General features: G+C 37.4%; 208 protein-coding genes, 1 tRNA gene, 4 pseudogenes and 1 riboswitch (2 of these 214 only partly in view). Of the genes and pseudogenes, 125 read left to right on the top strand and 88 right to left on the bottom strand.

What is annotated here, in order from left to right:
* From HHL20_RS03865 to HHL20_RS03890, 6 genes are all read left to right on the top strand, one after another.
* Positions 1-1,027, top strand: the 3' portion of a protein-coding gene (locus tag HHL20_RS03865; RefSeq protein ID WP_169229862.1) for a FecCD family ABC transporter permease. The gene continues 17 nt to the left of window position 1, outside the view; the window shows 1,027 of its 1,044 coding nt (coding positions 18-1,044); the start codon falls outside the window, past its left edge; the stop codon is at positions 1,025-1,027.
* On the top strand, positions 1,024-1,794 hold the full coding sequence (locus HHL20_RS03870) for a heme ABC transporter ATP-binding protein (protein WP_169229863.1): 771 nt from the start codon (positions 1,024-1,026) through the stop codon (positions 1,792-1,794). The genes HHL20_RS03865 and HHL20_RS03870 overlap by 4 nt, the downstream gene beginning before the upstream one ends.
* Before the next feature lies 1 nt (position 1,795).
* Complete coding sequence (locus HHL20_RS03875; RefSeq protein ID WP_169229864.1) at positions 1,796-2,446, top strand: class I SAM-dependent methyltransferase; 651 nt, start codon at positions 1,796-1,798, stop codon at positions 2,444-2,446.
* A 4-nt stretch (positions 2,447-2,450) separates the two neighbouring features.
* Positions 2,451-3,479, top strand: coding sequence for a hemin-degrading factor (locus HHL20_RS03880; protein WP_169229865.1), 1,029 nt, complete (start codon positions 2,451-2,453; stop codon positions 3,477-3,479).
* Between the two features lie 189 nt (positions 3,480-3,668).
* On the top strand, positions 3,669-4,541 hold the full coding sequence (locus HHL20_RS03885) for a ChaN family lipoprotein (RefSeq protein ID WP_169229866.1): 873 nt from the start codon (positions 3,669-3,671) through the stop codon (positions 4,539-4,541).
* A 270-nt stretch (positions 4,542-4,811) separates the two neighbouring features.
* On the top strand, positions 4,812-5,441 hold the full coding sequence (locus HHL20_RS03890) for a peptide deformylase (RefSeq protein ID WP_169229867.1): 630 nt from the start codon (positions 4,812-4,814) through the stop codon (positions 5,439-5,441).
* A gap of 91 nt (positions 5,442-5,532) precedes the next feature.
* Here HHL20_RS03890 and HHL20_RS03895 read toward each other — a convergent pair whose 3' ends face one another.
* Genes HHL20_RS03895 through HHL20_RS03905 form a run of 3 tightly spaced genes read right to left on the bottom strand, consistent with a single transcriptional unit; the run spans position 5,533 to position 7,043 of the window.
* Positions 5,533-5,955: an organic hydroperoxide resistance protein gene (locus HHL20_RS03895; RefSeq protein WP_169229868.1), complete on the bottom strand. Its 423-nt coding sequence runs from the start codon at positions 5,953-5,955 to the stop codon at positions 5,533-5,535.
* On the bottom strand, positions 5,956-6,390 hold the full coding sequence (locus HHL20_RS03900) for a MarR family winged helix-turn-helix transcriptional regulator (RefSeq protein WP_169229869.1): 435 nt from the start codon (positions 6,388-6,390) through the stop codon (positions 5,956-5,958). It abuts the gene before it with no gap.
* Between the two features lie 20 nt (positions 6,391-6,410).
* The gene (locus tag HHL20_RS03905; protein ID WP_169229870.1) at positions 6,411-7,043 is read right to left on the bottom strand and encodes an NAD(P)H-dependent oxidoreductase; all 633 of its coding nucleotides are present in this window, start codon (positions 7,041-7,043) and stop codon (positions 6,411-6,413) included.
* A gap of 191 nt (positions 7,044-7,234) precedes the next feature.
* On the opposite strand from HHL20_RS03905, the gene HHL20_RS03910 reads away from it, so the two are divergent.
* Positions 7,235-7,987 (top strand): SDR family oxidoreductase, encoded by a 753-nt coding sequence (locus HHL20_RS03910; protein ID WP_169229871.1) that lies wholly within the window; start codon positions 7,235-7,237, stop codon positions 7,985-7,987.
* A 60-nt stretch (positions 7,988-8,047) separates the two neighbouring features.
* Here HHL20_RS03910 and HHL20_RS03915 read toward each other — a convergent pair whose 3' ends face one another.
* From HHL20_RS03915 to HHL20_RS03955, 9 genes are all read right to left on the bottom strand, one after another.
* Complete coding sequence (locus HHL20_RS03915; protein WP_169229872.1) at positions 8,048-8,533, bottom strand: hypothetical protein; 486 nt, start codon at positions 8,531-8,533, stop codon at positions 8,048-8,050.
* Complete coding sequence (gene lipB / locus HHL20_RS03920; RefSeq protein ID WP_169229873.1) at positions 8,520-9,260, bottom strand: lipoyl(octanoyl) transferase LipB; 741 nt, start codon at positions 9,258-9,260, stop codon at positions 8,520-8,522. Before lipB ends, HHL20_RS03915 begins: the two co-directional genes overlap by 14 nt.
* Positions 9,261-9,292: 32 nt before the next feature.
* The gene (gene trpA, locus HHL20_RS03925) at positions 9,293-10,027 is read right to left on the bottom strand and encodes a tryptophan synthase subunit alpha (RefSeq protein ID WP_169229874.1); all 735 of its coding nucleotides are present in this window, start codon (positions 10,025-10,027) and stop codon (positions 9,293-9,295) included.
* Positions 10,028-10,194: 167 nt separating this feature from the next.
* Positions 10,195-11,373 (bottom strand): tryptophan synthase subunit beta, encoded by a 1,179-nt coding sequence (trpB, locus tag HHL20_RS03930; protein WP_169229875.1) that lies wholly within the window; start codon positions 11,371-11,373, stop codon positions 10,195-10,197.
* Positions 11,374-11,451: 78 nt separating this feature from the next.
* Positions 11,452-12,132: a phosphoribosylanthranilate isomerase gene (locus tag HHL20_RS03935; protein WP_228463082.1), complete on the bottom strand. Its 681-nt coding sequence runs from the start codon at positions 12,130-12,132 to the stop codon at positions 11,452-11,454.
* Positions 12,133-12,142: 10 nt separating this feature from the next.
* Complete coding sequence (trpC, locus tag HHL20_RS03940; protein ID WP_169229876.1) at positions 12,143-12,922, bottom strand: indole-3-glycerol phosphate synthase TrpC; 780 nt, start codon at positions 12,920-12,922, stop codon at positions 12,143-12,145.
* 5 nt (positions 12,923-12,927) lie between these two features.
* Complete coding sequence (gene trpD / locus HHL20_RS03945; RefSeq protein WP_169229877.1) at positions 12,928-13,914, bottom strand: anthranilate phosphoribosyltransferase; 987 nt, start codon at positions 13,912-13,914, stop codon at positions 12,928-12,930.
* 22 nt (positions 13,915-13,936) lie between these two features.
* Positions 13,937-14,545 (bottom strand): anthranilate synthase component II, encoded by a 609-nt coding sequence (locus tag HHL20_RS03950; RefSeq protein WP_169229878.1) that lies wholly within the window; start codon positions 14,543-14,545, stop codon positions 13,937-13,939.
* Positions 14,546-14,558: 13 nt separating this feature from the next.
* Positions 14,559-15,983 (bottom strand): anthranilate synthase component I family protein, encoded by a 1,425-nt coding sequence (locus HHL20_RS03955; RefSeq protein ID WP_169229879.1) that lies wholly within the window; start codon positions 15,981-15,983, stop codon positions 14,559-14,561.
* A 382-nt stretch (positions 15,984-16,365) separates the two neighbouring features.
* Here HHL20_RS03955 and HHL20_RS03960 point away from each other — a divergent pair, with 382 nt between their 5' ends.
* The 5 genes from HHL20_RS03960 (at position 16,366) to HHL20_RS03980 (ending at position 21,257) form a co-directional block, all read left to right on the top strand.
* Positions 16,366-16,596, top strand: a complete 231-nt coding sequence (locus HHL20_RS03960; protein ID WP_169229170.1) for a hypothetical protein — start codon at positions 16,366-16,368, stop codon at positions 16,594-16,596.
* Positions 16,596-16,973, top strand: coding sequence for a c-type cytochrome (locus HHL20_RS03965; protein ID WP_169229880.1), 378 nt, complete (start codon positions 16,596-16,598; stop codon positions 16,971-16,973). The genes HHL20_RS03960 and HHL20_RS03965 overlap by 1 nt, the downstream gene beginning before the upstream one ends.
* Positions 16,974-17,134: 161 nt before the next feature.
* Positions 17,135-18,835, top strand: a complete 1,701-nt coding sequence (gene lysS, locus HHL20_RS03970; protein WP_169229881.1) for a lysine--tRNA ligase — start codon at positions 17,135-17,137, stop codon at positions 18,833-18,835.
* Positions 18,836-18,924: 89 nt separating this feature from the next.
* Positions 18,925-20,343: a T9SS type A sorting domain-containing protein gene (locus HHL20_RS19665; protein WP_169229882.1), complete on the top strand. Its 1,419-nt coding sequence runs from the start codon at positions 18,925-18,927 to the stop codon at positions 20,341-20,343.
* Positions 20,344-20,441: 98 nt separating this feature from the next.
* Positions 20,442-21,257: an OmpA family protein gene (locus tag HHL20_RS03980; protein ID WP_169229883.1), complete on the top strand. Its 816-nt coding sequence runs from the start codon at positions 20,442-20,444 to the stop codon at positions 21,255-21,257.
* Positions 21,258-21,309: 52 nt separating this feature from the next.
* On the opposite strand, the gene HHL20_RS03985 is transcribed toward HHL20_RS03980, so the two are convergent.
* From HHL20_RS03985 to HHL20_RS03995, 3 genes are read right to left on the bottom strand one after another with little or no spacing between them, the layout of a single operon-like run.
* On the bottom strand, positions 21,310-21,813 hold the full coding sequence (locus HHL20_RS03985) for a ClbS/DfsB family four-helix bundle protein (protein WP_169229884.1): 504 nt from the start codon (positions 21,811-21,813) through the stop codon (positions 21,310-21,312).
* Between the two features lie 17 nt (positions 21,814-21,830).
* The gene (locus tag HHL20_RS03990; RefSeq protein ID WP_169229885.1) at positions 21,831-22,835 is read right to left on the bottom strand and encodes a cytochrome d ubiquinol oxidase subunit II; all 1,005 of its coding nucleotides are present in this window, start codon (positions 22,833-22,835) and stop codon (positions 21,831-21,833) included.
* Positions 22,832-24,175 (bottom strand): cytochrome ubiquinol oxidase subunit I, encoded by a 1,344-nt coding sequence (locus HHL20_RS03995; RefSeq protein WP_169229886.1) that lies wholly within the window; start codon positions 24,173-24,175, stop codon positions 22,832-22,834. Before HHL20_RS03995 ends, HHL20_RS03990 begins: the two co-directional genes overlap by 4 nt.
* Before the next feature lie 231 nt (positions 24,176-24,406).
* Here HHL20_RS03995 and gyrB point away from each other — a divergent pair, with 231 nt between their 5' ends.
* From gyrB to HHL20_RS04025, 6 genes are all read left to right on the top strand, one after another.
* A complete protein-coding gene (gyrB, locus tag HHL20_RS04000; protein ID WP_169229887.1) occupies positions 24,407-26,341 on the top strand; it encodes a DNA topoisomerase (ATP-hydrolyzing) subunit B in 1,935 nt (644 codons plus the stop codon).
* Between the two features lie 133 nt (positions 26,342-26,474).
* Entirely contained in the window at positions 26,475-28,367 is a 1,893-nt protein-coding gene (locus HHL20_RS04005) for a DUF3857 domain-containing protein (protein WP_169229888.1), read from the top strand.
* A 1-nt stretch (position 28,368) separates the two neighbouring features.
* Entirely contained in the window at positions 28,369-30,300 is a 1,932-nt protein-coding gene (locus HHL20_RS04010) for a transglutaminase-like domain-containing protein (RefSeq protein WP_169229889.1), read from the top strand.
* A gap of 79 nt (positions 30,301-30,379) precedes the next feature.
* Positions 30,380-31,207 carry an RsiV family protein gene (locus HHL20_RS04015; RefSeq protein ID WP_169229890.1) on the top strand — a complete coding sequence of 276 codons (828 nt, stop codon included), beginning with the start codon at positions 30,380-30,382 and terminating at the stop codon, positions 31,205-31,207.
* Between the two features lie 24 nt (positions 31,208-31,231).
* Positions 31,232-32,047, top strand: a complete 816-nt coding sequence (locus HHL20_RS04020; protein ID WP_169229891.1) for a DUF3298 domain-containing protein — start codon at positions 31,232-31,234, stop codon at positions 32,045-32,047.
* A 44-nt stretch (positions 32,048-32,091) separates the two neighbouring features.
* Positions 32,092-32,943, top strand: a complete 852-nt coding sequence (locus HHL20_RS04025; RefSeq protein ID WP_169229892.1) for a diacylglycerol/lipid kinase family protein — start codon at positions 32,092-32,094, stop codon at positions 32,941-32,943.
* Positions 32,944-32,951: 8 nt separating this feature from the next.
* On the opposite strand, the gene HHL20_RS04030 is transcribed toward HHL20_RS04025, so the two are convergent.
* The 3 genes from HHL20_RS04030 to ggt all read right to left on the bottom strand — a co-directional run bounded on the left by HHL20_RS04030 (position 32,952) and on the right by ggt (position 36,564).
* Entirely contained in the window at positions 32,952-33,443 is a 492-nt protein-coding gene (locus HHL20_RS04030; RefSeq protein WP_169229893.1) for a hypothetical protein, read from the bottom strand.
* Positions 33,444-33,453: 10 nt separating this feature from the next.
* Positions 33,454-34,734 (bottom strand): dicarboxylate/amino acid:cation symporter, encoded by a 1,281-nt coding sequence (locus tag HHL20_RS04035; protein WP_169229894.1) that lies wholly within the window; start codon positions 34,732-34,734, stop codon positions 33,454-33,456.
* 144 nt (positions 34,735-34,878) lie between these two features.
* A complete protein-coding gene (gene ggt / locus HHL20_RS04040; protein WP_169229895.1) occupies positions 34,879-36,564 on the bottom strand; it encodes a gamma-glutamyltransferase in 1,686 nt (561 codons plus the stop codon).
* An 89-nt stretch (positions 36,565-36,653) separates the two neighbouring features.
* Here ggt and HHL20_RS04045 point away from each other — a divergent pair, with 89 nt between their 5' ends.
* Positions 36,654-37,619, top strand: coding sequence for an NAD-dependent epimerase/dehydratase family protein (locus HHL20_RS04045; protein WP_169229896.1), 966 nt, complete (start codon positions 36,654-36,656; stop codon positions 37,617-37,619).
* A gap of 83 nt (positions 37,620-37,702) precedes the next feature.
* Positions 37,703-38,455: a polysaccharide deacetylase family protein gene (locus tag HHL20_RS04050; protein ID WP_169229897.1), complete on the top strand. Its 753-nt coding sequence runs from the start codon at positions 37,703-37,705 to the stop codon at positions 38,453-38,455.
* A 3-nt stretch (positions 38,456-38,458) separates the two neighbouring features.
* On the opposite strand, the gene HHL20_RS04055 is transcribed toward HHL20_RS04050, so the two are convergent.
* The 3 genes from HHL20_RS04055 to HHL20_RS04065 form a co-directional block, all read right to left on the bottom strand.
* Positions 38,459-39,289 carry a class I SAM-dependent methyltransferase gene (locus HHL20_RS04055; protein WP_169229898.1) on the bottom strand — a complete coding sequence of 277 codons (831 nt, stop codon included), beginning with the start codon at positions 39,287-39,289 and terminating at the stop codon, positions 38,459-38,461.
* 27 nt (positions 39,290-39,316) lie between these two features.
* Positions 39,317-40,522 (bottom strand): metallophosphoesterase, encoded by a 1,206-nt coding sequence (locus HHL20_RS04060; RefSeq protein WP_169229899.1) that lies wholly within the window; start codon positions 40,520-40,522, stop codon positions 39,317-39,319.
* Between the two features lie 67 nt (positions 40,523-40,589).
* Positions 40,590-41,657 carry a 3-oxoacyl-ACP synthase III family protein gene (locus HHL20_RS04065; protein WP_169229900.1) on the bottom strand — a complete coding sequence of 356 codons (1,068 nt, stop codon included), beginning with the start codon at positions 41,655-41,657 and terminating at the stop codon, positions 40,590-40,592.
* 101 nt (positions 41,658-41,758) lie between these two features.
* Between HHL20_RS04065 and HHL20_RS04070 the strand changes: the two genes are divergently transcribed.
* The 8 genes from HHL20_RS04070 to HHL20_RS04105 all read left to right on the top strand — a co-directional run bounded on the left by HHL20_RS04070 (position 41,759) and on the right by HHL20_RS04105 (position 48,034).
* Positions 41,759-42,328: a hypothetical protein gene (locus HHL20_RS04070; protein WP_169229901.1), complete on the top strand. Its 570-nt coding sequence runs from the start codon at positions 41,759-41,761 to the stop codon at positions 42,326-42,328.
* A gap of 3 nt (positions 42,329-42,331) precedes the next feature.
* Positions 42,332-43,063, top strand: coding sequence for a bifunctional demethylmenaquinone methyltransferase/2-methoxy-6-polyprenyl-1,4-benzoquinol methylase UbiE (ubiE, locus tag HHL20_RS04075; RefSeq protein ID WP_169229902.1), 732 nt, complete (start codon positions 42,332-42,334; stop codon positions 43,061-43,063).
* Between the two features lie 3 nt (positions 43,064-43,066).
* A complete protein-coding gene (gene porT, locus HHL20_RS04080; RefSeq protein WP_169229903.1) occupies positions 43,067-43,849 on the top strand; it encodes a type IX secretion/gliding motility protein PorT/SprT in 783 nt (260 codons plus the stop codon).
* A 139-nt stretch (positions 43,850-43,988) separates the two neighbouring features.
* Positions 43,989-44,291 (top strand): hypothetical protein, encoded by a 303-nt coding sequence (locus HHL20_RS04085; protein ID WP_169229904.1) that lies wholly within the window; start codon positions 43,989-43,991, stop codon positions 44,289-44,291.
* Positions 44,291-44,578, top strand: coding sequence for a cell division protein ZapA (locus HHL20_RS04090; RefSeq protein WP_076446083.1), 288 nt, complete (start codon positions 44,291-44,293; stop codon positions 44,576-44,578). The genes HHL20_RS04085 and HHL20_RS04090 overlap by 1 nt, the downstream gene beginning before the upstream one ends.
* Positions 44,579-44,800: 222 nt before the next feature.
* Positions 44,801-46,366, top strand: coding sequence for a ribonuclease Y (gene rny / locus HHL20_RS04095; RefSeq protein WP_185194792.1), 1,566 nt, complete (start codon positions 44,801-44,803; stop codon positions 46,364-46,366).
* A gap of 80 nt (positions 46,367-46,446) precedes the next feature.
* Positions 46,447-47,688 (top strand): MFS transporter, encoded by a 1,242-nt coding sequence (locus tag HHL20_RS04100; protein ID WP_169229905.1) that lies wholly within the window; start codon positions 46,447-46,449, stop codon positions 47,686-47,688.
* Between the two features lie 157 nt (positions 47,689-47,845).
* Entirely contained in the window at positions 47,846-48,034 is a 189-nt protein-coding gene (locus tag HHL20_RS04105) for a hypothetical protein (protein WP_082444893.1), read from the top strand.
* A gap of 243 nt (positions 48,035-48,277) precedes the next feature.
* On the opposite strand, the gene HHL20_RS04110 is transcribed toward HHL20_RS04105, so the two are convergent.
* The 5 genes from HHL20_RS04110 to HHL20_RS04130 all read right to left on the bottom strand — a co-directional run bounded on the left by HHL20_RS04110 (position 48,278) and on the right by HHL20_RS04130 (position 53,030).
* On the bottom strand, positions 48,278-49,216 hold the full coding sequence (locus HHL20_RS04110; protein ID WP_169229906.1) for a YeiH family protein: 939 nt from the start codon (positions 49,214-49,216) through the stop codon (positions 48,278-48,280).
* A gap of 92 nt (positions 49,217-49,308) precedes the next feature.
* Positions 49,309-50,190, bottom strand: coding sequence for a LysR family transcriptional regulator (locus HHL20_RS04115; RefSeq protein ID WP_169229907.1), 882 nt, complete (start codon positions 50,188-50,190; stop codon positions 49,309-49,311).
* 87 nt (positions 50,191-50,277) lie between these two features.
* Positions 50,278-51,579: a voltage-gated chloride channel family protein gene (locus HHL20_RS04120; protein WP_169229908.1), complete on the bottom strand. Its 1,302-nt coding sequence runs from the start codon at positions 51,577-51,579 to the stop codon at positions 50,278-50,280.
* Positions 51,580-51,609: 30 nt separating this feature from the next.
* Positions 51,610-51,677, bottom strand: a riboswitch (Fluoride riboswitch).
* 13 nt (positions 51,678-51,690) lie between these two features.
* Complete coding sequence (locus HHL20_RS04125) at positions 51,691-52,563, bottom strand: sugar phosphate isomerase/epimerase family protein (RefSeq protein ID WP_169229909.1); 873 nt, start codon at positions 52,561-52,563, stop codon at positions 51,691-51,693.
* A complete protein-coding gene (locus HHL20_RS04130) occupies positions 52,563-53,030 on the bottom strand; it encodes an acyl-CoA thioesterase (RefSeq protein ID WP_169229910.1) in 468 nt (155 codons plus the stop codon). The genes HHL20_RS04125 and HHL20_RS04130 overlap by 1 nt, the downstream gene beginning before the upstream one ends.
* A gap of 110 nt (positions 53,031-53,140) precedes the next feature.
* Here HHL20_RS04130 and HHL20_RS04135 point away from each other — a divergent pair, with 110 nt between their 5' ends.
* Positions 53,141-53,497 (top strand): arsenate reductase family protein, encoded by a 357-nt coding sequence (locus tag HHL20_RS04135; RefSeq protein WP_169229911.1) that lies wholly within the window; start codon positions 53,141-53,143, stop codon positions 53,495-53,497.
* 220 nt (positions 53,498-53,717) lie between these two features.
* Here HHL20_RS04135 and HHL20_RS04140 read toward each other — a convergent pair whose 3' ends face one another.
* From HHL20_RS04140 to idi, 4 genes are all read right to left on the bottom strand, one after another.
* Positions 53,718-54,236: a hypothetical protein gene (locus HHL20_RS04140; RefSeq protein WP_169229912.1), complete on the bottom strand. Its 519-nt coding sequence runs from the start codon at positions 54,234-54,236 to the stop codon at positions 53,718-53,720.
* A gap of 401 nt (positions 54,237-54,637) precedes the next feature.
* Positions 54,638-55,714 (bottom strand): glycine cleavage system aminomethyltransferase GcvT, encoded by a 1,077-nt coding sequence (gene gcvT / locus HHL20_RS04145; protein ID WP_169229913.1) that lies wholly within the window; start codon positions 55,712-55,714, stop codon positions 54,638-54,640.
* Between the two features lie 15 nt (positions 55,715-55,729).
* The gene (locus tag HHL20_RS04150) at positions 55,730-56,206 is read right to left on the bottom strand and encodes a hypothetical protein (RefSeq protein WP_185194793.1); all 477 of its coding nucleotides are present in this window, start codon (positions 56,204-56,206) and stop codon (positions 55,730-55,732) included.
* Positions 56,203-56,718 carry an isopentenyl-diphosphate Delta-isomerase gene (gene idi, locus HHL20_RS04155; protein ID WP_169229914.1) on the bottom strand — a complete coding sequence of 172 codons (516 nt, stop codon included), beginning with the start codon at positions 56,716-56,718 and terminating at the stop codon, positions 56,203-56,205. Before idi ends, HHL20_RS04150 begins: the two co-directional genes overlap by 4 nt.
* A 257-nt stretch (positions 56,719-56,975) precedes the next feature.
* Here idi and HHL20_RS04160 point away from each other — a divergent pair, with 257 nt between their 5' ends.
* Positions 56,976-57,386, top strand: a complete 411-nt coding sequence (locus HHL20_RS04160; RefSeq protein WP_169231114.1) for an LNS2 domain-containing protein — start codon at positions 56,976-56,978, stop codon at positions 57,384-57,386.
* Between the two features lie 75 nt (positions 57,387-57,461).
* The gene (locus HHL20_RS04165; protein ID WP_169229915.1) at positions 57,462-58,421 is read left to right on the top strand and encodes a D-2-hydroxyacid dehydrogenase; all 960 of its coding nucleotides are present in this window, start codon (positions 57,462-57,464) and stop codon (positions 58,419-58,421) included.
* Positions 58,422-58,465: 44 nt separating this feature from the next.
* On the opposite strand, the gene mscL is transcribed toward HHL20_RS04165, so the two are convergent.
* A complete protein-coding gene (gene mscL / locus HHL20_RS04170; RefSeq protein ID WP_169229916.1) occupies positions 58,466-58,852 on the bottom strand; it encodes a large conductance mechanosensitive channel protein MscL in 387 nt (128 codons plus the stop codon).
* Between the two features lie 202 nt (positions 58,853-59,054).
* Here mscL and HHL20_RS04175 point away from each other — a divergent pair, with 202 nt between their 5' ends.
* On the top strand, positions 59,055-60,569 hold the full coding sequence (locus tag HHL20_RS04175) for an NAD(P)H-hydrate dehydratase (RefSeq protein ID WP_169229917.1): 1,515 nt from the start codon (positions 59,055-59,057) through the stop codon (positions 60,567-60,569).
* Between the two features lie 195 nt (positions 60,570-60,764).
* On the opposite strand, the gene lgt is transcribed toward HHL20_RS04175, so the two are convergent.
* The 8 genes from lgt to HHL20_RS04215 form a co-directional block, all read right to left on the bottom strand.
* Entirely contained in the window at positions 60,765-61,631 is an 867-nt protein-coding gene (gene lgt, locus HHL20_RS04180) for a prolipoprotein diacylglyceryl transferase (RefSeq protein ID WP_169231115.1), read from the bottom strand.
* Between the two features lie 428 nt (positions 61,632-62,059).
* On the bottom strand, positions 62,060-62,311 hold the full coding sequence (gene yidD / locus HHL20_RS04185; protein ID WP_169229918.1) for a membrane protein insertion efficiency factor YidD: 252 nt from the start codon (positions 62,309-62,311) through the stop codon (positions 62,060-62,062).
* Positions 62,312-62,741: 430 nt separating this feature from the next.
* Entirely contained in the window at positions 62,742-63,527 is a 786-nt protein-coding gene (locus tag HHL20_RS04190) for a hypothetical protein (RefSeq protein ID WP_169229919.1), read from the bottom strand.
* Between the two features lie 10 nt (positions 63,528-63,537).
* The gene (locus tag HHL20_RS04195) at positions 63,538-64,032 is read right to left on the bottom strand and encodes a hypothetical protein (RefSeq protein ID WP_169229920.1); all 495 of its coding nucleotides are present in this window, start codon (positions 64,030-64,032) and stop codon (positions 63,538-63,540) included.
* Positions 64,033-64,257, bottom strand: a complete 225-nt coding sequence (locus tag HHL20_RS04200) for a hypothetical protein (protein ID WP_169229921.1) — start codon at positions 64,255-64,257, stop codon at positions 64,033-64,035.
* Between the two features lie 270 nt (positions 64,258-64,527).
* Entirely contained in the window at positions 64,528-65,022 is a 495-nt protein-coding gene (locus tag HHL20_RS04205) for a hypothetical protein (protein ID WP_169229922.1), read from the bottom strand.
* Between the two features lie 25 nt (positions 65,023-65,047).
* Entirely contained in the window at positions 65,048-65,863 is an 816-nt protein-coding gene (locus tag HHL20_RS04210) for a hypothetical protein (RefSeq protein WP_169229923.1), read from the bottom strand.
* 90 nt (positions 65,864-65,953) lie between these two features.
* Positions 65,954-66,778 carry a hypothetical protein gene (locus HHL20_RS04215; RefSeq protein WP_169229924.1) on the bottom strand — a complete coding sequence of 275 codons (825 nt, stop codon included), beginning with the start codon at positions 66,776-66,778 and terminating at the stop codon, positions 65,954-65,956.
* Positions 66,779-66,990: 212 nt separating this feature from the next.
* On the opposite strand from HHL20_RS04215, the gene HHL20_RS04220 reads away from it, so the two are divergent.
* Positions 66,991-67,353 carry a helix-turn-helix domain-containing protein gene (locus HHL20_RS04220; protein ID WP_169229925.1) on the top strand — a complete coding sequence of 121 codons (363 nt, stop codon included), beginning with the start codon at positions 66,991-66,993 and terminating at the stop codon, positions 67,351-67,353.
* 27 nt (positions 67,354-67,380) lie between these two features.
* On the opposite strand, the gene HHL20_RS04225 is transcribed toward HHL20_RS04220, so the two are convergent.
* Positions 67,381-67,533 (bottom strand): hypothetical protein, encoded by a 153-nt coding sequence (locus tag HHL20_RS04225; RefSeq protein WP_169229926.1) that lies wholly within the window; start codon positions 67,531-67,533, stop codon positions 67,381-67,383.
* A gap of 46 nt (positions 67,534-67,579) precedes the next feature.
* On the opposite strand from HHL20_RS04225, the gene HHL20_RS04230 reads away from it, so the two are divergent.
* Complete coding sequence (locus HHL20_RS04230; protein ID WP_169229927.1) at positions 67,580-68,323, top strand: DUF6261 family protein; 744 nt, start codon at positions 67,580-67,582, stop codon at positions 68,321-68,323.
* A gap of 241 nt (positions 68,324-68,564) precedes the next feature.
* Positions 68,565-69,842 carry a replication-associated recombination protein A gene (locus HHL20_RS04235; RefSeq protein WP_169229928.1) on the top strand — a complete coding sequence of 426 codons (1,278 nt, stop codon included), beginning with the start codon at positions 68,565-68,567 and terminating at the stop codon, positions 69,840-69,842.
* A 73-nt stretch (positions 69,843-69,915) separates the two neighbouring features.
* Here HHL20_RS04235 and HHL20_RS04240 read toward each other — a convergent pair whose 3' ends face one another.
* The 4 genes from HHL20_RS04240 to HHL20_RS04255 form a co-directional block, all read right to left on the bottom strand.
* On the bottom strand, positions 69,916-70,353 hold the full coding sequence (locus HHL20_RS04240; RefSeq protein WP_169229929.1) for a hypothetical protein: 438 nt from the start codon (positions 70,351-70,353) through the stop codon (positions 69,916-69,918).
* Between the two features lie 115 nt (positions 70,354-70,468).
* Positions 70,469-72,679, bottom strand: a complete 2,211-nt coding sequence (locus HHL20_RS04245; RefSeq protein ID WP_194306226.1) for a DUF2339 domain-containing protein — start codon at positions 72,677-72,679, stop codon at positions 70,469-70,471.
* A gap of 121 nt (positions 72,680-72,800) precedes the next feature.
* Entirely contained in the window at positions 72,801-73,649 is an 849-nt protein-coding gene (pheA, locus tag HHL20_RS04250) for a prephenate dehydratase (RefSeq protein ID WP_169229930.1), read from the bottom strand.
* Between the two features lie 23 nt (positions 73,650-73,672).
* Complete coding sequence (locus HHL20_RS04255) at positions 73,673-74,083, bottom strand: acyl-CoA thioesterase (protein ID WP_169229931.1); 411 nt, start codon at positions 74,081-74,083, stop codon at positions 73,673-73,675.
* A gap of 137 nt (positions 74,084-74,220) precedes the next feature.
* Between HHL20_RS04255 and dnaA the strand changes: the two genes are divergently transcribed.
* The 4 genes from dnaA (at position 74,221) to HHL20_RS04275 (ending at position 77,439) form a co-directional block, all read left to right on the top strand.
* Positions 74,221-75,675: a chromosomal replication initiator protein DnaA gene (dnaA, locus tag HHL20_RS04260; RefSeq protein ID WP_169229932.1), complete on the top strand. Its 1,455-nt coding sequence runs from the start codon at positions 74,221-74,223 to the stop codon at positions 75,673-75,675.
* 111 nt (positions 75,676-75,786) lie between these two features.
* Positions 75,787-76,233, top strand: a complete 447-nt coding sequence (locus HHL20_RS04265) for a low molecular weight protein-tyrosine-phosphatase (protein ID WP_169229933.1) — start codon at positions 75,787-75,789, stop codon at positions 76,231-76,233.
* Between the two features lies 1 nt (position 76,234).
* Positions 76,235-76,735, top strand: a complete 501-nt coding sequence (locus tag HHL20_RS04270; protein ID WP_169229934.1) for a nuclear transport factor 2 family protein — start codon at positions 76,235-76,237, stop codon at positions 76,733-76,735.
* A 5-nt stretch (positions 76,736-76,740) separates the two neighbouring features.
* Positions 76,741-77,439: an SAM-dependent methyltransferase gene (locus HHL20_RS04275; RefSeq protein WP_169229935.1), complete on the top strand. Its 699-nt coding sequence runs from the start codon at positions 76,741-76,743 to the stop codon at positions 77,437-77,439.
* 201 nt (positions 77,440-77,640) lie between these two features.
* On the opposite strand, the gene HHL20_RS04280 is transcribed toward HHL20_RS04275, so the two are convergent.
* On the bottom strand, positions 77,641-78,504 hold the full coding sequence (locus HHL20_RS04280; protein WP_169229936.1) for a DUF4349 domain-containing protein: 864 nt from the start codon (positions 78,502-78,504) through the stop codon (positions 77,641-77,643).
* 118 nt (positions 78,505-78,622) lie between these two features.
* Between HHL20_RS04280 and HHL20_RS04285 the strand changes: the two genes are divergently transcribed.
* Positions 78,623-79,690, top strand: coding sequence for a DUF2891 domain-containing protein (locus tag HHL20_RS04285; RefSeq protein ID WP_169229937.1), 1,068 nt, complete (start codon positions 78,623-78,625; stop codon positions 79,688-79,690).
* Positions 79,691-79,781: 91 nt separating this feature from the next.
* Here the strand turns inward: HHL20_RS04285 and HHL20_RS04290 are convergent, their stop codons facing one another.
* Positions 79,782-80,255 carry an Mpo1 family 2-hydroxy fatty acid dioxygenase gene (locus tag HHL20_RS04290; RefSeq protein WP_169229938.1) on the bottom strand — a complete coding sequence of 158 codons (474 nt, stop codon included), beginning with the start codon at positions 80,253-80,255 and terminating at the stop codon, positions 79,782-79,784.
* Positions 80,256-80,323: 68 nt separating this feature from the next.
* Here HHL20_RS04290 and HHL20_RS04295 point away from each other — a divergent pair, with 68 nt between their 5' ends.
* The 5 genes from HHL20_RS04295 to HHL20_RS04315 all read left to right on the top strand — a co-directional run bounded on the left by HHL20_RS04295 (position 80,324) and on the right by HHL20_RS04315 (position 86,602).
* Positions 80,324-81,169, top strand: a complete 846-nt coding sequence (locus HHL20_RS04295) for a helix-turn-helix domain-containing protein (protein ID WP_169229939.1) — start codon at positions 80,324-80,326, stop codon at positions 81,167-81,169.
* A gap of 89 nt (positions 81,170-81,258) precedes the next feature.
* Positions 81,259-82,569, top strand: coding sequence for a TolC family protein (locus HHL20_RS04300; RefSeq protein ID WP_169229940.1), 1,311 nt, complete (start codon positions 81,259-81,261; stop codon positions 82,567-82,569).
* A gap of 21 nt (positions 82,570-82,590) precedes the next feature.
* Entirely contained in the window at positions 82,591-83,706 is a 1,116-nt protein-coding gene (locus HHL20_RS04305) for an HlyD family secretion protein (RefSeq protein WP_169229941.1), read from the top strand.
* Positions 83,707-83,856: 150 nt separating this feature from the next.
* Positions 83,857-85,449, top strand: a complete 1,593-nt coding sequence (locus tag HHL20_RS04310; RefSeq protein ID WP_169229942.1) for an MFS transporter — start codon at positions 83,857-83,859, stop codon at positions 85,447-85,449.
* Between the two features lie 448 nt (positions 85,450-85,897).
* Complete coding sequence (locus tag HHL20_RS04315; RefSeq protein ID WP_169229943.1) at positions 85,898-86,602, top strand: class I SAM-dependent methyltransferase; 705 nt, start codon at positions 85,898-85,900, stop codon at positions 86,600-86,602.
* 215 nt (positions 86,603-86,817) lie between these two features.
* Here the strand turns inward: HHL20_RS04315 and metG are convergent, their stop codons facing one another.
* Positions 86,818-88,857 (bottom strand): methionine--tRNA ligase, encoded by a 2,040-nt coding sequence (gene metG / locus HHL20_RS04320; RefSeq protein WP_169229944.1) that lies wholly within the window; start codon positions 88,855-88,857, stop codon positions 86,818-86,820.
* A 328-nt stretch (positions 88,858-89,185) separates the two neighbouring features.
* On the opposite strand from metG, the gene HHL20_RS04325 reads away from it, so the two are divergent.
* The 20 genes from HHL20_RS04325 to HHL20_RS04420 all read left to right on the top strand — a co-directional run bounded on the left by HHL20_RS04325 (position 89,186) and on the right by HHL20_RS04420 (position 116,472).
* Positions 89,186-92,047, top strand: a complete 2,862-nt coding sequence (locus HHL20_RS04325) for a SusC/RagA family TonB-linked outer membrane protein (protein WP_169229945.1) — start codon at positions 89,186-89,188, stop codon at positions 92,045-92,047.
* 11 nt (positions 92,048-92,058) lie between these two features.
* On the top strand, positions 92,059-93,618 hold the full coding sequence (locus tag HHL20_RS04330; protein ID WP_169229946.1) for a RagB/SusD family nutrient uptake outer membrane protein: 1,560 nt from the start codon (positions 92,059-92,061) through the stop codon (positions 93,616-93,618).
* A gap of 18 nt (positions 93,619-93,636) precedes the next feature.
* On the top strand, positions 93,637-94,749 hold the full coding sequence (locus HHL20_RS04335) for a SusE domain-containing protein (protein ID WP_169229947.1): 1,113 nt from the start codon (positions 93,637-93,639) through the stop codon (positions 94,747-94,749).
* Positions 94,750-94,825: 76 nt separating this feature from the next.
* Positions 94,826-96,982, top strand: coding sequence for a glycoside hydrolase family 97 protein (locus HHL20_RS04340; RefSeq protein WP_169229948.1), 2,157 nt, complete (start codon positions 94,826-94,828; stop codon positions 96,980-96,982).
* 57 nt (positions 96,983-97,039) lie between these two features.
* Positions 97,040-97,510 carry a DoxX family protein gene (locus HHL20_RS04345; RefSeq protein WP_169229949.1) on the top strand — a complete coding sequence of 157 codons (471 nt, stop codon included), beginning with the start codon at positions 97,040-97,042 and terminating at the stop codon, positions 97,508-97,510.
* A gap of 4 nt (positions 97,511-97,514) precedes the next feature.
* Positions 97,515-97,874, top strand: a complete 360-nt coding sequence (locus HHL20_RS04350; protein ID WP_169229950.1) for a hypothetical protein — start codon at positions 97,515-97,517, stop codon at positions 97,872-97,874.
* 35 nt (positions 97,875-97,909) lie between these two features.
* A complete protein-coding gene (locus HHL20_RS04355; protein WP_169229951.1) occupies positions 97,910-99,763 on the top strand; it encodes a glycoside hydrolase family 13 protein in 1,854 nt (617 codons plus the stop codon).
* 181 nt (positions 99,764-99,944) lie between these two features.
* Positions 99,945-100,457 carry a nuclear transport factor 2 family protein gene (locus tag HHL20_RS04360; protein WP_169229952.1) on the top strand — a complete coding sequence of 171 codons (513 nt, stop codon included), beginning with the start codon at positions 99,945-99,947 and terminating at the stop codon, positions 100,455-100,457.
* Positions 100,457-101,875 carry an MFS transporter gene (locus HHL20_RS04365; protein ID WP_169229953.1) on the top strand — a complete coding sequence of 473 codons (1,419 nt, stop codon included), beginning with the start codon at positions 100,457-100,459 and terminating at the stop codon, positions 101,873-101,875. Before HHL20_RS04360 ends, HHL20_RS04365 begins: the two co-directional genes overlap by 1 nt.
* A 206-nt stretch (positions 101,876-102,081) precedes the next feature.
* Positions 102,082-102,810: a pirin family protein gene (locus HHL20_RS04370; protein WP_169229954.1), complete on the top strand. Its 729-nt coding sequence runs from the start codon at positions 102,082-102,084 to the stop codon at positions 102,808-102,810.
* A 133-nt stretch (positions 102,811-102,943) separates the two neighbouring features.
* Positions 102,944-103,495 (top strand): NADPH-dependent FMN reductase, encoded by a 552-nt coding sequence (locus HHL20_RS04375; RefSeq protein WP_169229955.1) that lies wholly within the window; start codon positions 102,944-102,946, stop codon positions 103,493-103,495.
* A 264-nt stretch (positions 103,496-103,759) separates the two neighbouring features.
* Entirely contained in the window at positions 103,760-104,752 is a 993-nt protein-coding gene (purM, locus tag HHL20_RS04380; RefSeq protein ID WP_169229956.1) for a phosphoribosylformylglycinamidine cyclo-ligase, read from the top strand.
* 195 nt (positions 104,753-104,947) lie between these two features.
* Positions 104,948-105,514, top strand: a complete 567-nt coding sequence (gene purN / locus HHL20_RS04385) for a phosphoribosylglycinamide formyltransferase (protein WP_169229957.1) — start codon at positions 104,948-104,950, stop codon at positions 105,512-105,514.
* A gap of 523 nt (positions 105,515-106,037) precedes the next feature.
* Entirely contained in the window at positions 106,038-107,555 is a 1,518-nt protein-coding gene (gene purH / locus HHL20_RS04390; RefSeq protein ID WP_169229958.1) for a bifunctional phosphoribosylaminoimidazolecarboxamide formyltransferase/IMP cyclohydrolase, read from the top strand.
* 270 nt (positions 107,556-107,825) lie between these two features.
* Positions 107,826-109,064, top strand: a complete 1,239-nt coding sequence (gene purD / locus HHL20_RS04395; RefSeq protein ID WP_169229959.1) for a phosphoribosylamine--glycine ligase — start codon at positions 107,826-107,828, stop codon at positions 109,062-109,064.
* Positions 109,065-109,317: 253 nt separating this feature from the next.
* Positions 109,318-110,847 carry a glutamine-hydrolyzing GMP synthase gene (guaA, locus tag HHL20_RS04400; RefSeq protein ID WP_169229960.1) on the top strand — a complete coding sequence of 510 codons (1,530 nt, stop codon included), beginning with the start codon at positions 109,318-109,320 and terminating at the stop codon, positions 110,845-110,847.
* An 838-nt stretch (positions 110,848-111,685) separates the two neighbouring features.
* Positions 111,686-113,197: a carbon-nitrogen hydrolase family protein gene (locus HHL20_RS04405; protein WP_169229961.1), complete on the top strand. Its 1,512-nt coding sequence runs from the start codon at positions 111,686-111,688 to the stop codon at positions 113,195-113,197.
* A 758-nt stretch (positions 113,198-113,955) separates the two neighbouring features.
* Positions 113,956-114,393 carry a transposase gene (locus HHL20_RS04410; RefSeq protein ID WP_169229962.1) on the top strand — a complete coding sequence of 146 codons (438 nt, stop codon included), beginning with the start codon at positions 113,956-113,958 and terminating at the stop codon, positions 114,391-114,393.
* Between the two features lies 1 nt (position 114,394).
* Entirely contained in the window at positions 114,395-114,727 is a 333-nt protein-coding gene (locus tag HHL20_RS04415; protein ID WP_169229963.1) for a helix-turn-helix domain-containing protein, read from the top strand.
* Between the two features lie 95 nt (positions 114,728-114,822).
* Complete coding sequence (locus HHL20_RS04420; protein ID WP_169229964.1) at positions 114,823-116,472, top strand: ABC1 kinase family protein; 1,650 nt, start codon at positions 114,823-114,825, stop codon at positions 116,470-116,472.
* A 9-nt stretch (positions 116,473-116,481) separates the two neighbouring features.
* Here the strand turns inward: HHL20_RS04420 and HHL20_RS04425 are convergent, their stop codons facing one another.
* Entirely contained in the window at positions 116,482-116,829 is a 348-nt protein-coding gene (locus HHL20_RS04425) for a winged helix-turn-helix transcriptional regulator (protein WP_169229965.1), read from the bottom strand.
* A gap of 123 nt (positions 116,830-116,952) precedes the next feature.
* Between HHL20_RS04425 and HHL20_RS04430 the strand changes: the two genes are divergently transcribed.
* Both HHL20_RS04430 and HHL20_RS04435 read left to right on the top strand, forming a co-directional pair.
* On the top strand, positions 116,953-117,567 hold the full coding sequence (locus HHL20_RS04430; protein ID WP_169229966.1) for an NADPH-dependent F420 reductase: 615 nt from the start codon (positions 116,953-116,955) through the stop codon (positions 117,565-117,567).
* 69 nt (positions 117,568-117,636) lie between these two features.
* The gene (locus tag HHL20_RS04435; RefSeq protein ID WP_169229967.1) at positions 117,637-118,989 is read left to right on the top strand and encodes a DEAD/DEAH box helicase; all 1,353 of its coding nucleotides are present in this window, start codon (positions 117,637-117,639) and stop codon (positions 118,987-118,989) included.
* 41 nt (positions 118,990-119,030) lie between these two features.
* Here the strand turns inward: HHL20_RS04435 and HHL20_RS04440 are convergent, their stop codons facing one another.
* The 6 genes from HHL20_RS04440 to HHL20_RS04465 all read right to left on the bottom strand — a co-directional run bounded on the left by HHL20_RS04440 (position 119,031) and on the right by HHL20_RS04465 (position 123,934).
* A complete protein-coding gene (locus HHL20_RS04440) occupies positions 119,031-119,507 on the bottom strand; it encodes a hypothetical protein (RefSeq protein WP_169229968.1) in 477 nt (158 codons plus the stop codon).
* Positions 119,508-120,161 (bottom strand): GDSL-type esterase/lipase family protein, encoded by a 654-nt coding sequence (locus tag HHL20_RS04445; protein WP_169229969.1) that lies wholly within the window; start codon positions 120,159-120,161, stop codon positions 119,508-119,510. It abuts the gene before it with no gap.
* Positions 120,162-120,223: 62 nt separating this feature from the next.
* Positions 120,224-120,685, bottom strand: a complete 462-nt coding sequence (locus tag HHL20_RS04450; protein WP_169229970.1) for a lipocalin-like domain-containing protein — start codon at positions 120,683-120,685, stop codon at positions 120,224-120,226.
* Positions 120,686-120,874: 189 nt separating this feature from the next.
* Positions 120,875-122,038 carry an iron-containing alcohol dehydrogenase gene (locus HHL20_RS04455; protein WP_169229971.1) on the bottom strand — a complete coding sequence of 388 codons (1,164 nt, stop codon included), beginning with the start codon at positions 122,036-122,038 and terminating at the stop codon, positions 120,875-120,877.
* A 682-nt stretch (positions 122,039-122,720) separates the two neighbouring features.
* Positions 122,721-123,299, bottom strand: coding sequence for a hypothetical protein (locus HHL20_RS04460; protein ID WP_169229972.1), 579 nt, complete (start codon positions 123,297-123,299; stop codon positions 122,721-122,723).
* Between the two features lie 230 nt (positions 123,300-123,529).
* Positions 123,530-123,934: a hypothetical protein gene (locus tag HHL20_RS04465; protein WP_169229973.1), complete on the bottom strand. Its 405-nt coding sequence runs from the start codon at positions 123,932-123,934 to the stop codon at positions 123,530-123,532.
* Positions 123,935-124,154: 220 nt separating this feature from the next.
* Between HHL20_RS04465 and HHL20_RS04470 the strand changes: the two genes are divergently transcribed.
* Both HHL20_RS04470 and HHL20_RS04475 read left to right on the top strand, forming a co-directional pair.
* Positions 124,155-126,689 (top strand): phosphoenolpyruvate carboxylase, encoded by a 2,535-nt coding sequence (locus tag HHL20_RS04470; protein ID WP_169229974.1) that lies wholly within the window; start codon positions 124,155-124,157, stop codon positions 126,687-126,689.
* Positions 126,690-126,694: 5 nt separating this feature from the next.
* Positions 126,695-127,438, top strand: a complete 744-nt coding sequence (locus HHL20_RS04475) for a hypothetical protein (RefSeq protein ID WP_169229975.1) — start codon at positions 126,695-126,697, stop codon at positions 127,436-127,438.
* A gap of 42 nt (positions 127,439-127,480) precedes the next feature.
* Here the strand turns inward: HHL20_RS04475 and HHL20_RS04480 are convergent, their stop codons facing one another.
* Positions 127,481-129,091 (bottom strand): S8/S53 family peptidase, encoded by a 1,611-nt coding sequence (locus tag HHL20_RS04480; RefSeq protein ID WP_169229976.1) that lies wholly within the window; start codon positions 129,089-129,091, stop codon positions 127,481-127,483.
* Positions 129,092-129,177: 86 nt separating this feature from the next.
* Between HHL20_RS04480 and HHL20_RS04485 the strand changes: the two genes are divergently transcribed.
* Genes HHL20_RS04485 through HHL20_RS04500 form a run of 4 tightly spaced genes read left to right on the top strand, consistent with a single transcriptional unit; the run spans position 129,178 to position 132,302 of the window.
* The gene (locus HHL20_RS04485) at positions 129,178-130,302 is read left to right on the top strand and encodes a DegT/DnrJ/EryC1/StrS family aminotransferase (protein ID WP_169229977.1); all 1,125 of its coding nucleotides are present in this window, start codon (positions 129,178-129,180) and stop codon (positions 130,300-130,302) included.
* Positions 130,302-130,745, top strand: coding sequence for a hypothetical protein (locus HHL20_RS04490; RefSeq protein WP_169229978.1), 444 nt, complete (start codon positions 130,302-130,304; stop codon positions 130,743-130,745). Before HHL20_RS04485 ends, HHL20_RS04490 begins: the two co-directional genes overlap by 1 nt.
* 55 nt (positions 130,746-130,800) lie before the next feature.
* Entirely contained in the window at positions 130,801-131,823 is a 1,023-nt protein-coding gene (gene galE, locus HHL20_RS04495) for a UDP-glucose 4-epimerase GalE (protein ID WP_169229979.1), read from the top strand.
* A gap of 26 nt (positions 131,824-131,849) precedes the next feature.
* Positions 131,850-132,302 (top strand): adenylyltransferase/cytidyltransferase family protein, encoded by a 453-nt coding sequence (locus tag HHL20_RS04500; protein ID WP_169229980.1) that lies wholly within the window; start codon positions 131,850-131,852, stop codon positions 132,300-132,302.
* A 47-nt stretch (positions 132,303-132,349) separates the two neighbouring features.
* On the opposite strand, the gene HHL20_RS04505 is transcribed toward HHL20_RS04500, so the two are convergent.
* The 5 genes from HHL20_RS04505 to pnuC all read right to left on the bottom strand — a co-directional run bounded on the left by HHL20_RS04505 (position 132,350) and on the right by pnuC (position 138,250).
* Entirely contained in the window at positions 132,350-134,917 is a 2,568-nt protein-coding gene (locus tag HHL20_RS04505) for a TonB-dependent receptor (RefSeq protein WP_169229981.1), read from the bottom strand.
* A gap of 167 nt (positions 134,918-135,084) precedes the next feature.
* Positions 135,085-136,110 carry an endolytic transglycosylase MltG gene (gene mltG, locus HHL20_RS04510; RefSeq protein ID WP_169229982.1) on the bottom strand — a complete coding sequence of 342 codons (1,026 nt, stop codon included), beginning with the start codon at positions 136,108-136,110 and terminating at the stop codon, positions 135,085-135,087.
* Between the two features lie 20 nt (positions 136,111-136,130).
* Positions 136,131-136,898, bottom strand: coding sequence for a diaminopimelate epimerase (dapF, locus tag HHL20_RS04515; protein WP_169229983.1), 768 nt, complete (start codon positions 136,896-136,898; stop codon positions 136,131-136,133).
* A 96-nt stretch (positions 136,899-136,994) separates the two neighbouring features.
* Positions 136,995-137,579, bottom strand: coding sequence for a hypothetical protein (locus HHL20_RS04520; RefSeq protein WP_169229984.1), 585 nt, complete (start codon positions 137,577-137,579; stop codon positions 136,995-136,997).
* Entirely contained in the window at positions 137,576-138,250 is a 675-nt protein-coding gene (gene pnuC, locus HHL20_RS04525) for a nicotinamide riboside transporter PnuC (protein ID WP_169229985.1), read from the bottom strand. Before pnuC ends, HHL20_RS04520 begins: the two co-directional genes overlap by 4 nt.
* A 165-nt stretch (positions 138,251-138,415) precedes the next feature.
* On the opposite strand from pnuC, the gene HHL20_RS04530 reads away from it, so the two are divergent.
* From HHL20_RS04530 to HHL20_RS04545, 4 genes are all read left to right on the top strand, one after another.
* Complete coding sequence (locus HHL20_RS04530) at positions 138,416-139,936, top strand: APC family permease (protein WP_169229986.1); 1,521 nt, start codon at positions 138,416-138,418, stop codon at positions 139,934-139,936.
* 58 nt (positions 139,937-139,994) lie between these two features.
* Positions 139,995-141,017: a beta propeller repeat protein gene (locus HHL20_RS04535; RefSeq protein WP_169229987.1), complete on the top strand. Its 1,023-nt coding sequence runs from the start codon at positions 139,995-139,997 to the stop codon at positions 141,015-141,017.
* A 126-nt stretch (positions 141,018-141,143) separates the two neighbouring features.
* Entirely contained in the window at positions 141,144-142,502 is a 1,359-nt protein-coding gene (hemN, locus tag HHL20_RS04540; protein WP_169229988.1) for an oxygen-independent coproporphyrinogen III oxidase, read from the top strand.
* Positions 142,503-142,506: 4 nt separating this feature from the next.
* Positions 142,507-143,718, top strand: coding sequence for a hypothetical protein (locus HHL20_RS04545; RefSeq protein ID WP_169229989.1), 1,212 nt, complete (start codon positions 142,507-142,509; stop codon positions 143,716-143,718).
* Positions 143,719-143,741: 23 nt separating this feature from the next.
* On the opposite strand, the gene HHL20_RS04550 is transcribed toward HHL20_RS04545, so the two are convergent.
* Complete coding sequence (locus HHL20_RS04550; RefSeq protein ID WP_169229990.1) at positions 143,742-145,103, bottom strand: PQQ-dependent sugar dehydrogenase; 1,362 nt, start codon at positions 145,101-145,103, stop codon at positions 143,742-143,744.
* 215 nt (positions 145,104-145,318) lie between these two features.
* On the opposite strand from HHL20_RS04550, the gene secD reads away from it, so the two are divergent.
* The 5 genes from secD (at position 145,319) to HHL20_RS04575 (ending at position 151,839) form a co-directional block, all read left to right on the top strand.
* Positions 145,319-148,228 carry a protein translocase subunit SecD gene (gene secD, locus HHL20_RS04555; RefSeq protein ID WP_169229991.1) on the top strand — a complete coding sequence of 970 codons (2,910 nt, stop codon included), beginning with the start codon at positions 145,319-145,321 and terminating at the stop codon, positions 148,226-148,228.
* Between the two features lie 486 nt (positions 148,229-148,714).
* Complete coding sequence (locus HHL20_RS04560; RefSeq protein WP_169229992.1) at positions 148,715-149,950, top strand: TCR/Tet family MFS transporter; 1,236 nt, start codon at positions 148,715-148,717, stop codon at positions 149,948-149,950.
* A gap of 177 nt (positions 149,951-150,127) precedes the next feature.
* Complete coding sequence (locus tag HHL20_RS04565; protein ID WP_169229993.1) at positions 150,128-150,463, top strand: Sec-independent protein translocase subunit TatA/TatB; 336 nt, start codon at positions 150,128-150,130, stop codon at positions 150,461-150,463.
* Between the two features lie 3 nt (positions 150,464-150,466).
* Positions 150,467-151,033, top strand: coding sequence for a phosphatase PAP2 family protein (locus HHL20_RS04570; protein WP_169229994.1), 567 nt, complete (start codon positions 150,467-150,469; stop codon positions 151,031-151,033).
* Positions 151,030-151,839: a tetratricopeptide repeat protein gene (locus tag HHL20_RS04575; protein WP_169229995.1), complete on the top strand. Its 810-nt coding sequence runs from the start codon at positions 151,030-151,032 to the stop codon at positions 151,837-151,839. Before HHL20_RS04570 ends, HHL20_RS04575 begins: the two co-directional genes overlap by 4 nt.
* 79 nt (positions 151,840-151,918) lie before the next feature.
* Here the strand turns inward: HHL20_RS04575 and HHL20_RS04580 are convergent, their stop codons facing one another.
* Positions 151,919-152,392, bottom strand: a complete 474-nt coding sequence (locus HHL20_RS04580) for a 23S rRNA (pseudouridine(1915)-N(3))-methyltransferase RlmH (RefSeq protein WP_169229996.1) — start codon at positions 152,390-152,392, stop codon at positions 151,919-151,921.
* Between the two features lie 111 nt (positions 152,393-152,503).
* Between HHL20_RS04580 and HHL20_RS04585 the strand changes: the two genes are divergently transcribed.
* Together HHL20_RS04585 and HHL20_RS04590 are read left to right on the top strand one after the other, a co-directional pair.
* A complete protein-coding gene (locus HHL20_RS04585) occupies positions 152,504-153,520 on the top strand; it encodes a DUF4421 family protein (protein WP_169229997.1) in 1,017 nt (338 codons plus the stop codon).
* A 1-nt stretch (position 153,521) separates the two neighbouring features.
* Complete coding sequence (locus tag HHL20_RS04590) at positions 153,522-154,484, top strand: YihY/virulence factor BrkB family protein (protein ID WP_169229998.1); 963 nt, start codon at positions 153,522-153,524, stop codon at positions 154,482-154,484.
* 200 nt (positions 154,485-154,684) lie between these two features.
* On the opposite strand, the gene HHL20_RS04595 is transcribed toward HHL20_RS04590, so the two are convergent.
* The 11 genes from HHL20_RS04595 to HHL20_RS04645 all read right to left on the bottom strand — a co-directional run bounded on the left by HHL20_RS04595 (position 154,685) and on the right by HHL20_RS04645 (position 168,747).
* Entirely contained in the window at positions 154,685-156,895 is a 2,211-nt protein-coding gene (locus tag HHL20_RS04595; protein WP_169229999.1) for a RelA/SpoT family protein, read from the bottom strand.
* A 114-nt stretch (positions 156,896-157,009) separates the two neighbouring features.
* Positions 157,010-157,372, bottom strand: a complete 363-nt coding sequence (locus HHL20_RS04600) for a hypothetical protein (protein ID WP_169230000.1) — start codon at positions 157,370-157,372, stop codon at positions 157,010-157,012.
* A gap of 186 nt (positions 157,373-157,558) precedes the next feature.
* Entirely contained in the window at positions 157,559-159,466 is a 1,908-nt protein-coding gene (gene acs / locus HHL20_RS04605; protein WP_169230001.1) for an acetate--CoA ligase, read from the bottom strand.
* A 41-nt stretch (positions 159,467-159,507) separates the two neighbouring features.
* Positions 159,508-161,403 (bottom strand): AMP-binding protein, encoded by a 1,896-nt coding sequence (locus HHL20_RS04610; protein ID WP_169230002.1) that lies wholly within the window; start codon positions 161,401-161,403, stop codon positions 159,508-159,510.
* A gap of 88 nt (positions 161,404-161,491) precedes the next feature.
* Positions 161,492-161,851, bottom strand: coding sequence for a response regulator transcription factor (locus tag HHL20_RS04615; protein WP_169230003.1), 360 nt, complete (start codon positions 161,849-161,851; stop codon positions 161,492-161,494).
* Positions 161,848-164,559, bottom strand: coding sequence for an ATP-binding protein (locus HHL20_RS04620; RefSeq protein WP_169231117.1), 2,712 nt, complete (start codon positions 164,557-164,559; stop codon positions 161,848-161,850). Before HHL20_RS04620 ends, HHL20_RS04615 begins: the two co-directional genes overlap by 4 nt.
* Positions 164,552-164,746 carry a hypothetical protein gene (locus HHL20_RS04625; RefSeq protein WP_169230004.1) on the bottom strand — a complete coding sequence of 65 codons (195 nt, stop codon included), beginning with the start codon at positions 164,744-164,746 and terminating at the stop codon, positions 164,552-164,554. The genes HHL20_RS04620 and HHL20_RS04625 overlap by 8 nt, the downstream gene beginning before the upstream one ends.
* Positions 164,747-164,826: 80 nt before the next feature.
* Positions 164,827-165,054: a DUF6814 family protein gene (locus HHL20_RS04630; protein ID WP_169230005.1), complete on the bottom strand. Its 228-nt coding sequence runs from the start codon at positions 165,052-165,054 to the stop codon at positions 164,827-164,829.
* A gap of 44 nt (positions 165,055-165,098) precedes the next feature.
* Positions 165,099-166,679, bottom strand: coding sequence for an MFS transporter (locus HHL20_RS04635; RefSeq protein WP_169230006.1), 1,581 nt, complete (start codon positions 166,677-166,679; stop codon positions 165,099-165,101).
* A gap of 92 nt (positions 166,680-166,771) precedes the next feature.
* Positions 166,772-168,151, bottom strand: coding sequence for a porin (locus HHL20_RS04640; RefSeq protein ID WP_169230007.1), 1,380 nt, complete (start codon positions 168,149-168,151; stop codon positions 166,772-166,774).
* A gap of 179 nt (positions 168,152-168,330) precedes the next feature.
* Positions 168,331-168,747 carry an IS1/IS1595 family N-terminal zinc-binding domain-containing protein gene (locus tag HHL20_RS04645; RefSeq protein WP_169230008.1) on the bottom strand — a complete coding sequence of 139 codons (417 nt, stop codon included), beginning with the start codon at positions 168,745-168,747 and terminating at the stop codon, positions 168,331-168,333.
* 160 nt (positions 168,748-168,907) lie between these two features.
* On the opposite strand from HHL20_RS04645, the gene HHL20_RS04650 reads away from it, so the two are divergent.
* The 8 genes from HHL20_RS04650 (at position 168,908) to argH (ending at position 177,901) form a co-directional block, all read left to right on the top strand.
* Positions 168,908-169,504: a GNAT family N-acetyltransferase gene (locus HHL20_RS04650; RefSeq protein WP_169230009.1), complete on the top strand. Its 597-nt coding sequence runs from the start codon at positions 168,908-168,910 to the stop codon at positions 169,502-169,504.
* The gene (locus tag HHL20_RS04655) at positions 169,476-170,666 is read left to right on the top strand and encodes an argininosuccinate synthase (protein ID WP_169230010.1); all 1,191 of its coding nucleotides are present in this window, start codon (positions 169,476-169,478) and stop codon (positions 170,664-170,666) included. The genes HHL20_RS04650 and HHL20_RS04655 overlap by 29 nt, the downstream gene beginning before the upstream one ends.
* Positions 170,667-170,740: 74 nt before the next feature.
* Positions 170,741-171,721, top strand: coding sequence for an N-acetyl-gamma-glutamyl-phosphate reductase (argC, locus tag HHL20_RS04660; protein ID WP_169230011.1), 981 nt, complete (start codon positions 170,741-170,743; stop codon positions 171,719-171,721).
* A 324-nt stretch (positions 171,722-172,045) separates the two neighbouring features.
* Positions 172,046-173,185: an aspartate aminotransferase family protein gene (locus HHL20_RS04665; protein WP_169230012.1), complete on the top strand. Its 1,140-nt coding sequence runs from the start codon at positions 172,046-172,048 to the stop codon at positions 173,183-173,185.
* 210 nt (positions 173,186-173,395) lie between these two features.
* On the top strand, positions 173,396-174,391 hold the full coding sequence (locus tag HHL20_RS04670) for a Rossmann-fold NAD(P)-binding domain-containing protein (RefSeq protein WP_169230013.1): 996 nt from the start codon (positions 173,396-173,398) through the stop codon (positions 174,389-174,391).
* 56 nt (positions 174,392-174,447) lie between these two features.
* The gene (gene argB / locus HHL20_RS04675; protein ID WP_169230014.1) at positions 174,448-175,242 is read left to right on the top strand and encodes an acetylglutamate kinase; all 795 of its coding nucleotides are present in this window, start codon (positions 174,448-174,450) and stop codon (positions 175,240-175,242) included.
* A complete protein-coding gene (locus tag HHL20_RS04680) occupies positions 175,217-176,299 on the top strand; it encodes a M20 family metallo-hydrolase (protein ID WP_169230015.1) in 1,083 nt (360 codons plus the stop codon). Before argB ends, HHL20_RS04680 begins: the two co-directional genes overlap by 26 nt.
* 297 nt (positions 176,300-176,596) lie before the next feature.
* On the top strand, positions 176,597-177,901 hold the full coding sequence (argH, locus tag HHL20_RS04685) for an argininosuccinate lyase (RefSeq protein WP_169230016.1): 1,305 nt from the start codon (positions 176,597-176,599) through the stop codon (positions 177,899-177,901).
* Positions 177,902-178,039: 138 nt separating this feature from the next.
* Here the strand turns inward: argH and HHL20_RS04690 are convergent, their stop codons facing one another.
* Positions 178,040-178,501: an Lrp/AsnC family transcriptional regulator gene (locus HHL20_RS04690; RefSeq protein WP_029293904.1), complete on the bottom strand. Its 462-nt coding sequence runs from the start codon at positions 178,499-178,501 to the stop codon at positions 178,040-178,042.
* A gap of 244 nt (positions 178,502-178,745) precedes the next feature.
* Between HHL20_RS04690 and HHL20_RS04695 the strand changes: the two genes are divergently transcribed.
* The 3 genes from HHL20_RS04695 to carB all read left to right on the top strand — a co-directional run bounded on the left by HHL20_RS04695 (position 178,746) and on the right by carB (position 184,263).
* Complete coding sequence (locus HHL20_RS04695) at positions 178,746-179,636, top strand: aspartate carbamoyltransferase catalytic subunit (RefSeq protein ID WP_169230017.1); 891 nt, start codon at positions 178,746-178,748, stop codon at positions 179,634-179,636.
* 216 nt (positions 179,637-179,852) lie between these two features.
* A complete protein-coding gene (locus tag HHL20_RS04700) occupies positions 179,853-180,929 on the top strand; it encodes a carbamoyl phosphate synthase small subunit (RefSeq protein ID WP_169230018.1) in 1,077 nt (358 codons plus the stop codon).
* 151 nt (positions 180,930-181,080) lie between these two features.
* On the top strand, positions 181,081-184,263 hold the full coding sequence (gene carB, locus HHL20_RS04705; protein WP_169230019.1) for a carbamoyl-phosphate synthase large subunit: 3,183 nt from the start codon (positions 181,081-181,083) through the stop codon (positions 184,261-184,263).
* A gap of 92 nt (positions 184,264-184,355) precedes the next feature.
* Here carB and HHL20_RS19730 read toward each other — a convergent pair.
* A pseudogene (locus HHL20_RS19730) lies at positions 184,356-184,619 on the bottom strand (type II toxin-antitoxin system RelE/ParE family toxin); the annotation flags it as partial.
* On the bottom strand, positions 184,609-184,839 hold the full coding sequence (locus HHL20_RS04710; protein ID WP_169230020.1) for a hypothetical protein: 231 nt from the start codon (positions 184,837-184,839) through the stop codon (positions 184,609-184,611). The pseudogene HHL20_RS19730 and the gene HHL20_RS04710, both read right to left, overlap by 11 nt.
* Before the next feature lie 156 nt (positions 184,840-184,995).
* Between HHL20_RS04710 and HHL20_RS04715 the strand changes: the two genes are divergently transcribed.
* The 4 genes and pseudogenes from HHL20_RS04715 (at position 184,996) to HHL20_RS04725 (ending at position 187,053) form a co-directional block, all read left to right on the top strand.
* Positions 184,996-185,601, top strand: a complete 606-nt coding sequence (locus HHL20_RS04715) for a DUF2911 domain-containing protein (protein WP_169230021.1) — start codon at positions 184,996-184,998, stop codon at positions 185,599-185,601.
* A 27-nt stretch (positions 185,602-185,628) separates the two neighbouring features.
* Positions 185,629-186,054, top strand: a pseudogene (locus tag HHL20_RS19465) (GNAT family N-acetyltransferase); the annotation flags it as partial.
* A gap of 93 nt (positions 186,055-186,147) precedes the next feature.
* Positions 186,148-186,519: a cupin domain-containing protein gene (locus HHL20_RS19470; RefSeq protein WP_185194808.1), complete on the top strand. Its 372-nt coding sequence runs from the start codon at positions 186,148-186,150 to the stop codon at positions 186,517-186,519.
* Positions 186,520-186,672: 153 nt separating this feature from the next.
* Positions 186,673-187,053, top strand: coding sequence for a PEGA domain-containing protein (locus HHL20_RS04725; RefSeq protein ID WP_169230023.1), 381 nt, complete (start codon positions 186,673-186,675; stop codon positions 187,051-187,053).
* 69 nt (positions 187,054-187,122) lie between these two features.
* On the opposite strand, the gene HHL20_RS04730 is transcribed toward HHL20_RS04725, so the two are convergent.
* Genes HHL20_RS04730 through HHL20_RS04740 form a run of 3 tightly spaced genes read right to left on the bottom strand, consistent with a single transcriptional unit; the run spans position 187,123 to position 189,547 of the window.
* Positions 187,123-187,863: a dienelactone hydrolase family protein gene (locus HHL20_RS04730; protein ID WP_169230024.1), complete on the bottom strand. Its 741-nt coding sequence runs from the start codon at positions 187,861-187,863 to the stop codon at positions 187,123-187,125.
* Between the two features lie 53 nt (positions 187,864-187,916).
* A complete protein-coding gene (locus HHL20_RS04735) occupies positions 187,917-189,101 on the bottom strand; it encodes a hypothetical protein (protein ID WP_169230025.1) in 1,185 nt (394 codons plus the stop codon).
* A 17-nt stretch (positions 189,102-189,118) separates the two neighbouring features.
* Positions 189,119-189,547 (bottom strand): type I restriction enzyme HsdR N-terminal domain-containing protein, encoded by a 429-nt coding sequence (locus tag HHL20_RS04740; protein ID WP_169230026.1) that lies wholly within the window; start codon positions 189,545-189,547, stop codon positions 189,119-189,121.
* 7 nt (positions 189,548-189,554) lie between these two features.
* On the opposite strand from HHL20_RS04740, the gene holA reads away from it, so the two are divergent.
* From holA to HHL20_RS19670, 5 genes and pseudogenes are all read left to right on the top strand, one after another.
* Positions 189,555-190,592, top strand: a complete 1,038-nt coding sequence (gene holA / locus HHL20_RS04745) for a DNA polymerase III subunit delta (RefSeq protein ID WP_169230027.1) — start codon at positions 189,555-189,557, stop codon at positions 190,590-190,592.
* A gap of 189 nt (positions 190,593-190,781) precedes the next feature.
* Positions 190,782-191,723, top strand: a complete 942-nt coding sequence (gene trxB / locus HHL20_RS04750; protein WP_169230028.1) for a thioredoxin-disulfide reductase — start codon at positions 190,782-190,784, stop codon at positions 191,721-191,723.
* A 231-nt stretch (positions 191,724-191,954) separates the two neighbouring features.
* Positions 191,955-192,042, top strand: a tRNA-Ser gene (locus HHL20_RS04755).
* 252 nt (positions 192,043-192,294) lie between these two features.
* Complete coding sequence (locus HHL20_RS04760) at positions 192,295-193,515, top strand: site-specific integrase (RefSeq protein ID WP_169230029.1); 1,221 nt, start codon at positions 192,295-192,297, stop codon at positions 193,513-193,515.
* 129 nt (positions 193,516-193,644) lie between these two features.
* Positions 193,645-193,770, top strand: a pseudogene (locus HHL20_RS19670) (GNAT family N-acetyltransferase); the annotation flags it as partial.
* 163 nt (positions 193,771-193,933) lie between these two features.
* Here the strand turns inward: HHL20_RS19670 and HHL20_RS04770 are convergent.
* On the bottom strand, positions 193,934-194,554 hold the full coding sequence (locus HHL20_RS04770; protein ID WP_169230031.1) for a DUF6624 domain-containing protein: 621 nt from the start codon (positions 194,552-194,554) through the stop codon (positions 193,934-193,936).
* 726 nt (positions 194,555-195,280) lie between these two features.
* Here HHL20_RS04770 and HHL20_RS04775 point away from each other — a divergent pair.
* From HHL20_RS04775 to HHL20_RS04800, 6 genes and pseudogenes are all read left to right on the top strand, one after another.
* Positions 195,281-196,834: a T9SS type A sorting domain-containing protein gene (locus HHL20_RS04775; protein WP_169230032.1), complete on the top strand. Its 1,554-nt coding sequence runs from the start codon at positions 195,281-195,283 to the stop codon at positions 196,832-196,834.
* Positions 196,834-200,523, top strand: coding sequence for a DUF5977 domain-containing protein (locus HHL20_RS04780; RefSeq protein WP_169230033.1), 3,690 nt, complete (start codon positions 196,834-196,836; stop codon positions 200,521-200,523). Before HHL20_RS04775 ends, HHL20_RS04780 begins: the two co-directional genes overlap by 1 nt.
* 11 nt (positions 200,524-200,534) lie before the next feature.
* Positions 200,535-204,134 (top strand): DUF6443 domain-containing protein, encoded by a 3,600-nt coding sequence (locus HHL20_RS04785; protein ID WP_169230034.1) that lies wholly within the window; start codon positions 200,535-200,537, stop codon positions 204,132-204,134.
* 595 nt (positions 204,135-204,729) lie between these two features.
* Positions 204,730-204,921: a DUF3606 domain-containing protein gene (locus HHL20_RS04790; protein ID WP_169230035.1), complete on the top strand. Its 192-nt coding sequence runs from the start codon at positions 204,730-204,732 to the stop codon at positions 204,919-204,921.
* A gap of 235 nt (positions 204,922-205,156) precedes the next feature.
* Complete coding sequence (locus HHL20_RS19500; RefSeq protein ID WP_262888410.1) at positions 205,157-205,300, top strand: DNA polymerase ligase N-terminal domain-containing protein; 144 nt, start codon at positions 205,157-205,159, stop codon at positions 205,298-205,300.
* Between the two features lie 14 nt (positions 205,301-205,314).
* Positions 205,315-205,692: pseudogene (locus HHL20_RS04800) on the top strand (site-specific integrase); the annotation flags it as partial.
* A 655-nt stretch (positions 205,693-206,347) separates the two neighbouring features.
* Here HHL20_RS04800 and HHL20_RS04805 read toward each other — a convergent pair.
* Together HHL20_RS04805 and HHL20_RS04810 are read right to left on the bottom strand one after the other, a co-directional pair.
* A complete protein-coding gene (locus HHL20_RS04805) occupies positions 206,348-206,584 on the bottom strand; it encodes a helix-turn-helix domain-containing protein (protein WP_169230036.1) in 237 nt (78 codons plus the stop codon).
* 26 nt (positions 206,585-206,610) lie between these two features.
* On the bottom strand, positions 206,611-206,952 hold the full coding sequence (locus tag HHL20_RS04810; protein WP_169230037.1) for a Crp/Fnr family transcriptional regulator: 342 nt from the start codon (positions 206,950-206,952) through the stop codon (positions 206,611-206,613).
* A 520-nt stretch (positions 206,953-207,472) separates the two neighbouring features.
* Here HHL20_RS04810 and HHL20_RS04815 point away from each other — a divergent pair.
* From HHL20_RS04815 to HHL20_RS04860, 10 genes are all read left to right on the top strand, one after another.
* A complete protein-coding gene (locus HHL20_RS04815; protein WP_169230038.1) occupies positions 207,473-207,904 on the top strand; it encodes an RrF2 family transcriptional regulator in 432 nt (143 codons plus the stop codon).
* Positions 207,905-208,005: 101 nt separating this feature from the next.
* A complete protein-coding gene (gene nirK / locus HHL20_RS04820) occupies positions 208,006-209,043 on the top strand; it encodes a copper-containing nitrite reductase (protein ID WP_169230039.1) in 1,038 nt (345 codons plus the stop codon).
* Between the two features lie 35 nt (positions 209,044-209,078).
* Entirely contained in the window at positions 209,079-209,915 is an 837-nt protein-coding gene (locus HHL20_RS04825; RefSeq protein ID WP_169230040.1) for a formylglycine-generating enzyme family protein, read from the top strand.
* Positions 209,915-210,478 carry an SCO family protein gene (locus HHL20_RS04830; RefSeq protein ID WP_169230041.1) on the top strand — a complete coding sequence of 188 codons (564 nt, stop codon included), beginning with the start codon at positions 209,915-209,917 and terminating at the stop codon, positions 210,476-210,478. The genes HHL20_RS04825 and HHL20_RS04830 overlap by 1 nt, the downstream gene beginning before the upstream one ends.
* 20 nt (positions 210,479-210,498) lie before the next feature.
* Complete coding sequence (locus tag HHL20_RS04835; RefSeq protein ID WP_169230042.1) at positions 210,499-210,918, top strand: c-type cytochrome; 420 nt, start codon at positions 210,499-210,501, stop codon at positions 210,916-210,918.
* 99 nt (positions 210,919-211,017) lie between these two features.
* Positions 211,018-211,743 carry an iron-sulfur cluster repair di-iron protein gene (ric, locus tag HHL20_RS04840; protein WP_169230043.1) on the top strand — a complete coding sequence of 242 codons (726 nt, stop codon included), beginning with the start codon at positions 211,018-211,020 and terminating at the stop codon, positions 211,741-211,743.
* 109 nt (positions 211,744-211,852) lie between these two features.
* Positions 211,853-214,102 carry a nitric-oxide reductase large subunit gene (locus HHL20_RS04845; protein ID WP_169230044.1) on the top strand — a complete coding sequence of 750 codons (2,250 nt, stop codon included), beginning with the start codon at positions 211,853-211,855 and terminating at the stop codon, positions 214,100-214,102.
* A gap of 102 nt (positions 214,103-214,204) precedes the next feature.
* On the top strand, positions 214,205-214,663 hold the full coding sequence (locus HHL20_RS04850) for a hemerythrin domain-containing protein (RefSeq protein WP_169230045.1): 459 nt from the start codon (positions 214,205-214,207) through the stop codon (positions 214,661-214,663).
* 97 nt (positions 214,664-214,760) lie between these two features.
* On the top strand, positions 214,761-214,988 hold the full coding sequence (locus tag HHL20_RS04855; RefSeq protein WP_169230046.1) for a hypothetical protein: 228 nt from the start codon (positions 214,761-214,763) through the stop codon (positions 214,986-214,988).
* Positions 214,988-216,193: a hypothetical protein gene (locus HHL20_RS04860; protein WP_169230047.1), complete on the top strand. Its 1,206-nt coding sequence runs from the start codon at positions 214,988-214,990 to the stop codon at positions 216,191-216,193. The genes HHL20_RS04855 and HHL20_RS04860 overlap by 1 nt, the downstream gene beginning before the upstream one ends.
* Here HHL20_RS04860 and HHL20_RS04865 read toward each other — a convergent pair.
* From HHL20_RS04865 to HHL20_RS04875, 3 genes are all read right to left on the bottom strand, one after another.
* Complete coding sequence (locus tag HHL20_RS04865) at positions 216,177-216,596, bottom strand: RrF2 family transcriptional regulator (protein ID WP_169230048.1); 420 nt, start codon at positions 216,594-216,596, stop codon at positions 216,177-216,179. The two genes, HHL20_RS04860 and HHL20_RS04865, sit on opposite strands and share 17 nt — an antisense overlap.
* A gap of 70 nt (positions 216,597-216,666) precedes the next feature.
* Positions 216,667-217,950: an alginate export family protein gene (locus tag HHL20_RS04870; protein ID WP_169230049.1), complete on the bottom strand. Its 1,284-nt coding sequence runs from the start codon at positions 217,948-217,950 to the stop codon at positions 216,667-216,669.
* A 9-nt stretch (positions 217,951-217,959) separates the two neighbouring features.
* On the bottom strand, positions 217,960-218,424 hold the full coding sequence (locus HHL20_RS04875; RefSeq protein ID WP_169230050.1) for a hypothetical protein: 465 nt from the start codon (positions 218,422-218,424) through the stop codon (positions 217,960-217,962).
* A gap of 954 nt (positions 218,425-219,378) precedes the next feature.
* Between HHL20_RS04875 and HHL20_RS04880 the strand changes: the two genes are divergently transcribed.
* From HHL20_RS04880 to HHL20_RS04895, 4 genes are all read left to right on the top strand, one after another.
* A complete protein-coding gene (locus tag HHL20_RS04880; protein WP_169230051.1) occupies positions 219,379-220,473 on the top strand; it encodes an ATP-grasp domain-containing protein in 1,095 nt (364 codons plus the stop codon).
* A 786-nt stretch (positions 220,474-221,259) separates the two neighbouring features.
* A complete protein-coding gene (locus HHL20_RS04885; protein WP_169230052.1) occupies positions 221,260-221,541 on the top strand; it encodes a hypothetical protein in 282 nt (93 codons plus the stop codon).
* 457 nt (positions 221,542-221,998) lie between these two features.
* Complete coding sequence (locus HHL20_RS04890; protein ID WP_228463084.1) at positions 221,999-223,051, top strand: MFS transporter; 1,053 nt, start codon at positions 221,999-222,001, stop codon at positions 223,049-223,051.
* Between the two features lie 221 nt (positions 223,052-223,272).
* Positions 223,273-224,430 carry a hypothetical protein gene (locus HHL20_RS04895; protein WP_169230053.1) on the top strand — a complete coding sequence of 386 codons (1,158 nt, stop codon included), beginning with the start codon at positions 223,273-223,275 and terminating at the stop codon, positions 224,428-224,430.
* 142 nt (positions 224,431-224,572) lie between these two features.
* Here HHL20_RS04895 and HHL20_RS04900 read toward each other — a convergent pair whose 3' ends face one another.
* The 3 genes from HHL20_RS04900 to HHL20_RS04910 are packed head-to-tail and all read right to left on the bottom strand — an operon-like array spanning position 224,573 to position 230,276.
* Entirely contained in the window at positions 224,573-225,988 is a 1,416-nt protein-coding gene (locus tag HHL20_RS04900) for an efflux transporter outer membrane subunit (protein ID WP_169230054.1), read from the bottom strand.
* Complete coding sequence (locus HHL20_RS04905) at positions 225,975-229,133, bottom strand: efflux RND transporter permease subunit (protein ID WP_169230055.1); 3,159 nt, start codon at positions 229,131-229,133, stop codon at positions 225,975-225,977. Before HHL20_RS04905 ends, HHL20_RS04900 begins: the two co-directional genes overlap by 14 nt.
* An 18-nt stretch (positions 229,134-229,151) precedes the next feature.
* On the bottom strand, positions 229,152-230,276 hold the full coding sequence (locus tag HHL20_RS04910; RefSeq protein ID WP_169230056.1) for an efflux RND transporter periplasmic adaptor subunit: 1,125 nt from the start codon (positions 230,274-230,276) through the stop codon (positions 229,152-229,154).
* Between the two features lie 293 nt (positions 230,277-230,569).
* Between HHL20_RS04910 and HHL20_RS04915 the strand changes: the two genes are divergently transcribed.
* Positions 230,570-230,686 carry the 5' end (the start) of a porin family protein gene (locus HHL20_RS04915; protein WP_169230057.1) on the top strand. 477 nt of this gene lie beyond the right edge of the window, so the window shows 117 of its 594 coding nt (coding positions 1-117); it begins with the start codon at positions 230,570-230,572; its stop codon lies off the right edge, out of view.

The raw sequence follows: 230,686 nt of genomic DNA on the forward strand, positions 1-230,686 counted from the left end.
ATTATACGTTTACCTTACCATAAGTGCCATACTGCTTCTCATCATAGCGGTATGGTCACTTAATACCGGAGTTTATGATTTCGCCGGCAAATCTGCTTTTGAAGTGTTGGGAAAAGTTATAAAAGATAATCCGGGCTTGTCTTTAAGTGATCAATATGTAGTCTGGGACGTAAGAGCAGCCAGGATTATCATGGCGATACTCATCGGAAGTATGCTTGCCGTTTCCGGAACGAGCCTCCAGGGACTGTTTAAAAATCCGCTGGCAACAGGAGATTTAATCGGACTGACATCGGGAGCAACACTACTTGCCGCAATTACGATTGTTTTAGGAGGACATTTCAGACAGTATCTTCCTGAAGCTGTACAATTTTCGCTGGTGGGTATTGCCGCTTTTGCCGGTTCATTATTATCAATGTTGTTGGTGTATAAAATCTCAACAAGCGGCGGAAAAACCAATGTGGTTATGATGCTGTTGTCCGGAGTTGCTATTACAGCCATCGGATTTTCTATCACCGGATTCCTGATTTATATTTCAAAAGACGAGCAGTTGAGAGATTTAACATTGTGGAATTTAGGAAGTTTAGCCGCTGCGACCTGGATGAAGAATATCATTTTGGGAATTGTTCTGATCATTTCCTACATCATTCTGTTGCCTAAAGGTAAAGCACTGAATGCCATGATGCTGGGTGAAAAAGATGCGCAACACTTGGGAATTAACGTCGAAGCCTTGAAAAAACAGATTATCATTATTACGGCATTAATGATCGGAAGCTGCGTGGCATTTTCGGGAACAATTGGGTTTGTCGGACTTATTGTACCGTATATTTTAAGGCTTTTATTTAAATCAGATTATGCTTTCATCCTGCCTTTATCAGCAATCTGCGGAAGTATTTTATTATTAACGGCAGATACATTCAGCAGGAGCATTGTTGAACCTTCGGAGCTTCCTGTCGGGATTTTAACAGCATTAATGGGAGGTCCGATTTTCATTGCTATTTTAATTAAATTCAAAAAATCACTGTCATGATAAAGGCACATCAGATCAGTTACAGACATAAAGAATTTCATATTCTGGATTCGGTGGATGTACATCTCGGATATGGAGAATTTTTGGCTATCGTCGGGCCGAACGGAGCAGGAAAATCAAGTCTGTTGAGTATTCTGGCGAATGAAGTAAAGTCAAAACAACAGGTTTTATTTAAAGATAAAAATATCAGCGACTGGAAAGTCAATGAGCTTTCAAAACATAAGGCAAAATTTTCACAGCATAACAGCAATGATATTCCGCTTGAGGTGAAAGATGTTGTGATGATGGGGCGCTATCCGTATTTCGATGCACAGCCGGCCCAGGAAGATTATGAAGCCATGAATACGATGATGTACGAAACCGATATTTTCCATCTTAAAGAAAGAGAATACAACACGTTATCAGGAGGTGAAAAACAAAGAGTGCACTTATCCAGGGTCATGGCGCAGCTTCAGAATGAAATTGCCCACAAAGTTCTTTTTCTTGATGAGCCTCTGAATAATCTGGATGTAAAACATCAGTACAAAGCATTGGAAATCATCAAAAAATTTACGGGAAAAACGAATTCAGCCATTGTTGTACTCCATGATCTGAATCTTGCTGCGCAGTACGCGGATAAAATCTTACTAATGAAATCAGGACGTGTGACGGCCTGCGGAACACCGGCAGAAGTTTTTACCGCAGAAAACATCAGTGAAGCCTACAATTTTCCCTGCACGATCTGTGATCATCCGATTACGGGCAGGCCAATGATTATTTTTGGATAATATGGAAAAACAGGATTTAAAAATATTAGCACAAAACCTTGCCAATCCGCAGGGAAAGAAGGGAATTGAAATTGGTGAGATGATGAATGCCACCAATATCGGGATGACACTGGAAAGTATTCAGACGCTTTTAATAGAAGACGATGAACACATTCTTGAAATCGGGCACGGAAATGCTGACCACGTAAAAAGCATTTTAAATAAAGCCACAAATATAAAATATACCGGAATTGATATTTCCGAAACCATGCATCAGGAGGCGAAAAGACTGAATAAGCATTTTGAAGGTCAGGCGGATTTTGTTTTGTATGAGGGAAAGAAATTATCATTTCAGGATAAAACTTTCGACAAGATATTTACGGTAAACACCGTGTATTTCTGGGAGCAGCCTGTTGAATATTTAAATGAAATATACCGGATTCTAAAGGACAGCGGAACGTTTGTACTCACGTTCGGACAACGAAATTTCATGGAAAAACTGCCTTTCACACAATTTGATTTCAAATTGTACAGCAACGCTGAAATGGAAGAGATAATCTCGAAAAGCCATTTTAAAAGAATGAAAATTTCAGAACGGGAAGAGCAGATCAAAAGCAAAACATCAGAAGAAACAATAACAAGAAATTATACAATTTTAACCATTAAAAAATAAAATAATGAGCACATTAGTACACGATCTTAAAGAAAAATGGGAAGCTCTTAAAGCAGATAATCCTCATTTGAGAATTCGCAATGCAGCGGCAGAGCTGGGCGTAAGCGAAGCAGAACTGCTGGCTACGAATGTTGGCGAAGGTGTAACGGTTTTAAAGTCGGAATTTAAAGATATTCTGACGGAAGCGGAACAGATGGGGAAAGTAATGGCACTTACCCGTAATGACGAATGTGTTCATGAAAGAAAAGGTACGTACCTGAATGGTGATTTCAGCAGTCCTCATGCACAACTTTTCGTGGGCGAAGATATTGACCTCAGAATTTTTCTTAACCACTGGAAGTTCGCTTTTGCAGTGGTGGAAGGTGATAAAAAAAGCCTGCAGTTCTTCGGAAAAGACGGACTGGCTTTACATAAAATCTATTTAACCAAAGACAGCAATGAAGCTGCTTTTGATGCAATAGTGGAAAAATTTAAAGCAGATGAGCAGCATTCAATCATAGAATGCGAAGCGGTAGCTCCTAAAGCAGAAGAGAAACCGGACTCCGAAATTGATGTGGAAGGTTTCCGAAAAGCATGGACGGATCTTAAAGACACGCACGATTTCTTCATGATGACCAGAAAATTCGGGGTGAGCAGAACTCAGGCATTGAGACTGGCTCCGGAAGGTTTTACCAAAAAAATCGACGGCTCTAAAGTGGTCAATGTTTTGGAAGACGCTTCAGAAAAGCAGTTGCCGATCATGATTTTTGTTGGAAACAGAGGAATTATCCAGATTCATACCGGGAATGTGAAAAAAACACTTTGGCACCAGCAGTGGTTCAATGTGATGGATCCGGACTTCAATTTGCATCTTGAGGTGACCAAGATCGCTGAAGCATGGATCGTGAAGAAACCTACGGAAGACGGTGAGGTTACGGCTATTGAAGTATTCAACAAAGAAGGAGACTTCATCGTACAGTTTTTTGGAAAAAGAAAGCCCGGTATTCCGGAACTACAGGAATGGAAAAATCTTGTTGCAGACCTTGAAAAATAAATAGTTAGATCGTTTTTTTTTAGCCGTTTTGTTTTTTGCAGGGCGGCTTTTTTGATCTAAACAATTTGCATAAATGTTTCATAAATAACTCAAATCCTTTTATTAAATTATCATGGATCTGAAAAGTCAAAAAGTATTGTGATATTTGTGAAAATTATTTGTGGTATTTGTGTTAAAAAATAAATAAAAATGAAAAACGTTTTCTCAATACTATTGCTTGCTCTTTTTTGCTCATTGAATGCCCAGAATTTTAAAGCTTATCAGTTCTATAATAAAAAAGGAAAAGAAATCAGCACCGAAAAGCTGGTGAAGGAACTCGCTGATTATGACGTTGTTTTCTTTGGCGAAAATCATAATAACTCTATCAATCACTGGCTCCAGCTGAAAGTTACAGAGGCGCTTTACCAAAAGAAAAGCGGACAGCTGATGCTGGGTGCCGAAATGTTCGAAAGAGACAATCAGGAACAGCTCAACAAATATCTTGACGGGACGTTCGATGCTAAAACGCTCAAGGATTCCGCAAGGTTGTGGAATAATTTTTCAACTGATTATAAACCTTTGGTTGATTTTGCGAAAGCCAAAAAACTGCCTTTCATTGCCACCAATGTTCCCAGAAGATATGCTTCCCAGACTTCAAAAGAGGGACTGGAATCTCTGAACAGCTTAATGCCGAAAGATAAAACCTATATTGCACAACTTCCTATACAAGTCACGCTGGAAACGCCAGGTTATCAGGAAATGAAAAAAATGATGGGCGACCATGCAGAAGAAATGAAAGTAATGAATTTTGTCTCCGCACAAGCCATTAAAGATGCCACAATGGCGGAATCGATTCTTAAAAATATTCAGTCCGGAAAAACATTCATTCATTACAACGGAAATTACCACAGCAAAGAGTTTGGCGGAATTTACTGGTATATCAAGCAGAAAAATCCCAACCTGAAAATGGCTGTCATATCGGTTTTTGAATCTGAAGATCCTGAACTGAAGATTCCGGAAAAAGAGTATGTGCCAACAGATTTTAACCTGATACTTCCTGCGGATATGACGAAAACGTATTAAAAGAATCAGGGAAAAGTTAAAAAGCCAATGTGATATTGTAGAAAATTAAAGCTCCCGCTGATTAAACGGATTACGCAGATTTTACTTGAGTCTTTAATCTTAGAATTTAAATAAAACTTAAAAAAATCAATAAAATTATTCACAATCATCTGTGGAAATCTGTAAAATCTGTGGTCAAAGATATAGCAAATAGCTACTATAATCTTAATAATACGAATCGGCTTTGAAAAATTTAAAACATCTTTTATTTTTGTCTGATATTCCGGTAACATGAAAAAAATATCATTTCTCTTCGTCTTTTTAATGAGTCTTTTGAACGCCCAGAAACTTACTTCTGATGAGATTTCCATTATTAATCAGGGTGATGCAAACACGGCACTGCCGATTTACCAGACTACTGATGAGCATCAGCATAAAACTTTATTAAGTCTTTCCACCGAAATTGATCCGTTGGATAAAAATACCGCAGTTTTAGTTAAAAGAATGAAAGAATCTCTGCTGTCAACCGATGGTGGAGTAGGAATCGCGGCACCGCAAGTGGGAATCAACCGAAAAGTGATTTGGGTACAGCGATTTGATAAACCTGGTGAACCGCTGGAATACTTCATCAATCCGGTCATTGTCTGGAGATCTGAGCTGCAGAATCTCGGTCCGGAAGGCGACCTCTCGATTCCTGATTTCAGGGATCAGTTTTATAGAAGTAAGGTGATTCAGCTGGAATATGTTGACTTAAAAGGACAAAAGTATTCGGAGATGGTGGAAGGTTTTACTGCGGTGATCTTCCAGCATGAGATCGACCATCTTTTCGGAATTTTAATTTCTGATAAAAAAGAGAAAGAAAAGAATAATGCATACCAGAAAGTGGATGCCTTTAAAAAAGCGGATTCTGTGACGCGATAATTTCTATAATATGAAAAAATCTGCTTCCTGAGAAACAGATTTTATTTTAACCTCAAAAGGTTTAAACTTCATTACAGGTAAAAGCTAATTTCTAATTGTTCGTTACCGAAAGTTTCACTTCAATATTATTTCTTGTAGCGTTGGAGTAAGGACAGATCTGATGCGCTTTCTCTGTTAAAGACTGTGCTTCTTCTAAGGAAACTCCTGGAATATTGACGTCAAGCTGAACAGCAAGTCCGAAACCTCCGTTTTCAATTTGTCCGATGCTTACTTCCGCAGTAACAGTCGTCTCTCCTGTCTGGACTTTTGATAAAGAGATCACCCTGTTCAGTGCACTGTCAAAACACGCTGAATATCCTGCTGCAAAAAGCATTTCCGGGTTGGCGAAATCATCGTTGGCTCCTCCAAGGGCTTTCGGCATTTTAACGTCAAGGTCAAGGACTCCGTTGTCGCTTTTTACATGTCCGTTTCTTCCTCCTGTTGCTGTTACTTTTGTTGTATATAAGGTTTTCATTTATTTTTCTATTTTATTTAATATTTTTAATACACTTTTCTTAAGATCAATCCAGTCCTGTTCAGAAACATCAATCTTTTTATATATTTTTTCCGGAATTTCACAGGCTTTTGCTTTTAAAGCTTTCCCTGTTTCCGTGATGAATACTTCAACCACCCTTTCATCTTCTTTTTTTCTTTTCCTCAGGATGAAACCTTTGGTTTCCAGCCTTTTCAGTAAGGGCGTCAGTGTCCCGCTGTCGAGATACAGCTTTTCGCCGATATGGTTTACCGAAAGGCCGTCATTTTCCCATAATACCATCATTACAAGATACTGGGGGTAGGTAATATCCAGCTCATCAAGGAACGGGCGGTAAAGGCCGGTAATCTCTTTTGCGATTACATACAGCGGAAAGCAGAGTTGGTTTTGCAGTTTTAAAGATTCCTGTTGTTCCATGACTGAAATTAAGGTGTTGATTATTTTTTAATGATAAATTCCTCCATCGGAATTCTTACTTTTTTCATGTGGGAAAGCCAGTCGTTTTTTTCGTCCCGGTATCCCAGATATAGCAAACTTACGCTTTTTAATCCCAAAGCGTTCAGTCCTAAAATTTCATCCACCACTTCATTGCTGAACCCTTCTGCAGGGGTGCTGTCGATTTTAAGTTCTGCAGCCTGAGCCATGGCAAGTCCCAGAGCAATATAGGTTTGTCTTGCCGTATGAGCGAAGTGCTGTTCAGGAGTTTGTGCACCGTATATTTCTTTAAGTTTATCAGTGTAGCTTGAAAAACGGCCTTTAGGCAGATCTCTCACATCAGTATGATAATCATATACTTTATCGATTTTTTGATCGGAATAACTGTCCCATGCGGCGAATACCAATACGTGGGAAGAATCTCTCATCACTTCAGGATTTAATGCTCCCTGAACCATTTTCTCTTTTAATTCCTGATTTTCAACAACAATAACACGGAATGGCTGTAAACCCGATGAAGTGGGAGCAAGCCTTGCCGCTTCTAAAATTTTATTTAAATCTTCCTCTGAAACTTTTTTTGAAGGATCGTATGCTTTTACGGCATGTCTCCAATTTAAATCTTCTATTAATGACATTTTGCTAATTATTTTTATTTGAATTAGTACATGCAAAAATGTTGCCAAATTAAATTGTGTGCAATTTAATCTTGTGGTTTACTTTATAACTGAAAAACCAAAGGATTAGGAATTTCGCTTAAACTCCGCATGAATCGGATTTTTTTGGTGTCACGGTATTTTAATCTTTGTAAAGATTAAATATAAATATCATGAAAAAATTTAATGACAAATTTGCCCTGATCACAGGAGGTACGAAAGGAATGGGATTTGCAACCGCCCAAAAGTTTATTCATTATGGCGGAAAAGTAATTATTACCGGCAGAAGTGAGGAAGGAGTAAAGAATGCACTGGAGCAATTAGGAAATAATGCTTCGGGGATCGTTTCGGATGCGGCAAATATGGAGGATGTCATGAATCTCAGAAATCAGGTGGAAAAAATGACAGACAGTATCCATTTGGTATTTGCCAATGCAGGCTATGGGAAATTCGCATCGATCAAAAATGTTAATGAAAGACATTTTGACGAATTATTTAATATGTTGGTGAAGGGAAGTTTTTTTACGGTCCAGCAGATGTTGCCGCTGATGGGAAAAGGAAGCTCAGTTATTTTCAATACTTCTTTTGTGACGGAAGTTGGAATGTCTGACTTTTCGGTGTATTCTGCTGCAAAATCTGCGGTTCAGTCATTCATTAAAACTTTCGCCGCGGAACTTTCAGAAAAAGGAATCCGTGTAAACGGAATCAGTCCGGGGCATATCAGGACAAATATTTTTAATAATACGGGTTTGAGTCAGAATCAAATTAAGGAAGCTGTGACGTATATTATTTCCTCTATACCTTTTAAAAGACAGGGAGAGCCGGATGAAATTGCGAATGCCGTACTGTTTCTGGCTTCAGAGGAAGCTTCTTATATTCACGGTACTGAATTACGAATTGATGCGGGAGTTTCGGTAATCAGATAATTTAATACCAGTTTCAGAATGTCATTCCGGAGAATTTAATTAAGTTTTCCGGAATGACAATTACTGTATTGTTTTCAGTATTTCTTTTGACTTTTTTGGAGATTGCCAGTCGATAATCCTTATGATCCTATTATTCTGATGGAATACAATCGAAAAGGTAGAGGATGTAAATATATTGTTCCGTGTGAAATACTTTGTTTTTTCTATTTTAAAATTTTCAATACCAATTTTGATGTCTTTTCTGTAATATGTTTTAGCAGGTGTGAATAATTTACATCTTTTAATGACAATAATTTTCTCATCATCGAATTTCAAAACTGTTTTTCCGAACGTATTCCACAACCAGATATATAAGAAAAGAATAAAAAAAGTTATAAAAGGAATGGTACTAAAAAAATACGAAAACAGTGAAATTAAAAACGAATCCTGCTGAAACGCGATGAGTGGAAGAAGAACTAATATGATAAAAGAAATCATTATTAATCCAAATCCCAAAACAAAAGTCAGGAACCAATTGGTTTTATTTTTTACCTTAATGGTTTTCATGATGCTGCACCAGCTCCGCTTCAAAAACCTCCGCAAAATGTTTTTTGATCTTTGCTTTAATATCTTCCATTTCTTCAGATGTAAGTTCTCTTTCCAATTCTCTTTTTAAAGAAGTGACTTGTTTGTCTTTGATCCCGCACGGAATAATATATTCGAAATATCTCATGTCAGTATTCACATTTAAAGCAAAACCGTGCAGTGTAACCCATCTTGAAGCTTTCACCCCCATCGCGCAGATTTTCCTGGCGTAAGGTTTTCCTACATCCAGCCAGACTCCGGTTTCCCCTTCGGAGCGTTCGCCTTTCAGTCCGTATTCTGCAATGGTTCTAATGATCACCTCCTCCAGATTCCGCATATATTTATGAATATCGGTGAAAAAGTTTTCAAGATCTAAAATAGGGTAGCCGACAATCTGTCCGTATCCGTGGTAGGTAATATCACCGCCGCGGTTTACCTTTACAAAAGTAGCGTCGATTTCCTTTAATTTGTCGATTCCGGCGAGCATATTTTCTTCATGTCCGCTTTTTCCTAAGGTGTAAACATGCGGATGTTCTACTAAAAGGAAGTGGTTGGGTGTAGTAGAATGCTCTTCTGCAGGCAGATCTCGGTTTTTGATTTTAAGATCAATGATGTTTTTCATCAGAGACTCCTGATAATCCCACGCTGACTGGTAATCTCTGGTTCCCAGGTCTTCGAATTCTACAACTTTATTCTGATGTGTATTCATTTTATTTTTTGATAACACAAATTTAGTGATTTTTATGCTTTCATAGAATGGATGAAATCTATGGCCTTGTTCTTCCAGTCTCTATTATTGAGTAGAATATCGACAAAGGCAGTTCCTATGATTCCGCCGTCGGCTTTTTGGGTCACATTTTCAAAATCCTGTTTTGTTTTAATCCCGAAGCCGATCATTACCGGATTTTTTAAAGCTAAAGAGGAAAGTCTTGAAAAATAGTCTTCATTTTTTAAATCTGCATTTTGATTTCCGGTGGTCGATGATGAGCTTACAGCGTACAGAAACCCGGAACTTAAAGAGTCGAGATACAAGATCCTTTCATCTGATGTTTCAGGAGTGATCAGGAAAGTAAAATTCAGGTTATATTTTTTAAGAATTGAATGATAGTTTCTTTCAAATTCAATGGCCGGCAGATCCGGAATAATGAGTCCTGAAACACCGCTTTCCGAGCATTCTTTACAAAATCTTTCGAAGCCGAAGCTTAGCACGGGATTGATATAACCCATTAAAATCAGAGGAATTTTGAGTTCATTTTTAATTGTTTTCAGCTGGGCAAATAGTTTCTCAATGGTCATTCCGTTTTTCAGTGCCAATTCGTGAGCCTTCTGAATAACAGGTCCGTCGGCAACCGGGTCGGAATAGGGCATCCCGATTTCGATCATATCCGCACCGGAATCCTGGATAAGCTTTATAATTTCTGCGGTGTCTTCCAGTTGAGGAATTCCTGCGGTGAAGTATATATTTAATTTTTTCATTTTAAACCTTTTTTAATGTTGTTGTTTTAACCGCAAAAGACACAAAAGATATTTGTAGTAAATATTAATCAAAACCAACAGCTTTCAAAAGTGTAAAATCTTTGATTATGTTTTCTTTAATCATTTGCTTCTTTTACGGGTTGATAAAAACGTAATACGATTTATTTTTATAGATGTTTCAGATAGGTTTCCATATCTTTATCTCCGCGGCCACTGAGGCAGATCACGATGATATCATCCGTTTTGAACCTTTTTTTATCTAAAACTGCCAAGGCATGAGCACTTTCCAGAGCCGGAATAATGCCTTCGATCCGGGTAAGCTGAAATGCGGACTGCAAGGCTTCTTCATCATTAATGCTGAAAAATTCTGCCCGGTTTTCTTTAAATAAGTTGGCGTGAAAAGGCCCAATTCCCGGATAATCCAGGCCGGCGGAAATGGAGTGGGGTTCAATCACCTGTCCGTCAACTGTCTGCATTAACAGGCTTTTGCTTCCATGAAGAATGCCTAAAGTTCCCAGAAAAGTTGTGGCAGCAGATTTTCCCGAATCTACTCCGAAGCCTCCGGCTTCCGCAGCGATTAATTTTACATCTTCTTCATCAACAAAATGGTAAAAAGCTCCAGCCGCATTGCTTCCGCCGCCAACGCAGGCAATGACGTAATCAGGATTTTCACGCCCCGTCTGTTCCAACAGCTGTTCTTTGATTTCTTTTGAAATAATACTCTGAAACCGGGCTACGAGATCCGGAAAAGGATGCGGTCCCACCACACTTCCTATGACATAATGTGTTGTAGAAGGATTGTTAATCCAGTCGCGCAAGGCTTCATTCACTGCGTCTTTTAATGTCTTGGAACCTGAAGTTGCGGGAATGACTTCTGCGCCAAGCATTTTCATACGGGCAACGTTCGGAGCCTGCCGTTGAATGTCGATTTCGCCCATGTACACAATGCATTCGAGTCCAAGTAGCGCACAAGCTGTGGCAGTGGCAACGCCATGTTGTCCGGCTCCGGTTTCCGCAATAATCCTCTTTTTACCGAGTCGTTTTGCCAATAAAACCTGGCCGATCGCATTGTTGATTTTGTGGGCTCCGGTATGGTTAAGGTCTTCTCTTTTGAGGTATATTTGGGTATTGTATTTCTCGCTTAAATTTTTGGCAAAATACAAAGGGGTTTCACGCCCAACGTAATTTTTTAATAAGCTCTGATATTCTCGTTGAAAACTTTCAGATTCAATAATTTCAAGATAACCGGATTGTAATTCTTCTACATTTGGATAGAGCATTTCGGGGATGAAAGCTCCTCCGAATTCGCCATAGTATCCGTGTTGATCGGGATTTTTGTAATTCATATTTTGGTTTTATTTATTGCAGTTAATTTTTGGGATGGTTATCAAATTTCTAATCCTATAAATATTTTTCATCATATTTCATTTTGTGTTTTTCCAGCATCCCAATTTGTTTAACATTTTTATTTTTTCCAAATCTTTGACACCGGGTTTTATTTCAAAGCGCGAATTGATATCGATGGCAAAGGGTTTTTGTTTTAAGAGCTTTATTTTTTCAATATTCTCTGATGAAATTCCGCCGCTTAGAAAATAGGGAAGTGAGATTTCAATGGAGTTCAAAATGTTCCAGTCGAAAGTTGTTCCGGTTCCGCCAAAGGCTGTAGAATCGGTATCAAAAAGAAAATAATCTGCTGATTGGTTTTCATGGATAATTTGCTGTAACTCTGAGTTCTGATTTCCCATTCTTATGACTTTAATAATTCCGGTTTCCGGATGTATTTTTTTTCTTAATTCAATAGTAAAATCTTTGCTTTCATCGCCGTGGAGCTGGATAAAATTCAATTTAGTCTTTTCTGCGGTTTCCGCTATTCTTTCTAAATTTTCATTCACAAAAACCCCGACTTTTCCCCGATGTTTGATTTCTCCAATTTGTTTTAAACTCAAATGATTTAAAATATATCTGGATGATTTTTCATAAAAAATAAAACCAAGAAAATCCGTTTTCATTGCAGTCAGCTCTTCGATTTGTTCCAGTTGTGTTAAACCGCAAACTTTCAGTTTCAACAGATCATTTCCGGGTAGTAGTTGTTGCCGCTCCATCATTGTTAAATTTTTAAACTGTTACATTCAAAACAAATTCCCTGAACTTATTTCCCGGATTTTCATCTTTCATAAAATATTCTCCCATAAGGAAACCGTCAAACCCTTTTTCTTTCAAATACAAGAAATCTTCAATGCTGTAAATTCCGCTTTCGGCAACGGAAAAGGTCTCTTTTGGAAGCAGGTTTTTTAACTGAACGGAATGTTCGAGATCTACACGGAAATCTTTTAAATTCCGGTTGTTGATTCCAACCAGGTCAATATTTTTGTTGTAATGTTTTAATTCTTCTTCGGTATGAATTTCCAGCAAAACCTCTAATCCGAGCTGATGAGCGAGATCCGTAAATTCATCAACCTGAGAAACAGAAAGACAGGCAGCAATAAGCAATACGATATCGGCTCCCATATTTTTAGCTTCATAAAACTGATATTCATCCACCATAAAATCTTTTCTTAAAATAGGAATACTGATCTGTTGCCGTATTTGAATGATATCATCAAAGCTTCCTCCAAAAAAATCCTGATCTGTTAATACCGAAATTGCGCTCGCTCCTGATTTTTCATAGGCTGAAGTGACCTCCAGTGGAGAAATAGTATTATTTATAATTCCTTTTGACGGAGACTGCCTTTTGAATTCGGCAATGATTCCGCTTTTGGTTTTGATGGTTTTCTTCAAAGAATAGGTTTTTCTCTCAAAGAATGCTGAATCTTTAAGTTGCTGAACAGAAATTTTCGACTTTGAAAACTCAATTTCCTCCTTTTTTCTCTGAACGATTTGATCAAGTATATTCATAGGTATTATTTTAATAACATTTCGAAGCTGTTCAGTGCTTTTCCGCTATAAAGACTTTCTTTAGCAAGGGTTAGACAATTGTTATAATCCCCGAATTTTTTTGTATGAAGAAGCGCAACGGCAGCATTAACCAAAACCACTGTATTTTGCTGTGACGTTCCTTTTCCTTGTAGAATATTTTTAAATATTTCCGCTGTTTCCTGAATAGATGATCCCGCCTGAATGCTTTCAGCAGTTATAGGTTCAAAGTCCAGATCCGATGTAGAATATACTTTCTCGCCCTCTTTGGTAATGATTTTCGTGTCATGGGTGAGGCTGATTTCATCATAACCGTCCATTCCGTGAACGATCATAAATTCACGCTCATCTTTTTGCAGCAGGTATTGATAAATTCTTGCAATTTCAAGATTATAAACACCGATTACGGAGAATTGAGGCTTGGCAGGATTCACCAACGGACCCAGAAGATTAAAAAATGTTCTTAGTCCGAGTGACTTTCTCAACGCTCCGACGGATTGAAGGGCAGGGTGAAAGTAAGGTGCGTGAAGAAAACAAATATTGGATTGATCCAGTTCTTTTTGCAGTTCTTCCGAAGTTTTTTTGAATACATATCCTGCTTGTTCCAGAACATTTGAAGAACCTGTGAGGGTTGATGCTCCGTAATTTCCGTGTTTTATTACTTTTTGTCCGGCACCAGCGACCACAAAGCTCGCTAATGTTGAAATGTTTATGGTATTTTTTCCGTCGCCACCTGTTCCCACAATGTCAATCGCATCATCTGCATTGATTTCTACCGGAACAGCCATTTGCAGAAGAGCTTCACGAAATCCCTGAAGTTCCGGCAACGTAATATTCCGCATCAGGAAAATGGTTACAAAAGCGGTTACTTCAGTAGCATTGAACTTATTTTGTGCAATTTCAATCATAATGGCTTTTGCCTGCGATTTAGACAACGTATGATGATTGAAAAGGTATTCAAGAATCTCTTTCATTGATTTTGATTTAGATAAATTATTAATCCAGCAGAAAGTTTCTGATAATGACTTCTCCTTCCGGAGTCAAAATGCTTTCAGGGTGAAACTGTACGCCATGAACATCATAGGTTTTGTGCTGCAATGCCATGATCATTCCGTCTTTGTCTACTGCTGTTACTTCAAGCTCTTCAGGAAAATCTTTGGGATTCACTACCCAGCTGTGGTATCTTCCCACTTCCATTCCGCTTTGGAGATCTTTGAAAATTTTCGTCTCCTGTTTTATAATTTCTGCGGATGTTGCAACACCGTGGAAAATTTCCGAAAGGTTAATAAGACTTCCTCCAAAAGCCTCTGCAATAGCCTGCTGACCGAGACAAACTCCAAGAATACTTTTTGTGGGAGCATATTCTTTAATTAATTCCAGTAAAATTCCGGCTTCTTCAGGAATTCCGGGTCCGGGTGATAGTACAATTTTATCGTATTGATCAATCTCTTCCAGCGTAATTTCGTCGTTCTTCACCACATCTACTTTAATCTGAAGTATTCTTTCGATCATCTGAACCAGATTATAGGTGAAGCTATCGTAATTATCGAAGACAAGAACTTTAGTTGCTGGTTGTTGGTTGTTGGTTGTTGGGTTATATTTCATTTTATTTTTTTCATTAATTATTTTCTGCCAGCTTTTCTGCCTTTTCCACTGCTTTTTTCAACGCATTAAGCTTATTATTGACTTCCTGCAGTTCACTTTCCGGATTTGATTTTGCGACCAGTCCTGCGCCGGCCTGATAATACAATGTGTTATTTTTGCTTAAAAAGGTACGGATCATGATGGCCTGGTTGCAGCTTCCGTTTAATCCGAAAAAACCGATGCATCCGCCGTAATAGCCCCGGGAATTTTTTTCATAGGTATTGATAAGTTGCAAAGCTTTATGTTTCGGAGCTCCGCTTAAAGTTCCCTGTGGAAAGGTTGCCGCCATCATTTCAAACGGTTTTGTGTTTTCCGGTAAATCGGCTGTAACTTCACTTACCATATGAATGACATGCGAAAATAACTGTATTTCCTTGAGCTTTGTTACGGTCACATTTTTTCCCAGCTTTCCGAGATCATTTCTCGCAAGGTCAACGAGCATGGTATGTTCTGCATTTTCCTTAGGATCTTTTTTTAAAGATTCAGCCGACTGTAAATCGGTTTCAAAGTCGCCGGTTCTTTTGAAAGTTCCCGCAATAGGATGGATAATCGCTTTGTTATCTTTAATAATCAATTGGCTTTCAGGGCTTGAACCGAATAATTTATAGTTTCCATAATCAAAGAAAAATAAATATGGCGAAGGATTGATATTTCTCAAAGCGCGATACACATTGAACTCGTCACCTTTGAATTTCTGCTCAAATCGTCTGCTTAAAACCAGCTGGAATACATCGCCTCTCATACAATGTTTCTGTGCCGTTTTTACGAGGTCAATATATTCTTCATCCGTAATATTCGAGGTTTCTTCTCCGTTTTTTTCAAAAGGATAAATTGCGGGATTTTTATTTTTAATAAAACTTTCCAGGGTGTACATGTCAGATTTTATTCCTTCAATTTGATTTTCAATAAGGTGCATTTCATCATTATAATGGTTAATGGCAATCACATATTGGTAGAGCCGGTAGCGCATAAGAGGAATTTCAACTTCAGGACTCTGCGGCTTAAATTCAAGTTTTTCAAAGAACTGTACGGCTTCAAAGCTCGTATACCCGAAAAGACTTTGTGCCGTCTCTGCAACGGGGTCATTGGTTTTTTCACATTTAAACACATTTGAAAATTCGTCAAAAATACCGGCAATATATTTATCTAAATTACGTTTTACGGGTTGTTGTCCTGGAAGTTTAACTTCATATTCATGGATGTTTTTAACTTCAATCCCGGCGATGGCATTAATGGCAATAAATGAAAAATTATTTTCGATATTTTTAGAGTCCGAACTTTCCAGCAGAATGGTATCCCTGAATTTATCGCGCACCTGCAGGTAAATGTTCATCGGAGTCTGAAGATCGCCGAGGGTTTTTCTGGAAACGGTTTTTATTTTTATTTTTTTACTGAACATTACAGTTTTCTTTTAGATATTAAACAAAAAAAAGACTTCAACGGGATACGTCAAAGTCTTTATTATTATATAATTTTAATTATAATCGCTGCACAAAAATCACCAACACGACAATAACTTCAGACCCGACGAAGAGTTTGAAAGCCACCACCAATTTTTATTGTTGTTGATATTAAACATGCCACAAATGTAAATATTTTTTTCAATACAAAAAATAAAATCCGGAAAAATTAATTCCTGCCTTTTAGTATCGTAATTAGATTAAACCTGCTGTATAAAGTCTTAATAGGTAATTTTTACTTAGAAATATCTTTAAAAATGAATATTTATCATGAGTTTAAAACTTTATTTTTTATATTTTTGCTTAATAATTTTATAGAAAATGAAAAAAGTATTAGCAATCGCATTTATCGGAGGTTTATTAGTGGCTAACTGTTCTAAAAAGCCAAATCATGACTTACAAGACAGCAACACCATGTTGCCTGAGCCGGACGCACCAACTGCAGTACAGCAGGATTCCAGCGCAACCACAAGAGATACACCGGAAGCTGATGTGAATGCTGCAATGTCAGTGCCTGCTAAAGATGCCAAAGCCGATACACTTACGAAATAATGAAAAAACTTTTTCTAGCAGGAATTATTGGACTTTCTATGCTTTCCTGTTCCAAAAAGGAAAATGTACCGGTTGATACAGCATCTCCGGAAAAAAAGGTTGATGCAGAAGCTGCGAAAGGCAATCTCTCCGGAGACCAGATCATCGAAAGCCTGGACTGTTCCGGATGTCATGCGGTTAATGAAAGAATGATAGGACCTTCTTACCAGGAAATTGCAGACAAATATTCTGAAAAAGATATTGAACTGCTTGCTTCCAAAATTATAGAAGGCGGCAGTGGAGTCTGGGGCAATGTTCCAATGTCTCCTCATCCTCAGGTATCAAAAGAAGAGGCCCAAAAAATGGTGGAATATATTTTAACATTAAAGAAAAAATAATTTCATTCTTAAAATAATACAGCTGTTTCTCAATTCCGGGAAACGGCTTTTTTTGTTTTTAAGGCAGTATATTTTACCTTATTTCGCTTCAAACTGACACAAAATTTTGAATTTTAAGGACAAAAACCCTTATCTTTGCGCGTTATTGAAATATAGAAATAATGCAATTATCAGAACAGGAAATTATCAGAAGAGAAAAGCTGAACAAGCTTGTTGAAATGGGGATCAACGCATTCCCGGCAGATGAATATGTAATTACAGATACTACAGAATCTATAAAACAGGATTTCGCTGATAATAAACAGGTTAAGATTGCAGGAAGATTAATGTCAAGAAGAATTCAGGGTAAGGCTTCTTTCGCTGAACTGCAGGATTCTACAGGCAGAATACAGGTTTATTTCAACAGAGATGAGATTTGTACCGGTGAAGATAAGACTTTATATAATGAAGTTTACAAACACCTTTTAGATATCGGAGATATTATCGGGGTTGAAGGGGAATTGTTTACAACGCAGGTTGGTGAGAAAACGGTTTTGGTAAAAAACTTTACCCTTCTTACAAAATCACTTAGACCGCTTCCGCAGGCAAAAACTGATGAAAACGGGGTGGTGCATGATGCATTCAATGATCCGGAATTAAGATACAGACAGCGTTATGTGGATTTAACGGTAAATCCTCAGGTAAAGGAAGTTTTCGTAAAAAGAACCAAATTGTTCAATGCGATGAGGACATTCTTTAATGATGCCGGATATTTTGAGGTGGAAACTCCGATATTACAGTCGATTCCGGGAGGAGCAGCTGCAAGGCCTTTCATTACACATCATAATGCTTTAGACATTCCATTATATTTAAGAATTGCCAACGAATTATACCTGAAAAGATTAATTGTAGGTGGTTTTGACGGGGTGTACGAATTCTCCAAAAACTTCAGAAACGAAGGGATGGACAGAACCCATAACCCTGAATTTACTGCGATGGAAATCTATGTAGCTTATAAAGACTACAACTGGATGATGGATTTCACTGAAAAATTGCTGGAATTCTGCGCTATTCAGGTAAACGGTACAACGAAGGCTACGTTTGGTGAATATGAAGTAGATTTTAAAGCACCTTACCAAAGAATTTCAATGACGGATGCAATCCTGAAATTCACAGGTTTTGATATTACAGGGAAAACAGAGCAGGAATTGTTTGATTTTGCAAAGTCTATTGGAATTGAAGTGAATGAAACAATGGGTAAAGGAAAAATAATCGATGAAATTTTCGGAGAGAAGTGTGAAGGGAACTTCATTCAGCCGACTTTCATTACCGATTATCCTATCGAAATGTCACCTTTAACGAAGAAACACAGAAGCAAAGAAGGATTAACAGAGCGTTTTGAGCTGATGGTTTGCGGTAAAGAAATTGCAAATGCTTACTCAGAGCTTAATGATCCGATTGATCAGAGAGAACGTTTTGAAGATCAGTTAAAATTGTCTGAAAAAGGGGATGATGAAGCGGGTCAGTTCATTGATGAAGATTTTCTGAGAGCTCTTGAATATGGTATGCCGCCAACTTCAGGATTAGGAATCGGAATGGATCGATTAATCATGTTCTTAACAAATAATGCGTCGATTCAGGAAGTATTGTTCTTCCCGCAGATGAAACCTGAAAAGGTGACTCCTCAAATTGAATTGGGAGAAGACGAAAAAGTGATTCTTGAGATTTTAAATTCGCAGGAAGAACCTTTTACATTAGCAGAAGTGAAAGAGAGAAGCCAGCTTTCCGGAAAAAAATGGGATAAAGCTTCGAAAACTCTGACAAAGAATAATCTGGTAAAAGTTGAAAAGATTGATGAAAATCTTTTGATGAAATTGGTTTAAGATTTTTATTTAATAAATACAAAGAGCAGGCTGAAAAGTCTGCTCTTTGTATTTGAGTTAAAAACAGTAATTTTGCAAAAACAAATGAAGTGAAAAAAATATTTATTACAGCTATTATGCTGATTGCAAGTTTTTGTAATGCTCAAATCAACTTAATTTTAGATACTAATTTTGGTAATAACGGAACTGTAAGTTTAGGACCTAATCTTGGAGGACTTCTGTCCTATCATTTTTTAAATGACAAAATAATGGTTCAAAATTATGATCTTACAGATCCATTTCTTATTTATTCCAAAATTACGATGCTGAATAACAATGGAAGTTTATCAACTGATTTTGGTATAGGAGGATCATTTCTTATTCCAACTTATTATAACTCAAATAATGATGCAGATTTTGTTCACAGCATTGATTCATCTTATTTATATATGATTTCCGGTAAAAGATATTTGTATAATGGTACATTAGATCCAACATACGGGAATAATGGTCAAACACAAATTTATCCAAATGAGATTTATCGTAAATTGCTTCCTACCGGAAAATTAATTATCCGTACCGTAAATAATATCTATCAATATACACAATCTGGAAATTTGGATACTACTTTTGGGGTAAACGGAAGTATTTTTACTAATAGTTTTTTGACTAATTATGGTTATCCGATTTTCAATTATCAACAAACTTTTGTCCCTTTGCTTTCTAGCAATTCAATTTTGGAATATGACGGCAACTATTCTCAATTGAGGAAAATGAATTATATTACCGGTATTTATGACACGAGTTTTGGTGTTAATGGAAATGCACAATTTAATAATGGAAATTCTGGTTCAATTATGAAATTTCATGTATTGGATGATTATTCATTTATAAATTACTTATTTGATAGCAACAATACAAGTTTATACTTGCTGACAAGAACATTTTCAACAGGATTGTTAGATTACTCATTCGGAACTAACGGCAAAATAGATTTACCATTAGTCATTAATGGAATAAACTTATTGTATAATCAAGATTTTACTGTTACTCAAGGAAACTACATCATTCCTGTTTTGGATGATAATTTTCCTAGAAAATTGTATTTGGCCAATTTTACCAATAATGGATTAAGTACAATTAATAGTCAAAATCTCTTGGATACTGGAATTACTACCCAAATGGTAAATCCGAGTGATAAAATATTTATATCTTTAAAGGATAACTATCTTTATTTGTTTGTAAATACAAATTATATTAAAAGATATATAATTTTGCAAAACTATCTTTCTACAAATGAAAATGAGCTGAGCGAATCGATCAACTTTATAAATCCTTTTCAAAATGAACTTAATTTGTTTACTAATACTAAAGTAAAATTAGTTGAAGTTTTTGATGAGCAGGGACGTTTACTTTTAAGAAGTAAAGATACTAAGCTTAATACAACTTCTTTATTAAAAGGAATATATATATTAAAAATCACTACAGCAACAAATAAAGTATTTTCTAAGAAAGCAATAAAAAATTAATTTTTGAAGTATAATAAGAGGAGACTAATTTGATATAATTTATTTTTCATTGAATAATAAATAAACATTTTCTCGTTTTTAAATAAAATTAAAAACAAATGAAAACTCTCTTGTTTATTTTTTGTTGTATAAGCATCCAATCACAGATGCTTACGTCTGTCTATTTCGATTATAACAGTTATCAACTCACAAAAGAATCCCAGAGAAAATTAGATAGTTTAGCCAACCTGAAAAGCAATCTGAAATTCAGAATTTTTGGAAACTGTGATATTTCGGGAAGTTCGGAGTATAATAAAAAGCTATCTGAAAGTCGGGCTAATGCAGTGAATAAATATCTTCAGGCAAGAATCGGAAATACCATTGCTCTGGAAAGCGTTGTTGGTTTGGGAAAAGAAAAGCAGATCAATGATAATAGTACCGAAGAATTGCGTCGTAAAAACAGGAGAGTCGATATTTTTATTGATCAGGTATTAATGATCGGCGAAATAAAATCAGGCAGAACGTTTGAAAGCTTTTTCAGCAAAAAGGTTTATGAAATGAAGGTTGGAGAGACCTATTCTTTACCAAATGTCAATTTTATCGGAGGACGCCATGTCTGGTTTCCAAAAGGAAATAAAGTTCTGATCCAGCTGGCTGATGTACTGAAAAATAATCCCTCTCTCGAAGTTGAGCTTCAGGGACATATCTGTTGTGATTATGATAATTTCGATGGCGAAGATCTCGACCTGAAAACTTTTAACCTTTCCTGGACAAGAGCTAATGCTATCAGAGAATTTCTTGAAAAGCGGGGAATAGATTCTCGGCGAATAAAAGTTACCGGAATGGGACATCTCAATCCCGTTACATATCCCGAACGGACCGAAGAGGATATGATCAAAAACAGAAGAGTAGAAATTGTAGTGCGTAAAAAATGATAGATTTCGGGCGGAAGCGAAGCTTCCGCCCGAAATCTATTAATATTATAGTCTATATTTTTTTCCATTTCCGGATTTGAGTCCTGAAGCTTTTAAAAGGCGCTACGGTATTAATATGAATCCATTTATATAAGGGCCACTTGGCTGGTGTCGTAGCCCATTTTCGTTGTTCAGGAAGAAATAGTGTATTTTCATCAAGGCTTTCTATCCACGTTAAAATTTCAATTACCTTTTCAGATAATATTTCGCGCTGTTTTTTTAGACTATATGGACCATATGATTTATAAAAAGAATTGTGAAGTTCTTTAAGGTTATTCCATTTGTATTCAGGGGTTGGCGTTTTTACTTCAAGTCCTTTCAATTCATCAGATTCCCAGCTTAAAAGCAAACCTGTCCATCCGATGTGATAAGAGAGATTTTGTGAAGGAGTTTTGTCGATGCCGGTTTTCAGCAGATCTTTTTCAGATTCATCTATATCATCAAATTCCTTATCATACGAAACAAACGATTTTCGTATTGCATCTGTAAGTTCTTTTTTATTTGTATAGCCTGACATAAGTTACGAATGCAGATTTATCTTCTCAATTTGCTGAATGAAGCCATTAAATAAAACAAAAACGGTAAAATAAATATCGATCCCAAAATCAGCGCCCAACCCAAAGCGGAAATGGTTTTCGGAGCCGCAACATGCTCCAGCAATGACAGATGCTGTCCGTTTCCGAAAAGAATAATATTGGGATTATGCTGGTATGTTGCAGCAACTAAGATCATAATGACCTGGAAACCCGCCAGCGCTCTTACAGGAAGAAGTTTACGTGTACTCATCGCTCTCAGAATCAATAATAGACAAACCGTTGCAAAAGCTGTTGCCATGATTCCCAGTGGCTTTGAAAACACCCACATAATCAGCGGAATATCAGACAAATAAGCTGTTAAAAAAACCAATGCTCCTGTAATGACAACAAAAACCATTGTTTGCTTTGATTTTTTAATCATTAAATTAAGTTCCAAGCGGTCAACTGTTTCGCGTAAAGCAAAAATAGAAGCAAGATAAGCGCAGATGGACACGGTGAAAAGTCCTACAGCAACCCCAAACCAGTTCAGCCAGCTGAAGATGTACAGGTCTAAAAAACCTTTGGCATCCGGGTTAATAGAATGCGAAATGGTTGCCGCAGCAATTAATCCCAGGAAAAAAGGCGTTAATAAACTTGAAAAGTAAAAAATCTGGGTATATAATCCCTGCCACTCATCTTTTACAGCATCGTAATGCCTGAATGTAAAAGCCGTTCCCCTCGCAATGATTCCTATAAGCATTAAAACCAAAGGAATGTGGAGGTATGTTGACAGGGTGGTATAAATTTCAGGAAAACCTACAAAAAGAATAACGATTGCAATGATTAGCCACATGTGATTGGCTTCCCATACCGGAGCAATCGATTCGTACATGATAACTTCCGTTTTCGGACGGTTTTTTTTTCTCGTAAAAAGCTCTACAATTCCTGCCCCGAAATCTGCCCCACCCAAAATTACGTAAAGACAGATTGACAGCCAGAGAAAACCTATAACGACGTATATCATAATTTTTTTTGTTTAGCGTTAAACTGAGGATCGGTAGGGTCGTAAAGTTTTGGGACCATTTTGATCTGCCTTGTCAGCAGAAAAATAATGACAAAAGACAGCGAAACAAAAACAGCGGTAAAGAAATAGAATGAATATTGAATTCCCGGCATCGGCGTAACGGCATCAACGGTTCTCATGATTCCGTAGATGATCCAGGGCTGTCGGCCCACTTCTGTCACCGTCCATCCCGCTTCCAGGGCGATATATCCGAAGGGCGTAGCAACCAAAAAGGTTTTCAGCAGCCATTTCCGCTCCAGCCATTCCTTTTTAAAGAATATTGCAAACAGATAGACCATTCCTATAATAATCATTATCACTCCGAAGAAAATCATGATCTGAAAGGCAAAATGTACCACAGCTACCGGCGGCCATTCGTCTCTCGGAAAATCTTTCAGTCCTTTAACCTCGGTATTAAAGTCATTGCTGACCAGAAAGCTTAAAACTTTAGGGATTTTTATAGCGTATTTTATTTCTGCTTTTTCTTCATCCGGAATTCCGCCAATCACAAAAGCAGCACCTTTTTCTGTTTCAAAATGCGCTTCCATTGCGGCTAATTTGATAGGTTGTCTCTCCGCTACAGATTTTGCAGCAATATCGCCGCTCAGAGGCGCCCCAAACGCTCCGATCAAGGCAAATCCTGCGGCAATTTTAAAAGCTTTGGTATGAAATTCAACATTTTTTTTCCTTAAGATCATATAAGCGTGAAGGCCTGCAACGGCAAATCCTGTGGCGCAAAATGCGGCAACCGACATATGCAGTGCCTGTGGAAACCACGCATCATTAAACATTGCTTTAATGGGGTCTATATTCAGATACTGTCCGTTCACATAATCAAATCCGGCAGGCGAATTCATCCATGCATTGGCTGCAACAACCAAAATTCCGGATGCTAAACCGCTTAAACCCACCAGAAAGCCACAGAACCAGTGAAACCATTTATTAAACCTGTCCCAGCCGTAAAGAAAAAATCCAATGGCAATGGCTTCTATAAAAAATGCTGTTCCTTCGAGAGAAAAAGGCATCCCGAAAATGGGTCCCGCATGTTTCATAAACTGTGGCCAGAGAAGGCCAAGCTCAAAAGAAAGCATTGTTCCTGAAACAGCTCCGGTGGCAAAAAGTATGGCAACGCCTTTGCTCCATGCTTTGGTAAGACCTTTATAGATTTCGTTATTTGTTTTTAAATATTTCCAGTGGGCAAATGCCATCAGGAAAGGCATGACCATTCCTACACAGGAAAAAATAATATGAAAACCGAGGGACATTGCCATTTGGGCACGGGCTGCAAGGAAATCGTCCATAAACATCAACTTTTTAAGCAAATAAATGTAAGGATAAATTGCCTATATTTCATATGATTTACAACAGTTCTTATTAAAATTGAAGGTTTTAACTTTGTGTTTTTTACCTGTAAATTATATCAGATTTGTGTGGAAAAATCTATCCGTTTTGATTCATTTTAACTTTCATAACTCGAAAAAAATCACGATATTTGTGGGTCTTTGCATTTAGCAGGATTTTTAATATTTTATATGAGTCAGAAACAATATACAGCTAGTAGTATTCAGGCATTGGAAGGGATGGAGCACGTTCGTATGCGCCCTTCAATGTACATTGGTGATGTAGGAGTAAGAGGTCTACATCATTTGGTTTATGAAGTAGTGGATAATTCTATTGACGAGGCTTTGGCAGGATACTGCGATACGATCTTCGTTGCAATCAAAGAAGGAAACGGAATCGAAGTTAGTGATAATGGTAGGGGTATTCCCGTAGACTTCCATGAAAAAGAACAAAAATCTGCTCTTGAGGTTGTAATGACGAAAATCGGGGCCGGAGGTAAGTTTGACAAAGATTCTTACAAGGTTTCAGGAGGTCTTCACGGAGTTGGGGTATCGTGTGTGAATGCACTTTCCAATGAAATGGTTACCACTGTTTACAGAGACGGAAACGTATATCAGCAGATTTACTCGAGAGGAAAAGCACAGACCGGTGTTGAAGAAATCGGCCACAGTGACCAGAGAGGAACCAAGCAGTTCTTCCAGCCGGATGACAGTATTTTTACAGAACTGGTTTATAATTACGATACATTAGCGAGCCGTTTAAGAGAGCTTTCTTACCTTAATAAAGGAATTACCATTACCTTAACGGATGAAAGAGAAAAAATGGAAGACGGATCTTTCAGATCAGAAGTCTTTCATTCTGAAGGAGGATTGAAGGAATTCGTTGCCTATATTGACGGGAACCGTGAGTCTATCATGGAAAATGTGATTTTCATGGAAGGCGAAAGGGATGATATCCCGGTAGAAGTAGCAATGCGCTACAATACCTCATTTACGGAAAACCTTCACTCTTACGTTAATAATATCAATACCCATGAAGGAGGGACTCACCTGGCAGGTTTCAGACGTGCTCTTACGAGAACCCTTAAAAAGTATGCTGATGATCTGGGTATTCCGCAAAAAGAAAAAGTAGAGGTAACAGGGGATGACTTCCGTGAAGGATTAACGGCCGTAGTTTCCGTAAAAGTAATGGAGCCTCAGTTTGAAGGGCAGACCAAAACAAAGCTTGGTAACTCCGAAGTTTCCGGAGCAGTAGATAAGATTGTTGGGGAAATGCTAAGTAATTTCCTTGAAGAAAACCCAACTGAAGCCAAGCAGATCGTTCAAAAAGTAGTTTTAGCTGCAAAAGCAAGACAGGCTGCTAAGAAAGCCCGTGAAATGGTGCAGAGAAAATCTCCGATGGGAGGGTCGGGGCTTCCGGGGAAACTGTCTGACTGTTCTTCAAAAGATCCAGCAGAATCTGAAATTTTCCTTGTAGAGGGAGATTCCGCGGGTGGAACTGCAAAGCAGGGCCGCGACAGGTTTTTCCAGGCTATTCTTCCATTAAGGGGTAAAATTCTGAATGTTGAAAAGTCAATGCTTCATAAGGTATATGACAACGAAGAAATAAAAAATATTTACACGGCTCTTGGAGTTTCTGTTGGTACGGAAGAAGATAGCAAAGCATTGAATATGGCGAAGCTAAGGTATCATAAGATTGTAATCATGACCGATGCCGATATCGACGGATCCCATATTTCTACGCTTATTCTTACATTCTTCTTCAGGTATATGAAAGAATTGATTGAGAACGGATATATTTATATTGCTCAGCCACCGTTGTACTTATTGAAAAAAGGGAACAAAAAAGTGTATGCCTATAACGAAAAAGAACGTGAAGAATTTACTCTCGAGATGTCTCCGGATGGAAAAGGAGTAGAAGTACAGCGTTATAAAGGTCTTGGTGAGATGAATCCTGAACAGCTTTGGGAAACAACACTAAACCCGGAACACAGAATCCTGAAACAGGTAACTATTGATAACGCTGTAGAAGCGGATAGTGTTTTCTCCATGCTGATGGGAGATGAAGTTCCTCCGAGAAGAGAGTTTATTGAAAAAAATGCCAAATATGCAAAAATTGACGCATAATAAAATAGCATTTAACATAATAAAAAGACCTCAGCAATGGGGTCTTTTATTATGTTAATTTAAATCCTGTGTGCACGAAAATTAATTTTAACACTTGCCCGGATTTTCCTATTTTTGCTAAATTTTAATAACCATGATTAAAATACTTTGTACCGTAGCGCTTTCTGCAGCATCTTTATATTATACACAGAGTTTCCCTGTTTCTGCAATTCCGGAGAACCTGAAAAAAAATGCTGATGCGGTTATCAGAAAAGATTTAACTACCATTCAGATCAACAAGATCGATGATATCAAATACCAGTATTATACCGTAACAACAGTTCTTAATAAGGACGGAGATTCGGATGCCCGGGCATATATTCCGTACGAAAAAGGAAACAGCATCTCTGATGTTAAAGTTAATATCTATGATGAGGCAGGGAAAAAAATAAAATCTTTTTCAAAATCCGATTTCGGAGACTTTGCCAATAACGATCAGGGAACATTTTATTCGGATAACAGAGTAATGGTGTTATCCTATACACCAACACAATATCCGTACACTGTTGAATTTTCTTATCAGATTGGTGATGAAAATACGGTCTTTTTACCAGATTTTACCCCTTTCAGATCTACCAAGGTTTCGTTAGAAGAAGCCCAGATGAAATTCATTAATAAATCCGGCATTGACCTTAAAACAAAAATTTATCCGTCAGCTTATAATTACACTTCAGTAATCGAAAGTGACAATGCCGGCGAAAAAACCTATACTTATAAAAATGTTCCTGCAATAGACAATGTGTTTTTGCTGCCTCAACCTGTAAAAATTTTACCCAAAGTAAGTTTTGCCTTAACGAAATTCAACCTTGAAGGAAAACAGGGAAGTATCAACAGCTGGAGTGATTTCGGAAGCTGGTATTACAATAGCATTCTGCAGCCGGTTTCTACATCCAGTCCGGCTATTAAAGCTGAAGTTATGAGTCTTAATCTTACAGGGACAACAGAAGAGAAAGTCAAAAAACTTTATCAGCATATGCAGGAAAAAACACGATATATTTTCGTTGCGTTGGGAATAGGGGGATGGCAGCCGATGCTTCCGGATGAAGTGCAGAAAAAAGGATATGGTGATTGTAAAGGACTTACCAATTATATGAAAACTTTGCTGGACGAAGCAGGAATACCTTCTTATTATTCAGTGATCAATTCAGGAGCTTCACCTGTGTCTTTTGATAAAGATTTTCCTAAAATGGGAGGAAATCATGTTATTTTGATGGTGCCTACAGAAAAGGGGAATATATGGTTGGAAAATACCTCGCAAAAGATTGCATTTAATCATTTAAGTTATAGTACGACAGCAAGAAATGTCCTGTCAATCAGAAAAAATGGAATAGAATTGTTGGATACTCCAGATTACACTGCCGAGCAAAGCAAAGAAAAGCAGCAGCTTAAAATCAAGATCAATGAAGACAATAGCATACTGGGAGAGGGAAGTTTTTCTTATACAGGACTTCAGTATGATAATAATCTTGCACTTGCTTCCATGTCTCCGAAAGAACGGACGGAAGCGGTAAAAAATATGCTGGATATTTTACACTTCGATAAAATTGAACTGAAAAACTTCCTGAATGATAAAGATAATGCAGTCGCTAAGTACGATCTGGATTTTAAAGCAAATAATTATTCTAAAAATGCGGGAAGCAGCATCATTTTCAGGGCCGTTCCTATTTATTCTAACAACGTTTATAAAACCGAGGATAACAGGGAATTGCCTTTCGAACTGAGACAGTCATTTGAAGATGAGTATGAAGTCAGCTTTATGATTCCTCAGAATTATAAAATAGAAGAAGTTCCGGAAAATGTAGTGTTGAATTCAGAATTCGGAACCTATAAACTAAGTTTTGTAAAGAATGGAGAATCTTTAAAAGTCAACAGATCCATTAGAATCAATAAAGGTATTTACCCAAAAGAAAAATATAACGATTACATCAATTTCAGGAAAAAAACTATTAATATCGACAACTCAAAAGTTTTAATATCTAAGATTTAACATGAAGAAAATAGTATTCATCGCCTTTTGCTCAATGCAGTTTATTTTTGTTGAGGCTCAAAAACACAAATTTCTCGATCCGCCAAAATTTAACGATGCAGATTTGTCAAAACAAAAGTCGACGTTGGATGAAAATGCACCTGCTGAAATTCTTTATAAGTCACTGCACTTCAGTATGGATTATGCTACCGGAAATCTTATTAAAAGCACTTTCTACAGGGTGAAAATTTATGATAAAGATAAGGCGGAAGACTGGCTGAATCTTGAAATTCCTCTTTACCAGAACGGTGGCGACCAGGAATCGCTCAGCAAAATAAAGGCATATACATACAATCTTGAAAATGGTGCGGCTGTCGCCACAAAAGTTGACAAAAGCTCCAAATATAAAAGTAAAGAGAGTAAGTATATTTCCATTAATAAATTTGCATTTCCTAATGTAAAGAATGGCTCTGTTATCGAATACCAATATGAAGTTATATCCCCTTTCGGGTTTAGTGTTCCTGAAATACTGATTGAAACCGATACGCCTTCTCTTTACACGGAATATGTTCTTGACAGCCCGTCAAGTGTAGCGTATAACCTTAATTACACGGGTTCTCTGCTTCCAAAATATAAAGAAGTTGATGAAAGACTGCTGTATGGGACGAACTACAGAACCTACAGATTTGGCTATGAAAATATAAAAGCTTTCAAAACGGAAAAGTTCGTAAACAATGACAGAAATTACAGAACGAAAATCGGTGCAGAACTACACTCTACAAATTTCAGGGAACTGAAGCTGTACTCATCATCGTGGGAGCAGATTAAGGATCGTATGTATGAAAGAGAAGATTTTGGTGGAGAACTGAAGAAAACAAGGCTTGCTAAAGAAAATATGCCTGCAAATATTGCAGGAATCTCCAATGAACTTGATAAAGCCGATGCTATTTTCAGTTACGTTAAAAATACCTTTACATGGAATAGAGATGCCGGTCTTTACACCGATGAAGGAATCAAAAAAATGCTTGAAACCAAAATCGGAAATGCTGCAGAAATTAATCTTTTCCTCGTAATGTTGCTGCGGGAGGCAGGTATAAAGGCAGATCCTCTGGCTATTTCTACCATTAATAACGGACTCATCAATCTTGCTTCTCCCAATGTTTCCAATATGAATTTTGTGATTGCTGCAATCCAGACCAAGGACGGGTACCATTTGTATGATGCTACGGTAAAGCAGTCTTCTATAGACCAGCTTCCTCCGAGAGACTGGAACCAGTTTGGAATTCTTCTCTCCAAAGAAAAGGTGCAGCAGCTTACGATGAGCAATGCAAAAACAAGCTTTACCTATCTTACGGCTACCGCAAAAATCAATGATGACGGAAGTATTTCCGGAAACTATTCTGACAGGGATACCGGGACCTATGCCATGTTTGCCAAAGAAAGCTATGACGATAATGCTGATAAATATAAAAAACAATACAAAGAGAATTTCTCCATAGACTTTACAGATATCGATTCAAAAGTTATTGAAAACGGTGACTTTGAAAGCACGATGAAGTTTTCGTCCGAAAACCTTATTGATAAAGTCGGCAAAAAGATCATCATCAATCCGATGCTTTTCCTGAATAAAAACTCCAATGAATTTGATCAGACGGAAGAAAGAAAATACATGATTGATTTTATCACACCTTTTACAAGAGTGAAAAAGATCGTTCTTCAGATTCCGGAGGGATATGCGATTGAAGAAATGCCGAAAAATAAAAAAATTGTTACCGAGGATAAAGAAATTGAGTATAGCTATATTGCAGAGCAAAAAGGCAATACGTTGGAAGTGATTTCCACCACAAAAGTTCTTAGCCCGAACTATCCCAAAGAATACTATCCTGCATTCAAGCAGATTTGGGGAGTTGCATCCAAACAGGAAAACCAGGTAATCAGCCTTGTGAAAAAATAAAAACCATACAATTTTTAAATAAGTTTAGAAACCATTCATTTTTTGAATGGTTTTTGCATTTGTATAGAAAATCAGAATTATGAAAAATATTGTGGCAGCTCTGGCTTTATCAACACTCATGATGGTTTCCTGCAAAAAAAACGAAAACAGCAGTACCGACATTGTTACAAATGATACTGTTCAGGCGAACTCATTTACGGTAGATTCTGTAAAAGTGAATGATTCATTACAGCTTAGTGATTCGCTAAAAGTTAAATATTCATCTACCATGCTGGTATTCCCAAATATTGAAAATAAGACGCTTCTTGACAGCATTTATTTTGACCAAAAAAACATCAGCGACTTTTCAAAAAACGGACTCCAGGCAGTGCTTGAAAAAAATAAAAATGAGTATTTCAATACCATAAAAAAGGATTCTAAAGAGTGGATTTCCGATATGAACTTTTCACAGGAATGGTACTCGGATACAGGAATGAAGCTTAAATCAAGAATCAAAGATTATATCCATATTCAATATATCTGGGGTTCTTATGAAGGAGGAGCTCACGATAATTACGGATTTTCAGAAAGAGTTTTTGATCTGAAAAATAATAAAAAGCTTCAGTTGAAAGATATTACTACAATGCCTAAGACTAAAATTGAAGCAATGCTGCTGAAAAATATTAACAAAATAAACAGCGGAACTACAGATAATTCCGGAGCTGTAAATAATTCAGAGATGCTTTTGGTAGATGTAGTTCCTGCAACAGATAATTTTTATTTCGACGAAAAAAATCTGTATTTCCATTACAGCCCTTACGAGATTGCCGCATTTGCAGCAGGGGATATTACCATTCCTGTTTCATGGAAAGAACTGAAAGGTACCATTAATCCCGAATTTGAAAAAAGAATGGGCATTAGCTATTAAGGCTGTTACAAATTAATAAACACAATGATGAAAAAAACGTATTTCCTATATGCCTTCATTTTGCTTACGAGCATCTTTGCCTGCAAAGAGTTTGGGAATGAAAAGAAGAATACTGACAAGAACGGCTTTGGCCGGATCAGTATAGATTCTGTAATAGAAGAAGATACCGTTAAAATTTCTGATTCTGTAGTATTGCGTTATTCTTCTAAGCTTTTATGGTTTCCCAATCTTGACAATAAAAATTTTCTTGCAGAAATTTATTCTGGTAAAGAAATATCCGATTTCTCCAGAAACGGGCTTCAGGCTTATCTTAAAAAAGAAAAACAGTCGGTTTATGACAGGATGAAAAATTCAGGCGGACTTTCACATGTAAAACAGCAGCAGCAATGGTCTTATATTTCTCAGATGAATGTACGGATGAACAGGAATAATTATGTTTCCATTCAGTATTATACCAGCCAATTTGAAGCCGAACATAGAGTACAGTATCATTATGTGGAGAAAGTTTTTGATTTTAAAAACCAGAAAAAACTTGATTTATCTGATGTTTTAGTACTGTCGGAAGAAACCATCAGTAAAATTTTAAAACTCAGCTTCGAAAAAACTACTATGATGCAGCAAATCAAAACCTACGATAGAGAAGCGTATAAGATTCTCTCTGCGATTACTTTTCCCGTTACCCGAAATTTTTACTTTGATGATTCCAACCTTTATTTTCATTATAATATGAATGAGATCAGCCATGATTATGATATCGGAGATATTATTCTCACGATCTCATGGGAAGATATGAAGGAATATATAAAACCTGATTTTGCCCGAAGAATGAAAATTAACTGAATTTAATGCTTTCTAATCTGAAAGCATTTTTTAATTTTGCATCAATGGAAAAAGTAGCCTTCATCATCAATCCTTTTTCGGCCAAAAGAAACTATCAGCCGTTTCTCAATGAACTGCATGCCAAGGTGAAAGATCCCTTGTATTATATTTCAGAATCTATTTTGGGAACCGATGATTTTATTAAGGCACATTATGCCGAAGTTGATGTTTTCGTGGCCATCGGTGGAGACGGAACGATTTCAACAGTAGCCCGTAATCTCATTAATACAGAAAAAATCCTGGCTATTTTTCCGGCGGGCTCCGGCAATGGATTTTCCAACGAAACCAATTTCAGCAAAAACCTGGATGAGCTTCTCGAAAAGCTGCGGGCAAAAAAATCCAGAAAGATTGATACTTTTACCATCAACGGTAGACTGTCCATTAATGTTTCGGGAACAGGTTTCGACGGCAAAGTGGTGAAAGAATTTGAAAAAACCACCCGCGGTTTTAAAAACTATATTAAAGTTTCCCTTAAAACATTTTTCAGCTACAAACCGAAAAAGGTAAAATTTTTGGATGAAAAATACAAGGAATACAACGGCAAATACCTGATGGTGAATATTGCCAATACCCGCCAGTTCGGGAATAATGCGTACATCGCACCACATGCAAGTAAAAGTGACGGACTGGTCGATATGGTACTGGTAAAAAAGTTCCCGATTACCTATTCTCCGCTTTTTGCATTTAGAATGTTCACCAAAAAACTGAAAGATGATAATTACATCACTTACCTCCCTGTTTCAGAAATAGAGTTTAAGGTTAATACCAAAAACTGGCATATTGATGGTGAATTCAATAAAATCAAATCACCCATTCACGTAAAAGTTCAGCCTTCAAGTTTGAATATTTTGATTTAAATTATTCATTAAAATCTGTTAAAGCTGTAAATCTCTCCATATCCATCGGTGCACTCTCTGAAAAACTCTTTCGGTAAACCATTTTTAAGATTGATTTTCGATGCAATATTTTTATTACATTGTGAATTTGTATTTTGGAAAATTAAAATTTTATTCATTAGTTTCGTGGGTAAATCTGTATCTACAGCAACAGGGTAATTTCCTAAATATTGATTCTCCCCGTTAAATATAAGTATTCTATTTGTTGCCCTGCGGGATAGACCCCAAATCCAACTTGAATTCATAATTTTATAAGTTTTTCCCTGGTTTGTTTTAACGGTTCCCAAATACGTCAAATGTGTTTCCGTGTCTCCTTTTTCTGTCCATTTTCCGAAAATTAATTTTTTTCCAGTTAATCCTTTCTGTAGAGTTAACAGCCGAATTTTATTATCATTAATTTGCGATTTTCCAAAAACCGATGCTAATAAAAATATAGCGAATAAAGATTGAGTAATGTACATTTTTATCAGATTAAACTTCCAGCTTTTCCTCTACGTTACCGGAATGATCCAGGGCATATTGCAGCTGACTTTTATCCAGTTGCTTTTCCCAGTTGGCAACCACGACCGTTGCTACGGAATTTCCGATCACATTCGTTAAAGCTCGGCATTCGCTCATAAATTTATCAATTCCCAAAATCAGTGTCATTCCTGCAATAGGAATTTCAGGAACTACAGCAAGCGTGGCGGCTAATGTTACAAAACCGGCCCCGGTAACTCCTGCAGCACCTTTTGAACTTAACATGGCCACTAACAGCAGCATGATCTGTTTTTCGATCGGGAGATGAATATTCAAAGCCTGCGCGATAAACAGTGAAGCCAGTGTCATGTAAATATTGGTACCGTCCAGATTGAAAGAATATCCTGTCGGAACAACTAAACCCACAATCGCTCTCGAACATCCTGCCTTTTCCAGTTTTTCCATGATTCCCGGAAGTGCAGATTCGGACGAACTGGTTCCTAAAACCAACAGCAGTTCTTCTTTAAGATAGTACATCAGTTTAAAGATATTGAATCCGTTGTACCACGCTACCGCTCCTAAAACCAAAACCACAAATAAGGCAGAAGTAATGTAAAACGTTCCAACCAGGAATATTAAATTTAAAACAGAGTGAAGTCCATACTTGCCGATCGTAAAGGCCATTGCCCCAAAAGCTCCGATAGGTGCAAGCTTCATCAGCATATGCACAATTTTGAAAACCGGTGTCGAAAGGTCCTGCAGAAATTCGGTGACTTTCCTGCTTTTTTCTTTTGTTAAAACAAGGGCAACTCCCATCAGGATAGCAACAAGAAGAACCTGAAGGATATTTTCTCCCACCAGCGGACTGAAGAGCGTTTCCGGAATAATATTCATAATAAACCCGGTGAGGGTAGTTTCGTGCGCTTTCTGCTGATACTGTGATACGTCTCCCGAAAGGGTAGCAGGATCTATATTCAGTCCGTGTCCGGGTTGCAAAATGTTTCCAACTACAAGTCCGATAATCAAAGCCAGTGTCGAAAAGGTTAAGAAGTAAATCATGGCTTTAACAGCAATTCTTCCTACTTTCTTGAGATCTGTCATGTGTGCAATTCCCAAAGTAAGGGTAATAAAAATTACCGGAGCGATAATCATTTTTACCAGTTTGATGAATCCGTCACCCAGAGGTTTCATCTTTTCCCCGAGTTCAGGATAAAATTTTCCTAAAAGAATTCCGGCAATAATAGCGATCACCACCTGAAGATAAAGCTGCTGATAAAGTTTTTTTGCTTTCAATGAAATTGTTTTGAAGCGCGAAAATTATGAAAAAATTATTGTTTACTATGACAAATGTCAGTAAAAGTTTCGGCGGAGCTGAAAGCTCCGCCGAAACTAGATCGTCTAAATTCTTAAAGAAGAAGAATCAAAGTCTTTTAAATATTATTCCACCGCTACCGAATCATCACCTCTGCCATCTGCAACAGCATGAATGTTTCCCTCCTCGTCAATCAGGATCATCTCTGTTCTCCCGATTTGTCCCCATTTTTCAGCTTTATAGCCCAGCTTTTCCATATCCGTTATAGTAGTTTCAGGAAAATTCTTTTCAAAGGCAACTGTTTCCGGAAGCCATTGGTGATGGAATTTCGGAGCATTCACAGACATGTTGGCATTCAGTTTAAAATCCACCACATTTACAATTGACTGATAAACAGAGGTAGGAATCGTCGTTCCTCCCGGTGTTCCTACAACCATATAAGGTTTCCCGTTTTTCAGGACAATAGTCGGAGTCATTGAAGAAAGCATTCTTTTATTGGGCTGAATAGAATTAGCCTCTCCGCCCACGGCCCCAAACATATTTGGAACTCCTGGTTTGATGGAGAAATCATCCATTTCATTGTTTAAGAAAAATCCTGCTCCCGAAACAACAACTTTACTTCCGTATAGGCCATTCAGCGTTGTGGTAACGGCAGCGGCATTTCCATCCTTATCAATAACAGAAATATGGGTAGTTTCGGTAGATTCTTTAGGTTGTTTTATGATTTTACCGACTTCTGCGCTGGGAGTGGCTTTGTTAAAACTGAAACTTTTCCATCTGTTTTTTAAATATTCATCGGAAATAAGGTATGAAGTTTTATCCTGAATAAACCCGGGATCTCCCATATATTCAGCCCGGTCGGCATACGCTCTTCTTTCAGCTTCCACCATAACCTGAACGGCCTTTACTGAATTCTGCTGATATTTTTCAAGATTTTCGTAAGCTGCCATTTTAAGCATTTGTGCCAGAAGGATACCACCGCTTGAAGGTAACGGCATCGAAACAATCTGATTTCCTTTATAATCGAAGTCCAAGGCTTTCCTTTCAGCAACTTTATAGTTTTTCAGGTCTTCCGGGGTGATAATTCCGGTTCCCTTTTTCATTTCGGCAACAAGAAGTTCTGCGGTTTTACCCTCATAAAATCCTTTTTGTCCTGATTTTTGAATCCGTTTTAAAGTTTCTGCCAGTTCTTTTTGGATGAGAAGGTCGCCTGTTTTCCATGGAGTATTTTTCACAAAAACAATATTTGTTTTATTGTGTCGCTCGAAGTTTGTTTTATTGTTGTTCAAAAGGTCTGCTTCCTGCCGTGTAATAGCGAATCCTTTTTCAGCCAAATCTATCGCCGGTTGAATCAGCTGCTCCATCGGCAACTTGCAATGCTTCAGCGTTGCAAAAAAACCGGCCACACTTCCTGGAACTCCCACAGCAAGTCTTCCGTTTTGTGAAAGATCAGTATCGGCCTTTCCTTTTTTATCAAGATACATATCGTGAGTAGCCTTTGAAGGTGCTGTCTCACGGTAGTCGAGTGTGAATTTTTCACCATTATTTTTTACGCCTACCAAAAAGCCGCCGCCGCCGATATTCCCGGCCTGCGGATAAACGACGGCAAGCGCATACTGTGTGGCAACAACTGCATCGTAAGCATTACCTCCCATCCTCAATATTTTAGCACCTGCCTCGCTTGCAAGCGGATGTGCCGAAACAACAATACCTTTATTTTTTACCTTTACCTCTTTTACAATGTTGATATCAGTATATTGTGCTGATACTGTGGAAGTAAATAGAATCAGTAAAACAATAATCTTTTTCATTTACAAATTTTGTAATCCAATTTACGATTTTGTTTTAAGATAGGCTTTAAAATATTTACTTTTGCTTGTATCAACTAATAAAAATAAAAATGGAATCCCACACGGAAAGAATACTTATTACAGGTGCCTTAGGGCAAATCGGTACCGAGCTTACAAACAGACTTGTTGAAATTCATGGAACGGAAAACGTTGTTGCTTCCGGGCTCGACAGATGGCAGAAGGGCATTACTTCTGCAGGATATTATGAAAGAATGGACGTTACAAATACACAGTTGGTAAGACAGATCATTAAAGATTATGAAATCACAACGGTTTATCATCTGGCTTCCTTGTTATCCGGTACTTCAGAAAAGCAGCCGATTTTCGCATGGAAGCTGAATCTTGAACCTCTTCTTCACTTCTGTGAAATGGCAAAAGAAGGACTTATTCAGAAAATTTTCTGGCCAAGTTCAATTGCTGTTTTCGGAAAAGGAATTCCAAAAGAAAATGTAGGGCAGGACGTAGTATTAAATCCTACTACCGTGTATGGAATATCTAAAATGGCAGGAGAAAAATGGTGCGAGTATTATTTCGACAAACATGGGGTAGATGTAAGAAGTATTCGCTATCCCGGATTAATTTCATGGAAGACTCCGGCAGGTGGCGGAACAACAGATTATGCTGTTGAGATTTTTTATGAAGCTATAGAAGAAGGAAAATATACAAGTTTCATTTCTGAAAATACAGGGATGCCGATGCTTTATATGGATGATGCCATCAATGCAACGCTTAAGCTTATGGAAGCTCCGAAAGAAAATCTTAGCGTACGATCTTCTTACAATCTCGGAGGAATGTCTTTCACCCCGAAAGAACTTGCTGAAGAAATTAAGAAAAAAATACCGGAATTTGAAATTGATTACAAGCCGGATTTCAGACAGCAGATTGCAGATTCCTGGCCGGCATCAATCGATGATTCTGTGGCAAAAAATGATTGGGGATTATCGTATGATTACGGAATTTCTGAAATGACGAAAGACATGATTAAGAATCTGAAAGTGAAACTTAATAAAAATTAATAAGTAAAGTTTTACTTTAATTAGGATATAATTTAACATCTGATTTTTAAATATTTAAAAATTTTATCTAAAAATTACTTAATATGATATTATTGAATTTTAACATCGTGAATATTGAAGCTAAATGCAAAAATGGTGCTGAAGTTTCCGATGATGAAAGACTGAAAATTTCAGAAAATAATACAAAAGCTATTTTAAGAATTTTAGATATTCATGATATAAAAGCAAGCTTTTTTGTTGAAGTTTCTTTGGTAGAAAAATTACAGAACTTACTAAAAGCAATTTCATTCCAGGGGCATGAAATTGCTTTTTACAATAAAGATTCTAATCCTGAAGAAATAGAAAATACCAAAAGGATAACCCAGGATTTTTTAGAAAAACACATAAAAGGATTCCGGCAGAAGGATAATAAAATCTCTTATCAAAGTCTGAAATTAATGGAATTCAGTTATATTTCCAATATTGATAATGCCGGTATTCTTTTTCCTTTTAAACGGCTCAGAAGAGATACGACAATTATAGAAGAAGACGGATTGAGCATTGTTCCTGAAAGTATTTCCCCTTACAGTCAGCTGCCTTATAATGATTTTATATTTCAGGTTCTGCCGATGAAATATTACCAGAATATGGTTTTTGAAACATTGAAGAACGATGAGTTTGTCCTGATATATTTAAATTCCTGGCAGTTTACCGATTTCAAAAAGTATCATTTTGATGTTCCTTTTTACAGAAGGCTGAATTCCGGCAAAAAAATGGAGGACAAATTAGATGCCCTCCTTACCTGGATCAACGAGAAAGAAATGGCTACTTCCCGTATGAAAGATTATATTTTTTAAGTTCTATTCTTCGTTTTTACAAATTGCCAGAAGATCTGTGGAATACCGTATCTCTTTTTCAAATACAATATCTTCATGGGAATACTGTTGTGAAAAGTCAGAAGAATCTGTGTTTTCCGAATGGTTTTCAGTTGATCTCTTACCTTTCATTTTTCGTAAAAACTCAAACATTTTTTTCTGAACATTTAAAAGAAAAACTCTCAGCGGATAAGGATAAATAGCCAAAGTAGAAGGGAGTACGGCTATTCTCTGCTTTCTCGTTCTTCTGATTTCTTCCAGAATTAAATCTGCATCTGAACCTATTTTTAAAATTTCAACCTCTGTAAAATTCTTTTTAAGAAGTCTTTTCAGACTTTCCGGTGTATATTCTTTCAGGTGAAAAATATTCCAGGGCTGCTGGATATAGTTAAAAAGCCTGTGCTTTTTATCTGGAGTTGATATCAGTACAATTCCGCCCTGATTTAAAAGCTGTCCAATTGCAGATGCGTATTTTTTATCGTCGGGCACATGTTCAATAACCTGGAAAGAAGTAATGACATCAAATTTTTCATTGCCTAATTCCGCAATCGTTTTAAAATCCAGATTTGGAGCCGTGTATTGGTTGTTTGCAAAATCAACCGCTTCCTGGCTGATATCAACACCTGTTACACTTGCGGCAGACTCAGAAAGCATATGTGAACCATATCCCGAACCACATCCGTAATCCAGTACTTTTTTGCCTTTTACCAGTTTTTTGGCATATTCATAGGTTGCAATGTGCATCAGATGAAGATATAATTCAGATTTATTGCTGAATTGCTGATTGATGATATGTCTTTCTCCTGTATCCTTCATTGATAAATTTTTCGAAAAAAATTGAAATTAAGCCAGTTCAAAAAGCGTAATCTCCGGTAATACGCCCACTCTTCCGGGGTAAGCCAGTACTCCAAAACCTCTGTTTACATACAGCATTTTGCCTTCACTTTCATACAAATCTGCCCATTTCGGATATTTATACTGAACCGGAGACCATTTAATATTTTTAAGATCAAGTCCGAACTGCATCCCGTGTGTATGCCCGGAAAGTGTCAGATGGATGTTTCCGGGGTGTTTTTTTACAACGTAATCGAAATGGGTAGGGTCGTGACTCATCAGGATTTTTGTAGCGGATTCCGGCACTCCTTTTAACGCATCGTCAATTCTCCCGAATTGCGGAAAGGGTTTCAATCCCCAGTTTTCAACGCCAAGAATGTATAGTTGCTCGCCGTTTTTTTCAATAATACGGTGTTCATTTCTAAGCATATCAAAACCGGCTTGCCTTTCATAATCAATTAAAGTATCGAGGTTTTGTTTTTTCTCATCCAAAGATTTCCAGCTAATATAATCGCCGTAATCATGATTGCCTAAAACGGCAAATTTGCCATCTTTCGCTTTTATTTTTGAAAACAAAGGGATAAATGGCTTAAATTCTTCCGCCACATTATTCACCATATCTCCTGTGAATAATACAAGGTCTGGATTTTGCTCGTTGATAAGGTTGATGGCATGTTCCAGTTTGGAAGGATCCGAAAAACTTCCGCTGTGCACATCCGAAATCTGTACAATTTTATATCCTTTGAAGCTTTTTGGCAGATTGGCAAAATTGATTCTTACTCTTCTTACCTTATGACGATACTTTCCAAAGGTAATTCCATCAATGAAAAGTGCCGAAAGCACACCTCCGAGTCCTAATCCTACGATACTTAAAAATTTTCTTCTTTCAGGAAAGAAATTCTCTGAAGATCCCGCTAATCCGATCAGGTATCCTCCGGTTCTGATGATATCATCAATAAGGAGAAACAAAACAACAAAGATTTTAGGAAGAATAAAGATCAGGAATATGGATATCATGATCTGTGCTCTCATCATGCTTCTGTCGGCTCTGCTGAAATTGGAGATTTCGTATGCGAAAAAACCGTATACCGCAAGGGTAATAACCCAATAACCGATCCTGATCCAGGAGTTATCCGTAAGGGTTCTGATAGCCTGGTAAATGTATGCTTCCAGCAAAAGGAAGACGGCTGCAATAATAAAAAAGTTTCTTTGCATAATCTGTTTAAAAAAAAAGCACAAAGAATAATTTCCCTGTGCTTTTTGTATTTTAAATTAAATAATATTAAGGAAATCTGTACACGATAGCATTGATGTTCATTCCGGCACCTACCGAAGTCATTACAATGTTACCTTTTTCTTTAAACGATTGACCTTCCATTTTTCCTTTAATTATTAAATCAAACATGGTAGGGATGGTCGCTACTGAAGAATTTCCGAATTCCTGAATTGTCATTGGCGATATGGAGTGATCGTAATCTTTCACATTGTACAATTTGTGTAGCCTTTCGATCATGGCATAATCCATCTTGGCGTTAGCCTGGTGGATCAAAATCTTATTGATGTCTTCAATAGAAAGACCTGCATCTTCAATAGTTTCTTTTATCGCAGCAGGAACGTTTTTCAACGCATACTCATATATTTTTCTTCCCTGCATTCTTACGAAAATGCGTGTCTGGTCAGATTCTTTATTGATGGATGGCCCATTTGCTAAATAATCCAGTTCGGGGCCGTTATCACAAATGGTATTGTGGGCAATAATGCCTACGTTTTCTTCATCAGTGGCTTTTACCACTACAGCACCTGCACCGTCTGCAAAAATCATCCTGTTTCGGTCATGAGGATCCGTTACTCTGCTCAGTGTTTCTGCGCCGATTACAAGAACGGTTTTGGCAACTTTAGCTTTAATCAGATTATCTGCCAGAATCATAGCCTCTACCCAGCCAGGACAACCGAAAAGCATATCATACGTTACGCACTTTCTGTTTTTAATTCCGAGTTTATTCTTCACTCTTGCAGCCATAGTAGGCATGAAATCCGCATACCCGTGCGCAGTAACTTCACCGAAATTACTTGCATAAATGATATAATCAAGCTCTTCCTGATCTATTTGTGCATCTGCAATCGCTATTTTGGCAGCTTCGTAGCCGATTTTAGAATTGGAAAGATCTTCTTCTATGAATCTTCTGTTTTCTATCTCAGTAATTTCTACAAACTTTGCAATCGTTTCTTCAGCAGGCTTATCAATCTTTACCCCGTCTTCTGTATAAAACTCTGAACCTAAGAAATAGTCTCTCCCGATAATTCTGCTGGGAAGGTAAGATCCAGAACCAATTATGATCGTATTCGGCATTCGTTTAAATGATTTTTTAAAGATGCAAAGTTAATAATTAATATTAATAACAGAGAATTAAAAATATTATTAAATTTGCAAAAATTGTACTTTACAATCCTATGAAAAATAATGCATCCTTAAAAGGTTTACTTATTGCAATTGCGGCATTTATCTTTGCCTTTGGGATTTACTTTCTCTTTCTGGCCAAAAAGAATTATTACGTGGTGGATAATCCCACACCCAATACTTTTTATTATAAAATAAACAACGGTTCCGAAGGTACTATTGCAGGAGGCCAGACTGTTCATGTAGATCTGAATACCGGCAAAAATTCCATTAAAGTTTTTGACCAGAATAAAAAAATGCTGTTCGATTCGGCTTTTGAAGTTAACAAAATAAGAGGGCTGATTAATATTGCGCATCAGGATTATTACATCCACGAACAATATTACGGCTACAATCTTAAAAAAGATTCACTACTTTTGGCACTTGATAAGACTATAATTGACGGGAAAGCATATTTTGGGGGAGCAAAACACTTCAACAAACTGTTTACCGATGATTTTTATTACAATGTAGATGAAGATTATGATAAAGTGATCAAAAACGTCCAGAAGGTAGAGTCGAGATCAAAGATCTTCAGAAAGCAGGATTACCTTAATTACTATAACGAATATTACAAGTTTTAAGTTTTGACAAAAGATATTACCAAAATTACACCCTACAACTCTGAAGCAACCAAGAAGAGCCAGGTAGAGGATATGTTTGACAACATTGCACCGAAGTATGATCTGCTCAATCATGTGCTGTCCATGAAAATTGATGTTTTATGGAGAAATACTTTGGTGAACTGGATGAAAAAAGACAGCCCGCAGGAAGTGCTGGATGTAGCTACCGGAACCGGAGATCTTGCCATTGCCGTTGAAAAAGGTACAGGCTCAAAAGTGATCGGATTGGATTTATCGCAACAAATGTTAAATGTTGGCGTTATTAAAATAAAAAAACTTAAATTAGACGGCAAAATTTCCATGCAAAAAGGGGATGCAGAAAATTTACCTTTCGAGGACAATAGATTTGATGCGGTTTCCGTTGCATTTGGAGTGAGGAATTTTGAAAACCTTACCAAAGGTTTGGCAGAGTTAAGAAGAGTTGTTAAAGATAACAAGAGTGTTTATATACTGGAGTTTTCAAAGGTTGAGGGTTTCATGGCGCCATTGTATATGTTTTATTTCAAAAATATATTACCTGCTATCGGCAGACTGGTTTCCAAGGATAATAGGGCATACACATACCTTCCGGATTCTGTAAATGCTTTTCCTTTCGGGGAAAAGATGAGACAAATTCTTTTAGATACAGGATTTAAAAAAGTTGAATATAAAAAACTAAGTTTAGGTATAGCCACAATTTATAAAGCAACAAAGTAACCTATGAATAAATTTTTATTAAAAGCACTGGTTTTAGCCTCAGTAAATGTTGCGTTGTTAGCAAACGCGCAATTCAGAACCCGTAACAGAATGGATAAGTTGGAAGACTTTGATGAGCAGAAATTCAGCTGGGGTTTTTATCTGAATGGTAACAGACTAGACTACCGTATCGTTCTGAATCCAAGATATGGCTCAAGTAATAATCAAAATCTTGTTACATCTAAAGAAAGCTACAGTTTCGGTGCCGGATTAATCGCAAAATGGAGACTGAACGACTATCTGGATGTAAGATTAGAACCGGGGTTACAATTTGGTCAGAGACAATTAACTTTCAATACGCAGTCTAATGACCAGTATGCGGCAGGTACTTTGACAAACGATCCTTTCATCCCGATCCCTTTGACGGAAAAAGACAGAGTGAGAGAAATCAAAACCACATTGGTTGATGTTCCCGTATTGCTGGAATTCCACGGACAGAGATGGTATAACTCAAGACCCTACGTAGCAGCAGGGGTGAACTATATTGTTAACCTTCAGTCGAATTCAGACTCTACTGATGATAACCTTCAGCAGGTATTCAGATCTACCACGCACAACTTTGCATGGTCTGCAGAAATGGGAATTCAGTTTTACTTTAATAAATTTAAGCTGACTCCTGCCATCAGAGGAACGTTCATCATGAATAACGAGATTGTGGCAGATAATGCGACTACACCTCCGTACTGGACTTCAGCAATGTCAACCCTACAGACAAGAGCTGTATTCTTCGTGCTGAAATTTGAATAAGAAAAAACAACTGAAAACATAAAAAGGAGACACATTTGTGTCTCCTTTTCCGTTTGAAATCAAAATATAGAGACTTTTATTTTTGTTAGTGTTAATATTTTGTTATTTTTGCTACTAGTTAGAATATACAAAACCTGAAATGCTTCAAGATTTAGAAAACAATTTTTCAGAATTAGAGAAAAAGATTTTGCTATTACAAAAGAATTATAAAAATCTTACTGAAAAGTTCTCGGAATTAAATATTGAGCATGAAGACCTGAAAAAGAGGTATGATGAGGAGAGAAAGAAAAATCAGGTATTAGCAGAAGAACAAAAAAATATAAAACTTTATTCAGCAATATCAGGAAATCCTGAACATAACCGATTGATGAAAAACCACATCAACAGGTTGGTAAAAGAAATAGATTTCTGTATTGCACAGCTTCAAAACAGTGGATTATAATGGAAGTAAGAAGAATAACCATTAATATTGCAGGAAGAGTATATCCGCTGAACGTGCCGGCAGCAGAAGAAGAAACACTGCGTAAAGTCGGGAAGCAGATTGAAAATATGATTAAAGATTTTGAACAGAATTTCGATGTGAGAGACAAACAGGATGCTTTGGCCATGTGTGCCCTGAAATTGGGAACCAATGCAGAAGTGGTGTCTATGAACTACGAAAAAACAATACATTCTACCAACGAAAGATTAGCAAAAATCAATCAGTCGTTGAATGAAACAGGGAAATAGATTTTTTTTCCCAACAAGTACTGCCTACAATAATTCTAACACATTAAAGGTAAACTCAACGCTAAACAATTACCGAACAAATGTCCATTGAATGGCGTGCCGGTTCGTCCGGATTACAGACAGTGGAAATCAGTTCAAATCGTGTTGATTAGGAGTTTACTCTCAATCTCTGGATTATTGTGGGCTTTTTTATGTAAATACAATTAAAACTCAATATACATTATGATAGAAGTTATAGTCGGCATTGTTTGTTTAGTAATCGGAGCGGCAGCAGGAATATTTTTCTCCAAAAGCTCACTCAATACTAAAGCAAAATTTATTATAGATGATGCAAAGAAAAATGCCGAAAACCTTATAGAAAAAGCCAACGTTCAGGCCGAGTCCATAAAAAAGGAAAAAAACCTTCAGGCAAAAGAAAAATTTCTGGAGCTGAAATCACAGCATGACGCTGATATTCAGGTAAGAGAAAAGAAAATGCAGGAGATTGAAAAAAGAATTAAGGATAAGGAACATAAGCTGAACGATGAGCTAAGCAAAGCAGGAAAGCTTGAAAAAGATCTTGACAGACAAATCGCTGATTATGCCAAGAAAAATGAGATTCTAGACAGAAAACAGCAGGAACTGGATATTGCAACTGCCAAAAAAGTTGAAATTCTTGAAAAAATTTCCAACTATACGGCAGAAGAAGCGAGAGCCGAATTGGTGGAGACCATGAAAGCAGAAGCCAAAACAAGAGCTCAGGCACACGTGCAGAGCATCATGGAAGAAGCCCAGCTTAATGCAAAAAGCGAAGCCAGAAAAATTGTTATTCAGACAATCCAGAGAATCGGAACTGAGCAGGCCATTGAAAATTCCGTATCGGTATTCAATATTGAATCAGATGAAGTAAAAGGTAGAATTATCGGTAGAGAAGGAAGAAATATCCGTGCTTTGGAAGCGGTAACAGGAGTGGAAATTATTGTAGACGATACACCTGAAGCGATCCTTCTTTCATGTTTCGATCCGGTAAGAAGAGAGATTGCAAGATTATCACTCCACAGATTGGTAACAGATGGTAGAATACACCCGGCAAGAATCGAAGAAGTTGTTGAGAAAACCAGAAAACAGATCGAAGAAGAAATTATTGAAGTCGGAAAAAGAACGATCATCGATTTGGGAATCCACGGATTGCACCCTGAATTAATCAAGATCGTAGGTAGAATGAAATACCGTTCATCTTACGGACAAAACCTATTACAGCACTCCAGAGAAGTAGCAAACATTGCTGCAACGATGGCCGCTGAATTAGGATTAAATGTAAAATTAGCTAAAAGAGCAGGTCTTTTACACGATATCGGTAAAGTTCCTGAGCAGGAATCTGAGCTTCCTCACGCTTTATTAGGAATGCAGTGGGCTGAAAAATACGGTGAAAATGCAGAAGTGGTAAATGCCATTGGTGCCCACCACGACGAGGTGGAAATGACTTCACTATTATCACCGATCATTCAGGTTGCCGACGCCATTTCAGGAGCAAGACCGGGAGCAAGAAGACAGGTGCTTGAATCATATATCCAAAGATTAAAAGATCTTGAATCTGCAGCCCTAAGCTTCGATGGTGTTTCATCAGCGTATGCGATCCAGGCGGGTAGAGAATTAAGAGTAATGGTAGAAAGCGGTAAAGTGAATGACGAAGTCGCTTCCCAGCTGTCTTATGATATTTCCGAAAAAATTCAGAACGAGCTTACTTATCCTGGACAGGTAAAAGTGACTGTAATCAGAGAAACAAGAGCGGTAAATATTGCGAGATAATAATCGTAAAAAGATATTTCATAAAAACCTTTCAAGAAATTGGAAGGTTTTTTATTTTTAGCAAAATTTAAAACTCCGAAATGCAAGAACTTTTCACGTCTTCGAAACTGAAGTATATTTTTTCAATTCCTGTCATCATTTCTGCTTTAGGATACTTTGTGGATATTTATGATCTGCTTTTGTTCGGCATTGTCCGTATTCCCAGTTTAAAAGCTTTGGGTTTAAATCCGGATACGGACGGAACTTTTATCCTGAATGCGCAGATGGTGGGATTACTGATCGGAGGTATATTTTGGGGAATCTTCGGAGATAAGAAAGGCAGATTGTCTGTTTTATTCGGGTCTATTTTGGTGTATTCGTTGGCCAATATTGCTTGTGGTTTTTTACCGCATTTTCCAAAAGAACATTTGGTGTATCAATATGCGGCTTTACGATTCGTTGCAGGGATAGGACTGGCCGGAGAGCTTGGAGCAGGAATAACCCTGGTTTCTGAAAGCCTGCCGAAGAATTTAAGGGCGATCGGCACCTCTGTTGTTGCCGGTTTTGGATTAATGGGAGCTGTTGTAGCTCAACTCACAGTGGAGCTGGCCGGTGGCTGGAATATTTCTTACATCATCGGAGGAATACTTGGCATTTTATTATTATTCCTGAGAATAAGCGTATCCGAATCCGGAATTTATAAAAATATTGAACACAAATCCGTTTCCAAAGGAAATTTTCTGTCTTTCTTCACCAATAAAGATCGTTTCGTAAGATATTTAAAATGCATTGCTATTGGTTTGCCGACGTGGTACTGTATTGGGATTTTGGCGGTACTTGCGAATCAGTTTGCGCCGGAATTGGGGATCATAGATCTGAGTCCCGGTAAAGCTATTATGTGGGCGTATATAGGGATTTCCGTGGGGGATCTGGCGAGCGGGTTTATTTCACATTTTTTAAAATCGCGGAAAATGGCTATTTTCTATATGCTGATTTTTACCATTATCGGTGTTGCCTTCATGCTGTTCGGAAATACCGATACTGAAACAAAGTATTACTTTTTCTGCGTATGGCTTGGCCTGGGAACAGGATATTGGGCCATGTTCGTCACACTGGCGGCAGAGCAGTTCGGAACGAATATCAGGAACACCGCTACTACCACTGTTCCGAATATGGTTCGCGGCCTTGTTCCTGTGATGATTCTGGCTTTCGATTTCTTTAAAAATGATTTCACGGTGATTGTAAGTGCCGCATTGGTTGGGCTTATCGTTTTCGGACTTGCATTTTATTCCTCCCTTACCATATCCGAAACCCATAATAAAGATCTTGAATTTACAGAATAATTATAACTGTTTAAGAAATATTTTGATATCCTTTACCGTTATAAAAACAATAAGTAGAACAAAATAAATAAATTATAAAATTTAATATTAAATTATGCTGTGAATAATTAATATTTGTTTAACTTTGAAATATAATAAACCTTAAAAACCAATCACAATGCAGAATTTTTTAAAAAACGCAACAAAATTAAAAAAAGCTGACCTTAAAAACATTACCGGAGGTATTAGCGGAACTCCTGATCTTTCACTTTGCGGATGCGACTGTGCAGGATCTGTTACAGGACCGAAATACTGCATCCAATACATAGCATGCCCGCAGGTATATACTTGCAAGGATGTTATATAAAAAAATTATTTCATTAGAAATAAACATTTCCACATTTAATACGCAGAAGCCTTTCGGGACACCGGAAGGCTTTTGTAATTCCTATCCTTACAGTACAGATCGAAATTTTTTGGCAGCTGTTCCCGCTTTCCGCACTCGCTATTTTTTATGATAGGGCTGCGGCGGCAAAGCCGCCGCAGCCCTATCATAAAAAATGAGCTCAAACAAAGCTGCAATCGGGGCTGGGTTACAGACATCATAGTACTATTTCATATAAAGTATACATAAAAGGCTTCCCATACTGACGAAAGCCCAGAGCAATACAGCAAAAAGCAAAGGTTTTAGCCCGATCCCTTTTAATGCCTGAACAGATAGGGTAGAACCAATCAGAAATAAAGTAAGGTTAAGTCCCGATTTTGCTGCAAAGGATATAATTGTGCTGATGCCTTTGATCGGCACATAAGTATTCAGCAGAATAGCCATTACAAAATAACCGATGAACCAGGGAATTTTAATTTTAGACGCTTTGTTTTTGAAAATGAACATGGTCACCATAGAAACAGGGATAATCCATAAGGCGCGGGCAATCTTAACGGTAGTTGCAGTTTTCAGGGCTTCGTTGCCGTATTTACCGGCGGCTCCTACAACCGAACTCGTATCATGTATTCCAATTGCGCACCACAGCCCGAACTGTTCCTGGCTCAGGCTCAAAAGATGCCCAATTGCAGGATATAGAAACAGAGCAATGGAATTCAATGTAAATACAATGGCAAGAGCAAGAGAAATCTGTTTCGCTTCCGGTTTGATGATAGGAGAGGTGGCAGCTATGGCGCTTCCTCCACAAATGGCCGTACCCACTGAAATTAAAAAAGATAGCGGTCTTTCTAATTTAAAATACTTTCCTGCAAAATAACCAAGAGTCATAACGGCAGAAATGCTAATTACCGTTAGCATAAACCCTGATTTTCCTGCTTCCAGCGCTTCATTTAATTTTAATCCGAAGCCCAGACCTACGATCGAAATCTGCAATAGGAGATGAATGTACCGGTGCAGGCTTTTTTCAAACGGGTTTCCGAAAAATACAGCCATCATAAAACCGATTAACAAAGCAGCCGGTGAGGAAATAAAAGGGCTGAGGCATAATGCTGCCAGAAAAATGAAAAGAACCTTTATGAATCTTTCATTTTGAACAAAATTTTTCATTTGTAAAACTTTAAATTAACCATTCAAAATTCTACAAATTATTATTACAAAGTAAATTGTATTTTGTTATCCGGAATAACTTTTTGTTATAATTAAATGCTGCCGACAAACTGCAGGAAAAGTTTTATCAGTTCAGACTGTTCACCTTTCGGAAGAATGAAATGAAAATTTCTCTCAATGCTGAAATTTTTAATATCAATAATACTCAGCTGATTATTTTTAAGTTCATTCAAAACCGTACTGATTGACAGGAATGCCATGCTTTCCGAATGCAGCAGATAATTTTTAATGCTTTCACTGCTTCCCAGCTGCATTACGATATTCAGTTCATCAATGCCGATTCCTTTTTCCCTCAGCCGGTTCTGGATAAATTCTAATGATCCTGAACCCGGTTCCCTGAAAACCAGATCAATGGTGTATAAATCTTTCAGTGTTATGTTTTTATTAGCCAAAAGGTGACTGGCTTTTGCGACAAGAACAATTTCGTCTCGTCTGAATCTTTTATATTCAAAAAAGCTGGATTGCGATTCACCCTCAATAATGCCGAGATCAATTTTTCCTTCTTTCAGCTGCTCTGATATTATTTCTGTATTGTGGGCAATCAGTTCCACTTTAATATCTTTATAATAAGATTTAAAAGTAGCCAGTATTTCCGGTAAAATATATTGGGCAATGGTCGTACTCGCCCCGATAATAAGTTTTCCTTTCTGCTGTTGATTAATCTGGCCGATTTCAAATTCAAGATCCCGGTAAATATTCCTGATCTTCTCCACATAGTCAAACAATATCTTTCCACTTTGCGTCAGCTGAATCGAAGTTCCTTTTCGGTCAAACAATTTGGTGTTGAGCTGGCTTTCTATTTCTTTAATATGCTTTGTGACGGCAGGCTGTGAGATATTAAGTTCTTCCGATGCTTTCGTGAAGCTCGATCTTGATGCTACGGCATGAAAAACTTTTAATCTGTAATCAAACATTCTTACTGATAATTTTTAGTTGATCGTTTTGAAGATTTAAAATGGTAATTACTATTCACTAATAACCAATGATATAACTGGAACATTCTACAAATCTGAGAAATTTTTATCCTGTAAACGCTCAAATCTGCTGTTTTTTGCTTCCCCAATTTTTTGTTTTGTATAAATGCTGTTATTCCCTGAAAATAAATAAGATACGATACAGGCAATTGCGACATAAATTCCGCATTCGGCACCGAAGAGCTCAATTCCCATCAGCATACAGGCGAGCGGAGTGTTTGTTGCACCTGCAAAAACGGACACAAATCCCATTCCGGCCAGCAAACCAAAAGGAAGAGGAATAAATAACGACAACGCACTTCCCAGCGTTGCTCCGATAAAGAAAAGGGGAGTGACCTCACCTCCTTTAAATCCTGCGGAAAGGGTAACGACTGTGAAAATCATCTTAAGGGCAAAATCATATAAAGGAAGCTGTTTTTCGAAAGATTCTACAATGGTCGGAATTCCCAGACCGATATATCTTGAAGTTCCCATCGCGAAAACAGCAACAGCAACTATAATTCCGCCGACAAAAGGTCGCAGCGGAGGATATTTTATTTTAGATTTAAAACCCGAACCCATAAAATGAAGCATTCTGCTGAAGGCTGCTGCACATACCCCAAAGATGATTCCTGCCAAGACACTGTATAAAATCGGCAGAAACTCAAGTTTCGGGATAAGATCAATATGATAGTGTGTATGTTTTGCTTTCCAGAGATTGGTTACAACATCAGCAAATACTGCGGAAGCAAAGGCCGGAAAAATTGCATTATAACGAATTCTTCCGATCAGGAAAACTTCAAGTCCGAAAACAGCTCCTGCTAAAGGAGTTCCGAAAACAGAACCGAAACCCGCTGCAATGGCAGAAATCAGCAGGGTTTTTCTGTCGTTTTTATCAAGTCTCAGGATGTTTGTCAATTGGTCTGAAATCGCTCCCGCCATTTGAAGCGCAGTTCCTTCACGACCCGCAGACCCGCCGAAAAAATGGGTGACAATGGTTCCCAAATAGACAAAAGGAGCCATTTTAAAAGGAATAATTTCTTTAGGTTCCTGAATATTTTCGAGCAGTAAATTGTTTCCTGCTTCCACATCTTTCCCGAAATAATAATACAGCAGTCCCACTAAAAATCCGCCCAATGGCAAAAATGCAACCAGCCACAAATGATTCTCCCTGAAATCAGTTGCCCATTGCAGGGATGTTAAAAAACCGGCAGAAGCACTTCCAACGAAAATTCCAATAATAAGACTAATGAAAAGCCATTTCAGAATATAAGGAAAAGCCGGATATTTTCTGAAGAAAAACCTTGTTTGAAGTCGTGTTGTTCGTGTTAAATTTCGATGTTGAGACATAATTTTCCTGATCAATTACTGTTAATAATCTTCTAATCAGGCGTCATCAGCTTTTGAAAAGCGGTTGGGTAAGGAAGAACACCATTTCCTTTTGTTGGACAAAGATAAAAATTATTTTAAAAAGAAATTGTTTTTAGCTATAAATTCGCTGCTGATGCAGATACTCTCAAAAATATCTTTATCACTGGAATCCTGCTCCAGGAACCAGTATCGAAGACCTGCCTGCTTTCTGGCTTTAAAAATTCGCTCAAAATCTATAGTACCATTTCCGATCTCGGTGAAATCTTTTGTCCCGGCTTTCATATCTTTTACGTGCCACAGCGGAAATCTTCCGGGATATTTCTCGAAATACTTCAGCGGATCGATTCCTGCTTTTGAAATCCAGTATAAATCCAGCTCCATTTTAACCAGTTCTGATGATGAATTTTCTAAAATAAAATCATAAACATTTCGGTTGTCATCAAATTTTTCAAATTCAAAATCGTGATTATGGTACGCAAACTGAATTCCGGCTTCTTTTGTAACTTTTCCTGAATTTTCAAGCAGTTCAGGAAGTTTCTTATAGTTTTCCAAAGTTCGTTCTGCCGGAAAAAGGTAAGAGCAAACCATATATTCTGAACCGATAAAATGAAGATCTTCCACAGATTTTTTCCAGTTATAGAGTAAAGTTCCCTGTCCTTTATTAAAATTTCCTGTTATATGATGTGAGCTGATGACTCTCAATCCTGTATTTTTAAGAATGCGCTGAAATTCCTGAGGGGATTTTCCGAAAAAAGTACTGTTGTACGCATAGATTTCCAGTCCGGTAAAGCCCATGGCTGCCAGTCTTTCGAGTGTTTTTTCAAGGTTTGCCGACATTGCATCCCGGACGGTGTATAACTGAATTGCCAATGTGTTTTGTCTTTTTTTAAATGGAGAAATTCCGCAGGAATATAAACCCAGGAATCCCAACGATGAAAGTTTGATAAAATCTTTTCTATACATTACAGGAAGGGTTTCATTTCATCTTCAATCTGTGTACGCAGCTGCATTAGCCGTATAGCGTACTGTTCTTTCTGTCTGTCTTCTTCGGTTTCAGGAATCCATTTCGGGACCGGAAGTTTTTTTCCGTTCTCATCAACTGCCACAAATACAATGATGCAGTGTGTTTTCTTGTCGAATTTCGGCTGCTTAAGATTTCTGGAGAACACATTGATGGCGATATGCATGCTAGAAGAACCGGTGTAGATCACCTGCGCTTCCACTTTTACAATTTCCCCGATTTTTATCGGCTCATAGAAACGAATGCCGCCTACATAAACGGTAACCGAATAATTCCCGCTCCAGGTGGTGGCACATGCATAGCCGGCCTGGTCAATCCATTTCATCACGCTTCCTCCATGTACATTTCCTCCGTAATTGACGTCTGAAGGCTCAGAAATAAACTGAAAAGTCACAGGTTTGTTCTCCATTCTTTTAAAATTTGAATAAAGGTATTTATAATTTTTAAAACTTTAGATTAAATCTTACTTTTGAAGAATGAAAATGAATATTTTCTGTTAACGATTAGAATATAATTTAAATGAAAAAAGTTTTTCACCTGAATACGTGTGATACCTGCAGAAAGATTTTAGCGCAATTCGATTTGTCAGACTGGGAACTGCGCGAGATCCGAAAAGAACCGGTTACAGAAGAGGAATTAGCCGAAATGTATGAGAAAACCCAATCTTATGAAACATTATTCAGTAAAAAGTCTACGCAGATCAAATTGAGAGGCCTGAATGTAAAGTCTTTAACAGAAAAGGATTTTAAAGAATTGTTACTGGATCATTATACGTTTTTGAAGCGCCCGGTTTTTATTACCAATGATAAAATTTTCGTGGGAAATGATAAAAAGAATGTAGAAGCGTTGCAGGAGTTTTTTGGAGTGAAGTCGTAGATATTCTCAAAGTTTTATAAATGTTTTTTGACGTAGACTCAAAACCAAACCTCACAGGTTTTTCAAAACCTGTGAGGTTTTTATTTTTTAAAAATTACTTAAAATTCAAATATTCTGACGGAAGTCTCAAACAAGGTTGCAGAAAACGGAGTACGAAAAGGAATTCTAAACAAAAGAGTTCAAACTAACCGCCCTGTAAATCCTATATAGCAGTTTTATATTATTTTCGAAATAGATTTCTTTTTTTAAGACCATGGTTATTCATCATTTTTAATTCATGGTTGTGATGAAACGGGAGGTTGTCGGAAAGCTGTTCTGTAAATTTCTCAATTCCTTTACAGTACTGATCTAGAAATTCATATTTTTCATCGGATGTAATTAATTCAATACCGGAATGAGTTTGTTCATGCAAAAAAGGAATTTTGAATGCATTAACTTCTAAAATGTCTGAATATTTAATATATTTTTTAGATTCCGATTTCGTGGTAAAATAAAATCCTTCAGCAGTATAACTGAAGATACCGTCTTCCGTATAAAGCTTGTCCATTTGCTTTTCTGTGGAATCATAATCAACAGGTTCATTAGCTGTCATGATGTTAGCTCCTGAAAAACAAAGCATGGCAAAACATATAAAAATAATTGCATAAGATAGCCATTCTTGGTCCCATACCGGATAATAGATAAAGACGGCAATGAGGATAATTACGGCAATTATTGAAAATAGTATGCTTTTTTTCATGGTTTCCTATGTTTAGTACATCAGAATTTTTTCTTATTCAGATTTTTAATGTTAAGTTTAAGAATAAAATTAATCCGATTATTATAAAAAGAGTGACCCATAACAATTAAAATCAGTCCATTGAAAATTAAAGTTAAAATAGTAAGGGTTTTTAAAGTTGTCATACATGCAAATAAAATGAATAAAATTGAAATACCGGATAAAAGTGTGCTAGCCCGGATAGAAACGGCATCCTTTTGTTTTGTTTTCGGCGGGAGCGAAGCTCCCGCCGAAAACAAAACAAAAGATATAGTGGATAGCCGGATTAAGCTCCTAAAAAAATAAAACCTGCAAAAAGCAGGTTTTATGGTATTTTTAAATTTTGTCAAAGATTTTCAAATTTGACAAAATAATGTTGAAAATTAAACGAAAGGAGCCTTCACTACCTGGGCAGGAATATTTTTATTCCTTACCTGTATGAAGATCTCAGAACCTATTTTAAAGTGAGGCTTATCTACGTAAGCAAGACCTAACCCTACTTTTTTCATAGGAGACTGTGTTCCTGAAGTTACTTTCCCGATTACGTTTCCTTCTGCGTCTACAACAGGGTAGTCGTGTCTTGGAACCCCTTTATCGGTTAATTCAAAACCAACTAATTTGCGGGTAATGCCTTCTTCTTTTTGCTTGGCGAATGTTTCTTTGGAGAGGAAATCTTTATCAAATTTGGTGATCCAGCCTAGTCCAGCTTCGATTGGAGAGGTAGTATCGTCGATATCGTTTCCATAAAGGCAGAATCCTTTTTCCAGTCTCAAAGTATCTCTGGCAGCCAATCCGCAAGGAATAATTCCTTCTTCTGCACCTGCTTCGATGATCGCATCCCAAAGCGTTAAGGCATCTTCATTTTTGAAATAAATTTCAAAACCACCGCTTCCGGTGTAGCCTGTGTTGGAGATGATGACATCACTTACTCCAGCTACCGAACCTACGGCAAAGTGATAATAAGGAATTTCTGAAAGATTGGTTTCCGTTAATTTCTGAAGAATTCCGGTAGCTTTCGGGCCCTGAACTGCCAGTAATGACATATCATCAGAAGCATTCGTCATGTTCGCTCCGAAAGTGTTGTATTTAGAAATATGGTCCCAGTCTTTATCAATGTTTGAAGCATTCACAACCACGAAATATTTGTCGTCTTCCATTTTGTAAACGATAAGGTCGTCCACAATTCCTCCGTTTTCATTAGGAAGACATGAATACTGCGCTTTTCCGTTTTCCAGAGCATCTACATTGTTGGTGGTAACGTATTGCAATAGTTCTTTTGAACCTGCTCCCTCAATGAAAAACTGTCCCATGTGAGAAACATCGAACAAACCTGCTTTTTCTCTTACGGCAAAGTGTTCTACAGTAACTCCGGAATATTGTACAGGCATTTCAAAACCTGCAAAAGGTACGATTTTAGCGCCTAAAGATACGTGCTTGTCGTACAATGCTGTTTTCTTCATAGTTAATTTTTATTTCTATTTCTTTATTTTAAAACTGTCAAAAGCTTCATTGAAAAGCTTCATAAAATTGCCATTCCAGTACTTCTGTCCGCAATTTACGGACACAAGATACAGGTCTTTATCTTTCTGAAACACTTTAGTGATCCAAATGAGCTTTTGCTTTTCATCAAGGTATTCGTAAAAGTACTCTGTATATCCTTTTTTGCCGCTTTTCGAAGTTACCTTCTTTTCGTCATCGGAAGATTTATAAAGGGCAAGGATGAATTTTTTGGTTTCGGATTTCGGCAGATTCAGGTCGTGATATTCTGAAATGGTTATGGCCCCTATCTGGCTTGGCGGAAATATATTGATAATCTCGCTGTCATTGGTAACTTTCCAGCCTTGAGGATAAACAATAGAATAGTTCTCATGATCATAAACTTCCGTAGGAATTGCCTGTGCCGTTAACAAAGACGCGGCGAACAGAACAAGGGCGAGAAAAATCTTTTTCATGAATTAAAATGGTGTTTGTATTCATCAAGGATAATCTTGAACCATTCCGTAAAATGATCAGGATTTTCAGACATCTCTTGATCAAGATTTTCTATTGAAATGTAACGTACTTCCTCCACTTCATCTTTATTAAGATTAAATTCATCTTCAAAAATGCCCGTAAAAACATGGTCAAGCTCATGTTCCCAGAGTCCGTTTCCAACATCAGCTCTGTAAATAAAACTGAATTTTTCTGAAAGATCGGCTTCTATTCCCAGTTCTTCTTTCAGACGGCGTTTGGCTCCTTCGAGATAGGTTTCTTCAATTCTGGGATGGGAGCATACCGCGTTGGTCCATTTCAATGGGGAATGATATTTTCCGGAAGCTCTTTTCTGCAAAAGCATTTCACCTTTACTGTTGAACAAAAATACAGAGAAAGCACGGTGCAGAAGGCTATTGATGTGCGCCTGCTGCTTTTCCATTAAACCGAGAACCTGATCTTCAGGGTTTACTAAAACTACGAATTCTTCCATTTCTACAAATGTAAGTGTAATAAATGTATTCTGAAAATTTTTGGTAAAACATCATGATTTTGAAATTCCTTTACGCTAGTGGTACAATAATCAGTTATCGCAATGAAAGAATATTTTTAACTTTAATTATAAAAATTATTAATTTAGATTAAAATTATTCGCTAAATATTTAATTTTAGTTTAAAAAATTTACATTTGACAAGTTTCGCGGGGCTTATTACTGTAAAAAACGTAACTTTGCCATTCAATTTTTTATGATGGAATTAGAGTACAAAGATCACATTAGCCCTATCCTGAAAGACGGTGTAAAAAACTATCTTATTGATATCGACGGAACCATTACGGAAGACGTCCCGAACGAAGAACCCGAAAGAATGGTTACCTGCGAACCTTTTCCTGATGCGCTGGAAACCATCAACAAATGGTATGATGAAGGCCATCAGATTTGTTTTTTTACGTCGAGAACGGAAAACCTGAAACAGATTACTATCGACTGGCTGGATAAACACGGCTTCAAATACCACAGTGTATTATGCGGAAAACCCAGAGGTGGAAACTATCACTGGATAGATAACCATCTGGTAAGAGCAACAAGATATAAAGGCAGATTTACTGATCTTGTAGAAAAGCAGGTGACCATTGAAGTTTTTAAAGAAGACGAAGAATAAAAATTTAATCCAAAGATTAAACGATTAATTTTGATATAAATAATTCGTTAATCTTTAATATAATCTCAAAAGTTTATGAAAGTTTTAGCAAACGACGGTTTGGATCAATCCGGGATTGATGCATTGACTGAGAAAGGTTTTGAAGTAATCACCACGAAAGTTCCGCAGGAGTTTTTAATGGATTACATTAATGAGCATAAGATCCGCACATTGCTGGTACGCAGTGCCACACAGGTAAGAAAAGATATTATTGACAACTGTCCTTCTCTTGAAATCATCGGGAGAGGCGGAGTAGGAATGGATAATATTGATGTGGATTATGCCAGAGAAAAAGGAATTCATGTAATCAATACCCCTTCAGCTTCTTCAGAATCTGTAGCAGAGCTGGTTTTTGCCCATCTGTTTTCCGGAGCAAGATTTTTGCAGGATTCCAACAGGAAGATGCCTTTGGTAGGTGATAGTGAATTTGCTTCTCTTAAAAAAGCATATGCAGCAGGTATAGAGCTGAAAGGAAAAACAATCGGTATCGTAGGAATGGGAAGAATCGGGCAGGAAGTAGCTAAGATTGCTTTAGGGCTCGGAATGCGAGTGGTAGCGGCAGACAGCAATGTAGGGAAAGCAAGCATTAAAGTAACTTTTTACAATAAACAGTTCATCAATGTTGATATTGAAACGGAACCGCTTCAGGATGTGCTTAAGCATTCCGATTTTATAACCCTTCACGTACCAGCCCAGAAAGACGGATACATGATCGGTAAAAATGAATTTGAAATGATGAAGGACGGCGTAGCCATCGTAAACTGCTCAAGAGGCGGCGTAATTGATGAGACTGCTCTGGTTGAAGCTTTAGATTCAGGAAAAGTGAAGTTTGCAGGACTTGATGTTTTTATTAACGAGCCTACACCTTCCAGAGAGATCCTGAACCATCCTAAAATTTCCATGACGCCACATACCGGTGCTTCAACGCTGGAAGCTCAGGACAGGATCGGACTTTCGCTGGCAGAGCAGATATCCAGTATTTTACAAATTCAGTAATATCCAGAAATAAACAAAGCACTTCATCATGAAGTGCTTTTTCTTTATATATTATTTTTACTTTTCAGCAAATCTCTGATTTCTGTAAGCAGTTTCTGGTCTTCGGTAAGTACCGGTGGCGGAGGTGCGGTTTCCGGTTTTTTGTTAAGGCTGTTCACGCCTTTAATAAGAAGGAACAACACGAAAGCAACAATAAGGAAACTGATGACCGAAGATAAAAAATTACCGTATTTTACCCCTTGCCAGGAAAGTTCTGCAATATTCTTTACATTAGCCTTTTCCAAAGCCGGATTCAGAAGAAGCGGCGTGATGATATCATCTACAAATGACTTTACAATGGCACTGAATGCAGCACCAATGATGACACCGACTGCAAGATCAAGAACGTTCCCTTTGAACGCAAATTCTTTAAATTCTTTGACAAATCCCATATTTATATTTTTTAATTGTTGTCTAAATCAGGGTTTAAATTACAAAAAAATGTAATTATTTTAATGCAATTGAGGGTTTAATTAATAATTTATTGAGATATATACTTTTTAAGGTATCATATTAACATAAATTTTTACTTACTTCAATCATTTAAAATTACTTTTTGTAAATTGCTGTTAGCATACCATTAAATGTACTTCAATGAAAATTTTTACAGCAGAGCAAATCCGCAATTGTGATCAATATACGATAAAGAATGAACCTGTTTCTTCTGTACATCTCATGGAAAGGGCGGCGGAAGCATGTGTGGAATGGATCTCCGAAAATTGCAACAATCACAGGAATTTTGCTGTTTTCTGCGGTAGCGGAAATAATGGAGGGGATGGCTTTGCTATTGCCAGAATGCTGTACCAAAAAGGTTTTGACGTAGATGTATTCACGAATACGAAGGCTAAATTTTCTTCCGATGCTCAGGAGAATTTTAAGCATATCAAAGAAATTTCAGGAATTACCATAAGAGAATTTAAAGAAGCATCAGGCTACCGTTTCGACGGCCGAACAGTGATTATTGATGCGCTTTTCGGTACCGGATTGTCACGCAAGCTGGATGGTGATATAAAAGACCTGGTGGAATTTTTAAACCGTAAAAAAAATATAAAAATTTCGGTTGATCTCCCTTCGGGACTCATGGCAGACGCTATTTCAGATCATGATGCCGTAGTATTCATGGCTGACTATACGCTGAGCTTCCAGTTTTGGAAAAAGTCTTTCCTTCATGCCGAAACCGGAAAATTTGCCGGAAAGATTGAGATTTTAGATATTAATTTAAGTGAAGATTATGTCGAAGAAACAGAAACCAAAGATTATGTAATCAATGATGAGGTTATTAAAAAGATTTTTAAAGTAAGAAGTGAATTCTCACACAAAGGCACTTACGGAAAAGCTGTTATTATCGGAGGAAGTTATGGTAAAATGGGAGCGGCAGTACTTTCTACCAGAGCTGCTCTGAAGGCAGGGGCAGGACTTACTTTTACCGTTGCTCCGAAATGCGGATATGAAATTTTACAGACCTCCGATCCTGAAGCGATGTTCATCGAAGGCGGAGAAGATTATATTGAAAGTTTTAATGTTGAAGAAACAGCGGTATGCGGAATTGGTCCCGGATTAGGAACTCATGAGAATACGGCAAAAGGTCTTTTAAAATTTTTAAAAAACTACACGAAGCCATTGATTCTTGATGCCGATGCTTTAAATATCATCTCTCAGAATTATGAAAGTATACAGTTAATTCCTGAAAAATCTATTATCACCCCTCATCCCAAGGAATTTGAAAGACTTTTCGGCAAAACGGAAAATTCTTTCGAAAGAACAGAACTTGCTAAAAATAAGAGCCGTGAACATCAGATCTATATTGTTTTAAAAGACCATCATACCCAGATTATCACTCCGGAAGGTGAGGTGTTTTATAATATTACCGGCAACTCGGGGCTTGCAAAAGGCGGTAGCGGGGATATACTGACAGGAATTATCACTTCCTTGCTTGCACAGCAGTATTCCGAACAGGAAGCAGCAGTGTTGGGAGTATGGTTCCATGGAAAAGCGGCCGAGTTTGCTGCGGAGAAGTATTCTAAGGAGGCGATGCTTCCTTCTGATGTAATCAATGAATTTGGCAATGTTTTTTCTGAATTAAATGGCAAAGTACAAAAGCTTTTATGAGAAGACTTTGAAGATATAGACTAATAGATGATAGATAATAGATGAATGGATATTAGATTGATGATATTAAAGTAATTTCAGGGTATTATGGGACATTAGAATCTTGCGATAGAAAAACTACAAGATAACGATAAACAGAAAAGCAAGTCTCTGAGGACTTGCTTTTCTTCTATATGTTATTTTGATGATTTAAAACTATTCAGGTTTTTCGTTTTCCGCCTGAGTAATCCTGAATTTTTTAGATACAATCATGATGACTACCCCGGCGATCATAAACGGAATGGATAATACCTGTCCCGTATTCAGTCCTCCGAATTGAATAAATTCATCACCCTGTGGTTCTTTCAGGAATTCCACAAAGAATCGGATCGCCCAAAGAATAATGAAAAATAATCCGAATAACCATCCCTGCTGATATTTTTTATTGGTTTTTCTGTATAAAATCCACAACAGGACGAACAGGCAAATATATCCGAATGCTTCAAAAAGCTGCGAAGGATAACGTGGAACCGTCAATCCGTATTCACTGCTTTGTTGCGGGAAAAGCAAGGCAAAAGGAGAATTGGGATCAGCCGGTTTTCCTATAATTTCAGAATTAAAGAAATTCCCCAGTCTTACGAAGGCTCCGCCCAGCGATACTACTATTCCCAGTCTGTCATATACCCAGAAAGGATTTTTCTTAATAATTTTAAATGAATAATAAAGGGTGGTGAAAATCAATGCAATGGTTGCACCATGACTTGCCAATCCCGAAAACCCTGTAAATTTAAGACCGTTTTTAGTACTGATCGGTAAAAACACACTCCAGAAATCTTCTTTAAACAATTCCGGTTGGTAAAAGATGACGTGTCCCAGACGTGCTCCAAGGATTGTTCCTATTAAAGTCCAGGTGAAAAGTGGTTCGAGATATTTCTGATTAACATTGTCGATCTTAAATATTTTGTTCATTAAAATATATCCGAAACCGAAAGCAAAAATGAACATCAAGCTGTAAAAATGCAGGGTAATAGGCCCTAAAACAATTCCCTTCGTCGGATCCCATATTTTAAAAGGCGTTTCCAGACTTACCTGATCGGAAGAAGCAACTGGTTTGTTTGATTTTACCGCGTACTTGAAAGCTCCAATATTCTCTTTCGTGGCTTGTGTTTCTATAAGCCTGAAATTTTTATCCAAAAACTGGTAGTGAGCTGTTTTGAGCTTATCCAGTGTAAGAGCGATGATGTTGAAATACGCAGGTTCGAAATTAGATTCGTTCAGAATAATCAGTACGTTTCCTTCTACTTTTCTGTCGGGGAACACGTTAAGGTCTCCAAGCTCCGTAGTACTGTAGATCTTTACAGGGACACTTGCATTATTGATTTTTAGAGTTCCGTCTGACATTCCGTCCGGATAATTCTGCGCAAAAAGACATTGGGTAATCAACGCAAAAATGACGAGATACATTCTGAAAAAAATATTACTCATTTTTATTTTTTTAGTAGTTGTTTATTCTAAATTTTACTCTTCTTGGGTGGTACAGGATCATAACCGCTTCCTCCCCAAGGGTGGCATCTTGAAATTCTTTTTATTCCCAGCCAGAAACCCTTCACCGGACCGTGCACCTGCAATGCTTTTACCATATAATGCGAACAGGTAGGTTCATACCTACAGTTTTTAGGAAGTAGCGGCGATATAAACCATTGGTAAAACTTAATTAGGATTACCAGAGGAAAGGTGATGATCTTATTGGCTGTACGTTTCAAAACATTGCAAAAATAGCGTAAAAAATTGGAAGTTGGCTGAAATATACCGGAAGTTTCAGCAGGATAGGAGCTTGTTTGTCGGAGATATTTTGGTGTTGGTCGATTTGTGGATTTAGATAAGTGAGAAAGAATCAAAAGATCGTATTACTGTAATAAATAAGCTGCCTTCATTTGAGGCAGCTTTATTTTATTTTTTTTAACCGCCCAATAATGACGGTTTACAATTATTTATTCAGAGTAATCTTCACTATCATATCTTTCTTTCTTCCTTCACTCTTTAGATACCGAACAGGATGACAAAACGAATAATGTTAGTATATATTTAATTTTAAAAAGAATATTTCTCATTTTTCCTTAAACCAATATTACAATTTTAATTAATCACTTTTTAAAAACTGTTTTCTCTTTTCTGCGGTTAAAGTTATCAAAACTATAAAAGTGTAAGTTTATTTAATATATAGGTCCTTTCAAATCCTTTTACTCCTTTAATTGTTTCTTTAACTTCTAAAGGGTAATATTTTTTTATAATCTCTTGCTCATCTACAACAGGATGAAAAACACTTTTAATTTTATCAGTGACCCATGCTTCTCTTCTATATACAATATTTTCAGCAAAATAACTTTTAGCTTCAATTACTTTAAACTCATAAATAACCTTGAAACACTCAAAATTATTAATGTTTTTTCTTATATTTCTCTTTTCTAAAATCTTTGTGATTTTAATAGGAGAATAACTGTAAGTATATTTTTCTATAATTCGTGTAGAATCATTTTGGGAAAGATTAAACAATATATTGCTTTTAATATTTATTTTCTCCCTACTAGTAATTTTATTATTAGATAATTTTCTTTTATTGTACCAAATTACTGAATCTGTATATTTATGAGTGTATATAGCTGAATCCTCAATAAATAACATTGTTTTTTCAATAAAACTGGAAGTAAATAGTTTTTTATATAGATCTTCTTGTTGTTTTACTATTTTATGATCAGGATTGTTACCATTTCTTATCTTATCCGTTCTTCGTGTTGCTTCAATAAATACTTTTTTATATTTTTTAAAAGTTTTGTCAAATAGTTTTCTATCAGCAATTTTTGCCTTACTTATAAAAACAACTTCACCCTTGGTAGGTTTATAAATTTGGGCATTAATACCCAAATCTATAAACATTGTAATTATTATTAATTTAAATTTTACCGTCATATTTTTCTTCATTTCAATATTTTTATTTTTCAGACCAATCCGTACTATTGTATCCGTTTATTCCAATAAATTTTATCTTTTCAATTTTCATATTAGAAAAGAACTGCACAAAAGTATTATTCCATTCACCATGATTTTGTAAAACCATATTGTTAATTTGATTAGGAATTTCATTTTCGAAAGTTATAGAAACCCAAGGGTACTGAAATGGATTATCTGTCGCCACAGACCATAAGTCAGAGTCTTCAAAATATAATCTCAGAATATAATATTTAGAACTTGGATCAACTTTCGTATCGCAATCAATTTTTACAACATTTACTTGCTTATTCAACATTTCGTTATAAAAGACAGAAAAATTCTGTCCATAGAACTGTGTCTTTACATTTGCTAAAATATTAAGTTTTGGAACCAAATTATTGTAAAACGCAATATAATCGTTTACGGACTGTGATTTACAGGATAATGTAAATAGTAAACTTATAATGATTGAGATTTTAAAAAATATCGGTTTCATTTATTTTATAGTTCTATCCGGATTATTGTATCCATTAATGCCCACAAACTCTATTTTCTCTATTTTCATATTGGCAAAGAACTGTGCAATGGTAGCATTCCACCTGCCTTGACTTTGTATGCTCAACTGATCTATTTGTGATGGGATTTCATTTTGAAAGGTTATTGATATGAATGGTACTTGAAAGTGATTATCGATTCCAACACTCCATATTCTATTTTCCATTAAACGCAAGTCTATAACATAGTATTGTGTTCCAGGAATGACTCTAGGACTGCACATAAAAAATGTAATATCGATACTTTTGCTCTGTAAATAATTATAAAAATTAGAGAAATTTTTGTTATAATATTGTGTTTTATTAGGAACCATTGTATTGAGCTTGGGAACCAAATTATTGTAAAACGTAATATAATTGTTTACGGTCTGTGATTTACAGGATAATGTAAATAGTAAACTTATAATGATTGAGATTTTAAAAAATATCGCTTTCATTTATTTTATAGTTCTATCCGGATTATTGTATCCATTAATCCCCACAAACTCTATTTTCTCTATTTTCATATTGGCAAAGAATTGGGCAATGGTAGGGTTCCACCTGCCTTGGCTTTGTATGCTCAACTGATCTATTTGTGATGGGATTTCATCTTGAAATGTTATTGATATAAAAGGTCTTCTGTAAGAATTTTCACTTGCAATTTTCCACATATCAAGTTCAATAAAATTTAAGTTTAAAACATAATATTGAATTCCGGGAATAACTTTTGGATAATAAGTAAAAGATATGATATTAATGCCATTGTTTTGGAGTTCTGTATTAAAATTGGAAAAATTTTGGTTATAATATTGAATTTTGTTGGGTACTAATGAATTTAGTTTAGGTACTAAATTATTATAAAATGTTATATAGTCATTTGTTGTTTGTGACTTACAGCTATATATTAAAAGAAAATTTGTTACAACTAATATTTTTAATAATAATGTTTTCATAAGTTGAATGTTTTAAAGGTTAAGATTAAGGACATTTAGAAACTACAATTTTTTCATCTGGAAAGCCATTGGTAGTAGTTTGTTCTATTGATACATTTACTTTTTTTAAATTACCATTTGCATCTACTTTTGCAAGACTTATTCCCGCATTGTGCTTATCCAGAATATATGCTAACGCTAATGCATAGTCGTTATGGTTTTCACCTGAATTATTGCTTATATTATTATGTTTGTAAATAGTTGTTATTCTATCAACATCATCATAGAAATCACTTTCCTTTTTAAACCAATGCGTAGCATCATCATAGTTTTCGCTTTTAGGAAAACTGCTGAAAAAAGTTCCTGCTAAATCTTTATCGGTTATTACAAGGGCATATACTTCCACACTACCGTTGTTTATCCCGTATACATAACTTTGCCTGTAATTCAGGTAGTTTACCTGTGACAATTGCAGTGTGCTGTAAAGATCCAATGCAGAAGGAGAGCCTCTTTTCTTGGCGTGGCTGTGGCCGGATGCAATATATTTATTTCCCAGGTTGGCAGAGGGGAAATTGGAAGTTGTAGGAGTGCCTTCGTTGGGACCCTCTACCATATAATTTCCCGTAGCAATATCCAGCCCTACAGCAACAGCCCATTCATTCGGGGCATCTGCTTTTCCTTTTAATGCAGCATCCATCTGCGCCTTTACCGTTGGGTTTTTTAAAATAGCATTGGCTTTATCAATAGATGGTTTTGTTTTTTTACAAGGGCTGTCCGCTGAAAGATATTGATTATAGAACTCTTCCCAAGTAGCATTAGGATGATCCATAAAATACTGTACCGCTTGGTTATGGAAATTCAAATTTTCTGTATTGTTGGCAGTAGAATAATTGTTAAGGTAGCTCTCTATGATATTCTGGTAAATGCCTGCATTTCCACTCGCCCACTGGTGCTATGTGGCTCCCGGAAGCTGCTCCGAAAACAGATATGCTCTCAGCGCTCTTACATAGCCTTCATCAGTAGAAGGCAGTACATTAGGATCAAAAACATATCCGCTCGGGTCTGTAAGATATGCAGCAGAGCCACCCTCTGTAATAGGGTCTACAGGAGGCGGCGGACTGGAAGGGTTTCCGTTACTTGGGCCGCCAAAACCACCGGAGTTATCTCCGCCTCCACTTCCTACACACACTGTTAATGTTTCCAAACATTCAGGGCATTTGTCGCACGTATCCCAAGAATGACCATTTTTGCAATGCCATACACTCACGCTGTAAGAAGCCAGGCAGTCTTCATAACTTGAGGTTTTGGCAACCGCATTTTTGTGAGAGTGTTTTTGGGCTGCGGAAGCCGCTTCGGAATCGTAAAGAACATAAGGAATATTCCCTATTATCCTTATAATAGAATAATGCAGCGTGCCGTCATTTCTCTTGCGGTATACCATATTATAGACATCCTGGGGATTGCCGAACAGAGAATAGATTCTAAAGGCATAGGTAGAAATATCCCCATTGGCTTTAATACGGTTGATCGTTTCTGTATCAATGAGGAATCCCGAAAGTGGGTCGTCATGCTGACTGTTTTTTTGTGCGGTACTTATCGGAGAAATTACCTCTCCAACTTTTTGAATCTGTGTTTCTTTTTGGAAAGCGGAAAAGGAAATAATATCCCGTTTTCTATTTGCAGAAGCTTCATTTAAAATATCCTGCTCATTCCTACAGGAAAATAAGGCAAGGAACACCGTTAATAAAAACAGCCATGAAATTTTCTTTCTCATCATTTGCATTTGTTATTTGTGGTTTAAATTAATTCTTTTAACTAGAGATGCATCTTTTATCCGTAAGGTTGGAAAGAGATAAAAACCAATCTATAGTTGTGCAACAAATCTAAAGAAAATATTTCACATGCATCTGAACTAAAGTTGTAAAAACGCCAACAAAAGTTGTATTTTTTGAATATAAAAAATAGTAAATTAGCTGAAAATTATTTGATATGTCTTTAGGAACTAAACTCAGGGAGCTGAGAACGGGAAGAAATTTATCGCAGACACAGGTAGCCATGGAGCTTGATGTTTCGCAGACCGCGAATGGTAAGTGGGAAAGCGACCAGTCGAAACCGGGACTCGATAACCTGCTGAAAATTTCTGAATTTTATGAGACGGATATTTATGATTTGATAGGACAGAAAGAAGGGAATAATAATTTTATTAACAGCTATGATAGCTCTACTGTTAACAACGAAATTGCTACAATAAATTATTATGTTTCAGAAAAGCTGGTAGAGCAATACGAAGAACGCATCAAAGAGCTACAGGAAAGAAACCAGGAGCTGAAAGACCAGCTTGCTTTCTGGTAAAGCCAGGCTGAAAGCTGCAAATAATATCTAATCTTCCGGAAAGTTTGCCGTACCCTCGCGGGAAGTTTTCCGGAACACCGGGAAACCTCCACGCACCCCTGCAACGGCTTTTCCGGTAACCGGGAAAGGTTGTTGCACCCCTGCGACAAACTTTCCCGGAAGCAGGAAACCTTCTTGCACCCTCGCAACAAGGTTTCCCGGAAAAACGCAAACAATGTAAAAAAATATGAATACAATTGAATTAAGATTACTTCGCAATGCAGAATACCTGCAATACGTAAAAGACTTCTCAGGAATTATCGCCTTAAACAATCCAGCAACTTTACAGATCGACGCCAAGCTTTCAACCTTTAATAACCGGATTTCCGAACTGGAAAACCTGTATAAAAAAGCATTGGCGAATGACAAAACACAGGAACTTTTACAGTTGGACGAAAGAAGGGATAATGCCATTAACGGAATTTATTATTTTCTTTTGGGGCATTCTTATCATTTCGAAGCAGATAAAAAACAGAAGGCACAATTGCTTCTCGACAATATGGCTCTGTACGGAAGCGGTATTGCCCGTTTAAACTATCAGGCAGAAACCGCCACGCTTAACAATCTCATCAGGGATTGGGAAAACAAACCGGAACTTATAAATGCGGTTGCCTCCTTTAATCTTTCTGCATGGATCAATGAGATGAAAACAGCCAATGACCTGTTCAATACCACGTATCTTTCCCGTACCCAGGAATACGGGGATGCCAGTCCGGAAACCATTAAATCGAAAAGGGAAGAGGTGAATGCCGCCTACTACGCATTGCGTGACAGGATCGATGCACTTCATCTTCTGGTAGATACACCGCCGTCACCATACGCCACCGTCATCAACCAGCTGAATGCGCTTACCGATCAGTACAATGTATTGCTGGTCAATAGAAAAGATACTTCGCCTATAGAAGGAAAAGATCAGAATCCGCCTTTGTAATAAAGAATCGACATACGTAAACCCGTCAATCTATTGGCGGGTTTTTTTATACAACATATTCTTATCTTTACTTTAAATAATGAATTATACTTTGGCTTAAAATATATCCGCAGGAATACAATTAGTACTACGTTGCTAAAAGTAATACCACTGTTTAAGTAAGGAATAGAGTAATAGAAATTCTTTGTCTAACTTTGCATTGACAACTCACCTTACATCAATTTAAAATAATTAAAATACCTTGAATCAAAATATTCCATTAGCTGAAAAATTAAGGCCGAAGACGCTGGAAGATGTTCTCGGGCAGGAACACCTGACAGGAGAAAAGGGAACCATCCGGAAAATGCTGCAGAATAACACCCTAAATTCTCTGATTTTTTGGGGACCGCCGGGAACCGGAAAAACAACACTGGCTGAAATTGTCTCCGAACAGTCGGGAAGGAAGTTTTATAAGCTTTCTGCGGTTTCTTCAGGAGTTAAAGATGTCCGCGATGTAATCGAAGATGCCAAAAAACAGAATCTTTTTTCGGGAAAATCCCCGATCTTGTTTATTGATGAAATTCACCGTTTCAATAAATCCCAGCAGGATTCTTTGCTTCATGCTGTGGAGAAGGGCTGGATCGTTCTGATAGGAGCAACGACGGAAAACCCAAGTTTTGAAGTCGTTTCTGCATTGCTTTCGAGAAGCCAGGTGTATATTCTGAAAGCTTTAAGCTATGAAAAGCTTGAAGAATTAATAGATATTGCCCTTGAAAGATTTAATAATGATGAAAAGTCCGGCTTTAAGATTCTTGAAAAAGAAGCGTTTATACAATATTCCGGAGGGGATGCAAGAAAGCTGATCAATTCTGTGGAACTGGTTTTAAATCAATATAAAAATTCAGGAAAACAGGAAATTAAAAATGAAGATGTGCTTGAAGTATTGCAGGAAACCATGGCACTGTATGATAAGAATGGTGAACAGCATTATGACATCATTTCGGCATTTATCAAATCCATGCGCGGAAGCGATCCCAACGGAGCCGTATATTGGCTTGCAAGAATGATTGCAGGCGGTGAAGATATTAAATTCATAGCAAGAAGAATGCTGATCCTTGCGGCAGAAGATATCGGACTGGCCAATCCGAATGCCCTGATAATGGCCAACACCTGTTTCCAGGCAGTAAATGTGATCGGAAATCCGGAAGCAAGAATTATTTTAAGTGAAACGGCAGTTTATCTGGCTGTTTCTCCGAAGAGCAATTCTACCTATATGGCTATTAATGAAGCATTGGCGCTGGTAAAGAAAACCGGGAATCTTCCCGTTCCCCTGCATCTGAGGAATGCTCCCACTAAGCTGATGAAAGACCTGGATTATGGGAAGGAATATAAATACGCCCATTCTTATGAAGGTAATTTTGTAGACCAGGATTTTCTTCCGGAAGAAATACGTGATATGACACTCTACCAGCCCGGAAACAATGCAACGGAAAAGAAAATCTATGACGAACTGAAAAAGAAATGGAACAATAAATATTAAAGTTCTGATTCAGTTGGCAAATAAAAAAGGATACTTCAGCAAGTATCCTTTTTATTATTATAATTTAAATTGATTATTCTTTAGTGGTAACTGATACGGCTTTCGCTCCGTTGTTATCAATAACTTTCATATTGTTCAGGATGTCTCCGTAAACTTTTGTATCGCTGTTCTTAAATTCATAACCATCGATGATTACAGGCGTATCTTTAGGAAGTCCGTACTGAGTATTAATTTCTGAAAGAGCAATTCTGTCAATGGCGCCCTGACCGTTTTTTAATTTATATTCTACCAAACCGTTTTCGGCAATAAAGCTGTATTTTTTAAGGTTCTGTGGAAGCTGTGCCGCCGACTTGTACGTCTGCGTACTTTGGATCGCATCTTTATGATTGGCAGTAAACATATCTACTGTTCCGACAATATCATCAGCCACTGCAAATTTTGTAGAGGCATTCTTCTGGGCAAATAATGTAGCAGAAGATAATATTAAAAAGGAGTAGAGCAACTTTTTCATAATGTTTTTGGAATATGTATGTTAAAAACTTGATAAATATAAGTATTTTTTAGAATCTGTAAAGAAAATTTTATAATATTTTAAACAATTAATGAAAAATAGCCTTTTTTGGGGGTTATTGCATATCGGTTTCATTTCTTTCAATCTTTTCATCACTTTTCTCGACCATGGTGGCCACTATATTTTTCAGGCGCTGGAACAAAAAAGAACTGAGCAGTAAAATGATCCCAAGAATGATAAATGCGATGATTCTTGAAACATTATCCATTTTCCAGACATCATACAGGTATAATTTTACAATGGTAATTCCCAGTAAAGCAAATCCGGCTTTGCCATACTCGCGGGCATCGGTTTTTAATCCTTTAAAAATAAAAATGCTTGCCAGCACAGCCCAAATGATGGGAAGATAAAGCAGAGTGAAATATTCCTCCAGTTGTTCCATATCAGCCCTGTTTTCTGAGCAGATCAGCAGGTAGATATGATATGCTTCCATACTTACTGCTGTTACAACAGCCGTTGCCAGGAACCAGTAAGAAAGTTTTATCCTGAAAAAATATGAGCCAGGAAGTATTTTCACTGCGGTATAAACCATAGGAATCAGGTATAGCCCGTACATTAAGTAATAGTTCAGGTCAATATCTTTCATGATAATATGCGTTATAATTCCTGTGCCGGCAATGATGGTATTTATGATAATCAGAGAGAAAAAGATATAAATCAGTCCCACTTCAAGAGTATGGTTTATATCAAATTTTTTTCTAAAAAGCAGCATCGCAAAAATATAATACAGACTGAAAAGCATCCCGATGCTGAAAATAACAATCAGAGGTTTTCCTGAGATGTGGTAAATGATTTCCAGTAAAATGGCAGTATAAAAGATTGCATAGCTTACGGCGGTAAATATATTTTCAAAAAAACGACTGTTGTTTTCTCTTCTTTCCGGGAGCTTTTTCAATAAAAGCAAGTTAATGAATGCAGTACATGCTGTTACGGAACTGGTAAGAAACAGAGGATTAAAAATGATATTGAGATTTTTAGCATCCATATATTTCGTCCAGGTCATCATTTGGGCAATGATTACGAGAGGAAAGATGATATAAAAGAAATTTCTAAAAATACGAAGCTCGGTCTTTTTCCATATAAACAGCAGAAGCGTGGCTTCAACAGCCCATACACAGGTGATTAAATTTGCTCTGAACTGAAGGGCAAACGCGACAGTGACAAGGCTGACCGCAATACCTGAAAATACGGAATAAGCGGTGCCAAATCTTTTTTCCGTATGCTCTCTGTACAGCAGAAAACTATTGAGTAAAGCAAATCCTGAAGGGAAAATAATGATGGGATCGTATTGTAGTTGTTTAAAAATATAAACAGTGCCGATAACGCCCGTAAAATTGATCAGAACAAGCATTAAAATATCCCACGGGAAAAGATTCTTTTTCGTGAAATAATTCTGTAACGCAAACGCGTAGAAAACGATATAGCTGACCGCATAAAAATAGACCGTGATGAATTCAGGAGTTGCTATTGTCCAGTAACCAAGGTAAATGCTTGTAAAGATAAACGCAATCCATCCGATGCTTTTCCATCCCCTAAGAAATGCAACCGCAAGCATCCCGGTATTGATAAGGGTAATGTAAATAAAAAGAAAAGGATAATTGCTTTGCCCGGTACTGATCATCAGCGGCGCAAGAAATCCTCCGATCAGGGAAAAAATAATAAGGATTTCACTTTTGTAATAATACGATAGAAATATCGAAACCACCGTTATCAGGCAGGTCATTAAAAATGCAGTGTTTTGGGAAAACAGATGGTATTCCCTGAATGCAATGGTAGCTGTAAAATACAGTACGGCGATCCCGCCACCGGTAATGATGGAAGCAAAAACGTTATAATTTTTCCTGAGAAAATGCCCGGTACCGATGATCAGTGTTCCTGCAGCAAATCCTATTCCCGCCCTTGCAGCCTCACCGATCCAGTTGTTATCAACAGCATATTTCACAAAATACGCGATACCCAGAACCAGCGTGAAAATTCCGACTATTGCAAGGGCATTTTGCTTTAAAAAATCAAATACAGGACTGACGTGAATCTTATCTTCAGCCTGAAGCTCTTGAGTTTCAAAAGGATTTTCGTCTTTTTCGCTATTCTTGTCTGCCGCTGGTGACAATTGGTTTACAGAAAAATCTTTTACTTCATTATCCTTAATGTCAGTTAGATTCTTTTTGATTTCGAAAATCTCATTTTCCAGGTTCCTGATCCTTTTATTCAGAGTGCTGAAAAGAATAATAATGATTATACATAAAATGGCGATCAGGATATACATTATTTTCCGGATTTGATAGTATCAAATATAATCAAATGTTTTTTAAGTAGCGATGATTAAGAGCTGCGGCTATCCTGTTGAACATACAACTGCAATAATGAATTGTTTTTTAATAATCTTTTTAGCTCTCCAGACAAAACTCTTTGTAATTTCCCAGGAAAGAGGTTTCTGCATCCAGCGCCTTTAATTCTTCCAGTGCGTTATGATGAAGAGCAGATTCCCATTTTCCCACGACATTGATGAAAAAGAAGTAATTACCCAATCCTGTTTTTAGTGTTCTTGACTCTATTTTGCTGAGGTTCATGTTACGCCATGCAAATACCGATAATACCTGATGAAGGCCTCCTGCATGATCTTCTGGTAACGTTACCAGCAATCCTGACTTTTCACCTAAAACTTTCAGGCTGTTGTTCTCATAGCTTTCGGAATCTTTGGAAATGATAATAAATCTTGTATGATTCTGCTCAAAATCGTGGATATTGTGATGAATAATTTTAAGTCCGTACAGATTGGCGGCAAACTGATTGGCAACAGCCGCTAAATTTCTTTCCGCATTTTCTGAGACATATCTTGCAGCGGCAGCAGTTGAAGAGAAGTCCTGTTTCTGAACTTCTTTAAAATGCGTATCCAAAAAGTGGAAACTCTGGGCCAATGCCTGTGGATGCGAGTAGATCTTTTCAATTGATCCCGAATCAGAATCGGGATGGATCATGAGGTGGTGGGCAATCGGCATAACGGCTTCGGCAAGTATTTGTATTCCTGATGTTTTGTATAAATAATCGAGGGTCATGGAAACCGTACCTTCAATAGAGTTTTCGAGGGGAACAACGGCTCTTTCCGCTTCGCCTTTTTCTACTGCTTCAAAGCAGTCGAGAATGTTCGGTTGAGGAATCAGCTCTTCACCGGGAAAAAGCTGAATCGCAGCAAGCTGTGTAAAACTGGCCTCCGGGCCCAAAAATGCAATCTTCATTATTTTATGATTATGGTTGAAATTTATTCATTCCAGTTCTTTTTGATAAGTTCCATCAGGTAATCCGGGCATTTTACCACTTTATTGGTTTTGGCATCCAGAAAGAAAAGAGTGGTAGAAGCTTCTGTGATTTTAATGTTTTCCTCATTAAAAATTTCATACTCGAATTCAATTCTGACACCCGGAATTTTTTTAACATATGTATGTATTTCCAGTTCTTCATCATAAAAAGCCGGCCGCAGATACTTAATTTTATACTCCGAAACGGGCAGCCAAATTCCTTGATTCTCAATCTCATTATAAGACATCCCGATGCTCCGGAAAAGTTCTACCCGGCCAATTTCGAGATACTCTGCGTAATTGCCGTAGTAAACGTATTTCATAGGGTCTGTTTCTCCGTAACGTACTCGTAATGAGTGTTTTGTGTGTATCATTATTCCTGCTTAATTATACATACAAATATATTTTTAAATAATCAATAAGCACAATATTTTTTTTTGAAATAAAAAATTTGGACCTTTGTCTTCCTTCTAAAAACAATACTAACTAAGAACTAATCGGGGCATAAATTATGGATGAAAATTTAATGTTGACATGGCAGAAGTGCCTTCAGTTCATGCGCGATAATCTAAACGCTGCTGAAGATAATTCTGATCTTAAAAAACTTGAAAAATCTTTCGATTTGCTGTTTGATAAAGTACAACCAATTTCTTTGGTTGACAACAATCTTACACTGATGGTCCCGAGTGATTTTTACAAGGAATATATTGAGGATAATTACCTGTCCTTGCTTTCTGCTGCCCTGAAGAAAAATATAGGAAAAGGTGTGAAATTATGGTACTCGGTAATGGAAAATAAGCCTTCCGGTTTAGAAAAGCCCGTTACTATGAACATGAAAGGAAAAACCGTTCCTACCCCTAAAGTTCAGGAAACAATGCCTCAGGGATTTTCATCAAATATCGTCAATCCTTTTGTAGTACCGGGAATCAAAAAAGTAAATATTGATTCCAACTTAAAATCGGATTTCTCTTTTGACAATTATGTAGAAGGAGAGAGCAATAAATTTGCGGCAACCGTAGCAAGATCTATTGCAAAAAGACCAGGTGCAACAGCTTTCAACCCCTTATTTTTATATGGTGGTTACGGGGTAGGGAAGACCCACCTCGGCCAGGCTGTAGGACTGGAAGTGAAAAGCCAGTTTCCGGATAAAGTCGTTTTGTATCTTTCTTCCGAAAAGTTCATCCAGCAGTTTATTTCGGCTGCCAAAGCACATAAGCAGACAGAATTTGCCAACTTTTACCAGATGGTGGATGTTTTGATTATTGATGATATCCAGTTCCTTTCCGGTAAATCTGCAACGCAGGACAGCTTCTTCCATATCTTCGACTATCTTCATCAGAACGGAAAACAGATTATCCTTACTTCTGATAAAGCTCCGGCCGATATTATGGATATTCAGGACAGAATTGTTTCCCGTTTCAAATGGGGACTTTCCGCAGAGATTAAATCTCCGGATTACAGCACCCGTAAACAGATTATCGTTGATAAGTTAAGCAGAGACGGTATCGTCCTTACAGATGATATGCTGGATTTTTTAGCTTCTGAAGCCAAGACAAATGTTAGAGAGCTTATTGGTGTCATCAATTCTGTGATTGCGTATTCTACCATTTATAAATCAGATTTAAGTCTTGAATTATTAAAGGATACCATTAATAAAATTGCTGCCAATCAGAAGAAAATTATCAATATTCCGTATATCCAGGAAGTGGTTTGCGATTATTTCGGGATTAAAAGAGAGCAGCTTTTATCCAAGACAAGAAAAAGAGAAATTGCACTGCCAAGACAGCTGGCCATGTATTTTGCGAAAGAGCTTACGAACGCAACTTTCACTAAAATAGGTGAGGAAATGGGCGGAAAAGACCACTCCACAGTAATGTATGCCTGCGAAACGATTAAAGATGTTTCCAAAATTGATAAAGAGGTGAAAAAATACGTGAAGGAATTATCAGAAAGGATCAAGCAATAAGAAATAATTTAATGTAAATAATAAAAATGGAGAATAATTTTATTCTCCATTTTTATTTAGTTTTGTGGATTAAAGAATTTAAAGCTTTTATCATTTAATTGTCTTAAGAATATGAAAATATTAATGGTTTGTCTGGGAAATATTTGCAGAAGCCCTTTAGCTGAAGGAATTATGAAATCCAAAGCACCCGAAAATTTCTTTATTGATTCGGCAGGAACCATCTCAATGCATGAAGGTAAACATCCAGATCAAAGAGCAATACAAACGGCATCACGCCACGGGATTGATATTTCTCAACAGAGATCCAGACCCATTACACAAGCGGATTTTGAAAATTTTGATAAAATCTATTGTATGGATGTGGATGTATTGGCAGATGTTGTTTCCAAAGCACGGAATGAAGATCAACGGAAAAAAGTTTCTTTATTTCTGGAAGTGCTCGGCGATCATCAGAATGCTGAAGTTCCGGATCCGTATTGGGGAGATATGAAAGAGTTCGAAGAAGTTTTCCAATTACTGGATCGTGGCTGTGAAGCTATTTTAAAACAAATAATTTAATATGAGAAAGATATTAATCTTACTTTTGCTGAGCTGTAATTTTATTTTCGGACAGACTAAAGATGAAAAGGCTGTCAGACAAGTAATGACTGATTTTATGAATTGCATTAAAACGAGGGATGAAGCTAAATTTATTTCTCTTTTTCAGGAACCTGTTCTCTGGACAGGTGTATATACTGATCGGACTTACAGAAAAGTTTTAGAAAAAGATCCCAATGAAAAAAGTTTTTTTACAGATAATTATAAAGCATTTATCAAAAGTTTTAAAAACAATAAATCTGAAGAGCGGTTTGATAATGTTAAAATTATAGAAGACGGATCAATTGCTTCTGCTAATTTTGACTACAGCTTTTGGTACGATGGCAAGATGCTAAATTGGGGAAAAGAAATATGGACACTGATGAAGATCAACGGTCTATGGAAAATAACATCCGTTTCTTTTTCAATGGATATGACAGAATATTACGTACAACCTTCTTTACAAGAGAGACTTAAAAAATAATATAAATGCTTTTCTTACTTCCGGCTTACCTTTCCGAAAATACTTCTATCACGCATTTTTCACCAGTGATAAAAGATTACATCATGCAAACTGACTACTTTTTTGTGGAAAATGAAAAAACCGCAAGAAAAGTGGTGAAATTCTTTGCTCCTGAAAAAAAACAATCGGATCTTAAACTTTTTCTTTTAGATAAATACACTGAAAATGCGGATATCAAAGAAGCACAGGAACTGATGCTGAAAGGTCAGGATTTTGGACTGCTTTCAGAGGCAGGACTTCCGTGTATTGCTGATCCGGGTAATCTTATGGTGAAATGGTGTCATGAAAAAAATATCCGGGTGATTCCTATTTCCGGGCCTTCATCAATTATTCTGGCTTTGATTTCGAGTGGTTTTAACGGTCAGGAATTTACCTTTAACGGCTACCTTCCCATTGATAAAGGTGAAAAGAAAAAACAGATTCTGCATCTTGAGAACATGGTTCAGAAGACCGGTTATTCCCAGATTTTTATGGAAACCCCTTACCGCAACAACCCGCTTTTTGAAGATTTGACGAAGTTTTTATCCCCGAATACGAAACTGTGTATTGCTGCCAATATCAACGATCCGGAACACGAGTTTATCAAAACCAAAACCATAAAGGAGTGGCAGAAGCAGAAACCGGAACTTCATAAAATCCCGGCTGTATTTGTACTGGGGAAATAAATTTTATAATCTCCCGCTGATTTTTGCAGATTATGCAGATTTATTGTCAAATTTTGATTTGCGTAATCTGTTAAAAAGATACTTCGACGAGCTCAGTATGACATCTCTAATACTAACTGTTGTTGTGTAGGGTATTACGCTGAACCTGCCGAAGTTTTTCTAATGATCAAGTTTTATATATATTGAAAATATCTTTATCCTTTATTTTTTCTTCCTGTTTCTCCATTTTCTCCAGAGAAATACAACAACAGGAATCAGCAGAAAGAAAGGCCAAAGCGAAATAACTCCTAAAAGAAAAGCTACAAAACTGTTCCAGCCTTCCGTTACAGAATCACCAAACCGGCTTCCAAAACCTATTTTTGAAGTAGCAGAACTTCTGATTTTTTCTGTGTATAAATTTACATTCAAAGTGCTGTAATTCACGCGGTCATCAATAAAACGGAGCCTGCCTTCCGCAACGTCAATTTCATCTTCCAGAGCTCGGATATTTTCCTGGATCTCCAGTATATCTTTCGTTGTTTTAGCGGTCTTAAGCATTTCACGGTATTTTTCAAGATAAATTTTCTTGTTTCCGAGTTTAATGGAAACATCGGTATATTCTTCCGTTACATCATTGGATGAAATATTTTTAGACAATACAGCACCGAGCCCACTAGAAAAAGAATGGATCAAACCATCAAAATTCTGATTAGGAACCCGAATAGTAAGGTCCAAATTTTCATCAGTATCCGTATTCTGAAATTCTTCTTTCTGAATATAAGCTTTATTGTTTTTAAGAATGGAATTAATCTGCTCCTGCGCCTTTTTGATATCACCAACCTGAATTCTCATTTCACCATTTTTAATAATCTTCTTGGTAATTGTGTTAATCTGTGAAGACGGATTTGCAGGATCAACTTCCTGATTTGGAGGCATCATTTTTTCAGATAAAGAAGTTGGTGCACTTACTGCAGCTACTTTATCTTCCTGAATGACATCAACAAGACTGGCATTAAGCGACTGCGCTTCATTTTTTTTACAATGGATAAGAATTAAACAGAATAAAGGGATCAGTAATTTTTTCATGAATAAAAGTTTTATTGAGCATAGCAAAAAGTGTACTGAAAATTATATCAGACTCCAATGCTGGTTTTTCTCTGGTTTATATTAAAGATACATTGAAATAATTTTATATTTTTAGTCAATGAAAAAAAGTCTTTTAGCTATTGTCTTTTCTCCGTTTTTTATGTTTGCCCAGGAAGTTCCGAAACTTACGGATGAAGTAGCTGTAAAACTATCTGAAAAGCCGCTTCACTGCATCACTCAGGAATATCCGAACAAAACGGCACATATCATCAACAATGAAAATGAAGTTCCTTTAAGCCCGAAAGCGCTGCATCCAAGCTTTTATGGCTGTTTCGACTGGCACAGTTCGGTTCACGGACACTGGATGCTGGTTCGTTTATTGAAAACAAAACCAGACCTTTCCATAGCAAAAGAAATTGAAAATACGCTGGATCAATCATTCAGTAAAGAAAATCTGCAGACAGAAGCCGATTATTTTACCAAATATCAGCTTACCGGTACTTTTGAAAGAACCTACGGCTGGGCCTGGTTATTGAAGCTTGACGAAGAGCTCATAACATGGAACCACCCCAAAGCAAAAATCTGGCATCAGAATCTTAAACCTTTAACGGATAAAATTCTGACAGCCTGGAAAACGTATCTTCCGAAACAGACTTATCCGAACAGAACCGGTGTTCACCCAAATAGTGCTTTTGCAATGGCTTTTGCGCTGGATTGGGCAAGGTCGACCGGTGATAAGGGGTTTGAAAATCAGTTGGTCGAAAAGGCAAAATATTTTTATTTAAAAGACGAAAAAACGCCTGCCTATCTTGAACCCGACGGATCGGATTTCTTTTCTCCGAGCCTCGAAATAGCAGATTTAATGAGAAGGGTTTTACCACAGAAAGAGTTTGTACAATGGTTTGATAAGTTTTACGAGAAACGCAGCATCGAAAATATAGAAAAAATCCCTGTTGTCAGTGATTTGTCAGATTATCAGACGATACATCTTGTCGGGTTGTCTTTTTCAAAAGCCTGGTGTATGAAGGGAATTGCAAAGTCTCTTCCGAATGGTCATCCCCTGAAAAAAGAATTTCAGAAAACAGCCGCATTATTTTTAAATAACGGCCTTCCTCTGCTTTTCCAGGGAAATTATGGAGGCGACCATTGGCTGGCCAGTTTTGCGGTGTATGCTCTGGAAGATTAATCAGCCTTGAAGCATGATCCTGGAAGAAGAAGGAAACTAGATTATGAAACCTACTTCCATCATCTGGCTCCCATTTTCTATTCCAACAATTTTAATATCTTATTCCCAATTTTTTAACGATAAAGCTCAATAGCCAGATCGGACCGACTAACAGAAACTGTAAATCTTTAAGAAAAGAGGGCTTTTTACCTTCAATTTTGTGACCTACAAACTGGAAAATCCAGGTGATTACGAAAACAAAAAGGTAAACCAACCACGCGTTTTCTTTAAACCGGATATTAATGCCGTAGGCAAAACTTTCCATAATTACCATCAGTATAAACATGATAATACTGATGATCAATGAAAGCCGCATATAAAAAATGGTAACTAAAACAATTGCTGCAAAACTTATATAGCTGATCTCTCCAATGTAGATAAAGCCGATTGACTTTGACGGAATAAGGGAAATAAACCCTAAAATACTCCAGAAAACCAGCGGGACACAGATCCAGTGGATCAGTTTGTTGGTAGAATTCCTGTGACTTTCGGCATATTCTGCAAAAAGCAAATCAATTTTTCTCATAGCTGTAATTTGGAACACTAAAATAATAAATTTTTGTAATCACTCAGCAGATTGCTTACATTTGTTCTATGTCTGTCTTAGAAAAATTCGGGGTTGAAATCTTTACGCAACATAATATCTTCGAGAGAATTGCTGTCGACAAACCGTTCCGTCCGGAAAATCCTGCATTTATATTTATCAAAACAGGAACGATAAAGCTGAAGCAGCATTTCAGGGATCTGGAACTTTCTGCCAATATGTTTATGGTAACAGATCCGCAGACGGTCTATGAAATGATCTCCGTAAGCGATGATTTCCAATCGAGGATGGTTTCCTATAAAAGAGAATTTATTTCTGCTTTATCGTTAAAATTCAACAGGTTAATTACATACCGGTATTTCAGGCAGCAGATGAATATTGGCGTTCCTTTTCATGCCGATGAAATGGAAGTCGTATGGAAAAGCGTAAATTTTTTAAAGTATATTTTGGATTCCAAAACGGAGATGACGTATAAAAAAGAAATCGTGGAGCATCTTTTTTCCGTATTCTGCTACCAGATGGCCGGGATTATTTCTAAAGAAGACAGCAGCGCTATGAACCAGATGTCAAGACAGGAAGAAATTGTTTTTGTTTTCCTTAATGATGTTGCTAAGTACCATAATGCCGAAAGAAGTGTAGAGTTTTATGCAGGGAGGCAGTCAATTACAACCAGACATCTTTCATCGGTAATAAAGTCTGTGACAGGGAGGTCTGCGAGTGAGATCATTGCTTTAATTGTTATGAATGAAGCTAAGGTGCTTCTGAACTCCTCCAATAAGCCTGTTTCTGAAATTTCCTCGATGCTGGGCTTCAGCGATCAGTATTCTTTTTCTCACTTTTTTAAAAAGCATGTGGGTGAAAGCCCAACACAATATAGAAATCAGTTCGAAAACTGAAATCCTACATTTGAACATCTTTTTCCAAAATTCAAACATTTGTTTGACTCTTTACCTGCCATAACTTTGCATTCGTAAAACAAGGTAAAATGGTACAGAATATAAAAACAGCGCTGTCATTCATGATAGCCGTATTTCCTGCGCTGTTTTTTTCCCAGGAAATAAAACAGATGACAGCGAATGAAGTGGCAGAACTTGCCCTTCAGAATCATCAGCAGCTGAAAGTTTCGGCACAGAATATTGATATTGCAAAACAGAATACAAATGTTGTAAAACTTCAGAAACTTCCGAATATAACTGCTTCTACAAGTCAGTTCTATTTGGGTGATGCGGTAGCAATTGAAAAAGATTTTTCAAATTCAACAAATGTTCCGATGCCTCACTATGGAAGCTCGTACGCTGTACAGGCAACGCAGCTGATCTTTAAAGGTGGACTGGTGAATAAATCTATTGAAATGGCCGGACTTCGTGAGCAGCTTTCCGAACTTGATCTGGAGAAAAACAAGCAGGATGTGAAAATTCTGGTGATTTCCAATTATCTGGATGTCTATAAAATTGTAAACCAGGAAAAAGTTTTTCAGAACAACAAAAAGCTGGCACAGGAAAGGCTTAAAAATATTCAGAAATTTTATCAGCAGGGAATGGTTACCCGTAATGAAGTGATTCGTGGCGAGCTGGCAATTAAAAACCTTGATCAGGGAATTGTTACGTTAGCCAACAATAAAAAAATTCTCAATTATAATTTAAGTGTTGCCCTCGGATTAGCTCCGGATACGGAAATCGTTCCTGTAGAAAGTCTTGAAAATAAAGAATCAGGCATTGGTATTAACTATTATTTGAATCTTGCTCACGATAACAATCCTTTACTGAAATCTGCACAGACTAATGTTAATGTTGCCGATAAGAATATCGAAATCATTAAAACGGATAAGATGCCAACCATTTCAGGTTTTGGCGGATATAGTTTGCAAAGACCCATTACGACAAGAAATCCTGTGTTGGATATGTATTCCGGAGGTTGGCAAACCGGAATTTCCCTGAGCTATAATATTGATAATTTATATAAAACCAAAGAAAGGGTAAAATTGGGTGAGCTTCAGAAAAATCAGGCCAATGATGCGGTTATGCTAACACAGCAGAATATTGACATGGCGGTAAATGCCGCTTACATCAAATATCATGAATCCATTCAGCAGGCAGAAATTCTTAATGATGCTAAAAAATTAGCAGAAGAAAACTACAAAATTACGGAAGCCAAATATCTGAATCAGCTTGCCGTGCAGGCGGAAATGATCGATGCACAGAATCAGAAATTACAGTCGGAACTAGATTATGCCAATGCAGAGATCAATATGCTGTACCAATATTACAATCTTCTGAAATCAACAGGAACATTATAATTTTTTAAGGTAAATAGAACAATGGAAAACAAGGAACAAAATATTCAAAATACATCTTCAGTGCAAACCAGTGCTGCAGCAAAGAAGAAGGAAAATAAAAAGAACAAAATAAGAGCAGTTATCTCCAATATCATCGTCTTTCTGGTGATTGGTTTCGGATTATTCTGGCTGGTACGGGAATATTTCCATGTGGGCGATAAAACTTATACAGAAGCAGCACAGGTGGAAGAGTTTATCAATCCTATCAACACCAGGGTTTCGGCATATATTAAAGAAATCAGATTTACAGAACATCAGCCTGTAAAAAAAGGAGATACGCTTGTCATTCTTGATGACCGTGAGATTCTCACTCAGCTGGGACAGGCAGAAGCCGCTTACCAGAACGCTCTTGCCCAGAGAACGGCTACCAATTCTTCTGTTAATACAGTATCTAACAACGTCAGTGTCATGGAATCCAATATTGCAGGCGCGAAAGCAAGACTGTGGAATGCGGAGCAAAACCTCAACCGTTACAAAAACCTTCTGGCTTCCGAAGCGGTCACCAGGCAGCAGTACGACCAGGTAAAAACTGAGTATGATGCACAGAAAGCAGCTTATGAAACTTTAATCAACCAAAAACATTCGGCAAATCTTTCCACAACAGAGGTGAAAAGTAAACTTGGGATCAATGATGCTGAAATTAAAAGAACAAAAGCGGCTCTCGATATGGCGAAGATCAGCCTTTCTTACACGGTAATCACTGCTCCTTATGACGGCGTGATGGGACGAAGAACCATCTCTGAAGGTCAGCTGATACAACCCGGACAGCAGGTAGCCACCATTGTATTAAACGGACAAAAGTGGATAACCGCCAACTTTTTGGAAAGCCAGATGCCTGATGTGAAAATCGGTGAAAAAATGATGATGACCGTAGATGCATTGGGTGGAAAACAGTTTGAAGGTGTGGTAAAGGCGATTTCAGCAGCAACAGGATCAAGATATTCCAGTATTCCGACGGATAATTCTACCGGAAACTTTATTAAAGTTCAGCAGAGAATACCAGTGAGAATAGAATTTACATCATCCAATAAAAAAGAAGATCTCAATAAACTGAGTGCGGGAATGAATGTGAATGTGAGTTTAGTAAGTAAAAAGTAAAAAGAGCCAAGTTAAAAGTATAAGGTATAAAGGTTTTGAAGTAAGAAAGTTGCGTAAAAACTCTAACAAATTTGGTGAATTTGCAACTTGCATGATACTTGGCTCTTCTGACTTTTTACCTGGTTCCTTTAACCTTTAAAATCAACAAAAATGTACAATAAAGGATTATACAACGACTGGGTTCCCAAACCGGTACAGCTTCTTCTTATCGTATTGCTGCTTGCAGTAGTAATGCCGTTGGGTGGCGTGTATACGGGAAATATCAGCTATCTCGCAAACGGAACCGGGGCGATGACAGAATATTTCATGTGGGCCAATTATGCAACCACGATCGGAATGGGAGCCTGTATGCCGATTGTTCTCAGGATGAAAATGAGATTTAAGGTGCGTGATAAAATGACGGTTTTACTGGTGCTTTTAGGATTATTAAGTTACCTGAATTCCACAACCTATGATCCTATGATCTTTGTCTTCAGCTCACTGTTGATCGGCTTTTTAAAAATGATGGTTACCATTGAGTTATTTCTCCCGCTTATGGCGATGATCGGTAACCGTGGAATGTTCTACGGTGCATTTTACACCTTCGTCCTTGTGCTGAATCAGGTTGCAGCTTATTATGCGGCAGATATTTCCATCCGGTACAACTGGCAGCATTTTTATGTAATGGCTTCGGTCGCATGTTTTGTTCTGGCTCTTATCCACTGGATTTTTATGCATAATAAGTATTTTGCATTAAAAGTTCCGCTGCATTATATAGACTGGCTCAGCGTATTGCTTTTCATGGCAGCCTTTATGTTTTTGGCGTATGTTTTTTCATTCGGAAAACAGCAGGACTGGCTTCATTCAGCCAATATCATCAATGCCGGAATTGCAGCTTTCGTAAGTTTTGCATTGCTTGCCATTAGGCAACAGACTTTAAAGAGACCGTATTTATCGTTTAAAATTTTCACTAAAAATAATGTTCGGCATGGGCTGTTTATGCTTTTGTGCCTGGGTATGTTCTTAGGAACGACGTCCATTCAGAATACTTTTGCTGTGGGAGTGTTAGGATACGATCAGCTTACGAATGCAAAACTGAATCTCTTAATGATCCCCGGTTTAATTCTGGCAGGTGTAACGGCTGTTTTCTGGTTTAAAAATGACATTCCGCTGAAAATGTACATCTTTTCAGGTTTTGCCGCGATGTTGGGATATGCAATTATCATGTATTTTTCAATGGTACTGGAATTCAGTTACCATTACTGGTACCTTCCGATGTTCCTGAAAGGATTCGGAATGGGCGCTTTGTTCATCTCTGTTTGGTTTTATACGCTGGACAAACTTGAGATGGATGAAATGCTTGCCGCAATTGGTTTGGTACTCGTATGGAGAACATTTCTGGCAGTCGGTATTTTTTCAGCGCTGTATTCCTGGTTCCAATACCGTTTTCAGGTAATGGCAATAGGTGATCTGGCGGTATATATGGATGGGATGACGGTGACGCCGCAGAATGTTGCGGGCAATATGAAGCTCATTCAGCTGAACGCTATTCTTGTGGCTTCCAAAAAAATATTCGGATATATCATTCTTGCCGGGATCTTTATCCTGATCTATATTTTTACCCATCATTTCGGAAAAGAACGTTTCGAATACCTTCGCTTTATCAGAATGCTGACGGGGAAATCGGTAATTGCCAGAAGAAGGCTCCGCGAGAAGAGAAAACTGTTAGAAGAAATAAAAGACGCAGCAGGACCTGCGCTGTAACGATACCTTGTTTTTCATTTACTCAGTCAAAGCTTCATTTTATTTATAGAATGGAGCTTTGCGTTTTGTTTAAGTGTGGATAGTACGATGCAGTGGGTATGCATCGCACGAAGCATAGTGTCTTCTTCAAGGCTGGTAGAGTGTGTACTTCGAGGCTAGTGAGGTGCTTACTTCGAGGCTAGTGGAACGCTTACTTCGAGGCTGGTAGGGTGATTAATTATGCCATTACTAATATGAAGAGTGTTTGATTCAGAGTATTTATTTATAACTAAAAATTTTGTATTTCCTTAATAAGATAATCGGCTTTGTTTATTTCAGGTGAGAAACCGATACATTTATTCGTTTAGCATTGTGGTAAGATTTCAGTCTGCAATTGTAAAGATATTATTGAATAAGTATCTTAAAAAATAAATCAAAAACCTATATCTTTACAGTCAGAATTAACGCTATGAAAGACCTTATGGGAAAGGCGATCTGGGATTATTACCATCAGGAAAATCCTCAGGATCTGCAGACTGAAACTTCAATCTCCGAGCTGGATGAGCTTCCGGTTCAATACCTCTTCCGGGATTTTGAGGACATGAATGAAATCGAACAGAAAGCATTGGAACTGTCGCGGGGAAAAGTCCTTGACATAGGAGCCGGAGCCGGATCACATTCTTTATATATTCAGAATGAAAAAAATCTCGACGTAACAGCCTTAGATATTTCTCCTAAATCCATAGAAGTGTGCCGGATGAGAGGAATAAAAAAAGCTGTAGCTGAAAACATGCTGCATTTTTCCGGTGAAACTTTTGATACGATACTTTTATTAATGAACGGAACCGGTATTTTCCAGAGCCTCCACGTCATTGATATCTACCTGAAGAAGTTGCACTCACTTCTGAACGAAAACGGACAGATCCTGATCGACAGTACCGATATTCTGTATATGTTCGATCGTGATGAAGACGGCGGGGTCTATATTCCGGCAGAAGGCTATTATGGCGAGCTGGATTATATTGTTCATTACAAAGGAGAATCTGAAGACCCGATCAAATGGTTGTATCTCGATTTTAATACGTTAAAAAACGCTGCTGAAAACAATGGCTTTAAGATCGAAAAATTGCTTAAGGATGAAGATGCTTATCTGGCGAGGTTGACGAAAGAATAAAGTATAAGTCATTGCGAGGAGCAAAGCAACGAAGCAATCTCTCTCTCTCAATAATCTTAACACTTAATAAACCTCAATATTTAATTTTAACAATAAGGCTTTAAGTAAAATTAAGCTTAATGCTATTTAAATTGATATTACCAGCTTCCTGTTATAACGAAAAACAAATCCACATGAAAAACTCATGTGGATTCTGTTTATCTAAGAATAATGGATTATCCAATCTCAATCCCGTTTTCTACATTGCTGTCATCCGGAGTTACAAAAGACAGTTTGCCGTCCGGTTTTGTCGTTAATAACAACATTCCCTGCGACTCAATACCTCTGATTTTTCTCGGGGCAAGATTTAATAGAATCATTACCTGCTTCCCGATTACTTCTTCCGGTGTAAAGCTTTCTGCAATCCCTGAGACAACGGTTCTTACGTCAACACCTGTATCAACAGTCAGCTTTAGTAATTTATCTGCTTTTTCTACCTTTTCAGCTTCCAGAATGGTGGCAGTTCTCAGGTCGATTTTTGTAAAATCATCAAAAGTGATTTCTTCTTTCATAGGGTTGGCGTTAGGATTTGTTTTTTTATTATTCTGTTTGGTCTGTTCCAGTTTTTCTACTTGAGCCTCTATTAATTTGTCTTCAATTTTTGAATAAATTAAAGGTGCTTTTTCTATAATTTTATGCCCTGCATCAATTAAAACTTTTGAGTTTTCAATAGTAGTCCAGTCTGACTGACTGACATTGAAAATTTCATAGATCTTTTGAGCAGTAAAAGGAAGAAATGGCTCAGCTAAATTTCCTAATGCAACTGCAATCTGCGCTCCGATGAATAATGTGTTTTTAGTTTTTTCCACATCTTTTTCAAAAGTTTTCCATGGCTCTTCATTTTGAAGATATCCATTTCCAAACCTTGCTAAATTCATGAAAGCAGTTAGGGCGTTTCTAAATTCATATTTATCTAAATAATTTCTGATTTCAATCGCACTTTTGCTTATTTGCTCTAATTCAGGCGCATCAATATCTCCTTCAGGAACTTTTCCCTCAAAGAATTTATTAATTAAAACCGCAACACGATTTATGAAATTACCAAAAATATTTACCAGCTCAGAATTATTTTTTGTCTGAAAATCCTTCCACGTAAAATTATTATCCTTTGTTTCCGGAGCCGATGAAAGGAGAGCATATCTCAATACATCCTGCTGTCCCGGGAAATCTTCAACATATTCGTGTGCCCAAACAGCCCAGTTTCGTGAGGTTGAAATTTTGTCATTTTCAAGATTTAAAAATTCAAAGGCGGGTACATTTTTTGGCATGATAAAATCGCCGTGAGCCTTCATCATGCTTGGAAAAATAATACAGTGGAATACAATATTATCTTTTCCGATAAAATGCACAAGATCGGATTCTTCGCTTTGCCAGTAATCTTTCCAGTCTTTCCCGTTTTTCTCTGCCCATTCTTTAGTGAAAGAAATATAGCCGATTGGTGCATCAAACCACACATACAATACTTTACCTTCTGCGCCGGGAAGCGGAACAGGGACTCCCCAGTTGAGGTCTCTGGTCATAGCACGAGGTTTCAGACCGTCATTCAGCCATGATTTTACCTGTCCGTACACGTTCGGTTTCCAGTCGTCTTTATGGCCTTCGATGATCCATTCATTCAGGAAACTTTCGTATTCATTTAATGGGAGGTACCAGTTTTTTGTTTCTTTCAGGATCGGAACATTTCCGCTCAGCATTGATTTCGGATTAATCAATTCTGAAGGAGACAGGGTAGTGCCGCATCGTTCACACTGGTCACCGTAAGCGTTTTCATTTCCACAATTCGGGCATGTCCCAACAATGTAACGGTCTGCCAGGAATTCTCCTGCCTGCTCGTCAAAATACTGTTCAGACATTTCTTCCGTGAACTTTCCTTTTTCATAAAGAACTTTGAAAAAATCCTGACTTGTTTCGTAATGATTTTTGGAGGTGGTTCTTGAATATTCGTCAAATGAAATTCCTAAATCTGCAAAAGATTTTTTAATGATTTCATGGTACTTGTCAACAATATCCTGAGGGGTAACTCCTTCTTTCTTAGCTCTTATGGTAATAGGGATCCCATGTTCATCTGAGCCACAAATGAACGCTACATCTTTTCCCGATCTTCTCTGAAATCTTGCATAAACATCCGCAGGAATATATACACCTGCCAAATGTCCTATATGAACCGGCCCGTTTGCATAAGGCAAGGCTGCCGTAATCATCTTTCTGTTCGACATTTATAGTAAGTTTTAGTCTGCAAAGATAATGAATATCTCCGGAATAGTATATGGTATTAATTTACGCGATTTTATAGTCTATTAATACGATCGGGTATTACATTTAGTTAAACAAATGTTTAACTTATTGTTAAATTTAATGTTGTATTATGCTGTGCATATTTTATGTTATTCTATTGATAGTTAATAAAATAGATTTAAATCATCGTTTAATTTACATAATTTTATGAAAATTTTTAAAAAATTTATAATAATTATGTTTTTTTTTTAAATTGCAGAAGGCTGAGGCCAGTATGATGAAAAAAGTAACTATATAAAAAATAATATTGTGAGAAATTTTACAACGGTATTAAAAATTGCACCTGCATTTCTATTGGCAAGTGCAATGATTCATGCACAAACCAGTGACTCTGCAACCAAAGAGAAAAAAATTGAAGAGGTTGTATTGGTTGGTTATGGAGCGAAAAAGAAATCAGATCTTACAGGATCAATTACGGCAGTTTCTGAAAAAGACTTCAACAAAGGAGCGATTGTTTCTGCTGACCAATTAATTGCTGGTAAAGCTCCTGGTGTGAGAATAACAAATTCAGGTGGTTCTCCGGATGCTGCACCAAATATTAGAATTAGAGGCGGATCTTCTTTTAGTGCTAATAATAATCCTTTGATTGTAATCGACGGTGTTCCATTGGATACCAATAATCCTGCGGGAGTTGCGAATCCATTAAATTTGATTAATCCAAATGATATTGAGTCTTTTTCAATATTAAAAGATGCTTCAGCAACGGCAATTTACGGAAACAGGGGTTCTAATGGGGTTATTATCATTAAAACCAAAAGAGGAGGAGGAAAACTGAAAGTAACCTTGAATACGAATGTTTCGGTAGGTACTGTTACAAGATATGTTGACGTGATGAATGCCGATCAGTTTAAAAGTTTTATCAATCAGAATTATCCAAATTATAATTATTTATTGGGTGTCGGAGGAAGTGTCTCTAATCCTACCCAGCCGGGAACTATATATGACACTGACTGGCAGAAAGCAATCTACAGAAATTCAGTGTCGTCGGATAATAACCTAAGTATTTCAGGCAGTTTATTTAATAAGATTCCTACTAGATTATCTGTAGGGTATAACAGAACTGAAGGTGTTATAAAAACCAGTGATTATGAGAGATTCTCGGCAGGCCTAAATATCACGCCTTCTTTTTTTGATAATCATTTGAAAATTGATTTCAGCTTAAAAGGGTTGGTTTCCAAGCTTAATGCTATTGACGATGGAGGAGCAATTGGAGGAGCAGTTAATATGAACCCGACCTTGCCAATTTACCTTTCTCAAACAAGTTTAACAGGTGGGGCATATGACAGATTTGGAGGGTATTATCAGAATACAGTTTTAACGGGTAATCAATACCTAATTCAAGGACAAAGTAATCCTTTAGCTATTCTTTTGCAAAGAGAATCTCCGCAAAGAATTTCTAAATTTCTAGGAAATGCGGAGATTAATTATAAATTCCATTTCTTACCGGATTTAAGAGCTATTGTAAACTTAGGATTGGAAGCATCACGATCCAACCTTAAAACAGTATACAGTAATAATGCTGTTGCCACATACAGAAATCCTCAAAATTCTGTTGCTCCTAACGATTACGTATTCAGTCCGGGGGTTGATTATGCAGAACATCAGAATATTGTTAATCAAACAATGGATGCTTACTTGGTGTATGAAAAAAAATATTCCGGATTTTTATCTCATTTCCTTGTTCAGGGAGGATATTCTTACCAGAACTTTAAGAATGACGGATATAAGGATAATTACAGATATGATGATGCAACCGGTTTAAGAGTTCCGAATCCTGGCACTGCACTGAACCCTAATAACAGATATTATAATGTATTGAATCTACAGTCATTCATTGGAAGAGCGAATATTGATTTTTATGATAAATATTTATTTACATTAAATTTCAGAGCAGATGCTTCATCATTATTTCAGAAAGGTGAAAGATGGGGATATTTCCCGGGAGTGGGTTTTGCTTGGAAAGTTAATAAAGACTTCTTTAATAGTTCCCCAAATGTGAATGATATTAAATTAAGATTAGGATGGGGTAGAACGGGTAACGCAGATATTGTTGGTGTTGCAGGGTTTTATCCTTCCAGCCCATACTTCTCTATTGGGGGTTCAAATTCTCAATATTTTCCTGGGGTAGGTACTTATAGTGCATTAGCATTTAATCCTGGATTAACTTGGGAAACAACAGACACATGGAACGGAGGTATTGATTTTTCTTTCTTTAGACAGGAAAGATTATCAGGAAGTATAGATGTTTATTCAAGAAAAACAACTAATCTTCTTGCTAAAGTACCTTTGCCGTCCGGGCAGGGATTAACAAACGAATTTACTGAAAATGTAGGGTCTTTAGAAAATAAAGGAGTTGAATTGAATCTAACCGTAGTTCCTGTAAAAAATGAAAACCTAAACTGGTCGGTATCAGGTAATTTTGGATATAATGATGCTAAAATTGTTGATCTTGGAGATGTAAGTTATTTCCCAGATAACTCCAGTACGTTGCCAATCGGAACTGGGATTAAAATTGCGAATAATGCTGTAAGCTATCAGCCTTATTCTGCCTGGGTATTACAGCAGGTATATGATTCTAATGGAAATCCTCTTGATAATGTTTATGTTGACAGAAATAATGATGGAATCATTAATGAAAATGACAGGTATTACAAAGCAATCAGACCAAGATGGACTTATGGTTTCAGTACCTCTTTAAATTATAAAAACTGGGATTTGAATGCCGCTTTCAGAGGACAGATTGGAGGATTGATTTACAATACAAGAAAACTTGCTCAAGGATTCAAAAGTTACACCGTTCCTCAAAATTCACAAAATTTGAATAACGTTCTGGTATCTACTGCAGATTCTCCATTTACGCTTTCCGATAATTTATATTTCTCGGATTACTTCCTGGAAGATGCTTCGTTTTTAAAACTGGATAACGTAACAGTTGGTTATTTATTTAAAAATGTGTTTAAAAGTACAAATGTAAGAGTATATGCATCGGTAAACAACGTTTACACATGGACCAATTATTCTGGTCAGGATCCTGAAAATTTTAACGGAATTGATAATAATTTTTATCCAAGACCAAGAACATATACAATTGGATTTAACTTTAATTTCTAAAAAATACTAAAATGAAAAATATTAAATATAAAGTACTTACTCTTCTCACATTTCTGGCTGTGAATACAGCTTGTATTAGCGATTTAGATACAGAACCTAAAGTAGAATTAACCTTGGAAAACCTTCTGGCAGCTGATCCTAATGCGGTAGAAGGATTGCTTTCAAGATTATATGCCAGCTTTGCTCTTTCGAGTGTGGAAGGACCGGATAAATCTGATATCTCAGGCGCAGACCCGGGAGAATCTCCGTTTGTAAGAGGTTTGGTAAACCTTCAGGATTTTACCGCAGATGATATGAAGAACAGATGGGGAGATAATGGATTGGATCAGCTTACAACGACTTCAAACTGGACATCCAATAATAAATTCTTCAAATATGTTTATGACAGAATCTATTATACGATTCCACAGGCTACCAATTTAATTCTAATCATGAAGAGTGGCCAGGTTAATTATGCAAATAAAGATCAGGTTGTTGACGAATTAAGATTTTTAAGAGCTTTATCATACTACTATTTAATCGATTTTTTTGGAAAAGGAGTATTGGTAAAAGATGATAACTTTAATACCAGCGCACTTTTACCGGAAACTTCAAGAAAAGATCTTTTCAATTATGTTGAAAGTGAGCTTTTGGCAATTGAGTCTACTTTACCTGCAACGAACTCTTATGGTAGAGCAAACAAATCTTGTGCGAGAATGCTTTTGGCTAAATTATATCTTAATGCAGAAGTGTATACAGGAACAGCCAGATATAATGATGCTGCAACCTATATCAATAAAATTATCAATGAAGGAGGATATCAGCTGGAGTCTAATATCAGGAAAAACTTTTCATCTGATAACAATACGTCCAAAGAAATAATTTTTCCGCTTCTTGCAGATGCAGTTTCCAGCCAGAGTTTTGGAAATACCACTTATCTTGTAAATGGTAGCCTTAGCACAGATACTATGGTGCCTGCAAATTTCGGAGCTTTAGAAGGATGGGCAGGTCACAGAGCTACAAAAGCCTGGTACGGTCTGTTCGGAAATAGTGTTGCAGATCTTCAGGCAAGTACTGATAAAAGAGCAAAATTGTTCTGGACTCAGGGGCACAACTGGGAAATGAATGACTATAAAGCATGGACTGATGGATTACCATCGGATAAATTCTGGAATAAGGATTCTAACGGAAATGGTGGTGCAACTAAATTCTCATCAACAGATTTCCCGTTATTCAGATTAGCTGATGTTTATTTAATGTATGCCGAATGTGCATTAAGAGGAGCCACAGGAACTTCTGTTTCTCAGGGATTAACTTATGTCAACCAGGTTAGAGCAAGATCAAGTGCTACAGCATTAACTTCTATCACATTAAATAGTCTTCTTGATGAAAGAGCAAGAGAACTTAATTTTGAAGGTATGAGAAGACAAGACCTGATAAGATTTGGGAAATTCACAGGTGCCAGTTATCTATGGCCATGGAAAGGCGGTGTAAAAAATGGAACCTCAATTTCCGATAACTACAAGTTGTTCCCGATTCCAAGTTCAGCACTACAATCAAATCCTAATTTAACACAAAACCCTGGTTATTAATTTTAAAAAGAAACTATAATGAAAAAAATATTTAATGTTTTTTTAGTAGTACTGGTAGGGCTTTATCTTACCTCATGTGCTAAAGAAGATGATAAAATAGAACTAAATAATACATCGCAGGGAAAATTATCTGCAGATAAAACATCCGTTGTTTTAAATGAAACTATCGCAGATCAAGCTGCCCTGACCTTTACATGGGTAAATCCAACTTTTAGCCCTAATGTTAAGATGGCAAACTCATTGCAATTTGGCGTTGCGGGTACAAATTTTTCTCAAAGTGTATTGCAGGATTTACCCGTAGATAATAATACTATTTCTGTAACGCATCTTCAGCTAAATAATATCTTGGCACAAATGAGTGTGGCAGCAAACGTTGCTAAACCTATCGAAGTCAGAATGAGATCTGCTTTGAACAGTACAACATTTTATTACTCAAATGTACTTACTGTAAACATGACCGCATATACTCCAAATCCGGATTTAGTATATCCTAAAATAAATGTTCCTGGAGGATATGCCGGTGCGGCTGGATATGCAGACTGGAATCCGGCGAATGCCCCAAATTTATTCTCTCCTGAAAAAAATAACAAATACAGAGGATTTATTTATGTAACTAATCCTAATAGTGAGTACAAGTTTACCATTAATCAGGACTGGGCAGGAGATAAAGGAGACGATGGTACATTTACAGGAAAACTGGTAGAAACAGGAGAGCAGAATGTGAAAGCAGCTTTGGCAGGAACATATTACCTAAAAGTTGACTGGACTGGAAATACGTACTCTGCTACAATGGCTAACTTTGGAGTTATCGGAGATGCAACGCCTACAGGTTGGGGTTCGGATACAAATTTTGTCTACAATCCTGCTACCAAAACATATGTAATTAATTCTATCGCTTTAAGCAATTCAGGAGTTTTTAAATTCAGAGCAAATGATGATTGGGCAATCAAGTTTCAGCCAGAATCAGCAGATGAGACAATTGTATCAGGAACTGCAATAAAAACATTCCTTAACACTGAAGGAACTGTAAATGGAGATCCAAGCTATAAAGTTTCTCAGGCTGGAAATTATAAGATAGAACTGGATTTACATAATTCAGCATACTATAAATTAACAATTACTAAATTGTAAAAATATAAAATAACATAGCAAAGTGTTGCTGAAAAGCAGCACTTTCTTTATTTTTAGACGTTTATAAATAATCATTATGAAGAAAATTACAGTGGGAGCATTATTGTTCTCGACAATGTTTGTTGGTATTAATGCCCAATCTTTACAATCACCGGACGGGAAGTTTGAGATGAACTTCCAGCTAAAGCAGGGAATCCCGTATTACAACCTAAAGTATAACGGAAATGTAGTGGTGGAGGATTCTAAATTGGGCCTGAGATTATTTAAAGATACCGCCATTAAATTTGCCTCGGAGATTGCTAAACCCGAAGATGCAAAGTTTGACCTGAACAACGGCTTTACCAAAACAGAAGAAAAAAGGGATTCTAAAAATGAAACCTGGCAGCCTGTGTTGGGAGAGAAGAAAAACTACATCAATCAATATAATGAATTGGCGGTAACCCTTCATCAAGACGCTACCGATAGAAATATTGTAGTTAAGTTCAGATTGTTCAATGACGGGTTAGGTTTCCGATATGAATTTCCACAGCAGAAAAACCTTAATTATTTTGTCATCCGTGAAGAAGATTCTGAAATTGATTTTCCAACGGATATGAAAGCTTGGTGGATTGCAGCCGATTATGATTCCCAGGAATACCAGCCGCAGACAACAAAAATTTCTGAAATTCCGGCAAGATGGCCTAATTCATTCGACAGTAATGCGTCGCAGCAAATGGTGCCGAATGCCGTTCAGTCGCCTTTAATGCTGAAAAAAGAAGGAAAAGATCCTTTGTACGTAAACGTTGGTGAAGCTGCGGTGTTAAATTATCCTGCTTCACATCTTGAAGTAGATCCGATTAATTTTAAATTTAAAACACACTTAACTCCCGACAGACAGGGTGCAAAAGGATACATCCAAACCTCTTCCGTTTCCCCATGGAGAACTATTATTGTTTCCCCGAAAGCTGAAGAAGTTTTAGCATCTAAAATGATGTTCAACCTGAATGAACCTACAAAATATACAGACACCTCGTACATTCACCCTACAAAATATATGGGTGTCTGGTGGGAAATGATCATCGGAAAATCTCAGTGGGCGTATTCCACCGCTGAAAACGTTCATATTGGAGTGACGGATTTTTCCAAACTAACACCCAATGGAAAACATGCCGCAAATAATACGAAAGTAAAAGAATACATTGATTTTGCTGCGGCCAACGGTTTCGGAGGACTTTTAATTGAAGGCTGGAATGCCGGATGGGAAGACTGGTTCGGACATTCAAAAGAATTTGTTTTCGATTTCATCACTCCGTATCCTGATTTTGATATCAAAATGCTGAATGAATATGCACATTCAAAAGGAATTAAGCTCATCATGCACCACGAAACCTCAGGTTCGGCCACGAATTACGAAAGATGGGCAGACAAAGCTTTTAAATTAATGAATGATTATGGTTATGATGCCGTGAAAACCGGTTATGTAGGAGACATTATCCCAAGAGGTGAGCATCATTATTCCCAATGGACCATCAACCATTTCTACAGGATTGCTGAGAAAGCCAATGAGTATAAGATCATGGTAAATTCCCATGAGTCGGTAAGACCGGGAGGAGAAAGCAGAACCTATCCGAACTGGATCTCTGCAGAAGCAGCAAGAGGAACAGAATTTGAAGCCTTTGCCGGAAACAATCCGGATCACCAGACGATTCTTCCGTTCACGAGATGGATGGGAGGACCGATGGATTATACACCGGGGATTTTCCAGACTAAACTGGATTATTATTTCCCGGGAGACAATCGTTTTGTAAAAACAACGCTGGTAAAACAGCTCGCTTTGTATGTGGTGATGTACATGCCGCTTCAGATGGCTGCAGATTTACCGGAGAACTACCAGAAACACATGGATGCTTTCCAGTTTATTAAAGATGTGGCTGCAGACTGGGATGATACAAAGATTTTATCAGCAGAGCCGGGAGATTATATCATCACGGCCAGAAAAGCAAAAGGTACAGAAAACTGGTTTGTAGGAGGAATCACCGACGAAAACAAACGTGATTACACGGTAGATTTTTCATTTTTAGATAAAGGAAAAAAATACGAAGCCACGATTTATGAAGATGGGAAAGACGCGGATTACATCAACAATCCACAGAGTTACAACATCTACAAAAAGCAGATCACGAGTAAGTCTAAAATCAATTTTAAAATGGTAAGAAGCGGAGGTTTCGCAATCTCTATCAAGCCTGTAAAATAATTTTAAATAATTAAAACCTTACAGATTTTCTGTAGGGTTTTTTTAACACAAATTCCTATGATAAAAAGAATTATAAATCCCATTCAAATGCCATTTTGGTGGCAGGATTTTCTGTTTACTATTCCCAGAATAGTGTGTGGATATTTACTGACTAGCGACTTTGGAGCCGCAAAATTTGGTTTGCCATGGTCCCCGGAAGATAACAATTTGAAATTTTTTGAAGTAGCATTCTGGTTTCCAAATGATGTTTCTGAATACGGAGGGATTTTTGCAATGTTTCCCGCATTCTTTGCGTGGATGGGAGCATTCAGTGAAGGAGTGGGAGGGATTTTTTTATTATTGGGACTGTTTACCAGACCTTTCGCAGTTCTTATTTTCATTACCATGTTCGTAGCTGCATTTTTTCAGCAGGCAAATCAAGGTGTCTGGAATATGTTGCCGGCAATGGGAATTATGTGGTTGAGTTTATTTTATATCATTTTAGGCTCAGGAAGATTGGGATTAGATTATCTAATTGCTAAAAAATGAGCAGATGAATAAAATAGTACTTCTTATAATCTCTTGTTTTATAATGAGTAGCTGCGTTCAGAAGGCATATAAGCAGACTGTAATTTACACACTCAAAGTTCCCGCCCAGACAGAAGTTAAATCCATTGGGATAAGGGGAAGCGATAAACCTTTGAACTGGGAGCAGGATACCGAACTCGAAAAAATAAATGGCGATAATGTATATCAGGCGGAAGTAACCTATTTAACGGGTTATAAATTCACGGAAGTAAAATTTACATTGAATGGAGAATATGAACTTCAAAATATGCCGAATCGGAGGGTGGAATTTAAAAATTCGGGAATAACACACTACAATGCGGTTTTTAATAGGCCGGTAAAATAATATTTAATCACTCATGTAATTTTTAATAAATAATTATGTATCAGAAATTTATATATACAGTTTCACTTTTTGCTTCATCTTTATTTTTTTCACAAATTCAGAAAGTAGAACCTGCCTTTTGGTGGAAAGGGATGAAGAATCCTGAACTTCAGATTTTGGTTTATGGAAAAAACATTGCCAATGACCAGATTGAGTTTTCAGACGGAGTTCAGATTAAGGATATTCAAAAGGTTGAAAATCCGAATTATGTTTTTGTAACGGTAAATACCAATGAAATCAATGTTCCGAAATTCAATATCAGTATTAAGAAAGGAAAAAAGAACATCAGCACGTACACCTATGAGTTGAAACAGAGACAGTCTAATTCCGCAGCAAGGGAATCCTTTACCTCGAAAGATGTAATGTACCTGATTATGCCAGACCGTTTTGCCAACGGTGATGAGAAAAACGATTCGAGCCCGCAACTAACAGAAAAAGCAAACAGAAGTCTTCCCGGCGGACGTCACGGTGGAGATTTACGCGGAATCATCAATAACCTCGACTATATTCAAAACCTGGGAGCAACAGCAGTATGGCTAACCCCTGTGAATGAAGACAACGAAAAAGTGTATTCTTATCACGGCTATGCACAAACCGATTTATATAAGATCGATGCACGGTATGGAACCAATGAAGAATATCGCGAACTTTCACAAAAATTAAATAAAAGGAATATGAAACTGGTGATGGATTACGTCACTAATCATTGGGGAGTTTCGCATTGGATGATCAAAGATTTGCCGACAAAAGATTGGATTCACTGGTTTGAAGATGGTGAAAATGGATTTAAACGGTCTAATTACAAAACCACCACCCAATTTGATACCAATGCTTCCGATATAGACAAGAAAATCGCCCTTGACGGATGGTTTGATACTACAATGCCTGACATCAACCAAAAAAATCCGCTGGTGTTAAAGTACCTTACACAAAATGCAATCTGGTGGATTGAATATGCTGAACTTGGCGGCTTCCGTGTAGATACTTATCCTTACAACGATAAGGAGGCTATGGCAAAATGGGCAAAAGCCATTACCGACGAATATCCTAATTTTAATATCGTGGGAGAAACGTGGCTGAATACAGCGGGGCATATTTCGGCATGGCAAAAAAATTCAAAAACAGGGGAGGCGGCGAATTACAATTCGTATCTGCCATCGGTCATGGATTTTATGCTGTACGGAGACCTTCCGAGAGCACTTAAAGAAAAAGAAGGCTGGGACAGCGGGATGAACAGGATTTACAATACCTTATCCAGCGATTTCCTGTATCCCGATATCAATAATGTGATGGTTTTCTTTGAAAATCATGATACCGAAAGATGGAACGAAATTTTTAACGACGATCCGAAAGCATATCAATTAGGATTAACCCTGATTGCTACCGTTCGCGGAATTCCACAGATTTATTACGGTTCGGAAGTGGGAATGCGGGGTGACAAAAACAAAGGTGGTGACGCGGATATTAGAAGAGATTTTCCCGGCGGCTGGAAATCTGATAAACAAAATGCCTTTAATCCTTCAATGCAGACGTCCATGCAAAAAGAATTTTATCAGTTTACCCAAAAGCTCCTGAACTGGAGAAAAGGAAAAGAAGTCATCCATACCGGAAAAACAAAAAATTTCTTCCCTCAGAATGATGTTTTTGTGTATTTTAGATATAATGAAAAAGAAAGTGTGATGGTTGTTTTAAATAACAGCGATGCGGAACAGGCTGTAGATGTAAAACATTTCGCAGAATCACTTAAAACTTTTACGAAAGGAAAAGATATTCTCTCTGATAAAGAATTTTCAATAAGGGAAAACTTTAAAATTCCTGCAAAAACGTCGATGGTTGTTGAATTGAAATAAAACACGAATAGCACAAAATATTTTCACAAATATCACAATTAATCTTTGTGATCTTATTTAAGTGAATAGTTTATGCTGAGCTTGTCGAAGCACCTTTGCGAACTTAAAAACAGTTAGTAGTTAAAAGAAAATTTTGCGCTCTTTGCGTTAAAAAATAAAATTTTAAGGTTTATAATTAAATATGAAAAAAACAACAATATTCTTTACTTTCATCGTATGTATATTGAGCTTTACGACCATTTCAGCTCAGAAAAAATTTGAAAAAGAAAAAACAGAAATCGGAGCAATGCTTGACGGATTCAACGTTGCAGCCGCAAAAGCAGATTTTACAACCTATTTCAATTATTTCGCTGATGAATCTACCTTCATCGGGACAGATGCAACGGAAGTCTGGGACAAAAAAGCCTTTATGAACTGGGCAAAGCCTTATTTTGATAAAAACACAACCTGGAATTTTACATCACTGAAAAGAAATATCTATTTCAGCAAAGATGGTAAAATGGCCTGGTTTGATGAGCTGCTGGATACCCAGATGAAAATCTGCCGCGGTTCTGGTGTTTTAGAAAAAATAAACGGGCAGTGGAAAGTGAAACAGTACGTACTTTCCGTAACAGTTCCAAATGATGTTGTAGATAAAGTGGTTGAAATAAAAGCTCCGATAGAAGATATATTAATTCAAAAACTAAAGCAGTAATGGCAGAAATGACAGGAAAAGTAGATTCCGGTAAATTTGGTAAAGTGAAAAAGCCCAATTTATCAATGCTTCAGATCATCAATATGAGCATGGGATTCTTAGGAATCCAGATGGCTTTCGGCTTACAAAACGGAAACGCAAGCCGGATTTTGGCCAACTTTGGAGCAGATGTTCATGAATTATCATGGTTCTGGCTGGTAGCGCCGGTTACCGGGCTTATCGTTCAGCCCATAATCGGTCATATGGGAGATAATACCTGGAGCCCGCTGGGAAGAAGAAAGCCATACTTTTTACTGGGAGCTGTTTTATGTGCAATCGGACTGGTAATGCTTCCAAATGCCGCTTCTGCAACGCAGGTGATGGCTGCAAATGTGCTGCTGATGGCCGTGATTTTTCTTGCAATGATGGATGCGTCCATTAATGTGGCTATGGAACCTTTCCGTGCTTTAGTAGGAGATATGCTGCCGAAGCATCAGGCAACCATCGGTTTTTCGGTTCAGACAATTCTAATCGGCATCGGAGCGGTTATCGGATCAGATCTGCCGGGATGGCTTACGAAATTGGGCGTTTCCAATGAGGCTCCAAAAGGATTCGTAGCAGATAATGTGATTTATTCTTTCTACATTGGCGCAGCCGTTCTCATCGTGTCAATTTTATATACCATTATTACGACCAAAGAATATTCGCCGGAGGAATTTGCATCCTTTGAAGGTGGAAAACCAATCGCAGAAGAAAAATCCAAACTTTCAGATATTTTTAAAGACTTTAAAAATGTACCTTCCCAGATGAAAAAATTAGGAATTGTACAGTTCTTTTCCTGGTTTGCCTTATTTACCATGTGGGTTTTTACAACAAGTGCATTGGCAACACATCATTTCGGGCTTTCCCCGGATGATACCCATTCTGCGGAATTTAACAAAGCGGGAGACTTAACGGGAAGCTTGTTCGGAAGTTATAATTTCTACGCCATTTTCTTTGCTTTTGCTTTAACACCGATTGCAAAATTCATCGGTAAAAAACAAACACATGCATTAGCCTTGGCTTGTGGAGGACTGGGCCTGATCGCCATGTATTTTATTAAAGACATTCATTATCTGTGGATTTCAATGGTCGGACTGGGATTCGCCTGGGCAAGTATTTTGGCGATGCCTTATGCAATGCTGATCGATTCGATTCCGCAGAATAAAATGGGGGTGTATATGGGAATATTCAACTTTTTTATTGTAATTCCTCAAATCATTAACGGAATTTTTGGAGGACCGATTGTAAGCCGTATTTTCGGTAAAATGGCAATTGATTATATCGTAGTCGGTGGAATCTGTATGTTGTTGGGAGCCGTACTAACAATGGTTTTCATTAAATCTGAACATGATACTCCAAAGGAAATTGAAGAAGAAATCAAGCAGGTACATTTTTAAACAATAAATAATCAATAGGAGCGGGCTTTAGCCCGCTTTTTTTATACCATAATCTTTGGGCTTTAGCCGAAAATACGCTCGATTCCTTTCCTCAAATCATTGGAATGAATACAAAAACCAATAAAATTGACTAAAATCTATTCTTATCTTACATCAACAATTTAGCAGTTTATTGAACGTACATTTGTACCATAAATAATCACAATATGAAAACAGTATATCATAAAGCAGATACAAGAGGCCACGCCAATCACGGTTGGCTGAATTCTTACCATACTTTCAGTTTTGCCAATTATCAAAATAATGAAAGAACGCATTTTGGAGCGCTCAGAGTCTTAAATGACGATACCGTTACCCAGGGAATGGGTTTCGGAACGCATCCTCACCGGGATATGGAAATCATTTCAATTCCGCTGGAAGGCGATCTTGAACACAAAGATTCAATGGGCACAACAGCAGTCATTAAAAAAGGAGAGATTCAGGTGATGAGTGCGGGAACCGGAGTAATGCACAGCGAGTACAATAAAAATAAAGATCAAGCAGTAAAATTTCTGCAGATCTGGGTGTTCCCGAGGGAAACCGGTGTTGAACCGAGATACGATCAGAAAAGCATTAAAGAAGGTGAAAAAATAAACGGCTTCCAGCAGATCCTTTCTCCCGATAAGAACGATGACGGAGTCTGGATTCATCAGGATGCCTGGTTTAACCTCGCAAATTTTACCAAAGGAAACGGTAAAAATTATATGCTTCATAAAAAAGAAAACGGAGTCTATGCCTTTGTATTAAAAGGAAGTGCAAAAATTGGCGACAGAATATTAAATGAAAAAGACGGCTTAGGAATCTGGGATACCCAAAGTTTCAACATTGAGGCTGTAGAAAACACAGAAATCCTTTTAATGGAAGTTCCGATGGAATTACCTGCATATCTTAAATAAACCCTAATTTTGCACAACAAATTCCCCGCCCTTGGAGGGGTGGCGAAAATTCAGAATGAATTTTTGAGGGGTGGTTAATCAAAATTTAGTCGGATAAAATAACAAAACATACTTTAAATTAGATATAAAAACAATGAAAATTTTAGCAATAGCCGGAAGCAATTCCGATACATCGATCAATAAACTTTTAGTTACTTATGCAGCTTCACTTATTCAGAATGCAGAAGTGGAAGTGGTAGACATGAATGAATTTGAAATGCCGATCTACAAGCACCAGCGCGAAGTAGAAGGCGGAGTTCCTCAGGAAGCAAAGAATTTTGCAGCCAAAATCGATGCGGCAGATGTACTTGTGGTTTCTTTATCTGAGCACAACGGAACTTATTCTTCTGCATTTAAAAATGTATTCGACTGGACTTCCAGAATCAAAGACAGAGCCGTGTGGAACGAAAAACCGATGCTGTTAATGGCTACAGCTCCCGGCGCAAGAGGCGGATTGGGTGTTTTAGAAGCAGCAACCAAGCGTTTCCCGCTTCACGGAGGAAATATTATAGACACTTTTACCCTGCCTTTCTTCAATGACAATTTTGACAAATCGGCTCAGAAAATTTCTAATGAAGAGAAAGACAATGAATTGAAGGAAAAAACCGCAAAACTTTCGGCAGTAGAAATTATCCTTGAAAAATAGATTTGAATATTAATTTAAAATTAATATCTTTGCAAAAAGAAATAAAGATGAATATTCAGACCACTTTTAAAGAATGTTTCTCCAAGAAAGGGAATGTTGTGGGCTCTGAAATAATCAGATAAAACATCGGCCGATAATCTACTAAGATTGTCGGCTTTTTTATTTTCGGAATTAGAACTAAAACATAGAAATAAATTGTGCCAATTTAGCCATTAACGATTAAATTGTTAAATTGTTAAACTGATACACTGTTACATTAATAATATGAGCAACACTTACAAATCCGCAGGAGTAGACAAAGAAGAAGGGTACAAAACCGTTGACAAAATCAAAAAAGCTGTGGGCGAAACTCACAATTCCAATGTATTGAATCATTTGGGAAGCTTTGGGGCTTTCTATGAAATCGGAGGTTACAAAAATCCTGTTCTTGTTTCGGGAACCGACGGTGTAGGAACAAAACTTAAAGTAGCTTTAGACTCAAAAAAATACGACTCGATAGGAGTAGACTGTTTTGCAATGTGTGCTAACGATATTCTGTGTCATGGGGCAAAACCTTTATTCTTCCTCGATTATCTGGCTTGCGGAAAACTTGATTCTGAAATTGCTGCAGAAATTGTTTTAGGAATGGTAGAAGCCTGTAAAGATAACAACTGTGCGTTAATTGGCGGAGAAACTGCCGAAATGCCGGGAATGTATCAGCCGGGAGACTATGACGTTGCAGGATTCTGCGTAGGAATTGTAGAAAAAGATCAGATTATTGACGGCTCAAAAATCAAAGCCGGCGATAAAATCATCGCATTGCCAAGCTCGGGATTCCATTCAAACGGATTCTCGCTGGTAAGAAAAGTATTTCCTGATTTCAACGAAGAATTCGAAGGAAAACCTTTGTACGAAACGCTTTTGGTTCCTACAAGATTATATTATAAAGACATTCATAAAATCCTTGAAGAAGTTCAGGCAGCAGGTATCGCCCACATTACAGGTGGTGGTTTATACGAAAACATCCCGAGAATTATCGGTGAAGGATTATGTGCTTCCATTGATGCTTCAAAAATCCAGATCCCAAGTATTATACTGGAACTGGAAAAAAGAGGTGGTGTAGCCCGTGAAGAAATGTTCGGAACCTTCAATATGGGAGTAGGAATGATCGTTGTAGTGGATGCGGAACACGCCGAAAAAGTATTGCACCTTTTGGATGATGCTTACGAAATCGGAGAAATTACAGAAGGAAACGAAAAAATAAATCTGTCATTTTAATGTAACAATATAGCAATGCAACAGTTTACCAATTTGAAATATTGTTAGAATGATAAATTGCTACATTAAATTAATTTTAGGAGCTTAATCCCGCTTTCCGCTATATCTTTTTCGCCGCCGCTTTTTTAAAAAGCCATTTCAGAAAAAGGATGCCGCTGCAATCGGGGCTAGTTAATAACAGCCTCTCAAAATAAAATGAAAAACTTAGTTATACTCATTTCAGGTTCAGGAACCAATCTTCAGAGAATTATTGATACTATTGATAACGGAGAAATCCGGAATGCAAAAGTATCTCTGGTTGTTGCCGACAGAGAATGTTACGGACTGGAAAGAGCAAAAAAACATAACATAAAGAATACCTTGATTCCGAGAGGGAAAAATTTCAGCAGCGAATTGGCTGAAGTAATTCCTGAAGATACAGACTTAATCGTTTTAGCCGGATTTTTATCCATTCTGAAACCTGAGTTCTGCGAAAAATGGAATGGGAAGATAATCAATATTCATCCGGCGTTGCTTCCGAAATTCGGAGGTAAGGGAATGTGGGGGCACCATGTTCATAACGCTGTGATTGAAGCCGGAGAAAAAGAAAGCGGAGCCACCGTACATTTTGTAACCTCAGGAATTGATGAAGGAGAAGCGATTCTGCAGAAGTCATTTGAAATTACAGAAGACGATACTCCTGAAACCGTTGCGGAAAAAGTTCATTTAATAGAATACGAAATTTTCCCGATAGCGATAAATAAAGTATTAAATAATAATTAAACAGTAATTAGACATTAATTATTAGCGATACAAAAAATTCCCCTCTTCTGGAGGGGTGACAAAAATTCAAAGAATTTTTGACGGGGTGGTTAAAAAACTAACAACAATGAAAGGCTTCGACAAGCTCGCCTGACAACGCAACATAGCCACTCAGTTTGTTATTCCATAGGAATCTAAGCTTAGTCGAGATGCTTTTAAGCATGACAAACAGAAGAGAGAATAGTTAGTATTAGAGATGTTATGCTGAGCCAAGAGTTTATCCTGAACTTGTCAAAGAAAATCATCTCTTTAATCAAAAACACATTTAGATTTAAATTATTTCGAAAAAATTGAAAATCTAAGTAAAAATAAATAAGATCGGAGGTGAAAGAACCGGTCTACAGTTTGAAATAGCTGTAAAAAGTAAAATTGAAAGTAAAGTTCTTTAAGTGTTGGAGTCCTGAAAGGACGACCTACATCAGGATAGGATGAAGTCCTATCAGATTTACAATAAGAATTATTACAAGAAAAAATCGAAAGTAAAATGAGCAAAAAAAGAGTTTTAATCAGTGTTTCTGACAAAAGCGGATTGACTGAATTCGCGCAGTTTTTGGAAGCCCAAAATTATGAATTGATTTCTACAGGAGGGACATTCAAACATTTGAAAGATGCTGGTTTAAATCCGATTCAGATTGATGAAGTTACCGATTTTCCGGAGATGCTGGACGGAAGAGTAAAAACATTGCACCCGAAGGTTCACGGCGGATTGCTGGCGGTTCGTTCCAACGAAGAACACATGAATACCGTTCAGGAGCATGGAATTGGCCTGATTGACATGGTTATTGTAAACCTTTATCCGTTCTTCGAAAATGTTAACAAAGACATTTCCCTTCACGAAAAAGTAGAATTTATCGATATCGGAGGCCCTTCAATGCTACGTTCTGCCGCTAAAAATTTTGATTCCGTTACGGTAATTACGGATGTTGAAGATTATGCAACCGTAAAAATCGAAATGGAACAAAACGGCGATACTTACATCGAAACCCGTAAAAAACTGGCAGGAAAAGTATTCAATCTTACTTCAGCTTATGATGCAGCAATTTCAAGAATGCTTTTAGAAGAAGAATATCCTACCTATCTGAATGCTTCTTACAAAAAGGTTTCTGATCTAAGATACGGAGAAAATCCTCATCAGACAGCGGCTTACTACGTTTCTACTTTCGAAAACGGAGCAATGAAAGATTTCCAACAATTAGGAGGTAAAGAATTATCTTTCAATAACCTTCGTGATATGGATCTTTGCTGGAAAGTAGTTACCGAATTTAAAGAAGAAATGGCCTGTTGTGCTGTGAAGCATTCCACACCTTGCGGAGTGGCGATCGGAACTTCGGCGCTGGAAACATACCAGAAAACTTTTGAATGTGATCCTGTCTCCATTTTTGGCGGAATTGTTGCAATGAACTATAAAATCGATGCGGCAACAGCTGAAGAATTAAACAAAACGTTCCTTGAAATCGTTATGGCTCCCGAATTTGACGAGGAAGCACTCGAAATCTTAAGAAAGAAAAAAAATCTGAGAATTATAAAAATCGTAAACCCTGTTTCTGACAAACAGACCTGGGTGAAGATTGACGGAGGTATTTTGGTTCAGGATAACGACAGCATCTTCTCTGAAGACATCAAGGTTGTTACTGAAACCCAGCCTACCGAAGAGCAGAAAAAAGCATTATTATTCTCCCAGAGAGTAGTAAAATACGTAAAATCCAATGCAATTGTAGTATCCAACGGAATTCAGGCTTTCGGAATCGGTGGCGGACAGGTAAACAGAATCTGGGCAACCCAACAGGCGATCGAGAGAGCAAAAGAGAAATTCTCCGGCGATCTTGTATTGGCTTCCGATGCGTTTTTCCCGTTCCGTGATGTAGTAGATTTCTGCGCTCAGGAGGGTATTACGGCAATTATTCAGCCGGGAGGAAGTGTGAAGGATCAGGACAGCATTGATGCTGCCAATGAGCACAACATCCCGATGATGTTTACGGGAATAAGACATTTTTTACATTAATTAAAATTAAATTAAAATTATAGATGAAAATCTGTAATTTAGGATAGATTGCTTTCCGGTCTTTGCTGAGTGTTATAGTTTATGCTGAGCCTGCCGAAGTGCCTTTGCGAACTTAAAAAGCAGTCAGTTATTAAAGATATCTTAGCGGACTTTGCGTTAAAAATTTTTATTGAGATTAAATGCATACATCCGGAAATTATATTTTGAGATTGTATTTATAGCATTCAAAATTATATATTTGTAAAATTAGACTAGATAATTAAATAAAGTATGAGAATATTAATCATAGGTGAAGGTGGAAGAGAATCTGCTTTGGCAGCCAAGCTTCAGAACGATTCAAGAATTACGAAGATGTTTTTCGCCAACGGAAACGCTACCACTGATGTAATAGGAAAAAATGTTCATTTATCAGAGATTAAAGAACTTAGAGATTTTGCCATCAAAGAAAAGATCGATTTAACGATCGTTGGTCCTGAAGCTCCTCTTGTAGCAGGTCTGAAGGACGAATTCAAGAAGCATGATCTTAAAGTTTTTGGTCCTAACCAGAAAGTGGCAAGTCTTGAAGGAAGCAAGGCTTTCTCGAAAAAATTTATGCAGACCTATGATATCAAAACAGCAAAAGCCGTAGTATTTGATTCATATAACGAAGCCAAAGAATATGTTCAGACCCAGCAGTATCCGTTAGTGATCAAAGCAAGTGGTCTTGCAGGAGGAAAAGGGGTCGTAATCTGCGATACGCAGGAAGAAGCAGAAGCAACCATTCATGACTTCATGATCAGAAGAGTGTATGGAGATGCAGGGATCCGTTTAGTTATCGAAGAATATCTGGAAGGTTTTGAAGCTTCAATCATCGCATTCTCAAACGGTGAAAAATTATTCCCTTGTATTGCTGCAAAAGATTATAAAAAAGCAGGAAACGGTGATACAGGACCTAATACAGGAGGAATGGGAACAGTAGCTCCAAGTCCGGAATTCACTCAGGAACATTATGCTGACTTTGAAAAAAATATCCTTGAACCTACTTTAAAAGGTCTTAAAGCAGAAGGTTTCGGTTTCAAAGGAATTATTTTCTTTGGATTGATGGTTACCAAAAACGGAACCTATCTGTTAGAATACAACATGAGATTCGGAGATCCTGAAACTCAGGTATTGATGGCTTTGATGGAAAACAATCTTCTTGATGTAATTCAGGATTGTATGGACGGAAAAGACATTGAGCTTAAATTTAAAGACGAAAAAGCCGTTTGTCTTGTTATGTGTTCGGGAGGATATCCGAGAAACATCGAAACAGGTTTCGAAATTGTAGGTGAAGAAAAGCTGAAATACAGCAAACTTTTATATGCAGGTGCCGTAAGAAAGGGTGACAAAGTAGTTTCAAACGGTGGAAGAGTACTCAATATCGTAGCTACGGGAGCAACTTACGAAGATGCCCGCAAAAAAGTGTACGAAGACGCAAGCCATGTACATTTCGATTACGGCTTCTATAGAGAAGACATCGGAAAGTTTTAAAAAATAAATCACGGAAAAAGATTTGGAGCAATCCAGGTCTTTTTTTGTAAAAGTTTTATCAATAAAATTGAATTAGGTCATCCTGAGTAAAGTATAATAAAACCTATTAATACAATTTAAAGACTTAGATGTAGCCCTGAAAGGGCGAAACACAATAGCTCCGGGTATAACCCGGATAACCGAAAATAATGTAATTGAATATTTAATCAATCACATTAATCATTTATCAATCATCATTTATCAATTATAAAAAATGAACAACGGTATTATCATTTTAGATTTCGGATCACAGTACAACCAGCTTATCGGAAGAAGAATCCGTGAAATGGGCGTTTATTCCGAGATTTTACCATTCAATACACCCTTAGAAACCATATTAGAAAAACAGCCGAAAGGAATCATTCTTTCCGGTGGACCAAGCTCTGTAAATGCTGAAAATGCCCATCTTGTTCAAAAAGAACTGTATGAGCAGGGCGTTCCGGTTCTGGGAATCTGCTACGGAATGCAGCTAACGGCGCACCTTTTAGGTGGGAAGGTTCATAAAGGCGTAAAAGGAGAGTACGGAAAAGCGCACCTTGAAATTGTAAAAGAAAGTTCTTTACTGAAAGGCGTAACCAATAATTCTATTGTTTGGATGAGCCACTTTGATGAGGTAGGCCAGCTGCCTGCAGGCTTTGAGCTGAATGCTCAGTCCGGGGTGATCGCTTCCATGGCGAATGAAGATAAGAAAATCTATTGCGTACAGTTTCACCCGGAAGTTTCTCATACCGAAGAGGGCGGAAAAATGCTTGAAAATTTTGTTTTTGGAATCTGTAATGCAGAGAAAAACTGGAAACTGACCAATTATATCGAAAAAACAGTTGAGGAAATCCGTGAAAGAGTGGGAGATCAAAAGGTAATTCTCGGACTTTCCGGAGGGGTAGATTCTTCTGTAGCAGCGGTATTGATTCACCGTGCCATCGGTGATCAGCTGACGTGTATTTTTGTTGATACAGGATTGTTGAGAAAAGATGAAGGCAAGAAAGTAATGGACAATTACGGAGAGCATTTCCATATGAATATTAAATTAGTGGATGCTTCCGAAAGATTTTTATCTAAATTGGCCGGAGTTGATGACCCTGAAGCCAAAAGAAAAATTATCGGGAATGAGTTCATCCATGTTTTTGACGAAGAATCCCATAAAATTGAAGGGGCTAAATTCTTAGCGCAGGGAACGATTTATCCCGATGTTATTGAAAGCCAGTCGGTAAACGGCCCTTCAGCCGTAATCAAGTCTCACCATAATGTGGGTGGACTTCCTGAAGAAATGGAATTTGAATTGCTGGAGCCTTTAAGAGAATTATTCAAGGATGAAGTAAGAAAAGTAGGTGAAGAACTGGGAATTCCGCATCATTTGGTTCACAGACATCCATTTCCTGGTCCTGGTTTAGGAATCAGAATATTAGGAGCAGTTGACGCCGAAAAAGTGAGAATTCTTCAGGAAGCAGATGATATTTTCATTGAGGAATTGTATAAAAATGATTTGTACGAAAAAGTTTCTCAGGCTTTCGTGGTACTGTTGCCGGTAAAATCTGTAGGCGTAATGGGCGATGAAAGAACTTACGAATACACAGCAGTCGTTCGTTCGGCCAATACCATCGACTTTATGACCGCAACATGGAGCAGGCTTCCTTACGAATTTTTAGATACGGTTTCAAGCAGAATCATCAATGAAGTAAGAGGAATCAACAGAGTTGCTTACGATATTTCAAGCAAACCGCCTGCAACAATTGAGTGGGAATAATCTTGACTTGAATTTTAGACATAAATCCTGCCTTTTTTGGTAGGATTTTTTTATGATAGCTATTTCCAGCTTTCCACTGTATCTTTTGGGTTGTGACCTCCGCTTCGCTCCGGCCACAATCCAAAAAGGATGCCGTTTCAATCTGGGCTAGGGTCGCAGTCGTCCTTTCAATTTTAGAAATTACCACTCAGTTTGCCATCCTGCAAGAATCTAAGCAACTTGATTCTGAAAAAGCAGTATACAGACTATTTCCGGGTGATAAAGTTTAGTAAATTCAATGTATTAATTAAAAATAGCTAATGTTTAAGAAATCTTCATAATCGTTATGATTAAATTGTTTTAAAGTAATGTGAGTTCGATGTAAAAATAGTACAGAAATATCAATAGAAATGGGCTTTAGCCCATTTTAATAATGTTAAGAAAACAATTGGCTTTAGCCAAAACTTATTAAATTTCGGTTTAATGTTAATTTGGAATCTTTACATCGAACTGAACCCTAACGTGCAATTAGTAAAATTACAATGAATTGGTTATCAATTAATTTTCAATCTTCTTGCATGACAGCATTGTGTATACAATAAGATTAAGCAATTGTTGGCTTTGTCTTCAATATTAGCTTAAAATACATCAAAATCTTTTGTCTTTTGCGGTTAAAAGATTGGTAATTCAAAATTGAAATTAGATTGCAAGCAATGTATGCTGAAGTTGACTATTGTTAGCTTTTTGTATTCAACACGTAGCTTAAATAAATCAAACCTTTTGTGACTTTTGCGTTTAAAAACTTGTGTATTATAGATAAGTCTCAGTTTTTCCCTAAATTTAGGTAAAATTACATCCAATGCAAATAGAAACAAGACCATTATCCGTCCAGGATTATGACGAGCTGGTAGAAACAATGAGGAGAGCTTATCCGCAAATGTCCGAATATGTCTGGTCAAAAAAAAGCATAGAAAAATTAACAAGAATATTTCCTCAGGGACAGATCTGCATTACCGTTGACGGAAAACTGGCAGCTGTGGCACTTTCCATTATTGTAAACTATGATGAATTCGGAGATGACCACACCTACAGCGATATTACCGGAAATTATACATTCAATACACATATTGCCACAGGAAATGTTCTGTATGGAATAGAAGTCTTCGTCGATCCTGAATTTCGTGAATTGAGATTAGGAAGGAGATTGTACGATGCCCGAAAAGAATTATGTGAATTATTAAATTTAAGATCGATCATTTTAGGAGGAAGAATCCCGAATTACCATAAGCACAGCGAGCTTTCGCCAAGAGAATATATCAGAAGAGTTAGGGATAAGGAAATTTATGATCCGGTGCTTTCCTTTCAGCTTTCAAATAATTTTTTGCCCATCAGGGTTTTGAAAAAATATCTTCCCGAAGACGAATCTTCAAAAGAAAATGCCGTGCTCCTGCAATGGAATAATATTTACTACAGTAAAAAGCCCAATACCATGCAGGACAGTATTATTCGTTTGGGACTTGTCCAGTGGCAGATGAGACATTTTAAAGATATTGATGCATTTTACGAACAGGTAGAGTTTTTTGTAGATGTGATGGGAGACTATAAAGCAGACTTCGTCCTCTTTCCGGAGTTGTTCAATACCCCTTTACTGGCTCCTTTCAACAAGCTTTCCGAAAGAGACAGCATGATTGAGCTCGCCAAATTAACGGAAGAAATCAAAATGAAAATTTCTGATCTGGCCATCAGTTACAATGTCAATATTATCTCCGGAAGCATGCCGGTTTTCGAAAATAATGATCTGTATAATGTAAGTTACCTTCTTCACAGAGACGGAAGAGTGGATGAATACAGGAAAATTCACATTACGCCTAATGAAAAAAAATATTACGGAATGAAAGGCGGAAGCGAAATCAGGGTTTTTGATACCGATTGCGGAAAAATAGGACTTGTAATTTGCTATGATGTTGAATTTCCGGAGCTGCCGAGAATTTTGGCAGATCAGGGGATGAAGATTCTTTTCGTTCCATATCTTACAGATACTCAAAACGCGTATATGAGAGTTCGGCACTGTGCAGCGGCAAGAGCCATTGAAAATGAATGCTATGTTGCTATTGCGGGCTGCGTAGGAAATCTTCCGGGGGTTAACAATATGGACATTCAGTTTGGGCAGGCGGCAGTTTTTACCCCGTCGGATTTTGCTTTCCCGTCAAATGCCGTTAAAGGAGAAGCTACACCCAATACAGAAATGACACTGATTGTAGATGTAGATTTAAATCTTCTTAAAGATCTCCATCACCATGGCTCTGTACAGGTCATGAAAGACCGAAGGAAAGATCTTTATGAAACCTATCTGAAAAATAATATTTCTTAATTATTTTCATTAATTCCGAATTGTAAATCTTAACACCTCTACAACAAGAGGTGTTTTTTTAGTCCTATCTCTAAAATGTTATTAAAATTAATATCAATACTTATAAATAATTACTCTTGAAAAATGTCTACGAAATTTTTACAAATTATTAAACACTACATAACAATAATAATGTAATATTAGTATAGTAGATAATAAAAATACGAAGATAAACGTTGGTAATAAAACTAGGTAAATATTTACAAATAATATTTAGCTTAGTCCCATAAATCAATAAATAACTCTAATATTAATATTTAAATGTAAATGCTTTAAATATATTGTATTATTGTTTTGTTTTAGCTAAATTTGTAGAAATAGTTTAGTTTAAATAAAACTAATATTACACCAAAAAAAACTTTAACCTGACAAACCTGAACCATAGAATATTCATGAAGAAACCGGATTTTAATGAATCTTTACAGAACGATCGAAGATTTTATACCTTCTTACAATTCCCTCAATTCTTAAAAATACAAACTGCTGAAATTGATTTTATTTTGCTGAAGAATCATAATGTTATCGGTGCTCTCCATTAAATAAATACAAACACAATAAAATCATCTGGTAATGAATAATACATTGCACACGGATTGCAAAGTTTCAGTTTCTGGTATTTTTCGTAGTGTTTCTATCTCACCTTTTCTATCGGGGATAGAGAATTTTATTCAGCCAAAATATTAAACACCATTTTTATTTTCACATATAATACTAAAAGGATGAAATTTGACTACAAAGAAATACACATAGGAAGTATCATAAAGACCCGGGTCGACGATACTGGAACTGATTTCGAAAGAATCTGCAAGTTCCTGAAAACGACAAAAGACAAAGTAGAAGAAATGTATCAGTCCAAAAGTTTAGACAGCGACATTCTCATGAGATGGAGCAAACTTCTGGAGTACGATTTTTTCAGGATATACTCGCAACATCTTATTCTCTATGCCCCGCCTTCCAAAGTAGATAAGCAGACAGAAAAAAAATCTTTGCTTCCCAATTTCCGCAAGAGTATCTATACAAGGGAAGTGATCGACTTTATTGTTGAGCTTATAGAAACCCAGGAAAAAACAATGCCCCAGATTGTGAAGGAATACAGAATTCCGAAATCTACGCTGCACAGATGGACCAAGAAATACGGTAATTTAAATAACGGATAACATGAAAAAAAAAATATCTCAACCAGATTTTAAAAAAATATATACAGATATCCTGCAAAAGAAGTTCCCGGAAAAAAAAGAACAGTGCGGTAAAATTTTGAGCAAAAAAAACCTCACGGAACTTGATGTAATTGCTATTAATAATATCATATTTACCCCTGTATCACAGGATGTTATCAAATCCAATCAGCAACACCGGTCGTACAGCAAGTCTACCATTATTAAGATTCTTGAATTTCAGAAAGAACACGGCCTCAACAATACCAAGCTGGCTTTGCATTATAAACTGAGCCGCAATACGGTTTCAAGATGGAAAAAACTTTTCGTCGTATAAATATCTACCGGCTTTGTCTTTGGACAAAGCTTTTTTAATGATTAGGAATACTTTTTGGATGCTTGTGGATTGTTTTTTTATTACTTTTATAAATTATGTTCGATAAGCAACAGCGAAAACTGAAAAGATCTGCAAAACTGATTTCCGTATTAAGCAAATACGGATTCAAAGATCTTCTGGCAAGAATGAATGTTGGAAATAAGCAGGCTGAGATTTCTTCAGACCCCGAAGAAATTATCTCAAAAGGAACTGTTTATGAAAGAATAAGGCTGGCTTTGGAAGAGCTGGGACCTACCTTTGTAAAGCTTGGCCAGACATTCAGCAACCGGGAAGACCTTCTTCCGCCGGAACTCATTCAGGAGCTCCAGAAACTTCAGGATAAAGTAGATAAGGTAGAAATGAACGTTCCCGAAATTCTCGAAAATGAATTTAATATCGCAGTTTCGGACTACTTTTCAGAAATTCAGGAAGAACCCTTGGCGACTGCTTCCATCGCACAGGTGTACAAAGCTGTGCTTACAGACGGAACACAGGTTATCCTTAAAATAAAAAAGCCGGATGTACAGAAAATCATTGAAGACGACCTTTTGTTGATCAAGGATCTCGAAAAACTCATTTCATCCTATTCTGAAATCGGAGAAAAACTTAATCTGAAACAGGCCATTTCCACTTTTGAAAAATCCCTGCTGGAAGAAGTTTCCTTGATTAATGAGAAAGAAAATATTCTTCAGTTCAGGAGAAATTTTAAAAACAGCAAAGAAACCTACGTTCCGCTGGTTTATGAAGAATTTTCCAACAACAATATCCTATGTATGGAGTTTGTAGATGGAATTAAAGTAACGGACAAAGCCACACTTCTGGCCAATTCTATAAGTCCGGTTAATGTCTCCGAAGCAGGATTACGGCTTTTTGTTTCGCAGATTCTCGACTATGGTTTTTTTCACGCAGACCCTCACGCAGGGAATATTCTGGTGAAAAAAGACGGGAAAGTAGTTTTCATAGACTTTGGCGCTGTAGGTAAGATCCCTCCGAACGATAAAGAAATCCTGGAAGATCTCATTGTAAGTTTTGTCGCAAAAAATCCTCATAAGATCGTGCGGTATCTCAAAAAAATGGCAGTAAGCTACCAGATCCCGGACGAAAGAAGATTCGAAGGCGATGTGGAAGACATTTTGGAGTTTGTGCACAGTACTTCTCTCAAAGAAATAGACCCTCACGCGGTCATGAACAAGATGAAAGATGTATTAAAGGATAACCGACTCTACATGCCGGATTATTTCTATCTTCTCTTCAAAGGAATAGGATTGATTGAGGGAGTAGGGCGCACCATTAATCCCGACCTCGATGTTGTTAAAAGCCTGCATCCTTACACGAAAAAAATATTCGCCAAAAAGATCAGTCCGCAGAATATTTTCAAAACCGGGATGGATAAAATGATGACCTTTACCGATAATGTAGATGAAATCCCAAGAGAATTACGTTCCGTGCTGCAGAAACTTGACGAAAATAAATTCACCGTCACCAGCGAAATTAAAAATATTGAGAAAACCAACCAGTTAATAAAATCAAGTGTTGTTAATCTCATTCTTACAATGATACTTGGTGCAAACATCATTGCTACAGCAATTGTCTTTGTTTCGGAATCCGGCCCTAAAATCGGGGAAATGTCTCTTGTAGCCGTTCTCGGATTTGTATTTTCGGTAATACTAACAATTATTATTTTGCTGAGAATTACCAGGAAATAACAGATTTTCTTAGTGTGATTTAATTCCGTAATCGTGCATAAGTTCCGTTCCGTAATTTCTGAGGATGGCAACGATCTCAGAAGCCTTTTTACCTCTTTCAGTGATAGAGTACTCTGTTCTAGGCGGAACCTCCGGAAAAATTTCTTTTGTGATAAAACCGTCCTCCGTCAATTCTTTCAAGCATTTGGAAAGCATCCGGTGCGAAATATGGGGAATACTGCCGGCTAGCTCAGAATAACGCCATGGCTTGTCTTTTACACGCCAGAGAATAGGCATTTTGTAGGTTCCTCCGATTTTGCTTAATGCAAATTCCACCGGATTATGAAAAAGATGATTATCCGAAATAAAATCAGGCATACTTACATTTTTGTGTGTTTCTCACAAAGATAGACAATATAGATTTTTATCCAAATAGGAAACTATATTTGTCCTGTCAATCGTAAATAATATCATCAGTATAATCTAAATCAACAATAAATTATGAATATTGCAATTATCGGTTCGGGAAATGTAGGCGGAGCATTGGCCCAGCAATGGATTAAAGCCGGACACAATGTTTTGATAGGAGCGCAGTTTCCTCTCAGTGAAAAGAATATTGCTTTGGCAACAAAAATTGGTGAAGACCGTTTCGCAGTGATAGAAAATGCAGTGAAGCAATGTGAAGTAATTCTCATTGCAACACCTCCGGAAGCCATTTTTGAAATTCTGCAAAAGTTAGGCGATGCTTCGGGAAAAATAATCATTGATGCGACCAATGCTATTATGAAAACTCCGGAACCATATAAAACCGTTTACCATGCATTAGCAGATAAAACAAATGCAGAAGTCGTAAAATGCTTTAATACTACGGGTTTTGAAAATATGCTGAATCCTTTATACAAAGGCGAAGGAATTGATATGTTTATGGCAGGTGACAGCGAAAATGCAAAAGAGGTTGCTAAAAAACTGGCGCTGGATTGCGGTTTTGGATCATGTATAGATTTTGGAAAATCCGATAAAGTAGAATTGCTGGAGAAGTTTGCGCTTTCCTGGATCAATCTGGCGATTATGCAGGAAATGGGGCGTGATCTCGCATTTAAAATCATTCGCAGATAGCCGGAAATCAATATTTAAAAGCCTGAAAGCGGCATTTATTTCCAAAAATTAATTGCCTATCTTTGCAAAATGGAAAAACTCACTTTTGCAGATTTTGACCTTCCGGTTAAAATTCTTGATGTTTTAGCAGATCTGGAATTATTCGAGCCTACACCCATTCAGGAAAAAAGCCTGAAACCGATACTCTCAGGGCGTGATGTGATGGGAATTGCACAGACCGGTACAGGAAAAACGCTGGCCTATCTTTTACCTGTCCTTAAAACCTGGAAATATAATAAAAACGGAAATCCTACGGTTCTTATTCTTGTGCCCACAAGGGAGCTTGTAGTACAGGTGACGGAAATTATTGAAAAGCTGACAGAAAATATCACAGCAAGAGTGATCGGAATCTATGGAGGTAAAAATATCAATACGCAGAAACTTTTGTTCGACAGTGGATGTGATATTTTAGTGGGAACTCCGGGAAGAGTGATGGATCTGGCGATTGATAATGCCATTTCCTTAAAAGAAGTTCAGAAGCTGATTATTGATGAGTTTGATGAAATGCTGAATCTTGGTTTCAGACCACAGCTGACGCATATTTTCGAAATGATGAAAGAGAAGAGACAGAACATTCTTTTTTCAGCTACCATGACTGATGCTGTAGATGAGATGCTGGACCAGTATTTTGCCAGTCCGGTAGAGATTTCCCTTGCAAAATCAGGTACTCCGCTTGAAAAAATTGAGCAGACTGCCTATAAAGTCGAAAATTTCAATACGAAGATCAACCTTCTCGAATATTTATTGAAGCGGGACGAAGATATGTCAAAAGTATTGATTTTCAACAATAATAAGAAAAACGCAGATCTTCTTTTTACCAAAATTAATGAGCTTTTCCCTGATCAGTTTGATGTGATCCACTCCAATAAGTCCCAGAACTACAGGCTGAAAGCCATGAAGAGTTTTGAAAATGAAGAGATAAGAGGTCTTATTACCACAGACGTCATGGCGAGAGGTCTTGATATTTCGGATATTACCCATGTTATCAATTTTGAAACTCCGGATATTCCGGAGCAGTACATCCACAGAATCGGTAGAACGGGTAGAGCAGACAAAGACGGTAAAGCAGTGACATTTGTTACCAAAAAGGAGGAACCGTTGATTCTGGACATCGAATTGCTGATGGATAAGGAGCTGAAATTTATCGACTTCCCTGAAGAGGTGAAAATTAATCCTAAGAAAATTGCTTCTGAAGAAGAAGTGGTATCCATGAAAAATCCTGCTCAGGTAAAACTGAATGAAGGGGGAGGAGCATTCCACGAAAAGAAAGACAAAAATAAGAAGGAAAACTGGGGAGGCCCATCCAAAAGAAAAGCGCCGAAAAAGTTCGGTGCCAACAGAGCCCAGCAAAAAGCAATTTCAAAATCCAAGAAAAAGAAATAACAAAAACTCCCGAATTTTCGGGAGTTTTTTGTTGTTATCAATTAAAAATCATTGTCTTCATCCTCATCAAGAAAATCGAGTTCGTCATCATTCTGAATGTAGTCGTGAGATATTCCCGGAGGATTAAATAATCCCCAATCATCAACAATAAAATGTTTAGGGTCAAATCCGGCTACCCATTCCACAAACAAAATGCGGAATTCTTCTATAAGATTTCTGATCAGTTTGTAATATTTTGAATCTGTAAACCCGAACATTTCAAGATTATTTCCGCTAACCATAATATCTCTTGCTGCTTTACGGATAATTGCGGCATTCTCCATCTTGATGTCATATAGTTTTACAGCTTCGGCACCAGATATTTTAGCCTGAATAACCATACTGTCTTCAAGCAGATTAATCTTTAGATGTTGCAGATAGTCATTATCTTCAGGAAACAGATCAGTAATGATCTTTAACGTTTCGTAGATTTCCCCGGCTTTTTGATAAAGCGGTAAATTTCTAACCGATTCTCTCATTTATTTCATATAAGGATTCATTACGGAAGTCCAGAGTTTGTAACCCTCCGGCGTCATATGAAGCATATCTTCTACAAAAAGATCCTTTCTTACATTGCCTTTAGCATCCTGCATTACTTTAGTGATATCAATAAACTCTGCATTCGGCTGTTTTTTCATGAAAGCGGCAATTTTTTTATTGGCTTCTTTCATCTGCGGCCAAAGCTTTTCGCGGCTCGGAGAATATTTAATGGAGATATAATCAACTTCAATTTTCGGGAATTTAGCTCTTATTTTCTGATAAAAAGTTTTGAAGCGTTCTACCACAACATCAGCTTTCAGTTTGTCATCATCCGCAAAATCGTTCTCTCCGCAATAAATAATAATCTGTTTTGGCTGGTAATTTAAAAGATCATTGGCAAAATAATTAAGATCCGTTAATCTTGAACCGCCGAAGCCTCTGTTAATAATGGTTTTATCAGGGAAATAATTGGCGACATCCGTCCATTTTGTAAATGATGAGCTTCCAATCAGGAGGATGGCATCTTTAGGTGGCGGTGTTTCCTGATCCTGTTTTTTGAAATTCTCTATGTCCTGCCAGAACATCGGTTTTTTTTCCTGTGAAAAGAAAAGGGCAAAAGTCAGCAATAGAAATGCTGATAACATCTTCTTCATTGTATAATCATTTTAAAAATTCCGTTTCATAAAAAAACTCCCGGAATCTCGGGAGTTTCATTTTATCTTTTTAAAGAAATGTAGGTGTAGTCAATCACCTGATCTCCATTCTGGTCAATATTCCCGAACATCTGTTTAAGCTTCATTTCCGAACTTGTAAGAACAACTACCTGATACGGCCGTGGGCTGTCATTGGTATATTTTATGGTTAGATTCTTAGTCTCTGTATCATAATCATACGTTCCTTCCGATTTGTAAGCGAGCTGACAGTCTGTTCCTGTTCCGGTATAAGCTGAAAAAGCGGTATAAAAATCCGTTCTGTATTCCATCGTATTTTTGGTTTCACATCCGGTTGGAACAGTGGTTCCGAGAACTGTTTTATCGTCTTTTCCTGAAATTACTTCTGTTTTACTGATTTTCCATTCACCTTTCATCATATCCATTTCATACGCTTGGATATCGTCATCTTCACAAGAACTAAGCACGAATGCTGAAAAGGCAAATAAAAGTAATTGTTTTTTCATTTTTACAAATTTAAGAATATGCTAAAATATAAATAAATTTGAAATATTTCTAATGAAATCAAGGTTTTTTAAACGAATGTTTGTAAACAAAATAATTTTGACAAAAGTTTGCAGATGGTTCTCGTAGGTTGATTATCAATTTCCTGATTTAGGAAACTTCCATCATTCATCTTCAGGCTTTCTGTTTCTTTAATAACTCATTTCTACAATCTTCCTGGCATCCTGAGGCGTAAGTTTTCTGTATTCTCCGAGACCGGTCCAGTTTCTTTCTGTGAATGCCTTTTCCACTCGTTCTGCCGTTCCCTGGAAATCTTCGGTATATTCCGAAAGTTTAGTCTGGATGTGCAGGCTGTGGAAAAATTCTTCCAGCTTTCTGATTCCAGCTTCTGCCTTTTCTTCAACAGTTCCGTTCTTTATTGCCCACACTCTTTCCGCATATTGGGCCAATTTTCCTTTTTTAGATTCAAAATTATAGCGGTAATGAGAAGGCGCAATAATGGCTAAGGTTCTCGCATGATCAATTCCGAAATATGCCGTCAGTTCATGGCCCATTGCATGAACGGCCCAATCGGTAATCACACCTTTCTGGATAAGTCCGTTTAAAGCCATTGTACAGCACCACATAAAATTTCCGGCTGCTTCGTAATCGAAATCATCGGCCAGAACTTTGGGCGCCGTTTCCTGTAGACTGATCAGTATGCTTTCTGCAATCCTTTCCTGCAAATCTGCTGACGAGGGAGCAGTCATATACTGTTCCAAAACGTGAGTATAGGCATCTGTTAAGCCATTTACAATTTGTCTTGAAGGTATCGATTTCACCACTTCCGGATCCAATACTGAAAATTGCGGGAAGAGGCCGGGACCCCCGGAAGACAATTTTTCATTGGTTTCTCTTCTTGAAATTACATAGCCGGAATTCATTTCAGATCCTGTTGCAGGTAATGTCAGAACCGTTCCGAAAGGCAATCCTTCTCCTTCAAAAGTTCTTACGGATTTGGTAAGAATTTCCCAAGGCTCGCCGTCGTAATTGGCTGCTGCAGATAGAAATTTTGTTCCGTCGATTACTGAACCTCCGCCAACGGCCAGAAGAAAATCGATATCTTTTTCTTTAATGAATTGTAACGCATTGATCAGAACTTCATATTCAGGATTGGCAGGAACACCGCCGAATTCATAAATAGCATGATCTTTTAACGCCTCCTTTACCTGATCGTAAACGCCATTATTTTTAATGCTTCCGCCACCATAAATCATTAAGATTCTTGCGTCAGAAGGAATTTCTTTGGAGATTTTTGCAATTTCCCCTTTTCCGAAAAGTATTTTGGTTGGATTTTTAAACTCGAAATTAAGCATAGTCCTTAAATTTATTTTAATTCAAATGTACGCAATGCTTAATGAAAACAGAGTTAATGAAATTTTAAAATTTTAATGATTTAATTTTATGAAAGCTATCGGAATTATTTTGGAATTTAAATACTAAAAAACTTTAACCTTGCCTGTTTCAAGATAATACTTCGTCAGTTCGAGTAGAAATTCTGAACGAATTTTGTATCGAGAACCTACTAATAGCAAAAGTTCTCGATACAATTTTCCTCCATTTCATTACGGAAAATAACTCGAACCGACACATCATAATAATTTTTTACATAAAACGGCATTCAGGCATTCCGATGAGACCATCAACTACTCCGATGAGATCGTTAAGCACTTCGAGTAGAGGATCAATAAGTTAGATGAATCAATCAAGTGTTTAGAATACAGAATCAATCATTTAGATGAATCAATCAAGTATTTAGAATGGGCAATCAACCACTCCGAAGAGCCGATCAACCACTCCGAAGAGCCGATCAACTGCTCCGACGAGGCAATCAAGTACAATTTGTTATTTTTCAATGCTTTATAGCTTCGTTGAAAAGGTGAATCAGTTAAAGAATACGCTGTATAGTAGAATACGGACCTATTTTAAACGTAAAAAGTAATTCTGTGTATAAAATAAGCTGTGGATAGTAATAGAAATAAGAATGATGTATTCATATTAATAAGTTCCATTGCTTTTTACCTCCAGTTTTCCATTTTTCCTGTTGATTTTTATTAAAAAAGATTCTTTTTGTTTTGAATTGACTGTTACCTTTGTAAGGTAAAGTGAAACATGCTTTTCGTCTATCTTGTAAGAGCTGCTTAGTGTATTGCCTGTATCCATAATATATCCGTAGGTATTGGCTATTAAAATGGCTTCCGGCAGATTATCTACAGAGCCAATAAAATTTCTCAGCTGCTGTTCATCCGAAAAATACTGCGTGCGGCCTTTATCACACGCCAACACATAAGAAAAGCAGTTTTCTCCCAAACATTTCTGAAAAAAACCTTTTACGGGAGCGGGATCATTCAGTGTCATGAAGTCCGGGGTCTGACTTTCATAGATGATTGCTTTATCAGGATCGGGATTGTTTTTAAGAACCGACCAGTAATCATATTTTTTGTCAGGAACAATAAAAGGGTAGAGGAGTTCCGGGTTGTCAAGGATTTCAGGGATTTTTTGGTAATCTGCAGGAACGGTTTTCTGGCTGAAAACCAAACCTGAACACAACAATACAACCGGAAATAATACTTTCATTCTGTTTTTTTTAATTTAGCAAAAAAGCTGTTTAAACTATTTTAAATTTAACCACAAAAGAGACAAAAGGCTATTTAAAGTTGTTACTGGAGAAACACAGTTTTCAAAAGAATAAAAATCAAAGATTTTAAAAACTGTTGTGTTCTTTATTCTTTATGTTTATGAACTTTAATTAAAAGTATCTAAATCTTTTGCGGTTAATAAAAAGTTTAAACAAGTAAAAAGGAAATTTACTGGAATATAATTTTGTAATACCCGTTTTCATCTTTCACATCAAATCCCACGCCGGTAAAAGTCAGTTTCTTGATCTGATAGCCTTCGCAGCCGCTGTTGAATTCAGCTGATTCGATTGAGAAATCAAAAAGTTTGACATTAGAATAAAACTTATAATTCTTTGTACCGTTGTACGCTCCTACATTTTCCAGCAATACCCTGTTCTCTGAAGTTTTGGTGAGCTGAATGCCCACATTATTTTCATCCTGTATAGAATAAGTAGTAAGCGTCCCGTTGGCAATAAGGTTTTCCCCGGCAGCATTCACAAATTCAAAAACAATAGGCTGTGGCGGATTATAGCAATCTTCACCGCAGGCGGTGAAAAGAAGAAGCGGGAGGAGGAATAGGATTAATTTTTTCATGATGATTCGGATTAATAAGGTATAAAAATAATTAATATTTAGTATTAAGAATGGACTTAAAGTATAAATAATTAAAATGCTTTTACGATAAGTCAAATATTTTACAAATTGTTTCTAATTGTGAAGACTATTATATTTAATCAAACAAAATATCCGTAATTAAATTATTTTTAAATAAAGCACCATTTGAATTCAATCCAAAATCTCCTACATTTGTTATATGATACACGACCAACGCGCAGAAAAATTCAGGCAGATCGTGGAAAATAAGTTCCAGATCTACAATTCATTGTTTATGAGCCTGCCTTATGATAAAATGACGAACATCGGGATGCTCCTTCCTTTTCTTTGTGAAGAAAGCAAAACCGGCTACGAAGCAGGAAAAACACCAGAAGAAATCGTTGAAGAATTCTTTAAAAGCCATACCGATTTACAAACCGAAGAGCAGAAACTTGAACTGCTTTTTAAAATCATACAGTATATTGAAAGACAGGTCGTTTTATTTGACAGTATTGAAGATGCTGCCTTTCCCAATCTTCATTCCGAAAGCGACAAAGGAACGGTGACCAACCTTTACGAGCATTCACTTCAGGATCACAAGCTTGAATTAGTCCGTGAAAAGCTGAAAGATTTTGCCATAAAAATTGTTTTTACCGCGCATCCCACCCAGTTTTATCCGAACTCGGTGCAGAGAATCCTTCACGACCTCAGAAATGCGATCACAACAGATTCCATCACCAATATCGATATGCTTCTGCAGCAATTGGGAAAAACACCTTTCGTTAACAAAGAAAAGCCTACTCCGATTGATGAGGCAATGAGCATCATTTTTTACCTGAGATATGTATATTATGATACGATTGGGGAGCTTTTTACGAAAATAAAAGAAATCTTCGGGAGTGAACATTTCCACCTTCATGAAGACCTGATCCAGCTTGGCTTCTGGCCGGGTGGAGACCGCGATGGAAACCCGTTTGTAACAGCCGATGTCACCAAAAGAGTGGCCGAAGAACTTCATTCAGCAATTCTGAAAGCATATTATAATAATTTAAAATCGGTACGAAGAAGATTAAGCTTCAGAGGCGTTTCGGAAGTGTTAACAAAACTAAGCAATGAATTGTATTCAGCTATATTTAGAAATGAAAAAATAACGGCGGAAGATATCATCGCAAGGATTGATGAAGCGGAAAAAATCGTTAAAGAACAGCATAATTCGTTATTTATCGACCTGCTGACCGATTTCAGGGACCGGGTGAGAATTTTCGGGACTCATTTTGCAACATTGGATGTTCGCCAGGACAGCAGGATTCATCAGAAAGTGATTGATGAAGTTTATGCCCAAATCATCGGAAATGAAGAAGCTGATTATGAAGAGAAATTCAATCGCCTGATTCAGGTTTCGGAAAAAGTAAATCCTGAAGATTTTGAAGATATTGTTAAAGATACTTTGCTTACGGTTGCCCAGGTTTCCGATATCCAGGAACTCAACGGATCGAGAGGAATGAACCGGTACATTATTTCAAACTCTGACGCCGTTAAAGACGTCATGAATGTGTATGCTTTTTTCAAAATCTGCAGTTACCGTGATGAAGAGATCAATATGGATATTGTTCCGCTGTTTGAAACGATGGAAGGGCTTGCCAATGCAGAAAACGTGATGGCCGAGCTGTATGCGAATCCTATATATCAAAAGCATCTGCAAAGAAGAGGAAATCAGCAGACGATCATGCTTGGTTTTTCTGATGGTACGAAAGACGGGGGCTATCTGAAAGCCAATTGGGAAATTTACAAAGCAAAAGAAGTGTTAACACAACTTTCCGAACAAAACGGAATTAAAGTGGTCTTCTTCGATGGAAGAGGCGGCCCACCTGCAAGAGGCGGTGGAAAAACCCACGATTTCTATGCCTCCCAAGGAAAAACCATTGCCAATAATAAAATTGAATTAACGATTCAGGGACAGACGATTACCAGCATTTTCGGGAATAAGGAGCAGGCAAAATATAATTTTGAGCAGCTGTTAACCGCCGGCGTGGAAAATGATGTGTTCAAAAATTCCAAAAAAGACCTTACGGAAAAAGAAAGATCGCTGATTGCCGAACTGGCCGACATCAGCTATAAAAAATATTCTGATCTGAAAGCGCACCCGATGTTTGTTCCTTATCTTCAGGAAATGAGTACGCTGGAATACTACGGGAAAACCAATATCGGAAGCCGCCCGTCGAAAAGAGGTGCAGGAAATGAACTTAAATTTGAAGATTTAAGAGCCATTCCTTTCGTTGGATCATGGTCGCAACTCAAGCAGAACGTTCCCGGATTTTTCGGGTTCGGATTTGCCATGCAGCAGATGAAAGAGCAGGGAAGGTTTGATGAAGTAATTGCGTTGTATAAAGGTTCCGATTTCTTTAAAACATTGGTTTTAAACTCGATGATGAGTATGAATAAGACGTATTTTCCATTAACCTATTATATTAAAAATAATCCGAAGTTCGGTGCTTTCTGGAATGTTCTTTTTGATGAATATAACCTTTCTAAAAATATCATGCTTGAGCTTACCGGCTTCACCATGCTCCAACAGGAAGATCCGCTTTCCAGAAAATCCGTAAAGATCCGCGAAAGAATTGTTCTTCCGCTGTTGAGCATTCAGCAATATGCGCTGATCAAAATTCAGAAAGGGGAAGGGAATAAAGAGGCATACGAAAAGCTGGTGACCCGTTCTCTGTTTGGAAATATCAATGCCAGCAGAAATTCAGCGTAAAAATTATGAAGAATATATTCTTTTCAGTATCGATTCTTACTGCCTTATTTTTGTTGGAAAGTTGTAATAAATCTAAAGAAAGCCAGTTGCCGCCAGCTGCTAAAAATGAAGCATTATCGGTAGAAAAAGTTTTGGAAGATTATGTAAAAACTGCTGATAAGAAAAAACCTGCTGATTTTATACCAAAAGGATTTGTGCTTTTTAATGAGGTGGAAGGAGATCTGAATAACGACGGGCGCAAAGATCATGTGCTGATTATCAAAGGGACAAAGAAAGATAAAATAGTCACCGATGAGTATCGTGGAAAACTGGATCGCAACCGTAGGGGAATTATTATCTTGTTTAAAACAGAAGATAACAGCTATAAAAAGATTTTAGAAAACAACAACTGCTTTTCATCCGAAAATGAAGATGGCGGCGTGTATTATGCTCCGGAAATGGAGGTCTCCATAGACAAAAATAATCTCTATGTTAATTATATGCACGGCAGATATGGATATTGGACCTATACTTTTAAATTCAGAAAAAATGATTTCCAGTTGATTGGTTATGATGCTAGCTCTGGAGGGGCGATTGTGCAAAACGAAACGAGCATTAACTTCTTAACGGGTAAAAAACAGTTCAAAGATAATATCAATAAAGACGAGGAAGACCGTGAAGAGGTTTTCAAAGAAACATGGTCTAAAGTTGATATTCAAAAGCCTGTTCTTTTATCTGAAATTAAAGATTTTGATGAACTCAGCTTCTGACATAAATTCAATAAAAAACCTCTCGAACTGAGAGGTTTTGCTTTATTCTTTTATAAATTTTTCATAATAGATTGCATCTTTTGTTTTGATTTTCAGATAGTAAACTCCTTTGCTGAAATCTTCAACTTTTATGGATTTTTGATTATTAACCGTGGTGATCAATCTTCCTAAATTATCATACACTTCCAGTGATGTAATTTCTTTTTCTGAAGCAATATTGAGGATATTTTTTACCGGATTCGGGAAAATGACAATATTGTTTTTCTTCACCAATTCAGAAGTGTTTAAAACATTGTTGTACAGGCTTCCGAAGTTAAGAATTCCAAAGCCCATCTGATCAGTATGATTAGGATAAAGTGATGCGGTCTGTCTAAGTTTGTCTCTCATCAAATCCCTGTTCATTGTAGAAAATGCCTGGATGAGACATGCTACGCCTCCTGCGGCAATGGGCGTGGCGATAGAGGTTCCGCTTACCGGAAGTGTAGAATTGTTATTGCTCACCGTAATCGCTGCTGTCCCTCTTGCACTGGCATCAGGTTTAATGACTCCCACAGAATTCGGTCCGTAAGAGGAAAAATCCGAAGACGCTCCTGCTGCATCCACAGAACCGATGGTAAAGACCTTCGCATTATCTGCCGGCGTTAAAATATAATGCCATGGCTGAACTCCTGAATTTCCTGCTGCAAATAATACAAAAATTCCTTTGTTGACGGCAATTTCCGCTCCGCGTGCTATAAAAGAAGTGGTTCCGTTCAGATTAGCATATGAATAATTGTATTTAGGATCATCAAATGTAGAATATCCCAAAGACGTTGTGATCATATCAACGCCTTTCCGGTCTGCCTCTTCGGCAGCTTCGATCCAATAAATTTCTTCTTCGGGAATTTCAACGTTGGCATTTTCACTTCGGTAAAGATAAAAATCGGCATCGGGAGCAGATCCTACGAAAGTATCCTGCACAAAGCCGCCGATGGCACCGAGGACTACCGTTCCGTGTATATTGAGGGAAGGATTATAAATATCTGTGGTTTTTGTTACAAAATCGTATCCGCCTTTGATATGTCCGTTGTTCCACAGCCGTGAGAACGCCGAGCCTGTATTTACATTGGGAAAGCCGGTATCAATCACAGCAATGGTGACTCCTGTTCCTGTGTAGCCTGCAAGATGGAGCGGACGGAGGTTAATCTGATCAATCTGCTGTGCGCCGGAGCCGTAATCGAAAACTGTAAGATTTTTTCCTGCACTGATATTTGGATCTTCCCATTTATTGATATTTTGCATCTTATGCACACCTGATGTATTTCGGGCAAAGCTTTCTACAGAATTTACATAAGTCTGGGCTTGTAAAAGTGAAACCTGGGCCGGAGTAGCATTGACAGCAACACCATTCAGCCATTTTGAATAATCCGTAACGGTGAAGCCTAAATTCTGGATATTGGTTATGTAGGATGGCTCAATAGGTGCATCTTGATCATTCAACGGAACGCCAAGGGCAGTCCGTCTGTCGAGAGACTTTTGGGAAAGCTCAGACAAGGGATTGGCATAAAATGCAGACTTGTTCGGCTTATCTTTAAAGAACACGAAAACAAGCGAGGTTTGTGCAAAACTTATTGAATAACCCGTTAAAAGACAAAAGAGTAGAATTTTTTTCATGTAGATATTTTATATAAAGATAAAACAAAATCAATAAAATTTTTGATAGGATTTTAAATTCCTTATTTTTACAAAAATATTTATTTATGAAAAAGATTCAAATGGTTGACTTACAAAGTCAGTATTACAAGATAAAAAATGAAGTAGATAATGCAGTTTCAAATGTAATGGATTCAGCGGCTTTCATCAACGGCCCTGAGGTAAAGTCTTTCCAGAATGAATTAGAGTCTTATTTAGACGTAAACCACGTAATACCTTGTGCCAATGGTACGGATGCCCTTCAGATTGCTTTAATGGCTCTTGATCTTAAAGAAGGGGATGAAATCATTACTGCAGATTTTACTTTTGCAGCAACGGTTGAGGTCATTCATTTGCTTAAACTTAAGTCGGTACTGGTAGATGTTGATTATGATACGTTTACGATTTCTACAGAAGCGATTAAAAAAGCGATCACCCCAAAAACAAAGGCCATTATTCCGGTTCATCTTTTCGGGCAGTGTGCCAATATGGAAGAAATTTTAAAAATTGCTGAACAGCATAATTTATACGTTATCGAAGATAATGCCCAGGCGATCGGTGCAGAATTTACATTTTCCGACGGAAGTGTAAAAAAAGCGGGAACAATGTCTACCGTAGGAACCACTTCTTTTTTTCCTTCTAAAAATCTCGGATGCTATGGCGACGGAGGTGCCATTTTTACCAATAATGATGAATTAGCACATCGTTTAAGAGGAATCGTGAATCATGGCATGTACGAAAGATATTATCATGATGAAGTTGGAGTAAACTCAAGATTGGACAGTATTCAGGCTGCTATTTTGAGAAAAAAGCTTCCGCACCTTGACAATTATAATGAAGCAAGAAACAAAGCTGCCGATTATTACGATGAGGCTTTTGCAGGGCATGAGCACATTTTAACGCCGAAAAGAGCGGAGAATTCTACTCACGTTTTCCACCAGTACACGTTGAGAATCCTTAATGGTAAACGCAATGACCTTCAGAAATTTTTAACGGAAAAGGAAATTCCGGCCATGATTTATTATCCTGTTGCCCTAAGAAAACAAAAGGCTTATTTTCAGGAAAGCAATGATGCCGATTTTGTAAACACTGATAAGCTGCTTGATGAGGTTATTTCTCTTCCGATGCATACGGAACTGGATGAAGAGCAGCTGAAATATATTGCAGATGCGGTGCTTGAGTTTATGAAATAATGAAAAGGAATATTTTCAATAGTAAGAAATTATATATTGCTAATGTTGTTATTTGTTTAATTCTTTTTACAATTTCTTCATTAAGCTTGTATGCTCTGTTTTTTTTTGAAAAGTATAATTTAAGATATAAAAATCAAAGTGTTGAAATATTACTATATATCGGTTATATAACTGTTTATATGACCGCTTTAATTTTACTTTTTGTAAAGCCAATAAAGGCTGTAATGTATCTTAGTCTAGCATATTTTTTAGCTATGATGCTAAATTTTTATGATTTTAATATTCATTACCTAAAGCATGAAAAAAATGAATCAAGATATTTGCTTATCGCTATAATAATATTATTTACTATAATTTTTTCTTCACTCATTTATTTAAATAATAAGAGAAAGTTTACTTTAGATACATCTGAAGTAGATAAAATAGGAACACGTAATGATTAAAAAAACACACTTTGTCAAAGACTTTCAACTTTGACAAAGTCCAAAAAAATACAATATGGCAATACTCGTAACAGGAGGTTTAGGATATATCGGTTCACACACGGTGGTGGAACTTTTGAATAACAATTTTGAAGTTGTTATTGTAGATGATTTATCCAATTCGGAGAAATTTATATTAAAAAATATTGAAAATATTACGGGCAGGAAACCGGTCTTTTATCCTTTTGATTTAAAAAGAAGAGAGCTTTTAACCCAGGTTTTTGATGCACATTCTATTGACGGCTGTATTAATTTTGCCGCCTCAAAAGCGGTGGGAGAGAGCCAGATAAAACCGGTTGATTATTATGAAAACAATCTGTTCTCTCTGATCAATATCTTGCAGGAATTTAAAGAAAGAGGACTTTCCAATTTCATTTTCAGTTCTTCCTGTACAGTTTACGGCCAGGCGGATACGATGCCGATTGATGAAAATACACCGCTAAAAATGCCTGAAAGTGTTTATGGTAAAACAAAGCAGATGGGCGAGGAAATCTTAGCTGATTTTGCGAAAGCGTACCAGAGAAAAATTTGTCTTTTAAGATATTTTAATCCGATCGGGGCGCACCCTTCTTTCAAAATTGGTGAGTTACCAATGGGGATTCCTAATAATTTAGTACCCTACGTAATGCAGACAGCTGCAGGAATCCGTGAAAAGTTGAATGTTTGGGGCAATGACTATCCCACGCCCGACGGAACGGCGATTCGGGATTATATTTATGTAGTTGATCTGGCTAAGGCTCATGTGGCGGCATTGCAAAAATTAATGCAAGACACGGCAGATGGCGCTGTTATTGATATTTACAACCTCGGAACTGGTAAAGGATCGTCTGTTTTGGAAGTTATTAAAGCCTTCGAAGTGGCAAATAATGTTGAGGTTCCTTATCAGATCTGTGAGCGCAGGGAAGGAGATATTACGATTGCATATGCGAATGTAGATAAAGCGGAACGAGAACTCGGATGGAAATCTGAAACTTCTTTGGAAGAATCATTAAAAACGGTATGGGAATGGCAGAAGTATCTTAATGCAAGGAATATTTAAAATTTAATTAAAAAAAGAAATTTATTATGAAAACACAAAGAATTGGCATTACGTTTTCGTCTTTCGACTTACTCCATGCCGGACATATTAAAATGCTTGAAGAGGCGAAAACTGTTTGTGACTACCTTATCGTGGGTCTGCAAATTGATCCTTCTCATGACCGTCCGAACAAAAATAAGCCTACACAAACTATTGTAGAGCGGTATATTCAGCTAAGAGCAGTAAATGCTGTGGATGAAATCATACCTTATTATACAGAACAGGATCTTGAAGATATTCTAAAATCATTTGTAATTGATGTAAGGATTATCGGTGATGACTATATGGATAAGGATTTTACCGGTAAAAAATATTGTGAGGAAAAAGGTATTGAGATCTTTTACAACAAAAGAGACCATCGGTTTTCTTCCAGTGATTTGAGAAAAAGAATCTATGAAGCTGAAATGGAAAAAAATTCCAGAGCAGAAGCCGCAAAATAAAAAAATCCCGAAAAATATTTTTCGGGATTTTTTTATGTGTTTAGAGCTTACATTGGTCCGCCCTGCTGATCATCTCCGGTAGCGTTGGAGTTGATGTCTTTTTTGCGTTTTGGCTGCTCCACTTTTTCCCCCTGTTTAAATCTGTAGGTAAAGGAAAGAGCGAACTGTCGTGGTTGCCACTGCATGTAGGAATCTCTTATACTATTCACCGTATAAGTGGTAGATCTCATCGCTCTCGTATTAAAGATATCCTGAATATTGAAAGAGATGGTAGCATTACCATTCCATATTGTTTTCGATGCTCCGAAATTAATCGCATACATGTCTTTTCTATCCTGATATGCTGTTTTTTGACCTCCTCTGTAGAAGCCCTGAACCTGTAAGCTGAATGTTTTGTCAACTTTTACTGTAGAAGTAAGCCGGGCTCTTGTTGAAAATCCCTTTCCTTCAAAATTAGCAATGGCTTGGGTAGGGTTTCCATCAAAATCAAAAGTATCATAAGTAGTACTTCCTTTAGTATTATATCCGAATAAATCAACATTTCCGAGGAATTTCAGCCAACTTGTTGCATCCCAATTAAAGTTTAGATCCAATCCGAATCGATCATCAGTACCAAGATTAATTGGTTTTGTATGAGACTCAATAACTTTAGGAATAAGGATATTTCCATTCTCATCTTCAGCTAATTTGTTATATACTAACATTTTAGTGTCGTCGGTCTGGTGTCTGTAATATAATGTAGGATTGATTGTAAATTTTTTCTTGGAAATACTATACCCGAATTCATAAGAATCAACATATGAAGGATTTAGATCAATATTACCGTCAAAAATATTCTGGTTATCGTTATAATTAGGGTTTGGAATCATGAAGAATGATCTTGGACGGTCAATTCTCCTTGTATAATTCAATAATAACTGATTATCTTTTGCAAATTCGTAGCTTAAATATACACTTGGAAAGAGATTGTTATAATTCTTTCTGGTATTTAAAGCAGGGCTTGTAGGAACTAAGTTTTTATAAAAAATATCAATATTTGAAATTTCATCTCTTAGACCTAATTGATATCCCAAGTTTCCGATTTTACTTTTAAACTGTACATAGAAAGCATTAAACATTTCCTTATATGTAGCATCATAAGTATATGGTTTTAAGAAAGATAAAACAGGAGTGACTTTAGTACTTTGCTGTACGTCATTACTGTAATCGTTATTGTTGACATCTAAACGGTAACCAGCTTCAAGCTTAGAATTTTCACCAAGTGGAAGTTCATAATCAGCTTTGGCAATTATGGTTCTATTGATGGTGTTTTGATTGACAATATTTTTTAACTCAAATAAACCGTCACGCGTCTGATCAATATCAGTATCATTATAAGAACGATTTCTCTGCAGGCTTAATGATAGTGATAAATTTTGTCCTTTATCGTCAAATTTATGATCTAATCCAAAATCTCCTTGAAATGCAAGGTTGTTATTTGTACCTAAATTGATTCTACGGGAAGTACTGTTTGGAATTCTTAAGAAATCGTAGAAATAATCAATATTTCCTACACTTTCATTATCGAATGTTCTTACCGTACCGGATGCATTCACAGAAGTTTTATCGGTAATATCATAAACGATTCCGGCAGAAGCATTATAATTGATGTTCTTGCTATTGTTTTCGGAGTTTGTGTTTCTTTGTATCTGATCGTCATCACGCACTGCATTGCTGAAGTAATCATCATTTCTGCTGGTATTTTTAGATTCTCTGTATCCTCCGCCCCCATTCAGGAACCAGGTAAAGTTTCCTTTTCTCCAGCTTAAATTGGTATTCAGGTTAGTTTGTGGAAGGTATCCTAATGTTCCAGTTATACTTCCGTTGAATCCTGTTTTCTTATTTTTCTTTAAAATAATATTTAAAATCCCTGCTGTTCCGCTTGCTTCAAATTTAGAAGAGGGGTTGGTAATGACTTCAATTCTCTCAATTTGATCAGCCGGAATACTCTGTAAAGCATTGGCGCCATCGTCAATTCCTAATAATGCAGATGGTTTACCGTTAATCAAAAACCTTACATTAGAACTACCTCTCATTGAAACTGTTCCGTCGGTATCTACAGAAACTGAAGGGACATTGGACAGAACATCCTGGAGATTTCCTCCTTTGCTTACAATATCCTGAGAAGGATCATAGGTCCTCTTATCCAGCTCAACTTTATACGGTTTCGTAGAGGGTGCTGTAATAACAACTCCCTGAATTTCTCCTGTTTTAATGTTGGTTGCACTGGTTTCCGGGTCGATAGAAAGCGCTCCGATATTTCCTGCCGCTGCAATCTGTTTTGTAACGACACTCTTTTTGTAATCGATTGCCTCAACAGTAATGTCATACTGTCCGGGAGTAAGGTCAAGCTTATATTGTCCTTTTTCATCGGTAAGAGCTGCATCGCTGAACTGTTTGTTTGCTTTATTACTGAATGTAACAGAAGCATAAGGAACGGGCTGGTTGTTCTTGCTGACGACTGATCCCGAAATACCTACCTTCTCCTGTGCAAAAGCCAAAGCTGCTGCCGAAAGTACAAAAGTAAGTCCTAAGGTTTTTTTTGTAAAAATGTTAATGATTTCCGTCTGATTCATAAGGTATTTTTTGTGTAAAATCGTGAAAGATTTCTCTTAATATTATGAAATTATCAATTGATTCTAACTTCAAATATTAAGCCTAATTTATTATTTGTAAATATATATGTCGCTTTAAAACGCGAAATGTTAATTATTAAATTGTTAAAAAAAGTTAATTATGATTATTATTTTATGTTGTTAGAGTTTAGCCAGTCCTGATACGCTTTTGCGTTAATCGCATGCTGCTCGGCACTTGCAGTGAACTTGTGGTATCCTAATCTTGCAGGATCGGCACACATAAAAATATAATCGTTTTTTTCAGCATTTAAAACTGCGTCAACAGAATTTTTATCTACTACACAGATAGGCCCGGGAGGAATACCTTTATTGGCGTAAGTATTATAGGGAGATGGCGTAGATAAGTGTTTATAGAAAACCCTTTTAATGGGTCGTTGGAAATTAGTCTGTTTATTAATGGCATAAATTACCGTCGGGTCCGACTGTAATTTCATACCTTTTCTGTAGCGGTTAAGATAAAGCCCTGCAATCGTTTTCATTTCATCCTTTTTACCGCCGGATTCTTTATAAACAATAGAAGCTAATGCATAAATCTGTTCTCTTGTAAGCCCGGACTCCTGCTCTTTTGCTTTTCTTTCAGAATTCCAGAACTCGTTATACTGATCGTTAAACTTTTTGAAAAACTCTTCCGGTGTTACCGTCCAGAAAAAGTTATACGTATCGATAAAGAAATATTTTTTAAGATCTTCTGCACTGTTATACCCTTTTTCAGCCGCAATGGTGTTCAGTCCTTTTACAAATTGTAAAGAATCAAGTTCCGTTTTTTTGGTTACTTTACCAAGCATCTGATAAACGTCTCCGAAATCACCGATTCTAAAGCTGTTCTCACTTTGGTTTCCCGCTTTAATCATATTCACGAGATGAGCATTTCCCAATCCTTTCTGAAAATGGTAGCGCCCGGGTTTGAAATATTTTTCCAGATCTTTTTCTTTGGCTACTGCTGCAAAGGCTTCTTTGCTATCCACATATTTTGCGGCAGAATCTAAGATCTGTTTAAAGCCGGCATTATGGGGAATTAAAACATATCCGTCCTTTTTAATATTATTCCCGTAATATTTAGTATAAAATCTAAAACCAAAAAATCCACCTATTACAAAAACAAGCAGGATAATGATGAGTATAGCTTTTTTCATGTATCGTTTGATTATATTTTTTATAAAAGGTCTGTTTTTCCCTTAAAAACTTGTTTTGCAGGACCTTCCAGCCAAATGTTTGTGAAAGAATTTCCGTTTTTTTCAGCATATACTTTAAGATTTCCTCCTAAAGTCTGTACATTCACGGAAATTAGATTGTTATTTTGGAGAAAAGTTAAAGCCGAAGCTGTAACTCCGGTACCACAGCTGTAGGTTTCGTCCTCAACACCTCGTTCATAGGTTCTTACAAATATTTCCCCATCATTAATTTTTTCCACGAAGTTCACATTGATTCCTTTTTCTTTGTAATTTTCAGAATTTCGGATTCCGCTTCCTTCTGCAAAAACATTATAATTAACGAGATCTTTAACATACTTGACGTAATGTGGCGAGCCGGTGTCCATCACAGTATCGCTGCCATCTTGAGAGATGGTTTCCACATCATTCATTCTCAGTTTTACAATTCCGTTATGGATTTCCGCTTCATGCGCTCCGTCAATGGCTGTAAAGCTGCATTTACTTTCAAAAATATCAAGAAAAAAAGCAAATGCCACTGAGCAGCGGGCACCGTTTCCGCAAAAGCTTTTTGAGCCGTCTGAATTATAATAATCCACTTCAAAATCAAATCCCTCTGCCTTATTTATTTTAATCAGTCCATCTGCACCGATTCCGAAGCGGCGGTGACAAAGTTTCTGAATACTGGCAATTGAAAGATCATCCCATTCTCCCGAACGATTGTCAATCATTACGAAATCATTTCCTGTACCCTGATATTTGTAAAATTCCATGGAGCTGATATTTATATAAATTAAGCTGGCAAAATTACTACAATTAAAATAAAAAACGAACAGTGTTAGCTGCCCGTTTTCTTATTTATAATCGTTTTATCTAAATCCGCCTCCATTGGTATTCCGATTGGTATTCGGCTGCGATGGAGCTTGCTGGGTTGTAGATCCTGAACTGTTCCTGAAACCACCGTTGTTAGAATTGCCCGAAGAGTTATTTCTGAAGCCTCCGCTGTTGCTTTGAGGTTTCTGCGTATTCTGCTGCTGGTTCCTGAAGCCGTTATTTGGTCTCTGGCTGTTATTCTGCTTGTTGCTGTTTCTGAAACTTCCGTTATTATTGGAAGTACCGTCATTTACACCTCCTCTGAATCCGTTATTAGGCCTTGCAGAGGTTACTGTACCATCAGATCTTCTCTCAATATAAACTTTCCGTCTTGAATTATTATAGTTCTGATAGTAGTACGGCATGCCGTTATCATAATAATAGTTCATATTGTTCCGGTAGTAATACCCATCGTTTCCCCAATATCCGTCGCCGCCATAATAACCCTGAGGGGCGTAATAATATCCGTTATCATAGTACGGATCTCCATATGTACTTGCGTAAGGATCTGTATATGCTGTACACGATGCTAAGCTTGCTATCGTTACAACGCTAAATGCTATTTTTAATAAATTTTTCATGACTTTTCTGACTTTTTTCTTAAACTTTCCTTCCAGGTAATATAGCCCTGGACTGCCATTATAGTAAATACCAAATATTGAACCGAAGTGATACCGAGACCTTTATAAATCATCATCGGAATGCAGATAAAATCTCCAATGATCCAGAAGATCCAGTTTTCAATACGTCTTTTTGCCATAAACCACATTCCCACCAGAAATACGGAAGTGGTTACAACATCCAGCCAGTTGCCCCAATCCAGGTGGTACAAACCCAGACTGACGTTTTCCATTGAAAAACTGTTGTCGATGTACGGTTTATAATAATACACTACAGTTACTAAGATTAAACTTAAGGCAAAAAGTAAAATCCCATACAGCCATTCTTTTTTTGTAGCCCATGATACCTCCACATGAACATGGTCTTCCGAATTTTTTGCCCACAGAATCCATCCATAAATACTCATTACGGTATAATAAACATTAATCATGCAGTCGCCCAACAGCCCGAAATTGAAAAGAATGTATACATAAATCAATGTCGAAATAATACCGGTAGGATAGACCCAGATATTCTTTTTAATGGAAAAATAAACGCTTAGAATTCCGAATACAGTAGCGAAGGCTTCAAGGAAAATCTGCAGGTTTGTGTAGGTTTCGTAGGGCTTTACGAAAAGCTCATATAGATTCATGAGATCAAAAATAAACAAAAAAAGGCACACTTTAAAATGATTTAAATAATATGAAAATCAGTTTTTTATCAGCCTTTTGGTAAAATAAATGACGAAAATCTAGTAATAAACGTTAAGGTTTCTAAAATTTTTATATTTTCGTAAATCTTTAATAAATAATAAAATATGTCTAAAATTTGGACCAAGAAACCGATGAGTGCTTTCGAAAACGATATGAAAAGCAGTCAGCTCAAAAGAGTACTCGGTAAATGGAGTCTTACGGCTATCGGGATCGGTGCTATCATTGGAGGAGGAATTTTCGTACTTACAGGTACCGGAGCCTATTATCATGCAGGACCTGCATTGGCTCTTTCCTTTATTATTGCAGGAATTGCTTGCGTGTTTGCAGCATTATGTTATTCAGAATTTGCTTCTATTCTGCCTGTTGAAGGTTCAGCGTATGCGTATGCGTATGGAACGGTGGGTGAGATCTTTGCATGGATTATCGGTTGGGGGCTCATCCTCGAATATGCGATGGGATCTATGACGGTAGCAGTTTCCTGGTCGGGATATTTTAACAAGTTATTAAAAATGTTCGGTCTTCATCTTCCCGATTACCTTACCTCAGATCCTGCAAGTTATACTGGAGAAGGTTTTTCTATGAATCTGCCGGCTTTCCTTATTGTACTTTTTGTAATTTCTATCCTTATCAAAGGGACTAAAGAAGCGGCTAAGGCAAATAACCTTATCGTAATTATGAAGGTTTCTGCAGTTCTTTTCGTAATTATTGCGGGGGTATTCTTTATTAATACAGATAACTGGGATCCTTTCATTCCTGCCGCTACGATGGTAAAAGAAGGGGAAAACCTGAAAGAAGCGTATGGTATTCAGGGGATTATTTCGGGAGCCGCTGCAATCTTCTTTGCTTATGTAGGATTCGATGCGGTTTCTACACAGGCGGGAGAGGCAATTAACCCTAAAAAAGATGTTCCTTTTGCAATCATTGTTTCTCTTTTGGTTTGTACAGGACTTTATATTCTTGTATCTCTTGTTTTAACGGGAATGATGCATTACTCGGACTTTAATCCGCAGGGAAAATATCCGGACGCTATTAAAGCTCCTGTTGCTTATGCATTTGAAATCGCAGGACAAGGCTGGGCAGGGTATATCATTACCATTGCAGCAACAGTAGGTTTGATCTCCGTATTAATGGTGATGATCATGGGGCAGTCAAGAATTTTCTTAGGAATGTCCAAAGACGGACTTATTCCTAAAATGTTCAGCGATGTGCACCCTATAAGAAAAACACCGGCAAAAAGTTTAATGCTGTTGGGAATCATCATTGCAACAGTAGCAGCATTTACACCGATCAGTAAATTGGCGGATATGACCAGCTTCGGTACTTTATTCGCGTTTACAATGGTTTGTGTGGCAGTGTGGATCTTAAGAAAGAAAGAGCCTAACATGCCAAGAACATTTAAAGTTCCTGCACTTCCTGTAATTGCTACTCTGGGAATCTGTATCAATATTTATCTGATCTGGAACCTTAGCCACGAGGCTAAATACCTTTCACTGGCATGGCTTGCTTTAGGGGTGATTATTTATTTCACTTATAGTCTCAGACACAGTAAACTTCATAAGGTGGGTTACGGCGAAACATTCAAAGCTGAACAGGAACCTCTACAAAAAACGGATCTGGATCTGTAAAAACAATATAATCAAATAAAATCCACAGAATTCTGTGGATTTTTTATTTTTGTTATCTATGAAAAAAATATTGCCATTTTTATTTTTATTCTTCGGAGTATTTGCATTCTCTCAGAAGATAGAAAGTTTTAAAACTATTTTAAATGATAAAATAAGCATCCGTGCTTTACAGGTCTATGACAACAAAATCTGGTACAGTGGTACAGATTCGAAATTCGGATATGTTGATTTAAAAAATCCTGAAAATCAGAAACAGATCAGGTTATCTGAACAAAAACTGCAGTTTCGGGCGCTGGCTCAGGATAAAAAATATTTTTATGCAATTAATATTGAGAGTCCTGCTTATTTTTTTAAAATTGATAAAAGAAGTTTGAAATATCAGATCGTTCATACCGATACCGCCAAAAATGCTTTTTATGATGCGCTTGCTTTTTCAGGAGAAAATGGCATTGCACTGGGCGATCCTTACGGGAAATGCATGAATATCGTAATAACAAGAAACAGCGGTAAAAGCTGGGAAAATTTGCCTTGTGAAACATCATTTGAAATAGGAGAGGGGGAAGCTGCCTTTGCTGCAAGCAATTCAAACGTTTTTATTCATAATGAAGAGTTCTGGTTTGTGACAGGCGGCAAAAAATCGCGACAGTTTTATTCCTATAAAATGGGTGAAAAATTATACGGTAAAGAAGTGAACTTTGTTAATGGCAGTTCTTCAACAGGAATATATTCTTTGGATATTGATCCTGTATCCCGATTCGGTATTGTTGCAGGAGGAGATTACACCAAGCAGGAAGCCAACATCAATAATATCGCCACAACCAATAGTGGTGGTGAAAGCTGGCAGATTCAGGCTTCCGGGGAAAACGTCGGTTACACAACGTGCGTTAAAATTAAGCCGGGCTCCCGAGGAAAAGAAATTATTTCTGTTGGAGATCAGCACATCAGTTATTCATCAGATTTCGGGAAAACGTGGAAAAAGATTTCTGATGAAAAGGGATTTTTCGTTTGCCAATGGATTGATAATAATACCGTTGTTTTTGCAGGAAAAGACAGAATTTCATTAATGAAAATTATATTCTGAAAGGTATTTAGATGGGTTACAAATTTCTGAAAAAGGCCTAATATATTTCATGGTTAAAAATTCATCAGTTATGCGTAATTTTGCAATATGAAACTTGCTGAAAGTTTATTAAAATTTTAAATCAAAATGAATTCTTTAATAGATAAATATAATATTCCCGGTCCTAGATACACCTCATATCCTACCGTTCCATATTGGGACGAAAGCGGTTTTTCTCCGGAATTTTGGAAGCAGAGTGTGATCAGAACTTTTAAGGAATCGAATGCAGAAGAAGGGATTTCTATCTATATTCATTTACCTTTTTGTGAGGCATTGTGTACTTTTTGTGCCTGCCATAAACGCATTACCAAACAGCACAGCGTGGAAATTCCGTACCTGGAAAGCGTATTGAAAGAATGGCAGCTGTATCTTAATCTTTTTAATGAAAAGCCTAAGCTGAAAGAACTTCATTTGGGGGGCGGAACACCCACTTTCTTTTCACCGCAAAACCTGAAAACTCTTCTGGAGGGAATTTTTGAAACCGTTGAAATTGCGGCAGATCAGGAGTTCTCATTCGAAGGGCATCCCAATAATACCACAAGAGAGCATCTTCAGACCCTATATGATCTGGGCTTCAGAAGAGTAAGCTTTGGTGTGCAGGATTACGACCTGAAAGTTCAGAAAGCGATCAACAGGATCCAGCCTTTTGAAAATGTAAAAAATGTAACGGAATGGGCAAGGGAAATCGGCTACAGAGGAATAAGTCATGATCTTGTTTTCGGGCTTCCGCATCAATCCTGGGAAGCGATGGAGTATACCATCCGAAAAACGATGGAACTGAAGCCGGACCGTCTTGCTTTCTATTCTTATGCTCACGTTCCGTGGGTAAAAGGAGTAGGACAGAGAGGTTTTGATGAAAACGACCTTCCGAGTGGTGAAGAAAAACGCCGTTTGTATGAAGACGGTAAAAAATTACTGGAAGAATTAGGTTACATTGAAGTGGGAATGGATCATTTTTCTTTAGAACATGACGATCTGTACCAATCACTTATCCAAAAAAAATTACACCGGAATTTCATGGGCTATACTTCCAGCAAAACCCAATTGATGGTTGGTCTGGGAATGTCGGCCATTTCAGACTCGTGGTATGCTTTTGCCCAAAATATAAAAACGGTGGAAGAATATCAGAAAATGGTGGAAGAAGGACAGATTCCTGTCGTGAAAGGCCATATCCTGAATAATGAAGATCTTACGGTAAGAAGGCATATTCTGAACCTGATGTGTCAGCTTGAAACAACTTTTGATATCAATAATTCCTTCCCCGAGCTTGAAAATGCTTTTGGAATGCTGAAGGAAATGGAAAATGATGAATTGGTGGAAATAAATGGCCACCACATTCAAATTACAGAGAAAGGACGGGCATTTACGAGAAATGTAGCTATGGTTTTTGATCTCAGAATGATGAGAAATAAACCGGAAACGAGGATTTTCTCCATGACGATCTGATTTTATGTACAGGAAATTTCTTCTGATATTTCTTTATTTATACACACTGATTTTCAGTGTTTCTAAAACGATAAGAATACCGAACCAGTGGGCACAGTCTCATTGGTTACTGGATTACAGGTTCGGGTTTATCAAAAGAGGGCTGGCTGGGGAAATATTCGGATTTTTATCTGAAAAAAATACACTGTCTATTACTGTTCTTTCAATCGCGATATTGGCTGCACTGTATTTTTTACTTGTGAAGATTGCTTTCCGTGAGACTCTGAAAAATGCAAAAAGTTTTTACAGAATATTGTTTTTTGTCATTTTCCTGCTTTCTCAATACATTGTTTTTTCAGCCCATCTGATAGGGTATTTGGATCACGTTATTTTTTTGCTGACCATTTTAGCAGTTGATCTCATAGCGCGGAATAAAATGTTTCTATCGTCGCTGGTCGCGGTTTTTAGTATTTTTATTCACGAGATTTCGGTTTTTTTGATGCTTCCCGTGTGCTGCTTTGCAATCCTCGTAAATCAGATGCCTGAGGGGGATTTTTCAATTAAAAATATTTTCTCCGGCAATATTTTAAAAAGGTTCATTTTATTTTTAATCTTACCCTTTCTTACTGCGCTTTTTATTTCTTTTTATCAGGAAATCAGTGGAGATTACTATGCTCAGATCTTTTCCTATTTAAAAGACTCATCAATTTCAGAAGGTGTAGCAGGTTCAGTCTGCTCAGCTTATACCAAAAGTTTTACATATTATTTCAGGGAAGAGCACGGGCATTTTATACAGAGAGTTTTTATTTCGAAAGCAACAATATTTTACGGAATTCCTATTCTTTTTTGTTTATGGATGATTTTTAAAGAATTTAAACTAAAAAAGAATATTTCATTGTTTCTTATACTGATTTTAATTACAGGTCTGCCGTTGATCCTGCATTCCATTGCATATGATACCTATAGGATATGGACGTTTCCATATATGATTCTGTTTCTGGGATTCTGGGTTTTAAGCTTAAAAAACAACCGGAACAATAAGAATGAACAACAGAAACAATTATCAATTTGGGAAACTGTATTTTTTATAATTGCTTTCCTTTTTGTTTCTTTAATTCCCACTCAATTGTTTGATGGTGAGACAGAAAGATTTTCTATTGCTCTAAAGTTACTTCTTATCCTGCCTGTAATTGTAGTTTTGTATTTTTTAAAAAAAGCTCCAGTCAAAACTGACTGAAGCTCTTTACAGAACAGTCTGAACTATTTAATAATTAATTTTTTACTGTATGATTTCTGATTACCGTCATTCAGATGAATGAAATAAACTCCGGCCGGTATTCCTGAAATATTTAAGCTGTTATCGCTTTCAATTTTTGCCTTTTCCAATACTTTTCTTCCTTCAGTATTAGTGATGTCAGCTGTTGTGTTTTTATCTTTAATTCCTTCAATGAAAACTTTTTTCGAAGCCGGATTCGGATAAATTTTTATCTGTGTTGAAAGATCATTTTCGTTTGTACTTAAAGTAGACGTGGTGATTCTGAATATCTTGCCGTTATTCACCGCTGCTGCAAAAAGTTCGTTCTGATTATTAATTCCGAAAGTTGAAAAATTATTTCCGGAAAATGCCGCCGACCAGGTAATGGAATCATCGTTATTCAGAATTCCGATCTGGGTAGAGCAGTAATCGGCAAAAATATATTTTCCCTGCAGTGCGGGATATTGTGTGCCTCTGTAGATATATCCTCCTGTAATAGAGCATTTTCCGCCTGAATGATCATAGGCTGCAACAGGGAAAGTCATGGTAGATTGTGCCGCGCATCCTGAAGTGTTATACGCATTATTTCCTTCGTAACATCTCCATCCGTAATTAATTCCGGCCTGCGTAAGGGGCATTCTGTTAATCTCTTCAATATTACCTTGTCCAACATCTGCAATCATAACATTGCCGGAAACCGTATCAAAGTTGAATTTCCATGCATTTCTCAATCCGTAAGCCCAGACTTCATCTGCCCCGTCCGTTCCCACAAAAGGGTTATCCGGTGGAATATTGTACGGACCTGTGGAATTGATGTCTAACCGTAACATTTTTCCCAGCAGAGAATTTTTATTCTGCCCATTGTTGTTGGGATCGCCGCCACTTCCTCCGTCACCGGTTACAATCCATAAATAACCGTCCGGCGCAAAATGAATACTTCCACCGTTATGATTGTCGAATGGCTTCGGCTGGTTTAAAATAATTTTTTCTGTTGTAGCATCAGCAATGTCCGGATTGGAACTTCTGGTGTATCGTGCTACAGTAATGTTTCCACTGGTGTCATTGTAATACACAAAAAAATACCCGTTCGTCGAGTATTGAGGATGAAATGCGAGTCCCAAAAGCCCTTTTTCACCTCCATAAGTGATTTTTGAACTGATATTCAAAAAGTTGGACGAATTTACCGTGCCATCCGGCTGTACGATTTTAATAATGCCGTTTTGCTGCACAACAAACATTCTGCTGTCGTTGGCGTGGGTAATTTCTACCGGAGCCGTAAAACCGGTTGCAAACTCTTCCAGGTTAATGCTTTGTGCATTAAAGATGCTGAAAGAAAAGATACCGGCACAAAAAAGTAGATTTTTCATAATATTTTGATATTTAGTGTATTAAATCAGAATGAAAATTTCGTACCATAAAAACTTTATAATATTCATTAAAATAGCATGAAAAAATTATTAAATCTTAAATAAAAATAAGAATACCGATATATCTGAAAATAAATGATTTCTGTTGTTAAAAATTCATAAAATTCAAGAAAATGATTATATTTGCCGACTTAATTTAACGTAGTTATAACAAAATGCAAGGAAAAGGACTTATTACAATTGTTGCTATTGTACTAGGGTTGATTTGCTTAAACGAGCTATTACCAACATGGTACGCCAGCAAAATTGAAAAGCAGGCGACTGCTATTGCAGGAGACAATCCGGAGAAGTATCAGAAAGAAATCGCAAGACTTTCTAAGGATACACTGAATCTTGGATTCACAAAACTTTATTACACCAAAGCCAAAGACAAGGAAATGAAACTTGGTCTTGACTTGAAAGGAGGGATCAACGTTCTTTTGGAAATTAACCAGAGAGACCTTGTGAATGATTTAACCAATTATTCCACAAACCCTGTTCTTATTGAGGCTTTGAACAAAACAGATGAAGTTCAGAAGAATTCTACAAAATCGTACATCGACAATTTCTTTGAGCAGTTCGATGCAATCAACAAAGCTAAAGGTACCAACTTCAAGCTCGCAGATCCGGAACTTTTCGGAAATACTACGCTTACTGAAGTAAAGTACAATACGCCTGATGAGCAGGTAAAAGCTATTGTTAAAAGAAAGATCGATGCCTCTGTAGGAACAGCTTTCGAAGTTATCAGAACCAGAATTGATAAGCTCGGAGCCATCCAGCCGAATGTTCAGAGAGTTCCTGGTACCGCCAGGATTTCCGTGGAAATGCCTGGTATGAAGGATATCGATAAAGTGAAAAAGATGCTTCAGACTTCTGCAAAGCTTCAGTTCTGGGAAGTACAGCAGGTTCCTGAAATTGCGCCTTATTTCCAGACCATTACTACAATGGTTGCTGCAAAAGGTGATTCTATGGGAGTTGCTAAGAATGTAAACTTCATGAACCTTCTACACATTGACAGATTAAAAACCAATGGTGTTGCCAACGTAAAGTTATCTGATACGGCTGCTGTAAACAAAATCCTAAACAGCAAAGTAGCACAGTCTTTACGTCCTGCCAACATTAAATATACCCAATTCATGTGGGGTTATAAGCCTGAGGCTACAGATGCTGAAAGCTTGGTATTATATGCCATCAGAGGTAATATCAACCAGAAAGCTCCTGTAGATGGTGCTGTGGAAACTGCCAGTATCGGTTATGATGAATTGAGCAGAGTGGTGGTAGACATGCAGATGGATTCCAAAGGAGCAAAAGAATGGAAAACTTTAACCGAGAAAAACGTCGGAAAACCTGTTGCCGTAACGCTTGACAACAGAGTGTATACAGCGCCGAATGTTGTAAACGCAATCCCGAACGGTAGAACACAGATTTCCGGTAACTTCTCTCAGGAAGAAGCAAAAGAACTTGTTGACGTATTAGGAGCAGGTAAATTGCCTGCAGGTGCAAAAGTGGTTCAGGCTACGGTTGTAGGTCCTTCTTTAGGTCAGGAATCTATTGATGCAGGTTTAATGTCATTCATGATTGCATTTGCAATTATCATCGTATATATCATTTTCTATTACGGTGGAGCAGGGGTTTATGCAGTTATTGCAATGATCATCAACCTTTTCTATATTTTCGGTATTATGGATTCCGGCGACTTTACGCTTACGCTTCCTGGTATCGCGGGTATCGTTCTTACAATGGCTGTTGCGGTCGATACGAACGTTATCATTTATGAAAGAACAAAAGAAGAATTATTTGCAGGGAAAAGTATCCTTGAAGCATATAAAGACGGTTTCAAGCATGCATTGAATGCGATTATTGACGGTCACACAACTACTTTCTTAACGGCGGTTGTATTGTTCTTCTTCGGAACAGGACCGATCAAAGGTTTTGCTTTGACCTTGATGATCGGGGTGGCAATGACTTTATTCACGTCCGTACTGCTTTCCAGAGTGATGATCTTCTCAAGATTGAGCAAAGGAAAAGGACTTTCTGTATGGACGCCGGCTACGAAGAATCTATTCAGAAATACATGGATCGATTTCATCGGGAAAAGAAAGTATGCTTATATTTTCTCAGCTGTTTTAACGGTAGTTTGTATCATTTCAATCGCTACTCACGGTTTCAAATACGGTATCGACTTTACCGGTGGTAGAAACTATGTAGTAAGATTCGACAGAGATGTGAAAGCAGAAAATATCGAAAATAAATTAACAGCAATGTTTAAAACGGAAGATGGTAAAAACTCTTCTGTGGAAGCCAAAACTTTCGGAAGCAACAACCAATTGAAGATTTCTACCGATTACCTTATTGAAGATGAATCTTTAAAAGCAGACCAGGTTATTGAGCAGAAGCTGTACGAAGGGTTGAAATCAGAATTGCCTGCAGGAACAACGTTAAAAGATTTTAAATCTGCGGATAAAGAGCATGCAGGAATTATTTCTTCTGAAAAAGTAGGTCCTTCCGTTGCTGATGATATCAAAACTCACGGGGTATATGCCGTATTGGGAGCATTGGGAATTATCTTTATCTATATTCTGGCACGTTTCAGAAAATGGCAGTTCTCTCTTGGAGCGGTTGCGGCATTGTTCCACGATGCAATTATCATTCTGGGAGCTTATTCATTGCTTCATAAATATATGCCTTTCAATATGGAGATCAACCAGGATTTCATTGCTGCGATCCTTACGGTATTAGGATACTCCATCAATGATACGGTAATTATCTTTGACAGGATCAGGGAATACTTGAGAGAAAAGAAATCATTAACCTTAGCAGGATTATTTGATGATTCTATTTCCAGTACATTGGGTAGAACCTTCAACACCTCATTTACTACAATCCTGGTAATTTTAGCCATCTTCATTTTCGGTGGAGATAACTTAAGAGGATTTATGTTTGCGATGTTGATTGGTATCGGTTTCGGTACGTACTCATCCATCTTCGTAGCATCGGCTATTGCCTATGATTTCCTGAAAACAGGGAAGGAAGACGAAGTTCATGGTAAATCAACGACCAACAAAGAAGTACTTGCTTCAAAATAAAAGTAAACTACAATAAATAAGAAAAGCCTTTCCATTCGGAAAGGCTTTTTTGTTTGCTGTCAATTGTTGGTTGCTTACTAATTGTATTTATATTAATTCTTTAAACTCACACTCTACAATCTCAAACTCTTCAACTCAATTAGGAGCTTTTGACTTCGTCAAATTATATTTATATAGTTTTTTTGAGCAATTTCCAGCTTTCGCTACTCGCTTTTTCTTTTTTTGGCTGCGGCGGCGAAGCCGCCGCAGCCAAAAAAAGAAAAGAGCTCAGACATGCCGCTCAATCTGGGCTAGGGCGGTAGCCGGCCATTTCAATATTTCAGTCTTTCAGAAGAGTTGGCATCTAAAATTTAATACTGATTATAAAGAAACAGGAAAAATTCACAATTAGCCATTCATAATTCCCATTATCGGTTTATCATTACCCATTCATTACCCGCAATTTAGAATCATTATTTTTACTGATTTGATTATTTTTGCACCATTATGGAAAACTCGAGAAAGAAAGCGGCAATGAGCTTCATATTTATTACGCTCCTAATTGATATTACGGGATGGGGAATTATCATTCCGGTAGTTCCCAAGCTTATTGAGCAGCTAATTCACAGCGATATAAGCGAGGCGGCAAAATATGGCGGTTGGCTGGGATTTGCCTATGCATTTACGCAATTTGTTTTTTCTCCGGTTGTAGGTAATCTTAGTGATAAATTTGGAAGGAGACCGATTATTCTTATCTCTCTTTTCGGATTTGCTATAGACTATATTCTGCTCGCTCTGGCCCCCACCATTACGTGGCTGTTTATAGGGCGAATAATTGCCGGACTTACAGGGGCAAGTGTAACTACCGCAAGTGCCTACATTGCAGATATTTCTACAGATGAGGACCGGGCGAAGAATTTCGGACTTATCGGGGCTGCCTTCGGACTCGGATTTATCATCGGGCCGGTATTGGGAGGACTGTTAGGACATTATGGAGCGAGAGTGCCGTTTTATGCGGCTGCAGGATTGTGTCTGTTGAATTTCCTATATGGTTATTTCATTCTTCCGGAAAGTCTTGATAAAGATAAAAGAAGGGAATTCAACTGGAAAAGAGCCAACCCGATCGGGTCTTTTAAGTTTTTGGGTAAACATCCTGAAATATCTGGTTTAATAGTTTCTTTAATTTTAATTTATATTGCCGGACATGCCGTTCAGAGTAACTGGAGTTTCTTCACGATGTACAAGTTTAGCTGGAATGAGAGAATGGTGGGGGGTTCTTTAGGAGTAGTCGGGCTGCTCGTAGGATTAGTCCAAGGTGGGCTGATAAGATGGACAACTCCGAAATTAGGAGAGCAAAAAAGCATCTATTACGGATTAACACTTTACGCTATTGGAATGTTATTGTTTGCATTTGCCACTCAGGGATGGATGATGTTTGTCTTTTTAATTCCTTATTGTTTGGGTGGGATCTGTGGGCCCGCGCTTCAGTCGGTTATTACAAAAAATGTTCCTTCCAACGAACAGGGAGAACTTCAGGGAGCTCTTACCAGTCTGATGAGTGCAACAGCGATCATTGGTCCGCCGATGATGACGAATCTGTTTTATTTCTTTACGCATGATGAAGCACCTTTTAAGTTTTCGGGAGCACCTTTTTTTCTGGCTTTTATTTTAATGGCGGTAAGTGTTATCATCACATATTTTAATTTTCAGAAAAAAGAAATAAAAAAAGAAAAACTCGATTAAAACGAACTTTAAATGAGTTTCATTTTTGTTTTTTTTATAATCTGATTTGTTTGTGAATTGAGATGCAGATATTTATACAATGCCTTGTTGCAGTTCAGTAAATAATTTCAAACTTAATATTTTATTAAAACTTCATAATAAGTATTGAGATTCACTTATCTTTTGTAATTTTGTATTATGGAACTAAGCATTGGAGAAATGGCATTGATTGCCGTGGCAATCGTAGTATTATTCGGACCGGATAAACTTCCTCAAATCGCCCGTGATCTGGGTGCAGGGGTAAGAAAGATGCGCGGTGCAGTGGAAGACATCAAAACGGAGATCATGAAAGAGACAGATAACCCTGTTTCTGAGATTAAACGCGAGATTGAAAAAGTAAAAGATGCCGCAAAAGATTTTAATCCGATGAAAGATGTCCAAAATGATATCCTGACAGATTCCCATTCTTCAAATGAACCTCCTAAACCTAAACCTTCAGAAGATGAAACCTATGAAGGCCCTGTAAGCAGATAGCATATGGAGGAGATTATTCAGGAAGATAAAAAACTTTTTTTATTTCTCAATAATTTAGGGAATTCCTCTTTTGACCAGTTCTGGATACTGATTTCCAGCACATGGATCTGGGTTCCGCTTTATATTATCTTCTGCTATTTTCTGTTTAAAAGTTACAAACTAAGGTCATTGGTTTTTATTCTGATCTTTATTGCAATAGGCGTCACCATATCGGATCAGCTTGCCGGTGTCTTTAAACACGGGATTGAGAGATTGAGACCCTGTCACGACCCGGTTTTACAGGATCATATGAGGATTGTAAAATGTGGCGGGCAGTTCGGTTTTTATTCTGCACATGCATCCAATACGTTCTTTTTGGCAACCTTTTTAAGTATTTTATTAAAAAATAAGCTTAAATGGTTTCCTTATGCTATATTTGTGTGGGCTGTGATCGTAGCATACAGCCGCATTTATTTAGGAGTGCATTTCCCGATAGATATTTTGGTGGGGGCGTTTGTTGGAACTTTATTGGGAGTGATATTTGCTGCGCTCGCCAGAAAAGTGATCAACAAACAAAATATAACCTCATGAAAAACATTCTATTTTTTTTAGCTTTAGCAACATTATCACTGCACGCACAGGATAAAAAAATTGCTGAAGATTGTTTCCGTAAAGCAGATTACAAATGTGCGGAAGAAGAATATTCCAAGCTGGTTCAGACCGAAAAAATCCAGAAATTCAAATCAGAATATTATAATTACCTGGGAACTTCACAAAGAAGACTCGGTAAAACAAATGCGGCTTTTAAATCGTATGAATCTGCACTGAAGGCCGATCCTATGTCTGCCGCGGTATATGCCAATTTAGGTTCTATCCACGGTCAAAAAGGAAATAAACAGGCTGCTTTGGATTATCTTAATCAAGGACTTAAGCTTGAACCGGAAAATGCAGATATGTATCTTACCCGTTCGAAAGTCTACGAAAATTTAGGTAAAAAAGATCTTGCTGCAAAAGATTTGAATCAGATTCTGAGTTTTGCACCTGATAACATCTATGCAAGGACCGGATTGGCCAATCTTAAAAAGAACAGCGGCGATCTTGAAGGGGCCCTTAAAGATTATAATCAGCTGATTTCTGAAAAACCAGAATCACTTCTCTACAGTGGTAGAGGCGATGTTTACTTCAAACTGAAAAAAAATAAAGAAGCGCTTGCCGATGTGAATAAAGCAATTTCTATCGATCCGAAATTCGCCCAGGCCTATGTAAATAAAGCATTGATTTTATTTGAAACAGCAAAACCTAAGGAAGCTTGTGCAAGTCTTGATAAAGCGGTAAGTTTAGGCTATGAAAAGCCTTTGCTGATAGAATATTATTCTAAATGTGAAGTAAAAAAATAATTCCCTCCAGTATTTCAGGTTTCGGGGCGGCGGCGAAGCCGCCGCCCCGAAACCTGAAATACTCCAACCTAAAATTCAATCAGTCATTATGATACGGTTTTCCCTGGAGAATCTGATCTGCACGATACAGCTGTTCCACAATAAACAACCGGATCATCTGATGGGTAAAGGTCATCTTTGACAACGATATTTTTTCGTTAGCCCGACTGTATATTTCCTCTGAAAATCCGTATGCACCACCAATAAGAAGATGGATTTTTTTTACGGAAGAATTCATCCAGGTGTCTATTTTCTGTGAAAATTCCCTGCTGGTAAATTGTTTGCCTTTTTCATCGAGGATCATCACGAGATCCGTTCTGTCAATGTAATTCAAAAAAAGCCTGGCTTCTTCCTTCTTTAAAAGATCGGGAGATAGATTCCTGGCATTTTTTACATCCGGAATTTCGGTGATCTCAAAGTTCCAGTGTTTGGGTAGTCTTTTTATATAATAACTGATAAGAGACGTTATTTCCTTATCATCTGTTTTGCCAATACAAAGCAGGTTAATTTGCATTTCTTCTAAATTATGCGTCAAAGATATTTATAAATCAAGAGAATTCATAATCATGTTCTGTTCTGGAAGTGAAGTCTGAAAAAATCATTATTTTTGTACCACACCGGTCCAATGAAAATAAAAACACTCTCTTTTCTGCTTTTCATTTTTCCATTAGTTTCTTTTGCCCAGGAAATTAGTGACGATAAAACAGCGCGGTACCTGGAAGAAGATAAAAAGAAAATTTCTGTTGTGGGAGGACTGAGTTATTTACATAATTCATTTGGTTTGTTGTACGAGGATAAAGTTTTTCATCTACGGCCAAATGATGCTTTTTATACAGAATTTTTCCTAAGATACCGTTGGCTTGATGTCAGTTTTTCTTTTGCTCCGAAACTCACCCATATCAATAATGATGACCCTGAAAAAGGAAAATCCAAATATTTCAATTTTGGATTTAATTTTTTCGTAGCTCCGAAAATCAGGCAGTATCTTTATTTCAGTCAGGTGAAAGGTCTTTACTTTCAGGATACCAAAGAATTTTTGCAATTGCTGTATGGGAATGATTATAATGAAGAAGGCTATCTGCAGTTTCCGGATGCGAAATACCGCTCTTTTAAAGGAGAAACAACTTATCTTTGGATCGGAAATAAGTCAGATTATAGAAGCTTTAATAATATGACCTATGAGCCGCTAAAAGATGTCTTTGTCGTAAGTACAGGACTTTTTTATCAGTATAATATCCTTAGTGATATGAACAGAGTAATCTATCAGGGAAATGTCATTACCGACATAGAAAACAATCCGTCCAAAGATTTGAGAATTGCATTGAGGTCAGGAGCAGGCATTCAGAAAAAAATTAAAAACTGGTATGCGGTGCTGGAGATTTATCCTGAAATATATTACGCAAAGCTCATAGATGAAGATTTTCATGAATTTAATGTGGGAGGCTATTCTAACGGGCGAATCGGGTACGACAACGGGAAGTGGTTTTTCGGCGCAGGCGCGCAGCTAAACTGGATTAACAGTTCCAATGAAAATTTTTACTCTGCCACACAATGGCTCTTCCGGGCGGGAATTGGTTTTCGGTTTAATTCTCCTACATTTGTAAACAGAAACTTTGATAAGATAGATAATATTTTTAAATAACATGGGTCTGAAACTTCCGAAATTTATACTTAAAATTCAAGAATTTTTTGATGATATACATATTCCTCTTTTGGGAATATCTCTATGGCAGATGTTTCAGATTTATATCAGAGGTATTTTTAAAGATAAAATAGGCAGAAAGGCAGCTGCTATCTCCTGGAGTTTTACGATCAGTTTGTTTCCTTTTATTCTCTTTATTCTTTCGGTAATTCCATATATGCCGCATTATGAAAAGCTGCAGTTCTATATTTTTGATGTTTTAATGCATAATGTTTTTCCCTCCAACATGGAAGGTGATGTACGAAATTATATTGAGGAAAGCATTGTCCCGAATATGAAGGGAATCAGTAATCTGACCATCGTTCTGGCCCTGGTTTTTGCCACCAACGGAACATTTTCCCTCATCAACGGATTCAATGAAAGCACTCATGAGAAAATGAGCGATGTCAAAGAATTTATTCTCTCGTTTTTTATCACTATAGGATTTGTGCTGATTGTATTTCTTGCGCTTTTCGGGGTGTATTATTCTGAGGTTGTTTTGAAGCAGTTTACACCTGTTTATGATGTCTCCTGGCTGGTAAATAATCTTTCGGAAATTATTGGTTTCGTATCTTTCCCATTGTTTTATTTCATCCTTCTGACGCTTTTTTATTGGTTGGGAACTGTGAAAATCACCAGATTCAGACAGGCGATTCCGGGTGCTATCTTAACCACTGTACTGTTTGTAGTAACCACTTATTTCTTTGCATTATATGTGAAAAATATTGCCCGGTACAATGTTCTTTACGGATCTATAGGAAGTATGATTCTTCTTATGGTTTGGGTAAATGTGAATGTTTATCTCCTTCTTTTCGGAAACGAACTGAATATGGCTATCAGAAAAGTAAGGATCGAAAAATTATTATCTGATGAATTGAAACGCTCCCGGAATAAAAAAGGGGAATCCAGTGATAATAAAGAATAATCTCATCATTACGGTCAGTTTAGTCTTCTTTAGTAAATCTTTAATTAAAAAGTCAGTACTTGTTCCTGCTCAAGAAATGACTGAATCCTTCAGCAGCTGATGCATTTGTAATAATTAACGATTTTACAACAGAAAATCAGGATCACTCCTGAAACCTGATTGCTGCTGAAATTTTTCTAAAGTATTCTGTAAGATTCACATTAAGATTGTAATCTTCTCACCTTTGAAACACCGTCAATGTCATTGAGTTTTTTAAAGGTCTGCTCCAGCTGACTCTTGTTTTTTACTTCAAGATTAATGGTTCCGGTGAAAACGCCGTCGTTCGATTCAATAGACATACTTTTCATATCCATTCCCATTGCGCCGCTAATGACGGTGGTGATATCATTAATCATTCCCATCCTGTCGAGCCCTTCAATTTCTATTTTTACCCTGTTTTTAAAGCTTTCTTCATTTACCCATTTGGCGGGAATCACTCTGTAATCATATTGTGCCCGAAGATTTATGGCATTCGGACAGTTGTCGCTGTGTACTTTGATACCGTCCGAAATAGTAATAAAACCGAATATTTTATCCCCGGGAATCACAGTACAGCATTTTGCATAAGTGTAATTGAGCTTTTCTTCGTCTTTCCCAAAGACAATCATATCCAGGTTCTGCTCTTTAGGCTCTACAAAAGCTGTATTTTTTGAAGGAGATTTTCTGAATCTCGAAAGCAGGTTGTTAAATACATTTTTACTTTCAATATACTTTCTCAGGCTGCTTGCATCCAGCTCGTTGCTTTGGAATTTTAAGAACAATTCCTGGGAAGATTTGAGATTGAAAAACTTCTGGAGTTTATTAACCTCTTCATCATTGAAATTGATTTTGGCATGACGGAGCTTCCGCTGAAGAATCTCTTTGCCTTCTTCTACCAGCTGATTTTTTTGTGAGTTTAAATAACTCTTGATCTTTGATTTGGCCTTTGAGGTAACTACAAATTCCAGCCAGTCGGACTTTGGCTTCTGATTTTGTGAAGAAAGAATGTCCACCTGGTCACCGTTCTGTAAAACATATGAAATCGGAACAAGCTTTCCATTGATTTTTGCGCCTAAACACTTCATTCCCAAATCAGAGTGTACGGAGAAGGCAAAGTCCAGAGCCGTTGCATTAGTCGGTAAAATTTTAATTTCCCCTTTCGGAGTGAAAACAAAAACTTCTTTGGAATAGAGGTTGAGTTTAATATTATCCAACAATTCGGAGGTAGAAAGGTTCTGCTGTTGTTCCAATACCTCACGTATCTCCGTTACCCAGTTTTCAAAATTCCGGTCTTCGGTACTTTGTTTGTAACCTTCTTTGTATTTATAATGGGCTGCAACCCCTTTTTCCGCAATTTCATCCATTCTTTCAGAACGGATCTGTACTTCAATCCATTTTTTATCCGGTCCTAAAACGGTCAGGTGAAGACTTTCATATCCTGTAGAACGCGGTTGTGTAATCCAGTCACGCATTCTGGAAGGATTACTGTGATATACATCCGTTACAATTGAATAAATTTTCCAGGCCAGAAATTTTTCATTCTTAGCGTCAGATTTATAAATAATCCTGATGGCGTAGTTATCATACACCTCTTCAAAAGACACGCCCTGCTTCAGCATTTTCCTGTAAATGGAAGAAATTGCTTTTGCGCGGCCTTTTATCTTAAAATTAAGTCCTTCTTCATGCAGTTTTTCAGAAACTTCTTTTTTAAATTCTTCAATATACCGTTCGCGGCTTTCTTTAGCCAGCTCAAGTTTCTCTGTAATTTCTGTATAAATGTCTGGATTATTATATTTTAAGGATAAATCTTCAAGTTCAGATTTGATGTTATACAATCCTAAACGGTGCGCCATCGGTGCATAAATATACACCGTTTCGGAAGCGATTTTTTTCTGCTTATCCGGAGCCATGCTTTCCAGCGTACGCATATTGTGAAGGCGGTCTGCAATTTTTATCAGAATTACCCTGAAATCTTCAGAAAGTGTCAGAAGAAGTTTCCTGTAATTCTCTGACTGAACCGAGATGTTCTGGTGATTCATGATGGAGATCTTGGTAAGTCCATTGACAATATTGGCAATTTTTTCACCAAAAATTTTCTTCAGATCTTCATAGGTATAATCGGAATCCTCAATGACGTCATGCAACAGGGCACAGGCAATGGAGGTGGCCCCAAGACCGATTTCCGTGGCTACAATTTTAGCTACGGCAATAGGGTGGTAAATGTAAGGTTCACCGGTTTTTCTTCGCTGATCTTTGTGGGCATCCAATGCAATATCGAATGCTTTTCGGATAAGTTTATTATTTTCCTCGTCCAGTGTTCGGTATGTGTTGGAAATCAGATCCTTATATCTGGCGAGAATTTCTTTGTTTTCTTGTTCTAAGTCGTAACTCATTCGTGCTATAGCCTATATTTACACGAAAATACGAAATTTTTTGCACTTTTCAAATACAAAAGAATCCATAGACGGATCTACGGATTCAGGGAATTTATTTTTATCATTTGTATTTTAAAATTTCACTTCGGAATCCATTCCCATGGTTGAACCTTTAATTCTAACATCCGGGCTGTTATGGATTTCCGCTTTGTTTCTGGCACTGATATAGTGTTTAAGGGTGCTGTAATTAGCCTGTTCAAGGCTCATATTTTCGAACAGATACGTTTTCAGTACCGTGTTCTGGCTGAAGACATGTCGGGCATCATCGATCTGATGTTCCTTGACTGACACGCTTACAATATATGGAGAATGATGGTTATCTTCGTTCAAATAAACAATATATTCCGAATTCTCAAAACCTGAACTTTCAAGATCGGCTTCTAGTTTTTTATAATCGCTGTGGGGTTCAAATAATCCAGCTAAAATATTTGACATAGCAATAGTTTTTAATTTTAATTAAAGATACAATATTTTTCGCAATGTTTTAAATTATTTTTAAAAAAATATCAATTATATTATTTTATCTATAATAAATTAAGTTTTTATATGAATTGTCTATTTAATAGCAGTTAGTAATAAAAAGAAAGAGAGCCGAAATATCTGCTCTCTTTACATTGGTATTTAAACTCTTTCATTTTTAATTTCTTCCACAATTTCAGGATTCAGAAGTGTGGTAATGTCTCCGAAATTGCTGAAGTCGCCTTCTGCAATCTTCCTCAATATTCTTCGCATGATTTTTCCTGAGCGCGTTTTAGGTAACCCTGAAACAAACTGAATTTTATCAAGCTTTGCAATAGGACCAATCTGTTCGGAAATAAGCTGATTGATCTCTTTTTTAAGGTTTTCTCTTTGCCTGCTTTCGCCGGTTTCTTTTAAAACGACATAACCGTACAGTGCGTTGCCCTTGATATCATGAGGATATCCAACAATAGCAGATTCCGCGACAGCCGGATGCTGATTGATGCTGTCTTCAATAGGAGCGGTTCCAAGATTATGCCCGGAAACGATGATGACATCATCTACACGCCCGGTAATTCTGTAATAGCCGACCTCGTCACGAAGCGCCCCGTCACCGGTAAAGTATTTTCCCGGAAAAGCAGTGAAATAGGTTTCTTTATACCGTTGATGGTCTCCCCAGATGGTCCTTGCGATACCCGGCCACGGAAAACGGATGCAGAGGTTTCCGGTAACCTGGTTGCCCATAATTTCGTTACGTTTATCGTCCATTAAAACCGGTTGTATTCCCGGAAGCGGCAATGTTGCGTAGGTAGGTTTGGTAGGGGTTACAAATGGGAGAGGGGAGATCATAATTCCGCCGGTTTCCGTCTGCCACCATGTATCGACAATCGGGCATTTTTTCTTCCCGACGTGATCATTAAACCAATGCCACGCTTCTTCATTAATGGGTTCTCCAACGGAGCCTATTACTTTTAATGTACTCAGGTCATGCTTATCAACCCATTCTACACTTTCTTTGGCTAGTGAACGGATGGCTGTAGGTGCTGTATAAAACTGAGTAATTTTGTGTTTCTCAATCACTTCCCAGAATCTGTCCGGTTCCGGGTAAGTAGGAATTCCTTCGAAAATAACAGTTGTAGCGCCGTTAAGTAACGGTCCGTAAAGGATATACGAATGTCCTGTAATCCAGCCGATATCTGCAGTACACCAATAGATGTCATTTTCTTTATAATTAAATACATTTTTAAATGTATATGCTGTATATACCATGTATCCGGCGCAGGTGTGAAGCATTCCTTTCGGTTTTCCCGTTGATCCGGAAGTATACAGAATAAAAAGCGGATCTTCGGCATCCATAATGACGGAAACAAAATCCGGAGAAGCGTTTTGGTAAAGATCATCCATCCAGAAATCCCGATGCTCTTTCATTTTTACATCATTTTGGGTTCTTCTTACCACCAACACTTTTTCTACACTGGGTGTTTTTTCCAAAGCCTCGTCAACAATGCTCTTAAGATCAAGAACTTTATTCCCTCTGTAGCTGCCATCGGATGTAATGACCATTTTTGCACCGCAGTCATTAACTCTTGAAGAAACAGCAGATGCTGAAAACCCTGCAAAAATTACAGAATGAACAGCTCCCAATTTTGCACAGGCAAGCATTGTGATAGCAAGTTCGGGAATCATAGGAAGGTAGATGCACACCCTGTCTCCTTTTTCAATTCCCAATTCTCTCAGCACATTCGCTGTTTTGTTGACTCTGGTGTATAACTCACTGTAAGAGATATGTTGCGCTTCTTCTTTGGGATCATTGGGTTCCCAGATAATGGCTGTTTTATCGCCTCTTACCGAAAGATGTCTGTCCAGGCAGTTTTTAGTAATATTTAATTTAGCATTTTTAAACCACGAAATTTTGGCTTCATTCATGTCATATTTTACGATTTTGCTCCAACGCTGATACCACACGAAGTTTTCATCGGCTATTTTATCCCAGAATTTCTTAGGATTTTTAATTGACTTTTTATAATCCTCAAAATATTGTGGTAAATCTTCTATCAGGTAATTTCTCATATCCCTTTTTTTTGAATTGAATTCTGTTTATTTAATTATATTTATTTCTTTTCTTTTCTGTATTCCATGATCTTTTGCTGAATTTCATCAATGATTTTTTCGTCATCAATAGTAGATGGAACCTGGAAGTCTTTATTATCCAGAAGTGTTCTGATGAGCTTTCTCAGGATTTTTCCCGAACGGGTTTTTGGCAGACGTTTTACGGTCATTACGTTTTTAAGACAGGCAACGGCACCGATTTTTTCGCGGACATTCTTTACTATTTCTTTCTCAATATTTTCTTCGGAGATTGTAGAGCCGTTCTTTAAAACGATGGCAGCAAAAGGAACCTGTCCTTTAAGTTCATCATCAATTCCCACCACGGCACACTCTGCAACATCGGGATGTGAGGAGACAATTTCTTCCATCTCTGAGGTTGAAAGCCGGTGTCCGGCAACGTTAATTATATCATCTACTCTTCCTGTAATAAAGATATAGCCGTCTTCATCTTTAATGGCACCGTCTCCGGAAAAATAATAGCCGTTATATTGTGACAGATAGCTGCTTTGGAAACGCTCATTGTCATTCCAGATTCCAAGCAGGGCTCCCGGCGGAAGAGGAAGTTTAATCACGAGGTAGCCTTCGTGATGCGCATCCAGTTCATATCCGTTTTCGTCAAAAATTTTAATATCATAACCCGGAACGGGTTTTCCGGCGGAAGCTCTTTTTATAGTATAATTTTCATCGGAAGTCATTAATCCCAGCATCGGCCAGCCGGATTCCGTCTGCCACCAATGGTCAATAGCGGGAACTCCGATATGTTTTGCAAACCAGTCTAATGTTGCTACATCGCATCTTTCTCCGGCCAGAAACTGCTTTTTGAAATGGCTCAGATCATATTCCTTTACCAGTTCTCCGTTGGGATCTTCTTTTTTAATCGCTCTTATCGCTGTTGGTGCCGTGAACATTACCGAAACTTTATATTCTGAAATAACTCTCCAGAAAGTTCCGGCATCGGGTGTCATAATCGGTTTGCCTTCAAAAATAATAGTTGTATTCCTGTTGATGAGAGGTCCGTACACCGAAAAGCTATGTCCTACGGCCCATCCGAAATCAGAAGCTGCCCAATAGGTTTCACCCGGTTCTACACCATAAATATAATTCATGGAAAATTTCAGTGCGGTTGCATAGCCGCCTGTATCTCTTACGATGCCTTTTGGCTTTCCCGTTGTTCCGGAAGTATACAGCAGATAGAGCGGATGTGTCGATTCAACAGAAATGCAGTCTGCGGATTCCGATTTTTGAACCAATTCTTCATAATCGATCAATCCGTCAAACATTTCATGTTGATTGTCTACCAGTTTCCTGTTGAACACGATAATGTTTTCTACTTTATCCTGTGCTAGTTCAATGGCTTTTTCCACCAAAGGCAGATAGGGGATTCTTTTGGCGATTTCCACTCCTGCTGTTGCGGTGATTAAAGCTTTGGGTTTGCAGTCGTCAATTCTCACTACAAGTTCATGCGGTGCAAATCCTCCGAAAACAACATTATGAATAACGCCGATCCGTGCACAGGCCAGCATGGCAAAAAGCGTTTGCGGAATCATCGACATATAAATGACTGCCGTATCTCCTTTTTGCAGGCCTAAAGAAACCAACCCTCCGGCAAGCTTTGAAATCTCTTTTTTTGCCTGACTGAAGGTATAGGTTTTCTTTTGGCAGGTAACCGGAGAATCATACACAATAGCGATCTGCTCTCCAAATCCTTCTTCAATGTGTTTATCAATACACAGGTAGCACATATTGAGCTTTCCGTCGGGAAACCATTGGTTGTAATGATTCTCATCACTTGATGCAATGATTTCAGGAAATTTAAACCAACCGATTTCCTGAGCCTGTTTTTTCCAGAAATTCTCTTTATTTTCTATGCTTTGTGCAAATAAATCGTCTGTATTCATATGGTATTGTGTTTTAGGTTATGGTGAGACACAGTTAATGAAGAACCTATTTTAACTTTTAAATAACAATTTGAAATTGTTGTGATCTTCAAAACATATCTTCAATCTGCTGCATCAGCTTTTTGATTGAATAAGGCTTGATTACATACGCATCGGCTCCCATTTCCATGCCTTTTTCGATATCTCTCGGGTTATTTTTTGCGCTCAGGAAAATGACTTTTGTGTCTTTTAATCTTTCGTCCTGTTTAATGATTTCCAACGTGCTGTAGCCGTCAAGATTAGGCATCATAATATCCAGCAGGATTACCTCCGGCACCATGGTTTTTAAGAATTCCAGTACTTCGGTTCCGTCTCTTGCGATATACACGTCGTAGCCGTTTTTCCTGAAACTGTATTCTAAGGACATCAAGATTTTGTGCTCATCATCCGCAATAATTATTTTCTTCATAGGTTGTGTTCATTTTGTTCAACTTCATTTTTATTATCTTTTATAATTTTAGGTAAAGAGATTGTAAAGGTTACACCCAATCCGCTGTTTTCCGCTGTTATGGTTCCCCCCTGAGCCTGAACGATCTTCTTGCAAATTGCAAGGCCCAGTCCGCTTCCTGTGGGTTTTAAAATATTTTGGTTCTTGGACTGATAGAATTTGTCAAATATCATTTCAAGATCTTCCTCGGGAATGTGTTTTCCGGTGTTGAAAATTTTAATAATTAACTCATCTTCTTTTTCGGATAATTTGGTTTGTATGGTTCCCTGTTCGTCTGTAAATTTTAAAGCATTTCCCAGAATATTCTGAAAGAGCTGTATCATCCTTGCTTCATCGTATTCAAATATAAACTGATTTAAAAGATTGACTTCACTGAGATGGATCTTTTTATTCTGAATAAGATGCAGAAGCGGGTTCAGTGCTTTTTTATAGGTTTCCATGATATTATTTTCCCTAATGTGCAGAGAGATCGCTCCATGTTCCAGTTTGTCGAGATAGAGAATATCATTAATGATTTCGCTCAGCCGGTCAGACTCTGTAATGATATTGTTTAAAAATTCTTTTTTAATTTCGGATGGAATATCCTCATCATCGGCTAAAATTTCCCCTGCCGACCGGATGGCTGTGATTGGCGTCCTCAGTTCATGGGCAACGGAATCCAGGAAATCGTCTTTCTGGCGGTCTTTTATAATAAGGCTTTCGTTGGCGTTTCTCAGGTCATCAGATAATTTCTGCAATTCTTCAGACTGTTCGGTCAGCTTTTTATTCATAGAGATATTTTCTTTAGATTCCTCTAAAATATTTAATACTTCTTTTAAAGAAATCTTGTCTTCTTTTGTAACACCTTCAATCAAAATTTTTGCAGAAGCAGTTCCTATTCTTCCGGCTAATAAATTTTCTGAGAATTTGATGAACCGGGAATCTGCTGTTTCCGTTTGGGAGTCAATACTGTATTTTAAATTGAAAATTCTCAGTGCTTGCTCTGTTTTATTTTTGCCTAAAAATCGTTCCAAAATATTTTTAATATCCGAAATATAAGCTTTGCCGCGCCAGATGAATGCATTTTCGTGATTCAGTATATATTTGTCGATATCTACATACAGTTCTGCAAAGTTTCTCTCGCGGTAATTGCCTTTAATGCTTACCGAAATAATTGCAAAAAGACCTGTATTGACCAACAGAGACCAGAAAAAAATCTGTGGAATCCTGTCTAAATAAGGAATATTGAAAAATGCGAAAATGTTGTACATATCTCTCAAAACACCTTTAAATTCCTGGTTGTAAGAGAAATAATACTGCGGGATAATCAGTCCGAAATAGCAGATTACCAATCCGGCGAGCAATCCTGCAACAGCACCTTTATAACTTCCTCTTCTCCAGAAAATAGCCCCGAAAAATGCCGGTGCCAATTGGGCAATGATTACAAATGAAATCAGACCCACCGAATCGAGTGAAGTTTTTAGAATGAAGTACTTATAAAAGGCAAACGCCATAATAATCAACGCAAAAATGCTGAATTTTCTGATGTTGGTAATATTCCGTGTATTTTGACTTTCGTTCTCTGATTTGAATTTGCCCAATAATCCGTATGGAATGATAAGGTTGTTGGAAAGCATGATGGATAAGGTAATTGCGGAAATGATAATCATTGATATAGAGGAACTTAATCCTCCGAGAAATACCAAGACCGTAATCAGTGTATTGTTAAAATGCTGCGGAATCAGGATGGAGTAGAACTCAGGATTGACATTCTGTCCGTTAAAAATTAATCTTCCGCCCCACGCAATCGGAAAGATAAAAAATGTAAAAATTAAAAGATACAAAGGGAAAAACCAAATGGCTGTTTTAATGTGCTTTTCCTTCCTGTTTTCTACAATCGCCGTGTGAAACTGTCTTGGAAGTATACAGATGGCTGTTCCTGATATCATACAGAGAATCATCCAGTTTAATGCGCCTTCAATTCCGTTAAAGGTATTTTTCTCTTTAAAATCTTTAAACTGACTGGCCTTTTGATAAATATCCGAAAAACCATCAAATACGAAGTAAATAACGAAAAGTCCTAAAATAATAATGAAGAAAAGTTTCAGGAAGCTTTCAAGCGCAATTGCGGAGATTATTCCTAACCGTTTTTCGGATGCATCGACATATCTCGTTCCGTAATAGGATGCAAATACGGCAATAAGAACCACCACGAAAGTAGCATTATCCGTAAGAATATTTTTCGAAATGGCGGTCTCTGTTACCAGGTGAAAGGTCTCGGAAATGGCTTTGATTTGCAGCCCGATATAAGGCACAACTGCCAGAAGACATACGATGGTAATCATTGCACTGAAGCTTCTGCTGTTTCCATACCGCAGGGAAATAAAATCGGCAAGACTGCTTATTTTATTTACTCTTGAAATCCTTACAATGCGTGTATTAATATAGATCCATGCAGGAATGATGATGATGGGACCTATGTAGATCGGAAGGTAGTTGAGCCCGCTGTTTGCCGCAACACCTATACTTCCGTAGTACGTCCACGCTGTACAGTATACAGCCAGGGAAAGTGCATAGATATAGGGATTGTTGATCCAGAGCTTGCTTTTCTTTTTCTCTGCCAGATAGGCAACCAGGAACAAAAGCGCCAGATAAAATAAAACTACAGTAAATAAAGCAAAACTACTCATCATATTTTTTTATGATTACAAAAGAAATAATGATGGAAATCATCCACAATACAAAAATATAAACGAGAATCATCGGATAGCCAAGCACCTCGCGGTCACTGTTGAACAGCAACGAAACAGGAATGCTGAAAGCAATCATAAGCCCGATGCTCAGAATGATTAATTTTTGTTCGTGCCTCTTTTTCATAATTGATGATTGATAAATGATAATTGATCATTTAACAGAAATACATCTGTCACTGATCAATTATCATTTTTAATTTATAATTATTCTTTGTCGTCCGAATACTCTCCTGTTAACGAATAGTATCCGAAAATGGCCATTCCGCCGGAAATAATCGGCATCAGTACAAAGAGAATAATAATCCCGAACACCAGATCTTCCTGTTTTCCCGAAGTGATTTTCGGGATTCCCATTACGGTGATTCCGAAATATCCCACTACGAGAGCGATTGCGATCCAGAGTATGCCTAATATTTTTTTGAGTCCGTTCATTTTAGTTGTTTTAAAATTAATAAAAAAATTGCGCGATTCAGTGTTTAATCATGAATATTATTATTCTTGCTTTTAAGATAAAATAAGCCTATAAGCAAGCAGACTCCTGCTACACCGATAGGATACCAGAGCCCTTCCAGATACCATGTGGTGTGTCCGGCTTCTTTCCCGGTAGTTACCAGATAGGTCGCAACAGCAGGAAGTAGGCCTCCAAAAACGCCGTTTCCGATATGATATGGCAGAGACATTGAGGTGTAACGTATTCTTACCGGGAACATTTCTACCAGGAAAGCTGCAATAGGACCATACACCATCGTCACAAAAATCACCTGAATAAATACCATCAGAACAAGATACCATTTTGTGTTATCTGCTAATTTTATGGTTTGTGTTACTTTCGGCTCTTCAGCTTTTCCGTCTTTCATTACCGGGCCGTTTGCCGACCAGTGAATGAGGCTGTCTTTTTTTACCAGCGTACCATCGGTGAAAAGAGTTTCTTTGTGGAAGGTAACGAGGCTGTCTGTGGCGATTTCATTGTGTATTTTTGCTGTTCTTTTTTCTGAAATTCCGTTTGCGGCAACAGTTTTATTTTCAAGATTTACACTTTTGAACATGCTGTCATAAATAGGCCTGTATGCTAAAATAGCAATCAGCATTCCCGTCATCATCACGGCTTTTCGTCCGATTTTATCCGAAAGCCACCCGAAGAAAACGAAGAATGGTGTTCCCAGAAATAATGCTGTTGCCATCAGTGAGTCAACCTGTGCAGATTCTACATTCATTACTTTTTGAAGGAAGCTCATGGCATAGAATTGTCCTGTGTACCAGATGACTCCTTGTCCCATCGCCGCTCCGAATAATGCCAATAAGACAAATTTGAAGTTGAATTTATTCCCGAAGCTTTCTTTTAAAGGATTTTTTGAAGTTTTACCTTCACTTTTGGCTTTTGCAAACAGTGGAGATTCTTTCATGTTTCTTCGGATGATATATGAAACTCCTACCATTAGAATGGAGATCCAGAACGGTACCCTCCAGCCCCAGCCATCAAACTCTTCAGCTGAGAGTGTGGTTTTTGTTACCAAAATAACGATTAACGAAATAAAAAGCCCCGCTGTTGCCGTTGTCTGGATCCAGGAAGTCCAATAGCCTCTTCTTCCGGGCTGTGCATACTCTGCAACATAAGTTGCCGCACCTCCGTATTCTCCTCCAAGGGCTAACCCTTGCAGTAATCTTAAAATTAAAACTAAAACCGGCGCCAGAAAACCGATGGTTTCATAACTGGGAATACATCCGATGAGGAATGTCGAAAACCCCATGATGAGTAACGTTACCAGGAATGTATATTTTCTTCCGATAATGTCGCCCAGTCTGCCGAAAAATAAGGCTCCGAAAGGTCTTACGACAAATCCTGCCGCGAAAGTAGCTAAGGTAGATAAAAATGCTGCGGTCGGGTTATCCGACGGAAAAAATTTCGTGGCTAAAACAACAGCCAGACTCCCGAAGATGTAGAAGTCGTACCATTCTATTAATGTTCCGAGTGACGATGCCGTAATCACGCCCCAAATCGTGCGATTTTTTTGTCTTTCGGTCATATTCTCGTAGCTTACTTGATTGTTATCGCTCATATGATTAATTTTTATGTTAATTTGAATTGATATTTAGTTTTCTTAATTGATTTTATCCGCTTAAATAATCTTAATGGTTAAAATTCAAAGTTTTACAGGTAAATCTGAAATTGTATTATAAATTCTCCTTTGGAAGAAGGGCTTTCTGCAGGGCTTGTATAAACAGGCCTGCTGGAGTATTGGGTGGTAATCTTTGCGTGATGACCGTCGATGAACCAGTTAGCGCCGACATCGAATTGGGATGAAGATTTGTCGAAAGCCTCAAAACTTTTGTGAGTATACGCTGCGAAAGGCTGTATCCTGATTTTCGGTTTCTCAGCCTTACTTGGCAACAGCAATCCGGCTTGTGCGTAGATAATATTACCGGTTCCGATGGTGGGCTGCAGGTTTCCCGGACCGGCAATAGCTTTATTTCCTACGAAATTCGGATCAGAAGAGGCAATATTCATAATCCCGATGTTTCTTATGTAGTTCGGGCCAAACTGATAATTGTAGTACCCTGCATAAGCTGAAACAGCCATCTTGTTTTTTGCATTTCCCAGAGGAATGTCTGCAAAAGCATCAACAGCAAGAAGTGTTATGTCGTGCTTTTCAATATTTGAATTTACAGAAGTCCGGGTTCCGTCTTTCTGATGATAAAAGCCGGCGCCAAGATTAAAGACCTTCTTTGTTCCTAAATAAGATCCTACCTTGAAAGGCAATAGATTGGATTCTTCATCCAGAAACTGATATTCTACATATCCGGCTTTTGAAAAATTGGGATTTCCGTTGTTATCTACTGCAACGGCTTTTGCCGGATCTGCAACATTTGCCGGCACCAAATCTGTCGCAAAGGGTTTGTTCAGGCTGAAACGGTATTCCAGTTTTCCGTATTTTCCTTTGGCAAACATACCAAGTTGTCTGGCGAACTGATCCGAATTGTCAATCAGCGGCCATGTGAAAATAGGAGAGTCTACTGTAAGAAAATTTAAGGTCGAGCCCATGGTCATCCGGGAAAGTCCCATGTAATAGTGGAGACCGGCACCTAAAGACAAACTGAATTTTCCTGCTTCTCCGGGTAAAATAACGGCATATTCATTCCAGGCATCATGGAAAAACAGCTGCGGCTTTTTACCGTTTCCGTATCCTCCTGTTCCAGAAGTTCCGGATCCGCCTCCATTAATAAAGGTTTGATTATTAATTCCGAAATGAGCCAGAATCATATATCTTTTGGAAATTTGGGCGTATGCTAAAGTACGTAATCTTCTGTTTCCCAGACTCCATGAATTGTCAGTAGCTTCACCGCCAACCATGCTTCCGGGATTCATTTGGGTATTTCTTACCCAGAACTGGTCCCATAAAATAAATCTGATGTATTTATCACCCTGCTGATTGAGGTTTATCTTTAATCCGCTTCCATAATCAGGTGAACCCTGGGAATATAAAGTATTGCTGATTAATACAAATCCAATGATAATAAGTATTCTCTTCATAAATTATTAATTTTTGGCGTTGTTTTTTGTGAAAGCCAAATTGTAATTAATAATTTATTTATAAAAATTTAATATATATTAAAGGTAATCATATATATAAAACTTTGGTTTGAACCGAAATAAAGAAAAATTTAATCTAATATATATTCTAAATAACTCATTAACAGTTTGATAATATATTATTTTTTAAACCGTTCCCATTTGATGAGCATATATTTATCTGCAAATTGGGTAATGATGAGACCTGAGTTTTTAATATTTTCCTCCTTAGACATATACTCGAGCAATTCGTTCTGTTTAAGGATTTTATATACCGGATGGAATTCTGAATGTGGTGGCCTTGTAATATTGTATTTCCTGATCCATGAACTGATAGTGACATGAGACACGCCGATAATTCGCTCTATTTCACGGTAGCTTAACCCTTCAAGATAAAGCTGTAATGCTTTGGTTACATAGTAATCATCAATTTGTTTTCCCAGCTTTTTTACAGTAAAATAATACTGGCAATCTTTGCATAGAAAGCGTTGCTTATTATTAACAATACCGCTTTTTACCACTTTGCTGCCTTTGCATTTTGGACAGTTATTTTCCATAACTATATATTTTTAGCAAATATATAATAATTTAGCAAATTATTAATTTAGTATAAAGATAAAATTACCTGTATATTAATTTTAATCAATAAAAATATCTATTTAATTTGTTTATTACCGAAATTATATTTTAAATTTGCCAAAAATTTTAGATAAATAAATGAAAATAGAAATTTCCTCATCCGTACATATAATGTATGTGAGTGAAATACAGCAGGAGATGTATGATTCTGCACAGCGCAGAGGAACCGGTATTGCCAAACGTTCCATAGAATATCTCAGTAAAAAAATTACTGAAGGTAACGCTGTAATCGCTACTGATAAAGGAAAATGGGTAGGATTCTGCTATATAGAAACCTGGTCTCACGGACAGTTCGTTGCCAATTCGGGACTCATTGTTTCACCTGATTTCAGACATCTGGGCGTAGCTACTTTAATAAAAGAAAAAGTATTTGCATTATCCCGAAATAAATATCCGACTGCTAAAATTTTCGGATTAACGACGGGTTTGGCCGTCATGAAAATTAACAGTGACCTGGGATATAAACCGGTTATTTATTCTGAACTCACTCAGGATGAAGAGTTTTGGAATGGCTGCAGAAGTTGTGTGAATTACGATATCTTAATGAAAAAAGAACGGAAAAACTGTCTTTGCACAGCCATGCTTTTCGTTCCTGAAAATATAAAAAACAGTGCTGAAAATGTTCAGCCTGAAAACCGATACAATAATGAGCAAGAAAGTAGTTTTAGCGTTTAGCGGAGGTCTGGATACCTCTTATTGTGCCAAATATCTGAGTGAAACTCTTGGGTATGACGTCTATGCAGTCACTGTAAACACCGGAGGTTTTTCCAGTGCGGAAGAGAATGAATTGGAGAAAAGGGCATTAGACCTCGGAGTGAAACAGTACAGGTGTATAAATGCGCAGGAAGATTACTACAATTCATGTGTGAAGTATCTTATTTTTGGAAATGTCCTGAAGAACAATACTTATCCGTTGTCTGTAAGTGCAGAACGTACGGTTCAGGCACGGGAAATCGCAAAATTTGCAATAGAAGTCGGGGCAGATGCCATTGCTCATGGAAGCACAGGAGCAGGGAACGATCAGGTTCGTTTTGATCTGATTTTCCAGGTGATGTGTCCTGATGTTGAAATCATCACGCCAATCCGGGATATGGCCTTGTCACGTGAAGAAGAAATTGAATTCCTGAAAAGCCACGGCTTCGAAATGGAATTTCAGAAAGCGCAGTATTCTGTTAATAAAGGACTTTGGGGAACTTCCGTGGGCGGAAAAGAAACCCTTACTTCAAGAAATTATTTGCCCGAAGAAGCTTTTCCTTCACAAGTGAAAGAAAATCAGCCTTCTGAACTTGAAATTGAGTTTAAAAACGGTGAAGTAACCGCAGTGAACGGAGAAAATTTTGAACATCCGGTTTATGCCATTCAAAAGATTGAAGAATTAGCTTCGGCGTACGGAATCGGAAGAGATATTCATGTTGGAGATACCATTGTAGGAATTAAAGGAAGGGTAGGATTTGAAGCGGCGGCAGCATCTGTTATTATCAAAGCACATCATTTACTGGAAAAACATACGCTCTCGAAATACCAGCAGATGATGAAATCCCAATTATCCGACTGGTATGGGAACTGGCTTCACGAAGCACTTTTCTTAGATCCGGTGATGAGAAATATCGAATCATTCCTCGTGGATTCCCAACAAACGGTTAGTGGGAAAGTTTTTATAACCCTTCATCCTTACAGGTTTATCCTGAACGGAATTGAATCTCAGCACGATCTCATGTCTGATAAATTCGGAAGCTATGGCGAAGCCAACAGAGCATGGACCGGCGATGACGTGAAAGGATATACGAAAATTGTAAGCAATTCTCTGAATATATATCATCAGATTAATCAAATATAAATTAATCCTGGAAATCTTGAAAGGACGACCTAAATCAGGATAGGATGTAATCCTATTAATATTAAAATAAAAAAATGATTAATCAAAAAGAAATAAAAACAGCAGGAATCATCGGAGCTAACGGTTATACGGGAAGCGAACTGGTTCGGCTGCTGGCTTTTCATCCCAATGTATCATTAAGTTTTTTATATAGCCGTTCAAATTCGGGAACAAAAATTTCAGATCTGTACCCGGATTTAGCGGCAGTTTGTGAGATGGTTCTTACAGATCAGCCCGAAGACGTAGACATTTTGTTTTTATGTCTTCCTCATAAAGAAAGTGAAAATTGGCTGAATCAAAATCATGTAAAAGATGAGACATTGGTAATCGACTTAGGAAATGATTTTCGTTTGAATGGCAGTTTCGGAAACAGGAATTTTATCTATGGCTTGCCTGAAATCAATAAAAAAAAACTTTCAGAAGCAAAAAGTATTGCCAATCCGGGGTGTTTTGCCACAGCGATTCAACTGGCTTTACTTCCGTTAGCTAAGAAAGGTTTGTTACATGAATTATATACTACGGGAATTACGGGTTCAACAGGTGCAGGCCAGTCTTTGCAGGCAACAACCCATTTTACATGGAGGAACGATAATGTTTCGGCCTACAAAACCTTGACACACCAACATGCAGATGAGATTTTACAGCAGTTAGTTTCTTTTAATACCAATGAAATCAGTCTGAATTTTGTTCCATGGAGAGGAGATTTTGCAAGAGGAATTTTTACGAGTTCCACGGTGAAAACAGATGTAGAACTTTCAGATATCAATCAATTGTATCACGATTTTTATGCAGATGAGCCTTTTGTAAGGGTAAGCGAAAATGCAATTGATTTAAAACAAGTTGTCAATACCAATCGCTGTGTGATTCAGATTGAAAAATGTGGGAATGTTGCGGTCATTCACTCAGCAATTGACAATTTGTTGAAAGGAGCTTCCGGACAGGCCGTGCAAAATATGAATATTGCCATGGGTTGGGAAGAAAATTTAGGATTAAACTTAAAACCTATTGCATTTTAAAAGAATTATAAATGCAAATTGTCAAATAGTCAATTGTGAATTTTAAAGGCTCGAATCAAAACCGACTTAGGAAAATGGAGCGTTAAGAAAAATAGTTTTGTGAACGTTAAGAAAATTCTACTGTTCGAAGCGCGATACAAATGTCGAACCGAAGAACAAACATTGATTTCGCGCAGGTTTTAGAATTTTTAGAGAATAAAAATATTTTTTAGCGGAAGTTTCCAAGTCTTGAACTTTTGTTTCTTTTGTTTCAAGACAAAAGAAAAGTAATAAAGATAAGTTGTCAGAAAAACCGACAACTATCAACCAAAACAATCAACTAAGATGAATTTATTCAACGTATATCCGTTATTCAACATTAATCCGGTAAAAGCTCAGGGATCATTTCTTTGGGACGATAAAGGAGAAAAATATCTTGATTTTTATGGAGGTCATGCCGTGATTTCTATCGGGCACAATCATCCATATTATCAAAGCAGGTTAAAAGAGCAATTAGACAAAATATCTTTCTATTCAAACTCGGTTCAGAATACATTGCAGATCGAACTGGCAGAAAAATTAGGAAAGCTTTCAGGACTGGAGGATTATAATCTGTTTCTGTGTAATTCAGGTGCTGAAGCGAATGAAAATGCTTTAAAACTGGCTTCTTTCTATAATGGAAGAAGTAAAGTGCTGTACTTTTCGGGTTCTTTTCACGGGAGAACTTCGGCCGCGGTTTCGGTGACGGATAATCCGAAAATTGTAGCTCCGGTAAATTATGATGAAAGATTTATTAAGTCTGAATGGAATAATATTCAGCAGCTTGAAGAAGTTTTCGAAAAACAAGGGAATGAAATTTCATCGGTCATTATTGAAGGAATCCAGGGAGTTGGAGGAATTATGATTCCAACGCTTGAATTTTTAACTAAAATCAAAGAATTGTGCGAAAAACATGATGTTGTTTTGATTTTGGATGAGGTTCAGTCAGGATACGGAAGAAGCGGGTTCTTTTTTGCGCATCAGGAATTCGGAATTGAAGCAGATATCATCACAACGGCAAAAGGAATGGGAAATGGCTTTCCAATCGGCGGTGTTTTGATTCATCCGAAATTTAAGGCGAGTAACGGTTTATTGGGGACGACTTTCGGGGGCAATCATTTGGCTTGTGTGGCTGCAATTGCGGTTTTGGATGTTATGAAAGATGAAAATCTCATCAGAAATGCTCGGGAAATGGGTGAGTATATTGAAAATGAAATTAAAAATTTCCCACATATTAAAAGCATCCGGAGGAAAGGTCTGATGATTGGAATCGAACTGGACAGGGACTGCTCGGAAGTGAGGAACAGGCTCCTGTATGATCATCATATTTTCACAGGAAATTCTAATGATAAAACAGTATTAAGGATTCTTCCAGCGCTTAACATTAAAAAAGAAGAAACTGATATATTCATCAATGCTTTAAAAACTGTTTTAGAAAATCTTTAAAATTAATTAACCACAAATCGAAGATTCGACGAAGTCAAAAGTCACAAAAGCTTACGATTTTAAGAATCTATAGAGCTTTTAAATAGCATTAGAGCTTACGAAAATCTTTGATTTTCAACTTATGTGTTCTAAATATTTTCAAGTTTTAAACTTAAATCTAATGTGACTTATGTGTAAGAAACTTTTGTGGTAAAACAAATCAAATTCAAAATGAAAAAATTCACCTCTGTAAGCGACGTTAAAGACTTACAGGAAATTATAAATAAAGCTTTACAAATTAAAGAAAATCCACTTTCGGAAACCGAAAAAGGAAAAGGGAAAACCATCGGGCTTGTTTTTTTAAATTCAAGTTTGAGAACCCGTTTAAGCAGCCAGATTGCAGCCCAGAATTTAGGGTTAAATGTTTTAACATTAAATGCCGCTCAGGAAGCCTGGAATCTTGAATTCGCAGACGGCGCCGTAATGAACGGCGATACGGTAGAACATATCAAAGACGCCATTGAAGTGTTGAATCAGTATTGCGACATTATTGCCGTTCGTTGTTTTGCCGGAATGAAAAACAAAGAAGATGACGTGAATGAAAGCATTTTAAGTCAGTTTGAGCAACATGCAAAAGTTCCGGTTGTTTCCTTGGAGTCAGCGACACGCCATCCTCTACAGAGTCTGGCAGATTGCATTACGATTACCGAAAACTGGCATTTCGATAGTTCGTCAAGCTCACCACAGGCTATGCTCAGTGTAAACCGCAAACCAAAAGTGGTTTTAACCTGGGCGCCTCACATCAAGCCCATTGCACATGCCGTAGGAAATTCTTTCGCAGAATGGATGCAGGAAATGGATGTTGATTTTGTGATTGCCAATCCGGAAGGATATGATTTGGATAAAAACTTTACAAAAAATGTTAAAGTGATTCACAATCAGGATGAAGCATTAAAAGACGCCGATTTTATCTATGTTAAAAACTGGTCGTCTTTTGAAGACTATGCAGCAATGCCTGAAGTCAAAGAAAGCTGGATGCTAACGAATGAAAAATTGAAGAATACGAATCATGCTAAAGTAATGCACTGTCTTCCGGTACGGCGAAATGTAGAATTAAGCGATGAGGTGATGGATGGCGAAAACTCCATCATTTACCAGCAGGCCAAAAACCGGATTTTTTCTGCACAGGCAGTTTTCTCTGAAATTTTAGATGGATTTAATTCTTAATAAGTAAACCTCATAGGTTTTTAAAACCTATGAGGTTTAACAAAACAATGTATAAAATGAAAGAAAAATTATACATCATAAAAATCGGAGGAGCATTAATTGATAACGAAGAATTGGTGGATCAGTTCCTTGAGCAGTTTTCAGGAATTCAGGAAAAGAAAATTCTGGTTCATGGAGGTGGAAAACTGGCAACGACTTTAGCCGATAAGCTGGGCGTTGAGCAGAAGATGGTCAATGGCCGGAGAATCACAGATAAAGATACCTTGGATATTGTAGCGATGGTCTACGCAGGCGGAATCAATAAAAATATCGTCGCAAAACTCCAGCAAAAGAAATGTAAAGCCATCGGATTTTCGGGTGCTGATGCAAATTTAATTAAGGCTAAAAAAAGAAAACATGCCGAAATAGATTTCGGATTTGTGGGAGATATTACAGAAAAGAGTGTTAATAAAAAGCTGATTTCCAAAATGCTCAAATGGGAGCTGGTGCCGGTGTTCTCAGCAATTACCCACGATAAAAAAGGACATCTTTTCAACACCAATGCAGATACCATCGCTTCGGTTATTGCGCAGGCTTTATCAATAAAATATGATGTAGAATTATTGTACTGCTTTGATAAAGAAGGTGTTTTGGAAGATGTAAATAATTCTCAATCTGTTATTAAAAATATTTCAGAGAAAGAATTTTTAGCTTTAAAAGTTGAAGGCAAATTACACAAAGGGATTCTTCCCAAACTCGAAAATGCACTTGGAGCAGTGAAAAATAAAGTCAATAAAGTCTTCTTAATCAAAGAAACCGAACTAATAAACCATATAGAAAACCATCATGCAGGAACTGAAATCTCTTTATAATAAGGAAGAATTACTGAATAACGCAGTAGAATTGCTGAAAAAACTGATTGAGATTCCTTCATTCAGCAAAGATGAATTTAATACGTCCGTGGAAATTGAAAATTTTTTTAAAAGATACCAAGTTCCGACAAAACGTTTTAAAAATAACATCTGGGCAGTGAATAAGAATTTTGATGTTTTCAAGCCGTCTATTTTGCTGAATACCCATCATGACACCGTAAAACCGAATAAGGCTTATACTTTAGATCCGTTTTTGCCCATTGAAAAAGACGGAAAATTATACGGGTTGGGGAGCAACGACGCTGGAGCTTCACTGGTTTCGATGGTACAGGTTTTTTTGCATTTTTTTGATCAGGAAAATTTAAAATATAATCTTGTTATTGCTTTGACGGCAGAGGAGGAGATTTCCGGGTATGACGGGATTGAAGCCTTATTTCCGCAGCTTCCGAATGTGGAGCTTGCTATTGTAGGAGAACCCACGCAGATGAATCTGGCAATCGCGGAAAAAGGGCTGTTGGTCATTGACGGAGAAATGAAAGGAACTCCTTCTCACGCCGCTCATCCGAATGATGATAACTCGATTGTAAAATGTATGGAAGACCTCCGGAACATTTTGAATTTTAAATTCCCAAAAGTTTCAGATTATTTGGGTGAAATTAAAGTGACATTGTCGGGAATTCACGCTGGCGTTCAGCATAACGTGGTTCCGGAATCATGTGCTTTTACTTTAGATGTAAGAGTTACCGATGAATATTCGAATAAAGAAGTATTTGAAATCATTCAGTCGCAGATGAAATCAACCTTAACGGCAAGATCTTTCAGGTTGAATTCTTCAAAAATTGAGATGGATCATCCTTTTGTACAGGCAGGTCTTGAGATTGGAAGGACAACCTACGGTTCACCGACTTCATCAGATCAGGCAATTATTCCCTGCACTTCTGTAAAGCTGGGACCCGGAGACAGCAGGCGCTCTCACACCGCAGATGAATTTATTTTTATCGGAGAAATTGAAGAAGGTATTGATGTTTATATCAAAATTTTGGAAAAAATTTTATAAGCTGGAAGCTCAAAGGAGTGGTTATGGAAGTTTATGAAGCGTAAAAATATCGACCTAGGAAACGGAGGCGTTAAGAAAATTAATTCTGTGAAACGTTAAGAAAATTCTACTGTTCGAAGCGCGAGACAAATCATGGAACGAAGAACAAATTTTGAATTCGCGCAAGTTTTAGAATTTTTTAGAGAACAGAAATAATTTTTAGCCGGAGTTTGACTCCGTCGAATCAGAGATTTCCAGTCTTGAACTTTTGTTTCTTTTGCTTCAAGGCAAGAGAAATTAAAAATAAAAAAAGTTTTTATGAAAAAAATATGGCAAAAAGACGATAATGCCACTAATATATTAGTTAACAAATTTACAGTCGGGAAAGACCTTGACTTTGATGAGCGTTTGGCGAAATACGATGTCAGAGGTTCCATCGCACACTGCAAAATGTTGGCAGAGGTTGGAATTATTTCCGATGAAGAATCTGAGAAAATGTTATCTGTTTTAGCAGAAATTCTGGAAGATATCGAAAACGGAACCTTCGAAATTGATAAAACCGCAGAAGATATCCATTCCCAAATCGAATCAATTTTAATTGAAAAGTTAGGCGATACCGGAAAGAAAATCCATACAGCACGGTCAAGAAACGACCAGGTTTTACTGGATATTAAATTGTATTTATTAGATGAAATCCGTGAAATTACAGCATTAACGGACGAATTCTTTCAGATATTAATTAAATTAGCGGAACAGCATAAAAATGTTTTGCTTCCGGGATATACCCATTTGCAGATTGCGATGCCATCATCATTCGGTTTGTGGTTCGGAGCTTATGCGGAAGCCTTGCTGGATGATATTGAAATGATGTTTTCAGTTAAAAATATCATCAATAAAAATCCGTTAGGTTCTGCGGCAGGATACGGTTCTTCTTTCCCGATCGATCGTGAGAGTACAACCTATAATTTAGGCTTTCATTCCATGAATTATAATTCTGTGTATTCACAAATGACGCGTGGAAAATCAGAAAAAATGCTGTCGATGGCAATGGCGACTTTGGCGGGAACGCTTGGCAAATTTTCTTATGATGTTTGTCTGTATTTGAGCCAGAACTTTGATTTTATAAGCTTTCCCAAAGAATTTACCACAGGAAGCAGCATCATGCCGCACAAAAAAAATCCGGACATTTTTGAGCTGGTTCGTGCGCGTTGCAATAGAATTCAGTCATTGCCGAATGAATTTATTTTACTAACGAATAATCTTCCTTCGGGCTATCACAGAGATATGCAGCTGACGAAAGAAATTCTTTTCCCGGCCATTGATTCATTAAAGGAATGCCTTGAAATTTTAAGTTACACCTTACCGAATATTCAGGTGAAAGACGGGATTTTGGAGGATGAAAAGTATAAATATCTTTTCAGCGTGGAAAAAATTAATGAAGAAGTAAAAAGCGGAAGTTCATTTCGGGATGCCTATATAAAAGTAGGGCAGGAAATTGAAAATAATGAGTTCGATTTTGAAATTGGAAATTTAAATCATACGCATCAGGGAAGCATTGGAAACCTTTGTCTCGATAAAATAGAATATCAGTTTAATAAGCTGAAGAATAAATTATTAGGTTAAATTATTTTAAATGAAACTTAGATTTCTCAGCATTACATCTCTATACTGTTGATTTAGCGATTCATTTTTTAGAGATGTCATGCTGAGCGAAGCCGAAGCATCTTTGAGTATGAGTTAAAATATATTGTTAAAATAAAATTAATCCAGATCAATCTTAAACTTCGTAGACTTCTTCACCTCGTGAAGCACGATGGAACTGTGATATTGCCCGATATTGGGAATGTTGGAAATAACATTTACCGTAAAATCATTATAAGAATTAATGTCCTTAGCAATAATTTTCAGCATATAATCGTATTCGCCGGAAAGACTTGTAATTTCCTGAACTTCATCATGCTGCATGATATTTTTCTCAAAAGTTTCCAATACTTTTTTGGATTGTTCCTTAAGACGAACATTACAATACACCACAATGTTCAGTCCTAATTTTTCACGGTTCAGGAGCCCTACATATTTCTCAATGATACCGTTTTTCTCCAGCTGCTTGATGCGTTCATAGGTTGGTGTAAAAGTAAGACCGATTTTTTCCGAAATTTCTTTTACGGAATATGTCGAGTCTTCCTGGATAATGCTGAGAATCATTTTGTCTTTTAAGTCCATATCTTATAAACGTTGTATGGTAACAAAAATAGTATTTATAAATTAAAAATATTTTAGAAATCGTGGTATTTTAAGATTTTAAAATTTTCTTTTGCCGGTTTGTAAAATTGTTGTATCTTTGCACCTAATGAATAACACAGTATTTATATCATTAGAATTACCGGGCGACAGCGCCCTTTACAATATTTATTTATTTTAAGCGAAGATGTTTCTTCGCTTTTTTTTTGTGAAAAATTGAAATATTATGTTTACGATTACAGAACTAAGCACCGAGAGAATCAACAGGATAGTAACAGAAGCTTTAGCTTTTGCCAACGGAAAAACGGCTAAAATAGAAGGGGAAGTTTTTTGCTCGAATCTTTTCTTTGAAGACAGTACCAGAACCAAGACAAGCTTTGATATTGCAGAAAGAAAATTAGGCTTGCAGGTAGTTCCTTTCGATGCTTCCAACTCATCCGTAAACAAAGGAGAAAGCCTGTATGATACGGTAAAGACCATTGAGAGCTTAGGTGTCAATCTGGTTGTTATCAGAGATAAAAAAGACAGATATTTTGATGAATTAAAGAATATAAAAATTCCTGTAATCAATGGGGGTGACGGAACAGGTAACCATCCTTCCCAATGTATGCTCGATTTAATGACCATCTACCAGGAATTCGGAAAATTTGAAGGCTTGAAAGTAGGAATCGTAGGCGACGTTAAGCACAGCAGGGTAGCCAATTCCAACGCGGAAGCATTGAGAAGGCTTGGTGCTAAAGTATACTTTTCAGGTCCTGAACAGTGGTTTGACGAAGGAGCGCTGATCAATGGAACCTATTTAAGCGTTGATGAAATGATTCACGATGTAGACGTATTAATGTTATTGAGAATCCAGCACGAAAGGCACGACTCAAAAATGAGTTTCTCCGCTTCAGAATATCACAGAAAGTACGGATTGACAAAAGAAAGAGAAAAAGCCATGAAAAAAGAAGCCATCATCATGCACCCGGCGCCAATCAACAGAGGTGTGGAAATTGACACAGACCTCGTAGAATGTGAACGTTCAAGGATTTTCAGGCAAATGCAGAACGGTGTCTTCGCCAGAATGGCCATTTTAAAAGAAGCTCTGGAAAATCAAGGATATGCTTTTAAATAAGACCAATAAAAAAGAAAAAGTTGGCAAGCCCTGAAAGGGCGACTCAATAATAGCCATGGGTAAAACCCATGAAAAAGAAAAGATAATTAAAGCCCTGAAAGGGCGATCTGTAAATAACATCAAAAATTCCTTTAGAGGAGTGGCGAAATTCAAAATGAATTTTGACGGGTGGTTTAAATAGAATAGAAATAAAATAATAAGAGATAAAAGTTTAAAATGAAGAAAAAATTAATACTGGAGTCCGGTGAAGTGTTTCATGGAGAAGGTTTCGGAGCAGAATTGGAAACTGCAGGTGAAGTAGTTTTCAATACCGGAATGACAGGGTATCAGGAACTGATCTCTGACCCGTCTTATTGCGGTCAGATTGTGTGTATGACCTATCCGCTTATCGGAAACTATGGAATTAATAGAGATGATTACGAAAGTATTGAACCCGCTATCAAAGGTCTTATTGTAAAAGAACTTTGTGATTTGCCTTCAAACTTTCGTACACAGATTACTTTAGATGAATTATTTAAAAAGAAAAACCTTTCAGGAATTTCAGGAATCGATACCAGAAGACTGACAAGAATCCTTCGTAACCACGGAGTCGTGAAAGGAAAAATCGTAAACGCTGATGCTGATGAAAGCACGGTAGTTTCAGAATTAAAATCAACCAGCTTTCCAACCAATCAGGTAGAGCAGGTTTCCACAAAAACACCTTACGCAAATCCGGGAAGAGGTTTAAAAGTAGTATTGGTAGATTTTGGTTCCAAACTGGGAATTATCAGGGAGTTATCTCAAAGAAACTGCGATATCACGGTAGTTTCCCAGGATGTAACCGCAGAAGAAATCTTACTGATGAATCCGGACGGAGTCATGTTATCCAACGGTCCCGGTGATCCTGAAGATAACCAACAGGCTTTAGAAATGATCAGAGGAATTTTAGGAAAGGTTCCGATTTTCGGTATCTGTCTGGGACATCAATTGATTGGTCTGGCTTGCGGCGCAAAAACATTCAAATTAAAATTCGGACACCGAGGAGGGAATCATCCGGTGTTGGATTTAGAAAAAAACAAAGTAGCAATTACTTCCCAGAATCACGGTTACGCCGTAGATCAGGAAAGTTTGAAAAACACAGATTTAATAGAAACACACATCGCTCTGAACGACAGAACAAACGAAGGTTTGAAACATAAAATTCACCCATGTTTCTCCGTTCAGTATCACCCGGAAGCGAGCCCGGGTCCGGAAGATGCGAACTATTTGTTTGATGAATTCATCCAGTTAATGGAAGATTTTAAGAATAAATAAAATATTTAGTTTGTCATTCTGAATGAAGCGAAAGCGGAATGAAGAATCTCAATAATTAAAACAGATTCCTGAGAATGACAATGTGTAAAAATTAAATCTAAATAAACATTGCTAAAAGTCTAACTTCTGGCAACTCAATATAAAAAGAAAAATGGCAAAACGTACAGACATAAAAACAATTTTAGTAATCGGTTCAGGTCCCATCATTATCGGTCAGGCGGCGGAATTCGATTACGCAGGAACGCAGGCTTGCTTATCTTTAAAAGAAGAAGGCTACAAGGTTATTTTGATCAACTCGAATCCTGCAACCATTATGACCGATGTTGAAATTGCAGATAAGGTTTATATTGAACCGATTTCGCTTCAGTTTGTAAGTCATATCATCAGAAAAGAACGTCCCGATGCGCTTTTACCGACGCTTGGCGGACAAACCGGACTGAATATGGCGGTAGAATTGGAAAAGTCAGGAATTTTGGAAGAATGTAAAGTAGAGGTGTTGGGAACTAAACTTTCAGCCATTAACAGAGCGGAAGACAGAGATCTGTTCCGTGAGCTGATGAGAGAACTGAATGAGCCGGTTCCGGAATCTGATATCGTAAACACGGTAGAAGGAGCCTTAAAATTTGCTGATCAGATCGGATACCCGGTAATTGTTCGTCCTGCCTTCACCATGGGTGGAACAGGAGGAGGTATCGCTTCCAACGAGGCAGAATTAAAAGAAATTGCCGAATTAGGATTAAAACACAGCCCTGTAACACAGTGTCTGATCGAAAGATCAATTGCTGGTTTCAAGGAAATAGAATACGAAGTGATGCGTGATGCCAACGACAATGCGATTGTGGTTTGTAACATGGAAAACATCGATCCGGTGGGTGTTCATACGGGAGATTCCATTGTAGTGGCGCCTTCCCAGACGCTTTCAGACAGAGAATATCAGTTGCTGAGAAACGCTTCGTTAAAAATCATCAGAGCATTAGGAATCGAAGGAGGATGTAACGTGCAGTTGGCGTTAGATCCGCATTCATTCAATTATTATATCATCGAGGTAAACCCTAGAGTTTCCCGTTCATCAGCTTTAGCCTCAAAAGCAACCGGTTATCCGATTGCAAAAATCGCGGCAAAAATCGCGGTTGGACTAACGCTTGACGAAATCATGAATCCGGTTACAGGAAAAACATATGCTTGTTTCGAGCCAGCGTTGGATTATGTGGTAACAAAGTTTCCGAGATTCCCTTTTGATAAATTCGAAACAGCAGACAGAAGACTTTCAACACAGATGAAAGCAACAGGTGAAGTAATGGCCATCGGAAGGAATTTCGAGGAGTCTCTACAGAAAGCCATCCGTTCTCTGGAAACAGGAATCAGACATATCGGTTTAAAAACAAAACAGGCTGCAGCACTTACCGCAGAAGAAATTGAAAGAAGAATAAGAGTTTGTGATGATGAGAGATTATTCATCATCGGAGATGCTCTAAGAAGAGGATACGACTGGGAACAGATTGTAGAATGGAGCAAAATTGACAAATTCTTCATTTGGAAAATCAAAAAGCTGATTGACTTCGAAAAAACAATCGCCGAAAATAAATTCAACAAAGAAATTTTATTGGAAGCTAAAAAGCTGGGCTTTGCAGATGTAAATATTTCAGTTCTTTGGGATGTGGCGGAGCGTGAAGTTTTCAATTTCAGAAAAGAAAACGGAGTGATGCCGGTATATAAAATGGTAGACACCTGCGCTGCGGAATTCGAATCTGAAACCCCATATTTCTACGGAACGTACGAAGAAGAAAATGAAAGTGTTGTTTCAGACAAAGAAAAGATCATTGTTCTTGGTTCAGGACCCATCAGAATCGGTCAGGGGGTTGAGTTTGATTACGCAACAGTACACTCTGTTTGGGCAATCAAAGAAATGGGCTACGAAGCGATCATCATCAACAATAATCCTGAAACAGTTTCTACAGACTTCTCCATTTCAGATAAATTATACTTTGAACCTTTAACTGAGGAAGATGTCATGAACATCATTGAGCTTGAAAAACCAAAAGGAGTAGTCGTTCAGTTTGGAGGTCAAACGGCCATCAACTTAGCAGATAAATTAGCATCTCACGGAGTACAGATTTTAGGAACATCTCTGGAAGACTTAGACAGAGCGGAAAACAGAGACAAGTTTGAAAAAGCACTTCAGGAAATGAAGATTCCGCAACCTTTAGGGAAAACTTCCGTTTCAAAAGAAGAAGCAATAAAAATTGCCAACGAAATCGGCTATCCGGTGTTGGTTCGTCCGAGCTACGTTTTGGGAGGTAGAGCAATGGAAATTGTTTACACAGAAACAGAACTGGCACACTACATGGAAAATGCAGTGGAAGCAAGTCCTGAACATCCTGTTTTGGTCGACAAATACATGGTTGGAAAAGAAGTGGAAATCGATGCGATCTGCGATGGAGAAACAGTAATCATTCCGGGAATTATGGAGCACATTGAAAGAGCGGGAGTTCACTCCGGAGACTCGATTGCAGTGTATCCTCCACAGAATATTTCACAAAGCGAAATCGATACTTTGATTGATTACACCAAAAGATTAGCAAAAGGATTAAATGTTATCGGATTAATGAACATCCAGTACGTCCTTTTTGAAGGAAATGTTTATGTAATCGAGGTCAATCCAAGATCATCCAGAACGGTTCCTTTCTTATCTAAAATCACTGAAGTTCCGATGGCGAACCTTGCTACAAAAGCAATTTTAGGCCAGAAATTAAAAGATTTAGGCTACGAAAGCGGACTGGTTCCAAACAAAGAAGGTGTTTTTGTAAAAGTTCCGGTTTTCTCTTTCTCAAAATTAACCAAAGTAGATATCTCTTTAGGCCCTGAAATGAAGTCTACAGGAGAGGTTATGGGTAAAGATACCACCCTTGAAAAGGCGCTTTATAAAGGATTGGTTGCTGCCGGAAGAAAAGTTCCGATGCACGGTTCAATCCTGTTCACGGTAGCAGATAAGCACAAGCAGGAAGCAGCTGATCTTGCGGCGAGATTCCATGAAGTTGGCTTCAGAATCTGGGCAACGGAAGGAACAGCAAAATTCTTCGAAGAAAAAGGAATTCCTTGCAAAATAGGATACAAAATCGGGGAGGAGAGTGTCAACCTGATCGACCTGATCCAGAAAGGAAAAGTTCAGTATGTAGTCAACACCATGACGAAAGGAAAACAGTCGGAAAGAGACGGTTTCCAGATCAGAAGAATGAGTGTAGAAAACGGGGTGCCTTGTTTAACATCAATGGATACGGTAGAAGCCATCCTGAAAGTAATCGAAAGCATGAGCTTCAAAATGGAGACGATGTAGTTTAAGATTATTAATGATTGATATAAATCAAACCTCACAGGTTTTAAAACCTGTGAGGTTTTTTTATGGATATTTTTCCGATTCTGAGATGTGTGAAAAACTCTGGCTATAATAATTGTACGCAGATCTTTATCAATCATGTAAAAGATTAGAAAAGGATATTTTCTCATTGGTTTACAATGAAAACCTTCATGCCAAATTTTAAAAAATGGATTCTTAGAAATAATATTCAATGAAGATTTAAAATCTCTGAAAAAACTATCCGCAATTTTTTTACTTACTTTTGTTTGGTAATAAAGATATGAATGTTCTATATCAATTTTTGCTTCATCGGAAATGATGATCTTAAATGTCATACTTCGATTTCATTTCATTAAGAAAAGTATCAATTTCCGTATGCTGTTCGTATGGTCTTTTCTTTATTTTTCGAAGGCTTTCTTTTTGTTCTTCAGAAAGTGTAAAAGTATTGCTTTCATCTTTGAGAATTGCTTCAATATAGCCTAAAACTTTTTCCAGAACGCTTTCTGGAGCATCTTTTAGTAACTGCTGAATATTTTTTAATGTAACAGATTCCATCTCTTTGTTTTTAACAAATGTATGAAATTTTACTGCAAAAATCACTTGCTAACTATCAAATGCAAATGAAAAAACGACAATCTTTAACAAAATTTTAGCATCCCGAACAAATACTTTTCTGATCCTGATTTTGTATTTTTAAACAAAATTTTAAAAGTGAGAAAATTATTATTTGCCATTTGTATATCAGCTTCGGTTTTCAGTTTTGCTCAGGATTATTCGGTGCCGGCGGCAAGTCCGCGCCAGAAAGTAGAGCAGCAGTTCTCAATGTCTAAAATTACGATCGATTATGGAAGACCCGGCGTAAAAGGACGTAAAATCTTCGGAGAGCTTGTGCCTTACGGACAGGTTTGGAGAGCGGGAGCCAACTCCTCTACAAAAATTACTTTCGGACAGTCGGTAAACTTCGGAGGTAAAATTGTTCAGGCAGGAACTTACGGTTTATTCATCGTTCCTACAGAAAAAGAATGGAAAGTAATCTTAAACAAAGATTTCCAGCAGTGGGGTGCTTATACCTATGATCCTAAACAGGATGTGGTGGATGTTACCGTTCCGGTAAACAAACTTGCCGATAAGCAGGAGTGGTTTGAAATAACGCTGAATCCTACCGATGAAAATGCGGCTAATCTTGTATTAAAATGGGACGATCTACAGGCAGAAGTTCCGGTAAAACCTTCCAAACCGGATGCCGTAAATAAAATTGCCGATAAACTTAGAGAAATTAAGAAAATCGAGGCCGACGCTGCGAAAACAAAAAGTTAATTGCAGTTAGCATCAATAAGATAAGTAATGAAGTTTTCTATTCAACCTATATTAGAAAATGAACAATATCAGTTAATCCCCTTACAGCAAGGGGATTTTGAGTCTTTATATCACGTCGCCTCCGACCCGGAAGTCTGGAGCCAGCATCCGAACAAAGACCGGTATCAGAGAGAAGTCTTCAGTACTTTCTTTGAAGGAGCCATAAAAAGTGGCGGAGCCTTTAAAATCATTGAAAAATCTTCCGGGGAAATGCTGGGAAGCACCCGTTTTTACGATTATAACAAAGAAGATAACAGTATTTTCATTGGGTATACCTTTTACGGAACAAAGTCCTGGGGAAAAGGAATTAACCCTCAAATCAAAAAATTAATGCTCGACTATATCTTTCAGTTTGTCGATACGGTGTATTTTCATGTGGGAAAAGATAATATCCGTTCCAGAACAGCTATGGAAAGATTGGGCGCAGAAAATAAGGGTGAACAGGAAATTGCTTATTTCGGAGAACCTTCAAGAATTAATATTTTATACCAAATTAAAAAGAAAAATATGAAAAAATTTAAAATCCAGCAGACGCCATTCGTAGTTCCGACTACCGATGGAAAACTGATTGAAGAACACTGGGGAAATTCCACAGGAAACCCAGACCTTTCCATTGCGCATATGATTGCGCCACCGGGATGGAGCGAGCCGCACCAGACTCCTGATTTTGATGAATTCACGCTGATTATTTCAGGAAAAAAACAATTCGAGATCGATGGTGAAACAGTAGTTCTGGAAAAAGGTCAGAGCATTAGGATCGAAAAAGGCGCCAGAATCCGCTACAGCAATCCTTTTGAACAGGAGTGCGAATATATTTCAATTTGTCTTCCTGCGTTTTCTATGGAATCGGTACATCGGGAAGATGAAGGAGTAGATTAAATTGCATAATGTATGAATTTAATAACGTAACAGTGTAACAATCAAAATATAATTTATAATGATCCCAAACTGACCTTGATATATAGTTTTCTTTTGACTGACGGAAGATTATTCGTAAGTTCGCGCAAATTTTTACGAGAGATAAAACTAACTATGAAAAACAAACTGTCAGTAGCCCTTTTAGCGGGAATCGCCCTTTCTGCAACTTCATGCGCAAGTATCCTTACAGGAACAAAAGATAGGATCACTTTTAATTCGACTCCGGAAGGTGCCAAAGTATTTCACAAAGGAATTGAAAAATGTACAACTCCATGTACTGCTGAGATTCCTAGATCCTTAAGCAAACAAATGGTAACCTTTGAAAAAGAAGGATTCAATAATAAAGAAATAAAGCTTACCAAAACCTTTAATCCGGTATCATTGGTCAATATCCTTTTAGGGGGCGCTATCGGTGTAGGAATTGATGCTGCTACAGGTTCTCTTACCAAGTATTCCCCAAAAGAATATAATGTAGAGCTTGAGCAGAAAAATTAATTTTAAAACTTAACAGTGTAACAATTAATTATTTAGTTATTGTTACACTGTTATATTTTTACATTTACACTATTTCAGGATTTCTTTCAGGAACATCAGCGTATGGTTCCATGCTCTTTTAGCCATTACAGGATTGTAATCCGGAGATTTTGGATCGGTAAATGTGTGTTTTGAATGTGCATAAGTAATGATCTGCCAGTCCGCATTTCCTTCATTCATTTCCTTGATAAGATTGTTATAATCTTCCGGCGTTACACTTTTGTCATCTGCAGGATTTTCAACCAGTATTTTTGTGGAAATCGGTCCGTTTTTCCTTGTCTGATCTTTTCCAATGCTTCCGTGAATTGAAACTACGCCTACAACGGGAAGACCTCCTCTTGCCGATTCTAAAGCCCCCGTTCCGCCGAAGCAATATCCGATTACAGCTATTTTTTCAGGAACAGCTCCGTTTTTCTTTAATTCGTTTAGCGCCAGCGAAATCCTTTTCTGGTAAGCTTCATAGTTTTTCTTATAATATCCTGCGGTTTTTGCCGCAGCATCATTATCTGCCGGAATGTTTCCCTCACCATAAATATCTGCCACAAAAGCAATATATCCTTGTTTTTCCAAATCAGCAGCGGCATTTTTTGCTTCATCATCAATACCTTTCCATGCCGGTAAGATTAAAACTCCGGGAAGTTTTTTTCCGGCATTTGAGGTGACTAAACCGTTTAGTTTTTGCGAACCGTCTTGGTAAGAAACCGTTTTAAGGTTTTGACTGAAGATTGATGTCGAAGTTAACAGAAGTGTTGATAGTATTAAATGTTTCATGTGGAGTTTATTGGTATTGATTAATTTAATCAAATTTTAGGCTAAAATCATTTCTACTCATTTTTCTTATTTTCTATGCTGATCAACTCATCAATTTTTTCGTTGAAGTTTGATTTTGTGATTCCTGATATTCTTTCCAGAGTTTTAAAATAATTTTCCTGATTTTCAATATTAAATCTGCCGCAATTTAAAAGTTCTAAAACTTTACTGAAACCTTTTTCTTTTTCAACTTTTCTGATAATAATTCCGTTTAGAAGATTTTCTAAATAAAGTGGGGTAGAAGCAAGACTAAAGTTTTCTTTGTTACCATATAGCGACAGCCAATCTGTTTTCTGAGTTGCTGAATAAGTATTTTTAAAATCAATCCATATTTGTTCCCATTTATAAAAAGGATGTCCGTCATTAATATAAGAATATCCTTCCAAAGCGGGTAAATACAAATTTTCTCGTGGATACTTTTTAGTAATTCTTGCTTTAAAGAGGCTGCCGAAAGAGAAACTGTCAATTTTACCGTCCTGTGTGGCTACAATTAAGATACTGTTACTGTTATCAGTGGTAAAGTCAACGCCAAAGAACATATTTTCAGTGTTGGATTCCCCTGTTATGTAGTTAATTCCCAATATTTTATAAGCATTTACAAATCCATCTGTCAAAATTACTTTTGTAGGACGTTTTTTCTCATTTAAATTTAAACTTATCCGGTTGTTTTTTGTAATGAAATCTTTTAATTTTTTTTCGTCGATACTTTTTTCGGAGTAAAATGTATAGTTTTCTAATGTCTTTGATTTCCAGTTGCTTATATTGCCGGGAAATGTTGAGGATAGTAAAAATTCGTCATTAATTTCCTGTAACAATATTTGAATTTTTGCAACTGGCTGTTTTATTTTCCCATCTTCAAAATAGCAGTTCAGATGAATTGTATAACTATTTTTGTCAACCGCTTCAGTTGATATAATTTCATACATCAAAGTAAATTTTGTGGTAAATATTTTACTGTTCTGCTGATTTCTCAGTTCATCTAAAAAGAGCCAGGTTTCTAATTTGTTTTTTGGATTTACAATTTTCAGATTCTCATTCGCAACATTTTTATCTAAAATGAATTGACTTAAATTTTCAATAATTTTTTGTCTTTTTGAAGGATCTTCTACACTATTCAGATTATTATTTACAAAAACTTTTGACTGTGAAAAGGTGAGAATAGAGACTGTTTGTAGTAAGATAATAAGTGCATTTTTCATCTCTAGATAGGTTATATTTAAGTTTTGTAAAAAATGTAATTTCCATTTTCAAATCTAGCATGAATATGCTGTAAACCATTCGTTAAAACAATTTCTTGTGCTCCAACAATCGAGTTATATCTTGCCGTCTGCTCAAATGTTTTTTCGGTCAATTTAATTTGCGGCGCCTTGCATTCAATTAAAATAACAGGTTCTGTTTTTTCTGTGATTAAAAGATCAATTCTTTTCGTTAATCCATTTAAAACGATCTTTTTTTCCGTGATTAAAGCAGAAACAGAGTAGGACTTTACCGTAAGATAATAATGGATCCAGTGTTGGCGCACCCATTCTTCAGGAGTGAGCAAAAGGTAAGTTTTACGAACCAGATCATAAATAAAAAACTTATCTTTGTCTTTCTTGAATTTAAAATCAAAAGTTTCCTGAAAATTCAGTTTTGGAAGTTCCATTTATAAGATGAAAGAATTAGATTTAATCCTCAAAAATATTAAAAATAAAGAAGTTTTACCGATTTATTTTTTCCATGGAGAAGAGCCTTACTTTATAGATCTTGCAGTAAAAGCGCTTGAGCATGACTTTCTGGAGGAAGATGAAAAAGCATTCAACCAGACCGTTGTCTACGGAAAAGATACCTCTTACCAGGAAATTCTTTCCCTGGCGAGACAGTTTCCGATGATGGGTGATAAGCAGGTCATCATTGTAAAAGAAGCGCAGGACTTAAAATTCAATGAAGAAGAAAACAGAATCCTCGAAGCTTACGTAACCAATCCTGTTCCTTCTACCGTGCTGGTTTTTGCGCATAAACATAAAAAGCTGGACAGCCGTAAAAAAGCAACAAAAGCATTAGACAAGGCAAAAGCATTAATCCTTAGTGAATCTGTAAAAGAAAACAATCTTCCGAAATGGATCTCCGATGAATGTACCAGATTAAGTATTAAAACCGCACCCAATATCTCTCATCTCCTTGCAGAATATCTTGGAAACGACCTTTCTAGGATTGCCAATGAACTGAACAAATTAAAAATTATCCTTAAGCCTGGTGAAGCGCTTGACGGAAAAATAGTGGAAGATCATATCGGGATCAGCAAAGAATACAATGTTTTTGAACTGCAGAAGGCTTTAGGTACAAAAAATGCCAATGCAGCGTTTAAAATAGCCCATTTCATGGGGAAGAATCCTAAAAATAATCCTTTCGTGATGATGCTGGCCAGTTTGTACAATTACTTTTCCAACGTGATTATTTACAATACAATGGCCGGACAGCCGCCACAGGTGATTGCCGTACAGATGGGTGTCAATCCTTATTTCATTAAAGATTACGCAGAATCAGCAAGATTATATCCTTTAAAACATGCAACGCGGGTGATTTCTATTTTAAGGGAATTCGATATGAAAGGAAAAGGCCTGGGAGCGGTCAATATGAGCGAAGCAGAACTGATTAAAGAGCTGGTTTACAAAATCATCAATGTCGATAAGATTAAGATGAAATTGTGATTGGTCGATTGTTATTTGTTGTTGGTTGATTGACCTAATTTTACTATCAACTGACAACCAACATCTATTAACTAATATCGAAATTCAACATATTAGATATTGACAAGTATCATTAAAATAACTTTAAATACATATTAAAAATTACGAACTTAGCGGACGTAAATTTTAAAATCTTTTGAAAAGCAAATTATGGAGCAAAACATTTTAGATTGTGTGATCGTTGGATCTGGACCTTCAGGCTTTACAGCAGCAATTTATGCGGCAAGAGCAGATTTGAAACCTGAGCTGTATACAGGGCTGGAGCCGGGCGGACAATTAACCACAACTACGGAGGTTGATAACTTTCCGGGATATCCGGCGGGAATTACAGGTCCTGAAATGATGATGGATTTGCAAAAGCAGGCAGAAAGATTCGACACAAAAGTGCATTATGAAATGATCACAAAAGTTGAATTTTCTAAAGAAGTTGGCGGAGTTCACAAACTATATGCAGGCAATAAAGAAATTTTTGCCAGAACAGTAATTATTTCAACCGGGGCAACAGCAAAATATCTTGGGCTGGAAGATGAAAAAAAGTACGCCGGTGGAGGCGTTTCCGCATGTGCAACCTGCGACGGATTTTTCTATAAAGGAAAAGATGTAGTAGTGGTGGGGGCGGGAGATACCGCAGCGGAAGAAGCTACTTATCTTGCCAAGTTGTGCAAAAAAGTGACCATGCTGGTGAGAAAAGATGTTTTCAGAGCATCCAAAGCAATGATTCACAGAGTACACAGTACACCTAATATAGAAGTGAAATTCCATCATGAGCTGATCGCGATTGAAGGTGAAAATAATCTTGTGGAAAGAGCAGTAGTAATCAATAATCAGACTCAGGAAACTTCCAAAATTGATGTTGACGGGATTTTCATCGCAATCGGTCACAAACCCAATACAGACATTTTCGTAGGACAGATTGATCTTGATGAAAACGGATATATTGTAACCGAAAGAGGATCGGCAAGAACCAATCTTCCGGGTGTTTTTGCAGCAGGTGATGTTCAGGATCATATCTACAGACAGGCCATTACAGCAGCAGGAAGCGGATGTATGGCGGCTATGGATGCCGAAAAATATTTGGCAGAATTACATTAACATATTTTATTTAAATAAACCTAAACGCACTTTTTTAAGTGCGTTTTTTATTCATAGCATTGAAAAGCTTATGATAAAAATAGATGTTGCATTGAGATGCGTTAAAAATAATTTATCTGATTTCTAGTAGATTATTACGTTCTGTTAAAATTTCTGAAGAAAATATTTTGGCAGTACACAAAAACATTCTATATTTGCACCACTGAAAACGAAGATACAATCGGAGTTTAGGGAGAGTTGGCAGAGTGGTCGATTGCGGCAGTCTTGAAAACTGTTGACTGTAACAGGTCCGGGGGTTCGAATCCCTCACTCTCCGCCAGGTTAGAAACCAAAATAAGCCAAAACGCTGTAAACATCAATGTTTACAGCGTTTTTTGTTTTAACGCAGTATCAAAAAAAAACAAAATAGGTCACGATTTATATGTCCTATTTAGTGTCCCATTCAAAAAATCACAAAAAATGGGTCACGGAAAATCAGGGAAAGCCCGACCAATAGGCAGTTTAACGATTGTACATCTTGCAAAAAGTGGTAACAAAAAGTAAATTATTAATCATTTAAAGTTATCACACAATGAACAAAACATTCAACCTGTTATTCTTCATCAAAAAGAATAAGATCAGAACAAACGGAACCGCTCCCATCTACTTACGAATTACGATAGACGGCAAGGCAGCAGACATTGCGGCTAAAAGGTATATAGACCCAAAGAAATGGGATGTTAAAGCGCACAAGGCATTAGGTAATTCGCAAGAAGCTAAAACACTGAATCTCTATCTAAAAACTTTGGAACAGAAAGTATACGATTTCCACTACCTGATGCTGAAAGAAGAAAACTTTGTAACGGCAGAGAGTTTAAAATCTAAACTGCTTGGAACTGATATTGAGCAAAGAATGCTTATTCCGATATTCCAGGAGCATAATGACAAAGTGGAAGCCTTGGTCGGTCAGGATTTTGCTCCCGGAACATTGGAACGTTACAAAACTTCTTTAAAGCATACGCAAGAATTCATTAATTGGAAATACAAAGTTTCTGATATTGATATCACGCAAATCGATCACGGTTTTGTCTGTGATTATGATTTCTGGCTGCGCAGTGTCCGTAAATGTGGAAACAATACCGCTGTGAAGTATCTCAAGAATTTCAAAAAGATCATCCGTTTGTGCATGGCGCATGGATGGATCACGAAAGATCCTTTTCTGGGTTACAAAGCAAAGATCAAAGCTGTAGAACGTCCTTACCTTACCAAAGAAGAAATCCAGATGATCTATGAAAAGAAATTTGCATCAGATCGATTGAACCAGGTTCGCGATATCTTTCTTTTCAGCTGTTATACAGGTCTGGCCTATGTGGATGTCAAGCAATTGTCTAAGTCTAATATCAATGTCGGGATTGATGGTGACCAATGGATTTTTACCCATCGTCAAAAGACCGATACCTCAACCAGGGTTCCACTATTGCCTTTAGCTCAGGAAATGGTTTTAAAGTATGAGAATCATCCGCAATGTGTGAATTCAAATGTCCTTTTTCCTGTTCTCAGTAATCAGAACATGAATGCGTATCTCAAAGAAATTGCGAGCGTTTGTGGTATCAATAAAGATTTGACGTTCCATATCGCAAGGCATACATTTGCGACTACTGTTACGTTGTCGAATGGTGTTCCCATTGAAAGTGTAAGTAAAATGCTTGGGCATACGAATATCAAAACAACACAGCACTATGCTAAGATTTTGGATAAGAAAGTAGGTGATGACATGTTCGCATTGAAAATGAAGCTTGAAGGCCAGAAGTGATTTGCAAAATTATATCAAACTTTACTATGAATTCAATTGTCTAAAATGAAGAGAACCAGATTGTAGGTTTTACTGCTGTTGTTGAAGATACTCTGGAAATGCTTTTATTCACAATGATTTCGGGAAAAAGGTTACGGAAAAATATTGTGCAAATTTATGAAAGAGATGACTGGATTTACCAAAGTAGATGTCAATGCACAAAACCCATTGGCACATCGGTTCTATGAAAATATGGGTTTCAGAAAAATTTCGTGATCAGCAAAAGATAATTCAACAAAAAATTACCCGATTATCCACATCAGTCTATAAGATTAAGAAAAATATTACACAGGGATTCTGTTCCTGTACCAATACCGGAGAATGCCGAATGATTTGGTAGAAGATTTAGAAAAATTTTATACAATTTCTCAATTAGCAATTACAAACATTTGCTTTCAACGGTGTTTTTAAATCCAGATATTGAACAAGAATTGATTATTTTGAGAATCATTACCGCAGGAGCAGTACCACTGATTACCACAGCAAGAGCAATCATATATCGTTCGGACAAGAAACTTGCGGACCACTTATGACTGAAACAAGACATCGGGAGGAAATATTCCAATCGTAAAGCCTTCAACTCTTCCAGATTTACTACAGGGTAGATGCTGTCATCTGCGTTGAGCTGTGTTCCAAATAGCTGAGGTTTCCGCTGAAAATACTGAATCCTATCCAAGAGATAAGCCCAATGCTTTTTATTTACGTCCTCCATATTGTCAATCATCAATTCAAAAAATGATTTCATAAATGCGGGCTCTGCAATCGCATGCTGGGCAACCAGCCATGCCGCCTCAATGGCCTCACTGCCTACTTTTGATATGCCCGGGAATCCTATATCACAGATAATTTTTCTCAACGTTTCTGCGTTTTCCCGGTGTATCTTTTCCGTTTCGGGATGATAGTCACCGATCAGCTGTTTTTCCCTGAACAGTCTTTCTCTGACCGAAAGGTCTTTTTCTACCAGCCTGATTAACTGCGCAGCATACTCCAGTTGCACCATAATACATTATCTTTCAGTCAAAATTATAAAAATTTCATCCGTACTATGAAAAAGTAGTGATTTTATGTCATTACTCAATTTATCTTAATAAGTTGATCAACTGTTCAAATCTATTAACATCAAAAATCACCGCTATGAATTGAAAGAACAGAATTTATGGTCTGGATGGAACGGATCATGAATGATTAGATCTCCTGAAAGAACAGGTCGTAAACAGCCAATCCCGATTATCGAAGTAGATGGTGAGCAACTCCTCAACTCCTCAATAACCAGAATGTGCCTCCAAAAATAAGCTCAGGATTTTGCAACGCCAATGTAGCGGTCAACCTTATCTCTCTGAAAGGACGGTTCTTCTGACGGATGAAAAATCCCAGGACAATTATTATTATCTCCGAGATGAAAATATGTTTAAGTTTTCATTTGAGTTTACAGACGTTTTGGCTGGTAATACTAAGTAAAATACATTTTATAAGTTAAAAGCGATATCATTAATTAAATTACGTATCTTGAAAAGTACAGCATAGTCTTCTTTCATTCTACTATCTCACGACAAGCTTTGTTGTATATAATCTATAGTTTTGTTAAAATAATTTGCATAACGTTCAAATATATCATTATGATATTACTCATGTAAAATTGATAATTATATCTTTTAAGGGAGAAATAAAAAGAATACTTTTGCAACGGTTTAAAAATTAATAATCAACACTCGAATAAACATTAAGAATGAATAAATTCTACTCAGGAGCATTACTCTTATGCTCTGTCTTGCGCATTTCCGCTCAGGAAGTAGTCTGGCAGAAAGACATCAAATCGTCCACCCAGGATTTTCTTTCCCAGATCACAACCACCATCGACGGGCAGTATCTGATTTCAGGCAGCTCCATTCAGTCAGATAAATTATCTGCTGATAGCAGACAAAACAATGGTTATGATTTCCATTTAATCAAACTCAACCAGCAAGGTGAAGAAGTCTGGGAAAAGTATTTCTCGGGACGAGGCCATGATTTTCTATCGGCAACACTCGCCACTCAGGAAGGTGGCTTTCTTGCAGCAGGAACCTCTTATTCGGGGGAAGAGCTGGATAAAAAGGACGATTCTAAAGGAGGTTCTGACATCTGGCTGATCAGGATCAATGAATTTGGAGATGAACTGTGGCAGAAAACCGTAGGCGGTACTTCGGATGAAGAAGCTAGAGCGGTAATTCAAACCACCGACTTAGGTTTTTTTGTTGCAGGAAATACTCAGGATTCAGAAAAAGGGTACGGATCTAAAGACGTCCTCATTATCAGAATGGACAAAAACGGAAAAGAGTTATCACAACTGGTTTTGGGCGGGAAAGACCTGGATGAAGTTGAGAAAATGATTCCAACGAAAGATGGCGGAGCCTTGCTAGGTATTTACTCAAGAAGTAATGCAGGAGGATCAAAGAAGAGTCAAAGCTTTGGAGAAGGTGATTATTGGATTATCAAACTTTCCAAAGAAGGCAAGGTAGAATGGGAAAAGAACTTCGGAGGAAAAGGAGATGATCATTTAAGAACATTGGCTTTAACTTCTACAGGATACTTAATCGGTGGAGAATCAAGATCAGAACGGTCCGGAAATAAAACGGTTGGTATCGAAGAAGGAACCGACTTATGGTTGATCTCCCTTGATGAAAGAGGTGAAGAAATCTGGCAGAAATCCTACAACTTTAAAAACCGTGACGTCTTAATGGGCATGAATGCCGTTTACAATCGATCAACCGATAACAATCAGTCATCAACTAAAGGTATTTTATTGGGAGGTTACACCCAAGCGGAAGGAAGAATAGAAAATGAGGATGAGACTTTCTGGATACTGTACCTGGACCAGAATGGGAATGAGCAGTGGAGGAAGCATGTGAAAGGTGAATCAAGGAAGAGGGAAGAAAGACTTTCGGATATTAAACTGAACCGGGATGGCTCGATTGTTTTAGCAGGAACCAGCGCAGAGGAGTTGGGTAAAGAGAACTGGAAAATTGTAAAGCTGGGAGACAAGCAGATTGATCAGCTGATCGAAAAGCAGGATATTAAGATTTACCCGAACCCTGTATCAGATTACGCATATGTGGAGATCGGATTTGATTTCAAGGATGCGGATATTGTTTTATATGATATGGGTGGGAGACAGCTTCAGAGTTTGAATACAAAAAATAAAGTCACTAAAATTAATACGCAGGCTCTGGTTCAGGGAGCGTATCTGGTGAATATAAAAACTAATGATAATAAATCTGCAAGTGCAAAGCTTATAAAGAAATAATGAAGAAAGAATATCTTAAATTAGGACTGCTGGCCATCGTATTAAATTTTGCATACGCAAAATCACAAACCAGCCCTTTTACAAATAGTGCCTTGGAAATGAGCAATATTCATGAAAATGAGGGACGTGCCAGTATTAGTGTACCTATTGAAAAGCTAGGAATAAAAGATTATACTCTAGATATTAATGCTTATTACGATTCAAAGGGGGTTAAAGTTAATTTTGAAAGCGGTGAGATTGGACAAAACTGGGACTTAAGTTATAAGGGTATTATTACTCGCGAAATTTACGATCAGGCAGACGAAAAGAAGATAAAAGTTTACAGAACCGTCAAGTATGGTTTTTTTGATAGTGGAGCTGCTTATCCATTATGTTATGATTACTTAAGAAAAGATCAGGTCGGACTTTTATACAATTTACCTTTGGTAAAATCTAATGTTGAAAAATTTTTTAATACACCAAATCCGGCTCCTGGCTATACAGGCTCTATATCACCTAAATTTTATTATAATGATTATTCTAAATTAACAGTTACTGATAAGCAGAGTGATTTATTTACAGCTGTTATTCCTGGTAAAGAGCCTTTTAATTTTTATTTTGATCTGGATGGAAATATTAAATTAATTTCTAATGAAAATTATAAAATTGAGTATGAAGTAGATAATTACTCATTTTTTAAAAAATTTATATTAATTGATGAGCAAAATGTGCGTTTCACTTTTGATAGTTTTGAAACAGTAAAACAAGATTCCGAAAATATCATAAATGGTAATCTTTCTGTCCAGAACTATCCTCTAAAAGGGTTGACATCCTTTAATCCTAATTTCGGCAATCTTCCGAATTGTGATCCAAATGATTCAGCTGCTCAATATTATTATGATAGAGTACCCGTATCATGGTATTTGTCAAAAATAGAAAACAAATATGGCGAAAAAATAGTCTATAACTATGAACCGAAAAAAATCCTTTCGCTACAAATAAATACATATGATCAGGAGTATTATTCTGATGTCTATGGCTATTCTGCTCATATCAATGAAACTCCGGTGGTCACAAGTATAAGTAATGAGACATCATCTCTTAAATTTAATTACGCAGAAGTGAGGAAGGATTTACTTAATTTTGATAATCCTAATTTTACAAATGTTCCCAGGTTAAGTTCTATATCATCTTTTTATGGTAATGTTAAAAAAGGAACTGTTGCCTTTGATAGTAATTATATTTTATCAAATGACAGTAATGGTCTGGCTTTATCAGATTCCCAGCTTGCAATTTATAGGAGACTTTTTTTAAGAGGCATTTTATTCCTGAATGTGGCAGAAGATAAGGTAAAAGATAAATATGATTTCGAATATAATGCTCCGCAGACATTACCTCACAGACAATCATTTAAAATCGATATTTGGGGATATTACAGGAACAATCCTACTACGGGTGTAACAGCACCTACGACACGTCCTCGAATCTACTATTATTATGATAGCGGATTAAATAACGTAGATCATAATTATGTATCGTTTTATAAAAGAAATACCTATACAGGAAATGAGATTGCAACAACTAGTGATGATAAAACACCTGTTATTGGTGATCTCTCTATAGGTCTTATTAACAAGATAAAACATCAGGGAGGTTATACCGCGTATCAATATGATTCGAATTATTTTACTTACTATGGAATAAAGAGAGAAGGGCCAGGAGCAAGAGTAAAAACAGTAGAAATAAATGACGGAAATACAAGCTCCTTTACAGATTATTCATACGGAGAAAACGCAGACGGTATTGGATATATAGATTCCTTGCCCGTATTTGCCACAATTATGAAAGGCTGGAATGGCTTGGGAGGATATGATAGAAATAATATTACCAAATCTGCTAACCATTTTGCTGAAGGTACAATATTATATAAGGTTATCAGAAGTTCTAAAAGAAGTAGTAACAATGCTAACGGATATATAATTAACAGATATTCATTATTTGACACTGTTAATAACAGTACTATTAATATCGGCGATTTTGTCTATAATTCAAATAAAACCGATTCATATTCACTAAGATGTATGGCTGGGAATTGTGACCATCTGGATGCAACATATGAGCTGGATGTCACGTCAACACCTTTTTTACTTCCTGAAGCCGATATGAGCAGGGTAAATGGTAAATTAATAAAACAGGAAATTTTTGACAACAATAATAATATTGTAGAATCAACTGAATATACGTATCAGCTTAAGTGGAATCAGTTAAACAGGATTAGTATGGGAGGTTACCGTCATGTGGCTAATTCTTCTTCATTAGATATAGGAGTATTTGGTGGCGTACAAAAATATTACTCATTCAATTATGATCCCAAGGTAATTGTCACAAAATCATTTTTTAATAATGGATCAGTACAAAAAACAAAGACATTCACTTATAATAATGAAAGAAAAGTTTCTGAGATAAAGGAACAGATAGCCACTAATATTACCAAAACTGAATTTAAGTATGCATATGAGTCTACCACAACAATAGGGAATGCGTTGCGGGCTCAAAATAGGTTAAATGAAGTCGCTGAATCCACTTTAACAACTGATGGAGGTGGTATTGTAAAGAGTAGGACTCAATATAATCAGTTTACATTTCCAACTTCGTCTGCCGCAAATCAGAATGTCATTTTGGGCGTTAAACAAGAAACCAGCCTTGATGGAAATAATTATTATGGTGCTGAGGAAGTCACTAAGATTGGTGTTAATGGAAATGTGATTGAAAAAAAGCATAATGGAAGCGTATACGAAACAATAATTTGGGGCTATAAGCAAAGCTTACCTATAGCAAAAATTTATGGTGCCTCTTATCAGCAGGTGATGCAGTCATTTAATCTAGATCCCAATAATGTTAATTCCTATTTAGATTTAGATATTGTCAAAAAATCTGATCTTGATATTGATGGTTTGTCTGAAGCAACCTTTGTCAATGCTTTAGAAACTTTCAAAAATAAAACTGAATTAAAAGATTTTCAAGTTACTACATTTACTTATGACCCCCTTATCGGAATTAAGAACAGTATCCAGCCGTCCGGTACAAAAGAATTGAATGTATATGACACGAACAATCGTTTAGAAAAAGTGCTGGATAAAGATAATAACATTATTAAGGAATATAATTATAATCTTAATAATACAATAACAAAATATTTTAACGAAGCCAGAGGTCAGTATTTTTATAGAAATAGTTCCACATGTACAGCACCAACCTCTGTTGGTGGTCAGTACTACTATTATGTACCTGCAGGGAAGCATTATTCATATATCAATCAGGCTGATGCTGATCAAAAAGCCCAAAATGATATCAATGTGAATGGTCAAACAGTTGCTAATACGAGTGGACCATGCGGATTTGTATCTTGTGATTTTACCCCAAATTATTATGCAAATGTAAACTATAGCTCTATACAGCAAACAGCACTTAACCATATTTCAATGATTCTTACTTATAGTGCAAACCCGCCATCCGGAATGTCATATACTGGTGGAGGTGTTTCAGTTGGATATATCGGAGCAGCATGCAGGCCTTCAACTATAAAGTATATCAATAGTGGAAATTGGAAAGTAACCATTACTCCAGATGGCTATGTCATTGTAAGCGCAAACAGTGGAGCTCCTCAACCAACATCTACGGTTGGATTTTCAGTAGAATATGATAAATAACTAAATCAATCATGAAAAAAATACTACTACCGATAGGATCAATATTATTATCGGGACTAACATATGGACAAACATCACCTAGCGATAATCAAAACTATATACAGATAAGATCATATCTGGAACCGGTTAATTCTACTACTACGGGTGCAAAACAATTTAATACCGTTAAATATTATGATGGTTTAGGAAGACCTAAACAAACGGTTGGTGTAAAAGCCTCACCCAAAGGGAGAGATGTTGTTAACTATATTGAATATGATGGATTTGGCAGACAGGCATTGGAATATTTACCGGTTCCTCAAGCTGCAACTCAAAATGGCGCAATTTATACCTCTCCTTTAAGTAATGCAACTCAAAATGATCTTTACGGAAACGAGAAAATTTATGCTGAAAAGCAATTCGACAGCTCTCCGCTAAGCAAAATTTCTCAACAAAAAAATGTTGGAACAGCGTGGAACGATAAACCCATTATATTGAATTATGATACAAATACAGATGGTGAGGTAAAAAAATATTCAGCTTCTTTTAACTATGGGAGTTTTGTATCTGAAGTTAATTTTTCTGGAATTTTCGGAACAGGGCAATTATATAAAAATATTGTTACTGATGAAGATGGTAGCAAAACCATTGAGTTTAAGAACGCTAAAGGTCAGATTGTACTTGTAAGAAAGATGATTACTTTATCTGAGAGCGCAGATACCTATTACGTTTACAATCAATTTGATCAGCTAGCTTATGTGATCTCCCCTAAAGCAGTTGATGAAATTAAAAATTTAACGGGAGGAACATTACTTCCTAATACTGTGTTGGATAGCCTGTGCTTTCAATATAAATATGATAACAGAAATAGGCTGGTCGAGAAGAAAGTTCCGGGTAAAGGCTGGGAATATATGGTGTATGATAATCAGAATCGTTTAGTTTTGACCCGTGATGCCGTGTTGGAGGGGCAAGGCAAATGGCTCTTTACAAAATACGATCAATTTTCAAGACCTATTTATACAGGTATTTTAGACAGCCCACCGGGCAGAGCCCAACAGGCGGTTGTAGTAGAGGGATTTGGTTCCAATAATGAAATAAGGACAGCATCAAGTTTCAACAATACAGGGATCGATGTTTTTTATACAACCAATTCGTCGTATCCTCAGTACAACTACACTGTATTATCTGTCAATTATTACGATACCTACCCCTCATACAGCTTTAACCCTCCTTTTCCTTCCAATATTCTTGGAGATGCAACACTTACGGATACTCCCTCCGCAGATGGATTAAGTACCAAAAGCTTATCGGTAATGAGCTTGGTTAAAAATATAGAAGATGATAACTGGACAAAAGAGTATACTTATTATGATAAAAAAACAAGAGTTATCGGGAAATATATTATTAATCACTTAGGAGGACGTACAAAGGTAGACTCCAAGTTGGATTTTGCAGGTATGACTTATCAGAAGATTACTACTCATAAAAGACTTGATTCTGATACTGATAGGGTGATTACAGAAAATTTCACTTATGACCACCAAAATAGATTGCTCACTCATACCCATCAGGTAGATAGCAGCCCTGTGGAATATTTAGCCAGGAATACCTACAACGAACTTGGTCAGCTTTCCGGAAAAAAGGTCGGGGGGGCTTCTCCTCTGACGCCTCTGCAAGACATCAGTTATAACTATAATATACGGGGATGGATGACCAAGATCAATGATCCTGTAAATCTTAACGGTAAGCTGTTTGGATATGAGATAAAATATAATAATCCGGAAAGTGCGAATATTGCTCCCGGCAGATTCAACGGGAATATTGCGGAGATCGACTGGAATAATGGTTCTGAAAATCTTTTAAAAAGATATGATTATACCTACGATAAGCTCAACAGACTGACAAATGCATTTTATAAAGAACCAAGTACCGGACTCAGCGGTAATTTTGATGAGTATTTAACGTATGATTTGAACGGTAATATCTCAAATCTTAAACGTACGGCAACTCCTGTATCATTGCTTACAAGCACATTGGTAGATAATCTGGACTATCAATACACAGGAAACCGGTTAACTAAAATTATCGAAAATCAGCTAAACAGTACCGGTTACGAAGGTGGTAATAACATCATTGACTACAATCTTAACGGAAGTATGATCAATATGAAGGATAAGGGAATTAACAGCATTGCTTATAATTATTTGAACCTGCCTAATTCTTATGGAATTACTCAGGCTAATCCTTTTGGAACTTTTACCAGCTTTAGCTTAAACTATTTATACAGGGCAGACGGTACTAAAGTTCGTAAAACCTATTACAGTGGCGGGGGCAGAGGAAATCCTACGATTACGAACAATATTACGGATTATCTGGACGGTTTCCAGTATAGCTATTCAGAGGTTACCCAATGCCTTTGGTGCCGCACGAGTGTTGCCTATGAAAAAGAGGCTTTTAAAGACCCGGTTATTCCCACGCTACCTGGAACCCTAACACCTGTGTGGATCCTTGATTTTGTGCCGACCGCTGAAGGGTTTTACAGTTTCAGAGAAAACCGGTATATTTACCAGTACAGAGATCATCTGGGGAATGTGCGGATAAGCTATCAGAAAGATAGTAATGGTGAACTGAAGATAACCGATACGAATAATTATTATGCTTTCGGATCAAATCACATTGGAGGGTTAAAGAGTTCGTTGGGAGGATATCAGAGTTATAAGTATAATGGTAAAGAGATACAAGAATCGGGAATGTACGACTATGGAGCAAGATTTTATATGCCAGATATCGGAAGGTGGGGAGTAGTGGATCCGCTGGCGGAAAAATCAGGTGATTGGAGTCCTTACAGATATGCATTTAATAATCCGACGAAATATATAGATGCAGATGGCTTATATGAAACCGATGGACATTTTTGGACCGTTTATTTGATGGCAACAATCTTGGGAAGAAGAGATGCTTACACATTAGCTTACTTCACTGAAGCTCCTGATAATATTATGAGCAGAAGCGGAGAAGTACTGTCTTCTCCAAGTACATGGATGGATCCGGTACTCCAAAGAAGTATGCACGCTCTCAATGGCGGACGATCCGTAGATGCTCGAAATACCGGAAGGAGTATGCTGACCAATGCCAATACATACGAAGAAATAGGAACTGCATTACATTATTTTGGTGATAGTTATGCCCATTCCCGGCTTTCAGATGGTAATCATATGTATGCTAATGGAATAGGTCATTTAGGTGACTGGCATGAGCCAGATAAAATTGCTAAAAGGCCAGATTTATACTTGGAGTACGTCAACACTTTGTCGGATGCGTTACAAACAAAGCTAGGTGGAGGAAAAATAGATATGTTTACTTTTGAATATGTTGCAGGTCATGGCGGCAGTACTGAAGAAAATAGTGCCGTCTTTGAAACAGAAGTAAGATTACGGGAAGGCGTTAAAACATTTACAGTTGCTGGCAATCAAGTCGATACAATCAATAATTACATGTATAATAGGAATATGCATTACAAACAATTTGAAAATAAAACTACTGTAACCTACACGAATGTTGATGTTTATCAGCAAAATAAGGCAGGTGAATGGATTAAAACTACTGAAAAAAGAACTGTTGTAAAATTTTAAAATAAATGAAAAAGATAATATTATTTAACTTAATATACCATACTCTTTTATTTATAATACCTCTGATTATTTTGTTAATTGCTGAGGGTTACGGATCAGAAATCTTTGCGTATGCGTTGTATTTTAGTTTAATATATTTCATAATTGGATTTATATCCGATTGCCTGGTCTTAGGTATACTTCAACATTTTAATGTCAAGAGATTTAAATGGTCTTTATTTGCCGTATGCTCTGCCATTATTTTTATTCTTACATATTATGTTTTGATATAAAATGCGGTAGTAGAAATCTTAAATCTCCACCAGGTCGGAAAAATAAAATTCGTTAAAACGCTGTAAAATTTATTTTACAGCGTTTTTGTTAGTGTTAGTGTCAAAAAATCAAGACGGCGTTATTCCGGTCCCTTAAGGTTATTTTATATGGGTTCTCAAGAAGATGGAAACAGCGGGGCTTCTAAAAATTGATCATTTAAAGATCTTTTATTGTATAAAATATATTTTGACGTACTACATTGGGCTCTTGATCCGCTATGCGATTGATAAAAAAGATCTTGCAGGTATCTTACTTGTTCATCTTATGACAAAATATAAAAATTATGGCAGACAACAAATCAAAGAAAGACCAGCGTGACCGCAACAAGTTAAGTGGTTCTGAAAATTATGAGATCCAGCATTTCAAAGAAAAGATGAATGTCAGTTCCCAGGCTGTAACAGGAGCAATCCGCGCTACAGGATCGAATGACTGTAAAGTACTTGAAAAGTATTTGAAAGAAAAGCAGAAAAAATAACTCAATCCAGAAGATTTATACAGAAAGCGCTTATCATAACTCATCTTTCTGGTTTCATCAGAAAGATTTTTTATTACCTAAAAGTCGATTTTATGAAATTATCGGATTACCATAAAAAATAATCGAAAGATAAAACTCCTGAACCATTAGGAGACGACCCTCAGGCACAGAACTTCGATTTGTCGTTAAGAAGCACAATGCCTCACATCTTCTTCATGACGATTTTCACATGGAGATGGACGGGGTTATGAAAAGCTGGGCAGTTCCAGAGGCGCTGTCACTTGATCCGGACATTAAACGTCTTGAAATGATGGTAGAAGACCATCCTTATGATTATAAAGATTTCGAAGGCATTTATCCCCAAGAAGTAATATGGTAGCGGAACCGTCATTTTTTACCTATCGTCAAAAGACCGATATCATAACCAGAGTTCCGTTATTGCCTGTGGCTCAGGAGCTGGTTTTAAAATATGAGAATCATCCGCAATGCGTCAATTCAGATGTCCTGTTTCCTGTTCTCAGCAATCAGAAAATGAATTCGTATCTGAAAGAAATTGCGAGTGTCTGCGGAATCAATAAAGATTTGACGTTTCATATTGCAAGGCATACGTTTGCGACTACTGTTACTTTGTCCAATGGCGTTCCTATTGAAAGTGTGAGTAAAATGCTGGGGCATAGGAATATTAAAACTACGCAACATTATGCGAAGATTCTGGATAAAAAGGTGAGTGATGATATGGCGGTTTTAAAAGATAGGCTTCAAACTAAATAATGGATAAGGAAGTTGGATTAGTCAATACTAATTGATCATAACTGTCAGATTAAGTATTGACTAATTTAAATTAATAATGTGTTTAAGAACTGCATCCAATTCACGTAACGCAAATACTACTCAAATGTAAGCCAGAAAAACTTACAATAAATTAGTTGGCATTGCATGGAAGCGTATTGTATGGTTAGTCATGATCATAGAGAATCATCTGCTATTGTTCTATAGTAGATTGAATATTTAAATTGTGTTTTGGGCTTATATAAAAATCAGTAAAGATTATATGTTGCATCATATAAAGCCTCCGTAAAGCCGGTTAGGTATGGTTTCGTTTGCTTAGGTAATTATGTAAAGTAGTATTCATTCTCGCCTTACAGGCTTTTGTTGATCATAGCAGTTATCTGCTGCATTACTAGGACATCGAATTGTCAATCAGTACCAATGTAAGTAAGAATGAATCTACGTATAGGCCAATGCTGGCCGCATCGGTGTTTGTTAGATAATATTCAAAGTATAATGCAGCAATTTCTAAAACTGGATCAGAACCGGATGGTACGTCCAGCAGAAATATATATGTATATATGCATAAATACATTTGTGGAACAGGAGCATTAAAAACAGTAAGAGTGTGAGTGGACAATGCTACCGACTGTAAACATTATTCTTTTGCGTAGTAGATCTTCCCTTGCTCAATTCTCAACATATTCTGCCTTTCCATTTTTTTGATGGTTCGGATAACCGTTTCGATTCGTAAACCGGTCAAGCCTGCCAATTGTTTTCTTGACAGGGGGATTGGAACAGAATTTCGGCTGTTTGATGAATTGTATTGCCTGAAATATTCCATGACGGTCTGCAGCTGGTGGGTTGGATCATGAGATGAAATAGTAAACAGCATGATTGATTTGTAATATAACCGCTCTGCTAAACATTGAATATATTTAACGAGATTTCAGGATGGCGGAATAATAATCCTAAAAAAGCAGTCTTTGACAATTTTAAGATATGGCAGTACGATTTGGCAACCGCCGACATAGGATAGGGCTGATCGATAAACAGCACCGTTTCACCGAAACATTGTCCTGCTGAAATGATATTCTGGGTAAATTCTTTACCGGAATCGTTATAATTGGTAAGCTCAACAGTTCCTTCAACAATCTGATAATAAAATCTGGCCCGCTGTCCTTCTTGAAATATTTCCTGATTAAGATCAAAAAATACATGTTGTGCGCCGTGCTCTAATAAAAGATTCTCCTTAATAATCATATATTGTATTTAATGGTTATAATAAAATCTAGTATCACTTGTCGTAAATTTTACAAATACTGCACCATTTATTATCTACAGTGGCATATGAGAATGTGGAAAATAACTATCGCAAAGATTAATTACTCACCGTCTGGCAGTGACAAAAAAAATGCTGTAGTATATTCAGACCGTAAAGACACGATACAGCAGTTTACATCGGCAGTATAATCACAATTTCTTATGCGTACCGATGGAGGATTTCAGGTGAAGGTTAAAAATGCTAATGCTATTCTGCAAGACGGAGGCAAAAAACATCAAAGCGAATGCGATTCCGACATATTGCTGTGGCATTTGCCAAAAAGATGTTATCTTCATTACATAAAATTCCAGCAATATCTGCTTACTGTTATAAGGTATTGGTTTAGTGAACAGAAGATTTGTGTGAAACAAAATTATGACGATAATCATTAAAATAAAATACCTTTTACTCTTTTATTTCAAAAACTTACATTACTTTTGTCATATAAAATAACAGATAATGTTTTCCAAAACCTGTGAATATGCCATCCGTGCACTTATATATGTCGCGCAGAAGTCCAAAGACGGAAGCAGGATAGGGATTAAAGATATTGCATCTGGAATTGATTCACCGGAATATTTCATTGCAAAGATTCTTCAGGATTTAAGCAGGAAAGGCTTCGTACAATCAGCCAAAGGACCAAACGGCGGTTTTTATATGGATGATAAAAATTTAGGATTATCCGTTGCCGATATTGTGAGAGAGATTGATGGTGACAAACTGTTCTCCGGCTGTGGTTTGGGATTAAAAGAATGCTCGGAAAATCATCCTTGTCCTATCCATAATGAATTTAAACACATCAGGCAGGCCATACAGATAATGTTGGAAGGATCTAAGATCCAGCTGTTTGTAGAAAATCTGGATCTAAAGCTAACATTCCTCAAGAAATAAAAAAAATTTAATTTAATAAAATACTAAAAGGTATTTTTATCTTATTAAAAAATTTATCTAATAAGATTCCATAAGTTAAAAATTACTATAAATAATCCATCATGAGAAAGACACTGTTCATCGCCGCTATTTTGTCATCATTCATCAGCCTTATTTCCTGCAGGCAAAATGCTTCCGGCAACTCCGAAAATAATACTGATACCGAAAAAATAAAAGCCGACGGAACGACAGAACTTCAGCAGCCTGTTGCACCGCCAAATGTTCCCGCACCGGTTGGCAGCCGTGCTGCGAAAAAAGTGATTGTAAAGCTGGAGACGATTGAAAAGACAGGAGATCTTGCAGACGGAACACAATATCACTTTTGGACCTTCAACGGAACGGTTCCGGGTAGCTTTATCCGAGCAAGAGTGGGAGATGAGATCGAGCTTCATCTAAAGAATAATGAAAACAATACCTTTCCGCATAATATCGATCTTCATGCGGTAAATGGTCCCGGCGGAGGGGCAGAAGCTACTTTTGTTGCTCCGGGAACAGAAAAAATATTCAATTTTAAAGCGTTGAATCCGGGGCTTTACGTGTATCATTGCGCAACCGCACCTGTAGGAATGCACATCGCCAACGGCATGTACGGCCTCATCCTGATTGAACCTGAAGGCGGACTCCCGAAAGTGGATCAAGAATTCTATATCATGCAGGGCGATTTCTATACTAAAGGAAAATTCGGAGACAAAGGTTTGCAGGAGTTTGATATGGATAAAGCAATTGCTGAACATGCTGAATACGTCGTTTTTAACGGAAAAACGGGCGCCTTGTTGGGAGATGGAGAGTTACAGGCTAAAGTAGGGGAAACCGTTCGTTTCTTCGTAGGTAATGGCGGACCCAATCTTACTTCATCTTTCCATGTCATCGGAGAAATTTTCGACCGAGTATATATGGAAGGAGGCAGCAAGATTAATGAAAATGTGCAGACAACGGTAATTCCTCCCGGCGGGGCTTCTATTGTAGAGTTCAAAGCAACGGTTCCGGGAGAATATGTAATTGTGGATCATGCGATCTTCAGGGCCTTCAATAAAGGCGCATTAGGAAAAATAAAAGTGACCGGGCCGGAAAATCCTGCTGTTTACAAAAAAAATCCATAGTTAATAGTGTGTACTGAGGTTTTAATTCCGGAGAGATGAAAGTTCTGATCAGCATATTAAGCGTGTTTACAGGTGCCGTATTAATTTCCTGTGGGCAAAACCAAATTACTCCTGATGCGAAACCTCAGATTTTTGTACTGAAACCTGTGGCAGATACTAAGAAAATGGTAAAGATTCAGGGCGGAACATATGAAGCTTTCATTGGTAAAGATACAGGGAGAATGATAAAAGTAGAATCTTTTTATATGGATGACAGTCCGGTAACCAATTCGGAGTATCTCAGATTCCTGAAAAAAAATCCGCAATGGGCAAGAAGCAAAGTGCTGCGTTTATATGCAGACAGTACCTATCTGAAGCATTGGAAAAATGATTATGAAATCCCTGAAAACCTTGATCCCGAAGCGCCGGTAACCAATGTGTCCTGGTTTGCAGCGGAAGCTTATGCCCAAAGTGTAGGAAAACGACTTCCCACCATTGATGAGTGGGAATACGTGGCACTGGCCGATCAAAATTCGCGCAATGCGTCAAAAAAAACGCAGTTTACCGACTATGTGCTGAGATCTTATCAGAAAAAAGACAAAACAAGACAACTGATAAAACAGGAAAAGCCCAACTACTACGGTGTTTACAATATGTACGGTATGGTTTGGGAATGGACCTACGACTTTAATTCGGTAATGATGAGCGGGGAATCGAGAAAAGATAACACTACCAATGAGAATCTTTTCTGTGCAGGAGCAGCTGTTACTTCATCGGACCTCAGAAATTATGCTGCATTCGTACGCTATGCATTAAGAGGAAGCCTAAAAGCAAATTACTGTCTCAACAATCTCGGTTTCAGATGTGCCAAAGATTATAAAAATTTTAAATAATGAAAAAGATACTATACATTCTGCTTGCGATGACAGTGTTATCCTGCAGTAAAAAAAATGAAGAAATAAGCTCGGATTCCATTTATAACATCAGTTCAAAATGGCAGAAACAGGACGGTAATGCCATTACATTTTCCGACTTCAAAGGAAAAGTGATTGTTACTGCAATGATTTTTACTTCCTGTAAAACGGCATGCCCGAGACTGACAGCTGAAATGAGAGCCATTTCAGAAAAAGTGGGAAAAACAAATCCGGAAGATATCAGTTTCGTGCTGATTTCCATTGACCCGGAAACCGATACGCCGGAAGTGATGAAAGCCTATCTCGCAGTCAACAGATTTGATGACAAAAAGTGGACCTTCATCCGCAGCAATGAAGCCGACACCCGTGAACTTGCCAATATAATGGCAGTGAAATACAAAGAAATTTCTCCCATAGAATTTTCGCACTCCAATATCATCACTGTTTATTCTAAAAAAGGAACACTTGCTTTTCAGCAGGCAGGGCTGGACACGGATGATAATGCCATCGTAAAAGAAATTAGAAAACAAATAGAATTGTAACCCGTTAAAATTTTTAAACAATGAAAAATGTATTTATGACAGCAATGCTGTTATCGCTCACGATCATCTCCTGCTCAGATAAAAAAGATACCGATCCCGTACCTGTTGCCGAATCCAATACCATGCTGGAAGAGCCCAAACCGGTAGACTCGGCCGCCGTTGCAGCAAAAGCAGCACCCGCATCTCCCGAAGCCGAAGGAAAAGTTCTTGTGGAAGGGGCAGACTGCCTGTCCTGTCATAAAGTAGATTCCAAATTAGTAGGTCCTGCTTACCAGGATGTTGCTGCAAAATATACGGATGCTGATATAGATCACCTTGCACAGAAAGTTATTGACGGAGGAAAAGGTGTTTGGGGAGAAATTCCGATGACACCGCATGCAGGACTCAGTAAAGAGAATGCAAAAAAAATGGTGAAATATATCCTTTCAATGAAAAAATAATGGTAAAAGAATTAGCCATAACCAATTAATACAGGGTAGTTTTTACAGGTGAAAAAATAAAAAAATTTATAATAATAAAAGATAAAAAAGTATTTAATTATGAATATAAAAACAGATTTTATAGGAGAGATCGTTGCTGAAGATTTCAGAACGGCAGCAATTTTCAAGAACCATGGTATCGACTTTTGCTGCAAAGGAGACAGAACAATTGAAAATGCCTGTGAAGCCAAAAAGCTGGATGCAAACAACATCTATAAAGAGATCGAAAATCTCCCGCAAAATGCTGCATCATCCATTGATTTTAAAAGCTGGCCGCTTGATTTGCTGGCAGACTATATAGAGAAAACACACCATCGCTATGTAGCGGAAAAGACGCCTGTCCTGCTACAGTTTTTAGATAAACTCTGCAAAGTACATGGAGAAAGTCACCCGGAACTGTTCCGGATCAGAGACCTTTTTTACGCCTCCGCTCAGGATCTGGGTGCCCATATGAAAAAAGAAGAGCTCATGCTTTTCCCTTTTATCAAAAATATGGTTAAAGCAAAGACCGACGGAAGCGCCATTCAGCAGCCTCATTTTGGTACCGTGGAAAATCCCGTCAATATGATGAAGCACGAGCACACGGCAGAAGGCGAGCGCCTGAGTGAAATTGCTGAACTCACCGATAACTATACACCGCCTTCTGATGCCTGCAATACCTACAGAGCAGCCTTTGCAATGCTTCAGGACTTTGAAAACGATCTTCACCGGCATATTCATCTTGAGAATAACATCCTCTTTCCGAAAGCCATCGAATTGGAGAAAGAATTTTCAGCAACATATTAACACGCGGTTTGTTTAACATTGGTCATTGAGGTGTAGTATGAGGAATTCTTAACACAGAATCAGCACTTTGATCATTTAAGCAATTCTAAGAATTAAAATAAAAAAATATATGACACCTAAAAAATTATGGACCTGGCTTGCCGCTGTAATCATAGGTTCCTTTATAGTCCTGATTTTCTACGGCGTGGAAATCTACCGGAAAATTCCGCCCATACCCGATAAGGTAATAACTACAGAAGGAAAAATAGTTACGACTGCGCAGGACATCAAAGACGGACAAAATGTATGGCAATCGATTGGAGGACAGACGGTCGGCAGCATTTGGGGCCACGGAGCCTACATTGCACCCGACTGGAGTGCCGATTACCTTCACATGGAATCTCTGCTTCTGTTGGACGAACTTGCTAAAAAAGACGGTAAAGTATATAAGGATTTACCGGACGATGAGCAGGCAAGATACAAAGTGCTTCTGAAAAAGGAACTCCGGAAAAATACACTGGATGCAAAGACAAATACAATTGTCATTTCCCCGGAACGGGCAAAAGTACAGGCAGCATTAGCCGAATATTATGCTAAAATTTTCATGAATGCTCCTGAAATGGCCAAGCTGCGCGATCAGTATGCTATTCCGAAAAATACCGTCAAAACAGCGGAGAGAATGGCTAAAATGAATGCGTTTTTCTTCTGGGCGGCGTGGGTCTGCATCACAGACCGTCCGGGTGATGATGTCAGCTATACCAACAACTGGCCGCACGATGAAACGATAGGAAATGTTCCGCCGCCGTCGCTGCACCTCTGGTCCGGATTCAGTGTACTGCTGCTTCTTGGCTGCGTCGGCCTGCTGGTATTATATCACGCCAGAAATAAAGAAGAAGAAATCAATGACAGGGAAATGCTGCCTCTGGAAGATCCGCTCAGGAATATGAAACCTACAGCATCGATGAGGGCAACATTAAAATATATCTGGGTTGTAGCACTGCTTATTCTGGTTCAGATGCTGGCCGGAGTAGTTACGGCTCATTATGGCGTGGAAGGAAATGCCTTTTACGGAATTCCGCTTGATGAAATTCTTCCTCAGTCCATTTCCAGAAGCTGGCACGTTCAGCTGGCTATTTTCTGGATTGCCACTTCCTGGCTCGCTACCGGATTGTATATTGCTCCCGCTGTTTCAGGATTCGAGCCCAAATATCAGGTATTAGGTGTCAATATATTGTTCGGGGCACTGCTGATTGTTGTTTTCGGATCTTTGGCAGGGCAATGGATGGGAGTAATGCAGAAACTGGGGTATGTTGATAATTTCCTTTGGGGCCACTCCGGTTATGAATACGTGGAATTAGGCAGAATCTGGCAGATTTTATTATTGGTTGGCCTTATTCTATGGCTGATTTTAATGATCCGTGCATTGCTTCCGGCACTTAAAAAGAGGGACGGAGACAGGCATTTATTATTGCTGTTCACCCTTTCATCGGTAGCCATTGCGATGTTTTACGGAGCAGGGCTGATGTACGGAAGACAGACCCATATGGCCATCGCAGAATACTGGAGATGGTGGGTGGTTCACCTTTGGGTGGAGGGCTTTTTTGAAGTGTTCGCCACTGTAGTAGCCGCTTTCCTTTTTACAAGGCTGGGATTATTAAGGCTGAAATCAGCAACTCACGCTGTATTATTTTCTACGATTATTTTTCTTGCCGGTGGTATTCTGGGAACATTTCACCATCTGTATTTCAGTGCAACCCCAACAGCTGTTTTAGCATTGGGAGCAACATTCAGTGCATTGGAGATTGTTCCGCTGGTACTGATTGGCTTTGAAGCCTGGCAAAATTATCAGCTCAGCAAATCTACCAAATGGATTAAAGCATACAAATGGCCGATCTACTGCTTTATCGCAATGTGTTTTTGGAACTTTCTGGGTGCCGGAATCTTCGGATTTGCCATTAATCCTCCGATTGCACTTTACTACATTCAGGGGCTGAATACCACGGCAGTTCACGGCTACGCCGCCCTATTCGGGGTATACGGAATTTTGGGAATCGGCCTGATGATGTTTATGCTGAGAGGCCTATATCCGGACAGGGAATGGAACGATAAGCTAATTGGCTGGGCATTTTGGCTTACCAATATCGGGCTCCTGGTAATGGTGACCATCAGCCTGCTGCCGATAGGCATTATGCAATCTGTGGCTTCCATTAAAGAAGGATACTGGTATGCACGTTCTGCAGAATTTATGCAGACTGATCTTATGAAAACCTTACGCTGGTTACGCGTACCCGGTGATATTCTGCTTGCAGTGGGTGAATTACTGCTGGTGATTTTCATCATAGGGCTAAAAGCAGGCTGGTCTTTAAAAGAAAAACGATAATCAGTTATCATCTGATATAGAACCGCCGCTACAAAGCAGCGGCGGTTCTTTTCCTGCTTTTAACAATAGAGCAGGTAAGGAGTTAACTTAAAAAATATCTTTATGAAACGAAATGAAAATTTAGTGCCTCTATCCCGGGACCATCACTTTGGATTGCAGTGCTGCTGGAAAATCAGACAAGGAATTAAAAAAGATATTCCTTATGAAAGAATTAAAAATTATGTCGCTGATTATTGGGAAAAAAATCTCAGCCGGCATTTTGACATCGAAGACATTGTACTTCCTGAAGTTAATAATGGGTCTTTGCAGATCCAGATGGAAGATGAACACAGGCAGATCAGGAAGCTGATTAAAAGTATCACTCAATCGGGCAGCAGGGAATTACTGTCTGATTTTGCCGATACTTTGTATAAACACATCCGTTTTGAAGAACGAATGATTTTCCCTTTTCTGGAAGCGCATCTTTCCGGAGAGGAGCTGGATACCATTGGAGAACATCTGCTGCAGTTTCATCGAAAAGAGGAAGATAGCTATAGCTATCAGGACGAATTTTGGAAGTAAATTAAATCATACGATGAAGCTCTACTGATATAAGTGAGTAAATCAGCTGCCGAAGATCTGAAAATTAAATATATGTAAACTTAAATATTGAATAAAAATGAATACGATAATTAAGCCCGAACTGGGAGAATATCTTTATCTGGCTATGGGACAATGCAATGGTCATAAGGTTGTAATGGCAATAGGATATACCTACGAATACGCAGACAAAAAAGCAAAACAGTTTGAAGCTGCCAGCTGCGGAGCTGTACAATATCTCGATGTTTCGGTTGTAAAAACAGGTGACAAAATGAAATGCAGAACAATAAGCAAAAGCCCGGAATAATGAAAAATTCCGGATTTTGGATAAAGCTATGCGTGTTTAATTTCTTTATTGTATCGGTTATCGGTGTGATGATGAGGTACGGAATGGCATTTTCTCTTCCGGGAATTTCCCATACATTTATGCAGGAGTCGCATTCCCATTTTGCCTTTTACGGATGGGTGAGTGCGGCCATTTATATTTTTGTAGCCCGATACCTCAGCGAGCATATCAATAAAGTTAAAATCATAAAATATGAAATTCTGATGACACTCAACCAGCTGGGATCTTACGGAATGCTGTTTTCTTTTCTCTACGGAGGCTATTTCTGGCTTTCCATTATTTTCTCTTCGGTGGTCTTGTTTGCCGGTTTTACCTATTTCATATTTCTGATGATGGATACCAAAAAAAACAGGAACCCTGAAGTCATCTGGCTGAAAGCAGGTGCTTTTTTCGCAGTCTTTTCTTCAATAGGAATTTTTGGACTGGCGTATTTTTCAGGAAAAAAAGATGAATATGATGTCTTGTTTAGGGCATCAACCTATTTTTATCTGCATTATCAGTACAATGGCTTCTTTATGTTTTCGTGTATCGGACTGTTTCTGACCGTACTAAAGAAGTATAAAATCTGCATCCCGGGAAAACTCAACAGGAACATCTTTTACCTTATGTTCACCAGTTGTTTATTCGGCTATGGTCTTTCCTTACTGTGGATCGAAATGGAAGACATCTGGCGGATATTCTTCAGCTTTATCTCTATTCTTCAGGTATTGGGAATCATGAAGTTGCTGGTGTGGAGTAAAAAAACAGATGTATTTAAGAGTCAGGATTTTATAAAAAAAATTCTTTTGTCTGTTTCCGGACTCGCATTTTTTTTGAAATGTATCCTTCAGACTTTGTCGACAGTTCCCGCATTAGGTACTATAGTATTCGGCAATATTCATATCGTTATTGCCTATCTTCACCTGGTGCTGTTGATGGGAGTAAGTCTCTTTTTGATTTGGATCATTGTAGAGCTGTACACTGTAAAAATCAGCAAAATGCTTCAAAAAAGTATTATGCTGATGATTTCCGGTATTGTTTTTAACGAAATCATTTTAGTATCGGTGGGCACACTTTCCGCATTTTATATCCCTTTTCCGTACGCAACCGCTACACTTGTTTTTGTTTCTGTGCTGATTATGCTTTCTATTGCTACGTTCCTGAAAGAAATCATTCCTGCATCATAACGCTGCCGAAATCTTTCAGATCCTTTATTTTATATTGAAACATAATGACGACTTTCTGCTTTATTTCAGCGGCCTGATGATGAATAGGGCAGGGATTGTTGCCATCACATTTTTTCAACCCCAGCAGACATGAATCGAGGACTTCTCTGCCTTCGAAATGCTCATAAATATCCCTGATGTTGAGCTTTTCATACTGTTCTTCGGTCATATAGAAACCTCCGCCTTTTCCTTTTCCGGAAGAGATGAGGCCTTTTTTTACCAGATGCTGTAGAATTTTAGATGTAAAAGCAGCAGGTGTTCCGATTTTCTCAGAAACATCACGAATCCCTATTTTTCCTCTTTCTTCCGCGAGGACGATACAGGCTTTAATAGCATATTGGCAGGTGTTTGAAAATATCAGCATTCATATAGTTTGTGAATGTAAAGATAAAGAATTTAAGAATGTGTATGGATGACTCAAAGGTCACGAGTCATTATTTTAACCTGAAATTGGGGTTGATTTTAAATGCAAGCCAGGTCCAGGTCTGCAGTTTTTTAGGATCAGGATTGTTTTTCAGTACTTCCATCGTACTTCCTGCGAGCATAAAGGAGTGGCCAAGATTAGCGGTAATGATTTTTCCTATTTTTTTAGTGAAAATCAAATCCAGCTCAGTTCCCAGGTAGGATGATAAATTGTTTCCGGACTTATCATATCCTACTTTTCCGTTTGTTGTAAATGAGTGAAGCGCTGCTTTTAAATCTGTATCTGAATTCAGGGTCAGAGCAGAAGTGAGATAATAATCATTCAGACCATACGTGTTGAAATGACTGGTACCGGAGTAAAAATAGTCCATAAGACCATTGTACAGGTGATTGGTCCCATATAAAGGACTGAAAGACTGATTCTCTCCTGGCTCCGTATTATAATTATTCCCTGACAGCCATTCGGCGCCTGCTGTCAGATGAAGTGCCGGTAAAACAGAACAATCGGCATTGAAAGAAAGCTCATAGGCATTCTTGGTCTGCCCGCCTGTATTTTTGCCGGTCTGGTAATATGCAGATCCGAAAAATCCTATACCGTCAACATATTTTTTAGAATTAACGCCAACCGTTATCATATCGTAATGCGTTCCGGAAGGATTCTGTAAAACAGTATTCATGGCAATAGCAGAAAACAGGAATTTATGGTCTCCGGAAAACTGGTAGTGGATCACCTGTAGTGATTTTGTTATTTCTCCGCCATCTGCAATGCTGTAAATTTCCTTATCAGGAAGATCATTTGTGTCGCTGTCATCGTTATTATACGTTAATACAGCCTCCATCTTTGAGTTCTGATTAATGGTATATATTCCTTTTAAGGCATCAAAGCTTCTTCCCTGCATGGCCCAATCCAAGGCACCCATCAGTCTCTCATTATCATAAGCCAAGGTTTGTCTTCCAAGCTTGACCGCAAATTTTTCAGAAAACGGATATTTTGCCCAGGCTTCATGTAAAGTGAGATTCTGATTTTTTGCAGCAACCGAGTTGGTTTCACCCCATGTTCTGACGTCCTGTACGGAGACATACACTTCCAGCTTTTGATAATAGTAATCAATTCCGAAACGGGCCCGTGAAGCAACCGTTGTTTCAGGAGATTTTCTTTTTGCAATAAGAGTTTTGACACCGTTGTCAAGCTCTCCTCTGGTTCTCAGGTCCATATTCATTTTCAGACTGTCGATTTGCGCGTGAGCTATTCCTGACGTAAATAAAAGACCTGCAATAATGGTATGACTATACATTGTAAAAGATTATTCAGCAGTTATTTTAAATGTTTTATGACATGCCACACAGTTGTTAAGAAGTTGATTGAGTTTTTCCTGTGTCTGCTGGCGGTTGTAGTTTTCTTTTGCCATTTTTGCCATTTCATCGAAGAGCTCGTGGGTTTGGAATCCCATTTGTTTGAATTCAAACGGTAAAGATCTTATCATTCCCTGAGGTACCTGATTCACTTTACACGTTCCGGATTGATTACCGACTTTGGCAATAATCTTGGGATCGTTTTTAGCAATTCCTTCATTTATTTGCTGGACACTTTCCAGGAAACCGCGCATTTCTTTCATGACAAAAGCCCGGTTTTCTTCCGGCATTTTTATTTCCGTTCTTCCGTCCGGACTTACAACGGCTTTATCTCCCCTGTAAAAGAACACATACAGGAGCCCCGCATTAAGAAGCAGCGATAATAGGGATAGGATAAGTAAGTATTTTCTCTGCATTGTTAGCATATTAATGTTCTTTTGCAAAGGTATTATTAAATCGGATAAAAATATCTTATTTAATTTTTTTTTTATTTTTTTGTGTTAAAAATCATATAGAATGAAAGTAGGATAGTACTTATAATCAGTAAAAGAAATGCATCAATAATAAAACAATGCAGTAACGTCATCTGCAACGAAAAACCTTGCCGTTGCAGAACTGTACGTTCCGGTATATCTCTGTATAAAAAACATCCTTTTGTCAGATTTTTCGGAACAATTTGCGTTGCTATATATCGTACTTTTATACAAAGCATTCAGCTTTTGGAATGGGTGCAGCCGTGAATTCTTAGTATATTTGTAAAGCAGATTGTACCTTATAACTGCATTTCGATACTGCTGCTGTTCCCTGGGGATTTATGAGCGCTGAGAATAGAATCTTGTTTTCAATAAAAATACACATGTTCTCATCGTATTGATGATGTACTCTAATTCTTTATAGATAATATCGGTGCTGTCCCTATCGTTTTTTGCGAAATATTCTTTTTTCCAGTTCTTAAATATTAAGTCCAATAATGTCAAGTACTGGTTTAGTTTTCTTGCTAACTTCTGATGATCGACTGTTTGTTCTTATGTGTGCTCTAAGTAATTATACAATTGTAAAATTTACGATATTTGTATTGGTGCTGTTTTTATTGGTAATTATAATGATAATGAAGGGTTTGTGGAATACTATTCGTTCAAGCCAAACCTTCGCAATAAATTTCAAAAATGGCAATCATTTTAAGCGAGTATCCTGCAAGTAGAATTAAAAGAATATTATTTGTAAATTTAAGGTCGACAGCGTAGACCTTCAGAAGTCTTAAATACTTATATAGTACAGTTTATAGATACCTCGGCGAAGCTACCAATTTTGGTATTGTTAAGATCATCTATATTTTAAGTTTGTTGAAATACCAGATCATAAAAAGTGACATGAATCGCAAAGTAGCACTATTACATCAAGCCAAACAACCACCGTTAAAAAGTGGAATCATTAAACCAATGAAAATAGGAGGTTACGCTGATAGCTCAGCGGACATCGCATTCTCTTTAGGTAAAAGTGGTGTTAATATCATCACACCTATGGATATTCCCAGAACAACGGAAGATTTAGAATGGTCTTTTCCAGATACGGTTGACGGAATTAAGGATGCTATAAGCCGAGGAGCAGATACCATTTGGTTAAATACGGTTTTATACAGTGGCCACCCAATTGAAAGCTTTAAGAAAAGTAACGTAAGCATCATTGGGCAGTTACCGTTAGCTGTTGATATTTTTGATGACAAGATAACCACCAATAAACTTTTACAAAGTTTCAATCTTCCTGTTCCCGACAATACTGTTATTCACCAAGGTCGTTTTACAATCACTCAAGAATTCGACTTTCCTGTTGTAATAAAGCCAATCCGCGGAAGAGGAAGTCAGGGAGTTACTGTCGTACATAATGATGCAGAGCTGCAAAAAAATATTAAAACTTTCTTTAATTCTAACCAATATGGCAGTTCATTATATATTGAAAGCTTCCTTCCAGGAGAAGAATTAACGATTACGGTGATGCCTCCTGGCGATTATCAGGTTGTCGGAAAAAATATTCGTAAAGATTACTATTGGAGTTTGCCGCCTGTCAGACGATTCAATCACAAAGACGGTATCGCGCCATATAATGGTGCCGTAGCCGTTATTAACAACAGTAAAGTTTTGAACGATTCAGAATCAGCAGAGCAACCTGTCATTGATCTGATGAAGTCTTGTGAAAAAGCTGCTGAAATTGTTAAGGCAAAAGCACCAATAAGAATTGATTGCCGCGGAGATTCTATAGGAAGATATCTTTTATTTGACTTGAATATGAAGCCAAATATGACAGGCTCATCGAGACCGGGCAGAGAAGATCAGGATAGCCTTTCAGCTTTAGCCGCCAGAAAGATTGGGTGGTCTTATGATGAATTACTGCTCAATATTTTACATCAACGCTGGAATATTTCTGACATCGAAAAATTTAGAAATTTGAAAAATTATTTACTATTTTAATCAGAATTTTAAAAGGTAAGCTATACTTGAAGTTTAGGACTGTTCATGAAGCTAGAATATTGTGATATCCAATATCGAAAGGAACATTACGTTTATATAACTTCAGGGTTGAGATGTTATACTTATACTATAGGTCTGTTGAATGATTTAAAACCTTTTCCAATCCATTGTACTTTTCTCAGTGTATTAAGCTTGCAAGCAATACCATCTGACCTTGACTTCGCGCCGGTTACTTCTGAGGCCGCCATCATCATTATCTAACGGAATCGGTCGCCGCTTAATACGCACGAATAGTTAGGATAATTCTAAAATGGCAACGATCCGGTTACCAGCTGATTTTCCCTAAACAATGGTAAATCAAATTATGCTTTAAGCATCAAAATGGTTTCAATTATCTTATCAGTTTTCAAAATGCATGGTTTGCTGAAGACGTTATAAACCCCTAAAATGATGCTTCACCAGCATATTTCTACGCTTTACTAGATTTCTTTGAAAGATAGGATGCTACAAATATTATCTTCGTTAACGAATTATCATTTCTATATAGCTTAGATCCATGCAACGATTTACAATATAACCTAACATTAACTTCTTTCAACATCAGGCATGGATCATATATAAGCTGTCAAAGGATGTCCCAAAAGAAGGCTGCTTCTGGAATCTGCTGTGAAGAGTATTTAAGAAGACGAAACGTTTGGGACATCTCTTTAAGCTTAAGAAATATTTTTACAGTTGAAAAGATGCCACCTTTTAAAACCCGTTTATAATAATATATAATAAGTGAATATGAAAATTTATAAAAGAAAAGCAATTTCCGAAAATAACATATCTTCACGTATAGAGAAAATAAACAATGAAACAGAACAACAAGACAATATTCCTAAAATAATAAGTAATTATAAACTATTTATTAAATTAGTATTTATTCCTCCCATGGTCTTTATCAACGATTATATATTTCATTTAAATATAATAAATGGTTGGTCAGGATATTATGATTCAAAAAGTAAGTCATTTAGAAAATTTTTATCCTACTGTAAAATTATTGAGAAAAGCAAAATGAAATAACTATCAAATATAGTTATGATTGTTTAAGATTTATTTATCAATCTTTCTAAATTTAAAGGGCTAATTTATCTTGTGTAGACTGCTTTTCAATACCAAATCAGTATGGTAAAACTGAAGCATTTAAGAGCATTTAATCCTGCACCTCTACCAAACAAAAATGCTGTGAAAGGCTGTCGTATTTTTTTACTCTGTCATTTAAAATAAAATAGAATCCCATTTTTTCAACTATCTCATAGGTAATATTAAACAACGAAGTAGGCATTATTCTCCAAGCATATGAAATTGCCAATGACCTGAAATATGTTTGGATATAATATTAATTCACTTCAATTAAATGTATAGACATTTCATCGTGCATTTCTGCTGCTTCACCTGAGATTTTGCACCTTACGTTCGGAATATTGCTAATTTTAAATAAAACAGTCATTATCAATTAATGATTGATTAAGCGATTCATATGAAAGAAATTAATTCTTTAGTAAATAAAGACTGGAAAATCAGGTATGTCTCCATTTTTATTGGTCAGACTTTTTCCCAAGTAGGATCAGCAGTAACACAATTTATTTTATTATGGTGGATTACCGATACAACGGGCGAGGTTTCATCTTTAGCCATAGCAGGTGTATTGGCTTTTTTGCCACAGGCATTACTAGGCCCTATTGCAGGAGCTATTGCAGACAGATACAACCGGCGAATGCTGATGATTTTTTCTGATCTCTTGAGTATGTTCTGCATCATTATATTAATCTACCTTTTTTATACTCAGCTCATCAGTATTTGGCATATCTATGTTCTTGTCGGTGTGAGGGGGATTTTAGCTACGATCCAGGATCCTGCTTCTGATGCAAGTATTCCGATGCTGGTTCCGGCATCTTTCCTCAGCAATGCAGTTGGTCTCAACCAGACTTTAGGAGGAGTTATTACGATAATTAGTGCACCTTTGGGAGCGTTAGCTATTAGTCTAATGCCCATCGAATGGGCGCTTAGTATTGATGTGTTTACTGCTTTGTTCGGTATTCTGCCACTTCTTATATTCAAAATACCCCAGCATATCAGTGAAAACAAAAGCATTAAAAATATTGGACGGGAAATTAAAGAAGGCATAGAGTTGGTCTGGAACAACAAGGGACTTCGAAACCTTTACGTTATGTTAGGTGCAATGATTTTGGTGATTATGCCATGCTTCACGTTCGTTCCATTGCTTGTAAAAAATTACTTCAATGGCAATGCACCGGAGGTCGCCCTGATTGAAGGTTGTTCAGGCGCAGCAATGGTTCTAGGAGGACTTATTGTAACATTTTTCACTCCGAAGCGCAAGATTTTATGGATTATATTTGGCTTTGCTCTGTCTTGTTTTTCGATGGCCGCAACAGCGATAGCCAGTCCCAATCTATTTTGGCTTGCTGTAACCTTTTGGGCAATCAGCGGCTTGTCATTTATCTTAGGTAATGCACCTCTTACCGCGTTGCTACAGCGTATTATCCCGAATCATATGCGTTGTCTCTTTTAACTGCAATCCAAGGATTTGCAACTCCAGTGGGATTAGGTATTGCTTTTTTAATCGGTGAATTAATGAGCGTAACCACCATATTTATTGTTATGGGAATTGTGGGAGGTGTCATTTGCTTAATAGCTTTAACTTCTCAACAGATAAGAAAATTGGAATAAGAGAAAACTTTAAATCAATATTTACAAAGTCTTTGAATTTATTACTATTAAACAGCTAAGTATATGAAGAACGTTAGTATCATAATTGTGGAGGATAAAAAGCAAAAGGAAGAGTTTTTGAATTTTACTGGCAGACTCTACAATGATGACAAGAATTACATCCGTCCTATAGACCAAGATATTGAATGTATTTTTGACAATGCTAAGAATAAGTTGTTTGAAGACGGTCATTGTCAGAGACTGTTGTTCAAACGAAATGATGAAACTGTTGGCAAAGTTGCAGTTTTCATCAACAGGTCTTACAAACAGGAGCAGCCAACAGGGGGTTTCGGTTTTTTTGATTGTATCAACGATCAGGAAATTGCGAATTTTATATTTGACTATTGTAAAAACTGGCTTCAGGAAAGAGGGATGGAAGCAATGGACGGTCCTATCAATTTTGGTGAAAGAGATAAGTTTTGGGGACTTCTTGTAGAAGGGTTCACGGAGCCGCTGTATTCTATGAACTACAATTTTCCCTATTATCAGACACTATTTGAAAATTATGGTTTTAGAAGTTATTTTGACCAACTTTGTTATTCCCGTAGGACCGATAGCGAAGTTTCAAGAGTTTTTATGATAATGCATAAGAAGCACAAGCTCAATCCGGCCATTAAGGCTGTGGCACTGAAAAAGAATAATCTAAAAAAATATGCCAAAGATTTTACAACAGTTTATAACAAAGCATGGATTTCTCACGGCGAAGGAAAGCAGTTGAAAGAAGCGGATACAATCAAAATGTTTGAAGAGATGAAGTCTATCATCAACGAACATATTTCCTGGTTTGTATACGAGAATGATAAACCGATAGCAGTATGGCTGAACATTCCTGATATCAATCAATGGTTAAAGTATTTTAACGGTAAATTTGGTCTGATAGAGAAATTAAAATTTTTATGGTTAAAAAAGTTCCGTAAAAATCGTAAGATGGTGGGAATGGTCTTTGGAGTAGTACCGGAATGGCAGAAAAAGGGAATAGAAGGCTATATGATCTGTGAAGGGACCGAACACATGTTAAAATTTACTGATTTTGAAACTATTGAACTCCAGTGGATTGGTGATTTCAACCCTAAAATGATTAAGATTGCAGAAAGTCTTAATTCAACCATAACAAGGCGATTGACGACATACAGATACCATTTTGATGAAAATAAAATATTTGAAAGGCATCCCATTGTTTAACTATTCAACAAACTGATTAGCAAAATAATGTTTTGTAGGATGATCTTATATCATTTGAAATGAACATCATTTTGCAAAAGATTTGAGACAATAATCTATCCAAAAAAGCTGACTCAGAATACTAAGTCAGCTCATTTTGAAATCAATTTGTGCCTCCACCCAATGCACGGTAAAGATCTATTTCTGCATTTGCTTTCTCGAGGCGAACATTGATCTGTTCCAGATCATTCTGCAGTTTATTGTTTTGTGCGGTAATTACTTCTAGGTAATTGGCCATTCCGCTTTTATAAAGCTTTGTAGCATCGCCAATAGCTTTATCTAATATCTTAGTTCTTTGATCAAGCAAGGCAAGTCTTTCTGTGCTTCCTTTAGATCTTGCCATCGCATCAGATACTTCGGATACTGCAGTCATTACTGTTTGCCGGAAGTTAATCGCTGCTTTCTCCTGTTCTATTTTTGCCGTTTCATACGCTGTTTTCAGCTGGCGTTTCTGAAGTAGTGGCATCGCAAGATTAGCAGCCAGTGTCTTGGTTAATGATCCCGGCAGATCGAACCAGGTATTAAATTTGAATGAGTTCGCCCCGATCTGCGGTGTCAGGCTAAAGGTAGGGTACATAGCGGCTTTAGCCAGACCTGTTTTTGAATTCAGGCTTATAACCGCAAACTCAGCGGCCTTTACATCTGGTCTTCTGCTTAATAATTGTGCAGGAACTCCGTTTAATAAAGCGTTGTTTTCCGATATTTGTTCCAAGGTTCCGGATCTTTCAATTGCAGTAGGGTAGCTGCCACAAAGGATGCTTAAAGCATTTTCCTGTACTGAAATATTCTGCAGAGCTAAGGGAACAAGCAATTCTGCTGTTTTCTTTTGAGCCTCAGATTGCTGAACGGCAAGGGAATTGATCAAACCGGAATTAAACTGAAGGTTCATCATCTTAAGCATACTGTCGCTTAATTCAATGTTTTCCTTTGCTATTTTTAGCTGTTGATCCAGTGTTAAAAGATTATAATACGCCTGTGCAACCTGAACGATAATTCTGCTTTTTATTGCTTGTACATTCTCTTTCTGAGCAAAATAATCGGCAGCAGCGGAATTTTTAAGCATCTTTGTTTTGCCCCAGATATCAGCTTCCCAAGAGACCTGTACCGTCGCGCTGAAGTCATCGATATATTTATTACCGGTAAATTGCTGATTCAGCGATCCGTTTAAACTATTATCAGATGCCCAGCTTCTGGTAACTCCAGCGGTAAGATCCACGGTTGGTAATAGGGAGTTTTTAGCTTGCCTGTAGGCAAGGTCGAGCTGTTTAATATTTTTGAGGGCTACCTGCACATCATTATTTTTCTCTAATGCTGTTTCGATGAGTGTTGCAAGTCTCGGATCTTTAAAGAAAGTTTTCCAGGGAAGTACAATGGAATCACCGGTAACTGCAGGGGCATCCTTGTACGTTTGAGGAAGATCAATATCTCCTCTTTTATATGGTGCTCCTACAGCGCAGGACATCAATAGTGATGCCGTTGCGACTGTAAAAAAGTATTGTTTCAAATTAATTGTTTTCATTGATCTGTACATTTTCATTAGTAGAATATTTCTTAGAGGATATCTTTTCATCCAGAAACTGGAAGAACATATATAATACAGGGATCATAAAGACACCCAATACTACACCTGTTAACATCCCCATCGCTGCACTGGTACTGATCGATCTGTTACCTGCAGCCATACCTCCGGCGGAAAGCATTAACGGGATCATTCCCACGATAAATGCTAAGGAGGTCATAATGATGGGTCTTAATCTCGACTTGGCTCCCTCAACCGCGGATTCAAGAATTGAAAGGCCGCTTTTCCTTTTCTGAAGCGCAAATTCTACAATCAGGATGGCGTTTTTCGCCAGAAGTCCGATCAACATGACCAGTCCTACCTGAACATAGATATTGTTATCGTAGCCAATTGCTGTAATACCTAAAAAAGCACCTAAAATACCGGTAGGAATAGAAAGCATTACGGCAAGCGGAAGTACATAACTTTCATACTGCGCCGAAAGGAGAAGGTAAACGAAAAGCAAACACAATCCAAAAATAGCTACGGTCTGATTTCCTGATGATTTTTCTTCTAAACTAAGCCCTGTCCATTCATAGCTGTAATCGGATGGAAGATTGTTTAATGCACTTTCAACTTTTTCAATTAGCTCACCATTACTTACGCCTGGCTGCGGTGTTATGTTGATATTCAGTGAGCTGAACAGGTTATATCGATTTACCGACTCAGGACCGTACACTTTTTTAAGCGTAACCAATGTGCTGACAGGAACCATTTGCCCATTCGTACTTTTAACGAAAATATCATTAAAGGCATTCTCATCCATTCTGAAGACTCCGTCGGCTTTGATATTAACTCTGTAAAACTTACCGAATCTTGAAAAATTCTGCGACTGGTCCCCGGAAAAGTAAGTTTGAATTGTTCCTAAGACATTGGATACTTTTACACCTAACTGGTCGGCCTTATCTTCATTAACTTCCAGTTCCAGCTGCGGATAATCTGCTCTGAACATTGTATAGGCATACGCCACGCCAGGAACCTGCATCAATTGCCCGATTACTTCATCTGCTTTTGCTTTCAGGAATTTCGGATCTCTTGCCATACGGTCCTGAAGAACAATTTCTGCATCATTTGTCATACCATAGCCTTCCACCGGAGGCATTCTAAAAGTCAATACTGTCCCTTCTTTAATAACGGATAATTCCTGATTGACCATATTCATTATTTCGTCAATATCCTGGATATCTCCACGTGATTTTTTATCTTTAAGCTTGACAAATCCCATAGCATACGTTGATCCTGAACTGTTGCTCAACATATTAAAACCTGTGATGGAGGTGTTCTCCTTTACAGCCGGAAGCTTCTTCAGGATAGCGTTAATTTTTTCTGATGTTTTTGTTGTTTCCGTAAGACCTGTACCGGGGGGCATTGTCAAGCTGTACATAAACAGGCTGTCATCTTCCATAGGTACGAAACTCTTTGGTGTGCTGGTCATCATCCACGCCGAAGCGCCAATAATTAATACGATCAGTCCGCCGGAAAGCCATTTTTTCGAAATGAGGAATCTTACCCCTTTTACATATCTTCCGGTCATATTATTAAATCCTGCATTGAACGCTGTGGCAAATCTTTTTCCGAATCCCTGTTTTTTACCGTGTGCATCATCCGCGTGATTATTCTTTAAAAATACGGCACACAGAGCAGGCGTCAAAGTCAGTGCATTAACCGCTGAAATCAAAATTGCAATGGCTAATGTATATGCAAACTGCTTATAGAATAAACCGGCTGATCCGGACATAAATCCTATCGGGATAAATACTGCCGACATCACCAGCGTAATGGAAATAACCGCTCCCGTTATTTCACCCATTGCTTTATGAGTAGCTTCTTTACCGGTAAGGTTAGTGCCTTCCATATTACTGTGAACAGCTTCGACCACAACGATGGCATCATCCACCACAATACCAATGGCAAGTACCAAAGCAAATAGGGTCAGTACATTAATGGTGAATCCGAGAACGAGAAGAAAAAAGAATGTTCCGATGATCGCTACGGGCACTGCGATTGCAGGGATGATGGTTGACCTGAAATCCTGTAGGAAAATGAAAACAACAATAAATACAAGAATAAATGCCTCTATCAAAGTTGATTTAACCTGGCCGGTCGCCTCATCCAGCTTCTCTTTGGTACTGATTACTTTTGTGTATTTGATTCCGGGTGGGAAAGATTTGGAGAGTTCTTCAATCGACTTGTTTACTCCGATTTCAATGTCATTAGCATTGGATCCGGTGGTCTGCATAATCCCGATGGTCACTGCATTTTTACCGTTGGATAAGTTATTACCACTATACGTTATGGATCCAAATTCCACACGGGCAATATCTTTGAGCCTGATAATGTTTGCCCCATCGTTCTTAACGATAATTCTTTCGTATTCTTCAGGCGTATTTTTCTTTCCTTTGTATTTGATGATATACTCCAGCGCAGCGTCTGATTCTTCTCCAAGTTTTCCTGGAGCAGATTCCAAGCTGTGGTCGGCAATGGCGTTTGAAACATCGTTCGGATCTATTCCGTATGAAGACATTTTCTGAGGGTTAAGCCAGATTCTCATTGAGTAATCTTTAGCGCCATACACCTGCGCCTGCCCAACACCTTTAACTCTTTTAATGGAAGGGATTAGGTTAATATTAGCATAATTCTGCAGGAACTTTTCATCGTACTTGCTGTTATCATCCGTGTAAAGATTGAAAAGCATAACCATACTGTTTTGCTGCTTGGAGGTAGTAAGACCCATACGGATTACTTCCTGCGGTAGAATAGGGGTTGCCTGCTGAACCCTGTTCTGAACATTAACGGCAGCCTGATCTGGATTCACACCCTGTTTAAAGATCACGGAAATCGAAAACGTCCCATCATTGCTGGCATTGGATTTAATATATTCCATATCTTCCACACCATTGATCTGCTCTTCAAGAGGTGTTACCACCGATCGGATTACCGTCTCGCTGTTACCTCCGGGATAGGACCCGGAAACCATAATGGTGGGTGGGGAAATATCCGGAAAACGGGTGACGGCCAACTGGTTGAGACCAATGACACCCAATATAACGATGATAAGAGAAATCACCGTTGCCAAAACCGGACGGTCTATTATTTTTTGCAACATTTCTTTACTATTTTAAGATTATTTTTGAGGTACTACTTTTGCAACAACCTGTACTCCGTCGGTTAACATATCTATGCTGTTAATAGCCACTTTGTCCCCTGCCTGCACACCGGATTTCACAAAGTAATCATTGGCTGTACCGCCTTCTATTTCTATAGGTATCATTTGTACTTTGCCTTTTCCGACCAATTTATACACAAAGAATTTATCCTGAATATCTTTAACTGCATTTTTGGGTACTCTAACGATTGAGCTTGCATTTTTACGGATAATAACCCGTGCTGTACCACCTGATCTTAACAGCCTATTGGGGTTCTGAAATACAGCTTTCATCTGTATGCTTCCTGTATTTTTATCAAAATTGCCGCTGGCAGTTTCCAACTGGCCTTTAAGGTCGTAAGTACTTCCATCTGCCAGAAGGAGATTCACATCATTGTTAGACAACTGCGCTGATGATTTCGCCAGACTTATGTAGTCCGCTTCATTCATTGAGAAATATACATTTACGGTATTAATGTTAGACAATGTCGTCAGCGGTGAGGCATCAGAAGGAGAAACCAAAGTACCGATTCGGTTGGGAATTCTTCCGATATATCCGCTTACCGGAGCTTTGATAAAGGTAAAGCCAGCATTAATACTGGAGGATCCGAGTGCCGATTTAGCTTGGGCTACCTGGGCGGAAGCTGCTTCGTAATTAGCCTGAGCTGTTTTTAACTGCATATCGGAAACAACTTTTCCCTCCACCAAAGGTTTTAGCTTTTCAACTTCCAGTCTGGCTGCAGCTTGATTGGCCAAAGCAGATTTTAGCCCTGCTCTGCTTGTATTTACCTGTTCATTATAGACCGATGAGTTAATTTTAAATAAAGTCTGACCTTTATTTACATATTGCCCTTCTTTAACCAGAACAGCTTCCAGATAACCTGTTGCCTGGGCTTTCAGCTCGACGTTGTCCTGACCTTCGATGGATCCCGGGTAACCAGTGCTGATTTCGGCGTCGCTTATTCTTAACTGTATAAAGTCTGTTGGCACTGCTGACATCTGATAGGCGGCAGTTGCCTCTTGCTGCTTGTCATTTGAATTGCAGGAATACATTACCATAGCTATACTCAGTGATGCAGCGATTAATCCGGTTCTGAAATACATAATACTTTTTTATTTGACTGCAAAGTAAGCCGATAAACCGGGTATGTTTTTTAGTAAATCATGTGAAACGTAATTAATTGCACTTGAAACGGGAGATATTCAAAATGAAGTGTTCACTGCATTTATTTATGGTTTCCAATGTCATTTTTGGGGCTTTTTCACTTGACAATTTCAAAATAACGCTTGACCTGTCATTTCTTCCGTTTCACCTTAAAATCAAAAACACGCTGCTATATCTATTGTAATTTCGCATTATAAATAATCAAATAAATAATAACATTAAATTAATCGTAATGAAAAAAGTTTTAGTAGCAACAGCCATGGTATTGGGATTCTTTAGCCTAAATGCTCAGCAGACCAAAGAAAAAAACAGTGAAAACATCCAATTAATTCCAAAGGCTGGGATCGCT

The sequence above is a fragment of the Chryseobacterium cheonjiense genome (assembly GCF_012927265.1).
GTDB classification, from domain to species: domain Bacteria; phylum Bacteroidota; class Bacteroidia; order Flavobacteriales; family Weeksellaceae; genus Chryseobacterium; species Chryseobacterium cheonjiense.

Bases quoted from the DNA above. Each gene is read 5' to 3' on its own strand.
- HHL20_RS03870 (WP_169229863.1), top strand. From the start codon at position 1,024: ATGATAAAGGCACATCAGATCAGTTACAGACATAAAGAATTTCATATT.
- HHL20_RS03875 (WP_169229864.1), top strand. From the start codon at position 1,796: ATGGAAAAACAGGATTTAAAAATATTAGCACAAAACCTTGCCAATCCG.
- HHL20_RS03880 (WP_169229865.1), top strand. From the start codon at position 2,451: ATGAGCACATTAGTACACGATCTTAAAGAAAAATGGGAAGCTCTTAAA.
- HHL20_RS03885 (WP_169229866.1), top strand. From the start codon at position 3,669: ATGAAAAACGTTTTCTCAATACTATTGCTTGCTCTTTTTTGCTCATTG.
- HHL20_RS03890 (WP_169229867.1), top strand. From the start codon at position 4,812: ATGAAAAAAATATCATTTCTCTTCGTCTTTTTAATGAGTCTTTTGAAC.
- HHL20_RS03895 (WP_169229868.1), bottom strand. From the start codon at position 5,955: ATGAAAACCTTATATACAACAAAAGTAACAGCAACAGGAGGAAGAAAC.
- HHL20_RS03900 (WP_169229869.1), bottom strand. From the start codon at position 6,390: ATGGAACAACAGGAATCTTTAAAACTGCAAAACCAACTCTGCTTTCCG.
- HHL20_RS03905 (WP_169229870.1), bottom strand. From the start codon at position 7,043: ATGTCATTAATAGAAGATTTAAATTGGAGACATGCCGTAAAAGCATAC.
- HHL20_RS03910 (WP_169229871.1), top strand. From the start codon at position 7,235: ATGAAAAAATTTAATGACAAATTTGCCCTGATCACAGGAGGTACGAAA.
- HHL20_RS03915 (WP_169229872.1), bottom strand. From the start codon at position 8,533: ATGAAAACCATTAAGGTAAAAAATAAAACCAATTGGTTCCTGACTTTT.
- lipB (WP_169229873.1), bottom strand. From the start codon at position 9,260: ATGAATACACATCAGAATAAAGTTGTAGAATTCGAAGACCTGGGAACC.
- trpA (WP_169229874.1), bottom strand. From the start codon at position 10,027: ATGAAAAAATTAAATATATACTTCACCGCAGGAATTCCTCAACTGGAA.
- trpB (WP_169229875.1), bottom strand. From the start codon at position 11,373: ATGAATTACAAAAATCCCGATCAACACGGATACTATGGCGAATTCGGA.
- HHL20_RS03935 (WP_228463082.1), bottom strand. From the start codon at position 12,132: ATGATGGAGCGGCAACAACTACTACCCGGAAATGATCTGTTGAAACTG.
- trpC (WP_169229876.1), bottom strand. From the start codon at position 12,922: ATGAATATACTTGATCAAATCGTTCAGAGAAAAAAGGAGGAAATTGAG.
- trpD (WP_169229877.1), bottom strand. From the start codon at position 13,914: ATGAAAGAGATTCTTGAATACCTTTTCAATCATCATACGTTGTCTAAA.
- HHL20_RS03950 (WP_169229878.1), bottom strand. From the start codon at position 14,545: ATGAAATATAACCCAACAACCAACAACCAACAACCAGCAACTAAAGTT.
- HHL20_RS03955 (WP_169229879.1), bottom strand. From the start codon at position 15,983: ATGTTCAGTAAAAAAATAAAAATAAAAACCGTTTCCAGAAAAACCCTC.
- HHL20_RS03960 (WP_169229170.1), top strand. From the start codon at position 16,366: ATGAAAAAAGTATTAGCAATCGCATTTATCGGAGGTTTATTAGTGGCT.
- HHL20_RS03965 (WP_169229880.1), top strand. From the start codon at position 16,596: ATGAAAAAACTTTTTCTAGCAGGAATTATTGGACTTTCTATGCTTTCC.
- lysS (WP_169229881.1), top strand. From the start codon at position 17,135: ATGCAATTATCAGAACAGGAAATTATCAGAAGAGAAAAGCTGAACAAG.
- HHL20_RS03980 (WP_169229883.1), top strand. From the start codon at position 20,442: ATGAAAACTCTCTTGTTTATTTTTTGTTGTATAAGCATCCAATCACAG.
- HHL20_RS03985 (WP_169229884.1), bottom strand. From the start codon at position 21,813: ATGTCAGGCTATACAAATAAAAAAGAACTTACAGATGCAATACGAAAA.
- HHL20_RS03990 (WP_169229885.1), bottom strand. From the start codon at position 22,835: ATGATATACGTCGTTATAGGTTTTCTCTGGCTGTCAATCTGTCTTTAC.
- HHL20_RS03995 (WP_169229886.1), bottom strand. From the start codon at position 24,175: ATGGACGATTTCCTTGCAGCCCGTGCCCAAATGGCAATGTCCCTCGGT.
- gyrB (WP_169229887.1), top strand. From the start codon at position 24,407: ATGAGTCAGAAACAATATACAGCTAGTAGTATTCAGGCATTGGAAGGG.
- HHL20_RS04005 (WP_169229888.1), top strand. From the start codon at position 26,475: ATGATTAAAATACTTTGTACCGTAGCGCTTTCTGCAGCATCTTTATAT.
- HHL20_RS04010 (WP_169229889.1), top strand. From the start codon at position 28,369: ATGAAGAAAATAGTATTCATCGCCTTTTGCTCAATGCAGTTTATTTTT.
- HHL20_RS04015 (WP_169229890.1), top strand. From the start codon at position 30,380: ATGAAAAATATTGTGGCAGCTCTGGCTTTATCAACACTCATGATGGTT.
- HHL20_RS04020 (WP_169229891.1), top strand. From the start codon at position 31,232: ATGATGAAAAAAACGTATTTCCTATATGCCTTCATTTTGCTTACGAGC.
- HHL20_RS04025 (WP_169229892.1), top strand. From the start codon at position 32,092: ATGGAAAAAGTAGCCTTCATCATCAATCCTTTTTCGGCCAAAAGAAAC.
- HHL20_RS04030 (WP_169229893.1), bottom strand. From the start codon at position 33,443: ATGTACATTACTCAATCTTTATTCGCTATATTTTTATTAGCATCGGTT.
- ggt (WP_169229895.1), bottom strand. From the start codon at position 36,564: ATGAAAAAGATTATTGTTTTACTGATTCTATTTACTTCCACAGTATCA.
- HHL20_RS04045 (WP_169229896.1), top strand. From the start codon at position 36,654: ATGGAATCCCACACGGAAAGAATACTTATTACAGGTGCCTTAGGGCAA.
- HHL20_RS04050 (WP_169229897.1), top strand. From the start codon at position 37,703: ATGATATTATTGAATTTTAACATCGTGAATATTGAAGCTAAATGCAAA.
- HHL20_RS04055 (WP_169229898.1), bottom strand. From the start codon at position 39,289: ATGAAGGATACAGGAGAAAGACATATCATCAATCAGCAATTCAGCAAT.
- HHL20_RS04060 (WP_169229899.1), bottom strand. From the start codon at position 40,522: ATGCAAAGAAACTTTTTTATTATTGCAGCCGTCTTCCTTTTGCTGGAA.
- HHL20_RS04065 (WP_169229900.1), bottom strand. From the start codon at position 41,657: ATGCCGAATACGATCATAATTGGTTCTGGATCTTACCTTCCCAGCAGA.
- HHL20_RS04070 (WP_169229901.1), top strand. From the start codon at position 41,759: ATGAAAAATAATGCATCCTTAAAAGGTTTACTTATTGCAATTGCGGCA.
- porT (WP_169229903.1), top strand. From the start codon at position 43,067: ATGAATAAATTTTTATTAAAAGCACTGGTTTTAGCCTCAGTAAATGTT.
- HHL20_RS04085 (WP_169229904.1), top strand. From the start codon at position 43,989: ATGCTTCAAGATTTAGAAAACAATTTTTCAGAATTAGAGAAAAAGATT.
- HHL20_RS04090 (WP_076446083.1), top strand. From the start codon at position 44,291: ATGGAAGTAAGAAGAATAACCATTAATATTGCAGGAAGAGTATATCCG.
- rny (WP_185194792.1), top strand. From the start codon at position 44,801: ATGATAGAAGTTATAGTCGGCATTGTTTGTTTAGTAATCGGAGCGGCA.
- HHL20_RS04100 (WP_169229905.1), top strand. From the start codon at position 46,447: ATGCAAGAACTTTTCACGTCTTCGAAACTGAAGTATATTTTTTCAATT.
- HHL20_RS04105 (WP_082444893.1), top strand. From the start codon at position 47,846: ATGCAGAATTTTTTAAAAAACGCAACAAAATTAAAAAAAGCTGACCTT.
- HHL20_RS04110 (WP_169229906.1), bottom strand. From the start codon at position 49,216: ATGAAAAATTTTGTTCAAAATGAAAGATTCATAAAGGTTCTTTTCATT.
- HHL20_RS04115 (WP_169229907.1), bottom strand. From the start codon at position 50,190: ATGTTTGATTACAGATTAAAAGTTTTTCATGCCGTAGCATCAAGATCG.
- HHL20_RS04120 (WP_169229908.1), bottom strand. From the start codon at position 51,579: ATGTCTCAACATCGAAATTTAACACGAACAACACGACTTCAAACAAGG.
- HHL20_RS04125 (WP_169229909.1), bottom strand. From the start codon at position 52,563: ATGTATAGAAAAGATTTTATCAAACTTTCATCGTTGGGATTCCTGGGT.
- HHL20_RS04130 (WP_169229910.1), bottom strand. From the start codon at position 53,030: ATGGAGAACAAACCTGTGACTTTTCAGTTTATTTCTGAGCCTTCAGAC.
- HHL20_RS04135 (WP_169229911.1), top strand. From the start codon at position 53,141: ATGAAAAAAGTTTTTCACCTGAATACGTGTGATACCTGCAGAAAGATT.
- HHL20_RS04140 (WP_169229912.1), bottom strand. From the start codon at position 54,236: ATGAAAAAAAGCATACTATTTTCAATAATTGCCGTAATTATCCTCATT.
- gcvT (WP_169229913.1), bottom strand. From the start codon at position 55,714: ATGAAGAAAACAGCATTGTACGACAAGCACGTATCTTTAGGCGCTAAA.
- HHL20_RS04150 (WP_185194793.1), bottom strand. From the start codon at position 56,206: ATGAAAAAGATTTTTCTCGCCCTTGTTCTGTTCGCCGCGTCTTTGTTA.
- idi (WP_169229914.1), bottom strand. From the start codon at position 56,718: ATGGAAGAATTCGTAGTTTTAGTAAACCCTGAAGATCAGGTTCTCGGT.
- HHL20_RS04160 (WP_169231114.1), top strand. From the start codon at position 56,976: ATGGAATTAGAGTACAAAGATCACATTAGCCCTATCCTGAAAGACGGT.
- HHL20_RS04165 (WP_169229915.1), top strand. From the start codon at position 57,462: ATGAAAGTTTTAGCAAACGACGGTTTGGATCAATCCGGGATTGATGCA.
- mscL (WP_169229916.1), bottom strand. From the start codon at position 58,852: ATGGGATTTGTCAAAGAATTTAAAGAATTTGCGTTCAAAGGGAACGTT.
- HHL20_RS04175 (WP_169229917.1), top strand. From the start codon at position 59,055: ATGAAAATTTTTACAGCAGAGCAAATCCGCAATTGTGATCAATATACG.
- HHL20_RS04190 (WP_169229919.1), bottom strand. From the start codon at position 63,527: ATGAAGAAAAATATGACGGTAAAATTTAAATTAATAATAATTACAATG.
- HHL20_RS04195 (WP_169229920.1), bottom strand. From the start codon at position 64,032: ATGAAACCGATATTTTTTAAAATCTCAATCATTATAAGTTTACTATTT.
- HHL20_RS04200 (WP_169229921.1), bottom strand. From the start codon at position 64,257: ATGGAAAATAGAATATGGAGTGTTGGAATCGATAATCACTTTCAAGTA.
- HHL20_RS04205 (WP_169229922.1), bottom strand. From the start codon at position 65,022: ATGAAAACATTATTATTAAAAATATTAGTTGTAACAAATTTTCTTTTA.
- HHL20_RS04215 (WP_169229924.1), bottom strand. From the start codon at position 66,778: ATGATGAGAAAGAAAATTTCATGGCTGTTTTTATTAACGGTGTTCCTT.
- HHL20_RS04220 (WP_169229925.1), top strand. From the start codon at position 66,991: ATGTCTTTAGGAACTAAACTCAGGGAGCTGAGAACGGGAAGAAATTTA.
- HHL20_RS04230 (WP_169229927.1), top strand. From the start codon at position 67,580: ATGAATACAATTGAATTAAGATTACTTCGCAATGCAGAATACCTGCAA.
- HHL20_RS04240 (WP_169229929.1), bottom strand. From the start codon at position 70,353: ATGAAAAAGTTGCTCTACTCCTTTTTAATATTATCTTCTGCTACATTA.
- HHL20_RS04245 (WP_194306226.1), bottom strand. From the start codon at position 72,679: ATGTATATCCTGATCGCCATTTTATGTATAATCATTATTATTCTTTTC.
- pheA (WP_169229930.1), bottom strand. From the start codon at position 73,649: ATGAAGATTGCATTTTTGGGCCCGGAGGCCAGTTTTACACAGCTTGCT.
- HHL20_RS04255 (WP_169229931.1), bottom strand. From the start codon at position 74,083: ATGATACACACAAAACACTCATTACGAGTACGTTACGGAGAAACAGAC.
- dnaA (WP_169229932.1), top strand. From the start codon at position 74,221: ATGGATGAAAATTTAATGTTGACATGGCAGAAGTGCCTTCAGTTCATG.
- HHL20_RS04265 (WP_169229933.1), top strand. From the start codon at position 75,787: ATGAAAATATTAATGGTTTGTCTGGGAAATATTTGCAGAAGCCCTTTA.
- HHL20_RS04270 (WP_169229934.1), top strand. From the start codon at position 76,235: ATGAGAAAGATATTAATCTTACTTTTGCTGAGCTGTAATTTTATTTTC.
- HHL20_RS04275 (WP_169229935.1), top strand. From the start codon at position 76,741: ATGCTTTTCTTACTTCCGGCTTACCTTTCCGAAAATACTTCTATCACG.
- HHL20_RS04280 (WP_169229936.1), bottom strand. From the start codon at position 78,504: ATGAAAAAATTACTGATCCCTTTATTCTGTTTAATTCTTATCCATTGT.
- HHL20_RS04285 (WP_169229937.1), top strand. From the start codon at position 78,623: ATGAAAAAAAGTCTTTTAGCTATTGTCTTTTCTCCGTTTTTTATGTTT.
- HHL20_RS04290 (WP_169229938.1), bottom strand. From the start codon at position 80,255: ATGAGAAAAATTGATTTGCTTTTTGCAGAATATGCCGAAAGTCACAGG.
- HHL20_RS04295 (WP_169229939.1), top strand. From the start codon at position 80,324: ATGTCTGTCTTAGAAAAATTCGGGGTTGAAATCTTTACGCAACATAAT.
- HHL20_RS04300 (WP_169229940.1), top strand. From the start codon at position 81,259: ATGGTACAGAATATAAAAACAGCGCTGTCATTCATGATAGCCGTATTT.
- HHL20_RS04305 (WP_169229941.1), top strand. From the start codon at position 82,591: ATGGAAAACAAGGAACAAAATATTCAAAATACATCTTCAGTGCAAACC.
- HHL20_RS04310 (WP_169229942.1), top strand. From the start codon at position 83,857: ATGTACAATAAAGGATTATACAACGACTGGGTTCCCAAACCGGTACAG.
- HHL20_RS04315 (WP_169229943.1), top strand. From the start codon at position 85,898: ATGAAAGACCTTATGGGAAAGGCGATCTGGGATTATTACCATCAGGAA.
- metG (WP_169229944.1), bottom strand. From the start codon at position 88,857: ATGTCGAACAGAAAGATGATTACGGCAGCCTTGCCTTATGCAAACGGG.
- HHL20_RS04330 (WP_169229946.1), top strand. From the start codon at position 92,059: ATGAAAAATATTAAATATAAAGTACTTACTCTTCTCACATTTCTGGCT.
- HHL20_RS04335 (WP_169229947.1), top strand. From the start codon at position 93,637: ATGAAAAAAATATTTAATGTTTTTTTAGTAGTACTGGTAGGGCTTTAT.
- HHL20_RS04340 (WP_169229948.1), top strand. From the start codon at position 94,826: ATGAAGAAAATTACAGTGGGAGCATTATTGTTCTCGACAATGTTTGTT.
- HHL20_RS04345 (WP_169229949.1), top strand. From the start codon at position 97,040: ATGATAAAAAGAATTATAAATCCCATTCAAATGCCATTTTGGTGGCAG.
- HHL20_RS04350 (WP_169229950.1), top strand. From the start codon at position 97,515: ATGAATAAAATAGTACTTCTTATAATCTCTTGTTTTATAATGAGTAGC.
- HHL20_RS04355 (WP_169229951.1), top strand. From the start codon at position 97,910: ATGTATCAGAAATTTATATATACAGTTTCACTTTTTGCTTCATCTTTA.
- HHL20_RS04360 (WP_169229952.1), top strand. From the start codon at position 99,945: ATGAAAAAAACAACAATATTCTTTACTTTCATCGTATGTATATTGAGC.
- HHL20_RS04365 (WP_169229953.1), top strand. From the start codon at position 100,457: ATGGCAGAAATGACAGGAAAAGTAGATTCCGGTAAATTTGGTAAAGTG.
- HHL20_RS04370 (WP_169229954.1), top strand. From the start codon at position 102,082: ATGAAAACAGTATATCATAAAGCAGATACAAGAGGCCACGCCAATCAC.
- HHL20_RS04375 (WP_169229955.1), top strand. From the start codon at position 102,944: ATGAAAATTTTAGCAATAGCCGGAAGCAATTCCGATACATCGATCAAT.
- purM (WP_169229956.1), top strand. From the start codon at position 103,760: ATGAGCAACACTTACAAATCCGCAGGAGTAGACAAAGAAGAAGGGTAC.
- purN (WP_169229957.1), top strand. From the start codon at position 104,948: ATGAAAAACTTAGTTATACTCATTTCAGGTTCAGGAACCAATCTTCAG.
- purH (WP_169229958.1), top strand. From the start codon at position 106,038: ATGAGCAAAAAAAGAGTTTTAATCAGTGTTTCTGACAAAAGCGGATTG.
- purD (WP_169229959.1), top strand. From the start codon at position 107,826: ATGAGAATATTAATCATAGGTGAAGGTGGAAGAGAATCTGCTTTGGCA.
- guaA (WP_169229960.1), top strand. From the start codon at position 109,318: ATGAACAACGGTATTATCATTTTAGATTTCGGATCACAGTACAACCAG.
- HHL20_RS04405 (WP_169229961.1), top strand. From the start codon at position 111,686: ATGCAAATAGAAACAAGACCATTATCCGTCCAGGATTATGACGAGCTG.
- HHL20_RS04410 (WP_169229962.1), top strand. From the start codon at position 113,956: ATGAAATTTGACTACAAAGAAATACACATAGGAAGTATCATAAAGACC.
- HHL20_RS04415 (WP_169229963.1), top strand. From the start codon at position 114,395: ATGAAAAAAAAAATATCTCAACCAGATTTTAAAAAAATATATACAGAT.
- HHL20_RS04420 (WP_169229964.1), top strand. From the start codon at position 114,823: ATGTTCGATAAGCAACAGCGAAAACTGAAAAGATCTGCAAAACTGATT.
- HHL20_RS04425 (WP_169229965.1), bottom strand. From the start codon at position 116,829: ATGCCTGATTTTATTTCGGATAATCATCTTTTTCATAATCCGGTGGAA.
- HHL20_RS04430 (WP_169229966.1), top strand. From the start codon at position 116,953: ATGAATATTGCAATTATCGGTTCGGGAAATGTAGGCGGAGCATTGGCC.
- HHL20_RS04435 (WP_169229967.1), top strand. From the start codon at position 117,637: ATGGAAAAACTCACTTTTGCAGATTTTGACCTTCCGGTTAAAATTCTT.
- HHL20_RS04440 (WP_169229968.1), bottom strand. From the start codon at position 119,507: ATGAGAGAATCGGTTAGAAATTTACCGCTTTATCAAAAAGCCGGGGAA.
- HHL20_RS04445 (WP_169229969.1), bottom strand. From the start codon at position 120,161: ATGAAGAAGATGTTATCAGCATTTCTATTGCTGACTTTTGCCCTTTTC.
- HHL20_RS04450 (WP_169229970.1), bottom strand. From the start codon at position 120,685: ATGAAAAAACAATTACTTTTATTTGCCTTTTCAGCATTCGTGCTTAGT.
- HHL20_RS04455 (WP_169229971.1), bottom strand. From the start codon at position 122,038: ATGCTTAATTTCGAGTTTAAAAATCCAACCAAAATACTTTTCGGAAAA.
- HHL20_RS04460 (WP_169229972.1), bottom strand. From the start codon at position 123,299: ATGAAAGTATTATTTCCGGTTGTATTGTTGTGTTCAGGTTTGGTTTTC.
- HHL20_RS04465 (WP_169229973.1), bottom strand. From the start codon at position 123,934: ATGAAAAAATTAATCCTATTCCTCCTCCCGCTTCTTCTTTTCACCGCC.
- HHL20_RS04470 (WP_169229974.1), top strand. From the start codon at position 124,155: ATGATACACGACCAACGCGCAGAAAAATTCAGGCAGATCGTGGAAAAT.
- HHL20_RS04475 (WP_169229975.1), top strand. From the start codon at position 126,695: ATGAAGAATATATTCTTTTCAGTATCGATTCTTACTGCCTTATTTTTG.
- HHL20_RS04480 (WP_169229976.1), bottom strand. From the start codon at position 129,091: ATGAAAAAAATTCTACTCTTTTGTCTTTTAACGGGTTATTCAATAAGT.
- HHL20_RS04485 (WP_169229977.1), top strand. From the start codon at position 129,178: ATGAAAAAGATTCAAATGGTTGACTTACAAAGTCAGTATTACAAGATA.
- HHL20_RS04490 (WP_169229978.1), top strand. From the start codon at position 130,302: ATGAAAAGGAATATTTTCAATAGTAAGAAATTATATATTGCTAATGTT.
- galE (WP_169229979.1), top strand. From the start codon at position 130,801: ATGGCAATACTCGTAACAGGAGGTTTAGGATATATCGGTTCACACACG.
- HHL20_RS04500 (WP_169229980.1), top strand. From the start codon at position 131,850: ATGAAAACACAAAGAATTGGCATTACGTTTTCGTCTTTCGACTTACTC.
- HHL20_RS04505 (WP_169229981.1), bottom strand. From the start codon at position 134,917: ATGAATCAGACGGAAATCATTAACATTTTTACAAAAAAAACCTTAGGA.
- mltG (WP_169229982.1), bottom strand. From the start codon at position 136,110: ATGAAAAAAGCTATACTCATCATTATCCTGCTTGTTTTTGTAATAGGT.
- dapF (WP_169229983.1), bottom strand. From the start codon at position 136,898: ATGGAATTTTACAAATATCAGGGTACAGGAAATGATTTCGTAATGATT.
- HHL20_RS04520 (WP_169229984.1), bottom strand. From the start codon at position 137,579: ATGAAAAATTTATTAAAAATAGCATTTAGCGTTGTAACGATAGCAAGC.
- pnuC (WP_169229985.1), bottom strand. From the start codon at position 138,250: ATGAATCTATATGAGCTTTTCGTAAAGCCCTACGAAACCTACACAAAC.
- HHL20_RS04530 (WP_169229986.1), top strand. From the start codon at position 138,416: ATGTCTAAAATTTGGACCAAGAAACCGATGAGTGCTTTCGAAAACGAT.
- HHL20_RS04535 (WP_169229987.1), top strand. From the start codon at position 139,995: ATGAAAAAAATATTGCCATTTTTATTTTTATTCTTCGGAGTATTTGCA.
- hemN (WP_169229988.1), top strand. From the start codon at position 141,144: ATGAATTCTTTAATAGATAAATATAATATTCCCGGTCCTAGATACACC.
- HHL20_RS04545 (WP_169229989.1), top strand. From the start codon at position 142,507: ATGTACAGGAAATTTCTTCTGATATTTCTTTATTTATACACACTGATT.
- HHL20_RS04550 (WP_169229990.1), bottom strand. From the start codon at position 145,103: ATGAAAAATCTACTTTTTTGTGCCGGTATCTTTTCTTTCAGCATCTTT.
- secD (WP_169229991.1), top strand. From the start codon at position 145,319: ATGCAAGGAAAAGGACTTATTACAATTGTTGCTATTGTACTAGGGTTG.
- HHL20_RS04560 (WP_169229992.1), top strand. From the start codon at position 148,715: ATGGAAAACTCGAGAAAGAAAGCGGCAATGAGCTTCATATTTATTACG.
- HHL20_RS04565 (WP_169229993.1), top strand. From the start codon at position 150,128: ATGGAACTAAGCATTGGAGAAATGGCATTGATTGCCGTGGCAATCGTA.
- HHL20_RS04570 (WP_169229994.1), top strand. From the start codon at position 150,467: ATGGAGGAGATTATTCAGGAAGATAAAAAACTTTTTTTATTTCTCAAT.
- HHL20_RS04575 (WP_169229995.1), top strand. From the start codon at position 151,030: ATGAAAAACATTCTATTTTTTTTAGCTTTAGCAACATTATCACTGCAC.
- HHL20_RS04580 (WP_169229996.1), bottom strand. From the start codon at position 152,392: ATGCAAATTAACCTGCTTTGTATTGGCAAAACAGATGATAAGGAAATA.
- HHL20_RS04585 (WP_169229997.1), top strand. From the start codon at position 152,504: ATGAAAATAAAAACACTCTCTTTTCTGCTTTTCATTTTTCCATTAGTT.
- HHL20_RS04590 (WP_169229998.1), top strand. From the start codon at position 153,522: ATGGGTCTGAAACTTCCGAAATTTATACTTAAAATTCAAGAATTTTTT.
- HHL20_RS04595 (WP_169229999.1), bottom strand. From the start codon at position 156,895: ATGAGTTACGACTTAGAACAAGAAAACAAAGAAATTCTCGCCAGATAT.
- HHL20_RS04600 (WP_169230000.1), bottom strand. From the start codon at position 157,372: ATGTCAAATATTTTAGCTGGATTATTTGAACCCCACAGCGATTATAAA.
- acs (WP_169230001.1), bottom strand. From the start codon at position 159,466: ATGAGAAATTACCTGATAGAAGATTTACCACAATATTTTGAGGATTAT.
- HHL20_RS04610 (WP_169230002.1), bottom strand. From the start codon at position 161,403: ATGAATACAGACGATTTATTTGCACAAAGCATAGAAAATAAAGAGAAT.
- HHL20_RS04615 (WP_169230003.1), bottom strand. From the start codon at position 161,851: ATGAAGAAAATAATTATTGCGGATGATGAGCACAAAATCTTGATGTCC.
- HHL20_RS04620 (WP_169231117.1), bottom strand. From the start codon at position 164,559: ATGAGTAGTTTTGCTTTATTTACTGTAGTTTTATTTTATCTGGCGCTT.
- HHL20_RS04625 (WP_169230004.1), bottom strand. From the start codon at position 164,746: ATGAAAAAGAGGCACGAACAAAAATTAATCATTCTGAGCATCGGGCTT.
- HHL20_RS04630 (WP_169230005.1), bottom strand. From the start codon at position 165,054: ATGAACGGACTCAAAAAAATATTAGGCATACTCTGGATCGCAATCGCT.
- HHL20_RS04635 (WP_169230006.1), bottom strand. From the start codon at position 166,679: ATGAGCGATAACAATCAAGTAAGCTACGAGAATATGACCGAAAGACAA.
- HHL20_RS04640 (WP_169230007.1), bottom strand. From the start codon at position 168,151: ATGAAGAGAATACTTATTATCATTGGATTTGTATTAATCAGCAATACT.
- HHL20_RS04645 (WP_169230008.1), bottom strand. From the start codon at position 168,747: ATGGAAAATAACTGTCCAAAATGCAAAGGCAGCAAAGTGGTAAAAAGC.
- HHL20_RS04650 (WP_169230009.1), top strand. From the start codon at position 168,908: ATGAAAATAGAAATTTCCTCATCCGTACATATAATGTATGTGAGTGAA.
- HHL20_RS04655 (WP_169230010.1), top strand. From the start codon at position 169,476: ATGAGCAAGAAAGTAGTTTTAGCGTTTAGCGGAGGTCTGGATACCTCT.
- argC (WP_169230011.1), top strand. From the start codon at position 170,741: ATGATTAATCAAAAAGAAATAAAAACAGCAGGAATCATCGGAGCTAAC.
- HHL20_RS04665 (WP_169230012.1), top strand. From the start codon at position 172,046: ATGAATTTATTCAACGTATATCCGTTATTCAACATTAATCCGGTAAAA.
- HHL20_RS04670 (WP_169230013.1), top strand. From the start codon at position 173,396: ATGAAAAAATTCACCTCTGTAAGCGACGTTAAAGACTTACAGGAAATT.
- argB (WP_169230014.1), top strand. From the start codon at position 174,448: ATGAAAGAAAAATTATACATCATAAAAATCGGAGGAGCATTAATTGAT.
- HHL20_RS04680 (WP_169230015.1), top strand. From the start codon at position 175,217: ATGCAGGAACTGAAATCTCTTTATAATAAGGAAGAATTACTGAATAAC.
- argH (WP_169230016.1), top strand. From the start codon at position 176,597: ATGAAAAAAATATGGCAAAAAGACGATAATGCCACTAATATATTAGTT.
- HHL20_RS04690 (WP_029293904.1), bottom strand. From the start codon at position 178,501: ATGGACTTAAAAGACAAAATGATTCTCAGCATTATCCAGGAAGACTCG.
- HHL20_RS04695 (WP_169230017.1), top strand. From the start codon at position 178,746: ATGTTTACGATTACAGAACTAAGCACCGAGAGAATCAACAGGATAGTA.
- HHL20_RS04700 (WP_169230018.1), top strand. From the start codon at position 179,853: ATGAAGAAAAAATTAATACTGGAGTCCGGTGAAGTGTTTCATGGAGAA.
- carB (WP_169230019.1), top strand. From the start codon at position 181,081: ATGGCAAAACGTACAGACATAAAAACAATTTTAGTAATCGGTTCAGGT.
- HHL20_RS04710 (WP_169230020.1), bottom strand. From the start codon at position 184,839: ATGGAATCTGTTACATTAAAAAATATTCAGCAGTTACTAAAAGATGCT.
- HHL20_RS19470 (WP_185194808.1), top strand. From the start codon at position 186,148: ATGAAAAAATTTAAAATCCAGCAGACGCCATTCGTAGTTCCGACTACC.
- HHL20_RS04725 (WP_169230023.1), top strand. From the start codon at position 186,673: ATGAAAAACAAACTGTCAGTAGCCCTTTTAGCGGGAATCGCCCTTTCT.
- HHL20_RS04730 (WP_169230024.1), bottom strand. From the start codon at position 187,863: ATGAAACATTTAATACTATCAACACTTCTGTTAACTTCGACATCAATC.
- HHL20_RS04735 (WP_169230025.1), bottom strand. From the start codon at position 189,101: ATGAAAAATGCACTTATTATCTTACTACAAACAGTCTCTATTCTCACC.
- HHL20_RS04740 (WP_169230026.1), bottom strand. From the start codon at position 189,547: ATGGAACTTCCAAAACTGAATTTTCAGGAAACTTTTGATTTTAAATTC.
- holA (WP_169230027.1), top strand. From the start codon at position 189,555: ATGAAAGAATTAGATTTAATCCTCAAAAATATTAAAAATAAAGAAGTT.
- trxB (WP_169230028.1), top strand. From the start codon at position 190,782: ATGGAGCAAAACATTTTAGATTGTGTGATCGTTGGATCTGGACCTTCA.
- HHL20_RS04760 (WP_169230029.1), top strand. From the start codon at position 192,295: ATGAACAAAACATTCAACCTGTTATTCTTCATCAAAAAGAATAAGATC.
- HHL20_RS04770 (WP_169230031.1), bottom strand. From the start codon at position 194,554: ATGGTGCAACTGGAGTATGCTGCGCAGTTAATCAGGCTGGTAGAAAAA.
- HHL20_RS04775 (WP_169230032.1), top strand. From the start codon at position 195,281: ATGAATAAATTCTACTCAGGAGCATTACTCTTATGCTCTGTCTTGCGC.
- HHL20_RS04780 (WP_169230033.1), top strand. From the start codon at position 196,834: ATGAAGAAAGAATATCTTAAATTAGGACTGCTGGCCATCGTATTAAAT.
- HHL20_RS04785 (WP_169230034.1), top strand. From the start codon at position 200,535: ATGAAAAAAATACTACTACCGATAGGATCAATATTATTATCGGGACTA.
- HHL20_RS04790 (WP_169230035.1), top strand. From the start codon at position 204,730: ATGGCAGACAACAAATCAAAGAAAGACCAGCGTGACCGCAACAAGTTA.
- HHL20_RS19500 (WP_262888410.1), top strand. From the start codon at position 205,157: ATGGACGGGGTTATGAAAAGCTGGGCAGTTCCAGAGGCGCTGTCACTT.
- HHL20_RS04805 (WP_169230036.1), bottom strand. From the start codon at position 206,584: ATGCTGTTTACTATTTCATCTCATGATCCAACCCACCAGCTGCAGACC.
- HHL20_RS04810 (WP_169230037.1), bottom strand. From the start codon at position 206,952: ATGATTATTAAGGAGAATCTTTTATTAGAGCACGGCGCACAACATGTA.
- HHL20_RS04815 (WP_169230038.1), top strand. From the start codon at position 207,473: ATGTTTTCCAAAACCTGTGAATATGCCATCCGTGCACTTATATATGTC.
- nirK (WP_169230039.1), top strand. From the start codon at position 208,006: ATGAGAAAGACACTGTTCATCGCCGCTATTTTGTCATCATTCATCAGC.
- HHL20_RS04825 (WP_169230040.1), top strand. From the start codon at position 209,079: ATGAAAGTTCTGATCAGCATATTAAGCGTGTTTACAGGTGCCGTATTA.
- HHL20_RS04830 (WP_169230041.1), top strand. From the start codon at position 209,915: ATGAAAAAGATACTATACATTCTGCTTGCGATGACAGTGTTATCCTGC.
- HHL20_RS04835 (WP_169230042.1), top strand. From the start codon at position 210,499: ATGAAAAATGTATTTATGACAGCAATGCTGTTATCGCTCACGATCATC.
- ric (WP_169230043.1), top strand. From the start codon at position 211,018: ATGAATATAAAAACAGATTTTATAGGAGAGATCGTTGCTGAAGATTTC.
- HHL20_RS04845 (WP_169230044.1), top strand. From the start codon at position 211,853: ATGACACCTAAAAAATTATGGACCTGGCTTGCCGCTGTAATCATAGGT.
- HHL20_RS04850 (WP_169230045.1), top strand. From the start codon at position 214,205: ATGAAACGAAATGAAAATTTAGTGCCTCTATCCCGGGACCATCACTTT.
- HHL20_RS04855 (WP_169230046.1), top strand. From the start codon at position 214,761: ATGAATACGATAATTAAGCCCGAACTGGGAGAATATCTTTATCTGGCT.
- HHL20_RS04860 (WP_169230047.1), top strand. From the start codon at position 214,988: ATGAAAAATTCCGGATTTTGGATAAAGCTATGCGTGTTTAATTTCTTT.
- HHL20_RS04865 (WP_169230048.1), bottom strand. From the start codon at position 216,596: ATGCTGATATTTTCAAACACCTGCCAATATGCTATTAAAGCCTGTATC.
- HHL20_RS04870 (WP_169230049.1), bottom strand. From the start codon at position 217,950: ATGTATAGTCATACCATTATTGCAGGTCTTTTATTTACGTCAGGAATA.
- HHL20_RS04875 (WP_169230050.1), bottom strand. From the start codon at position 218,424: ATGCAGAGAAAATACTTACTTATCCTATCCCTATTATCGCTGCTTCTT.
- HHL20_RS04880 (WP_169230051.1), top strand. From the start codon at position 219,379: ATGAATCGCAAAGTAGCACTATTACATCAAGCCAAACAACCACCGTTA.
- HHL20_RS04885 (WP_169230052.1), top strand. From the start codon at position 221,260: ATGAAAATTTATAAAAGAAAAGCAATTTCCGAAAATAACATATCTTCA.
- HHL20_RS04890 (WP_228463084.1), top strand. From the start codon at position 221,999: ATGAAAGAAATTAATTCTTTAGTAAATAAAGACTGGAAAATCAGGTAT.
- HHL20_RS04895 (WP_169230053.1), top strand. From the start codon at position 223,273: ATGAAGAACGTTAGTATCATAATTGTGGAGGATAAAAAGCAAAAGGAA.
- HHL20_RS04900 (WP_169230054.1), bottom strand. From the start codon at position 225,988: ATGAAAACAATTAATTTGAAACAATACTTTTTTACAGTCGCAACGGCA.
- HHL20_RS04905 (WP_169230055.1), bottom strand. From the start codon at position 229,133: ATGTTGCAAAAAATAATAGACCGTCCGGTTTTGGCAACGGTGATTTCT.
- HHL20_RS04910 (WP_169230056.1), bottom strand. From the start codon at position 230,276: ATGTATTTCAGAACCGGATTAATCGCTGCATCACTGAGTATAGCTATG.